The following is a 230,686-nucleotide window of genomic DNA, read 5'->3' on the forward strand; positions in this document are numbered from 1 at the left end:
TGTTTACGATTCTTTGGAGGATTGTTATTTACAAGCTGAAGTAGTTGATATGTTGAGTTTGGCCCTGGGTTCACTTCAAAAAAAGCATCCTCATTTAACTTTTTTAATTTATGACGGGGTGAGGCCCCTATCTGTTCAAAAACACCTATGGGAGCAAATAGATAAACCTGATAGCTTAAAACCGCTATATGTAGCTGATCCCAATAAAGGAAGTTTACATAATTATGGTGTAGCAGTGGATTTAACCTTATTCGACTTAAAAACCGGAAAACCTTTAGATATGGGAACACCATATGATTATTTTGGGTATCTGGCTTATCCCGATAAAGAAGAAGAAATGCTTAATTCAGGGCGACTTAATAAGGAACAGATCCAAAATAGGTTAATATTGCGGGAAGCCATGAAGGATGCAGGCTTTGACATAATTGGCTCTGAATGGTGGCATTTTAATGCCTTCAGCTTAGAGCAAGCCCAAAAAAAATATCAAATCGTTAAATAAAATTTAATTAATAGCTTAACAATGAACCCTAATAAATTAAAATGTATACGGTACATGGCTCTTTTGCTGTCTTTTTTTTCTTTGTATCACTTATCCGCAAAAGCCCAAGATCCCCAGTTTAAAGCTTTGATATTTAGTAAAACGGAAGGATATAGGCATAAATCAATACCTGATGGTATACAAGCCTTGAAGTTACTTGCCCAAAAGCATGTTTTTGAAGTTTACGCTACTGAAGATGCCAGTATTTTCTCTGAGGAAGGCTTAGATGATTTTGATTTGGTGATTTTGTTGAATACAACAGGAGATATTTTAAATGAAAAGCAGCAAATAGCCTTTGAGAAATTTGTTCAAAGTGGAAAAGGGGTAGTAGGCATTCATTCTGCAACGGATACGGAATATGAGTGGGAATGGTTTAATAAAATGATTGGTTCACAATTTAAAAATCACCCTGCTCAACAAACTGCTCAAATTAAAGTGAAAAATAATAATCATCCAGCTTCCTATCACCTTCCTGAAAATTGGCTTTGGACAGACGAATGGTACGCATTCAAAAATTTTAATGATCAAGTTCGTGTGTTGTTGGAGCTTAACGAAGAAACCTATGACCCGGGGACCAAAGATGAAAACCCCATGGGGATGGGGAAATTTCATCCTATATCATGGTATCACCACTTTGATGGTGGGAGGATTTTTTATACCGCTTTAGGCCATGTAAAATCTGCCTATGAAGATGAAATATTTTTGAAACATGTTTATGGAGGAATTTGGTGGGCAGCCAAAGGCTATCCAATGGATTAATTTGGATTGTCTGAGGAATTAATTAATTCCTGTAATAAGGGCAAATAAATGTCATGGCCTCCAGGGTAATATAGTGTTGCGGTTTTAAGCTTAACCTTTTCCAGGATTATTTGTTGTTCCTTTAACCGTTCCTCTGAAAGAAAGGGGTCGTTTTTCCCATGTACCATAAGAATTTTGGTTGTTGCTAATTTTTCTCTGGTATCTGGGATTTTAAGGTCATGGGCAAAACCCCCACCCCAAAGTACCAATTCATCTATAGAATATGGTGTCTGAACTGACCATCGGGTGGCAGTTGCTGCTCCCTGTGAAAAACCTAAAACATGGATGGCAGGAGTTTTTTTAAATTCCTTTAATACCTGGCTAAGCATTGCATTAAGAAAATGATGATTGTTTTTAATGGCCTGTTCCCGTTGATGTTTGGTCATCCAGTTTGCCCCCACTTTGCCTGAAAAGCCTTTCTGGTAAGCGTAATTAGTTGCTTCAGGGGCAATAAATAATCGATCATTATGGAAAAGGGGGGAGAATTTGTTTAGGAAATAGGGGGCAAGCTGACCATAACCGTGGAATATTATCCAAATTGAAGTTTCCTGACCGGTAGGTTCATGTGATTGGGAATAAAAGGCAGTGGATGTAAAGCTAACTTTTTGGTACATCTATCTTGCAATAAAATCTGAAAATTTAAAGGGCAGCAATTGGTCAATTCCTTCAGCAATCAACACTTCTTCATTATCACACAAAAGTAGGATTTTTATAGGGAATTTAAATTTTTGCTCCACTTCGGCTATGGTCTGTCTGCAAATACCACAGGGAAAAATCGTTTGGTGATTTCTGGAATTTTTGGCCTTTGCTGCTATGGCAATTTTCAAAGGCCGAGTTTCCGGGTAATTGGCATTGGCATAACTTAAAACTACCCTTTCCGCACATATTCCAGTTGGAAATGAAGCATTTTCCTGGTTGTTTCCAGTTAGAAAAGTTCCGTTTTCCAAAAGGACCGCTGCCCCTACCTGGAAATGAGAATAGGGAGCATAAGCATGCTCAAGTGCTTTTTTTGCTTTACTTATTAACGCCTTATCTGCAACTTCCAATTCTTCCCAATGGTATTGCATCAAGATGATGTTTTCGACTATTTTTTTACTCATGGAACAATCAGTTTTAATAATAAGGTAGAAATATTAAAGGTAAGGAGTAAAGGAATGATGAATTTTTGAAAATTATTTTCCGGCTAAAATATTAATTGCCATCTTCGATTCACTTAATTTTAAACTAGGGATTTTCTATGAAAACCATTCTGATCATAGGGGCTGGCAAATCAGCAACCGTATTGATTGATTATTTATTGGCAAATGCTGTCAAAAAGGAGCGAAAAGTAATTATTGCTGACCATCACTTGGACCATTTGTCAGAAAAAATTAATCAAAACCCCTTATGTGAAGGGATAAGGTTGGAATTGAATGATGAAAATTTTAGAGAGCAATTGATATCGAAGGCCGATGTGGTTATTTCCATGTTGCCCGCCAATTTACACCCTGTAGTTGCAAAAGACTGCCTTCGACTTGGAAAACACTTTTTTTCAGCCTCCTATGAATCTTCTGAGATGAGGGAAATGGCAGAGGAGGTTAAAGCCAAAGGCTTGTTTTTTCTCAATGAATGTGGCTTAGATCCGGGTATTGACCATATGTCAGCCATGAAAATAATTGATGATGAAAAGGAAAAAGGAAATGAAATCACCCTTTTTAAATCCTATTGTGGAGGATTGGTGACCCCAGAAAGTGAAGGTGATAATCCCTGGAAATATAAATTCAGTTGGAATCCCCGGAATGTGGTGCTGGCAGGGCAAGGTGTGTCCAGGTTTTTAATGAATGGTAAATTTAAATTTATCCCATATCACATGCTATTCAGGCGGACAGACCTGATCAAATTTAAAGCGGTGGGGAATTTTGATGGATATGCCAATAGGGATTCCTTAGGGTACAGGCAAGTTTATGGTTTGGAAAATATACCAACCATAATTCGGGGAACCCTTCGTAGGGAGGGGTTTTGTAAAAGTTGGGATGTTTTGGTTCAGCTTGGCCTGACAGATAATTCATTTCAAATGGACTTGCCTAGAGATTTTACCCATAGAATGTTCATCAATGCCTTTTTGCCTTTTCATGCAACCCGGTCCATAGAGGAGAAGATTGTCAGTTTATTACCTTGGGTGGACCAGGAAATTTTAGATAAAATCAGTTGGCTTGGTCTTTTGAGTGATGAAATGTTGCCCAGGTTTAAAGGAAGTCCAGCAAAAATTCTGCAGGATATTTTGGAAAATAAATGGGCTATGGAGCCCGATGATAAGGATATGGTGGTAATGCAGCATCATTTTGAGGTGGAATGCCAAAAAGGAACAAAAGAAATTACTTCCAGTTTGGTGATAAAAGGAGAAGACAGAGAGCATACAGCAATGGCTAAAACGGTAGGCTTACCATTATTCTTGGCGGTGGATTTGTTTTTGGAAGGTGAAATAAAGCTTAAGGGGCTTCATTTACCCACCTTGAAAGAAATTTATGAGCCCATATTGGAAGGCTTAGAAAAGCATGGGATTGTTTTTGATGAAGAAGTCAATTGGAAGAAATCAAATGAGAAAGCTAATTGATTAATGACCTCAAAAAATCAATAAAAAATCCTTTAACAAATTACTGTAGGGCTCAGAATAACTGAAATCTTCATTTTTGATGCAAAGGGTTTCGGTTTTTGAAGGATAGTTTTGGTAAGAAAAGGATTGGATCAAACGGAGTGTTTTTGTGTCTGGCCTGTCTTTTAATGCAATAGAATGGCTTGGAGATAATTGAAAAAACTTTGCGATTTTTTCCAATTCTTTCATTTGCTGGGGAGGAAGGATAACCCAAAATTGTCCTTCTTTTGCTAACAATTTGTTCACTCCTTTGATCAAATCCCCAAAGGGTAGGCCATCATTGTGAAGGGCAAGGTTTCTCTGTGCATTTGTGGATTTGTTGTGATTAGGGAAATAGGGGGGATTGCTTACAATTAGGTCAAACTGTCCCTGAGATTGCCCTAAAAATTCTTGAAATGGCTTATGGTCCAATTGTATGCTGTTTTTCCAAGGGCTATCTGTAATGTTTTCCAGAGCTTGATGATAAGCGGGCTCATCTGTTTCAACGGCCTTGATATGGGCATTAGAGAACCTTTGGGCCATCATAAGAGCTATTACTCCGGTTCCTGCACCTATATCCAAAATGTATTTAGGGTTTTCCTGATTGGCAATTGCTCCCAAAACGACTGCATCGGTGCTTACCTTCATGGCACATCGATCCTGGTGGATGGTAAATTGCTTAAATTTGAAATAGGGGTTGGGCATAGAGTTTATTTTCCCGTTTTTTTACTGATTAGACTTGACCATTTTCATAGCCCTTATCAATTTGTAATTGTCCTGATTCTGCTGCATTGACAGCCAATTGGTCACAACGCTCATTTTCTGGATGACCGGCATGGCCTTTTACCCAGTGGAATTGGGGTTTGTATTTATTGTGCAAGGGGATATATCGCCTCCAAAGATCCTCATTTTTTTTGCCCTTAAAGCCTTTTTTGTGCCAGCCCCAAAGCCAACCTTTGGTGACCGCATCCACTACGTATTTGCTGTCCGAATAAATTTTTACAGGAATACCTTCCACCTTGATGGCTTCCAGCCCTTTGATCACTGCCAATAATTCCATGCGGTTATTAGTAGTTAGGCGAAAACCCTCGGACAATTCTTTTTCATGCTGTTTGTATTGGAGGATGGTTCCATACCCCCCATTTCCGGGATTTCCTTTGGCAGCCCCATCTGTATAAATTGTGATCATGATTCAAAATAAATAAAAAAGCCAGCCATTTCTAGCTGGTCTTTTCAAAATGATTATTGATTTTACCTTTAGCTGTATCCTGGTTTTTTTAATATTCCCGCAGGAATTTTAAGAGCTTTTCAAATTCCTCATCAGTAACGGCGGGGAAATTGGCAATTCGGAAGCTGGTAGGTTTAAGTGGACCATAACCACTGCCCATTTGCATCCCTTTCTTTTCAGCGGCCTTTTTGATCTCCTGAATAAATTCCTCCTTCCCAGAAATACCCATGACGGTTTTACTGCGGGTATCAGGGTTCTGCACCAACATCATCAATTTTTCAGAGTTCGCAATGGTATCCTCCAACTTGGACATTCTTTCTCTAGTAACTTGGTCCGTTTCCTGAATCTCAGGTCTGTCCTGGAGACTTCTGTTCAGCAAATATATACCAAAAACATTGGGGGTATAATGGGTCTGATATTTTGCAGCATTTTCAAGCATAAAACTCAAACTGTTGTATCTGCCAGATTCTCCTTTTCTTTCACATTTTTCAATGGCCTTGGGGGAAAGGATCAAAATGCCCAATCCTGCTGGCAGTCCAAAACATTTTTGAACGGAGGCATACCAAATATCTGCCAATGAAAAATCCAGTTCAATTCCTGCCATGGAAGAAGTGGTGTCCACAGCGATCATTTTTTCAGGATATTTTTCCCCGATTTGTTTGATCAATTCCTGACGGACCTCAGTGGCATTTGAAGTTTCATTTTGGGTGATAGCGATCAGGTCAAATTGTTCTCCAATTTCCAAATTCTGAACATCCACTTCTGTTTCAGTATCCAATTTAATGGAGGCAGTTTCCGGGTTTAAATGGCTGGCAAAGCTCAACCATTTTTTTCCAAATGATCCTGAATAAATGTGGAAACTGGTTTTTTCTACGATCGATTGGGCAATGATTTCCCAATTTTCCGTAGCACTGGAAGTGAAAAGTAGTTTGTAATCCTCAGGTACATGGAGTTTTTCCTTGAACAAAGTCTCGGTTTCCTGGTAGAGGTTCATAAAAGTTGCACTTCTGTGGCTGGCACTTAAAATGCCTTGCTCGTATGCTTCTTTCATGTAAACGGGTAATTGGTCATAAACCTTGGATGGTCCCGGAGAAAATGAAATCATGTCTGGTAGTTGATTAAGATGGAAGAAAATACTGAATGCCTAATTGGTAACTTTTGAGCCCTAATCCGGAAATCATCCCAATACATTCTTTAGAAATGATGCTTTTATGCCTAAATTCCTCTCTTTTATAGATATTGGAAATATGGATTTCCAATACTGGTGTGGTCACTCCTGCAATTGCATCTGAAATGGCAACAGAAGTATGGGTGTAGGCTCCTGCATTTAATAAAATGCCATCGTAGGTAAAGCCTGCTTCGTGGATCTTATTGACTAACTCCCCCTCAACATTACTTTGGTAATAAGATAATTCAATGTCGGCGAATTGGCCTTTCAATTCCTCAAAGAAATCTTCAAAAGACTTGCTACCATAAATTTCAGGTTCCCTTTTACCTAGTAGGTTGAGGTTGGGCCCGTTGATGATAAGTATTTTCAAAATAAAACCTTGTTTTTAAGTTTTTCCTAAAGAATGCCCAAAGTTAAGCATTGAACTGATGAATTGACTAAAAAAAATAGTCTTTAATTTTAACTTTGGATTCCAAGACCTTTACTATGACTAATAATTGGGAAAAATATATCAAACAATTTAGGTATTACCTTAAAATGGAACGCTCACTAAGTGATAATTCTATTCAGGCTTATGTCAGGGATATTGAAAAGTTGTATGGGTTTATCCAAGATCATTTTCCAAATATTAACCCTGAGGAAATTCAATTTGAAGTCCTCAGAAAATTTGTCCAACAATTAGGTGCTCTGGAAGTATCCGTCTTCACACAGGCAAGGGTAATTTCCGGGATAAAGGCATTTTTTAGGTTTTTAATGTATGAGGAGCTCATTGCTGAAGATCCATCCGTTTTGTTGGAAACCCCAAAAGTGGGAAGAAAGCTACCTGATACATTAAATTATCAGGAAATTGTCCAAATGCTGGAGGGAGTCCAACTGGGAGAGCCGGAAGGTCACCGCAACAGGGCTATTTTAGAGATGCTATACAGTAGTGGATTGAGGGTTTCTGAGCTTACTGAATTGAAACTAGGACAAGTGTATGAGGATATTGGTTTTTTGAGAATAATCGGGAAGGGAAATAAGGAGAGATTGGTGCCCATAGGAAGTGATGCGTTAAAATATCTGAAAATTTATCTTGAGGAAATCAGAAAGCATCAAAAGATCGCAAAAGATCATGAAGAATTTGTTTTTCTTAATAGGAGAGGGAAGAAATTGACCCGCGTAATGGTGTATTTGATTATCAAAAATCTGGCGGATGCAGTAGGGATTAGAAAGAAAGTTAGCCCCCACACCTTTAGGCATAGTTTTGCCACCCATTTGATTGAAGGGGGAGCTGATTTGAGGGTTGTTCAGGAGATGCTTGGACATGAAAGCATCACCACTACCGAAATATATACCCACTTGGATAGGGATTATTTGAGGCAAGTATTAACCGATTGTCATCCAAGAAAATAAGAAGAGGTGACTTGAAATAATTTTTTATTCATTTTTTTATGTAATTAATAAGGGTTTTTATATGATCAAAATTGGAATTATGGTTGAAAAATGTTTAAACCAATAAACTTGTTGGTTTATTTTAAATCGTAAATAGTGTTGTTTATATGTATTTTTTTGTATTATAAAATTATTTATTAACTTTTGATATAAAACCAATATTTCTCAAACTAATGAAAAATGTTTTAAAATTTTTGATGTATGCAATGGTGATAATTGCTGTGATTGTGATTGGAGCCTTGGCTTATATTCAATGGGGCTTTCCCAAAGTGGAGGAGGCTCCAGAGATGGTTGTTGAAGGTTCTCCTGAACTAATTTCTAGAGGGGAATATTTGGCGCACCATGTGATGCTCTGTATGGATTGCCATGCGGAGAGGGACTTTAGTCTTTATGCAGGACCTCCAATTCCGGAAACTTTGGGTGCAGGAGGAGAAAGGTTTGATAGATCGATGGGCTTTCCAGGAGTTTTTTTTTCAGCCAATATTACTCCAGCGGGAATAGGGGATTATACTGATGGGGAGTTGTTTCGGTTAATCACCACAGGGGTGAAAAACGATGGTGAGCCCATTTTTCCGGTGATGCCGTATCAAAATTATGGGAGGATGGATGAAGAAGATATTAAAGCGGTTATTGCTTATATCAGGACCTTGAAGCCGGTGCAAAAAGAACATCCTAAATCCGAAGTGGATTTTCCTGTGAATTTTATTTTGAGGACCATGCCCAGTCCTGCAGATCCCCAAACTAGGCCTGAAGAGAAGGATATAATAAAATATGGTGAGTATTTGGTCAACGCTGCCGCATGTGGAGATTGCCATACAAAATTTGAAAAGGGGGAATTTACAGGTCCTTTTTTGGCTGGAGGCCGGGAATTTATGTTTCCTAATGGTACCGTCATTAGGACCCCTAACCTTACCAAAGACAAAACCGGATTGGGAAACTGGTCAAAACAGCAGTTTGTAGCCCGATTTAAATCCTATGACCCCGCAACATACAAGCCAAATAAGATTAATCAAGGCGAATTTCAGACCATAATGCCCTGGATCATGTATGCAGGCATGAAAGAAAGCGATTTGGGAGCTATTTATGATTATTTAATGTCTTTGGAACCTGTGGAAAATGAAGTGTTGAGAGTTTCGTTTGCAGAATAATAAATTACAGTTGAAAAAGTGCAATTAATCACCTTTGAGTTATTATAGATAACTTACACTGCGGGCGGGAAATCCAAAATGGATTTCCCGCCTTTTTTTTTAAAAATCAGCATAGGCAAAAGAAGGAGAAGCCCAAATTCTGTTTAACCCCTTCTCCTCCACAGTCTAAGGAATTTATTCTGTATCTAAATGGTAATTAGGTGCAGCTTTCAGCTAATTCAATTAATTTAGCGGCTGAACAAAAACGAGATTCCGTGTATAAATCCTTCCTGAAACCGATTTTATTCCGAAAAGGACCTGAAAAAGCTCATCATTTTACATTTTCACTCACCAAATTGACTTTTAACCTTCCCCTGGTAAAAAATTTCATTAAAGGTGCCTATAGTTTTGATCACCCCCAATTGGAGAAGGAAGTTTTTGGTTTAAAGTTTAAAAACCCAATAGGCTTGGCGGCAGGATTTGATAAAGATGCTAAATTGATTGATGAAATGGCCATGCTGGGATTTGGTTTTATTGAAATAGGAACCTTAACCCCTAAACCCCAGCCAGGTAATCCCCAGCCCCGCTTATTCAGATTGCCTCAGGATGAATCTTTGATCAACCGAATGGGCTTTAACAATGGAGGTGTAGAGGATGCCATACTTCGTTTGCGGAAAAGGAAGTCAAGGGTACTTATTGGAGGTAATATTGGAAAAAACAAGGTAACCCCCAATGAAGAAGCAGTAAATGATTATCTTCAATGCCTGGAAGCATTACATCCCTATGTGGATTATTTTGTGGTCAATGTTAGTTCACCAAACACTCCAAATTTGAGGGACCTTCAGGAAAAAGAACCTCTTAAAAAATTGCTGTTGGCCATCAAGGAAAAAAATGACCAGATGCCTCATCCCAAACCGGTGTTGCTTAAAATCGCACCCGACCTTACCGAAGGACAACTGGATGATATAATAGAGATAGTTCAGGAAAGCAAAATAGATGGTGTAATTGCCACTAACACCACTATTGACCGGTCAAAACTAGAAACTCCAAAAGAACAGGTGGAATCAATTGGTTCAGGAGGGCTTAGTGGAAAAGTTTTGGCTGCAAGGAGTACAGAAGTGATTCGTTATTTGTCTGAAAAATCAGGTGGTTCCTTCCCGATTATAGGGGTGGGAGGGATATTTTCTGCTGAAGATGCCATTGAGAAACTCCAAGCTGGGGCCTCATTGGTACAGGTGTATTCCGGTATGATTTATGAAGGGCCTGGTTTGGTAAAAAAAATCAAAAAAGGACTCTTGAAATATTACCAATCCTGATATTTTCTATAATTAAAGATTAAAATTAACTTATCGTATAAATAAGGCATTCGTTGGTGAGTTATGGCTGCAAATACATATAAATCAAATACTTTCAGAAAAAAGGATAAAGCCAAAAAGAAACGGTCTTTTAACTTTTCTCTGAGTGCATTTAAAGACAAAAAAATAGGGCTGTCATTTGGTATCCTTTTTATGATGATTGGCCTGTTTTTGTTTTTTGCATTTTTAGGATATCTTTTTACTGGACCAGCCGACCAAAGTGTGGTGACTGCCGAGGGGATGGATATTTCCTACCGCCAAAATGCGGCTGAAGCCAGGAATTGGCTGGGGTATGCGGGAGCATGGGTTTCTTATTGGTTGATCTTTAGGTGGTTTGGTTTAGCGGCATTTTTGTTGCCTCCTTTCCTTTTTCTTATGGGCTTCAAATGGGCTTTTAAGAAATCATTGGTCAGCCTTACCCAATACAGTGCTTTTGGATTGTTTTTTGTCTTTTGGCTGGGCTTGTTGTTGGGGTATGTCGTCCATATGCTGGATGGATACCACTATATTGGATTTTTAAGCGGTGGGTTTGGTTATGAAATGGCCGTCCTTGCTGATGAATTTTTAGGTTGGGGAACCTTTATACTCATTTTTGGTTCTTTGCTGATTTTTGTGGTTTTCTTTTTCAATATTACTCAGATCGAATGGTTTCAGCCAGGGGAAGATAAAGCTATTTCTGATGAAGAACCTGAAGGCTCAAATGCCACTGAAACAAACTCCGATTCTTCATTTGAAGATAGTGAGGAAATTGATTTTTTGAACAAGCCGGAAGATGAACCGAAAAGGCCAGTAGGAACTTTGGAAGAAACCGAATCCGGGGAAAGTGAGGAAAACAGCTGGACCATCAAGGAAAAGAAACCCGAGAAAAAGAAAGAAGCTTCTGAACCGGCATTCAATGTGGAGGATCAAACCTTAATAGCTGAAGATGAAGCAAAGCAAGAGGAAAATACGTTTACCGTAGAAAAGGCAGAAGGAGATGAAAAGACCGTGTCTGAGGTGGAAAATTTGGCTCCTTATGACCCTACTTTGGATTTGCCACAATACCAGTACCCGGCTTTGAATTTGCTAAATGAATATGATCAGCAAAAAGTAACTGTTACACGCCAGGAGTTGGAAGAGAATAAGAATAAGATAGTTGAAACCCTGGTAAACTTTAAAATTGGCATCCAGGAGATCAAAGCAACTATTGGCCCAACGGTTACCTTATATGAAATTGTGCCTGATCCGGGAGTGAAGATTTCCAAGATCAAAAACCTGGAGGATGACATTGCCTTGAGTTTGGCCGCATTGGGTATAAGGATCATCGCCCCTATTCCGGGTAGGGGAACCATTGGTATAGAAGTTCCTAACAAAAACAGGGAATTGGTGGCGGCCAAGTCTGTTTTGGGAACGGAGAAGTTTATGAAAAGTGACAAGGACCTTCCGGTGGCATTGGGGAAAACCATTTCCAATGAGGTTTTTGTGGTGGATTTGGCAAAAATGCCGCACTTATTGATGGCCGGAGCTACTGGACAAGGAAAGTCGGTGGGTTTGAATGTGATACTGGCCTCTTTGGTTTATAAAAAACATCCTTCCCAATTAAAATTTGTCCTGGTCGATCCCAAAAAAGTGGAATTGACCCTGTTTAATAAAATTGAGAGACACTTTTTAGCCAAACTTCCCAATGCGGAAGATGCTATTATTACCGATACTAAAAAGGTGATCTATACCCTGAATTCCCTTTGTATAGAAATGGATCAGCGGTATGATCTTTTAAAGGATGCCGGCTGTAGAAACTTAAAGGAATACAATGCCAAATTTGTGGCCAGAAAACTCAATCCTGACAAGGGCCATAAATTTATGCCTTATATCGTATTGGTAATCGATGAGTTGGCCGATTTGATGATGACCGCTGGTAAGGAAATTGAAGGCCCAATTGCCCGCTTGGCTCAGTTGGCAAGGGCTATTGGTATCCATCTGGTAGTGGCCACCCAGCGACCGTCTGTCAATGTGATCACCGGTATCATTAAAGCCAATTTCCCAGCCAGGCTTTCTTTTAGGGTTACTTCAAAAGTTGACAGCAGGACCATTTTAGATGCAGGTGGAGCGGAACAACTTATCGGGATGGGAGATATGCTTTTGTCACAGGGATCAGACGTAATCCGGCTTCAATGTGCCTTTTTAGATACCCCAGAAGTGGAAGCAGTTTGTGAATGGATTGGAGACCAAAGGGGATATAGTGATGCTTACCTTTTGCCTGAGTTTGAGGGTGAAGATAGTGATAATAATGTGGGAGGGGTGGACCTTGCCGATAGGGATCCATTATTTGATGATGCGGCGAAGTTGATTGTTATGCATCAGCAGGGTAGTACTTCTTTAATCCAGAGAAAATTAAAACTGGGATATAACCGGGCCGGAAGGATTATTGACCAATTGGAAGCCGCAGGAGTGGTCGGACCATTCGAAGGAAGTAAAGCAAGGGAAGTTTTAATTCAGGATGAAATGAGTTTGGAACAATTATTGAGCGACCTTTAAATTGTCAATTAAAGGCATTATTTGGTAGTTTATGATTAAGAAAATAAGTTTTATTATTATGGTATTGGTTTTGGGGATGGGTAATCTAATAGCCCAAAAAGATCCTGAAGCCAAAGAAATTTTGGACCAGGTAAGTGAGAAATACAAGTCCATGAAAGGCATGCACGCCATTTTTGAATATTATTATTACAATGAGTTGGATGGGGCAAGTCAAACTAATAAAGGGGAGTTAACTGTAAAAAATAATCAGTACAAACTGGTGTTGGATGATCAGGAGATTTATAATAATGGTCAGACCGTATGGACCTATATTAAATCAAATGGTTACAGAGAAGTTACCATCAATACGGCAAATCCTGAACAAGATGAATTAACACCTACCAGTATTTATACCATTTACAAAAATGGATATGATTACGAATTATTGGGAGAAAGTAGAAAAAATGGAAAAGCTGTTCAGGAGGTTTTGTTGAAAGCCGAAGATTCAGATGCTCAGTTTCAAAAAATCAAACTGACCATAGATAAAGATAAAAAGACGCTCTTGGGCTGGGAAGTGGCAGATAGTGACGGGGGTACATTTAGGTATAGCTTTAAGGAAGTAAATGCCAATCTAAATTTAAAAGACAGTCATTTTACCTTTGATCCCGAAAATCACCCTGGAGTGGAAGTGATTGACCTTAGGTAAGTTCAGTTCATAACAAGAATAAAATAAAAACGGCAGAAATCTGCCGTTTTTTGGTTTTGGAGTCCTGCTTTTTATATTTTTGACAAATTTTGACATAATTATACAAAAATGGACAAACAAAGCCTCTTTGGTCAAATTCAAAAAAAGTCATCTTTTTTATGTGTGGGACTGGACACGGATCTTTCAAAAATCCCACCACACCTGTTGAATGAGGAGGATCCGATTTTTTCCTTCAACAAACAGATTATTGACCATACCGCTGAATTTGCCGTGGCCTATAAGCCAAATATTGCTTTTTATGAAGCCATGGGAGCAAAAGGCTGGGAAAGTTTGCAAAAAACTTTAGATTATATTCCCGATGATATTTTTACCATTGCAGATGCCAAACGGGGGGATATTGGCAATACCAGCAGCCTTTATGCCAAAGCGTTTTTCGAGAAAATGAATTTTGACTCTATCACCGTGGCTCCTTATATGGGCAGGGACAGTGTGGGGCCTTTTCTGGAATTTGATGGGAAATGGGTTATTCTATTGGCTTTAACCAGTAATGAGGGTAGTCAGGATTTTCAGGTTTTGAATACCGAGGGGGACAAGCCACTTTTCCAACAAGTAATTGAGAAGAGTCAGCAATGGGGCCATGAAGGTAATATGATGTATGTGGTTGGCGCAACAAGAGGAGAGAAAATAAAAGAGGTAAGGGCTTTGGCTCCTGATCATTTCTTTTTGGTGCCCGGAGTCGGTGCCCAGGGGGGGAGTTTGGAAGAAGTGGCAAAGTATGGGATGAATGACTCTTGTGGTTTGTTGGTCAATTCAAGCCGTGGGATAATTTATGCCTCTTCTGGTGAAGATTTTGGGCAAAGGGCCGGGGAGGAAGCAGCCAAATTACAGCGAGAAATGGCAAGGCTTTTGGAAAAGTATTAAAGGCGCGACTATTTAGAAATCAAGGAGAATATTTTTTACAATGGGGATTTTCCCCTAATTTATATAAACATTTACCAGTGAATGTTTTTTGTCATTTTTAAATCTATTTTTTATGAATTTTCAGGAAAGTTTTGTCCAGTCAGTATGGAAGTTTCAATATTTTAACCGGCAAAATCTAGCAACAACCGATGGTCAGCCTTTATCAATCCGAAAGATTGGTTTCCATAATTTTCACGAAGGCCCGGATTTTTCGGAATCAGAAGTACAAATTGGGAATTTGAAATATCATGGGAATGTGGAGGTCCATATCAAATCCTCGGATTGGATTGCCCATAAGCATGAGCAGGATCCCAAATTTGAAACGGTAATATTGCATGTTGTTTGGGAACATGATTTGGAAATTGACCGTAGTGATGGAACACAAATTCCTACCCTTGAGCTCAAGGGGAAAGTTTTTTTGGATGTCCTGAGGAATTATCAGCGATTGATACAATCTCCACATGTCATCCTTTGTGAAGATTCCTTACTGGAAATTCCTGAAATCATTAAATTTTCCATGCTGGAAAAATCTTTAGTAGAAAGATTACAGGAAAAATGTCAACTGATTGAGAAGCAATTGGAGCTTACTGGTGGAGACTGGGAGGAAGTGGCCTATCGTTGGTTGTTTTATTCTTTTGGTTTCAAGGTCAACAGTGGTCCAATGTTGGAATTGGCCCGGTCCCTGCCTTATAATTTGTTGAAAAAACATGCACACCAACCGGCAGTTCTTGAGGCATTATTGCTGGGGCAAGCGGGATTTTTAAAAGAAAGTAAGAAGGATGATTATTCCCGCTTTTTACAAAAGGAATTTGAATTTTACCAGCAAAAGTATGGTCTGCATTCAAGGGATTTGCGAGCAGAATGGAAATTTATGCGAGTAAGACCCGCCAATTATCCGACAATCCGAATAGCGCAGCTGGCAGCTTTACTGGCTCAAAGGCCCAATTTAATTTCTATTTTAATGCATGAAATTAAGTCCCTTAAAGATTTACAAATTGTATTTTCTATTTCTGCATCTCCTTATTGGGAATACCATTTTAGGCCAGGGTATAAAAGCCGGAAAAGGCAAAGCAGGAATTTGACCAAAAATACGATTCAGCTTTTGGCTATTAATTTTGTGATACCCCTTTGGTATGCTTATGGGCAATATATCGATGACAGCCTATGGAAGGAAAGGTGTTTTGATTTTTTGCAATTAATTCCTGCGGAATCCAACCATATCATATTTGATTATGAAAAATCTGGATGGAAAGCCGGTAATGCTTTTGACACCCAAGGGATGATTGGGCTTCATCACCATTATTGTCAACCCAAAAAATGCTTGGATTGCAAAGTTGGCCAACAACTCCTTAGGCCACAGCGAAAATGATATTTTGGTTTGGTGGGGAAATTGCCGTAATTTTGCGGACTAAATTGAACTGAAATGGAAAAACCGGTAATCATCTTAGGGGCAAAGGGCATTGCCCACCCTGCTTTGGAAATTTTTAATAGTAATAATGTTGATGTATATGGGTTTCTGGAAGAGGATGAGGAACTCCATGGGAAGGAAATTAATGTAGTGCCTGTACTTGGCCACCCGGAAGATGATGGATATCTAAAATTGATCGGGAAAAAATGCGAGGCATTCGTAGCGGTAGATGATTATAAGTATCGTCAATTTTTAGTGAAATTACTAAATGAGCGTAGGAAAGTACAACCCATCAATGCCATTCATAAAACTTCCTATATAAGTACGGATTCCACTATGGGCCATGGAAACTTTATCAATGCCCGTGTAATTATTGGAGCTGGAACTGAATTGGGTCACCATGGAATTTATCATTCAGGTGTCCTTATAGATCATAAAGTTACCATTGGAGATTTTGTACAGATAGGTGCCGGTGCGGTAGTGAATTCAGGAGTAAAGGTGGAAGAGGGTGCCTTTATAGGATCAGGAGTGACCATTGTCTCCGGAGTGAAAATTGGAAAAAATGCTAGGGTTGGGGCCGGATCGGTAGTAGTTGCTGATGTAGAAGAGGAGAGTACAGTGTTTGGAAATCCTGCCAAACCAGTCAAACCATAAAAAATATTATATTTATTACCTTCAAAAACCAAACACCCTGCTGAAACAGGGCTATCGTTATGGAAAATTTGAACTATAGCATCTTATTGTATTATTGTTACGCCGAGATCAAGGATCCTGAGGCGTACAGGGAAGAACATCACCTTTTTTGTGTAGAAAACAATATCAGGGGAAGAATTATTGTATCCCCTGAGGGATTAAATGGAACGGTTTCCGGTCTTAAAGAAGATTGTGAAAAGTACATGGAATATGTAAAATCCGATTCTCGCTTTGCTTCGACGGATTTTAAAGTAGACGAATTTGACAGGCATGCATTTACAAAAATTCATGTTCGGGTAAAACCAGAGATAGTCCATTCCAGTCTTCGCCATATCAATCCCGTCACCCGTACTGGTAAACATTTGGAGCCTGAGGAGTTCAAAAAATTAAAAGACCAGGAGGATGTGGTGATTTTGGATGTAAGGTCCAATTATGAACATGAATTGGGTCGTTTCAAAAATGCCATTACCCTGGATATTGATAACTTCCGGGATTTCCCAGAAAAGGTCAAAGAGTTGGAACACCTTAAAAACAAAAAGGTGTTGACCTATTGCACCGGAGGAATCAAGTGCGAAAAAGCATCAGCCTATTTGTTGGAACAGGGTTTTGAGGATGTTTATCAACTTCATGGGGGTATTATCAAATACGGTAAGGAAGCAGGCGGTCAGGATTTTGAAGGAAAATGTTACGTATTTGACAATAGGGTGGCTGTTGATGTCAACCAAGTCAATCCCAAAGTGATTTCCACTTGTCATGTATGTGGAACTACTTCTGACCGAATGGTTAACTGTGCCAACCCGGAATGCAATATTCATGTCCCTATTTGTGAAGAATGCGGCTGGGAGATGGAAGGTGCTTGTTCAGAGGAGTGTAAATCACATCCTGAAAAACGGCCCTATGATGGAACAGGTTATTACCAAAAAAACACCAATGGCTATAATCCTTATAAAGGGCTGTTTAGGAAGCCTGATAAAGAAAAAATAAAGTCCCTCGTCAATGACTAAAAAAATTCCAGCATCGGAATTGATCCTTAATCCCGATGGAAGTATCTATCATTTACATTTGAAGCCAGAATTTCTGGCTTCTTCTGTTATAACAGTTGGTGATCCTGGGAGGGTAGCAATGGTTTCCCAATATTTTGATGAAATCAAATTTCAGGTAGCTAACAGGGAATTTGTTACCCATACCGGAATTTTTAAAGGAAAGATGATTTCCGTAATCAGCTCCGGAATGGGCACCGACAATATTGAAATATTGATGAATGAACTGGATGCTCTTGTCAATGTGGACCTTAAGAGGAGGCAAGTTAAACCTATGCATACCAGTTTGAAAGTGGTAAGGGTTGGGACCTCCGGAAGCATAAGAAAAGAAATTCCTACGGGGGTTATATTGGCATCTGAATATGGGATTGGCCTTGACAGTTTGATGCAGTTTTATAATCTGGAGAGCAATCCCAAGGAATTATCTATTGCCAAAGCAGTAAAAGAAAAGTTAGGGCTTGGACTTTCCCCCTATTGCTGCCGAGCTTCCCCGCATCTTTTGGAGAAGATGATTAAGGGGGAAGTCATAAAAGGAAATACCGTTACCTGTCCGGGTTTTTTTGGACCACAAGGGAGGGGAATAAGGCTTCAACCAGCAATCCCTGATATTATAGAACGCCTTACTGAGTGGGATTTAGATGGTGTTAGTCTTTCCAACTTTGAAATGGAGACAGCAGGTTATTATGCTATGGGGAGCCTCTTAGGCCATGAAATGATGAGCCTTAATGCCATTGTAGCCAATAGAGTAAGTCAAACTTTTGCTGAGGATCCAAAAGCTATTGTAGATAAAGCAATATTGCATGCTTTGGAAAATATTTAGAGTTTACTTTTTAGGTATAGTAACTGCAAATTTGCTGTCATTGGTGAAACAGATTTTAATAAAGTGTTGGCGGGCTTTTGTCCAAATAGGATGAAATCAGAAGTTGACTTTTAGGTGTATTGACATTAATAATTGTGATAAGCGGTGAAACCATTTTTATATATCTACGGTATAACAAATACAGTCAATGCTGGACTGTAATGCTATTCAGGTTTTCTCGGGTTTCTGGTTGAGAAATAAAGTGTTAGAGCGTTTATTGTACTATTCAGCCTGTTGCCTATGCGGCTTTTCTGTTTACCTCTTTTTTTATTTTTACTTATTTGGTTGTCTTATCCTGCTAATGGACAGTCCATTATTATTAAAGGATTGGTTGTAGATGATAACACAGGTGATCCATTGGCATTTGCCAATGTCATACTTATGGATCCAATTGATTCCAGTATGGTCAAAGGGGGAATGACCGATATTCAGGGAAAATTCAATCTTAGCAGTGACCCGGGGAAATTTATTTTTAGAATCCGTTTTGTTGGTTTTAAACCCTATGAAAAAGCCATAACCCTGGAAACTGTGCCCGAAAAGGATTTGGGTGAAATCCGCTTATTGTCTACTGAAACGGATTTGGATGAGGTTCTGGTGGAGGAGGTTGCCTCCATGTTTGAATCAGATATTGACAAACGCAGGTATAATGTGGAAAACAGTATAGTGGCAGAAGGGGCTACAGCTTCAGAGTTATTGGCAACTTTGCCTTCCATCCAGGTGGATGAGGAGGGAAGCATTACTATGCGGGGAAGTGGGAATGTACTGATCTATATCAATGGTAGGCCATCCAATTTGTCAGGGGAAAACACAGAAGCCATATTGTCCCAGTTTCCTGTAAATAGCATCAAAGCCGTTGAATTGATTACCAACCCTTCTTCCCGTTATGATGCTTCCGGAGTGGGAGGAATTATTAACATCATATTGAAAAAAAATGAAAGAAATGGCTTCAATGGCCAGACGAATGTATCCATCGGGACCAGGGATAAATACGCAGGGGGGCTGGTCTTGAATTATGGAATTGAAAAAGTGAATTTTTTCTCCTCTTATAATTATCAAAACAGGAAAAGATTCCGAAAGGCTGAAGGGAAAAGAGTGAGCAATATTTTGGGAGCTTCTCCCATTTTGGATCAGGATGCCTATAATGAAGAAGTGGAAATTTCCCACCTGGTAAGAGGCGGAGCTGACTTCCACTTATCGGGTAATAGCCAATTTGGGATTTTTGCCCAGGGTAATTTTAACCAGGAGGATGAAGAAGAAACGTTGAATCAAAGGAGTTTAAATTCCCAGGAAGTTTTGGATAGCTTATATGTCCGGGAAAGCACAGAGGATGAATCCGGGGATCATTTTGAAATAGGCCTAACCTATAACCTGGAGATGGACACTTTGGGGCAAAGTATGTATGCCTCGGTATCATATGCCAAAGATGGTAGAAGTCAGGTGGATGATTTTATCCAGTATTTTTTTAGTGAAAATAGGATGGAAGTCCCCGGAAAAGACTCCTTCAGGTAAATGACAGGCCTAGGGATAGTGAGTTGTATATTTTTCAATTGGACTATGAAAAACCGTTTTCTGACACAGGAACCCTGGAAGCAGGCCTAAAAGGGACTTTGGGAAACTGGGGACGAAGTCAGGAATTTTTTCAAGGTGACGAAACCAGTGATTTTGTTCTTGTGAGAAATGATACCATCAGTGATCAATATGAATTCCATGAGGATGTTTATGCCGCCTATTTGATTTACAAGAATATATGGGGAAAAATGGGATACCAGTTGGGGTTGAGGGGGGAATATACCGAAACATTAGGAGTGCTAAAAAGCCAGGAAGAACGGGTCGCTAATAGTTATTTTAATTTATTTCCCAGTATTTATTTTATATACACCTTCAGGAAGGAAGAGGAGCTAAACCTGAATTTTAGCAGGAGAATTTCCCGACCTGGCATATGGCACCTCGCCCCTTTATATTATGTGTCTGATTGGCTAAATGTCAGACGGGGTAATCCCTACCTCCAACCAGAATTTACGAATAGTTATGAAATTGGATATATGAAAGGTTGGGAAAAGTGGCTGTTGAATGCAACAATTTATCACAGAAACTCTACAGACATCATTTCCCGGATCACCCGACTTTATGATAATAATGTTACTATTCAGACCCGGGAAAATATCAATTCCAGGAACAGTACCGGACTGGAGCTGGTTAATCAATTCCAATTCACCAATTGGTTTGATGCTACCTTGACGGGAAATTTATTTTATAGCCAAGTCAAAGGTGAAAATATTCAAGAAGGGTTCAATAATTCCAGTATGAGCTGGACCGTAAGTTTACTTTCTAATATGTCCATCCCTGAAATTTTAACCGTGCAAATCCAAGGAAATTACAGGGGACCAATTATCCTTCCTCAAGGTGAAATTAAACCATTTTGGGGTTTAAATGTGGGGTTGAAAAGAGAGTTTTTCAACAAGAAAGGTGTTGTCAGTTTAAATGTAAGTGATGTTTTTAACAAAAGGATTTTTAGAATTAAAACTGAGGATCCCAGATTTACTCAAAACCGGGTGTATAACAGGGAAACCCGAATTGGAACTTTGTCCTTTTCCTACCGTTTTGGTGGTTTTAAAGAAAAACGCAATGAAAGACGCCGGGACCAAGGAGGAGATGAATTAGGAGACTTTTAAATCCTGATAAATTCCAAATTTCCCCAAATAGGGAAAGTGAATTCAAAAAAATAGATTTCCAGCAATTAGGACAATGCTTCTTCTATAATAAATTTGGCATCTTTTTGTGATCCATGGATCAAATGGGAGCTTTTAGTCCGCTGAAAAGGAATCCCAAGAAAATACAGCCCTTTGACACGGGATAAGCCTGAATTTTCCCGTAAAGTTTCCAGGTTGTTTTCAAAATCTTCAATTTCTATAAAATCAAAATCAGGATAAAAGCCAGTTGCAAATACCACAAAGTCATATTGCTCCTTTTTACCATTTTCAAAAAGGACCTGATTTCCTGTAGCTTCCTTTATAATGGGCTGCTTTTTTGTCTTTTTTAACTGCTTTTTCAAGTTATCGTATTGGTAAATGGTTTCAATTCTTTTTTGGCCCTTTTTGGCAACCCTGTCCAATATTCCCAGGCGACTGGCCCACCAAATAACATTTTTACCAAAGATATATAGGGGAGTGAGCTTTGGTTTCCTGTTAACGGACCAATGCACTTCATAATATTTGGTGAGTTCGGCAGCTATTTGGGCAGCTGAATTACCCGTCCCAACCACCAAAACTTTTTTGCCTTTGACAGAAATTGGGTTACGGTAATCCTTACTGTGAAGGTAGGGGGTATTTAGGTCATTTACCCATTCAGGGAATTTAGGTTTTTGGCAAAAACCATTGGCTATAATTACTTTTTGGGCTTTGATTTCCTCAAAGACAGTGGAAATCAGGAATGCACCCTTGTTTTTTTTGAGGGTCAGTACTTTATTTTTGTTATGTACAGGCATGTCAAAATGCGAGGCATAGCGGGAAAAGTAATCAGCCATTTGGTCCTTAGTTGGCCTTGCCTTAGGAGAAAGAGCCATGGGCAAATCAGGAAGGGCGCTGAATTGGGCTGGAGTGAACAATTTTAGGGAATCATATTGGTTTCGCCAATTATCTCCGATTTCCTTGTTTTGTTCTAAAATAACAAAATCGCAGCCTTTTTTTTGTAAATACCGGCCAGCTGAAAGACCACATTGGCCACCTCCAATGATTACAAATTCCTTTTCTTTCATGTCCATTAATCCATAATACCATCCAATTCGCTAAGCTCCAGCCAACGAAATTCAAGTTCCTCCAATTGATCATCAATTTTCTTGATGGATTGAGACCATTCGGTTAGTAATTCATGATCTTCAGTACCTTTGTTTATGTTATTGATCAATTGATCTTTTTGCACTTCCAAAGTAGTGATTTCTTTCTGGACCTTCTTAAATTCCATTTTTTCTTTGTATGAAGCTTTGTTGGTTTTTTCCTTGGAAGGGATGGAAGTACTTTTTTCTTTTGGTTTTTTCTCAGTATCTTTTTTTGCTTTTTCTTCCTTTTCCCATTCCCGAAAGTCAGAATAGTTACCTGGGAAATCCTTGATTTTTCCATTCCCCTCAAAAACAAAAAGATGATCCACCAACCTATCCATAAAATATCGGTCGTGGGATACAATTATAAGACAACCAGGAAAGTCATCCAAAAATTCTTCCAAGGTGTTTAAAGTCATTATGTCCAGGTCATTGGTAGGTTCATCCAGGATCAAAAAATTGGGGTTTTTGATTAAAACCATTAGCAATTGTAACCTTCTTCTTTCTCCTCCACTCAGTTTTGCAATTGGAGTGTGCTGTTGTTTGGGGGGGAATCCAAATTTATTGAGAAATTGGGAAACGGTAATTGTTTGTCCCTTGGCCAAGGTGACAATCTCTGCCACCTCTTTCACCAGGTCAATGAGCTTTTTGTCCTCGTCGAAAGTTTTTTCCTCCTGATGATAATAGCCAAATGCCGTAGTCTGCCCCAGTTCGATTTTCCCCTGGTCTGGGTCTAGGATTCCAGTTAGGAGATTAAGAAAAGTGGTTTTTCCTGCCCCATTTGGACCAACTATTCCGATTTTATCTTTTTTCTTAAATGTGTAAGAAAAATCTTTGATGATTTCTTGGTCCCCATAAGTCTTTCTCAAATGCTCCAGTTCCAAGATTTTGCTCCCCAGTCGTTGGGTGGAAACTTGAAGATCAATATCCCTTGTTTCCTTTTTTTGGAGAGCTTTTTTCTTAGTGGATTCAAATGCATCTATCCGGTATTTGGCCTTGGTTCCTCTTGCTTTGGGTTGTCGGCGCATCCACTCCAACTCTTTTTTGTAAAGACTTTTGGCTTTTTCCTGTTCGCTGGCTTCTATTTCTTCCCGTTCGGCTTTCTTGTCCAGAAAATAACTATAATTTCCCGAGTACCTGAAAACCTTTCCCCCGTCGAGCTCTAAGATTTCATTTGTGACTTTTTCAAGAAAATACCGGTCATGAGTCACCATAAAAAGGGAAAGGTTAGCTTTGGCTAGGTAATCTTCCAGCCATTCAATGGTCTCCAGGTCCAGATGGTTGGTTGGCTCGTCCAAAAGCAAAAGGTCCGGCTTTTCCAATATCGCTTTGGCCAAGGCAACTCTTTTTCTTTGCCCCCCTGAAAGATTTCCTACTGGAAGATCCGTGTCATGAAGCCCCAGCTTTCCAAGCACTTCTTTGATTTGGAATTCATAATCCCAAGCCTGAAGCTGGTCCATCCTTTCTAGTATTGGATTAAGTTCTTCCGAATTGGATTTTCCGGATTGGATGCTGAGCAAAGTTTTCTGATATAACTGAATCAACTGCAAGGCTTCATTGGATGCATCAGAAAAAATGGTTTGATAAATGGTAAGGTTACCCTCAAAAGTAGGGTTTTGATGAACATAAGCCACTTTGACCTGTTGGTTGATGGCTATCTCCCCTTCATCTGGGACCTCGATGCCCATGATGATCTTCATAAGGGTAGATTTTCCAGCACCATTAATGCCCACCAAGGCCACCTTTTGACCTTGGTCAATTCCAAATGAGATATTATTAAACAAAGACTTTTCTCCAAAAGCCTTGGAAAGTTTTTCTACAGAAAGGTAATTCATGTTCAAAATTAAATAAAAAATTCCCGCCGACACATATCCCGGAGGATTTGTCCACCTTAAAAGTAAAATTCCTTCTGAGCTAGCCTTTATTTAAAAATGGCTTTGAAACCCTGTAAGAGTTCATTGATACCATCTTTAAAATGTCCTCCCGATTTTTTGAAAAAAGGTGAGGCGCTTACTTTTTTTTCATCGTATTTCTTCTCAAAATCACCTCTCCGGTTTTTAAATTCCTGATGGATGGATTCCTTATTTTGGCGCAGTTCTTCAATTTTCCTCTCCACTTCTCCTTTCGCTTCTCCCCCCAATTCAGCCCCTTTGGCAATTAATTCCTCTATTTTTCCTCCTATTTCCTGAAGTAATTTCTCAACTTCATCAAATGATCCTTTTTTATTAGCCATATCAAGTAAGTTTTATTAAAACTATTATTAACTAAAAATCTTTTTTTAATATACAAAAGCAGAAGGATTACTTCTAGTCAATTCCTGTTAAATATTTCTGAATATCAATAAAATGAGCTTTTTCGAAATGAGATTTAAGAAATTGTACTGTTCAAGATTGAAAAAAGAGGATTCCTGCAAAGAAAATGCTTGTTGGTTTTCTAATAATTAGATCTCTTAGATGATCTATCGATTCAGGTTTTGAAGAAAGAAGGGTTATTGGAAATTTAAATACAGCGTGATTGATTTTCTTCTTATTTCTGAAATGGCACCGGAAAATTCAGGATTGCTGGTTTCTTCTTTATAAAGATTTTTCATTCCATGGGAAAAACGGATTTCTGGTGAAAACTTGAAGAACTTGAAATAAAAATCAAAGCCCATTCCCAATTCCAGGGCTATATCAGAACCTGTGAGTACCAAGTCGTCTGCATCCGCCTCTTCTTGAGATTTTGTCCTAAACTGTGGGTTGACCCCTCCAGTAAAAAACATCCTGGTATTGTTAAACCGATGGGATTTGTATTTAAATATAAGTGGGAGCTCCACCATGGTCATTTCTGTGACAATAGTCTCTGTATTTACACCAACTCCGGTTTCTTCAAAATCATCATCTTTTAAATAATTGATATCAGTTTGAAATTCATAAAAACCGACCTTAGGAGTAATAAGAAAATTGAACTGGTCATGGAGTCTTGTTGTAATCAAAAAACCCAATGAAAACCCAGGGGAGAAAATAGGCATGATACTCTGGATATTAGAATAATCTGCATTGGGGTCCATATAGGCATCAGAATATTTTAACCTCAGGGAACTATTGTGGCCAGCAAGAAAAAAACCATAACTGATGAATTGGTTATCCTGTCCCGATTTGTTTAGGGGCTTATAATCGTCCTGGGCCATGGCGCTAATCCCCAAAAGAAAGAAAAGAAAAAGGGTGATGCCTATTTTTCTCCCATATAAATTGAGCTGATGCCGAATGTCAATGGTTTGCATTTTGTGTTTTTAAAACCAACATTTTTTAATACATCCAGGAAGTCACTTCCATCGGGAAAGGCTTGGACAGATTCTGGCAAATAGGTGTAGGCAGCATTGTCCTTGGATACCAATTTGCCGACCCGTGGTAAAATATACTTGAAATAAAAATTATATCCTTGTTTAAAAGGAAACTTTTTGGGTTTAGAAAATTCCACAATCACCGTTTTACCTCCCGGTTTGAGTACCCTGTACATGTCAGCCAGCCCTTTTTCCAAATTTTCAAAGTTCCTTACTCCAAAGGCAACGATGACAGCATCAAATTTATTTTCCTCAAATAACAACTTTTCAGAATCACCCAACTGCAAATCAATGAGGTGACCCAACTTTTTTTGTTGGATTTTCTTTTTTCCTTCTGCCAACATGCCTTCAGAAATATCCACTCCGATGACCTTTTCCGGGTTTAAGGCCAGGGCTTCAATGGCAAAATCACCAGTACCGGTTGCGATGTCCAAAATCAGTTTGGGTTGGTCTTTTTTGAGCTGTTTGATGGCTTTTTTTCTCCAGACAATGTCAATGCCCATGCTCAGGAGGTGGTTCAGCAAATCATATCTTTTGCTGATATTATTAAACATGTTGGCAACTTGGGCTTTTTTGCCTTCCTTTTGATTTTTGTAAGGAACTACTGACATGGAATTTGCGGTTTAGGAGCACAATATTAATAAGTAAACCTGAGCATTGGAAAGATGTTATCAATTAATTCATGAAGGGATTTATCTGGAAAGACTTACCTTTGTGAAAAAGAAATAAAAATGATCAAGAAGGCTAAGTTTTTGACCAGCAATACCGATTACAAAAAGTGCCCATCTCCCCATAAACCTGAATTTGCCTTTATTGGCCGTTCCAATGTGGGAAAAAGCTCCCTCATCAACATGCTTACCAATACCAAGGGGCTGGCCAAAATATCCGGTACACCAGGTAAAACCCAATTGATCAATCACTTTGAAATTGATGAAAGGTGGTATATGGTGGATCTTCCAGGTTATGGTTTCGCTAAAGTAAGCAAATCCCATAAAGCAGATTGGGAAAAAATGATCAAAGATTACTTGACCTTAAGGGAAAATTTGGAAGCTACTTTTGTGTTGATAGATAGCAGGTTGTCTCCCCAAAAGAAAGATCTTGAATTTATTCTATGGTGTGCAGAAAATGCCATCCCAATCGTATTGATCTTTACGAAAGCAGATAAACTGGCCAAAGCCAAAATACAGGCCAATGTGAGGAAGTTTCTGAAAACCAGTGAATCCATTTTTGAGGAAGCTCCGATGTATTTTATCACTTCTTCTACCAGTGCCCTTGGGAGGGATGAGGTTTTGGAATTTATTGAAGAGGTGAACCATGGATTTTATGCCCAGTAATAATTTGCCTTGAGCTTTCAGGGTGAAAACCTATATTTGCAACCTGATTTTAAAATATGAATTATGGAATTTAAAGAAATTGCAACTGTTTCCGGAAAGCCGGGATTATATAAAGTTTTGAAACCAAGTAGAAGTGGGGTGATTCTGGAATCAATGGACGAAAAGAAAAGTAAATTGGTGGTTGGAGGTAGCCATCGGGTGTCCATTTTAAGTGAAATCTCCATTTACACCCTTACAGAGGAGGGGGCAGCGCCCCTTGAGGAAGTGATGACTACTATAGAAAAGGAATTTCAAGGAGATACCGGTTTAGCCAAAGATGCAGATAATGATGAGTACAAAGCATTTCTGAAGCATATTTTGCCAGAATTTGATGAAGAGCGTGTTTATGTTTCTGATATCAAGAAGTTGATCAGCTGGTATAAAATTATCAGGAAATATGCACCTGAAGCATTAGTAGATAATTCAGAAGGTAAAGAAGCTTCTGAAAATTCTGAAGGAGAAAATTAAAAAAAATTGAAAAGCTACTTTCCATTAATCACAAGATTTGGAAAGTAGCTTTTATTTTTATGGACAAAGGTGAAATCATTATCGAGACTGCTCAGCTCCTGGAAAAAGACCTGGCTTTACCAGTTCCAAAAGGAAACATGGATAGAGATGGTTTGATCAAATATTTAGAGCCCTTGATCCATCAATTGCTTAATAGGGATTTCGAAAAACTCCTACAGGTATGTTACCGTATTGACCTTGGAGAAGAAAAACTCAAGGAAATTTTGCATGAATCTCCGCCTGAACAATTATCAAAGGATTTGTCCACTGCTATAGTGGACCGGCAGATATTGAAAATTCAGATTCGTAGAAAATACCAATAATTTTTTAGGGGTTTTTAATGAAGATTGGATTTCTTCTTTCATAAATTGATATACATCATCCACCATTTGTCCGGAACCAATGTATAATGGGGTCCTTTGGTGGAGGGCTGTCGGCTGGATATTTAGAATTCTTTCCTCCCCATTTGTAGCTTTTGCGCCTGCTTGTTCAGCAATAAATGCCAAAGAATTGGCTTCATACAATAACCTTAATTTGCCATCAGGGGCCTTATTGGTTTTGGGATAAATATATATCCCCCCTTTGAGAAGGTTTCTGTGAAAATCTGCTACCAAACTACCAATATACCTAGCGCTGAAATTCCTTTTTTTACAGGATTCAACATAGTTTTTTACCCCGTTTTGCATTTGCGAAGTAAGTCCCTCATTGATACTATAAATGTTTCCATCTTTTGGGGCTTGGATGTTGGGGTGGGATAAGAAAAATTCTCCCAGGGAGTTTTCGTAAGTAAAACCGTTCACCCCTTTGCCAGTAGTATACACCAACATGGTGGAGGAGCCATATAGTACATACCCGGCAGCTACCTGTTTGTTTCCTTCTTGCATGATATCCTCGGGCTGGATTGGACTGCCTACCGGGGTCACTCTTCGGTAAATTGAAAAGATGGTCCCTATGGAAATATTCACATCTATATTGGAAGACCCATCTAGCGGATCCATGGCCACAACATATTTCCCGCTGCTATTTTGAAGGTCAATTACTTCATCATCTTCTTCTGAAACTATGGCACAAACCTCACCGCCTTTGGTTAAGGCCCTGGTAAATCGGATATTAGCCACTACGTCCAGTTTTTGTTGCTCTTCTCCCTGAATATTGGTACTGCCAAAAGCCCCGCCGATATTTGAAAGTCCTGCCCTATTGATTTCGCGATTTACTATCTTTGAAGCTAGGGCAATGTCTCTCAAAATTTGAGACAATTCCCCCGATGCAAAGGGGAAGTCGTCTTGTTTTATTTTGATAAAACGGTCTAAGGTTACTCCTACAGAGTACCCTAATGCTGAGTGGTCGGGTGTGTATGGCTTTGTCTTCATGTCTTTGAAAAATACAATATATTAATAACCTACTGAAAAATACAATTTAAATTTTTATGAGGAAAGTAATTGTTTACAAATTTGGGGGAGCATCGGTAAAGGATGCCAAGGCTATCAAAAACCTCTCTAATATTTTGTTCAATCGATTGCGAAATCACATGGTTGTAGTGATTTCTGCTATAGGAAAAACCACAAATGCTTTGGAGGAGGTATTGATGAAAAAATACCAAGGTCTTCCATATTCTTTAAATAATACAATTTTAATGCAGCGACATTTGGAGATTTGTGATGAACTCTTTGAGCCGGGGCATAGGATTTTTTCGGTAGTAAAAAATTATTTTCTGGTATTGGAAAGGGATCTTGAAAGGCCCCTGACCAAAGAAAACTATGACCAATACTATGATCAGATCATCGGGTATGGGGAAATGTTATCAACCAGAATTATCCAGGAATACCTATGTGACCAGGAGCAATATTGTCTTTGGCAAGATGCCAGGGAAATCATTAAAACAGATGAAAACTTTCGATTGGCCAATGTGGACTGGAATTTGACAAAGAAAAAATGTGAAAAATATTTGCTTCCCAAGTTGGATAAATTTCCGGTGGTGACCCAGGGGTTTATTGGTGGAGGGTCTTCGGGGAAAATGACAACTTTGGGAAGAGAGGGGTCCGATTATTCCGCAGCCATAATTGCAGCCAGTTTGAAAGCAAAATCCGTAGTGATTTGGAAAGATGTCCCTGGGGTTTTGAATGCTGATCCCAAAAGGTTTGAAAAAACTGTCAAATTTGATCGGTTGGACTATTATGAAGCCGCAGAAATGACCTATTATGGAGCTTCTGTTATCCACCCTAAGACGATCAAACCGCTGGCCAATGCGAAAATACCCTTGGAGGTCAAATCTTTTTTGAACCCTGAGGAATCTGGAACCGTTATTGGGGACTTTAAAGAATCACAGGGGATCCCCACTATTGTAGTTAAGGATGAGCAGATTTTGGTCACTTTTAAAGTGACTGATTTTGCTTTTATAAATGAAGGTCATATCCATCAGGTCTACACTGAATTGCAACGATTGAAATTGAAGGTTAATTTGTTGCAAACTTCTGCAATTACTATTTCCATTTGCATAGATCGCCAAATTTTTAAACTGGAGCAGTTAATGGATGAAATGAAAAGATTTTTTGTCATCCGGTATAATGAAGGCCTACAACTTATTACGGTCAATAACTATAAGGAGGAAATTAAAAATTCCATATTGATGGAGAAGGAGGTTTTAGTTGAACAGACTACCAGAAATACCTTTCAACTTATTTGTAAGCCATGATGCACTTACACATATTTTTTGATGATCTTTTTCAAGCCCGGGAGGTAGCTTTTCCCAAATAAGTTGAGATGGACCAGCAAGGGGTAAAGGTTGTAAATATCAGCCCTACTACTAAACCCGGGTTCCAATGGGAATATGTTATGATAGGCGTCATAAAATCTGCCTTCAAAGCCTCCAAACAATTTAGAAAAGGCCAGGTCCATTTCCCGGTGGCCATAATAAACTGCGGGGTCAATCAAGCAGGGTTGCCCTTGGGAATTGACGATAACATTGCCGGACCAAAGGTCTCCATGAAGCAAGGCAGGTTTTTCCTTTGGTAAATGCCCTTCCAGTTTTGGGTAAATTAGCTGAAATTTCTTGTAAAAACTTTTTGAAATGGTCTTTTCGTAGAATGCTTTTCCAAGCATAGGTTCCAGCCTTTCATTAATATAAAAGTCCACCCATTTTTCATGTTGGAGGTTACTTTGGGGTAGAATGGAAATAAAATTATTGTCCTCCAGTCCAAAAACCGGAGAAGTGGCCATATGCATTTCTGCTAGTCCATGGCCCAGTCTTTCCCAATAATCGGCACCAGGATAACCTCCTTCTATCCATTCAATCAAGAGGTAGTTCTGGTTGTCAAGCCTTCCGGAACCCACTGTTTTGGGTATTTGCAGGGGACAGTTCTTTCTAAGTAAATTAAGCCCTTTGATTTCTTGATGAAACATTTCAGGTGAATCCTGAAAATTGGATTTAAGAAAAAGGGGGCCTTTGTCGGTATACAAAAGGACACTTTGATTGGCTGTCCCTGCAGATATTAATCTTATAGAGTTGAGGTGAATTTTTTCGTGTGATTCTTGAAGTAGAACTTGTTCATAAAAAGAGTTAGGATTGTACATAAATTTGATGTTCTTTCTTCAGTTGGACCAATAATCCCTGGATAGATTCCTGGAGAATTTGATAAACCTGCTCAAAGCCATCTTCACCGCCGTAATAAGGGTCCGGTACCTCTAGGTGATCGGGGTCCAATTGAAAATCACGCATCAAATAAACTTGGTCATGGGACAAATTATAGTTATTTATTAATGCTTTAATATTCTTTTCGTTGGACTTGTCCATGGCGATGATGTAATCAAACTCTCGTATATCAATATGGGAAATCTGCCTCCCCCGGTGATCAATGGGAATGCCATGTCGCTTGGCACATTGGATACTTCTTTCATCAGGAAGCTCTCCAATATGGTAATCTGAAGTGCCACAACTGTCACAAATAAACTTGTCCTCTAATCCTTCCTCCTTAACTTTTTGGTTGAATATCCCTTCAGCCAAGGGTGAGCGGCAGATATTACCTAGACAAACGAATAATACTTTAATCATAATTAATTGATTGATACTCCTAATCCTACGTTGATGGTGTTAAATTCCTGGAAAGTATAATCCCCATTGATGAAAATAGGCCCCAGTTTGATGCGGGCTCCCAAAGTGGCCGTTGCTCCTTTGTTTTCATATTGTAAGCTTACTGGGTCTTCAAAGGTTTCCGTCCCCTCAGGGGTATTCACCTCATATTCCCCCAGTATATTAAAATCTGATTCACCTGTAGAATATCCCGCCGCACCGTATAGGGTTAAAACGGCAAATTGTTTGCTGACCATTCCCTGAAAAGTCCAGGTTTTAACATCCAAAGTGCCGTATTGGCCCATATTCCTTTCAATGTAATAGGCTGCCTCCAATTGGTTATAAGCCGCCATTGCGGAAAATGTGAAAGGTAATTTATTGACAACAGGAATGAACTGTTTCAAATTGTGTTTTAGGCCAACTCCCCATTGGGAAACTTCAGTGTCATCGATTTCCAATTTAGGAATAAAACGACCTGTGATTTCAAAACCAGCAGGTAATCCAAGGCTAGCTTGTACCGAAGGTGCGGGAACATATTTTATCGGAATGTCAGCTCCTGGAGGAACATTCATTTCATCTATAATATAAACATCACCATTGACAACTTCGTATATTTCCAAGGTGGCATCTGTTTCTACAGGGCCAAAAACGGTCGGAAGATCTGCGCTAGCATTTCCGGTAGTATTTGCTAGCCTTGTTTTAGAATAGTCGGAGTTATTGAATTTAAATGTTTCATACCCGCTTGGGACTGCAGAAGCGCTGACCCCAAATTTAATGTCAAAACCAAAAGTTTTATGGGTTTCAGCTGTATGAGCCCATCCGCTTCCCATGCTGTACATAAACCCTTTGGCAGCAGGTTTTACATAATTCCCCAAATAAGTGTTAAGGTCTTCCTGACTTCCTTGTAAGAATTGTTCGATTTCATCTTGGGCTTGAACTTGGACCTGAGCCCCTAAAAACGTTAAGCAACAAAAATATAAAGTTTTCTTCATCAAAGGTTTAGGTTTTGAATAATAAAGATAACCAAATTTAAATCAATCTTTTGGAGGAAGGCAACAAGTTCAGGAAAATTATTTTTGAAAAAAATAAGGACTTTTTTAGTTTTGTGGAACTATTATCAAGTAATAATCATTCTTAACACCGAATGGATATTGAAGAGATAAAACATAAAATTACAAAAGGCGGTCTGAAGTTTACCCATCAGCGGATGGTGATTTATGAGGAGCTGACAGGTTCCCAAAACCACCCTACTGCAGAATGGGTTTATGAGCAGGTTCGTGAAAAGAATCCTTCAATTTCTTTGGGGACAGTTTATAAGACTTTGGACACTTTTGTTAATGCAGGGATTATTCAAAAGTTTGTAGACAACAATGGGGTGATGCGTTTTGATGCGATATTGGAAGCTCATAGTCACCTTTATGACAAAGAAACCAATGAAATTCGGGATTATCGCAACAAAGACTTGGAATCGTTATTGAAAAAATTCTTCGATAATAACGAGATCAAGGACTTTGAAGTGGAAGATATATCTGTAGTTATTAAGGGAAGAAACAAATAATCGAAATATAATTTATCTAATACAATTTAAACTAAAAACAACTTATGTCATTAGTAGGAAAAAAAGCACCTTTATTTAAAGCACCAGCCGTAATTAATGGAGAGGAAATCGTTGAAGGCTTCTCTTTAGAACAATATATCGGGAAGCAAGAAGTGATTTTCTATTTCTATCCAAAGGATTTCACGTTTGTTTGCCCTACTGAAATCTTGGCTTTCCAAGAAAAACTGGCCGAATTTGAAAAAAGAGGAGTAGCCGTTGTAGGTGCTTCTTGTGATACTGAAGAAACTCACCTTGCATGGTTGGTAACTCCAAAAGATCAAGGGGGTATTGAAGGAGTGACTTATCCTTTGGTAGCTGACCCTGCAAAAACCATAGCTTTTAACTTTGGTGTATTGGCAGGTGAGTGGAATTATAATGAAGAAGGAGAATTGATCTATGAAGGAGCCCCAGTTGCTTTCAGAGGATCTTTCTTGATCGATAAAGAAGGGGTGGTCAGACATGAAACCATCAATGACCTTCCATTGGGTAGAAACATCGACGAAATGATCAGATTAATAGATGCACTTCACCACGTAGAAAAACACGGTGAAGTTTGCCCTGCCAACTGGGAAGAAGGTAAAGAAGCCATGAAAGCTACTAAAGAAGGTGTTTCTGAATACCTTGCTAATAACTAAGAAGCTTTTGGCTAATAATTTTGAAACCCTGGTTCCCAATGTGGAGCCAGGGTTTTTTTACATTTATTGATATACAGTTTTCCTGAAAATGAAACTTTTAAACCACCACTATTCGCTTTTCAGGAAAACTTGATCTTCATGGCAATATTTTTAACCAATTATGTATTGCCGAAGAGGAAATTATTTTTGTTCCAATGAAAATTACTCTCTTTGGGGTTGTTTCTAAGCTTAATTACTATTTTTGGCCCCATGAAGTTGCTTTATGATTTTTCAGTTTGGGTGTTTTCCTGTACCCTGCAATTGGCCAAAAATGGGGATTCCAAATTGGCCCGCTTAGTGCGAGGCAGGGATGGAATATTTGAAGAGCTGGAATCCTTTTGCAAGCAAAAATCAGGTGATTTGGTTTGGTTTCATGTGGCTTCCCTTGGGGAATACGAGCAAGCTAAACCCGTAATTGCTAAGTTAAAAGCCACCTTCCCAAATTTGAATGTGGTGTTGACGTTTTTTAGCCCCTCCGGTTATGAAAATGTGATTAAAAAAAACAGCCCCATGTTGACCTGGTCACCTATTTGCCCTTTGATACCAAGGGTAATGCCAGGAGGTTCCTGGATATTCTTCAACCAAAAGCTGCTTTTTTTGTGAAATATGACCTTTGGGCCAATTTTATTTTTGAGGCTAAAAAAAGGGAAATTCCCCTGTTTTTATTTTCTGCTTCTTTTAGAAAAAGTCAGATTTATTTTAAGCCATATGGAGGTTTTTTTAGAAAATTGTTGAGGGCGTTTGACCATATTTTTACTCAAAACCAAGATACCCTGAGCTTATTGAATGGAATTGGGGTTGGTCCTACTACCATGACAGGAGATACGCGTTATGATAATGTTTATGCAATAAGCCAACACCCAAAGAAATTTTCAGAAATTGCGGAGGTCTTTGATGGAAAGCCAACCATTGTAGTGGGCAGCGCCTGGCAGCAGGATATGGAAATGATTATTCCATTTATCAATCGCCAATCAAATTACAATCTTATCATAGCACCCCATGATATTCATCATCAAGTGATTGGACAATGGCAAGCGGACATTACTAAAAAAACAATCAAATATTCTGAACTTAAAGGCAAAAATGAAAAGGTGGATGTTCTTTTCATTGATAATATAGGGATGCTTTCCTCTTTGTATCAATTTGGCCGTTTGGCATATGTGGGAGGGGCAATGGGAAAGGGATTGCACAACATTTTGGAGCCCCTTGCCTTTCAGATACCGGTAATTTTCGGAAAATTAAAAAACAATTCAAAATTCCCGGAGGCTGGTATCAGCCAAAAATATGGATGTGGATTTATGGTGGACAATGCTCAATCTTTTGAGAAAATAATTCTTGACCTGGAAAATCAAGAGCTGTATCAAAAAGCTGTCAATGGTGCAAAAAAACTTGTGGATGACAATTTGGGAAGTGCCCATAAAATCGTTGCTGAAGTGCAAAAAACTTTGAAATGAACATGGAAGGAAGGGTAGTCAAGTCAACGGGAAGCTGGTATTTGGTTGAAGTTGGAGAAAAGCTGATCAATGCCAGGTTGAGGGGGAAATTTAAAAAAAGTGAGCTTAAATTGACCAATCCCATTGCCGTGGGTGATTATGTGAGTTTGGTCCTGGAGAAAGACCAGGAGACAGCCATCATTGCAGATATTCTCCCCCGGGAAAATTATATCATCCGTAAATCCACCCGGAAAACCAATTTTTCCCATATCCTTGCTTCCAATATTGACCAGGCCATGCTCGTCATTACCCTTTTAAAACCTAGAACCTCACTAGGGTTTATTGACCGTTTCCTTGTCAGCACAGAAAGTTTTAGGATTCCGGCTACTCTGGTGGTCAATAAAGCCGATTTGATTAAAAAAGAGAAGGATAAAGATTTTCTGAAGGATATAAAGGAAATATATGAGCCTTTGGGTTATCCTGTGATTACCATTTCGGCTCTTCAAGAGGAAGGTATCCCCGACAAAATTTTGCCCCTGTTGGAAAATAAAACCACTTTAATGGCTGGCCATTCCGGAGTGGGGAAATCAACCTTACTCAATTTATTAATTCCTGAAGCCCAACAACACACCCGCGAGATTTCCAATTTCACTTCAAAAGGGGTTCATACTACTACATTTGCTGAGATGTTTACCCTGCCCAATGGGGGAAGCATTATTGACACACCTGGGATCAAGGAATTTGGAATTTTGGATATCGAGGAGGAAGAATTGTCTCATTATTTTGTGGAAATGCGAAAATACCTGGGGCAATGCAAATACAATAATTGTAAACATGTCAATGAACCAGGTTGCAAGGTTGTTGAGATGGTGGAAAAAGGGGAATCAACCCCTACAGGTATGATAGTTACCTTAAAATTTTGATGGAGGAAGATACTTACAGGTAGGGAATAAGGCAATGGGCTTGGATGCATTCACCAAATGGTTTCAATTGAGGTCTCCATTTTATCTAATGCAAATCTTTGAAACTATTCCCATTTGATTTAATTTTCCCTTTTTAAAACCGATTGAACCTACCAGGATGAGTGAAACAAAAACTTTGGTTTTAAACCATAAGCAGATTCAGAAAAAGATTACCAGAATTGCGTTTGAAATTTATGAAAGAAATGCAAGTGAGGAAGACGTAGTGTTTGCTGGCATTTCAGGAATGGGCTATGTTTTTGCCCAGCTCTTGGCCAATAAGGTAAGGGAAATATCTCCACTTCAAGTGGAAGAAGTGGAGGTGAAAATAGAAAAATTCACTTCTGTCCAACCTGCTGTGGAATTGACAAAGGATATTAATTTTGAAGGGAAATGCCTTATTGTAGTGGATGATGTCCTTAATTCGGGCAGAACCTTGGCTTATGCAATGAAACCGTTTTTGGAAGTGAACATTAAAAAGATGGAAGTGGCCGTTTTGGTCAACCGAAGCCATAAACTTTTCCCTGTAAATCCCGATTATACGGGTTATGAACTTTCGACCACCTTAAGTGAGCATATCATTGTCAGCTTAGAGGAAAATAATTCAGCTGTCTACCTTCATTAAAACCAACAACATGTCCGTTCACCAATCTTCTAATATCAAAAGAGTCACAACCCATACCCTTCAGGAAATGAAAGCCCGGGGGGAGAAAATTTCCATGTTAACTGCCTATGATTATTCCATGGCTGGAATTTTAGACGCTGCAGGAATCGATATTATTTTGGTGGGAGATTCCGCCTCCAATGTGATGGCAGGACATGAAACCACCCTTCCAATCACTCTGGATCAAATGATCTATCATGCCTCATCGGTAGTCCGGGCGGTTAAAAGGGCTTTTGTAGTGGTTGATATTCCTTTTGGCTCTTACCAGGGGAACTCCTCTGAAGCCTTGAGGTCCACCATCAGGATAATGAAAGAATCCGGAGCCCATGCGGTAAAAGTGGAAGGTGGGGCTGAAATCAAAGAGTCCGTTACTAGGATTTTAAGTGCTGGGGTTCCAGTAATGGGGCATTTGGGACTTACACCTCAGTCAATCTATAAGTTTGGTACCTATACAGTAAGGGCCAAGGAAGAAAAAGAAGCCGAAAAGCTGTTGTCAGATGCCAAAGTCCTGGAAGAATGCGGTTGTTTTGCTATTGTCCTGGAAAAAATTCCTGCCAAACTGGCCCAAAAGGTATCTGAGACTGTTGCTATTCCTGTAATTGGCATAGGCGCTGGGGCCTATGTTGATGGTCAAGTACTGGTGGTTCATGATATGCTTGGTATCACCCAGGAATTTCAACCCCGTTTTTTAAGGCAATACGCTGATCTTAGAGGAACTATGTTGAATGCAGTTGAAAATTATATCCAGGATGTTAAGTCCAAGGATTTTCCCAATGAAAAAGAAAGTTATTGATTAATGGTTAAAACTGGCTGGGAAGTAGTATCCGGCCTTTTAATTTTTCTTGTTAAAGAAATGGGTTTTTAAATGTTTTGATAAAAAATTTTTAATTATTAAATGCTTCTATTATCAATATGGTAATAAGGCTTTGAATGCGCGATATTTTGCGTATTTTAGCGGCAAATTTGCGAACAGTAGAAAATAATCAATTATTCATTTTAAGTACACATCGAGGTTACCCACAACTTGTGGGCTGTAATGATGTGTCAAAATCATAAAAAAATGACCACTACAAAAACTCCGAAAATTCTTTATACCCTAACAGATGAAGCTCCTGCTTTAGCGACTTATTCTTTGTTGCCCATCATTAAGTCATTTACTGATTCTGCCGGTGTGGTGGTGGAAACCAGGGATATTTCTCTCTCCGGAAGGATCATTGCCACCTTCCCTGAATACCTTAAGGAGGAGCAAAGAATCAATGATGACTTGGCTGAACTTGGGAAAATTGCCAAAACCCCAGAGGCCAACATTGTAAAATTGCCTAATATCAGTGCTTCTATTCCTCAGCTAAAAGCAGCCATAAAGGAATTGCAAGAGCAAGGATATGCCCTACCTAATTATCCTGATGAACCTAAATCCGATGAGGAGAAAAGCGTTAAGGAAAAATACGACAAAATAAAGGGTAGTGCCGTAAACCCTGTTTTGAGGGAAGGTAACTCTGACAGAAGAGCGCCAAAAGCAGTTAAACAATTTGCCAAAAACAATCCTCACAGCATGGGCGAATGGAGTGCAGATTCCAAATCTCACGTTTCCAGCATGCCTAATGGAGATTTTTATGGGAGTGAAAAATCACTGACCCTTTCTGCTGCAGATGAAGTGAAGATCGAATTGGTAGGAAAAGATGGAACCACTTCAGTATTAAAGGAGGGGTTGAAGCTTCAGGCTGGAGAAGTGATTGATGCAGCTGTAATGAGCAAAAAAGCCCTTCAGGCATTTTTGGCCGAGGCAAAAGAAGATGCCAAAGAAAAAGGGATTTTGTTCTCCCTGCATATGAAAGCCACTATGATGAAGGTGTCTGACCCTATTATTTTTGGCCATGCTGTAAAAGTTTTCTTTGCTCCAGTATTTGAAAAATACGCAGTTGAATTGAAAGAACTTGGTGTGGATGCCAATAACGGTTTTGGGGATCTGATCAGTGCTTTGGATAAATTGCCTGCTGATAAAAAAGAAGCCATCGAGGCAGATATCGAAGCATGCTACGCGGAAAGCCCTGATCTGGCCATGGTAAATTCTGACAAGGGAATTACCAACCTTCATGTTCCAAGTGATGTGATCATTGATGCTTCTATGCCTGCTATGATCCGTACTTCAGGTAAAATGTGGAACAAAGACAACGCTTTGCAAGATGCCAAAGCAGTAATTCCAGACCGGTCTTATGCAGGTGTTTACCAGGAAACCATTGATTTCTGTAAGAAAAATGGTGCCTTTGACCCATCTACTATGGGAAGTGTTTCCAATGTTGGTTTGATGGCCCAAAAGGCAGAAGAATATGGTTCCCACGATAAGACTTTTGAAATTCCCCAAGATGGGACCGTTAGGGTAGTCAATGCTGCAGGAGAAACTTTGATCGAGCATGCAGTTGAGGAAGGTGATATCTGGAGAATGTGCCAGGTAAAAGATGCCCCTATTCAGGACTGGGTAAAATTGGCAGTAAATAGGGCTAAAGCCACTGGAAACCCAGCAGTTTTCTGGTTGGACAAAAACAGGGCCCATGATGCGCAATTGATCGAAAAAGTAAATACATACCTGAAGGATCACGAAACTTCAGGACTGGATATCAGAATACTTTCTCCAGTGGAGGCAACCCGATTTTCTTTGGAAAGAATCAAAGCCGGAAAAGATACCATTTCTGTTACCGGTAATGTGTTGAGAGATTACCTGACAGACCTTTTCCCAATTTTGGAATTGGGAACAAGTGCCAAAATGCTTTCCATCGTTCCTTTGATGAACGGAGGTGGATTATTTGAAACCGGTGCGGGTGGATCGGCTCCAAAACACGTTCAACAATTCTTGGAAGAAGGACACTTGAGGTGGGATTCTTTGGGTGAGTTCTTGGCTCTGGCTGTTTCTTTAGATCATTTGGGTAATACTTTTGATAATGAAAGAGCGAAAGTATTGGGTGAAACATTGGATCAGGCGACTGGTAAATTTCTGGAAAACGGAAAATCTCCTTCTCGTAAGGTTAATGAGCTGGATAATAGAGGAAGTCATTTCTACCTTGCTCTATATTGGGCGGAAGCATTGGCTGCACAGGATAAAGATGCCGCATTGAAGGAGATCTTTACCAAGGTGGCCAAGTCCATGGAGGAAAATGAAAAAATCGTCATTGATGAGCTCAATGGGGCACAGGGAAAACCGGTGGATATTGGAGGATATTTCAAGCCTGATGAGGAAAAAACTTCTAAAGCCATGAGACCAAGTGCCACTCTGAACAAAATTCTTGAAATGGTTATTGCAAGTGTATAATTTCTGTCCACCTGGTTAATCTCCGGTGGAAATGAAAATAATAAATAATTCAAGTATTGCCATGTAAACAAAAAGACCAGGCTTCTTAAGCTTGGTCTTTTTGTTTTAATGATTTAAAAGAATAGGGTCCTACAATCTTTTGATTTTAATGTTTTTAAACCAAACGGTATTTCCATGGTCTTGTAGGGCAATTTTCCCCTTTTGATATTGACCAAAACCCTTCATGTCTTTGAATTTACTATTGTCAATTAGGTTTTTCCAGCTTTCATCCCAAAGGTTAGTTGAAACAGTGTTGACCCCATTGAGGTAAAAATCCAATTTCCCGTCCTTTAGGATGATTTCAGTGTGATTCCATTCGCCAACAGGGTTGGCTGCTTCCTCGGATGATTCAATTAAATCATATAGGTCCCCTGCCCGGTGTGATTTGATTTTTCCGTCGGGGTGACCATCATTATCCAGGATTTGGTATTCCAGTCCGGTATTCCAGGGAAAATCAAACTCTTCCGATTCCTGTACCAAAAATATTATCCCGCTATTTCCGTTTTGGGATATTTTCCAATCAATTTTAAAGTGGAAGTCCTCAAAAGTTTCGTCTGTGACAATGTCACCGCCACCATTGGATTGCCAGTTTTCTTTGTTGGAGGCATCCAGGTATAATACACCTTTTTCAACTTTCCAGGCAGGCCCGACTGAGTTTTTGTTATAATTGGTCCAGCCTTCCAGGGATTCACCATCAAAAAGGCTGATCCATTCGCTTTCATTATTGTTGGTTTGGGCCATTTCAGTTTCCATTTTGACTGTAACTGTATCTTTTTGGCTATCATTTGAATTTGGAGAGCCACATGTGGTGGATAAAATAGCCAAGGTGGTAATGGGTATTAAGGTTATTTTCATGGGTTTTGGTTTATCCTGTTGAAGAAATAGAAGTTATTTTAAAAGAAGGATGTATTTGACCATTTTTTTTGCTTCTTCATCTGTAAGTCCTGGGTGCTCTGGCATAGGAACTTCTCCCCAATGGCCAACCGAACCTGCGATGACCCTTCCGGCAAGTAATTCAATGTTTTCCTCCGTATCTTCATATTTTTCGGCAACATCATTATAAGCTGGTCCCACCACTTTTCTTTCCACTAAATGACATGTGGTACAGTCAGAACCCTTAACAAGAGCAAGCCCTTCAACATAGGCAGGATTTTCCTCTAAGTTAGGCCCTTCTTCTTCCTGTTGAGTTTCTTGTGTAGTTTGGGTTTCTTCCGTTTCTTTTTTTTCTCCGGATCCCCCACAAGCATAAGCCAAGCCTGAAATGGCAATTATGCTGATCATTAATGTTCTGTTGAATTTCATAGATGAATTGAGTTATTGTTAATTGGTTTTTATTCCTAATATTTTTTTGTTCAATTGCCCATCAGCTCCTGCAGAGGCAAAATCATCGAATGATTTTTCGGTTACCCTGATTATTTTTTCTTGGATAAACTTGGCGCCCTCTTCTGCACCTGCTTCAGGGTGTTTGATAGCACACTCCCATTCCAGCACTGCCCAACCGTCAAAATCATATTGGGAAAGTTTGCTGAAAATAGCATTGAAATCTACCTGTCCATCACCAAGAGATCTAAACCTCCCGGCACGGTTGATCCAGCTTTGGAAGCCACCGTATACCCCTTGTTTGCCAGTTGGGTTAAATTCTGCGTCCTTGACATGGAACATTTTGATCCGGTCATGGTAAAAGTCAATAAATTGTATATAATCAAGGCATTGGAGCAGGAAGTGGCTGGGGTCATAGAGGATGTTGGCTCTTTGGTGCTGATTTACCTTTTCTAAAAACATTTCGAAAGTCACCCCGTCGTGCAAGTCTTCTCCGGGATGCAGTTCGTAACATAAATCTACATTATTTTTATCAAACTCATCTAAAATAGGAAGCCACCTTTTGGCCAGTTCTTCAAAACCCGCATCCACTAAACCAGCAGGCCTTTGGGGCCAAGGGTACATGGTGTGCCACATTAAAGATCCACTGAAGGTGCCATGTTGGGTAAGTCCCAGATTTTTGGAAGCTTGGGCAGCAAACATCAATTGTTCAATTGCCCAGGCAGTTTTGCCTTCAAGGTCCCCCTTTAGGTTTGCTGGGGCAAAGCCATCAAAAAGTTCATTATATGCTGGATTTACTGCCACCAGTTGTCCTTGAAGGTGGGTTGATAATTCGGATATTTCCAGCCCTGCCTCTTCAACGATACTTTTGATTTCCTCAGCGTAAGATGGGCTTTGTGCTGCCTTTTTCAGGTCAATTAAGCGTTGGTCCCAGGAGGGGATTTGAACAGCCTTATAGCCTATTTTTTTTGCCCATTGGCATATTGATTTTAAGCTATTGAAGGGAGCTTGATCATCAGCAAATTGGGCCAAAAACAGTGCCGGTCCTTTTATGGTTTTCATTTTTCAGGGTTTTGGTTTATTGTTCAAATAAAGGTAATTCCTTCTTTTTTCTTATTCATAATTGGAATGGCGTCCATTTCTGGTCAGACTTTCCACTTTTGACCACATTTTCGATAAAAGCCATTCCACGGACTCCGTCTTCTGCTCCCGGAAAATCCAGAAAATCCGGATCGGGATCCTGATTGGAAATTTTAGCCTGTAGTGTTTTTGCAAAATTGAGGTAGTGGTTGGCAAAGGCTTCCAAATAACCTTCTGGATGGCCAGCAGGGGTCCTTGAGTTTTTACGGGTTATGGATGACAAATAAGCATGATTTGCCCCTGCCCTGTAAATTCGGTCGGGTTGTTCAGGGTATTTGAGTAATAAGGTGTTGGCATCATCCTGTTGCCACTCCAATCCAGCTAAATCACCATAGATTCGGATTTTAATGTTGTTTTCTGCACCTGAAGCCACTTGGGATGCCATCAAAACTCCAGAGGCACCATTTTCAAATCTCAACAAAATGGAACCATCATCATCCAGAACCCTTTCTTCCAGGGTGGCCTGAAGGTCTGCACATAATTTTTCCAATTTAAGCCCGCTGACATACTCAGCAAGATTGAAAGCATGGGTGCCAATATCTCCCATACAACCTGCAATGCCACTTTTGGATGGGTCAGTTCTCCAGGCAGCCTGTTTGTTCTCGGAAGTATCAAATGATTTCCATAGCCAACCCTGTGGGTATTCTACATAAATTTTTCGGATTTTGCCCAGTACGCCATTGATGACCAGCTGCCGGGCTTCCTTTATCATGGGGTATCCGGTATAAGTATGGGTAAGACAGAATAACAACCCTGTTTCTTCAATCACCCGGTTTAGTTCCTTTGCTTCATCATAAGTTAGGGTCATGGGTTTATCCAGCACCACATGAAACCCGCTTTTTAATGCTTTGAGGGCAGGGTCAAAATGGACGTGGTTTGGGGTTACTATACTGACAAAATCGATGCGTTGATCCTCAGGCAGCTGATTTTCCTTTTCAAACATTTCTTCATAGGAACTGTAAACCCTTTCCTCGGGTAAATATAATTCCTGGCCAGCTTGTCTTGATTTTTCGGGTTGGCTGCTAAAAGATCCTGCGACCAATTCAATTTGACCGTCCATATTGGCAGCAATGCGGTGGACGGCTCCAATGAATGAACCTGGCCCTCCGCCTATCATGCCCATTCTAAGTTTACGGTGACTCATATTGATTAAAAATTTTGATGGTTGTTGCGTTAAATATTTGGTTGTTTATTTTTTTGGAAATAGTTATTTGAGGTTGAGAATATGTAAAGCAAAAGATTTATTTGGTGAAATGCAAAATGCTTATTTGAACGGTAAAGCGAGGGTTAAACCATTGGTGAAGCCTATCTCGCTCGTGCTGAAAGGATTAAATTTAATCCAAAAAGGCTGAATTTTAAATATATATTTCCTTAGTTTGGGGCATTCTTTTATGTAGTTGATTAATAATAAACCTATTAAAACCCATGAGTATAAATACCAAATTTAAATTGTCCCTTATGATGTTCCTCGAATTTTTTATTTGGGGAGGGTGGTTTGTGACCTTGGGGCTTTTTTTGGAAAAAAATTTAAATACCACAGGGGCCCAGAGTTCGGCAGCCTTTTCAACTCAATCTTTAGGAGCTATCATTGCCCCTTTTATTATTGGGATGATTGCAGATAAATATTTTAATGCAGAAAGGATCCTTGGGATATTGCATATTATAGGGGCAGGGCTGATGTACCAAATGTACCAAGCTGATAATTTTGCCGCTTTTTATCCTTATGTTTTTGCTTACATGATTGCTTATATGCCCACCCTTGCCTTGGTCAATTCTGTATCCTTTAATCAAATGACCAATCCAGAAAAGGAATTCAGTATCATTCGCGTTTGGGGTACCATCGGATGGATTGTCGCCGGCTTATTGATCAGTTTGGTGTTTGGGTGGGATTCTACCGCAGGAGTAAAGGAAGGCTTGTTAAAAAATACCTTTCTTATGACAAGTATTGCTTCCTTAGTATTGGGGATATATAGTTTTATGCTTCCCAAAACACCACCAAAAGGGGCAGGAGGGGAGAAGAAATCTGTTTCTGAAATATTAGGATTGGATGCCTTTGCCTTGCTCAAGGACAGGAATTATTTGATTTTCTTTTTGGCTTCCATTCTTATTTGCATTCCCCTGGCTTTCTATTACCAAAATGCAAGTTTGTTTTTGGGTGAGATTGAAATGAGCAATTTGACCAGCAAGATGGCCTTAGGGCAGGTCAGTGAGGTGCTTTTCATGTTGTTGTTACCGGTGTTTTTTAGCAAATTCGGCATCAAAAAGACCCTTTTGGTGGGAATGTTGGCCTGGGTAGCACGGTATGCTCTTTTTGCTTATGGCAATGTCAATGAACTGTCTTTTATGTTGTTAATAGGAATTGCACTTCATGGGATTTGTTATGATTTTTTCTTTGTTTCTGGCCAGATTTATACCGATTCCAAAGCCGGAGTACAAATAAAAAGTGCAGCCCAGGGAATGATCACCCTGGCCACTTATGGCGTGGGCATGTTGATTGGGTTTTGGGTAGCTGGAATCGTTACAGATACTTTTATTACGCCTGACAATCTTCATAATTGGGAGGCCATTTGGTTAATTCCATCAGGGATTGCCATGCTGGTAGCCATATTATTTTTATTGGCTTTTAAAAAAGAAAGAAAACCTGCTGCAGTTACAGCCTAATAATTTTCCAAATCATGTCACAAAGAAGATCTGTCCTAAAAAAAATATTAATGGGAGCAACGGCCTTAGGCGGCCTGCCTTATTTGAAATTAAAAGCTAATACCCCTACTAAGAACATGCTAAAAGGAAATATCAACCACTCAGTATGCAGGTGGACTTTTAACCATCTTTCACTGGATGAACTTTGTTTATTGGTGAAAGATATAGGTTTCAATGCCATTGACCTTATAGGGCCAGAAGATTGGCCTACAGCCCAAAAGCACGGTGTGTACAGTTCCATGTGTAATGGGGCAGAAATCAGTCTGGAAGAAGGTTTTAATCATACAGAGTACCATGATCAATTGATAAAAAATTATTCTGAGATGATTCCATTGGTGGCCAAAAATGGTTATAAAAATTTGATCTGCTTTAGTGGAAATCGTGAAGGGATGGATGATGAGACGGGATTGAAAAATTCTGTCAAAGGCCTCCAGAAATTATTGCCCTTAGCTGAAAAGCATGGTGTTACCCTTATAATGGAATTGCTGAACAGTAAAGTGGACCATCCTGATTATATGTGTGATAAAACCCCTTGGGGCGTAGAGCTCTGCAAGCGGCTGGATAATGAAAATTTCAAATTGCTTTACGATATTTACCACATGCAGATTGATGAAGGGGATGTAATCCGGACCATTAGGGATAATCATCAATATATAGCCCACTACCATACTGCAGGAAACCCTGGCAGGAATGAGATTTTTGAAGATCAGGAATTGAATTATCCAGCTATCATTAAGGCTATTGCAGATACAGGATTCAAAGGCCATATCGCCCAGGAATTTATTCCGAAAGCCAATGATAAAGCTACCTCCTTACGTAAGGCTATAAAGCTTTGTGACATTTAGAAATAATAAACCAACCCAATAAACCCAATAAATACCATGTCAAATCAAACTTATGATGCCATCGTTGTTGGCTCCGGGATAAGCGGAGGATGGGCTGCAAAGGAATTAACCGAGAAAGGGTTAAAAGTGTTGCTGCTGGAGCGAGGCAAAAACGTTGAGCATGTCAAGGATTACAAAAATGCTACCACAGCCCCCTGGGAAATCCCTCATAGAGGGAGAAATACGGTGGAAATGATAGAAAACCACCCCAACCTAAGGAGGGATTATGTACTCAATGAATTGAACCTGGACTGGTGGGCCCATGAAGATGAATCTCCCTATGTGGAAGAAAAGCCTTTTGCCTGGTTCAGGGGCTATCAGGTTGGTGGCCGTTCGCTACTTTGGGGCCGTCAGAGTTACCGTTGGGCGGATGTTGATTTTGAGGCCAATTTAAAACAAGGAATTGCCGTGGACTGGCCAATAAGGTACAAGGATCTTGCCTCTTGGTATGATTATGTTGAAAAATTTGCCGGGATTTCCGGAAATAAGGATGGCTTGGATGTGTTGCCGGATGGGCAGTTTATGCCTCCAATGGCGATGAACTGTGTGGAAAAGGATGTCAAGGAAAGGATGGAGAAACATTACGAAGGGAAAAGGCGATTGATCCATGCCCGGATTGCTAATATAACCGAGCCATTGCCCGGCCGTCCAGGTTGCCAATACCGGAATAAATGTTGGTTGGGCTGTCCTTTTGGTGGTTATTTTAGTACTCAGTCTTCCACTTTGCCAGCTGCGATGGCAACTGGAAACCTTACTTTAAGGCCTTGGTCAATTGTGAATAGGATACTTTATGATAAAGATACCCAGAAGGCTACCGGCGTAGAGGTTTTGGATGCTGAGACTATGGAAACTATTGAATATAAATCCAAAATCGTTTTCCTCTGTGCATCTGCCATTAACTCCGCCCAAGTCCTGATGCGGTCAGCTACGGATATTTGGCCAGATGGCTTGGGCAGTAGCTCAGGAGAGCTGGGACATAATTTGATGGATCACCATTTTAGATTAGGTGCCAGTGGAACGGTTGAAGGTTATGATGATAAATATTATTTTGGAAGAAGGCCAGGAGGCATTTATATCCCCAGGTACCGGAATTTGAATGGAGAAAAAAGAGACTATGTAAGAGGGTTTGGTTACCAGGGCGGAGCCAGTCGAAGTGGTTGGAGCAGAGGGCTGGCAGAAGCCAATATCGGTGGACCTTTGAAGGAGGCCTTGACTGAGCCAGGACCCTGGAGCATGGGAATGATGGCCTTTGGTGAAATCCTACCCTATCATGAAAATTCCATTAGGTTGAGTAAAGAGGTGAAAGATAAATGGGGAATGTATGCCTTGGTGATGAATGCGGAAATCAAGGATAATGAAATCAAAATGCGGGAGGATATGAAGAATGATGCCGCTGAAATGCTTGAGGCAGCTGGGGTGAAAAATGTTAGTGCTTATGATTCAGGATATACGTTTGGTCAGGGAATTCATGAAATGGGGACAGCCCGAATGGGTAGAGATCCCAAAACATCTGTTCTCAATGGCCAAAACCAAGTGTGGGATGCAAAGAATGTTTTTGTAACTGACGGGGCAGCTATGACCTCTTCTGCTGCACAAAACCCATCATTGACTTATATGGCTTTAACAGCAAGAGCTGCAGCTTTTGCTGTGCAGGAATTAAAAAAAGGAAACCTTTAAACCCAAAATATTATGGCAATCAATAGGAGAGAAGCATTAAAGCAAATGGTCCTGATGATGGGAGGTACCATGATAGGGGCCAATGCAATATTGACCGGTTGTACCCCAGAGGAACAAATCGAAGGACTGGATTTTTCCGAAAAGGAAATTGCTTTTTTGGATGAAATTGGGGAAACCATCATTCCTACTACCGATACCCCAGGAGCCAAAGCGGCAGGGATTGGAGCTTTTATGGTGATGATGGTAAAGGACACCTATAGAAAAGAGCAACAGGAAACCTTTGTAAATGGGCTTAATTCATTGAGAAATGGTTTTAAAGAGGAAATGGGACGTGATTTTATGGATGGCAGCAAAGAAGAACGGACAGCATATTTGAATAAATTGGCCCATAAGGCTAAGAACATGAAGGAGGATGCTCCGGTATACTTTGGCATGCTTAAGGACCTTACCATTCTGGGCTATTTTACTTCTGAGATTGGGGCAACACAAGCTTTACGCTATGTGGAAACACCAGGAAGGTGGGATCCATGTGTGGATTATAAAAAAGGAGACAGGGCATTTGCTCTATAAAGATTTTGAGGGTATAAATACCCTCCAGTAAATCAAGCCTAAAATAACTTATTATGAACAATAGAAGGAAGTTTCTAAAATTAGGAACATCTCTAAGTCTCGGGGCATTTCTTCCCTTTCAATATTGTAGTTCTGCTGAAAAAAATAAAACGGTTAAAATTAACCTTAAGGAAGCCGTAGATGGAACCTTGGAACGGATAGGTATCCAGCTGTATTCCGTCAAAGAGGATATGGCAAAAGACCCCAAAGGTACTATTGAAAAATTGGCTCAATTTGGATATAATCAGCTGGAAGGTTTTGATGGCGGACAAGGCATATTTTGGGGCATGAATAATACCGACTTCAAGGCGTTTACAGATGACTTGGGGCTTGACTACGCTGCCTCTCATGCCAATGTTTTTGAAAACTTGGAACAAACAGCTGAACAGGCAGGTGAAATTGGAATGAAATATTTGATTTGCCCTTATGCAGGAGAGCAAAGTAGTGTTGAAAAATATAAAGAGTTAGCAGTTAAATTCAATCAGGCTGGGGAAGTTTGCAGGAATAATGGGTTGAGGTTTGCTTATCATAACCATGGTTATACCTTTAAAGAGGTGGAAGGGCAGATTCCACAAGATATCCTCCTAAAGGAGACCGATCCTGAGTTGGTGGATTTTGAATTGGATATTTATTGGGCGGTGACAGCAGGGGCAGACCCTAATGAATATTTTGAAAAGTACAAAAATCGTTTTCGGTTATGCCATGTCAAGGATCGGGAAAAGTCCGCTCCCCCTGAGGAAACTGATGCTTCTATAGTGCTAGGAGAAGGAAGTATTGATTTTCGGGAAATTTTAAGGACGGCCAAGGAAAGTGGAATGGAATACTTTATTGTAGAACAGGAAAAATTTGATGGATTGTCACCATTGGAGGCTGCGGAAAAAAATGCTACTTATCTAAATAAATTAGTTTTCTAAAGGCCAAAATCAAAAGGTGATTATGTACCAAGGCTAATTGTATGAAATGGCTGACCAAAGTGAATGAGTAATTCTGAAAAGTCATTCTTCAATAGTTCACAGGAGTCACCTTTTATGTTTTCAACATTTAGGGAAGAAATAAAGGGGGGCAACCTTTAACCCCTAATTTCTGAAAAAACCTGTAATGTTTATGGTAATTCTTAAACATTACAGGTTTTATGTTGAAATGTAAAGGTTCATACTGAAAAGTTGGGGGTGGATAAAATCATACAACCTATTTTAGGGTTGCGTGGCACCCTAAATACCAAATCTATGCTTCGACTTGAAGTTTTCAAATCCTGACCGAATATTTATTCTTAAATAGTAAGTGTTACGCTCCCAAAAGATCCTCGGAGCGATCCATAAAATTGTGCCAATATTTTAAAAACCAAAAAGCCCGACTAGAAAGTCAGGCTTTAAGTGATCCCGCTGGGGCTCGAACCCAGGACCCATACATTAAAAGTGTATTGCTCTACCAGCTGAGCTACGGAATCGGAAATTAGAGAGGGTACGGAAGACATTCCGCGAGTGATCCTGAAAGGACTCGAACCTTTAACCTACTGCTTAGAAGGCAGTTGCTCTATCCAGTTGAGCTACAGGACCCGATACTTTGTGATCAAAGTATGAGTGAAGTCGGGGTGGCAGGATTCGAACCTGCGACCTCCTGCTCCCAAAGCAGGCGCGATGACCGGGCTACGCTACACCCCGAAGTAATATTTTTTTCTCCTCTTTTGGAGAATCAATTTTAATTCGGCACCTCAATTTTCCCGTAATAGGATGCATTGACCGAAATTTATTATTGGACTTTCTTCCTTTTTGGAAGTCCTTAGTGATCCCGCTGGGGCTCGAACCCAGGACCCATACATTAAAAGTGTATTGCTCTACCAGCTGAGCTACGGAATCATTTTTTATTTCCCATTTTAAGTATTATAAATACCAGTGGGATTATGTTTGACTCGCCATTTTCCTGAATGGAATGGCAAAGAAAGTATCATTTTTTCAATTTTAAAAACCCTTTTGGCTTTTATTTTTTAACAATTTCGACTTGCTTTTTGTTGTTTCTTTGTCGTAATTGGACTGCAAATTTAAGCGACCATTTTGAAAATGCAAAACATCAACAGAATCTTTATTGTAAATTTTATCATATTTTTCATATTGTTTTTGCAAAGTGTTAATTGTCAAGCGGATAGTGAAAAATTAATTTTTGCAGATTCTTTATTTAAAACGGGGAGCTTTAAAGAAGCTTATCAGGAGTATCAGAATATCCTCCAAGAGGATAATTCTTATTCCCCTGCCATGTTACTAAGAATGGCATATATTGCAGAAGGAATGGGGCAATTTAATGAAGCCACATTTTATTTGTCCAAGTATTACGATTACAATCCTAATTCGAAAATTATTAGTAAAATAAAATCCTTGACTTCTCAATCAGAGCTAAAGGGCTATGAAGTCTCCGATCGGGCCCAGTTTTTTAAAATACTTACCAATAATCAACAAACTATTACTGGGGTATTGGCTTTATTGTTGGTATTGTCGTTAATCCTCAATCTGAGTAGAAAAAACCAGGACCAACCCAAATACTATATACCAATTATGATCCTGTTGATCTTGGTATTTTTGTCCAATAACTTTTTAGAATCCCCCAAAAAGGGGGTTATTAAAGGGAATCCCACCGTCATCATGGATCAGCCCACTGCTGGGGGGAACTTAATAAAAAAAGTAGGCCCCGGCCACCGGGTAACCATTGATGGATCCACCGATATTTGGTACCATATTAAATGGGATGGGAAAAAAGCATATGTCAAAAAAGATAAAGTGGCAGAAATTTAGGTTTAAAAATCCAAGGGGTCAAAATGCCTGAAATGACCATTCATTTTGACCTTTTCCCGGGCTTTTTCTACCTCCCTAACGATGGGGATGACCCTTTTTAGATGGGTGATCAAATACCTGATTCTATCCATTTCATTTTCCATGGCCAAAAGCTGATACTCCTCTTCCAGGTTTAAGCCTAACACATGGGCAAATGTAAATGAGTTTACAGCAATGGTGTCCAAATCCACTTCATAATGCAAGAGCTTTAGCATTTCTTTCAAATAAAAAAGAAATTCATTATAAGCGACTTTGGATACTACATTATTGTCGACTTCTAAGAGATTGACTTCTCCACCAGCATAAAGTTTACCCTCAATTGGGTTCTCAAAACTTAAAATCCTAAAAGAACGGATGCCTTGGGTTTTTACATCCATTCTTCCATCTTCATAGGTTTTGTGAACTTCCAATAATTCTACTTCCGTACCATGGGATTTGAGCCTATCCAAATAAACACATACGCCAAAATTAATTTTTTGCTCAATGCAGTCCTTGATCAATTGTTTGTATCTGGGTTCAAAAATGTGGAGGTTCAGCTTTTCTCCAGGAAAAGCCACTAATTTTAATGGAAACAAAGGGAGGGTGACAGACATAGCCTATATTATTGTTCAAAATTTTCTCTAACTGATTTTACTTTAAGGTACAAAATCTAACAATAAATAGTAGAGATAAATGAGTTGAATTAATAAGACTACAGGATGGAAAGTAGGGTGTTCAAACATGATTTTGTCCCTTTCTTTTGTAATTAACCTTAAGAATCCGCAATTGCCCAAAAATAAATTGTTTTGATTGAATAGAATGAAAAAGCCCCTCCCATATGGTTGCTTTTCTTGTTTTTCTTTGCATTAATTTAATTCCTTAATTGGAAGTAAAAACACAAACTCCCTTTGCATCTTATCATGAGAAAATAATTTGGGTGGATCTCGTTTTTTTTCGGTTTTAAGATCTCTAGATTGCCCAATTTAGGAGTTGGAGTAGTTGTTTCTTATTCAAAATAATCAATTCTTCAAATGGTTAAATGTCTTCCTCTAGTACCCCTGACCAAGATAAAAACTGATCTCATTTTTGAGGGCTGGTAATTTTTGCCAGATTACAGTGGCATCATTTTCAATAATTGCTTTAAAGTCTAGCTCCCCAACTTAGGGGGAGCTAGGTTGTGCTCATGAAAGGTTTGATTATTTTCAATGAAATAGATTTAGTAAACTGATAATACCTTAGACAGCTATTTTTGAAATGGTTTATTCTTTCTTTATAGTGACTCTTCTACTCAGGCTTATGGAACCTCATATTTAGTTTTGAAAGTGTATCCCATTCTGGCAGTGCTTAAAGTACTTTTGGGTCTAGGTTTAAGAAAACCAATGTCTGGAAGGCTTCCGTCTGATTTTCTTGATCGGGTCAACTCTGAAGGGTCAAGGCTAATGAAATCATTGTCTGTGACAGGTATTTCGTTGGGCAAAAATGAATTATTGCTAATTTCACATAACCCTTTATTGACATTTGAAATATGTCCCGTCCTCCTGAAATCATGGGAAACATTATTCTTGAGAATATGCTCGTAACCAGGAACATTTACCGCTTCATCGACTGATTTCCTGTTCAGCATATTAAAATTAGAGGGGTTTTGATAGCCGGTGTTATTTTCCCATCTAATGCCACCAAGGTGGTGATTGGAATAAAACCCTTGGTTTAAATTATAATATGCAAGGCAATTTCGGACCACATGCATGGGAATTTTTTCTGGTGGGTCTGGAAATTCTGACATGCCATATCCTCCTGATTTAAAACCTGCCCCATTGCCTGCCCTCTCAAAAGTACCGGGCTGATAACCATTGTAAAAAGCCCAGCAGTTTTCTATTGTGTATGCGGCATGGGCATTTATCAAATCAAACCCATCATCGCTGTTATACCATGCCCGACAAGCTCTAAAAACATTACCGGTACTTTCTTGGTTTTTTGGGTGCCCACCAAACCCATCTACATTACCACCGACTCCCCCGTCAGAGAGGTAATCGTAATTGTTGTAGGCATCACAGTTGACCACAAGGTTGTCAGCTCCATTTACCAGGTAAAATCCTATTGCCATGCCGTCGTGCATGGCCAGGTTTTCATAAATATTGTGATTTCCTCCCTCATTTCTAAAGCATTCGGATTGGGTATGGCCGATTATGGTTACTTGAGTGCCAACCACTTCAAAATTTTCGAAATGAAGGAAGGAGCCGCTTACATAAAAAACAATAACTCGATTGCCCTCAGGTTTAACTTCAGACAAATCAAATATAGGCCGTTCACTCCCATAACCTCCATAATAAATACGGTTTGATTCCCCGGAGCCACTTTTATGCATATCAAATACATAGGCCCAGAGTCCATTGTCACTGTATCTCATAATTTGGCCCTCAGTGATTTTATAAGTTCCTCCTCGGATGAGAACAGAATCACCTGCAGAAGCTATGGAATGCGCTTTTTTAAGGGTGGCAAAAGGAGAGGTTTTGGTGCCACTATTTGAATCATCGCCATCAATAGCGATAAAATAGGTTTTTGAAGAAAGAGAAAATGCAGAAAACAATAGTAAAATTGTTATTAGATAATGTTTACTCATGAGGGTTATTTTTAAGCTATTTGAACCAAAGATTAAAAGTCGAAGCCCCAAAAGGCGGGAGAATGATTTGGGAAGTGTAAATCCCATAAAATCAAATGTAATTAATTGATAATCTATGACTATTCTGGAATGTGCTGAAGAAGGGGATGTTTCAAGAATGCTATGGTTTTTTTAGGGAACTTTAAAATTAAATTAGGTTTTAGGTTGTAGTCCTATTACCATAAAATATAAATGGTGTCGGGTCGGCTTAATTTATAAATTGTACTTTTTGTTTTTATAGGGTTTAATGGGAATGGTTATTTTCTACTTTTTAAGTAGGTATCAATTTTTAAAATTTGAGTATGGACACTATCTTCCCGGGTGGAGAGCAAAAAGCTCTTCAGGATCGACATGAGTTGATTCCTTTTTCTCCCGATAGAAAGTATTTTGCCTTTTAAGCCCAAAGGATGGGAACATTCAATATTGGGCTGGAGCTGAAGAGGGGTGGCCGGGGAAGCGGATAAGTTTGATTGTGATATCATGGTATAAAAAAAAGAAAATATATATGTCCTACCATTGAGCAATATTTGAAAGACATTTCCAGTATCAAAAAAAGCCTTCGATTTTTTTCTTTCCCAACCGGATTTAGATCATGAAAGTTATTGTGTGGGATGGTATTTTAATGAAACAGATGTTCGTTGTATGGTCAGGCTTCATGATTAATGATAGGGAACATTTAATTTGTGGCAGGGCGCATTTGATCCTGTAATTCTTTTTTCAGGATTAGTCAATCTTTTTTTGAATTGGTAAACTTATTCGCAGTTAATTTGTATATACATTTGGATATTTACGAATTAATGAACGGATGAATTATGGCACTTATTGACAATTTAAACTGGAGATATGCGGCAAAGAGAATGAATGGGGATAAGGTTCCTGAAAGTTCCGTCGACAAGATTTTGGAGTCCATCCAATTGGCTCCTACCTCTTATGGATTGCAACCATTTGTGGTATTTGTAGTAGAAGATAAAGCTCTTAGGGAAAAGCTTCAACCTGCGGTGTGGGGCCAGCCCCAAGTTGCCGAGGGGTCTCATTTGTTGGTTTTTGCAGCTTGGAAAGAGGTGACCGAGGAAAGGATAGATAGATATATCGGACATATTTCCGATAAAAGAGAGCAGTCATTGGAAAAACTTCAAGCATTGGGGGATAAAATAAAATCCAGATTTGCGGAAAAATCCAAAGAGGACCATTTTGTCTGGGCTTCCCGCCAAGCTTATTTGGCCTTAGGTACCGCATTAGTCGCGGCTGCCGAGGAAAAAGTGGATAGTACCCCAATGGAGGGTTTTTTCGCAGAAGATGTGGATCAGATATTAGAATTGGAAGATAAAGGTTTGGGGAGTGTCGCATTAATGGTCCTGGGATTCAGGGATGAAGAAAAAGACCTTATGAACAAGGCAAAAAAAGTAAGGAGGCCAAAGGAAGAAATGTTTTTTAAGATTTAAACGAAGAATCCCTCTAGGAAAATAATCCTGGAGGGATTTATTTTTAATAAATTTTAGGTAACCACTTTTTACCTTAAAGGATTTTTTTGAAGTTGCTCCAATTAAATGAAAAAGCCAAATATGATGTAAGCGTAAAATAAAACTTTACCCTATTTATGCCTTTTTGATAGTTTGTTTTCCTGTTATGGTTTGGTTTTTTGCGTATTTTTTGAATGATGGTTTTCGAATTAATAATAAAGTAGAAGTTTTAGTTGATAAGATTGAGAGGGGAAATAGGACTCTTTGGATACCCATTTGGTGAAATTTTAATAACTCATAACCAGATTGTAGAATGTGAAAGAAGATTCAAAACATTTTCGATGATAATAAATTGCAAAAAAACTAATAACTTAAACGCCAATTTGAAAAACATAAAAAAACCTCTAAACCTAAAATTTGAGAAATGGTATTTAACACTATAGACATTGTTGTCTTTGTGGCTTATTGTCTTTTGATTATTACCCTGGGGATAGTAGTTTCCCGGGAGAAAAAAGGCCACGTAAAAAATTCCCAGGATTACTTCCTTGCCAGTAAGGCACTTCCCTGGTGGGCAGTAGGAGCCTCGTTGATTGCTTCCAATATTTCTGCCGAGCAGTTTATTGGGATGTCAGGGTCTGGATTTGCCCTTGGGCTGGCGATTTCCACTTATGAATGGATGGCTGCAGCAACCCTTTTGGTGGTGGCGATATTTTTCCTTCCCATTTATTTGAAGGAAGGTATTTACACCATGCCACAATTCTTAAACCGGCGTTATGACGGTCGGGTAAGGACAGTAATGGCAATATTTTGGTTACTAATTTATGTTTTTGTCAACCTTACCTCTGTGCTTTACCTGGGAGCACTAAGCCTTGAAACTATCATGGGGGTTCCTCTTAACTATGGTATTGCAGGTTTGGCACTATTTGCCATGGTGTATTCCATTTATGGAGGGTTGAAGGCTGTTGCCTGGACGGATGTGGTTCAGGTTGTATTTTTGGTAGCAGGTGGTTTGGCTACTACATATCTCGCCCTATCGATGGTAGGCGATGGTAGTGTTTTGGACGGTCTTGGCTTATTGAGAAAGGAAGCACCTAAGCACTTTTCTATGATTTTCGAAAAAGGTGAATTAATGATTCCTGATGGAGTAGGAGGAGAAAGAGATGCTTATTTGGATCTTCCCGGTATCAGTGTGCTAGTAGGGGGGATGTGGATAGTTAACCTGAGCTACTGGGGCTGTAACCAATATATTACCCAAAGGGCATTGGCTGCCAAATCCCTAAATGAAGCCCAAAAAGGGATGATTTTTGCCGGGTTTTTGAAACTTTTGATGCCTGTAATTGTTGTGGTTCCAGGTATTGCTGCTTACGTAATTGTACAACAGGGTGGAGATTCCTCCTTTATTGATTCCATGACAGATCCAATTACAGGTATGATAAAATCTGACCGTGCATACCCAACCTTGCTTCAGCTGTTGCCTGCTGGATTAAAAGGTTTGGCATTTGCAGCATTAACCGCCGCTATTGTTTCTTCTTTGGCTTCTATGGCCAACAGTACTTCCACCATTTTTACGATTGATATTTACCGTCAATTTATTGATAAAAATGTCCCAGAGGGTATGCAGGTAACTATCGGTAGGATCACCGCGGTAGTGGCCTTTGTCATTGCTGCCATTGTTGCCCCTCAGCTTGCTACATTGGATCAGGCATTCCAGTATATCCAGGAATACACCGGATTTGTATCCCCAGGGGTATTGGCAATATTCCTTTTTGGCTTCTTCTGGAAAAAAACCACTTCCAATTCCGCACTGACTGCAGCAGCCTTGACAATTCCATTGTCAGCTTTATTCAAGTTTATTACTCCAAATCTTCCATTTTTGGACAGAATGGGACTTGTATTCTTGATTTTAGCTGTTTTGATGGTGATCATGAGTTTAGTTGAAGGAAAAGGAAAAGACAGTGAAAAAGCCATCGAAATCGACAAGGAATTGTTCAGCACTAGTTCTAAATTTAAAGTTGGAGCTGTTTTGATCTGTGGAATTTTGATTGCACTGTATACCGTATTCTGGTAATGTTAACCCGCTTTCAAGTGCGGATTCCTGAAAAAAATAAAGAATGGATACCTGTCAAATCAGGTATCCTTTTTCTTTTTATGAGAGTTCAAATTCATTATGGAAAAATTCCTGTCCTTTTTTGGGGAGGTGGTTAAGGCATTCAATATTTAGGAATCAATCATTCAATACCTGCGCCCGGTATGCAGAAGGAGTAATGCCTTTTATTTCTTTAAACTGCCTATTGAAATTGGTTATATTTCTATAACCGCAATCATGAAATATCTGAGATACAAAAAGGTTTTTATCCTTAAGTAATTTACAGGCATGAGCTATCCGGATTTCCTTTAAGAATTTAGAAAAGGATTTTTTTGTGTTTAACTTAAAAAATCGACGGAAATTTGATTCACTCATTTTGGCCAGCCCTGCAATATCCTCCAACTTGATGTTTTCTTGAAAATGGTTAAAAGTATATTCCATTATTTCATCAATTATTCCTTTTGAATCAAAAGAATTGATATGCTCATGGGTCAGTATGGAGTTTTTGGTTTTAATGCTGATGGAGTTTAAAATAGCCAGTAATCTGGACATGTGGTCAAAGCCTTCTGCATCTTCTAACCCTTTTATTTTTTCAATAAGGGAAGTATCAAGCTCATAATTTACAGATAAAGCCTGTTTCAGGTTGATCAATTTTTTGATTTGAGCCAATTCAGGAATATTTAAAAAAGAGTTTCCAAAAATACTTTTATCAAATTGGATGACAACCACGGTACAAAAAAGGTCCTCGTTTGCCTTTCGAAACCAATGAGGGACATTGGAACCAATGTAAAAAAGGTCTCCCTCAGAAAATTCCCCGACAAAATCACCTATAATGGCAGTGCCATATCCTTTTTTAATGTATAGGATTTCGTTTTCCAAATGCCTGTGCCAGGGGGTCTCAAATAAAGGTGTACTAAAGGTGACAGAGACAAAGGACTTAAATTCTTGCTTGGGGAGCTTCTGTACAAAGGGTTTCATGAAAGGTCCAGTGAAATAAGAGCCAGATTATAGAAGATTATACTCTTTGATTAGGATATTGATCAAAGAGTATTATAATTTAATCAAATAATGTAAGTTGGAGCAAGCTTTTTCCTCGAAATTTGTTTTAGAAGAAAGTTAGAGTGATGGTCAAGCATTGCTAGATTATAAGAAATTTGATATCTATAACCCAAAATATTTCATGAGACGATTGTTGATCGGATATGATATTGGGAGTTCTTCGGTTAAGACTACTTTATTGGATGCAGATACCGGTAAAGTTGTGGCCGCCGAAGGTCAACCTAAAGTAGAAATGCCCATCCATTCTCCTGAGAAGAATTGGGCAGAGCAAGACCCTATGATGTGGTGGAAATACCTAAAGGAAACCACTAGAGCTGTTATGGACCGTGGGGGAGTTCAAAGGGGGGAATTGAAAGGAATAGGGATTTCCTACCAGATGCACGGATTGGTGATGGTAGATGAAAAACAAGAGGTCATTCGTCCTGCCATCATTTGGTGTGATAGCAGGGCTGTAGATATAGGGAATCAAGCATTTTCAGGATTGGGAGAGGAGTATTGCCTTTCCAAATTATTGAATTCCCCAGGTAATTTTACTGCTTCAAAATTGAAGTGGGTGAAGGAAAACGAACCTGAAAATTATTCGAAGATCCATAAAATCATGTTGCCCGGAGATTTTATTGCCATGAAATTGACCGGAGAAATCCTAACTTCCGAAACAGGGCTTTCCGAAGGGGTCTTTTGGGATTTTTCAAAAAATGCTGTTTCTGAAGATCTTTTAAACTACTATGGGATTGATAAAAGATTGTTAGCCGATGCAGTGCCTTCTTTTTCTGAGCAAGGAAAAGTGAGTGCTTCTGCTGCAGAAGAGTTGGGAATGGAAACAGGCGTTCCAGTAACCTACCGTGGAGGAGACCAGCCTAACAATGCTTTATCATTGAATGTTTTGGAGGCCGGAGAGCTGGCCACTACAGCTGGAACATCAGGAACTGTTTATGGGGTTAGTGATCAAGTGGTTTATGACCCCAAATCCCGTGTTAATACCTTTTTGCATGTAAATCATCAGACGGATAATCCCCGATATGGGGTTTTATTGTGTGTCAATGGGACCGGAATCCTTAACAGTTGGCTGAAAAGGTTGCTTGGTGGAGAATCCATTGGATACGAACAGATGAATGATTGGGCTTCTGAGGTTCCCGTTGGTGCAGAGGGTTTGAGTTTTATTCCATTTGGGAATGGAGCAGAAAGAATCATGGAAAATAAATCCGTTGATGCCCATCTTAATGGCCTTAATTTGCTGAAACATGGTAGAGGCCATGTCCTAAGGGCAGGGCAGGAAGGAATTGTAAGTGCCTTGACCTATGGGTTCAATATCATGAAGGATATGGGATTAAACCTGAATCTTGTAAAAGCAGGGAAAGCCAATATGTTTTTAAGTCCACTTTTCAGGGAGGCTTTTGTCAATATGAATGAAGTTAATCTGGAACTTTATGATACGGATGGAGCTCAAGGTGCGGCCCGGGGGGCAGGAATAGGTGCGGGAATTTATGCCAATCCTAAGGAAGCTTTCTCCGGATTGGAAAAATTGGCCTTCTTTGAGCCAGACGCTAAACTAGTCCAACAATATAAAGAAGTCTACCAAAGGTGGGAAAGTTATTTGGCCAAATTTATAAGCCAAGAAGTCCCTCAGGTGTAAAAAAAAACACACACACAATAATTCCCATAATCGAAAATTAATTTCATTTGAATATGTCAAAATCTTATTTTCCAAACATCAAAGAAATCAAATATGAAGGAAAGGATTCCAAAAATCCATTTGCCTTTAAATATTATGATGAAAACCGCGTAGTGGCGGGAAAGACCATGCGGGAGCATTTTAAGTTTGCTATAGCCTATTGGCACTCTTTCAATAATACAGGTAATGATCCATTTGGGCCTGGGACCATCACCCATGAGTGGGACAAAGCAGAAGATCCTATCCAAAGAGCCAAAGACAAAATGGATGCAGCCTTTGAATTTATCTCAAAAATTGGTGCTCCATATTATTGCTTTCATGACGTTGACCTTATTGACGAAGGTGAAACTATTGAAGAGTATGAATCCAGGATGAAAACCATCGTAGAATATGCCAAGCAAAAACAAGCTGAAACGGGCATAAAGCTACTATGGGGAACTGCTAATGTATTTAGCCATCCAAGGTATATGAATGGGGCATCCACCAATCCTGATTTTGACGTAGTTTCCAGGGCGGCCACACAGGTGAAAAATTCCATTGATGCTACTATTGCTTTGGGTGGAGAAAATTATGTTTTCTGGGGAGGCCGAGAAGGTTATATGTCCCTTCTGAATACGGACATGAAGCGGGAAACTGAACATTTGGCCCAATTCCTGACCATGGCCAGGGATTATGGAAGAAAAAATGGGTTCAAGGGTAACTTCCTGATCGAACCAAAACCCATGGAACCTACCAAACATCAATATGATTATGATGCTGCTACAGTAGTCGGTTTCTTGAGACATTATGGCCTTGACAAAGATTTTAAACTTAACATCGAGGTAAATCATGCCACCTTGGCCGGGCATACCTTCCAGCATGAACTTCAGGTTTCTGCTGACGCAGGTCTTTTGGGCAGCATTGATGCCAATAGAGGAGATTACCAAAATGGTTGGGATACCGACCAGTTTGCTTTGAACCTACAGGAACTTACAGAAGCCCAATTGGTGATTTTGGAATCTGGAGGAATTCAAGGTGGAGGTGTAAACTTTGATGCCAAAATCAGAAGAAACTCTACTGACCTTGATGATCTTTTCCATGCGCATATTGGTAGTATGGATGCATTTGCCCGCTCTTTATTGATTGCTAATGATATCCTTGAAAAGTCTTCCTACAAAAAATGGAGACAGGAAAGATATGCATCTTTTGATACAGGAAATGGAAAAGCCTTTGAGGAAGGGAAATTGAGCCTGGAGGATCTTAGAGACCATGCACTTTTCAATGGTGAACCTCAACAGCGAAGTGGAAAACAGGAAATGTATGAAAATGTATTGAATCAATACATTTAATAAAAATAATAAATCTCCTCATTTGAGGGGAAGTCAAATGAACCCCTAGTTGAAAAAAGCCGGCAATTAATTTTGCCGGCTTTTGAAGTTTAATAGGATGTTAGTGTTATTTCTGGTTGAACTGATAGTAAGCATCGCTCCATTTCAGTTCGTTTTGTAAGCTTCTTAAGTTGGTGTCCTTATCGATATGGACACTTTCAATTCCTGCCATGGTGGCAAAATCATTCAGGTGCTCTGAAGTCAGATTTTGGCTGAAGCAAGTATGGTGTGCTCCACCAGCCAGTATCCAAGCTGCACAACCTGTTTTCATATCAGGAAGTGGTTTCCACATTACCCTTGCAACAGGCAAATTTGGAAGGTCTTCAATAGGCCTTACCGCTTCCACATCATTCACAATCAGACGGAACCTATTGCCCATATCCACGATAGAAGCATTCAGGCCATTCCCTCCAGTGCCATTAAATACCAACCTTACAGGATCCTCTTTTCCACCAATGCCCAATGGATGTACTTCTACGTTTGGCTTATCATTGGTTAGGGTAGGATCTACCTCAAGCATGTGAGATCCCAAAACAAGGCTGTTGTTTGGATCAAAGTGGTAAGTGTAATCTTCCATAAAGGCATTTCCACCTTCAAGCCCTGAAGCCATTACTTTCATTGCTCTTACCAAAGCAGCTGTTTTCCAGTCACCTTCACCAGCATAACCGAAACCATCAGCCATTAACCTTTGGGTAGCAATACCCGGCAACTGCTTCATGCCATGGAGGTCTTCGAATGTATTGGAGAAACCTTTGAACCCTCCTTCTACAAGGAAGTGACGCATTCCCAATTCGATTTTGGCTGCATCCAAAAGGGATTGTCTTTTGTCCCCATTAGCATGAAGGTTATCAGAAAGTGTATAGGTGGCTTCATATTCATCGATCAGCTCCTTAAGCTGGGCATCGGTCACCGCATTGATCCTCTCTACCAAGTCACCAACAGCAAATGTGTTTACAGAAAAACCAAAGCGAAGTTCTGCTTCTACTTTGTCCCCGTCTGTTACGGCTACATTTCGCATGTTGTCTCCAAAGCGGGCGATTTTGGCTCCCTGCCAATCATGCCATCCGCTGGCAGCTCTGGCCCAAACATCAATTTGTTGATGTACCTCAGGATCTTTCCAATGACCTACAACCACCTTCCTGTTGACCTTCATTCTTGCGGCCATAAAACCAAATTCACGGTCACCATGAGCACTTTGGTTCAGGTTCATAAAGTCCATATCAATGGAATTCCATGGGATATCCTGGTTGAACTGGGTGTGAAGGTGAAGCAAAGGCTTTTGCAAGATTTTCAAACCTGTTACCCACATTTTGGCAGGAGAGAAAGTGTGCATCCAAGTGATCACCCCAATACAGTTAGGGGCTTGATTTGCTTCCTGGATTACCGAAGAAATTTCTTCCGTAGTTTTAACAATCGGCTTAAATACGGTGCTTACTGCAATTTTATCAGAAGCATTTAGCTCCTTGGCAATGATTTGGGAATGTTCGGCTACTTGACGGAGGGTTTCCTCACCATAAAGGTGCTGGCTCCCCGTGATAAACCAAACCTCGTTTTCTTTTAAATTTTTCATATTAATAAAACCTCTAAATTGTTTTCTTTTTTAGGTAATTACATCCAGAAGAAATAGTACAATAAGCCTACAATCAGGGTAATGCCTGCTGCACCTATATTGAAAGGAGTGGCAGTATTGAATAGGTCTGGGTCATTATCGAATGATTTAGCATCCGCAGTTTCCATTTTTACATTGGTGTAAAGGATAATTCCTAGCATAAGGAACATGGCTGCGATCATAAAGATGGATTCAATGCCCATGTAGGCATAACTATCAAATAATGCAAACCCTAAAACGGTACAAACCACTGCAAGAATGATGAAGAAGTAACTTGCTGCCACTGATTTTGCAGCATGTTTACCAGACTTGTGTTCCGGATTGGCATAAGTTTTTTTCTCTGCAAAACTGATGATAGAAGCAATGAAGCAAAGAATGATGAAGACATATCCCATTCTCAATAAGAATGGCATTTCCGGATAAAAAACTTTAAAGACAATTCCAGCAGGAATGGTGGCAATGGCCGTCCAAAGTGCTGCATTGGCTGTGGCTTGTCTCCAAAGAAGTCCCATACCAAAAACTACAACAACGCCGGGATAAATATAACCTGTATATTCTTGGATATATTGGAATACCTGGTCGAGTGAAGCCAATTGAGGTGCCACAATCATGGCAATAACCAGCGCCACAACAGCAACAATACGTCCCGTTTTAACCATTTCATGGTTGTTGGCATTAGGTCTGAAATATTGCTTATAAATGTCCATGGTGAAAATGGTGGAGGTACTATTTATCATGGAAGCCAATGAGGAAACAATAGCAGCTGCCAATGCCGCAAATGCCAAACCTCGAATACCATCAGGGATGAAGTTTTTTAACAACCAAGGGTAAGCTTCATCAGACTTTTGGATAGTTCCAATTTGTTCAACAGGTACATTCAGAAGGGCAGAAAGTTGCTCTGGAGAATAATTGTTGATCAAAACATAAGCAGCAATACCAGGGATTACCACAATGATAGGCATAAGGATTTTGAGGTATCCAGCGAAGATCAAACCTTTTTTGGCTTCATTGATACTTTTTGCCGCAAGTCCCTTTTGGATAATGTATTGGTTAAAACCCCAATAACCCAGGTTGGTCAACCACATACCACCAAGAATTACTGCCAACCCAGGCAAATCCTGAAAGGCATCCCTTTGGCCGCCGACCCCGTCAGGAACCATGGTTTTGCCTTGTGGCATGATCATAATAAAGTGGTCTTTGGCTTCTCGGTAAATATTAACCATTCCGGCAATGATTCCGTCCCCCATGCCAACAGCATCCAAAGCCAGGAAAGTGGTGATCAGACCTCCGGCTACAAGGATGATTACTTGAACTACATCCGTCCAGGCAACAGCTTCCAAGCCACCGTAAATAGAATAAATTCCAGAAAAGACCAGCAACCCGATGATACCGTATTGCAGCTCAATTCCCATGATTTTGTCCAAGGCCAATGCGCCAAGGTAACTTACTGAAGTAAGGTTGACAAAGACATATACCAATAACCAAAAGACAGCAAAAGCAGTACTTACCCCTTTGTTAAATCGTTCATTCAAAAATTGGGGCATGGTATAAGTCCCATGTTTTAGGAAAATCGGGAGGAAATACTTTGCAACAAGAATAAGGGCAATACCAGCTATCCACTCATAAGCTGAAATTCCCAATCCTATGGCAAACCCGGAGCCAGATGTTCCGATAAAATGCTCCGCAGAAATGTTGGCGGCAAGCAAGGAAGCCCCAACAGCCCACCATGTCAAAGATTTGTCCGCCAGGAAGTATTCCTGGGCGGTCTTTTCCACGCCTTTTTTAGACCTGGAAACCCATAAGCCGACTGATACAATCGCCAACCCGTAAAGGATAAAGATAATGTAATCTAACGTAGAAAAACCTGTGGTCATAATAATATCAAATTGTGGGTTTATAGTTATGATTTTAAATGCCCAAATACAGGCTATCATAATTTAAGTGTCGTATTTACACCTAAAAATTCAGAAAAAAAAATTATGCGCAAAAAATTATTCTTTAAGGCAGATCAATTTATTCTTTTGCTCCTGGCATTTCATTTTTTGGAATAAAATTAAGTACCGTTTGGAAGCCGTCTTTGTACCTGCTTTCATCCAGGCTGTAATAATAGGCGCCTTTTTTTGAACTTGCTTTATCTTTTTCCTTTTCTTTAACCAACATATTGGTAGAGAGCACCTTCCTGGTGAAATTACGCTTGTCGATTTTGGTCTCATACAAGCTTTCATACATGGCTTGAAGGTGGGGGAGAGTGAATTTTTTGGGCAGCAATTCAAATAAAATAGGGTGTAAGGCTGCTTTATACCTTAATTGGTCTTTGGCCATCTCCACCATTTCTTCATGGTCAAAGATCAAATGTGGCAATTCGTTCATCCTAAACCAGTGTGCATGGAATTTATCACTGATTTGTTGTTTGTATTTTTGAATGTCTATCAATGCCACATAGGCTACAGCAACCGTTCTTTCCACTGGGTCCCTGTCAGGCCGGCTAAAAGTGTGCATTTGTTCCATGTACACCTCTTCCAAACCTGTTAATTTGTACAAAATCCGGTTGGCTGCTTCATCCAATGATTCATTAAATTGTAAAAATCCCCCCATTAGGCTCCACTTTTCTTTTTCTGGGGCAAAGCCTCTTTGTATCAATAATAATTTATAGTCTGACCCGTCAAATCCAAAAATGATACAGTCAACAGCGACTAAAATACGGGTTTGGTTAGAATATTGAATCATAGTTAGTTTTTCCGAAATTTCGGTTTTGTTTAATGCTATTGGAGCTTAGGTTGATTTTTGAGGTGTGTAAAATTAACTATTATTTTAATGACTTGTCAAGTTTCCTTCATTTTTGGGGAAATTTACGCTAAGATAATTGATTTGTTGCCAATATGTATCCTGTGCTTTAGGGGTTAAAATGAAGCAAGGTTTTCTCTTGTAGAGCAAAAACCGGAATACAGATAATTAAGTGACAAGAATACAGAGGGGCTGGGTGTTTTGAATTTAGAGTGTTAAATATTGGGGTTACTTTGCAAGTTCAAATCACCTAAAAAAAGGCTTGGAGATGCAAATCCTTAACAACTTGGATAATCCGGAGTAAACTGACCCCTCCGAATTAGGCAATTATTCAGGTACCAAAGTGGCTTTAAGGGCCAGAATCGCCTGTCATTCCGGCGGATGTTGACCCCCTGAAGAAAAAATTGAGCTAAATCCGGAGCAAGCTGACCCCTTTGAGGCTTAAATTCCGGAGCAAGTTGACCCCTCTATGGAATGGTTTTGGTTTTTTAGCGGACATTTTCGAAACCGCTAAGTATAATCCGATGGCAGGTAAACCAAAACCGATGAGTCAGATCAAGCAGATGATTATTTTACGGCAGCAGGGCAAGGGCATCAAAACCATAGCCCGCATGCTGGAGATGAGCAAAAACACAGTCAAGAGCTATCTTTTTAAGCTGGACAAGCTGTTGGAAAACAATAAGAAAACAGGGCTTACGACGGAGAAGCTCCTGTCCATGGAGGTACCTGAGATTGAGAAACAGTTCCTTTCAGGGGACCCTTCTTACAAAGATCCCCGGTACGAACACTTTATCTCCAACCTTGCTTATTATCAAAAAGAGCTCCAGCGCAAAGGGGTGACCAAAACTCTTTTATGGGAAGAGTACAGGCAGTCCTATCCCGATGGATACGGCCGTAGCCAGTTTTGCCACCACCTCAACCAACAGGATCTTGCCCGGGCAAAGCCATCCATGGTACTTGAGCATAAGCCTGCAGAGAAGCTGTATATAGACTTTGCAGGCAAGCCCATCGCCTACATAGACAGGGAAACCGGAGAAGAGGTCCGGTGCCAGCTGTTTGTGGCCTGCCTTCCCTATTCGGATTATGCCTTTGCCATGGCCGTGGCCTCCCAGACCATCCCGGACTTCCTATATGCCCTAAGCCGTTGTATGGAGCAGTTGGGGGGTGTGCCACAGCTGTTGGTCCCCGATAACCTGAAAGCCGCAGTGAACAAAGCCGACAAGTATGAGCCAAGTATCAACCAGGCCCTTGAGGATTTTGCCAACCACTACGGCACGGCTGTAGTGCCTGCCAGGGCGAGGAAGCCGCAGGACAAGGCATTGGTAGAGAACCAGGTAAAGGTCCTTTACTCCCGGGTATATGCCAGGCTCAGGAATATGCAGTTCTTCGATATACACAGTTTAAACAGGGCCATTGGCCAAAAGGTAAAAGCCCATAACCAGACCCGGATGCAGCAAAAGCCCTACTGCAGGGAAGAGAAGTTTCTCGCCGATGAGAAGGGCCTGTTGGGGAAACTCCCCGGGGAACGCTTCGAGCTGAGACACTATGCCCGGCTGACCGTTGCCAAAAACAACCACATCTATCTGGCCCGGGACAACCACTATTTCAGTGTCCCCTATACACTGATAGGCCAAAGGGTAAAGGTGATCTATACACGGAGTATGCTCTATGTGTTCCATAAAGGGGAACGGGTGGCCATACACAGCAGAGGCTTCAATCAAGGGAGTTATTCCACGCTCAAAGAACACCTGTGTTCCCAGCACCAGCATTATAGGGACAGAAGTCCTGAATATTACCGCAGCAAAGCCGCCCAACACTCAAAGGTCTTGTCCAGGTACATCTCCCTGCTGTTTAAACAGGGCAAGATCCCCGAACAGCTTTACAGGACCTGTGACGGGCTGCTCGCCCTGGGCAGGAAGGTGGATAAGGAGCGACTGGAGAAAGCCTGCAATACAGCCATGGAGTACAAAGTATACTCCTATACCTTTATCAAGAACATGCTGGAAAACAATATGACAGAAGCTACAGCGGAGCCGTCTGCCAGGGAACTTCCTGAACACGGGAATGTCAGGGGAAAAACATATTATGACCAATATCAATAACTTAAACTTTAAACAACTATGCCCAATCCGATCGAAACACAACTTATCAAACTCAGGCTCCACGGCATGCACCAAACATGGACAACGCTACAGGAGACCCGTAAAAACCAAAGCCTCTCCCTTGCCGAAGGACTTGAGCTTATGTTACAGGCAGAAGAACAGGAAAGAGACAACAGGAGGTTTAAAAGACTGGAATCCAACGCAGGGTTCCGTTACAAAGCTTCACTGGAAGAACTCTCCCTGGACAAAACCAGGGGCCTGGATGATATGCTCCTGGCAACCCTGGCAACCGGGGAATATATAACCAATGGGGATGCTGTACTTGTCACGGGGGCTACCGGCTGTGGAAAAAGTTACCTGGCCTCGGCCCTTGGCCACCAGGCCTGTGTGCATGGGAAAAAGGTCGCTTACTTCAACACCCAAAAGCTCATGATCAAAATCAAGATGGTCAGACTGGACGGCACTGCCATCAGGTTCTTTGATAAACTGGCAAAAACGGACCTGCTCATCCTCGATGACTTCGGCCTGACAAACCTGGATAAACAGCAACAGATCGATCTTATGGAGCTTATCGAAGACAGGCACGGTAAAAAATCCACTATTATTGCAAGTCAGCTCCCTGTCTCAAGCTGGTACGATGTCATAGGTGAGCCGACCATCGCAGATGCCATTCTTGACCGGTTGGTACACGTCTCCTACAGAATCGAGCTGAAAGGGGAAAGTCTCAGAAAAAAAATGTAAAATTGTCAGGCCATCTGATTATTAAACCAAACCTCTCCTAAAGAGGGGTCAATATGCCCGGAACAGGGGTCAATATCATCCGGAATATCCAACAACTCCAGTTCGGCCAAGATTCTTTGATAAAAACTGCGGGTTTTGAATCTCAATCCTTATGTTACTTTCTTATCTCTTAAATTTCAATTCTCACAACTAATATTCATCATTGATCTCCAGCCAATACCCATTAGGATCCTTGAGGTAAATTTGACGAATACCATCAGGCCTAATATTAATTTTACTTTTTTCCCCAGGCCAATCCTCAAAATGGATGTTTTTTTTATTGAGTTGATATATAAAACCGTCAAGGTTAGTCATACTAAAACAAAGGTGATTGACCTTATTGATAGTGGGAGTTTGCCATGGGGATTCTTTCTCTATGAGATGTAATTGTCCTTCACCAATACTAAACCAGGCATGTAAACCATCCTTAAAAGGTTCGTCGATTTCTTCCAGGCCAATCAAGTTTTGGTAAAATTCTGAACTTGCTTTTAAATCCTTCACATAGACAGCGATGTGATTTATTTTGGTTGGTTGATGATTGCTCATTTCTAAATTTTTTTATTTGAAGGAAATTGTTCGCAGGGAAAATATTGAGACCAACAATTTGGATGCCTGAAATAAATCAATTTGGTATAAAATCAACAGCTTTTTAAATGAAAAAGGTAAAGATTTAATTAAGGCTCATGGGAAATTAATATGTTCAAATTTGTTTTTGTAATCAGTGGTTGATTTGCCTAGGTACTGATCCCTAAAGTGAGATACTGAAAACAATTCAGGTAAACACCCATTTTTTTATTGGGATTGAATAAAAAATGTGGCGATTGATAAGGTGAAATTTTTTAAAAATGAGAAGGAAATAAAAAAGGCGGATCAATCGATCCGCCTTTTTTATTATTCTTGAGTGACTGGAACCTCTTCTTTAAAAGCGAGTTTTTCTGCCTCATCAAACAGTTTTAGACTTTGTTGGTAAATCTCATTTACATCATTGATGACCTTATAAAATGCATTGTCATCATAAATATTTCTACCCATATGGGCTTTAATAAGGATCTTTAAATATTCTTTAGACTTGGAATAAGCTTGTTGATCAAACTTAACATTGTTTTTTTTGCCAATTTTGATGATTTCATTCAGCATGGCATCAGATACTTCGTAGTCTTGGTAATATTCTTCAAAGTTCATTTTTTCAAACTTCTTCTTGTTGTTGTCCAGGAATTCCATGATAAACTCCCTGTGGGTATCACTTCCAAATAGCCTGTTAACATAGGAGCTGGTCATGGAAGTGTCCATGGGCACAAAGTAATCAGGCATGATTCCACCACCACCGTAAACGGTTCTTCCTTTGGTGGTTTCAAACTTCAGGCTGTCATTAAATTTGATGCTGTCAGCACTGAAAAACTCACCGTGTTCAAACCTGTTGATCCAGTCCATATTGTAATCTTCCTCAGCATCTTCCCCATATGGTTTTTGAATAGATCTTCCGGAAGGAGTGTAATACCTGGCTATTGTTAACCTCAGTTCAGCTCCATCAGTTAAATCAATCGGCATTTGTACAAGACCTTTACCAAATGACCTTCGACCTACAACGAGTGCCCTGTCATTATCCTGAAGGGCTCCGGCCACAATTTCTGATGCAGATGCACTTCCCTCATTGATCAATACTACCACGGATCCATCTTCAAATTTGCCAGGTTTGATGGCATATGCTTTTTGATTGTATCGGTTGACTTTTCCTTTTTGGGAAACAATAAGGGCGTTATCAGCTAAAATTTCATCTGCAATATTAATAGCAGCTCCCATGTAGCCCCCTGGATTACCTTGAAGATCAAGTACAAGCTTGCTCATTCCCTTTTCTTTCAATTCTTCCAGAGCTTCTTTAAACTCTTCATAGGTGGTTGCGGCAAATCGGGTGATTTTAATATAGCCAATATCTTTATTGATCATGTAAGAAGCATTGATGCTGAATTGGGGTATTTTATCCCTTGTAATAGCAAAATCGATAAGCCCTTTGTGGTTTTTTCTTTTGATAGAAACATTGACCACCGTTCCTTTAGGTCCTCGTAATAAGTCAAAAACATCCCTATTGGTGACACCTGTTCCGGCCACTGTCTCACCATCTACCTTAATGATTTGGTCACCTGACTGGATTCCCAATTTTTCGGAGGGGCCTCCAGTCAATGGGGCCACTACATAAATGGTGTCCCTCAAAATGCCGAATTCTACTCCAATGCCATCAAATTCACCATCCAGTTGGGACTGGGCCAACTCTGCATCCTCTGCAGGGATATAGCTAGAATGGGGGTCCAGTTTTTCAAGCATTTTTTCGATACCATGTTCCACCAGTTCATTGGTGTCCACGCTATCTACATAATCCCGGTTAATGTAGGTGATGATTTCCTGAATTTTATAAATAGCCGATTTCAAATCATTATGGTCAGATTTGGGCTCTGCAAAAGTGGCCCCGATCCATATTCCAGCAGAGATAGCCAAAGCAAGGATGATGGGGAGTCTGATTTGGGATTTGCTGTTTTTTATTCCTTTCGCGCTCTCACGCAATCTATTTTTTTCTTCACTCACGATTAGCCTAATTTATTTATCAATTCACAAATTCAATTTGCCACAAATTCAAATATACAATTTAACATTGTTTTACACTATTTCGTTTTTGTAAACGTAATAAAATCAATTTAGGGGGCTAATCCCCGGAAATTAGCTTAAATTATTTTACTTTTGTCTAATATGTCAGAATCAGCTCACTTAAACAAACGGTCTATTGGTGACTTAGTTCGCGAAAACTATGTTTTTGCGGGTGTGTTACACTATTTTGGCATAAGTTTTTATAGATATGAGCAAAAATCCCTGGCAGAGGTTTGCCAGCAATTCAGGATCAATCCCCAACAGCTGATCCAAGAACTTGAAAACTGGGCAATGAGAAAAGAGCCCAGTTCTGAAGAGTTTTACCTTAGGCCCATAGAGGTTCTGGTGGCATACCTCAAAAAGAAGCACCATTTTTTTCTTCGCCATGAATTACCTTTTTTGTCCAGCATGATTGATGGTATTCCTGCTAATGGGGGCTATGCAGACTTGCTTTCAGATATGAAGTTGGTTTTTCCTCTTTTTGTGGATGATTTTATCCATCATATTCATGAAGAGGAAAGTACCCTTTTCAAACGGATAAAAATGTTGCAGGAGGTAGAAAACAACCAATACAGGTTGGATGAGGGATTGAAAATTTTGAGCCAACCTTCCATTGTTAATTTGGCTGAAGAACATGAAGTTCATGATGATGAGATGGAAGGAATCCGTAAACTAACCAATGGCTACATGCTAAGTGAAGAAGCTCCAATGGCAATTCAGGTGCTTTACCATGAATTGCAGCATTTTGAAAATGAGCTTGTCATCCACGCCAAAATTGAAAACGATTTGTTGTTCCCAAAGGCCATTGAACTTGAAAAAGAAGTAAAAAGGAAATTGACCAATAAAATTAGATTGAATTGATGGGAAGGGTTATTGCGATTGATTTGGGAACCAAAAGAACAGGAATCGCCGTTACAGACATATTAAAAATCACCGCTAATCCGCTTGAAACTATTCATTCCAAGGATTTATTATCCTACTTGGAAGATTATTTCCAAAAGGAAGAGGTGGAAACTATCGTCATTGGTCATCCCAAATCCATGGATGGGAAGGACACCAATATGACAAAACCTGCCCTAAAGCTTAAGAAGGATTTGGAAAAAAAATATGCGGACAAAAAAGTGGTTTTGGTGGATGAGAGGTTTACTTCCAAAATGGCCATGCAAAGCATGATTACCATGGGGAGTAAAAGGAAAGACAGAAAAGAAAAAGCCGGCAACCTGGACAAAATCAGTGCTGCCATCATATTACAAACCTATTTAGATCAACTATGATTTATCCGATCGTTGCATACGGAAATGCCATTTTAAAAAAGGAAGCTGAGGAAATAAAAGAAGGTGAAGCCTTGGAATCCATGATAGCTGATATGTTTGACACTATGGATAATGCCAGTGGAGTAGGCCTTGCCGCTCCACAGATCAACAAAGGTGTTCGATTGTTTGTCATTGACAGTAATCTGATGTTGGATGAAGACAATGAGGAAAAGGGAGTCAGAAGGGCGTTTATCAATCCCATCATTTTGGATGAGTATGGGGACGATTATAGTTTTGAGGAAGGCTGTCTAAGTATTCCAGATGTCAGGGCGGAAATTACCAGGCCCGAAACCTTGACCATCGAGTACTTTGATGAAAACTGGGAATTAAAGGAAGAGGAATTTTCCGGAATGACCGCCCGGGTTATCCAACATGAGTATGACCACCTGGAAGGAATTCTCTTTGTAGATTACCTTAAGGGCCTTCGCAAAAGAATGGTGAAAAGTAAGCTTCTCGATGTGAGCAAAGGCAAAATCCCCACGGATTACAGAATGATTTATCCCGTGAAATAATAAATCAAAAAAGAGGTTGATATGGCAGAGCATTAGGCTTTGCCATTTTTTTTCATTTAAATTGATCCTTATGCCTGACAATCTAAAGGTTACTTTAGTACAAACAGATATCTATTGGCAACAGAGGGAAGCTAACCTTGCCATGCTGGAGGAAAAACTTTGGATGCTGGAGGAGGAAGTGGACCTGATTATCCTCCCCGAAATGTTCCCTACAGGGTTTTCCATGGAAACAGAGAAGTTGGCAGAACCCATGAATTTTACAACAACCCGTTGGATGCAACAAATGGCCAAACAAAAACAAGCAGTTATAACAGGGAGCCTGATCATCAAAGAGGATAATAAATTTTTTAATAGATTGCTATGGGTGACTCCTGCTGGGGAAGTGAATCATTACGATAAAAGGCATCTTTTTAGAATGGCCCACGAGGATAATTATTTCAACATGGGGCTGGAGAATAACATTGTGGAATTAAAAGGATGGAAAATTCTGCCCCAGGTTTGTTACGATCTAAGGTTCCCGGTTTGGTCCAGAAATAAAAGTGATACCGACGGTAATATGGATTATGACCTGAGTTTTTTTATTGCCAGCTGGCCTGCAGCCAGGGTGGGAGCCTGGGACATTTTGCTGAAAGCTAGGGCCGTGGAAAATCTCTGCTATACCCTGGGAGTGAACAGGGTTGGCGAGGATGGGAATAATATCGCTTATTCTGGCCACTCTGCCGCATATGATTTTAAAGGGGAAACCATTGCTACAGCCAAAGAAAATGAAGAAATGGTTACCGTTGAATTGTCCTTTGAGGCTTTGTCCAGGTACAGGGAAAAGTTCCCAGCATGGAAAGATGCCGATCAATTTACATTAAGGACTAAGGATTAATTTTTGGGAGAAGATTTTTCCGTTAGCGGTCCTCAGCTGGATAAAGTAAATGCCATGGGGTAATCCTAAGGTGTCTATTTCTTTGGCTATCCCAGCTTCCAATGGGGTGAAAACCAAAAGCACCTGTCCGACTGTGTTGATGACCCTAAACGGCCCATCCATGTTGCTGAGGATTTTTGTGTTTCTCTTTGTTGGGTTTGGGAATAGATGGAAATTAGTCTCACTATCAAATGGTTGGCTGGAAGAGATGTCTTTAAGGTAAATCAATCCCCCAGCTGTATTGCCCAAAATTAAATCTGTTTTTCCATCAAAAGCATTTGGAATTGCACTGATCCAGGTATGCCTGCCAAACCTAGTTTCAGTTAATGATTCATCTTTTAATTTCAGGATTTGACTTTGTTTGGTAGCATTTGATTGGGTGAAATTGGGGATATAGGAGAGGATACCTTCTTGGTCTACAGCATACAGATTTAGTTGATTTCCTTTTCTAATCACTTTAACACTTAGATTTCTGCTGGCAGGATTGTCCCTGAAATCCAAATAACTTCTGTCCAAGAGGGTTAATTTCGGGGTTTTTCCGGTTTCAACTTGAAAACGGATCAACTCTCCGGTTTGACGGGCCAATAGGAGGTAATGGTTTTCTCCTTCAAGGTAATATTCAAAATGGTCTAGTATGCCCAAGGAAATTCCAGGGACGGAAATTTCTGTCAAATCATCCAAATTATCTCCGGAAAACCAGAAAAGTTTCCTTTTGGGAGCATGGTCTTCTGTTTCAACCCCTGATAAAAGGATTCCTTTACCGGGAGAAGGAATTTCAAGATATTGGAGTTCGGTCATATGCAAGGAGGAAAGGCTCAGGTAATCATTTTCCTCTAACTGAAGGCTTGCCTGGTTGAGATGGAAAAGACTGGCCTGTCCAACCGATTCACCTCCTACCAGATTATTGGTGGTAACGACCAATTCTCCAGTCAGGTGATTACCTTTAAAGTGTGGCCGACTGTTTTCTCCCAAATCAATCATTTGTTCTTGCAAAAAACGATCGGTGACCTCCTGCCAGGTGCCATTTTGGTTTTCCAGTTGAATAAGACTTTTCCGAAAATTAATTCCAGCTGAAATTGTGGTTGATGAAGTGTTGGAGGTGATGATCAGTTGATCCTGAATGCTATGAGCAACGTGATAAATGGGAAATTGCGGGAAATGGGCCAACCCTGGCAAGTTGGTATAGAAGGAATTGAAAATAGGAGTTTCATTGGTACCTGCATTGGGTAGAAAATAAAGGATATTGCATTCGTCCTGTCCCATGAGGAGATCCAATAAGCCATCTTTGTTAAAGTCTTTCAATAAAATGGAATGGCCTCCGAAGTGTTTTGTGGCCTGATTTTCGCTTTGGGACAATACTTTATTAATTGGGTCACCATCGCAGGTTTGACCAAAGGAGAAATATCCGCAGCCACAAAATTCAAAATTCCCCCAGCGCACCTTGGAAGGTGCAAAACCATCAATGTCTGCCTGACCTTTTCTTTCCATGCTGGTGTTTTTGAAATAATCCAGGTAATCACCTTCAGCATAATTGAAAGTCACCAGGTCAAGATCCCCATCTTCATCAATATCTTGGAGGGCAGGGATGTCCAGGTTATTTGCCTGGATGTTGGAGCCATTTTCCAAAGGCAAAAAATCCTGTGCAACTTTCCAGATAGGGTGTCCGTTTTCAATTCCGGCATTTTGGTAAGCTTTGATACCGAAGGGGCTGCTTGTAAAAAGATCATTAAGGCCGTCATTATCAAAATCCTTAAGGATTAGAAAGCCTTGAATATCTTCCGGAAAATAATGGGGCATTTCCGGAAGGTGTTTAAAGCTAGTTCCATCTTTTTCAAAGACCAAAATGTTCCTGGCATTAATATCCCAAAGCACCCATTCTTTCTTGCCATCCCCATTGGTATCCATTGTCTGAATTTGTGCGGAATTGATTCCACCAACAAAGGGCATGGAAGGTGCCCTCTTCTCCAATTGAGTTGGGATTTGGCCAAATTCGAAAAATTTTTGGGCATCCACAAAAAAAGGAAAAAGTAGCAGAAAGATTGACAAAAGTGGTTTCATAAGGAGAAATTGGGCATATAAAGGTTTGTACTGTAAAATTAACCGTAAGTTCTTGCCAAAAGATGCGTTGTAATGATTTATTTTGGGCTAAAATTTAAATCATTATGACGAATTTGGAATCCCTTTACCATTCATTTCTCAAATCAAGTGGCGTTTGTACCGATACCCGGAAGATCAGCATAGGGAATTTATTTTTTGCCTTAAAAGGCCCAAATTTCAATGCCAATACTTTTGCTTCCCAAGCATTGGAGGAAGGGGCCTTGGCAGTAGTAATTGATGAGAAAAATTATTTAATAGAAGGGGATGAAAGGTATTTCCTAGTGGATGATGCCCTGGAGGCTTTACAGCAATTGGCTAATTATCACAGGAAAAAACTAGATATTCCTTTTTTGGCAATTACAGGGAGCAATGGAAAGACCACTACCAAGGAATTGCTCAATGCTATTTTAAGCAAAAAATTCAATACAAAGGCTACTGTAGGAAACCTTAACAACCATATTGGAGTTCCTCTTACCCTTTTGTCCATGGATGAGAAAACTGAGTTTGCCATTGTGGAAATGGGAGCCAATAAAATAGGGGATATCCAGGAGCTTTGTGAAATTGCTGCACCGACTCATGGCCTAATTACCAATATTGGAAGAGCTCATTTAGAGGGATTTGGCAGTTTTGAAGGCGTTTTAAGGGCCAAAACAGAACTTTATCATTACCTGATTAGCAAGGGGGGAACCATTTTTGTCAACAGCCAAAATCAAATTTTGGCCAATATGATCAAGCGGATGAATGACCCGGTGCTATATCCTGCAAAAGGAGATTTTTATCAATGTGAATTTGTGGAAGCCAATCCTTTTGTGAAATTCCGTACCGCAGACGGAAAGGAACATACAACCAATATGTTGGGGGCATACAATTTTGATAATATAGCCACTGCTTTAGCCGTAGGTGTTTATTTTGGGGTAGATGAGCCGGTGGCCATACAGTCAGTGAGTCAATATGTTCCTGGAAATATGCGCTCCCAACTGATCGAAAAGGGCAGTAATTTAATCATTCTGGATGCTTATAATGCCAATCCAAGCAGTATGGAGCAAGCCATTAGGACTTTTGGGGAGATGACTGGCAAAAAGCATAAAATGGCCATTTTGGGAGATATGTTTGAGCTGGGAGATTCCGCAGTGGAAGAACACAAAAAATTGGGAGAATGGGTCAATTCCTACGAAATCGATAAGGTTTGTTTCACTGGGGAGATGGTCCAAAATGCCCTTCTTAAAGCTCCACGAGCACTTTATTTTCCAGACCCTTTTAGCCTAAGAAACTGGCTGGCCGACTCCCAACTGGAAGATTACCTTATTTTGATCAAAGGAAGTAGAGGAATGAAGTTGGAAGGCTTGGTGGATTATATTTAGGCGTTGGGAAGTTGAAAAGTTTTAAGGTTGTTTATGGGGAGTTCCAAATTTTTACATGTAGTTATAATTATGACTGTTAATTTTTTATAACCTAAAAATGGGAGAAATAAATAGCCTCATTTCTGTGGCATATTATTTTTTTGCCTTTATTTAAATAAGATGATCACGCCTTTTGAGTCAATCCATAAAAAAAGTGAGACAATATTAAAAATTATAAAAGGAAACCGGTGGCTTCGGCTCTGCCCAGCCACCGGAACTAATTCTGTCCAGTTACCCCAATTTTCCTTTTTAACCATTAACTCATCTCAATTAGCTGAAATTTTTCTCCGGCCTGATTTTCCCCTTCTCTTCTTGGTACCAACAAAAAGGCCTCGGTTTGGGATAAGCTGAAAAGGTCTCCGGATCCATTGTTTTTGATAGGCATGGCTTCTCCATTTTTCTTGTTGATTTGGACGGGAACAAATTGGGAAATTTTAGGATTCCCTGGCAATGATTTCCCTAAAGTGCATACATTAAATTGGAGTTTTTCTCCCAGAGATTGGTGAAGCCATTGTCTGAAATAAAACTGATACCCCACATAGGTAGCTAATGGGTTGCCGGGAAAGGCAAATACTTTACTGTTCAATTCCTTGTGAAATCCAAACCAAAAGGGTTTTCCTGGCTTTTGGGCTACACGGTGGAAGGATTTTTGCACCCCCAAATCATCCAAAACTTCTGGGATCATGTCATACTTTCCTTTGGAAACTCCACCACTCAGGAGAAGTACATCGAAATCTTTTAAAAGCCCTTTAAGTTTATCTTCCAGTTCAGTTTTGTCATCTGTGATATGAAACATTTCCGGCTTTATGCCATCTTTCATCAATCCCGCCCAGAGGGAATAAACATTGGATTTCCTGATTTGGTGTTCTTGTGGTGTTTCATCTACATTGACCAGTTCATCACCAGTGGAAATGATGGCCACATCGGGCAAATTGGACACTTTTACTGTGATTTTCCCCACCGTAGCGAGAACCCCGATATCTGCAGCATTGATCTTTTTACCATTGGCAATGATCTTTTCCCCTTGCCTGGAATCACTTCCCCGGTAATGGATATTTCTTTTGGCAATTTTTTCCAAGTTGATTTTGGCTTGGCCATCTTGAATTTCCACCTCTTCATAAGGAATAACCGTATCGGCATTTTTGGGCATGATAGCACCGGTCATGACCTCGATACAATGTTTGCGGTTCTCCAAGGTCATTTGGGGAAGGCCAGCAGCTTGAATGCCTTGAATAGGATAGGAGCCAAGTGGTTGATTTTCCAAATCGCCTAATTGTATAGCTATACCATCCATGGTCACCCGGTCAAAGGGAGGGGCGTCCCGGTCCGTATGAATGTCCTCAGCAAGAAAGCGCCCCACTGATTCCATTAAAGGCACTTTTTCCTGTCCATAGTTTTGGGAGGATTCTAAAACTTGAGATAAGGCTTCTTGAATATCGATCATGGTGGTTATTTCTTTCTCTTTTTAAATTGTTAGTGATTTTTTCAGTAGCTTAATAGTCTGCCTAATTTATGGCCTACTGACAACTGTACACAGCCGATTTATACTAAAGACTTGCTCATGTTTCATTTACAGGTAAATAAAAACAGGTCTTTTTATTACTTTAGGTTTTTTCAATGAAGGGATAAAAGTAACTTTTCACTTTCCATTTATGAAGGGTTTATAAACTAAAAATGCGGAATTGTAATCATGCACGTATTGAAAATGTTCATTGGATTCACTTTTTCCAAAAATCCACTAATCCGAATAATAAGCTTTAGTTCAAGTTGCCAAAGACCCATGAACTATATAACTAATGGGATATTGTTTAAAATTTGCCTAGGATCAAGTTAGGTTAATTAAAGTATCGTCTCTCTAAGGTGATTAATTCCTCCCTTCAGGTTGTAAAGGTCAAATTGAGGGGATAACTCCTCCAAAATCTGTCCAGCAAGTTGACTCCTTTTTCCTGCCTGGCAAACCAGGACTACGGGCAATACTGTGTTGATTTCCTGGTGCCGTTTCTCTAATTGGTCTAAGGGTATGTTTTTCCCCTTCTCAAAGGGATCCTGGGAAGCTTCCTGCATGCTTCTGACATCAATGATTTCTATGGGTTTACCTTCCAAAATCCAATCCTGATAGGTATGTGGGTCTAAGTTTTTTATACCAGGTGAATTACAAACAGGTTGCCGATAACTTTCTTTAAGCTGGGTGATCTGGTGATTTTGCGGAAAGTTGGGGACCCCTATTTTGTGGTGGGACTGAGAAAGGATGTCAATAATCAGTAATTTCCCGCTAAGGGTTTCTCCAATTCCTGTGATGACCTTTACAGCTTCTATGGCTTGATAGGTCCCTATCAAACCCGGAAGCACACCCAACACCCCGTTTTCATCACAATTGGGAATGGTTTGCGTATTGTTGGATTCTGGAAATAGGCAACGGTAAGTCGGGCCATTTTTATAATTCAAAACACTGACCTGACCTTCAAAATTATGAAGTGCTCCATAAATAAATGGTTTGTCCAGGATCACACAAGCATCATTGACCAAATAACGGGTGCCAAAATTATCTGAAGCGTCTATTATCAAATCATATTTTGAAATAATTTCCAGGGCATTGTCGACTGTCAGAAACTTCCTGTGGTTGATCCAATTAGTCTCTGGGTTTTGTTTTTGGAGATGGTGGATAAGGGTTTGTGATTTTGGTTGGCCAATATCATTTGGAGTGTATAGGGTTTGTCGGGGAAGATTACTTTCCTCGATGAGGTCCCCATCCACCAAGCCAATGGTACCTACGCCAATGCTATTAAGGTACTGGGCGGCAGGGGTGCCCAGGCCACCTGCACCAATGATCAGAACCTTTCCTTGGGCCAGCTTTTCCTGGCCTTCGTGTCCAAATCCTTTTAGTTTATGGTGTTTTTCGTACCTTCTTGAAGGCATTAGTGAGAAATTCTAGATTTGGCTAATTTATAATCTTCTGGATAATTGGCATTGAACAATTCCAGGTCATTTTCAGGGAATATCTGCTTGATGTCCTCATTCATCAAAAATTTTCTTGGGCAACTTTTTCCGGTTTCCCTGATGAATTTTTCTGCGGCTTTTAACCCTTTTTGTTCCCATATGGCGATCAAAGGTTCTGGCATTTCGGATTCTCTGGTAGCATAAACAGTTGCCAATTTATTAGGGTCTCTATTTTCCACCAGTTTTTTGATGGTGTCTTCATGGACATGGGGCAAATCAACAGCAACTACCAGCCAGGAGGCCTCTGGATATACGTGGTGGGCGGAAAGGATACCATTTAGTGGCCCTTTGTACAAAGCATTGTCGGTGATAACATCCAATCCTGACTTGGTAATATGGGTTTGGTCGCCCCGACAGCTTACAAAAGTTCTGGGACAAAATTCCCGGATAGTGTGATATAAATAGGTTCTATGGTTGGTCCGGTAATATTGTAATTCACTTTTGTCCTGGCCCATTCTACTGCTTTTTCCTCCGGCCAGTACCAATCCATAAAGATTATCTGTTAAATGCATTTTTACCTCCTTCTTTTGCCATTAATTTTGTTTCACTAATAATTATATCATGGGAAAGTGCCTTACACATGTCGTAAACTGTCAGTGCAGCCACACTTGCAGCCGTTAGGGCTTCCATTTCTACACCTGTCTTGCCTTCACATTTAACCCTTGATTCGATTTTCAAATGATTTTCTTCCGGGAAAATGTCAATTTGAATTTTGCTTAAGGGTAAGGGGTGGCATAGTGGTATTAGGTCTGAGGTTCTCTTGGCCGCCATTGTTCCTGCAATGATGGCTGTCTGTAATATACTTCCCTTGGGACCAAGAAATTGATCGCTACTAAGGGATTGGAAAACTTCTTCGGGAAACTTGATGACCGATTGGGCAGTGGCGGTTCTTTGGGTGACATTTTTAGCAGAAACGTCCACCATTTTGGCTTTGCCATCCTGGTCCACATGAGAAAGTTTTTGGCTGGGTTCTTTCATCCTCCTATGAGTGTCATGGATTTTTTTGTCAAAGATTGTTGTTCTGCTTCAAACCCGTCTTTAGGACGGGTTTGCATGGCTGTTTGAATACCGAATTTTAATCCGTTGGCGTTTTTATAGTTTCCTAACAGGGATTTAAGGTCAATGGTTTCAGCCGAATACAAACATGTTTGCATTTCTCCTTTGGCAGAAACCCTGACCCGGTTACAGGTCCCGCAAAATGTACGGGAGTAAGAAGCAATTATCCCAAAGGATCCTTTGGCTCCTTTTAACCGGTAGTTGACAGAGGTGGAGCTCATTGGGGCAGGAAGTCTTTCCAGTTCTGAAAATTCGGATTTGATATGTTCCATTATGGCCACATGATCCCATTTCAGTTCCTGGAATCCGTCAGATTCACCGTTAAAGGGCATTTCCTCCAAAAAGCGGACCGCAATATTATGATCATGGGCAAAATGGATAAAAGGGATAATATCATCTATATTTTTCCTATCCATGACCACACAATTGATTTTGACATTAAAACCCTCATCGATCATTCGATGAATGTTTTCCATGATGGTGTCAAAATAATCTCTTCTGGTAATATGATTAAACCGGGCTTTGTCCAAGCTGTCTAAGCTGACATTAATACTGGTAATGTTCAGTTTTTTCAACAATGGAATATGCTTCCCGATTAACGTGGCATTGGTGGTGATGGAGATTTCTTCCAATCCTGGCAATTCTGCCAACCTTTCAAGAAATGGCATCAGGCCTTTTCTTACAAATGGCTCTCCTCCGGTAATCCGGATCTTATTGACGCCCATATCCACAAAGGATTTGGCCAATCTCCACATTTCCTCCCAGGTCAACAATTCGTTTTTATGGGCGAAGGCAACACCTTCTTCAGGCATGCAATATTGACACCGCAGGTTGCAGTTATCCGTAACGGATAGGCGCAGGTAATTGATTTTTCTTCCGTGGTTGTCGACAAGCATTGCGTGTATTTTACGGGTGAGCGTTGATCCAAGAGCTATGGTCTTGGTAAGTTTCTTTTTTCCAAATGGGAACAACCTCTTTGAGCCTGTCGATAAGATACCGAGAGGCTTGAAATGCTGCGTCCCTATGGGCTGAGGATGCACCGACAAAAACAACAGGGTCGGTGATTTTTTTCATCCCTACTGCATGGATAAGGACGACCTTGTTTAGAGGCCATTTGGATCCGGCCTCCTGGGCCAATTCTTCTAATTTTAAAATGGCCATTTTTTCATAAGCTTCAAAAAAAAGGTTGCTTACCTCTTTTTCATTGTTAAGGTCTCTTACCGTACCGATAAAAGTACAAATTCCCCCGCTTTTTGGGTCTATCAAATTCTCATATCCTTCCTGAATGTTGATTTCGGGGGTGATGGCAATATGGCTTTCCATGCTATTGTTTTTTAACCTCCGCTTACTGGAGGAATCAATGCTACTTCGTCGTGTTTATTGACAATGGTTTCTTCACTGGCATAAAACAAATTTACTGAAATGGCCAAAGAGGGCAGGTTGATCAGATCCGGGTACTTTTGGTAAAGCAGGCTTTTAAGATCCTTGACCTTTACAAATGTTTCTTCCATAGGAAATTCAATTTGAGAAGCTCCTGTGATGTCTTTGGCAATTCCGAAAGCGTTAATCTTCATAATCGCTATTTGATTAAATTGTCAATATTTCTTTCTATTGAGAAAAGCTTTATTAAACAGGCTATTCTCAACACTTGCGCAAGGTATAAAAAATAATGCAAAATACGTATAAATACGTATTTTGTTTACGTAGGAGTTTTGCGTAATCATGAAATATTAACCTTGGCTCGCAAGATAGCAAATATAAGATGAACTCACAATTACGCCTTTGTAAGGTGTTGTTGTAAAGTTGATTTGCTTTTTAAGCGCTTTCTATGTGTTGTTTTAGTCCAGGCTCATCCTCCAGTTTTTTGAGCAATTCCACCACATTGTTCACTTTTAGTTTTTTCATGATATTAAAACGGTGGGTTTCTATGGTTCTTATGCTTTTACCCAATTGTTCTGCGATTTCTTTGTTACCAATTCCATCAGCAATCATCTTGAGAATTTGCTTTTCCCTTTTGGTAATATCGTACTCATTAATCGCACTTATTTTTTGGGTGACCTTTCTGTCTCTTACATTAAGGTAGCTATTGACAAGTACCTGACTAATATCTCCACTGAAATATTTGCCTCCATGGTGAATGGCTCTGATTGCTTTCATAAACTCTTCCTTGCTAGTGTCCTTTAGGAGATAACCTGATGCTCCACTTTCTATGGATTGCAAAATATAATCCTCGTCATCATGCATGGAAAGGATAAGTGCTTTGGTGGAAGAGTCATTGCTGGTTAATTTTTTTGTGGCGTCAAGGCCATTCATCACCGGCATCCGAATATCAATTATCAATAAGTCTGGTTTTAATTTTTTGACTACCTCAAGGGCCTCTTCACCATTGGAAGCTTCACCAATGACTTTTACCTCTCCTTCATTTTCCAGAAGGTTTTTGATCCCACTTCTGACCACCAAGTGGTCATCTGCTAATACTACTGTTATTTTTTCCATGGTTTAATTTTTAATTAACTTAATCTAAAGGAAGGTTGATACCTATGGTTGTACCCTTTCCTTTTTCTGAAGTAATGGTACATTGGCCGTTGATGAAGTTGGCCCTTTCACGGATATTGAACAACCCATGGCCTGAGGCTGATAAATGGCCCTTTTCCTCCAGTTTTTTCATGTCAAATCCTTTCCCATTATCTTTGATTTCTACATTGAGAAACTGTGAATTATGGGATAGCGTGATCTTGACTTCTTCTGCCTCTGCGTATTTGATTGCATTGTTTACAGCTTCCTGACAGATCCGGTAAAGGTTGTTTTCGACCTTTCCCTCCAACCTGGATAAAAATCCAGTTTGGTTTTCGAAGGTGACCTTCAAATCCGACAGCTTGGTGATTTCCCGGCAAAATTTGTTTAATACGGGGACAATTCCATAATCAGACAAGGCGCTTGGCGTCAGGTTAAATGAAATCCTTCTGACTTCCTTGATAACATTTTTAAGTAAATCCCGGGTAGTCTTGAGCTTTTCTTTTTCAAATTCCGAGTTTACTGAGTGTATGCCCTCCAGGTTGAATTTCATGGCGGAAAGGAGTTGGCCTATTCCATCATGCATGTCCCGGGAAATCCTTTTTCTTTCTTCTTCCTGCCCTTCCAGGATCAGTGCGGAGCGGAATTGCTGCTCTTTTACCTTTTGCTCTATCCTTTCCCTGTTGATTTCTTGAGAAATGGCTTCTGCTTCTTTTTTCTCTGTTTCATCAGTGCTGATGATCATAAGGGTTTCAGCTTTGCCAAAGTCATTCATGGTTGGGATAATGTTCATTTTAAGCCAAACAAAATCCCCCATGGCGTTTACCAGCTTTATCTCCCCACTCCAGGATCGACCGCTTAATACCATCTCTTTTATATTTTCCAGGTATTCAGGGTTATAACCTTGATCCTGAAGCCAGGTGAATAGGTTTTTGGGTTTGTCCTCTTCAAATTCCATCAATTGAGAAAACTGATCAGAGAAATGAATGAAATTCCCCTTTGCATTGCATTTGGCATATACGGTGACATCATCCACCGCTACATCTACCTCCAGTAAATCCTGGTAAGCCTGTTCTAAGGAACTGTAAAGTGCACTGAGTTCCAAAGTCATTTTTTTTGACTTTTGTTCGGATTGTAAAAGTTTTTTGAAAGTTTTCCGAATGGTCTTGGCAGAGGGGATAAAGATAAAGAATATCTCAAAAAGGATTACCCCTAGGGATAAGACCAATAGGAAAAGCTCAATGCTCCTTAAGTTCATGACTTTGGACTTGGCCTCATTGTCATACTGAAAAACAATCAAATCCATCCCAGAAAGGAATTCCTGTTGGTGATCAATAATCTGACGGATATCTTTACGCAAACTATCCGTTGGAATATTTATATTGTTTTTTAGTTTTTTAATAATAGCCTGCGCAGCCTGGACCATTTGATTGTGGTCATTTTCTATTTCAGAAAACAGAAGATTGATCTTTTTACTGTTTCTTCCGTTTATGCCCAATTCTAGGTTCCCTTCCTGTAGCCCCTGATGGGTTACTTGCCAATTTTCCAAGGAAGTTTCCAGTTCGTCCAGGTATTGTTCTCTTTTTTCGGTATTGGTGGAATCACCCAAAAGGAGTGCGCATTTACTTATGCGTTGGCTAAGCATCCTTTGCCTTCCGGACAGATTGACCACCCGTGAATCATTTTTTTGTTCACTGATAAATTTTTGAACCAAAATTTGACTGATGATAATGCTGGTAGCTATGGCGCAAAGGGCTACCATATAGTACCTGCCCAATTTTTCAAATTTTGGTTTTTCCGTAAGGGATGAGTTTTCCATAATGCTATTGCAAGACTTTAAAATTACGTAAAAACACTTAAAAAGTTAAGCGCCTTAGCGGATTCTTTGAAGGTCTAGCGGCTTCTTTGGTATTCCCTATCCCAAAAATATTCAGGGATTTAGGGGTGAAAGTTGATTTCTAGGCCAAATATAAGTGAAGTAATTTATATGAATGGTTCCTTTAATGGCTTTTTGGATGATTTTGTGAAACTGGTAAGTATAAATAAAATATTTACGTAAAGGGGGGATATTTTTTTGTACCAACATTATTGTAAAACCTTCCGGTTTTTAAGGGTTGGGGTAGGATTCAATTTTTATTCAATGAATACTTTAAGATCAAAAGGGAAAAAAGTTAAACTTTTTGATCTGATGAAGGATGTTGTTGGAAAAGGTAAAATGTTGATTGGTTAATAGTTGGTAGTCAACGGTTACACAATCAATTGTAAGTTGGCTTTCATTAGTAATTCAATATTTTACTAAACAATATTGAATATTGTTTCATAGTCTTTAGGTAATGGCTGGGAGGAGGGAAAATAAAAAAGCAGGGTCCATCAACCAAACCCTGCTTAGTGAGAAAAATAGGTCTACTAGCTAATTGTTCCATAAATTAATCCTCAAAACCAACATACACGTAGCCGTCTTCTATCTTAATAGGATAGGTGGCTATATCGCATGTGTCGCCGCTGAGGTTCTTCCCCGTTTTAAGGGAGAAGGTCTTCTTGTGGAAAGGACAAGCCACTTTGGGTTCCTGCTCTTCCCCTTCTGATCCGATCATTCCTCTGGAGAGGCTCATCTGCATTTTATGAGGGCAAAGGTTTTGGCATGCATACCATTCATTCCTTCTGGTGAAGTTAAAAACGGCAATCTGTAGGTCTTTATATTTGATGCATGCACCCCCATTTTCAGGGAAGGCACTTACCGGGGCTGCCTTATACCACGTTTTAACTTTGGACGAATCCGCTGTTTTATATTTTTCCAATTCAGATATCATATTTTTCTAAATTAAAGGTCACTTGTAAATGTTGAATAGGTTATTGGGTAGCTTAGCCCCAGGAAGCAGGGATTTTTTGTCCCCTCATTTCCTGCCAATCTAAGTTGGGATCTTCCTCATCAGAGTTGACAAAGTGTTTGAATTTTGCTCTCAGTTCAGGGTTGTTCACTACTTCCTTCCATTCACAAGCGTATGTCTGGATCATGAACTCCATTTCTTTTTCCAGTTCTTCCCCAATGCCCAAACTGTCATTAACTACAACATCTCTCAGGTAATCCATACCACCTTCCAATTTGTTCAGCCAAGTAGCTGTTCTGGTAAGTGGTTCGGCAGTCCTGATGTAGAACATCAAGAATCTATCTATGTATTTAAGGCAAGTTTCTGTATCTACATCGTTGATAAGCAACTGAGCATGTTGTGGTTTAGATCCTCCGTTTCCACATACATAAAGGTTCCAGCCTTTTTCTGTGGCGATGATACCAAAGTCCTTACTTTGGGCCTCGGCACATTCCCTGATACATCCTGATACAGCACCTTTTATTTTGTGCGGGGAACGTAAACCTCGATATCTTTCTTCCACCTGGATAGCAAAGGATACAGAGTCCTGAACCCCATATCGGCACCATGTGGAACCTACACAACTCTTGATTGTTCTAAGGGATTTACCGTAAGCATGTCCACTTTCAAATCCGGCATTGATCAATTCTTCCCAAATGTCAGGAAGCTGATCCACACGGGCACCGAATAAGTCAATTCGCTGACCACCGGTGATTTTGGAGTACAGGCCGTATTTCTTGGCAACCTCCCCAAGTACGATTAATTTATCTGGAGTGATTTCTCCTCCTGGTACCCTTGGTACTACAGAGTAAGTTCCTCCTTTTTGGATATTGGCCAGGTACCTGTCGTTGGTGTCCTGGATGGTATCTTGTTTGGTAATCAATTCGTTCCAAGTGGAAGCGAGGATGGAAGCGACTGCGGGTTTACACACCTCGCAGCCGTCCCCTTTACCAAACTGATCTAAGAGTTCATCGTAAGATTTGATCTTTTTGACTTTTACGATATCCAAAAGTTCTTGTCTGGAATAGTCAAAGTGATCACAAATAACGTTTTTGACTTGTTTACCCATGGACTTCAGCTGATGCTTCAGCAGGTCATTGACCATGGGAACACATCCTCCACAACCGGTACCGGCTTTGGTGCAGGATTTGATCTCGTCCATTTTGGTTACCCCATCATTTTCGATGATGGAGCAAATATCTCCTTTGGTGACATTTTCACAAGAACAAACCTGGGCTTCATTAGGAAGACTTTCCACTCCGGCACCTGCGGATTCTTTTCCTCCTCTGGCTCCGAGAATCAAATCTTCCGGTTCAGGAGGTAATGGCATTTTGTTTTGGGCCATTTGCCACAACATGCTGTATTCCGTAGCATCTCCTACTAAAATCCCGCCCAGCAATCTCTTTCCGTCAAGGGAAACGTTTATTCTTTTATATAAACCACTGTTTTTGTTTTCATAAACAATGGGCTTGGAAGGCTCTACCTCTCCAAATGGATCTCCAAAACTTCCTACATCCACACCGATTAATTTTAGTTTGGTGGACATGTCAAAGCCAAGGAATGGTTTTACTTCCTCTTCAACCAATTGATTGACTACCTGAGTGGCCATTTCATAGCCTGGAGCAACCAATCCGTAAATCATATTTTGGTAAGATGCTACCTCACCGATAGCATAAATATCCTCATCTTCGGTTTGCAAAAACTCATTCACAATGACACCGCCCCTGGGAGCTGTTGGCAATCCACAATCTTTTGCCAACTCATCGCGGGGTTTGATACCCGCAGAAATTACCAGCATATCTACAGGTAATTCCGAATCATCTGCAAATTTCAACCCGGTCATTTCTCCATCGCCTTGAATTAACTGGGTGTTTTTACTTAGGTGAATGGAAATTCCCAAGTCTTCCAACTTGGATTTTAGAATAGAAGCTCCTGCATCATCCAATTGACGTGGCATCAATCTGGGTGCAAATTCGATCACGTGGGCCTCCAATCCCATGTCCATAACAGCTTTGGCTGCTTCAAGTCCTAAAAGTCCGCCCCCTATGACTGCAGCAGATGTTGCCTTTTTGCCGTAATCTATAATAGCATCCAGGTCTTCCAAGGTCCTGTAAACAAACACACCTTTTTTCTCCACCCCTTCAATTGGCGGAACAAATGCGCCAGAACCTGTAGCCAATACTAACTTATCATAAGAAACTTCCTCTCCAGTATGACTGATCACCTTCTTCTTGTCTCGGTCTATTTTGACAACCAGTTCATTTGTGCGCAAGTCAATTTTATTTTCTTTGTACCATTCTACAGGAGCCATAATGAGGTCGTCTGCAGTTGATCCAGAGAAATAAGCACTCAAATGAACCCTGTCATAGGCTGGCCATGGCTCCTCACCAAAGACAGTGACATCAAAGTCACTTCCCGCTTCGGAAACCCTAAGTTTTTCACAAAACTTATAGCCTACCATTCCATTTCCGATTACTACTACCTTTGTCATACTATATAAGTTTAAATGATTGGGTCATTTATTATTTCTAAGTAATTAAGCTTGCTTGCTAGCCTAATTCAGATGCTAAGATAGAAATTATTTTTTATAATACGTAAAAATACGTAAAAAAATACTTAAATTTGTTTTAACAATTAAGTAATAAAGGCATATGAAGACTGTAATTCCTCAACTTTCACTCGTAGGTGCAGGACCGGGAGATCCCGATTTAATCACCTTAAAAGCCATTAAAGTCCTTAAAAAGGCAGATGTGGTTTTATATGATGCCCTAGCCAATGAAGCTTTTCTGGAATACGTACCGGACACAGCATTAAAAATATTTGTTGGTAAAAGGGCTGGACTTCACTATAGGCAGCAAAGGGAGATCAATCGGATGATCGTCAATTATGCTAAAACTTGTGGGAATGTTGTGAGGCTTAAAGGGGGAGACCCTTATGTATTTGGTAGAGGGCATGAAGAATTAGAATATGCTGCAAAGCATGGTGTGCCTACTGATTATGTGCCCGGCATCAGTAGTGCCATGGCTGTACCTGGATTAAGCGGTATACCATTGACTAAGAGGGGAGTAAATGAAAGTTTTTGGGTGGTTACCGGTACCTTAAAGGATCATTCTACCGCGCAGGACTTATTTTATGCTGCTCAGTCTTCTGCCACGGTCATAATATTAATGGGAGTGAAAAAGCTTCCTGAAATCGTTTCCCTTTTTAAACAGTATAGAGGGAATGAAGAGGATATTTCCCTGATTCAGAATGGAAGTAAGGAAAATGAACGTTCCATTACAGGGAAACTGAAAGACATAATGGAAATCCAGAAAAAAGAAAAAATTTCAGCTCCTGCCATCATTGTTATCGGGAAAGTGGTTGGGGAGAAAAAAGACTATTTGAAAAATCTCCTTGGACAAGACTCCCTTGTGGTAACCAAATAGGAAGGTGTCAATAAAATTAGGTTGATGTTGCCAGATGAGAAAAAATATATTTTTTCATTTTGGTTTAACTAAAATAGCCCCGCCAATTGGTGGGGTTGTTTTTTTGGTGGGTGATTTTTTTTATGAAGTAAACTGGAAAGAGATTTTGGGTAGTTGGAGCTACATGTATTGATAATCGGTTTCCCTTTTTAGGCTTTGGCTATCCATTTTCGGTGGTATAACCGAGGTAAGATAAAAGAATAAAGAAGGGAAAATCCGTATGATCATTCGACTTTCCTAATTCAACGACCCATTTGTCGAAAATTAGGTCTGTCAGTTTCATGGTTTGAAAAAAATTACCAGCCCTTTTCTTAAAAAAAATCAATATCCTGAATATTAGCTAACTAAGCCTTGTGGTTATTTAAATGGTAATAATGACTTTTAAAGAAAGGTTGTTCCTGAAAAGTTTCTTGGTTAATGTTTAAGTGCTAATGGTCTTTTCATAATAACAGTTGGAGCTTTATTCTTTCAGCCTTGGCGTTTGTCCAAAAATGCCTAATTGGTTTAACTTAATCCATCAAATTCTCATTTCAAAACTGATTTTATCCTTTTATCTGTGGGGAATTAGCTTTATTTTAATTTTTAAACAGAATTAACCTGAAAATGAATAATAGTAAATTTGAAAAAACCATAGAGGAGTTTGATAAAATCAATTCAGAAGATCCTCATTTGGAAATGATCAACGGCTCTGAGGTTCCCAAAGAGTTAGTATACGGACACAGAATGAGTGGTATGTTGCAAAAATTTAGTCCAAATGCTTCTGAGCCACTTAGGTTGGCTGCAAGGTGTCAACATATTAAACGCTGGGAAATCCCAAGGGAAGAATATCCTATGGACCGGAAGGGTTATTTGATGTGGCGTACTAAACTTAAGAAGTTTCATGGGGAGCTGGCCAGTTCTATTATGAAAAAACATGGCTATGATGATGATACCATCAAGAAGGTTGATGATCTACTTAATAAAAGACGGTTAAAAACCGATGAGGATGTCCAGACTTTGGAGGATGTGATTTGTCTGGTTTTTTTGAAATATTATTTTGATGATTTTATTGCTAAACATAGACAAGAGGAGGGAAAGTTGGTGGATATTGTTCAAAAAACCTGGAGGAAAATGTCTGAAGATGGCCATAAGGCAGCTCTAAATATGGAGTATTCTGAAGAGGCATTGGATATTGTAAAAAAAGCATTGGAGGGGTGAGAAATTAGAAGTTTGAGTCTGATCCTGGTGTCATTATATACAGGCACCGGTTTTTTTATTCCTCAATTCAAAAATGTGGGTATTGTGCTCAACTATCTAATGCTTCGATTTTTGGCCAGACAAATCACCATATTTATTCCCTCTTTTTTAAAAATCCATTAATCTTTTTACTTAATAGCCACAGCACCTACTGGGCTACTATCTATTGCAGCCATATCAACTAATTCCGATTATAAATAAAACGGGGGGATGATCCTTCATCCCCCCTTGGTTGGTTAGGGTTTAGGTGGTTAGCATTTTTGGTAATCTTCCATAGAATGGGGATTAGGAAAATTATCCCTTTCATCCTCATCAGGCCTTTTATGCAGGCACTGAAAGTCTTTTTCAATCAAAATAATGCTTTCATGGTTCGTACTTTCTTTTTGAACATGTCTTAAAGAAACTTCATCGGTAGTAGCCCATTTAGTGGACATAGGTGCAGGGACTTTTACGAGGATTTCATTATCCTTAATGTTTGCCCCAATGCAGTCGACGTCTTTTTCAGGGACAAGGCTATAACGTAAGACCTCTTTTTCGCCAAGTTGGAGAGTCTGGTGAACGGCCTCTTCTTTGGCTATTTTTTCCACTTCAGTTTGGGTAAGCCTTAACCTGATGGAATTATTGTTGATTCTTAATTTCATAGGATACTTTTAGTTTACCTCTTTAACTGATAATTAAATTAGTTTAAATGCGGATTTAGGGCTTTCACAAACCGGACAATTGTAATCTTCGGGTAACTTCAAAAACGAAGTGCCTGCTGCTATTTCCGATTCCGGATCCCCGTACTTTTCGTCATATACTGTCAAACAGCTTGAACACTGGTATTTCCTATGTTGCTTTTTGGGAGTACCCTCTACCGTATCCACAGGATCAGAAGTTTTTCTTACCTCCAATTGATCATAATATTTATAGCTCAATTCTATTAATAAGGGTGGCAAAGTTTCTTTCGGAACATTTTTAGCGTAATAGAAATATTCAGAAAGGTTTGGGTTAAAATCTTTGCTGTATAGAATATTAAAGGTGTCAGGGTCATTCGGCTTTTCCTTTTTGGTTTTTTCAATGGCCACAGAAGTAAACAGGGCCATGTGTTTTGTTTTCACTGAAAAGCTTAAACCGTAAGTACTGATATCTTGCTTATCAAGGGCCCTTACCAGATAATTTTTAATTTCAAGGGCTTCCTCATCCAATACAGGAAGGTGCCAATTGAGCTCCAAAGAACTGTGCCGGATATTGATACCGTATTTTCCCAGCAATTTTTCCCAACTCAAACGGTCTTTTTCTGCAATGCCTTTTACAATGATTGATTTCCAAGGTGTAAGGCATATTTTACCAATGTTGGTGTCCAGGCATAACTGGCAAAGGGCTTTTAGGAAGTTGATGGTAAACTTGTTATTCCTCCAATATAGTCCCAACCAATATTTTCCTCCAACAACCCTGTTCATTCCTTCATAATAAGGTGTGGTGGCTTCAGGATAATCCAATTCCTGTTCCACAGGTTGGGTGTTGGGGGTAGTTATTTCCTTGGCCTTTTGATAGATCTCAGGGTATTTGAGTTCACTTTTGACCGGGTTGATTTCCTCAATGGCCCTGGCAACCCTGGCCAAATCATAACCATAAATCAAATCCGGTGCACACCATGGTTTGACATCAATTTCAGAAAACCGGAGATAGAGGTACCAATAATTGTCATGGGATGAAGCCACGAAATTGATGTTTCCGGTAAATAGGGGTACCAAGCTTTGAACCGGGTCGGTAATATTGATTTTAAGTTTTGGCTTATAATCAAAGGTGTCCAGGATGTAGTGATAATTATGAGAAGCCAGCCAATGGGTGGTAGGCATTACATCCAGGGCAGGATAGGAAGATACTACGTTTTGGAATTCCTCTCCATCAGTATCATACTCTGTGTCTATGGCCTTAAATGTGGTGGCCAAAGTTTCAAGGTTTTTGTTTTTCAAAGGAAAGAGTACGTCCTGTCTTGAACCCAAGTGTATATAACTGGTGCCTAATTCATTGGCTGTATGTATCATTTTGAGAAAATCCCCGGGGGAAATAATCCCTCCCCGGACAAATACCCTGACGAGATCTGCTTTTTGCATGTTTATTTACCTTTTGTTCCAAATACCGGAATTTAATTTCTGGTTATTACAGCCCCAAAGGCTGTAATAACGGTGGGGCAGTACAGTAAATTTATTAGATTTTTTTTAATTCCAGCTCGAAACTTAATGCACCTTATTTTAATCTAATTAATCAAATCGAAAAGGCCAAACTGCCCATTAGGCATCCACCAAAGCACTAAGCTCATCATCCAGGATGCCTTTGACTTCTGGTTTGCAGCTTCCGCATCCAAGTCCGGCCCCAGTTTGTTGACAGAGCTGACGGAATTCCTGACATCCGGATTGGATGGCTTTAGTGATATTTCCTTTACCGACATTTCCGCATGAACAAACCATTTCTCCAATCATTTCTTCTTTATTGGAATTGCCTCTTAACAATTCTTGACGTTTTTTGGAAAGTTCGGTTTTTTCTTCAATGAGTTCTTTAAATTCCGCAAATTCGGTTTTATCCCCCATAAGGATGGCTCCTACTAATCGGTCTTTGTAAACGATACATTTTTTATAGTATGTTTGAGCGGTATCGATCAGTAATATTTCCTCATATCCCTCTCCATTGGCTGGTTTTTCTGGAATACCCATGGAGCAAAGGTCCAGGTCGGAGAATTTAAGGATATTCATTGGAATAGATCCCTTATATAGGCTCAATAAGTCTCCAGTGATAAATCTGGCCGCATTGTCTGCTTGGGCTTCTGCAGCTGCTGTAATGCCATTGAGTTTCCCTTTATGTTCAGCAATTTCCCCCATGGCAAAGATGGATGGGTCACTGGTTTGCAGGTAATCATTGACTTTAATTCCTCTTCCGCAATCCAGACCTGTTGATTTCGCCAATTCTACGTTTGGCCTTGTTCCAATTGCGTATACAACCGCATTGCATGGGATGGACTGGCCACTTTTCAGGCTGGCTGTTATCTTTTTCTGATCTCCCTGGGCTTCCAAGTGGGAAACCTGGTTGTTCATAAAGAGCTGAACTCCCATTTCCTCGATTTTTTCCCGGAGCAAGGAACTTGCCATAGGATCCAACTGACGTTCCATCAATCTTGAGCCAAGCTGGATGATAGTGACGTCAATATTGATTTCCCGAAGGGCTGCTGCCAATTCAAGGCCGAGCAAACCTCCTCCTACAATCACTACATGGCCCTTATAGTCCATGTATTCCTTCAGTTCATCAGCATTTTGCCTGTTTCTCATGGTGAAAACACCTGGCAAATGCATAGGTACATCGCCTGGAACAAAAGCCCGGCTACCGGTTGCGAGGATCAAGGTATCATAGTGGTGTACCCTTCCTTTTTCATCGGTTACAGACTTATTGGACCTGTCAATAGATTCAATTCCATTTTCAACATATAAGTTAATGTTGAGTTTTTCCATTTCACTGGAGGACTTGAATTTTTGCAAATCTTCCCAAGTCCTATGTTTGTTTACATAATCCGGAAGTAATACCCTGTTGTAAAAGGGATATTTTTCTTTGGAGAATACATGGATTTCATCCTCCTTGTTAAATTCCCTGTAGGTATTAATAAAGCGGTAAGCAGCCGCCCCAGCTCCTACAATGACTATTCTTTGTTTTGGCTTTTTGTAAAGGGAAACTTGTACAGCGGAGTATTTGAAATCCGGCTGTTTGGAAACGGGGTCGATGGCGTTTCCTGTAATATTATTGGCCCGGGCAAAGTCATTTTTTAAGATTTTTCCCCAGTGCATGGGAAGGAATACCACTCCTTTTTTGATCTTGTCGGTGACTTGTGCGTGGACACGGACCTCTCCCCGGTTACCATTAACCAGAACTGTGTCTCCATCATTAATGCCTCTTTCTGCAGCATCTTCAGGATGAATTTCAAGGAAGGGAGAAGGGATATGTTTGTTCAATTTACTCACTTTTCCCGTACGGGTCATCGTATGCCATTGATCCCTAATCCTTCCTGTAGTCAGGATCAATGGTAGAACCCCTGTAGGAAGCTCGGTTTTGTTTTTCGGACCTGCAGCTAATATTTGTGCACGCTGGTTTGGCGTGTAGAATTTTTTATCCGTAAACAGCCTTGGTGTTCCTCCTTTTGACTTATCGACAAATGGCCACTGAACAGTTCCATTTTCTTTTAAAAAGTCATAATCCAACCCTGAAATGTCAATATTGGTCCCTTTGGTCATTCGGCAATATTCCGCATAGACCTCACCCATGTTTTTATAGTCAAAACCTGGGAAGCCCATTTTTTGGGCAAACCTGAGTAAGATTTCTGCATCAGGGAGAGCCTCTCCAGGAGCATCGGTGAATTTGTTGAGGTAACTGATTCTCCTTTCGGAATTGGTCATGGTACCCTCTTTTTCACCCCATCCTGCTGCCGGCAAAACCAAATCCGCATAAGGGATGGCCTCTGCCTTGTTGGAGATTTCTTGAACGACCACAAATTTGGCCTTCTTAAGGGCTGCTTCAACCTTTCTGGCATCCGGCATGCTGACCAATGGATTGGTACAGATAATCCATAGGGCTTTGATGCTTCCATCTTCCAAGCCTTCGAAAATCTGCGTTGCGGTTTTACCTGGTTGGGCGGGGATCTCATCAACCCCCCAGAAGTCAGCAACCTCTTTTCTGTGCTCGGGATTGGCTAAGTTCCTGTGTGAGGCTAACAAAGTAGCCATTCCCCCCACTTCACGGCCACCCATTGCATTGGGTTGTCCTGTTAGGGAGAAGGGTCCGGAACCCGGCTTGCCGATATGTCCTGTGATCAAATTCAGGTCTATTAGGGCCAGGTTTTTATTGACCCCCTCAGCACTTTGGTTCAAGCCCATAGCCCATAGGGATAGGAAACCTTTGGCATCTCCAATATAACTGGCTGCTTTTTTGATATCTGAAACCGGGACTCCACAAATAATGGAGGCTTCCTCCAGTGAAGTTCCCATGGCTATTTCCTTGTAGGCTTCGAAACCATCAGTATGTTTTTCAATGAAATCAAGGTCAATGTCACCTTGTTCTATCAAACACCTTCCAATGGCCAGGTACAAGGTTTCGTCTGTGCCTGGATTGATCTGTAAATGTAAATCTGCAAGAGAGCAGGTTTGGGTAACCCTTGGGTCCACCACGATAATTTTGGTGTCAGGGTTAGCTTCTTTGTGACTTTCCACCCTTCTCCAGAGGATAGGGTGACACCAGGCTGGGTTAGCACCAGTAACTAAAAAGCAGTCTGCCAGTTCAATGTCTTCATAAGCAATGGGGACACTGTCCTCGCCTAGGGTTTTCACATATCCCATTACTGCAGAGCTCATGCAAAGCCTGGAGTTGGTGTCTATATTATTGGTTTTAAGGAAACCTTTGGCCAGTTTGTTGACCAGGTAATATTCTTCGGTCAAACACTGGCCGGAGACATAAAAGGCAACTGATTCGGGTCCATGTTTTTTGATAATGGATTTGAATACAGCTCCTGCCCGGTTTATTGCAGTATCCCAGTCCACTTTTTCAAGGGGATGGGATTTTCCCCATCTCATTTGTGGATGGAGTAGCCGGTCAGACTTGTCTTCCACCACGTAGTGCAGGTTCATGCCTTTGGAGCATAACATTCCCTTGTTGACAGGATGGTCTGGGTCTCCTTCAACGGACACCTTACCTTTTTGATCCTTTTGGACTATGATACCGCATCCTACACCACAGTAAGAACAAGTACTTTTATACCTTTCTGCCTTTGCCATTGACATATGATAGATGGATTTGATTTAAATTTTAACTATTTACTAATTCAGGCTGAAGTTTTTTTTCAGCCAGAGACTCTTCCAGCTCTTCTTTTGCTGATTTCTCATCCTGTTCAGAGAACCTGATAAGAAGAGTCGTTGAACTAATTGCCACAACGGCAATGCCTAATGCACATAGGGATTCTCCATAGGTAACGCCTTCCATTTTGAATAAAAAGCCGGCCATAACCGCACCTGCATTACCTCCGGCACCTACGATTCCGGATATGATTCCAATAGCTTTTTTATTTACAAATGGGACCACGGAATATGTTGCGCCTTCTGCCATTTGGACAAAAAGACTGAATACGATCATGGTTCCTATAGCAATTGGTAAAAGGGTCATTTGGGAGAAAAGGATAAGGGCAAACCCTTCAATCAAAACTACAACTCCCAAGAATCCTACCCGGCCTTTGAGACCCCATTTGATGCCCGAACGGTCTCCGAAAAAACCTCCAAGAGAACGGGCAAATAAGTTCATGCCCCCAAACAAACCTGCAATTAAACCTGCAGTTTTAAGGTCCAACTTGAAGAAATCGTGATAATATATGGCTGCAATATTGTTGATGGTAAGTTCGATTCCAAAGCTGGCTCCATAAACAAGAAATAGGCACCAAACTCTTTTGTCAGTCACCGCAGCTTTAAGGGCTCCTTTGCCATCAGATTTTTTCTTTTTCTTATATTCAAGGTCCTTTTTGCTCAATTCATCAATATTTCCTTCAGGGAAATCTGTAGTGTAATGGTAGTAGAGAAACCCCGTGATGATCATGGCAATTCCTGGAACAACCATGGCGTATCTCCAAGCTTCCGCTTCCAAAAAGCCAAAAGAAATAAATAAGGCAAATATCAATGGCATGACCATTTGGGTAACCCCTCCTCCCAGGTTGCCCCAGCCTGCGGAAGTGGCATTGGCCGTTCCGACTATATTAGGGGCAAACATGACAGAAGTGTGGTACTGGGTAATCACAAAAGATGATCCGATCATTCCAATGATCAAGCGGAAGAGCAGGAACGTCTCATAGCTGTCACTCATTCCAATGAACATCACAGGAAAGGATCCTAGGATTAATAGGTATGTATAGGTAATTCTTGGTCCAATTCTATCAACCAGCCAACCAATTCCCAGTCTGGCCAAAACGGTTATTGACACAGAAGCAATGATAATGTTTCCTATCTGGGATTTGGTCAATTCAAGCTCTTCCCGGACCACAGCCATCAATGGCGCAATTCCAAACCAGCCAAAGAAGCACAAAAAGAAGGCAAACCATGACAAATGGAAAGCCCGCATTTGTGGGGACTTAAAGTCCAGTAGGTTAATTGAAGTGGCTTTTTTAGTTGTTGAATTCATGTGTGTAAAGCTTAAATTGAAGGGAAACCTTTTTGATTCGTTTCTGGGTTTATTTTGCAGTCAAAAAGCTTGGGACTGGAGCCAATATGACCCCAGCCCAGCTTTTTTCAGCAGAAGCTTTGGTTGTTGGTTTTTCTTTGGTTACTGGGTGTTTGAAATTGACTTTTATAGGCTGGCCATAACTGATGATTTGATCAAATAGCCTGAGTAATTTATTGATAGAAATCAGGGGGGAAGCTATCAAGGCCGAGAAATTCCCCACCAAAAGCTCCCTCTTCTTTTGGCTTTTATTTTCATCGGCCGAGATTAGCTCGCCTGATTTTAATTTGTAATTATTGATTTTGGGGCATTTGAAAAGAGAATTATACTCCAAGTGAAATTTAATCTTCGATTCATAAATTTCCCCGGAATGCTCCATTGGGTCACATGAACAGCCATTGTCCAATAAACCCCGAATTGCTGCTGTTTTGACCTTAAAAAGGTCAAAACCCAATAGGGAATTTTGAAAGGTTAATGCTGTATTACGTAAAATTACGGTCATTTACTGTAGTTTTGAAAACCCAATAGGTCCAGATTTCAGGGAATGGATTCCTTTGTTGTTAAAAGGTGAATGGAGCATAGGAAAAACATGGTTGAACGCTATTCCTCTTACTTTTTCATGTCTATCCTATGCCCATAATCCTGAAGGGTTAGATTTCGCACTTCCCTGTTTGTAACCGCTAATATATGAAATGATTTTCAATAATAAGTAAAAATACGTAATTAAATTTACGTAGTTTTTAATAGATTACGTAATCGAACGGGTTTTTAGGGGTGGGTTTTAGGCGGTAATTTTCTTTTTTTTGCCAAAAGGATCAAAATTAGTTTTAATTTTAACCAGGCTCAAAATATTGAAATGGGTATGATGAAAAATGTTTTAAAATTTTTGGAAGAATTGGCTGAAAACAATTCAAAGGAGTGGATGGATGCTCATAGGGATTGGTACCAAAATGCAAGGAGTGAATTTTTAGAGCTGGTTGAGGCTTTATTAATAGAAATGGTAAAATTAGAGCCTGGTCTTGAACCTTTAAAGGCAAAGGATTGTGTTTTTCGGCAAAACCGGGATATTAGATTTTCTTCCAATAAAGCCCCTTATAAAATTAATATGGCAGCTTTATTTGCGGTAGAAGGGAAAAAATCAAACATGCCGGGGTATTATCTGCATATTCAGCCCGGGGAAAGTTTTTTGGCCGGGGGGATTTGGATGCCCCCACCAGAGGTTTTGAAAAAAATCAGGCAGGAAATTGACTATTCGGGAGAAGAAATGCTAAGGATAATAAATGAGCCCAGTATCCATAAGCGGTTTGGGGAAATACAGGGTGAACGGCTTAAAACTTCACCCAGAGATTATAATGCTGATCATCCTTATATTGATTTGCTCAGGTTGAAAAGCTTTATTTTTACCCATACTTTAAGTGATAAGGATATAACCTCTCAAGGTTTAATAGGGAAAATCATCGATGATTTCATGCTATTGAAGCCTTTTCAGGATTTTTTGGTCAAGGCCGTGGAGGATGTGGAAACCGGGGAAGGGTTATTATAGGCAATATTTCTCAATCATTTGAGCCACTCCGTCTTCGGTGTTTTTGGCTGTGATTTCCTTTGCTGCTGCTTTTACTTCATCTCTTGCATTACCCACAGCAATGCCCAGACCAACGGATTGGAGCATGTCGATATCGTTGTAATTATCCCCAAATGCCATCACTTCGTCAAGGGAAATGTCAAACTTTTTGCTTAAAAGGAGCTCTAAGGCACTTGCCTTTGAAATCGCTTTGGGGGCAATTTCGATATAAGTATCCTTTGAGCGATAGAGGTGGAGGTCTTCTTGATTGGTTTTTGATAAGGAGTTGAATAAATGATCAATTTCCTCAGCAGGCCCCATGCACATTACTTTATGGGGACTAGCGTTTCGGGATGTCCAGTCCTGCTTAACCGCTTCCCAGCGTTTAATAGTCGGGGTTACTTTGGTGCTGGTAATTTCCCTTTGAGTCCAATGGTCATCCTGAGGGGCATACCATTCATCTTCGTGGTAAAGACTAATATGAATCGAGGAACCCTCAGCCAATTGGCTGATTTGACTGCAGATGTCAATGGGGATTTTTACGGTGTCCAGGATTTCAGCCCCATTTGAATCAAAATGAAGAATATAACCGCCATTGTAACAGATTAATGGATTATCCAGCCTTTGCATGTCCTCCTGCAAATGCCTCATGGCACTTGGCATTCTGGAAGAAGCAAGTATGAAAGGGAAGTCAGCGGGGAGATTTTTGATGGCATTGAGGGTTCTGTCAGAAAGTTCCCTGTTCTTGTTCAATAAGGTGCCGTCGATGTCCGTACAAATGGCTTTGATGTTCATAGTTTTAATGGGGTCTTGAAAAGAAAGGAGGTCCAAAGGTACTAATTCCAATGATCCCTACAAAAAGGACAGCTAACATGAAAAACAAAACATACAGAATAAGGCAAGCTTTTGCATAGTTAGACTTACTCTCGGGGATGGTCTTATCCAATGCCCAAACCACCAAAAAAATAAATCCGATGATGGGTATGGAGGTAACAATGATCGTGATTACCCAGTCTCCTATGGAAACACTTTTTAGTTGTGGTTGATAGGGTGCGTTGAATTGATTCATGAAAATTGGGTTATTAGGTTGTATTTTAAGAGGGATTGTTTCGAGCTATTTGTTGATTATTCTTCAACTAATGAGGGGACTTCAAACTTGTACTGGCTTTTGTAAATGATTTTTTCTGATTGAGAGTTTCCTGTTTTGATGATAAAAACTATTATCTCATCATAGTCTTCAGTATCGGAGCCCAGGATAAAAGCTTTTGCACATTGCCTGGCAATATTGGCCTCATTTTCGTATAAAGATGGTAATTTTCCATTGTATAATTTTAGATTAATGGTGCTTACCCCATGGGCTAGGTCTTTATTTATATTTGCTTCCACTCTGCCGAACTGGCCTATTGAACGGGCATCTTCTACCCCTTTAAATGTGCTGGAAAAATAAGAGACAATTTGAAAAACCTTTTCGGGATTACAACTGCAGGAGGAAATTACCCCAGTAATCAATATCAGAGTTATTAGACATGATGATCTGAATTTTTTCATACAAAGAAGTTTACTGTCCATTTAAGAATGGATTTAATAAGAGTAATGTCATTTGGGGTTTGAAAATAACTTAATCAAAAAAAATGATTGAGAAATCATACTTAATTCACCTAAAATAGAGAGGATTAATAAGATATGGAAAATATTTTGAGGTTTTTGAAAAATTAATGATCCCAGTTCGATTTAGGAAAACATCCCTCCTCATTCGCTGAAGGCGGAGGGGGAACCTGCCTCAGTAGGATGCCAAGCCCTTTTAATAATATTTCATAATGGCAAATGTGCAGCCTGATAGGACAAAGGCTATAGCGGTCTTATCTACAAAATTTTAATACTAAGGTCAATCCAAAAAGTGTCTTCAAAAAATGGCAACTTAAAAAATAAGGTTTAATGGGTTCTGATTGGATAGAATTTGAATTGATGAGTAACTGCTTTATAACTAGGGTTTTGAGGGGGTGAGTTAAAGGGCTAAAATTGGAAAGAAAGATTTGTTTTTTGTTGATTTTATGAAATTAAGGCCTATGTCTTAAATTAATGGACAAGCTTTTATAAATTCGTTTATAAATTTTAAAATGACTTTTCTTAAATCATCTGAAATAAAAAGTTTTCTACTGGGGCAATATTTTGCTGATGGGGTAAAAATCACCCTAGGGGTGCTATTGCCTGCCTTGGTTTTTTCATTTTTCGATGAATTCAAAACCGGCCTTATTATTTCTTTAGGGGCATTTTTTGTCAGTATTTCGGATACTTCAGGCCCTATTTCTCACAGAAGGGCAGGGATGTTGGTGGCCTGTGTAAGCGTCTTTGTCAGTGCCCTGGTTACGGGATTTGCCAATGAAAATACCATAATTCTGGGAGTTGTTATTGCTTTTTTCTGTTTTGTCTTTGCCATGTATACTTCCTACGGAAACCGGGCGGCTTCCGTGGGGACTGCAGCTTTATTGGCAATGGCCATTTCAATTGACCAGCATAAAACATCCGGGGATAATTGGTGGTACGCGCTCTGTGTTTTAGCAGGAGGGGTTTGGTATACGGCATTAAGTCTTTCCCTAATGGAAATTCGTCCATTTAGGGTGGCCCAGCAGGCTCTAGGGGAATGTATCCTGCATATAGCTCATTATATCCGGTTGAAGGGGAATTTCTTTCTGGAAAAAGTGGAGGTGCCTTCCAACTTTCAAAAATTATCTAAACAGCAGGTTAAGGTAAATGAACATCAGCAAAACGTAAGGGAAATGCTTTTTAAGGCACGGGTAAAGGTTGGTGAATCCGTCCGGTCCGGAAGGGTATTGATAATGGTTTTCGTAGATTCTCTTGATATTTTTGAGCAATCTATGTCCGTTCATTATGATTATAATGAGTTAAGAAGAATGTATGGCCTTTATAAGGTGCTTGATCATTTTGGTCAGGCCATAATTATGGTTGCTGATGAAATGTCAAACCTTGGGCATGCCCTGAATAATAACGAAGAACCCAAAAGAAAATATCCAATAAGCAAAACCCTCAAAGGACTCAAAGAGGAAATTGATACCTTGGCACAAAAGGGGGAGAGGGTGTTGATGCTGAGAAAAATTTATGTCAATCTAAAAAGTATCAGCAAGAGGGTTAACAATATGTTCCATATTTTTCAGCAGGAGGAGGTGGTCTTCCTTTCCAGGGATAAGGAGGAAAGTCTTCCCAAATTTGTTTCCCATCAGGATTTTGACCCTAAGGTGTTGAAAAATAATTTCACCTTCCAATCATCAGTCCTTCGCCATGCCCTTAGGTTATCTTTGACCTGTTTGGTGGGCTATTTGATTTCTCTTCAACTTACATTGGGGCAACATTCCTATTGGGTGGTCCTAACAATTGTGGTCATTCTAAGACCAGGCTTTAGTATCACCAAGAAAAGGAATATGGAGCGGATCATCGGTACCGCAATTGGAGGAACTACAGGGGTGTTGATTTTATGGTGGGTTGAAGATGTGACGGTCCGGTTTTTTATCATGGTGGTATTTATGGTGTTGGCCTATTCCTTTTGGAGGATAAGGTATGTGGTTGGGGTAGTTTTTATGACGCCATTTATTTTTATCCTCTATGGGTTCATTTACCCAGAGGCCAATTTTATGATTGCAAGGGAAAGGATTTTGGATACGTTTTTAGGATCTGGTTTGGCATTTTTGGCCAGTCATTACCTTTTTCCTATTTGGGAGTCTAGAGGAGTTCATGTATTGATGGGTAATGTCCTTAAGGCCAACCTGGAATATCTCCAACAATTAATTTGCCGATTTGATCCGGGTGCTTTTGATGAAATAGCCTACCGGCTTTCCAGGAAAAAGCTCCATTTGGAAACAGCTAATTTGGCGGCTGCCTTCCAACGCATGCTGGAAGAGCCCAAGGGTAAACAAAAAAACAAAGAAGCCATGCACCAGTTTATGGTCCTCAGTCATATGCTGGCCTCTTACCTTTCCACTTTGTCCACCAATCTGGATCGGTCTGAATTGGTGCTTTCCACCCAAGACCAAATTATTATGATCAAACGCTCCCGAAACCATCTACAGAAAGCTATTAAGAAACTTAATGGCCAAAAATTCCGTGTAAAATTTCCTGCTTTGGGAAAAGATGATCTATTAAAACCAGCAAAAGACCAAGAAGAAGACCTGCTTAGTGAACAACTTTATCTAATCCAAAAGACCTGTGCGGATTTAGAGAAAGTGAGTGGGGAGGTTTAATTGGAATGTAAGCTGATGTATTATTAATTTTATTTGAGTGGGTTAATTTAAAATTCTATTGAAAAAAAGGTTTAAGTTCCAAACTTCACCATCACGAGGGTTTACAGTCAGGGGTTGAACAGGTTAAAAACATGGCTAAAATTTAATTTTTTAAAACCATTTTCTCGCCCGTTCGTAATTATTATACTGATTTAACAGGTTAAAACCTATTATGATCATGTTTTTGATGTATAAATGGACAGAATTACAAACACATTCTCCTCCTGAATTTTTAGTTTACGGTTCTTTTATATAGAGTATAAGTCACTCTCGATTTAATATTTCTTTGTTGTAGTAATTAAAACCAGTAATTATGAAAACATCCTATTTTGATTATTACAAATTGATTTTGGAAAAGGTGCGTTTTGATAAGAGGCTGTGGGAGAAGGAGTATAAGAAAGCACTCAGATTATTAAACAAGAACGAAGCGAAAGAATTGAGGGAATGGGTAAACCAAGAGTGTTTTGCAACCAGTAATGTTTTGAATAACAATAGGTACAAACTTCCTCAAATGAGAAGACCATTAGAAGACCAAAAGCGAAGAGAACAGAAAGAAAAAGCCATCCTTTAATCCGGATGGTTTTTTTTGCTTTTAATAATCCAGTATTATGATTCTTGATCTAGAGGTCGAATGGTGATTCCCAGGAAGTATACCTGCTCAGCGAAGAACTGTACCTTATTCAATTGACCTGTGCGGATTTAGAGAGAGTGTGGTGTTGTAAATTGAGATGGTCAATTTCAAATTGAAATAATAAAAGGGATGAAGTTGCAAACTTCACCTAGCTCCTAAATTAATTTGTGGAAAAAATCTAAACCGAGTTTGTTTTAGGGGCCTTATTCTTGGTTTTGTACTCTAGGTGTAGTCTGCGACTACACCTTTCTATCTTGGGAATTTGTAATTCCACTTTCCAAAAATGAAATGGCTGCAAAACAAAAATGGCCTGTCTTTCGACAAGCCTTTTAGTGGAGAATATCGGATTCGAACCGATGACCTCTACACTGCCAGTGTAGCGCTCTAGCCAACTGAGCTAATCCCCGATGGTTGGTTTTTTAAGCCTCGTTTTTCCTGAACGAGAGCGCAAATATAGAAATTGGTTTTTTTCAATGCAAGAGAAAATCTGATTAATCAGTAGAATAATTTACTCTTGTCAGGATACTGCGTCCCAGCGTTACCTCATCGGTGTATTCCAACTCTCCTCCGATCGGAATTCCCCGGGCAATTGTGCTTACTTTGATGCCTCTTTCCTTAAGTTTTCTCGAAATAAAAAATGAAGTGGTATCTCCTTCCATAGTGGAGGGCAATGCTAAAATGACCTCTTGTACTTGTCCCTCAGTAGAAGGCTGGTCAATTCTTTGTAATAGGGAATCGATTTTTAATTCTTCCGGGCCTACTCCTTGGATAGGGGAGATCACTCCGCCCAAAACATGGTAAAGCCCATTGTACTGGGAGGTGTTTTCAATAGCCAAAACGTCAGGAATGTCTTCTACCACACATATCAAACCTTTGTCCCTGTGGACGCCTTTGCAAATGGGGCAAATGTCATCGTCGGAGATGTTATGGCATAATTTACAAAAGCGGGTTTCTGTCCTGAGCTTGGTCATGGCCTGGGTCAGGCTTTCGGTCACCATTTCAGGTTGTTTTAAAAGATGCAGGGCAAGCCTTAAAGCGGTTTTCTTGCCAATACCGGGTAACCTGCTGATCTCCTGGACCGCCTCTTCGATTAATTTTGAAGGAAAATTCAACGGAAGGTAATTTTTAGACGATGGCTGCCTGAATGCCTGCATCCAGAATGGATTGGCACATAGGCTTCAACTGGTTTTCACTGCCTTTTTTGACCGCGCATTTACCCCTGTAATGGATGATTAAAGTGCATTGTTCGGCCTGTTCCTGACTGTGTTTGCAAACCTTGATCAGAATCTTGGTGACATGCTCGAAAGTATTGACGTCGTCATTAAACACCACCAAATCATGCTCTTCCGTATCTACCAGGTTTTCCAGTAAGATCTCAATTTCCTCTTCTGCAGTATGTTCTAATGGTTGCATATTCATTTTGCAAAGTTAAAGAATAATAGACAAATTAGCACCCTTTATCTTTTAACTCCATGGATTCAAAGTTAGTAATTGTTGTTATAACGTCCTATTTTCTGTTGTTGTTCCTAATCTCCTGGTTAACAACCCGTAAAATTTCAAAAGAAACTTTTTTTTACCGGCGATCGCCAATCTCCATGGTTTTTGGTGGCTTTTGGTATGATAGGAGCATCACTATCTGGTGTGACTTTTATTTCCGTGCCAGGTGAGGTTGGAAATACCAATTTTCATTATTTCCAGGTGGTTCTGGGGTATACTTTAGGCTACCTGTTTATAGGAAAAGTACTCTTGCCACTTTACTACCGCTTAAATCTGGTGTCCATTTATACCTACATGGAAAGTCGGTTTGGTTTTTGGTCTTACAAGACCGGAGCCTTTTTCTTTTTGTTATCAAGAACATTGGGGTCTTCTATACGGGTGTTTTTGGTAGCCAGTGTCTTGCAATTGATACTATTTGACCAATGGGGGGTTCCTTTTTGGATTTCGGTACTGGTAACGGTATCCTTGATCTGGCTGTATACCCATCGCGGGGGAATCAAAACGGTTGTGTGGACTGATACTTTGCAGACTCTCTTTATGCTTTTGGCGGTGGGTACCAGCATTTATTTGATTTCCCAAGACCTAGGAATTGATGGCTTTCAGGATTTGTGGACAAAGGTAAGAGCAACGCCACAATCCAAAATTTTTAATTGGAACTGGCAGTCAAGCACCAATTTTTTCAAGCAATTTGCTTCAGGGGCTTTTATTACCATCGTAATGACGGGACTTGATCAGGATATGATGCAGAAAAACCTTACCTGCAAAAGCATTGGTGACGCTCAGAAAAATATGTTTTGGTTTACCATCATCCTGGTTGTCGTCAACCTGTTCTTCCTTATGTTGGGGACTTTACTTTATATGTATGCAAATGCAAATGCTATTGCTCTTCCAGAGCGTTCAGACGATTTGTACCCCTTATTGGCCACACAGCATTTCAGTGTTTTTGCCGGAATAGTTTTTGTCTTGGGGATAATTGCAGCCGCCTATTCCAGTGCAGACTCAGCTTTAACCGCATTGACGACCTCTTTTTGTTATGACTTTTTGGGAATCGAAAAAAAATATGATGGAGATAGGCAGTATTCGATCCGGAAAAAGGTTCACCTTTCTTTCACCGCTTTGATGTTTTTAGTGGTATTGGCATTTTGGTGGATTAATGATCAAAGTGTAATCACCGCTGTATTCATTATTGCAGGCTATACGTATGGCCCTTTATTAGGCCTGTACGCATTTGGTTTATTTACCAACTACCAAATAAAGGATAAAGTAGTGCCTTACATTTCTGTTTTGGCACCCTTAATTGCCTATATCATTAGCAAAAACTCTGAAGAATGGTTCTGGGGTTACCGTTTTGGATTTGAAATATTGATCCTAAATGGCCTGTTGATGTTTTTGGGATTGTGCTGCTTTCGGGTGAGAAAGCATAAAAGGAGAAATTATTAAATTTCCCCTTTTTCAATCATTGCATTCATTTTTTTTAACCTTTTTAACTGGTTTTCCAAGGTTTCCAAGGTGCCGTCAAGGGTGATTAGCACAGAAAGATTTTTTTCGACATTGGGTGTGGATTCCGTGGAATTATTGATGGAAGGTGCACCTTTGATCAGGTCTTGTACTTCAACCTCATACAAGGTAGAAAGTTTGATTGCGTCATCCATTTTTAGGTTTGAACGTCCTTGTTCATAACGCGAATAAGCCGTATAATCTTTTTTGCCAAGGTAATCAGCTATGTACTCCTGAGTGAACCCTCTGAGGACCCTGTATTTCCTTAGATTTTCGGCAATGTGTCTTTTTAATTCTCTTTCCATATGTAGGTGTTTTATTCAAATCGAAATACTGCTTGCAAAAAGCGTACACATTTTTCTTGATTTTTTTAATAGAACCAAAAACACGTATTTTGAGTTCGTTAAAATTACTTGATTGGTAATAAAGTCATAATTTTAGTAGGTATAATTTCATGGAATAGATGGTACTAGCTATTTAGGATGAGGGAAAATGGTGTAAAATTTTACTTTTTATAGACAAAGTTCCTCACTTGGGTCCCAGAAAATAGCCTCAAAATCCACAACTTTGTCATTAATGACCCTTACCCCTTCATTTTCTAAAAGTTTTTGCATTTTTTGGGGTGACTCAAAATGATTTTTTCCTGTTAAGAGCCCAAGTCTGTTGACTACCCTATGTGCTGGGACATTGGGAACTGTATGAGAAGCGTTCATGGCATAACCAACAGTGCGAGCCCCCGATTTGGCACCAAGGTAGGCAGCTACCGCTCCATAAGTACTTACTCTTCCCTTGGGGATCAATCGGACCACCTGATAAACCAAATTAAAGAAATTGTTTTTTTTAATTGTCACAGGCTATTTCAATAATGGTTTGGTTAATGATTCTTTTGATTTCTTTTTCCTTGTCTCTCTTGGGGCTGCTCAATAAAAATTGAAATTTAAATTTGACGCCCTCCTTTTGGATGGCCATTGTCTTTAAATTTATGGAGTTCTTATTGATATAGGTATCAAAGGAATTTAATGTTTCTCTTAATCTGGATTCAATTTGGTTGACTTCAAGGGATTTAGTGATTTTCATTTCAAACTCAAACGTGAGTTTTTTGATATTTTGTTTGGAGTGGTTAAGGATTTGAGAGGTTAATACCGAGCTGTTGGGAATCATGACAATGTCTGAGTCTTCATTGATCAAGACCATATTAAGCAAGGTGACATCAATTACTTTGCCCTGGTGGTCTCCTATTTTGACGATGTCACCCAGGGAAAGTTGATCAGAGAACATGATGATCAGGCCATTGATCATATTGGTGATGTAATCTTTCGATAATAAGGCAATAGCAGCGGCCACAATAGTAATACTGGTGAAAAACTCCAAAGGTTTGATTCCAAAAAGGAACATCATGGATATGGTTAGGATGGCTACATTCAGAATCCCTGCGATCCGGTTGATTCCAAGTACGAAATTACTTTGAAGGGGATCCTGGCCCTTTTTTCTCAGATAAAAATGGACAGAAAGAATTCTTCCCAATGAAACCAAGATATTCCCGCCCAGCATAAAGGTGAGGGCTTTTAGGAAGTTGTCAAATAATGGAAAAATAGGAAGAAGTTCGTCAAGTATTCTGTCATAACGCCAATACAGTACAAAGTAAAATAACACCTTCAGGAGGAAAATCCAGCTTTTTCTGGTTTCCTTCAGGCGGATTTTTGTTTTTTCGTTAACCATATGGATTTCGGAAATTAATCTTAATTTTAAGATTATAGTTTTTGTACCAATAGTAATCAAAAATAGCTAACATAACAATTTTAGGAATATGAATAGAAATATCATCATCACAGGTGCTGCGGGAAATTTGGGTCGATCTGTAGTGGAAAAGTTTAAAAGAGAGGGATTTAAAGTAATTGCCACCATTGCTCCGGGGAGTAGTGATGAGCTGGAGGAAGCCGATGATGTCTATGAGCTGGATGTGACAGATGAGGAAGCTGTAATAGGCTTTGCTAAAGAGTTTGCATTGCAATATGGTGAGCTAGAGGCAGTGGCCATGTTGGTAGGTGGCTTTGGTATGGGCGATCTAAACCAAACCTCGAAAGAAGATGTGGAAGGAATGTTCCAATTAAATTTTTATAGTGCTTATAATATGACAAAAGCCTTTTTACCGGTGTTTAAAAAGGCAAATAAGGGGACTTTTTTGTATGTGGGAGCACGTCCAGCCCTGCAGCCCGCCGATGGTAAATCAGTTGTGGCATACGCTTTGAGTAAAGGTTTAGTGATTAGCCTGGCAGACATCGTGGCTGAGGAAATTAAGTCCACCAACATTCGCTCCCATGTGTTTGTGCCCAGTATCATTGATACTCCTCCAAACAGGGAAGCCATGGCGGACCAGGATTTTTCCAAATGGGTAAGTCCTGTTGAGATTGCTGAAGCCATGCATTATGCTGCCACTAGTCCTTCATTAAAGAATACAACCTTTAAATTATATGGAGGTGTATGATCATAAAACCAAGATCAAAGATGAAAAAACAATTTGCAATTTTGCTGGGCTTGGCCTTGATGGTCTTCTCAGCAGGTGCTTTGGCCCAGACCAGCAAAGATTCAAGGGAGCTTTCCTCCTTCAGAGCCGTTAAAGTGGCCAATTCCATTGAAGCTGAATTGGTCAAGGGGACCAGGAACCACATCGAAATTACGGCTTCGGGAGTAGATGTGGGGGATGTAGAGACCGAGGTCAAAAAACAACAATTAATTGTGGGACTTTCACATGGAAATTTTGGCTCCAATACCGTAAAAGTGACCATTACTTATGTGGATATAGAAGAAGTGGAAGCTTTGACCGGTGCTAAAGTTTTTGTGAAAAATGTTATTGAAAATAAATCAGTAACATTAAGAGCTTATACAAATTCCTATCTGGAAGCTAAAGTCCGTGCAGCCAAGTTGGACCTTGAAACCAGTACAAACGGGAAAATTTTTATAGAGGGAAAAGCGGAGGATTTGATTTTGGAGGCTTTTACCAAATCTGAAATTAGTGGACCGGACTTGATAGTGGAAAATGCCCAGGTAAGAACCAATACTGCAGCTAATTCTACCATTACGGTGAATAATTCTATCAAAGGTTCCGCGGCAACTGCCGGAAAGGTTTGGTTTCATGGTGAACCCAAGTTGGTCGACGTGAAAAGTAACACCGGAGGGGAAATCTCCCATATGAAAAGAGCTGAAAAAGAAAGTTCCAAAGATAATTGATGCCTGGGCAATTCTGTTACAGGTATTGAAAAGTGATTTTAGAGACCTGCAGAGCTGTAAGGGGCGGCGTTGATGTTTATCAATCCCGCCTTTTTTTCTGGAACTTTATGAGATGGGATTGTTCCACTTTAGCCCTTCGCTAAAGTTTATTTCTTGTTAATTCCCCGGTTTTTTCTTTTTCGAATAGCGACGCTACCAATGATGATCAGTTCCAGAAGGATAAAAGTTAGGGTAAATATCAATTGGCTTTTGTCTGAGGAAATGGATCCTTTGAAAAGAATGAATAAAAGAAAAATGGCAATGCCTCCAATAAATCCTGCTTTAATAGTCATGCTCAAAGAAACAAAAAATGACATTTGCCCCAAAGGATTTTTTATTTTCCCTTTCTTTGCAACCTTACCCGTTGATATAGTATGACTACGATACCGCTTCCAAAATACAAGATCCACCAGGCACTGGTCCATTTGATCCAAGAAAAAATTGAGGAGGCCCAATTGCAGATCAACCATTTGAAAAATGCCGCAGCAGAGGACACAAAAAGCAGTGCTGGAGATAAATATGAAACGGGTAGAGAAATGGTCCAGCAGGAAATAACCAAAACAGAAAAGCTTTTGCAGGATTATAAAACTCAGCGGGAAATGGTAAAAAGCCTACCATTAAAAAATAATTCTGAGACAGTTAGAAAAGGATGTGTTGTCCACACCCAAAAACTTATTTTTTATGTTTCTGTAAGTTTCGGGAAATTCTTGGTAGAAGGGCAGGAGATATTTGCAATGTCAGAAAAAGCGCCTTTAACCCAAAAAATGATGGGAAAAAGCTCAGGGGACCAAATCAGTTTCAATGGAATGGAATATAAATTGGAAGCAGTCTACTAAATAGGGGGGAGTAGGGAAGTGAAAATTTTGGAAGACCATCCCGGAATGTTTATTATTAACCACGCATTTCAGTTTTTTGGAATATTTGCCACTTTGAAAAACAGTGGGGAAAAGCTCTTGCTGTAATTAACGGCCAGCCGATTAACAGGCTATTCATTAAAGTGAAGCGCTAAAAGTTCCAGATAGGTGGTTAGTTTGGAAATGGAACCAAAAGCTGAAAGATAAAGGCCAAGTAAATTTTTAAAGAAGGGCAAATAAAGAAGGGGAATTGCGGTTTGGCACTGGAGGGATTGATTTTCGGTGGTGCTCGTCCCCATTCATTTTTCTTTTGCAAGAAAATGTTCGCCCTGGCAAATCGAGGTGATGTTTATTCCAGGGAAAATAAAAAATTTTTCTAAAGAGCTTATTGAAAGTATATTATGTTTTATAGAGATTGTGATTTTTCCGATATAAAATGAGAATTCATTCTGTAAAATTTGTGATATTTGAAAATTGTAATTAGAATTGTCGCTCAAATAAAAAATGATGTTAAACACAGCCCTAATAAATATCACCCCCATTATTGCTGAAATGATTCAGAAGGTTGACTGTGTCTTTTTTACTACTGCCAAATCCGGTACATTTTTTACTACCACCATTACGGGGTAATCCCGTTTGTATCTATTATATTGCCGCCATTAATCGGTCCGGGCTGGACCAAATTTCCAATAGAAAGTTATTAAAACGTATTCATTTTTATGAAAATTATAAAATTCGGAGGATCATCCATCTCTAGCATTGAAAATATTGAAAAGGTGTTTTCCATTATAGAGGAAAAAGCTGAAAAGGAAGACTTTGCACTTGTCTTTTCCGCCTTTGGAGGAGTCACTGAACAATTACTTCAATGTGCCTCTATCGCACAACAAAGTGAAGAGAGCTATAATGCCATCCTGCAGGAATTGGAAAAAAGGCATATGGCTATAGTGAAAAAGCTTGTGCCAGTGCAGCAGCAGTCCACTGCATTGACCTTTGTAAAAGTAAGGTTCAATGAGTTGGGAGACCTTTTCCACGGGATTTATTTGATAAAAGAATGCTCTGACAGAACCATGGATTATGTCCTGAGCTTTGGAGAACGATTGGCTACTTTTATCCTGACGGCAGGTTTGAGGGCCAGGGGTAAGGAAGCGGTTTACCTTGATGCCAGGGATGTTGTGAAAACTGATGACCGCTTTGGGCATGCTCGTGTGGATTTCAAAACCACTGATGCCCTTATCAATGATTATTTTGCTTCCCACCCAGGTCTTAAAGTGATTACCGGATTTATCGGTTCCACCTCCAAAGGAGAAACCACCACTGTAGGAAGAAGTGGTTCTGATTATACTGCAGCCATTTTTGCTTCTGCTTTGGATGCCGAAGGCTTGGAAATTTGGACTGATGTTTCTGGAGTAATGACCGCTGATCCAAAATTGGTTTACGCTGCCTTCACTATTCCACATTTGAGTTATAGTGAGGCCATGGAACTTTCCCATTTTGGAGCCAAAGTGGTTTTCCCGGCCACCATGCAGCCGGCCATGAAAAAAGATATTCCTATTGTAATAAAAAATACCTTTGCTCCAGATGAGGAAGGGACTTTGATCAGCAACGATTCCGGGAATGGAAAAATGATCAAGGGAATTTCCTCCATGGGAAATATATCCCTATTAAACATCCAAGGTGCAGGCTTGGTAGAAGTGATCGGAGTAAGCCGAAGGGTGTTTGGGGCTTTGGCAGATGCAGAGATCAATGTGATCCTGATCAGTCAGGCTTCTTCAGAGCACAGCATTTGCGTAGCCATCCAATCCAAGGATGGTGCTAAAGCCAAGGCGATCATTGAGCAGGAGTTCTATTATGAGATTAAGAACGGGGATATGGATGAAGTGGTGATTTTTCCTGAAATGGCTGTGATTGCCGTGGTAGGTGAAAACATGCAACACAATCCAGGGGCCAGCGGCCGTATGTTCCAAGCTTTGGGCAGAAATAATGTCAATGTGACTGCCATTGCCCAAGGTAGTTCTGAGTTGAATATTTCTGCGGTTATCTCCCAATCTGATCTGCAAAAAGCGCTGAATGCTTTGCATGAGGCTTTCTTCCTATCCGATTACAAGGTACTTCACGTATTCTTGGTAGGGGTTGGATTGATTGGAAAAGCCTTGATCAAGATGATTGCAAGCCAGCAGAAAAAACTTCAGGAGGAAAATATGCTGGACATTCAAATCCATGGTATGGCCAATTCAAGATACATGAAATTCCATGAAGATGGATTTGACCTGAATACAGTTGCTCCCCCTGATGAAAATGATATTCCTATGGATATGGACAAGTTTATCGACACCATGTCAGGAATGAATTTTTCCAATTCCGTATTGGTGGATTGTACTGCCAGCCAGGATGTTTCTGATGTATATGAAAGAATCCTGGATGCCAAAGTGGGAATCGTTACGCCTAACAAAAAGGCCAATTCGGGTCCATTGGATACCTATAAAAAACTTAAAAAGCTGGCTGGTCAACGCGGCGTTAGGTTCTTTTATGAAACCAATGTGGCTGCAGGCTTGCCGGTGATCAATACCCTTCAGGACTTGGTATTGAGTGGTGACCATATCCACAGCATTGAAGCTGTACTTAGTGGTTCAATGAATTATATATTCAGCGAACTTGAAAAAGGAATTCCTTTCAGCGAAGTTGTAGCCCAAGCCAAGGAAAAAGGCTATACAGAACCTGATCCACGTGATGACCTTAGTGGTATGGATGTGGCAAGGAAAATTTTGATCCTGGGAAGAGATGCTGGTCAGGACCTCCATTTTGAAGATGTAGAAGTTCAAAGTATGGTGCCTGAGGACTGTCAGGATGCTTCCTCTGTGGAGGAGTTTATGGAAAAATTAAAAGCTCATGATGGCCATTTCCAAAAATTATTGGAAGAGGCCAATAATGAGGGGAAGAAGTTGAGATTTATGGCTACCCTTGAGAATGGGAAGGCCAAAGTTGGCTTGAATGCTCTGGACAGTGAGCATCCATTCTATACATTGAAAGGAAGTGATAATATGATCTTGTTTACTACCGAACGATATAATGATTACCCCATGATCGTGCGTGGACCTGGAGCTGGAGCCGATGTGACTGCTGCAGGGGTCTTTGCCGATATAATTAGACTAGGGAATTACTCAAGATGAAAAAAGTAACCGCTTTTGCACCGGCTACCGTAGCCAATGTGTCCTGTGGTTTTGATATCCTGGGCTTTGCTGTTGAGGAATTGGGTGACAGGGTAACTGTTACCTTTTCCGAGGAGCCCGGCCTTAAAGTAACCAAAATAGAAGGAGACCAAGGTAGGCTTCCCTATGATGTGGATAAAAACACTTGTAGTGTAGCTGTTAAAGCTATGCTGGAAAAATTAGATTTCCAGGGTGGAATTGAGATTCATTTGACCAAAGGGTTGCCATTGGGAAGTGGAATGGGCTCCAGTGCCGCAAGTTCTGTGGCCGCTTTAGAGGCAACCAATCGGCTTTTGGGAAATCCTTTGGATAAAAAAGATTTATTGCCTTTTGCTATGATTGCCGAGGGTGTGGCCTGTGGAGCCCCTCATGCAGATAATGTAGCTCCATCCCTTTTAGGAGGGTTCGTTTTAGTCAGAAGTTATGATCCGCTGGATGTGACCAAGCTTCATGTCCCGAATGGCTTGTATTGCACCTTGGTACATCCACATTTTGAACTGAATACAGCGGATTCCAGGAGTGTTCTCCGGCAGCAAGTGCCTTTAAAGGATGCCATCATCCAATCCGGAAATATTGCAGGATTGGTTGCGGGTCTTTTTCAGGAAGATATGGGTTTGATCAGCCGTTCTCTACAAGATGTGATTGCAGAACCGTCCAGAGCAGTTTTGATCCCTGGATATGAAGAAATCAAAGAAGCCATTAAGGAAGCAGGGGCATTAGGTTGTGGCATTTCAGGTTCTGGACCTACTACCTTTATATTGTCTCCCAGCAGGGAAATTGCCCATAAAGTAAGTGATATAAGTCAGGAAGTATTTAATAAAATGGGCTTAGAGGTAGATTTATATGTTTCTGCGGTTAACATCCGTGGAGCCTATGTTATCAATGAAGAATAATCATGAAGTTTTACAGTACCAATAATTCGGGACATCAAGTTGATCTCAGGGAAGCGGTTATCAAAGGATTAGCTCCGGACCAAGGGCTTTATATGCCCTGCAGCATTCCAAGAATGCCTAAGGATTTTTTTGAAAAATTGCCTTCTCTTTCATTTCAGGAAATTGGATATGAAGTAATTGGAAACATATTTTCTGAGGACCTTAGTAAGGATCAAATTAAAGACTTGGTGGACCATACTTTGACCTTTGATGCACCCTTGGTAAAAGTGGAGGAAAAGGTTTACAGCTTGGAATTATTCCATGGTCCAACTTTGGCTTTTAAAGATTTTGGAGCAAGGTTTTGTTCCAAGCTGATGAGCCTTTTGGTCGAAGACCAGAAAATTAAAGTTTTGGTGGCAACTTCCGGAGACACTGGGAGTGCTGTTGCTAACGGTTTTTATAAAGTGCCCGGAGTGGAAGTGGTAATACTTTACCCTTCCGGAAAAGTGAGTGTTCTCCAGGAAAAACAGTTTACTACCTTGGGTGAAAATGTAACTGCCTTGGAGGTGGATGGAGTATTTGATGATTGCCAGCGCATGGTTAAGGAGGCTTTTTTGGATAAAGAGCTTAATGAGCAAATGCTGTTGACCTCTGCGAATTCCATAAATATTGCCAGATGGATTCCCCAATGCCTGTATTATTTCTATGCCTTTTCGCGGCTGCCCAAAACAACAGATAAATTGGCGGTAGCAGTTCCAAGTGGTAATTTTGGAAATATTGCTGCGGGGATTCTTGCTGAGAGAATGGGCTTGCCTATTGATACATTTGTTGCAGCCACCAATATCAATAAAGTGGTGCCAGACTATCTTGGTGGAGCGACCTTTAGGGCAAGACCTTCCTTGCAAACCATCAGTAACAGTATGGATGTGGGTAACCCATCCAATTTTTACAGGCTCTTGGCCTTGTACGGGAATGATGAAGAAGAATTGAAGGCCAAAGTGAAAGGTTATTTCTATGATGATGGAACCACCCGTGGGGCGATGAAGAAGGTAAAAAAGGAAACTGGATATATCATGGATCCTCATGGTGCAGTGGCTTACTTAGGATTGAAAGAGTTTTTGGAAGACCATGAAGGGTATACAGGCATATTTCTGGAAACTGCCCACCCTGGTAAGTTCAACAATGTGGTAGAGGAAACTTTGGATATTCAATTGCCTTTGCCGGAGAGGTTGGAAACTTTCCTCCATGGAACCAAAAAGACTGAACCTCTAAAAAATGATTTTAGGGCTTTCAAAGAATATTTAAAAAGCCACTAAAAACAAAACCCAGCTTAATGGCTGGGTTTTGTTTTTTTAGATGATTTTAACTTAGTTGTTGGAATCTCCATTCTCTTTAGGGAAATTCTTTATTTTCCAAGCTTTCATTTTTTCTTGGTATTCTTTGAGTTTGGGCTCATTTTCTTTTTCCCAGGCCTTCATTTTTTTCTCGAATTCCTTCATTTTTGGACCATAGGTTTCCTCCCACTCAATTTGCTTTCCTTCCATATCCTTACTCCAAACTTTCATTTTTACTTCCCATTCCTTGATGGTGGAAGCATGCTGTTTTTCCCATATTTCCATTTTATTCTCAAAGGCTTTGGACTTGGCTTCCATTTCCCCTTCCAATTGCTCAAACTTGGCCTGGGGTTCAGCTTTCCTTTTTAAGTTTTGAGGAGTGTAATCTTGGAAAAGCTGAGCTATTTCCACTGAAAAATTGCTGAGGTTCAAGGCTTCATCTGCAATGTCAAGATCCATATTCAACATAGGGGAGACAAATTCAATCACTTCCAATGGTGGAATAACAGGCATAGGTGAAATATCTAAGTCTATGGCAGGAAGGTGTGAAAGCTCTAAAAGGGGCATAGGCTCACCTTCAACAGATGGAGGGTTTTTCTCTATCTTATTGGGTTTGGAAGGAGGGATAGTGTCAGAAGGATAGTTCCTCGGGTAATTAAGTTCATAAACAGCCTCTATTTCCTCTTCTGTGACAGCTGTGGGTGGTGTTTGGGCCGGGACAGGTGGAGTTGCTTTCAATGATTTTTCAATAAGGGTATTTTTTTCTTTTGAAGGTATGGCTCCCATGAACAGGATAGCACTAAGAACCAAAAAAATATGATTGTAAGGGTAATTAAAGGGGATGGGCTCTCTTTAGGGGTTCGGAAGCCCAGTAACCTTTTTATTCTATTTAAAGTTGGTTGGGGCCCATGGGTTGCCAAAGAAATATCAGGGGCATTAGCATTGTTTATTTCTGCAATTGTAGCCAAACCATGAGCCATATGGGAAGGAGAAAAACCCAGCTTCAGAACAGTATCATCGAAGGCATTTTCTCTTTCTTTTCGGACCATATCATTAATCCACCAAAAGCAAGGATGAAAAAAGAAAAATACCTCCATACAAGATTGTAAAATATTAACCAGATAATCATACCTTTTTATATGGGCCAGTTCATGGGCAATTATGGCCTCCAACTGTTTGGGGGAGATTTGAATGAGAAGGCTGCACGGTATTAAGATAATTGGTTTTAAAATCCCATAGGTTATGGGTACATGGATGATTTGGCTTTCCAAAATGCTTAGTTTGCGGTGAATGCCCAAAGATGTTTTCAAACCTTCTGTCTTTTTTTGCAAATCTGCAGGAAAAGGAATTCCATGTTTTTGATCTAAACTTTGAATGGCCACTATACTTCCAAAGAGCCTGATAAAGAAGAATAGAGAACCCATTAACCAAAAATTGGTTAATAAAGGAAATAAAGGTTCTATATAATAGAATTCTAGGTTGTTTTGAGAAGGAGACGCTGGTGGGGTGGGGGTGAAATTATGTGGAACTAATTGATGAACCAAAGCTTCCCCGGGTGTGGTCACCTCGGTGGGGTCTTGTTGGTCCATGTAATGCTGGAAGGTAAAACCCGTGGTAATAATAATTACCATCAATGCAATCAGGCCTGCCATATACCGAAATTGCGAGGATCTTGCGGAAGCCCACCTGATTACCAGCCAAAGTGCAAGGCTGATAAGCACAATTTGCCATATTGAATGTACCAATGTCCAGCCTATGGCATGAATGTATTTCTCTGAGATGAGGGAATTAAGAAGGTCCATGATTATTGGTTTTCCAATTTTTTGAGCAATTCACGTATTTCTTTGATTTCTTCCTTGGAAGGATTGCTCTGACCCAATGCCCGCATGATGAGCTTTTTAGCAGAGCCTCCGAATGCCATTGCGGTAAAATTGTTCAACAAAGAGTTTTGGACTTCCTTTTCCGAAATGGCAGGCATATATATATGACCTCTTCCGTGTTCCTTTCTGTTTAAAAGTTTTTTACCATGCATGATCTGCATGATTTTTAAAGTGGTGGTATAGCCGGTATCTTTTTTTTTTGCTATTTGTTCATGCACTTCCCGTACAGTGGCTACTTCTTTTTTCCATAAGATGTTTAGAATTTCCAGTTCACTATCAGTGGGCTTGTAAGCCATGAGATTGTACGATTTGTTTCGTAATAAAACTATATGATTTAAATCGTATATAAAATCTTATTAGAGGAGGAAGACTTAATTTTGTAGTAAAAAAAGTACCTTTTAGAATAAAAAAAAGGAACTTTTTAGGTATATTAATAGTTGTATATACATATAAATAAAGAATTGGATTGTTAAAGGATAAAGATTTACTTGGTTGAGAAAGAGCCTTTTAAAGCATCTCAAAAGATGTGTGAAAGGGATGCAGATCGTCCAACTCAAAGGAGTGGGGAAAGCTGTTTAATTGCCCAAAAGGCCAGAATATTCTGGCCTTTTCTTTATTTTTATGGTGATGTGTTTAATTACATTTAATTGGAAGGGGTTCCCGGGATATAAATTAATATTGGTTGCTAACCGGGATGAATTTTTTGAAAGACCTACTCAGGGCTTGCATCAATGGCCTGCGGGTTTTTTTGCGGGTAAAGACCTGAAAAATGGTGGGACTTGGATGGGCTTTCATCCTTCGGGCCGGTTTGCGGCGATTACAAATTTCCGGGATTTGGATCATTTAAAATCCAACCCAATAAGCAGGGGAAATTTGGTCAAGGATTTTTTGGAGAAAGAAGTTGATCCTCTTGCTTACCTAAAGGAAGTAGAAAAATTTCAGGACAGATTTGATGGTTTTAATTTACTGGTGGGCTCTGGTGAGCATCTGTTTTATATGTCCAATTATAAAAAGGGAATAGAAGAAGTCAAGCCGGGGATTCATGGACTTAGCAATGCTCTTTTGGATGACCCTTGGCCAAAAGTGAAAAAAGCAAAATCCGATCTGGCTCATATTTCCAGTAAGGGGGAGTTCACTTTAAATCAACTTATGGCTATTCACCAGTCAGAGAAAAAAGAACCTTTTGAATTATTACCCTATACAGGGATTCCCAAAGAAATGGAACAGGCGCTTTCTGCCCGGTTTATTCGTTATGGTGGGGAATATGGAACGGTGAATATTTCTGTCCTTTGTTGGAAAGAAAATGGTGAAGTGATTCTTTTGGAAAAAAATACCCGGCCAGATGCTCCTGAAAATGCTTTCCAGCAAGTGGAATTAAAAGTAGGACAAGCCATTGGAAATTACCGGGGATAGTTAGTGAAAAAAGAATCAATTGGCATTTAATTTTTAAATTTGCCATTCAAATTGATGGTCGTCCCCAGAAATCACAATTTATCGCCTTTTGGCGAACTCAAATAATGGAAAACTGTTCTATACAATATGAAAAAAGTAGATGTACTGATTGTTGGAGCCGGCCCCATAGGTTTGGCTTGTGGTATTGAAGCCGAAAAATATAATTTGGACTATGTAATCCTTGAAAAAGGAACCTTGGCCAATTCCATATTTAATTATCCGGTTAACATGACATTTTTTTCCACTTCAGATAAATTGGAGTTAGGCGGGATTCCGTTTATGTCCATTAATAGAAGGCCCACCCGTCCGGAAGCTTTGGAGTATTACAGAAGGGTAACTGACCATTACCAGTTAAAAGTGAAGCTTTACGAGGAGGTTAAAAAACTTCAAAAAGAAGGGGACTATTTTGTGGTGAAATCCTCTAAAGAGACCTATCTGGCTGAAAAGGTAATTCTTTCTACTGGATTTTATGACCTTGCTAATAAAATGAATGTACCCGGTGAAGATCTGGATAAAGTTACTCATTATTATAAGGAACCGTGGCCATATATTGGTCAAAAAGTGATTGTGGTCGGTGGAGGAAATTCAGCGGTTGATGTTGCCCTTGAAGTATGGAGAAAAGGTGCAGAGGTGACCATGGTGATGATGAATGAATCCGTGGACAGGAACGTCAAGTATTGGGTATTGCCGGATATTGAAAACAGGATAAAGGAAGGTTCTATTAAGGCTTACTTTAACACAAAAATAAAGGAGATCCGGGAAAATGAAGTGGTTTTGGATACCGGAAAAGGAGAGGAAACCGTTCCCAATGATTTTGTGCTGGCCATGACTGGATATCAGCCTAATTATGAATTGCTGGACCAGTTGGGCGTACATCTAACTTTGGATGAAAAAAGGAGGCCCTGTTTTGATTCCAACAGTCAAGAGTCCAATATCCCTGGTTTGTATTTGGCCGGTGTGGTTTGCGGTGGTTTAAATACCCGGGAATATTTCATAGAAAACACCATTATTCATGCCCATGCCATATTTGAGGATATCATGACCAAAAGAAGTCCAATTTCTAAATAACAAAGGGCAGTTTAACATTAATGAGGAAGGGTAAGGGTAAAAGTGGTGCCTTTCCCTTCTTCGCTTTCAACTGATAATTGGGCTCCTATTTTTTTTGAGTTTTCTTTGCAAAGGGACAACCCCAAGCCAGTTCCTTTTTCCCTTTGAGTTCCATAGGTGGTCTTAATATCCATTTCAAAAAGGGTATTAATCTTTTCCCGTGATATCCCTATTCCGGAATCTTCCACCATTACAGATACATGCTGGGTAGTCTCTTTGACTAGAAATTTAATGCATCCACCTGATTTTGTGAACTTAATGGCATTTTGAATCAGGTTTCTAAGGATAAGGGAAAACCTGTCAACATCAGTTTTGATAATAGGGTTATCTTCATAGTCAATTATAAAATGGATGCCTTTTTGTTTGGCCAAAGTGTGGTAAACACTCAAAAAACTTTTACAAATATCAGCCACATGATTTTCAGTAAAGCTGACCTCCCGGTTTTGCAGCTCAAAGGTGGCCCAATCCAATATATTGTCCAGCATTTTTTGGGTATTGTTGGTCATGGTATAGAGCTCCTCTTGGGCCATTTTCATTTCCTCTTCATTCAAATCTTTGTTTTTGATCAGTTTAAGTATTTGCGTAATGGAAAGTAAAGGGTTTTTTAGGTCATGGGAAATCAGGGCTATTATTTTGTCCTTTTGATCATTACTTTTTTTTAAGGCATAATTGGCTTCTCCCAATGCCCTGCTTTTGGTTTCAGTTTTCTTTTTCTGAATTAAATAGGACTTTTTAAGGGTGACAATGATGGCAAAAATTCCAACCAAACATGTTAAATAACTTAATTCATGGTCAATGAATTTAATATCAGGGTTGTCATAGGTGGCAGGGATGATCTGAGGATAATAGTTGTCAATATAAAATAAAATGCTAAAAAACAGGAAATTATATAATATCCAGAAGTGGTAATTTTTTTTGTGAGACAATGCCATGATGATGATATGGATCATCATGAAAATGTATAAACTCGGTCCCTCAATACCGTCATTTAAATAAAAATTGATGGCCAAAATCGGGTAGCTCAAGGTACTAAAGATCAAAAAGCCTAGTTTGTAATGCCCCTTAAACCTTCCCAAATAATAAACCCCGCCCTGAGCTAGTGTAGCACCTATAACAATCCATCCTAACATTAATTGACCTAAGTAATACATGTTAAACAAAGCCATGCTGGCCAAATAAAAAATGACAATAATAGAGATGGAATTGAATATTTTGCTTTTTACATTATAGTTAAAATTATCAATCGTTAGAAAATTCCAGGTGTTTCTTATTAAATCAATCAAAATGGTAAAAATTGAAATTAGATAATGGATAAACTTCTAAAGAGGTAATCGATTCAAAAGGTTTTAAGAATAAAAGTACTATTATTTGTTGGGTTATTCCAAAAAATGTAATTAATAAAAAGTCTTTCAGATTGGAAAAAAAATAGTTTGTCTATTTTTGATCCTCAAAAGAATTAAAATCAGAATGGGTTTCCAATTCCTTTTTCCCAAATTGAAAAAGAAGCCTTTTCCTGAAAATAGATTTTAGGTAAGAGGTTATGGTACAAATATGTCTATAAACTGAAATTTTTTTCCATCAAAGAGCCCTTTGTCACTTAACTTTAAATCAGGGATTACCAATAGTGCCATGAAGCTCAAGGTCATGTAAGGTGAAGCAAGGCCGGATCCCATTTCTTTGGCTATTTGATCTATTGCGGTATATTCTTTTGCTACCCAATAACCGTCCTCATTGGACATAATTCCTCCAATGGGAAGGGGTAAAATCTTCTCCTTTCCAGGGTTTACAGCTGAAATCCCCCCTTTTGCTTTAATTATTAAATTGACTGCTTTTGCAATGGAGGCATCATCAACTCCCACAGCAATGATATTATGGGAATCATGTCCTACTGAACTGGCAATGGCGCCTTCCCTCAAACCAAAATTCTTGATAAAAGCAATAGAGGGTGAGGAGTTTTTATAACGGTTGACTACTGTGATCTTTAAAATATCTTCTTCTAAGTTTGGGGTAGCCATCCCATTTTTGATGCAAATATTTCCCTGGATTTCCGGGGTGATCAATTGCCCATCAAGAGCTTCGATTATCCTGATCTTGGCCTGCTTTCCATGGAGCTGAAAATCTTTTTCGGATTTTAAGCTTGTGTTAAAGTTATTGATCAATGGAATTTTTACAGGTTTGATATGGGATTTTCCCCTTTCTGCTACCTTGTTACCATTAATAAAAGTTTGGATCATGGGGAAATCCTCCAGGTTTTCCACAACAATGAAATCTGCCCAGTCCCCTGTTTTTAATTGACCAACATCAAGCGAATAATGATTAATTGGGTTTAGGCAGGCAGCTTGCAGTACATCATACAGGTTTTTTCCTTTTTTTATAGCCCTGATGACAAGCTGATTGATATGCCCTTCCGCTAAATTATCCGGATGTTTGTCATCAGAACAAAATAAGATTTGATCGGCATGGTCATCTATTAGGTCGATTAGGGCATCAAAATTTTTGGCTGCACTCCCCTCGCGGATTGCGATTTTCATTCCATGTTTTAACTTGTCCATTGCCTCCTCCTGTGTAAAGCATTCATGGTCGGTGCTAATGCCAGCCTCAATGTATTTTTTTGCCATTTCTCCCTTTAATCCAGGAGCATGGCCATCCACTGGTTTTCCATGTTTTTGGGCCACGGCAATTTTTTCCATGACCTCCGGATCCCTGTCCACCGTTCCCGGCCAATTCATCATTTCCGCCAAGTATTTTATTTCTTTCCTGGCTAAAAGATCATCGATGTCCTGAGCAGTGATTTCTCCTCCTGCCGTTTCAAAAGGGGTGGCGGGTACGCATGAGGGAGCCCCAAAATAAAATTTGAAATTGACCTGTGCTCTGTTTTGGATCATAAAGTCCACTCCTTTTTTTCCACAAACATTGGCAATTTCATGGGGGTCGGAAACGGTTGCCACCGTACCATGCGTAACCGCCAATCGGGAAAATTCTGAGGGGACAAGCATAGATGATTCCACATGAACATGGGCATCGATAAAGCCTGGTAAGATATAATGGCCTGGAGCAGCATCAACTTTTTTGATAGATGCAATTTTTTCATTTTCTACCTGGATGGTAGCAGGATAAATTTTACGTTGGGGAATATCAACAAATTGTCCGCTAATGGAGAAGGAAGCCATAAGAAAATTATTGATTTAAAGTATTCAAATATAAAGGATTATTGGGAATAGGAAAGGGATGATTAAGGAGGAAAATACTTATTGAAATGTGGAAATTGGGAAAAGGTGGAATAAAATACTTGCTGAAAATAATAATTTTCCTTTTTCAACTGCCTCAGTTGGAACAAGTTCTAATAATCGATATAAATCCCTTATATTTGCCTTAATTTGAATAGTCACCACCGTAAATTTTTAGGATGAGGAAAATTGTAATCGCCATTGATGGTTATTCTGGTTGCGGAAAAAGTTCCACCGCAAAGGCTGTGGCTAAAAAATTGGGATATACCTATATTGATTCCGGGGCCATGTACCGGGCGGCTACGCTTCACTTTATTAATAAATTTACGGTTCTCACAAACCCAAAAGACATCCAACAATCATTGGATTCTCTTGAGGTGGAATTTCATAAGAATGAGGACACCGGAGAGCAAGAAACCTATTTAAATGGGTTAAATGTGGAAAAAAAAATCCGAAGCATGGAGGTTTCAGAAAGGGTAAGTGAAGTGAGCAAAATCAAAGAGGTCAGAAAGGAGCTGGTAAGCCAGCAGCAAAAGTTAGGGAAACATAGAGGGGTCGTGATGGATGGACGTGATATTGGAACTGTTGTATTTCCCGAGGCCGAGTTAAAAGTATTTATGACCGCCAACCTCAGTGTCCGTGCGGAACGCCGGCAAAAGGAGTTGTTGGAAAAAGGTCAGATGGTGGACTTGAATCAGATCATACAAAATTTATCCGAAAGAGACCGGATAGATTCCACCCGAAAGGAAAGCCCCTTGAAAAAAGCCCCGGATGCTTTTGAAATAGATACCAGTTTATTGGATTTTGAGGAACAAGTTTGCGAAATTACGGCCCTGGCAAACAGAAAGATAGAAGCACAAATAGATTAAGGATGGAAGTAACCATAGATAAGAACTCAGGCTATTGTTTTGGAGTGGAATTTGCCATCAAAATGGCAGAGGATGAGATGGAAAGTGGGGGGCGTTTGTATTGTCTCGGTGATATTGTCCATAATGATATGGAGGTGAAAAGATTGAGCGAGAAAGGCTTAATTGTGATCAATAGAGAAGCCCTGCAAGACCTAAGGGATTGCAAAGTGTTAATCAGGGCGCATGGAGAGCCCCCTGAAACCTATAAACTGGCTATCGAAAATAATATTGAATTGATTGATGCTTCCTGTCCGGTGGTATTGAAATTACAACATCGTGTCAAGACGGCTTTTGACAAGATGGAAAAGCGAGATGGGCAAATTGTCATTTACGGCAAAAAAGGCCATGCAGAGGTAATCGGGCTGACCGGCCAGACCAGGGGAAAAGCCATTGTTGTAATGGATGATGAAGATTTGGAAAAAATTGATTTTTCAAGGCCTGTGACCTTGTTCAGTCAGACCACCAAAAGCACCAAAGGCTTTTATGCCCTTAAAGCCAAAATCCAGGAAAGAATGGCCGATTCCCAGTATTCTCTGGAGGAAGTTGATTTTACAGCCAACGATTCCATCTGCAGGCAAGTTTCCAACAGAGAGCCTCAATTGACCCGCTTTGCCAATGAAAATGATGTGATCATCTTTGTTTCAGGGAAAAAAAGCTCCAATGGAAAAGCTCTTCACCAGGTCTGTAAATTACAAAATGAAAAGAGTTATTTTGTGGAGAATGAATCCGAACTGGATCCTACATGGTTTTCAGAAGAGGACAAGGTAGGCATTTGTGGGGCAACTTCCACCCCCATGTGGCTTATGGAGCAAGTTAGGGACTACATAAAATCCATGGATCAAATCCAATCAGCTTGCCATTAATCCGAAGAATTTAAGAATAATGGTCCATTACTTTTTCCGCCTGTAAATATTACTCGAATTATCTTCTTATAACTAATGTATTTTATTAGATTTGAGGCGTTTTTCAAAGGACCATATAGTTTCAAAATTAAATATGTCAAAACTAGTTAAGCTTAAGAAGGGATTTGATATTAAGCTGGCGGGAAAGGCTGAAAAACAAATAGAAGCTTTCCAGCCAGCTCAGACCTTCGCCATCAAGCCTACGGACTTTGTGGGGATGCAGCGCCCTAAAGTTCTTGTCAATGAAGGGGATACCGTCAAATCAGGTACGCCTATCCTATTTGATAAAAAACTCGATAAAGTGCTTTATGCAGCTCCAGTATCAGGGGAAATTGTCGAAATAAAGCGGGGCGAAAAAAGAAGATTGTTGGAGATTAAAATCCTGGCCGATAAGGAGATCAGCTATGAGGAATTTGACAAATTCTCTGAATCGGATATAAAATCCATCTCTAAAGAAGCGGCCGTTGATCAATTATTGAAAGGCGGGGTTTGGCCACAAATTATCCAAAGGCCTTATGGTATTGTTGCCAATCCGGAGGATGAACCCAAGGCCATTTTTATTTCGGGATTTGATTCCCATCCCTTAGCACCAGATTATGGGATGCTTTTAAAAGGGCAGGAAAAATACTTCCAAGCAGGAATTGATGTCCTGAAAAGACTTACCCCAGGCACTGTTCACTTGAACCTGGATGCCCAATCTGAAGTTTTGTCAGTTTATTCTGACCTTAAAAATGTACAGGTCAATAAATTTTCCGGCCCTCACCCAGCTGGAAATGTAGGTATCCAAATCCACCACTTGGATCCGATCGGTAAGACCGATATTGCCTGGACGATTAATCCTTATGGAGTTGCTCAAATTGGTAAACTCTTTTTAGAAGGTGTATATGATGCTTCCAAAGTGATAGCCGTGACCGGTTCTGAGGCAAAAAAAGCGGCCTACGCAAATACTTATCTGGGTGCTTGTGTTGATAAATTTGTAGCAGAAAATACCAATTCAAGTAACTTTAGGGTTGTTTCAGGAAATGTCCTTACAGGGGAAAGAATCAACCATGATGGGTATGTTGGTTATTATGACCACCAGATTACCCTCCTTCCTGAAGGCGATTATTATGAGTTTTTGGGTTGGGCGAAACCAACTACAGATAAGCTTAGTTTCCACCGTGCACTTGGCTTGTTTTCATTCCTTTCTCCCAATAAGGAATTTGTTTTGGATACCAACAAGAGGGGTGAAGAAAGGGCTTTTGTTCAAACAGGTGTTTTTGAGAAAGTAACCCCTATGGATATTTTACCAGTTTATCTCTTGAAAGCCATCATGGCTGAGGATTTTGATGAAATGGAAGAGTTGGGGATTTATGAAATCGTGGAAGAAGATTTGGCACTTTGTGAATTCATCGATGTATCCAAGCACCCTGTACAAGAAATAGTCAGAAAAGGAATAGAACTAATTCAATATAGTTAATCAATATGAAGTTTCTACGTGATCTGTTAGATAAACAGAAGCCACTATTTCAAAAGGGTGGCAAATTGGAGCGTTTGTATTATTTGTATGAGGCAGGGGAGACTTTTATGTTTTCTCCCAATCATACAGCAGATATAAAAGGAACGCAGGTTAAAGACGCCATCGATCTTAAAAGGATGATGATCACTGTAGTGGTTGCCCTTTTGCCTTGCTTATTATTTGGGATCTATAACACAGGAGAACAACATTTTCTTGCTGTAGGCGAGAGTGCTGCTACCTTTGGAGATAAATTCCTTTTGGGCTTGAAATTGGTGCTGCCCATTGTTATTGTGTCATATGCTGCTGGTGGTATTGTTGAAGCTATCTTTGCAGTAATTAGAAAACACCCCATTAATGAAGGGTTTTTGGTAACAGGGCTATTGATTCCCCTTGTTGTTCCTGCCACTATTCCTTTATGGCAAGTGGCTTTGGCTACTATATTTGCCGTAGTCATTGCCAAAGAGGTGTTTGGAGGAACAGGAATGAATATCCTGAACGTTGCCATGACTGCAAGGGCATTCTTGTACTTTGCTTATCCAGCACAGATTTCTGGAGATCAGGTATGGACTTATTTGGGGGATAAAGCAGCCGTTGATGGATTTTCCGGCGCTACCGCATTAAGTGTTGCTTATAATGCTGGACAAAGCGGTGAGGTCGTTACTTCCGCATTGGCTTCTCATAATGCAGCCATTGGAGACCATTTGTACAGCTTTGCCAATATGTTCTTTGGATTTATTCCCGGTTCTATCGGAGAGACCTCAGTCTTGATGGTCCTGATCGGTGCTTTGATCCTAATTGCCACAGGTGTGGGAAGCTGGAAAATTATTTTAAGTGGTTTTGCAGGTGCCTATATCATGGGGTTGATTATGAACGTCTTGGCGGTCAATGAATTTATGGCATTGCCAGCTCACTATCACCTTGTAATGGGCGGGGTAGCCTTTGGTATTGTGTTTATGGCCACTGATCCGGTTTCTGCTTCCCAGACCGAATCCGGAAAGTGGATTTATGGGTTATTGATCGGTATCCTTACCGTGATTATCCGGGTGACCAATCCGGCCTACCCTGAGGGGATCATGCTTGCCGTTCTATTAATGAACGTGTTTGCCCCATTAATCGATTATTATGTTGTGAAAGCAAACAAGAAAAGGAGGTTACAACGTGCAACAGTCTAATACATACATTATCACCTTTTCGGTAATTCTTACCGTAGTACTTGGGTTTTTATTGTCCGGGACGTCCCAATTATTGGGACCAATTCAGAAGGAGGCCGAGGCCTTGGATACTAAAAAGCAAATTTTGGGCGCGGTGATGAATGCTGAAGAAATTGCTACTATGAAGCCAAAGGAAATCAGGTCTTATTATGAAAGCCATATTTCTTCCAAAGTGGTAAACCTGGAAGGGGAGGAAATTACAGAGCAGGACGGTGCCAAAGTACAAGCGGAAACCGTTGACATTGGTAAGAATTATAAAAAAGCTCCAGAAGATAGACTTTTCCCAGTATTTGTTTATCATGAAGAAGGAAGTCCTGAAGATGTGGTGGCCTATATTCTCCCACTATATGGGGCAGGTCTATGGGATGCCATTTGGGGATATATCGCTTTGCAAACAGATATCAATACTATAAAGGGGATTACCTTATCCCACGCTGGTGAAACCCCAGGTTTGGGTGCCAGGATTACTTCCCGTGAGGTTCAGCAAAGATTCAAAGGGAAAGAAATTTTCTCTGAAAGTGGAGATTTGGCATCTGTTGCCATGCAAAAAGGAGAAGGCAAAGATTACTCCGGTGAACCGCATAAAGTGGATGGAATGTCAGGAGCTACCATTACTGGCGATGGAGTAAATAAGATGCTGGAAAACTATCTTGGTTACTACCAAGCCTACTTGAAGAAGCTTAAAGGCGACGGTTCAGGTGAAGGAGTAGCTGTATTAAATTAATTTATAGAACGTCTCAACTTTATTCATATGAGCACAGAAACAGCAGAAAAAACTGAAGTAAAAAAATCTTCCGAAGCGCTTCTGTCAAAAAGAAGGAAAAAACTGGTTACAGATCCTTTGGTGGATGATAACCCGATTACGATTCAGGTATTAGGGATCTGTTCGGCCCTAGCGGTAACCACACAGATGCAGCCTACCTTGGTAATGGCATTGTCTGTGATTTTCGTGATTGTGATGGCCAACCTTACCATTTCAATCATGAGGAATACCATTCCTACCAGGGTGCGGATCATTGTGCAATTGGCCGTGATTGCAACACTGGTAACTTTGGTTAATGAGATTTTGAAAGCCTTTGCTTACGACATGTATAAGGAATTGTCGGTCTTTGTAGGGTTGATCATTACCAACTGCATTGTGATGGGAAGGTTGGAAGCATTTGCCCTGGGTAATAAGCCATACGATTCTGTCTTGGATGGATTTGGTAGTGCCCTTGGGTATTCCTGGATCATCCTTGCAGTAGCATTCTTTAGAGAGCTTTGGGGATCAGGTTCCGTATTTGGTGTTCCTGTTTTTGATACCGTTTCCTCTTTATTTGGCGAGGACTTCTCCCTGGCCACCAATGGCCTAATGGTTACTCCGGTAGGAGCATTTATCATTTTGGGATTGATTATTTGGGTACAGCGTACCAAGACAGGTTATGTAGAACATTAATTTAATTGCTAAGAAATGGAATTATTTAGCTTAGGAATTCGGTCAATATTTATTGACAATATGGTATTTGCTTACTTTCTGGGGATGTGCTCTTTTTTGGCCGTATCCAAGAAAGTAAGTACAGCGTTAGGTCTTGGTTCTGCAGTGATCTTTGTATTGACCATTACCGTACCTTTAAACTGGTTGTTGAATGAATTTGTCCTTAAAGAGGGTGCATTATCCTTCCTTGGAGAATCATTTTCTTCTGTGGATCTTACCTTTTTAAGGTTCATCATGTTTATCGCTATCATCGCAGCCATGGTCCAATTGGTGGAAATGGTTGTAGAGAATTTTGCCCCTGCTCTTTATGGAGCTCTGGGGATTTTCCTTCCTTTGATTGCAGTAAACTGTTCAATCCTAGGTGGTTCATTGTTTATGGCCCAGCGGGATTATACCCTTGCAGAAGCTTCAGTTTATGGTTTTGGCTCAGGAACAGGTTTCTTCCTGGCGATTGTAGCTTTGGCTGCCATCCGTGAAAAACTGAGATATTCCAATGTTCCCAATGGGCTAAAAGGCTTGGGAATTACCATGCTGATTACCGGTTTAATGGGAATTGCATTTATGTCCTTTATGGGAATTGACCTGTAATTAAGGAATAATATAAATATTGAAAAGCCCTGTGGTAATCCATAAGGGCTTTTTTTTGGCCTTTGGATATTTAGGCATCATTTTTATTGGGTAATAAATTGATCAAATATTTTATTTTATGTCCTTTACTTCAAAGCGTGTAATTAACTATTTTCTTAAAGGGTTGCTTTTTGTGGTGCCCTTGGCTATAACCATTTATATTATTTATGGTGTAATCCAGTTTCTGGATAACCTTATTCCAATTACAATACCTGGTTTTGGAATTTTAATTGTTTTTGGTTTGATTACTTTTATAGGGTATTTGGCAAGTATATTCATTACCAAGCCCATATTTGAATTATTGGAGAGATGGTTGTTCAGGATCCCTTTGGTCAATATACTTTATACCAGTATTAAAGATTTGATGTCTGCCTTCGTGGGAGACAAAAAGAAATTTAATACACCTGTAAAGGTTGATTTGACTGAGAATATTAGCAGATTGGGATTTATCACACAAGATAACCTGGAAGTGATAGGGGAGCAGGATATGGTAGCCATATACTTTCCCCATTCCTATAATTTTAGTGGAAACTGCTTTTTAGTTCCAAGAAAAAATGTGAAAATTCTGGAAAATGTAAAAAGTACCGATGTGATGAAGTTTATTGTATCGGGTGGAGTTTCGGAGTTAAGTGGCTCCAACCATAAAAGTGAAGAAAACAATTAAAGCTCCGAAAGGAGCTTTAATTGTTTATAAATGATTATTAAATCTGAGCTTCAAGCTTCTGGGCCAAAACAGCTTTTGGCACGGCACCAACTTGCTTATCAACTACTTCACCACCCTTGAAGAACAATAAAGTAGGTATACTTCTAATGCCAAACTTGGATGCAACAGCAGGGTTGGCGTCAACGTCAACTTTGCCGATCACTGCTTTTCCTTCGTATTCTCCAGCAATTTCTTCCACTACCGGACCGATCATCTTACAAGGTCCACACCATTCAGCCCAAAAATCTACCAAGATAGGGTGCTCTGATTTAATGATTTCTTCAAAGTTTGCGTCAGTAATTTCAATTGCTTTTGCCATTGTATTGTTTGTTTAAGATTTTCTGTTTTTCAAATATAATACTCTAAAGTATTTTGGGATTCTTTTAGTTCCTTGAATCCCAAAATTATTTTTGGAATTGGGGTAAAACAAAGTCGGTCAAACCTTAGAATCCCTTGTTTTTTTGACTTAAATGATTTTACAAACCACCTCGGGAAGTGCTTCCAGTTCCTTGATCATTTCATTGGAAGGATCTATGGTGTATTTTTTAGACATTAAATCAAGGGCAATTTCCTCTTTTCTATCAGTAATATTGATAAATAGTTTGGCTTCACCTTTGTATTTACTGGTTATAGATTCAAGCCTTTCCATAAATTCCAAAGTTAAATCATCCAATTCAACATTAAGCCGCAGGCCTTTGATCATTTTGCTTCGGACCTCATTGAGCAACATGATATTGTTGACCTTGAATTCCAATTCATCCTCCCTCCATTTTTTGGAATGAACTGAGCCAGTAAAGTAAAGGAACCAGCCAGTCATAAAGTATTCTTTGTACTTAATATAATCTTCTCCAAAGAAAAAGAAAGTATGCCCTCCTTGATAATCCTCTACTGTTAGGGTGCCGAAAGGATTGCCGTTTTTGGTGGTCCTATGAGCAAATGAAGTGACCACTCCAGCCGCTTTTATATTTTCTCCCTTCGTCTTTAGGGCTTCCAAATTGGAAAATTCCGATAGGGGAGTGTTGGTGAAGGATTCAAATTCTACTTTGAATTGGTCCAATGGGTGGCCGGAGATATAAAGGCCCACTACTTCTTTTTCAATGTTTAATTGCTGCAATTGAGAAAAGGGTTCCAATGGAGCAATAGTAGGCATGGGAACCTCCATTCCTTCCCCTCCTCCAAACAAAGAAACCTGTGAGCTTTCTGCTTCCTGGGCTTTCTTTTGAGCATATTTCACAGCCTTTTCCAGCAATGTTGCATCATTTTCATGGGCTTCCAGGTATAATCTGCGGTGATGATCAGGGAAACAATCAAAGCCTCCGGCCATGGCAAGGGATTCCAGGGTCTTTTTATTCACCGCCCTAAGGTTTACCCTTTGGGTAAAGTCAAAGATATCTTTGTACGGCCCATTTTCCATCCTTTCTTCAATGATGGAATGTACAGCAGCACCCCCAGCACCTTTAATGGCCGCCAGACCAAAACGGATTTGTCCTTCCTGGTTTACGGTAAACCCTTCCTTTGATTCATTGACATCCGGCCCCAATACTTGAATGCCCATACGCTTACACTCTTCCATGAAGAAAGTTACCTGAGAGATGTCATTCATATTATTACTCAGGACCGAGGCCATATATTCTGCAGGATAATGCGCTTTTAAGTAAGCAGTTTGATAGGCTACCCAGGCATAACAGGTGGAGTGGGACTTGTTAAAGGCATAAGAAGCAAAGGCCTCCCAGTCTTTCCAGATTTTTTCGAGTTTGGTTTTGTCATGTCCTTTTTCGGCTGCCTGGTTGATGAACTTGGGCTTCATCTTATCCAATACATCCCGGAGCTTTTTACCCATGGCTTTACGGAGTACATCAGCCTCACCTTTGGAAAAGCCTGCCAACTTCTGGGACAAAAGCATCACCTGCTCCTGGTAAACGGTAATCCCATAAGTTTCCTTGAGGTATTCTTCCATGTCCTCCAGGTCATAAGAGATAGGTTCCAGGCCGTGTTTCCGCTTAATAAAGCTAGGGATGTATTCCAATGGCCCCGGACGATAGAGGGCGTTCATGGCTATAAGATCAGCAAAAACTGTGGGTTTCAGCTCCCGCATGTATTTCTGCATACCGGGGGATTCATACTGGAAGATGCCGACAGTTTCGCCCCGCTGAAAAAGTTCATAGGTGCCCTGGTCATCAATGGGGAAATTTTCGGGGTAAAGTTCCTTCCCGTGCCTTTCCTTGACGATTTTTACGGCATCCTTGATCAGGGTAAGGGTCTTTAAGCCCAGGAAGTCCATTTTTAACAAGCCGGCATTTTCTACCACCGAGTTGTCAAACTGGGTGCAGTACATGTCTGAATCCTTGGCAAGGGCAACCGGGACAAATTTCGTTATATCATCCGGAGTGATGATCACCCCGCAGGCGTGAATTCCCGTGTTCCTTACTGAACCTTCCAGGATTTTAGCTTGGTTAATGGTTTTGGCCAGGTCATCATTGCCTTTAGAAATACGGATCAGCTCATAAGCCTTGTCAATGTTCTCCTGATTGTTTTTAAGTTTATCGGCGAGCTTGCCACGGTCATTTGCCAGGCCAAATAGTGCTTTCAGCTTGATGTCCGGAACCAATTTTGCCAACCTATCGGCATCTGAAAGGGGTAAATCTAATGCCCTTGCGGTATCCCGGATAGCAGATTTAGCTGCCATGGTTCCATAGGTGATGATTTGGGCGACCTGGTTGGCCCCGTATTTTTCGATCACATAGTCGATGACTTTTTGCCTTCCATGGTCATCAAAGTCAATATCGATATCGGGAAGGGAAACCCGGTCTGGGTTCAGGAATCTCTCAAAAAGGAGATCGTAACTGATGGGGTCAATGTCTGTAATTCCAATACAATAGGCTACAGCGGAACCGGCTGCAGATCCCCTTCCAGGTCCTACGGAAACGCCCATTTTCCGGGCCGCGGTTGTGAAATCCTGGACAATCAGGAAATATCCCGGGTACCCCGTATTGGCAATAATGGATAGTTCAAAGTCTAACCTTTCCCGGATAACATCTGTAATCTCATTGTATCTCTTTTTTGCCCCCTCATAAGTTAAATGTCGCAGGAAGGCATTTTCCCCCTTTTACCTCCATCCTCATTGTCTTGCGGGTCTTGGAATTGCTCCGGGATATTAAACTTGGGTAGCAAAACCTCCCTGGCCAATTTGTAAGGTTCTACCTTGTCAATAATTTCATTGGTGCAGGAAATGGCTTCCGGAAGGTCTGCGAAAAGCTTTTTCATCTCTTCCGGTGTTTTAATGTAGAATTCCTCATTAGGGAAGCCATACCTGAATTCCCGGCCTTTTTTTCCTATGTATTTTTTTGGTTTATCCACCTTTTCCCCATCCTTAACACAAAGCAGGATGTCGTGGGCTTTGGCGTCCGTTTTGGTGTTGTAATAGGTGTTATTGGCAGCAAAATATTTGACACCATACTTTTTAGCCAGTTTTAATAGTACTTCATTTACCTTTTCCTCTTCAGGGATTCCATGACGGTTGAGTTCCACATAAAAATCCTCCCCAAATTGCTCTTTCCACCAAACAAAGGCTTCCTCTGCTTGGGTTTCTCCAACGTTGAGGATCAAAATGGGTATTTCTCCCCAAAGGCCTCCAGTAGTTGCAATGATGTCATCTTTGTACTGGACCAATAATTCCTTGTCAATCCTGGGGACATAATAAAATCCCTGGGTATAAGCAAAGGATGCCAGTTTAGCCAGATTATGGTAGCCGGCTTTGTTTTTGGCCATTAGGACCGCCTGGAAACCATCATCCTTATTGGTTTTATTTTCGTGTTCCCGGCAGATATTGAACTCACATCCCACAATAGGTTTGATATTATTGGCCATGGCTTCCTTTACGAAATGGAAAGCAGCCATCATATTACCATGGTCGGTCATGGCAATGGCCGGCATATTGAATTCCTTTGCGCGGGCCACCATGGAGGGGATTTCCGATGTGGCCTGTAGGATAGAATATTGGGTATGGACATGCAGATGACTGAAAGGGACATCTTCCAGCTCACTAATGTCTGCTTTCTTTGCTTGTTTGATGATGTCCTGGGCAGCTTGCTTTTGGTTGTCTTGGGCTGCTGCAAAATTAGCGGCTTCCAGTTTGGGGGCCTCATATACCACCTCTTCCACTTTCACTCCTTTTTCAGGCGGCCAAACTTTTTGTGTGATCAGTCCAAAGAAACACTTTGCAGTGGCGTCCACATCATAAGCGGCATCGTGGGCATCATCAAATCCTGCCTGGAATAGCTTTTTATGCAGTTCGGTCAGGGTAGGCCATTTGTACTTGCCTCCTTTACCTCCTGGAATGGCACAAAAATCAGTGGAAATGTCTTTGGTGTCCAGCTCCTTTTTTTCAAGGAGCTGCATGGGCAGCTCAGCCCTTAAAAATTCGGCTCCGCAGACATTAATATCAAACCCAATATTGTGGCCTACAAGGTACTGGGCTTTGTCTACATCCTTTTGGAATATTTCCAAAACCTTTTTGAGTTCATGGCCTTCTTTTTGGGCCCTTTCGGTGGAAATGCCATGGACTTTCTCCGCATTGTAAGGAATGGTGAAACCTTCCGGTTTTACAATAAAATTATCACGGGACAGGAGTTTGCCCTTGGCATCATGAAGTTGCCAGGCCAACTGGACCAGCCGGGGCCAATTGTCCAGGTCGGTAAGCGGGGCATTATAATCCCGGGGTAAACCGGTGGTTTCGGTATCAAAAATAATATACATAAGCAATCCTTGATTTTCGGGAATCTAAAATAGGGGTAAACTTTGGATTCTGCCAATGCCTTTCGAGGTTTTAGCCATTTAAATTTTTAGGGTAATACTATAGAAAATTGAGTCTTGCAAACCGATAATTATAGGTGATTTTTAATGTTTGAATTTCCTTTTTTTCGCCAGGTTGGGTAGAATAGAATGTTGGGGTTTGGTGCTTGGTTGGATGGTTAAGTGGTTGATAAATAAGGGAAAATATATTGAGTGCGCTTTTTTTGTGAATGTTTCAATCATGGCAATCTTGGTTTGTAAATGGCCCCGTGGCTTTTTTCTTAGGGGATTTTTTGTTATATTGAGATATTGAATTTTGGAAGGAAAAAATTAACAAAAACATACTTGTGTATGATTTATTTTTAAATATTTTTAAATAAGTCATAATAATATTATGGGAAAGACAATTATTGTTTCAAACAGGTTGCCGGTTAGTTTAAGGCATAAAAACGGAAAATTCGAATTTAAACCCAGTGCTGGGGGGTTGGCAACTGGATTAGGATCAATTTATAAAGAAGGGGAGAATATCTGGATAGGATGGCCGGGAAATGATGTAGCCGATGCCGAACAAAGGGCTGAAATTATTATCGAGTTACATGAACTAAAAATGGCCCCAGTTTTTTTGACTAGCCGGGATATTGAGCAATTTTATGAGGGGTTTAGTAATGAAACCTTATGGCCGGCATTTCATTATTTTACTCAATATATTAATTATGATGAATCCCATTGGGAGGCTTATGTTAGGGTGAATGAAAAATTTTGTGAGGCCATTTTGAAAAAAGCAGATCCGGATGATACCATTTGGGTCCATGATTACCAATTATTGCTTTTGCCTCAAATGTTAAGAGACCGATTGCCCAATGCCACCATTGCATTTTTTCAGCATATTCCGTTTCCTTCCTATGAAATCATGAGAATGCTTCCCTGGAGGAAGGAAATTCTATCGGGAATGTGTGGGGCTGATTTAATAGGTTTTCATACCTATGATGATATGCGTCACTTTTTAAGTGCAGTAGGTAGGATTCTGGGTTTATCCAATGAAAGTGGATATATCCAGTCTGAGAACAGATTGATCAATGTAGATTCATTCCCTATGGGGATTGATTATAATAAGTTTGCCAAGTCAGCAAAATCCAAAAAGACCAAGGACGTAGTAAAGAAATTCAAGGAGTTGTTGGGCAATCAAAAACTTTTACTGAGCATTGACAGATTGGATTATTCTAAAGGTATCCCTCAGCGGATCAAGGCCTTTGATGATTTTTTAAGCAAAAATCCTGAATACCATGAAAAGGTATCCATGATAATGATAGTGGTTCCTTCCCGTGCGGGAGTTAAATCCTATATCGAATTGAAAGAGGAGATCGATACCTTGGTAGGCCGGATCAATAGTGATTATTCCACGCTCAATTGGGTGCCCATCCATTATTTCTATAGGAGTTTTCCTTTTGAAGAGTTAAGTGCTTTTTACAGTATGTCGGATATTGCCTTGGTGACCCCTCTTAGGGATGGAATGAATTTGGTATGTAAAGAATTTGTGGCCAGTAAAAGTGAAAATAACGGCGTATTGATACTTTCAGAAATGGCGGGTGCCAGTAAAGAGCTTCAGGATGCCATTTTGGTCAACCCTAATAACCTGGCAGGGGTTTCAGATGCCATCAAACAGGCTTTGACTTTGGAAAAAAAGGAACAAAATGCCAGAATAAAATCCATGCAGGATACCATTCAGCGTTATGATGTTTTCCAATGGGTTAAGGTGTTTATGGACCGCTTAGACCATGTGAAAAAAAGGCAATATGATCTGCAATCCAAAGAAGTGGATGCGGAGGTGATCTCTGAGCTTCATGGTTATTATCAGGAATCTAAAAAGCCCATCATCTTTTTGGATTATGATGGCACCTTGGTTGGGTTTAAAAACAAACCTGAAGATGCCTTTCCTGATAAAGAATTGAAAAACCTAATCGATAAGTTGACTAAAAAATCCCAAGTGGTGATTATCAGTGGACGGGATAAAGAAACCTTGGGCAACTGGTTTAAGGATCATGATGTGGACTTGATTGCAGAACATGGTGTTTGGCTTCATAAGAATGATGGGAAAAAGAAGTGGGAGCCTTATGCAGAAGTGGATGACAATTGGAAGCCAGATATCCGACAGGTAATGGAATATTATGTCCAGAGAACTCCGGGAGCTTTCATTGAGGAGAAGCATCATTCTTTGGTGTGGCATTACAGGAAAGTAGAAAGTGGGCTTGGAGATTTGAGAATGAGGGAATTGTTCAGCCATTTGAAATATATGGCAAGGGGGCATAATCTCCAGGTTTTGGAAGGTAATATGGTATTGGAAATCAAAAGGCCCGATATAAATAAGGGCCGAGCTGCCTCATCCTTTTTGAAAGGTAATGGGTATGATTTTGTATTGGCCATTGGTGACGACTGGACTGATGAAGATACCTTTAAGGCCATGCCTAAAAACGCTTATAGCATTAGGGTAGGATATAGTTACACCCAGGCCAATTATAATATAAAAAGTCCAAAAGAAGTCAGGTACCTATTGAACAAATTGACTTAGAATGTAAAAATGATTTTTTCAATATAAAAAATAGGGCTGATCGTAAACTTTAGAGTTAAGGTCAGCTTTTTTTATTGCCTGAATACTTTTGGGAAAACATTATTTGAAATTGAATTCAAAAAAAAGCTTTCCCTTAATGAGAAAGCCTTTTTTAAAATTGTGGTTTTTCTATAGGAAATTGGGTCTGTCCAATTTCAGTCCAATCCGGTAAGCGGCATTCATCAAGCCTACATGGCTATAAGCTTGAGGGAAATTGCCCCATTGACTTCCAGAATGTTGTTCTACATCTTCGGAAAACAAATTGAGGTGATTGCAGTGTTGAATCAAAGTTTCAAACCCTTCCACAGCTTCATCCATTCTGTTGACACAGGCCAAAGCTTCAATGTACCAAAAAGCACAGATTAGGAAAGTGGTTTCAGGGACTCCGAAATCATCCATATGTTTGTAGCGGTAAAACAGATAATCTTTAGCCAAAAGATCCTTCTCCAACATTTTTAAATGATTGTTGGCCCTTTCAATGTCATTTCCAAAATATCCCATGGTAATCAATTGAAGGGTACTGGCATCCATGTTTTTTGTCCCAATTGCTTGGGCATAGGCTTTCATTTCCGGAACATAGCACGATTCAATTTTTTGTTTTGCTTCATGCTTAAGTTGGATGGCTTTGGACTTCATGCCTTCATCTTGGAGCCTTTCTGCAATTTTTATGGCTGCACAGGCTCCAGCCCAATGGAAAAGGAAAGTATAACAATGCTCCTGTTGAATATTTCTAAATTCCCACAGACCTGCATCCTTTTCATTCATGGTCTCTGAAATTTTATCCAGTAGATTATTGATAAAAGGTGCAGAATGGCTTTTTTCTGATTCTATAAACCTTTTATCAGCATACAGTGGTAATAAACTTACCAAGACCTGGCCGTATAAGTCATTTTGAATGTGAGTAAATGCTTGATTTCCAAAACGGACAGGTTTGTTGTCCAGGTAACCGGACAGATCACTCAGTTGCTCCTCCAATACAGCAGAGCCCGTAATGGAATACAGGGGTTGGTAACGTCCCCTGGAATTGGTGGGTAGATTTTGGATGTATTCAAAGTATCGTTCCAATTCCTGGAAATGACCAAGCGAATTGAATACATTAAGGGTATAATAACTATCCCTGATCCAACAATAACGGTAATCCCAGTTTCTGGTGCTTCCAGGGGATTCCGGCAAGCTCGTGGTGGAAGCAGCGATGATGGCCCCAGTATCTTCAAACTGGTGTATTTTTAATACTAATGCTGACCTAACAACTAGGCGTTGATAGAAATGTGGGATACTGGTAGATTTGATCCATTCCCGCCAATATTGGGTGGTGGACTGTAAAAAGGTCTCAGCCGTTTTTTCCACTGCGGCTTCTAAGGGCCTTCCATAAGTGAAAAACAAATAGATGGGCCTTTGCAGACGAAAGGCCATGTCTTCCATGACATAATTGATGGAACAGTTGGTGGTCAGCCTAATTTCCTGTTCAGCTCCCAGATAATCAATATGATTACTGCTCATGGAAGGTTTTAAAACTTTGTTCCCTCTCTCGGTTACTGGACGGCAATTAATTTTAATCCGTGGTTCGCCCTTGATGGGTTCAATTTTTCTGATCACCATCAATGGTTTAAAATAGCGATCAAAATTGTGAAACCGCGGGGCAAAGTCCGTCACAGAATAGGAGTCACCATCTTCATCAAGGGTAATAGTAGTCTTAAGGATGTTGGTGTTTTCCAAGTATTCCTGTTTGGAGTTGAAGTCACCTTTTTCTGGGAGGATGGTAAATTCCCCTCCCTTTTTTCGGTCAAGCATCCCTCCAAAAACAAAGTCACTGTCAAATCGTGGAAAACAAAGCCAGCTAACGTTGGTGTTCTTTTCAATGTGGGCAATATAAGCACAGTTACCAATCAGCCCACTTTCATAAAGGTGTTTCTTCATCTTGTCTTTTTTGATTTCAAAAAAAAATTGATTGGCCATTGGGTCTGCGTTGAAGATAGTAAAAAATTAAAAATGTTTAAATATACTTACTGCCATTTTTACCGGGTCTAAATAGGCCGTATTGCAAGAAATGTGTCCATTTTGAACAAAAAATCCTCTGATTTTATGTTTTAAACCTGTTTTATCGACTCTGGCTATCAAGTTTAATGCATCTGACAATAGATTAAATATCAAATTGGAAACCCCGAAATGTAGTAGAAAAATAAAATGACCCAATTTGAAAGATGTTTTAAAGGTTCTGTCTGGAAAGCATTTGTGTTAGGACACTTTTTTATTAAAGTCTGTCCTGCCCATCTGAAAAAGGGGAGTCACCTAAATAAAAATTAGAAAACCTTTGAAAAATTCCTAAGGGGTAAAATTCAGGATACCGTCATTATTTGCTATACTAACACAAGTTCCTTTTTCTCATTTTTTAAGGGAGGGATGGAGGCTTGATGAATAATAAGTGTGAAAATTCCAGAAATAAAGAGGTTTATCTTTTTCCTTCGTAAGGCATATAAATCACTTTTTTGGTTTCAAAAAAATCCTCTTCAAAGTAATCTTCCAAGTGGTATGGGACATAGGAAAGGTTTAATTCTTCCATTTCCTCGTCTATATCCCCTCCTTTGAGATACAAAATACCGTTTTGCATTTCGTTGAAGTCCTCTTTTTTGAATTTTTTCTTTGCCCAAGGGTAAAAATTGGCCATTCTGGTAACAGCCCGGCTGATAATAAAATCATATTTTCGGTTCAGGTTTTCAGCCCGTACTTGTTGGGCTTCCACGTTGCTTAATTTAAGGGTCTTGGCGATGTCTTTAACAACGGTAATTTTTTTGCCAATGGAATCCACCAGGTGGAACCTTGCTTCAGGAAATAATATGGCCAGCGGAATACCGGGAAACCCTCCTCCGGTCCCAATGTCCAGGATCCATGTTTTTGGTTTGAAAGCCATTACTTTTGCAATCCCCAGCGAATGCAGCACATGGTGGGTGTAAAATTGATCCATGTCTTTTCTGCTGATGACATTGATTTTTTGGTTCCATTCCTGGTACAAATCTCCAAGTGCAGCAAATTGTTCTTTTTGTTGGTCGGAAAGATCAGGGAAGTATTTGAGGATCAAGTCAAGTTCCTGGTTCATGGTTTAATATTTGATTTGGCCATAGAAAGCCACAAAGGTAGTTCTTTAGATTAAAAGATTATAAAAATTGCAAAATATGTATATCCGTAATTATGCTATCGATTTTAATAAATATAAGAAAGTCCAAGAACCAGATTGCCGATAGGCAAGTTTGCTCGAACCTGTTAATGGATAGGGAAAGGTGGTAAATAGATTTGGGATATTATTTTGAAAAAGAATGAATGAGTAAGTCTTCAAATCGAACCGGTCGGTCCAAATAATTTATGAAAGATCAAGGGAGGGTTTTGTTTCGCAAATTAAGGATCCAGGGGAAAAGTTGTGGGCGGGTAAAATCCTGGCAATACTATTTAAGGGTCATTTGGAGGGCATAATCTCAAAATCTATTTTTCGATTTGGGGATTACAAATCCCCTAAAACCGATAGGTGGGAATTTTAATGACGGCCAGCATATTTTTCTTACTTGGTAAATATTGCCTTCTCAAAAGATTTTCGGGGTGAACCCAAATTAACCCTGACCGGTTTAATTTTTTAGGCTTTTTCGTTAAAAATAATATAGTGGTCTTTAGGGCCTGACCAGGGAAGAGCAATCAAAAATCTTAAATCTTCCCTCTAACCTATATATGCTTGTCTTTTCCACGGGCAATTTCATAAAGTAATTCTCTGGACCTGTGCAATTGGGCCTTAACAGTTCCCAAGGGTTTATCCAGCTCCTGAGCTATTTCATCATAGGATAGCTCATCAAAGTAACGGAGTTTGACCAGTTTGCGGTATTTGGCAGGTAGCTTGTCAACAAAAATCCGCACCATTTCTATCCGTTGGGATTTAATGTATTCGTCCTGGGGGTTGTTTTCATCATCCTCTACATCAATATTGACCGAGTTTCCCCCGTCATCAGTTAAAGTGTTGTTTAAGCTCATGGTTTTGAGCTTTTTCTTTCGAATAAAGTCAATGGTGTTATTGGTGGCAATTCTAAAAAGCCAAGTGCTGAAAGTATAGTCTTTTTTAAATTTATGAAGGTTTCGGAAAGCCTTAGCAAAGGCTTCCATTGTCAAGTCTTCTGCATCGTCTGCATCCCGGATCATTTTTAAGATCATGAAATAAACCGCCTTTTTATACCGCTTCATTAGGTTGGCATATGCTTGCTGGTCTTTTTGACCTACGGCCTTATCAATTAATTCAAAATCCTCTAATGCTTTGTCCGAGAACCCTCTTTCGTTTATTTCCATCTAACTGTTTTTGAAAGGTAACCCTTAGTACCAATAATCCAAAAATAACTTAAATACATTAAATCGAAAAACATCGTCCAGAACACTTTTCCCTGCCCTTCCAGTTTCATTCTGGCACCATTTAAGCCTGAGAATTGCAGGAATGCCCTGGTAATAATAATACCAACAAGCAGGGAGATTGGTTCCCATTCTCTGTGAATTCCTAGTAAAATAAGTCCTGATGCCCAAAATACCAGGTGGCTCATAGCATAAATGCCTATCTTAAGTTTGTCTGCAAAGCGGTAATGTTTGCCTGCTTGAAAATGGCGTTTTTTCTGGATGTAATATTCTTTTATGGTGGTTTTGGGGATGGACTTAGTTATGCTTTCGGGATGGATGACCACTGCTGTATTTTTTTTGTGTGCATATCGGTTGATAAATAGGTCATCATCCCCGCCCATGATTTGCCATAACCCATTGAAGGCTTTCTTTTCCATAAAGAAACTCCTGCGGTAAGCCAGGTTTCTTCCTACCCCCATATATGGTGATTTCCAAAGGGCAAATGAAAAATACTGTAAAGCGGTAAGCCAGGTTTCAAATTGGATGAGGGTATTCAAAAACCCTTTTTGAATTTCATATCCTCCATATCCCAAAGCAAAGGTTTTTCCTTGATTTCGAATAGGATAGCTCATGCTTTTGATCCAATTTGGGGAAACAGGCACACAATCAGCGTCTGTGAGGAGAATGACATCATTTTTGGCCACTTTTATCCCAAGAGTAAGAGCATATTTTTTGGGGGTTACATGTTTTGGTGTGTAATCAATGGTGACCGTTCTCAATTTGGGAAATTGTGTCATTAATCTTTCCAATAGGAATCGCGTACCATCATGGGATTGGTCATTGACCACAATAATTTCAAAATTGGGGTAATCCTGTTGAAATAAGAGGGGAATAAGTTTCTCCAGGTTCTTTTTCTCATTTCTCGCAGGAATGATAATGCTAACTCCTTCCTTTTTGTCATCAGAAGAAACCGTGGTGTTTTGCTTGTAAAAAAAGCTTAGCCTTCCATAGATGAGGATCCAATAGATGAATTGTATAAGTGTGGCTATTAAAAAAGCAAGCCATAAAGATGCAATAATCATGGGTGAATTGTTTCGGGGTAAAGATAAAATCAAAAACAGTAACTCTTTTAAGGATAAGCTTATATTTTTGTGCTTCATTTGATAACTAAATAAAAACAAGGTCATTTCACCTTGTTTTAAAAGCAGGTTCAATGAAGTTTATTCTTGAGAAAAAAGATCCTAATAGTAAAGCGAGGGCAGGAGTCATAAAAACAGATCATGGGGAAATTCAAACCCCTATTTTTATGCCTGTCGGAACAGCCGGGTCTGTTAAGGCAGTTCACCAAAGGGAACTGACCTATGATGTTAAAGCACAGATTATACTTGGAAATACCTACCATTTATACCTCAGGCCGGGGCTGGACATATTGGAAAAGGCAGGAGGCCTTCACAAATTCAATGGTTGGAATAAGCCCATTCTTACGGATAGTGGGGGGTATCAGGTTTTTTCATTGGCAGGTACGCGAAAAATCACCGAAAATGGAGTGATTTTTAAGTCCCATATTGATGGCTCCAAGCATACCTTTACCCCCGAAAATGTGATGGATATCCAGCGCAGGATTGGGGCGGATATTATCATGGCTTTTGATGAATGTACGCCCTATCCTTGTGAGTATGGATATGCCAGAAAATCCATGGAAATGACCCACCGTTGGTTAAAAAGGTGCATAGACAGGGTTGATGCCACCGAAGGTCTATATGGGTATAGTCAAACATTGTTTCCCATAGTCCAAGGGAGTGTTTATAAAGACTTAAGGAAACAATCAGCAGAATTTGTGGCATCCTGTGACCAGGCAGGGAATGCGATTGGGGGACTTTCTGTTGGAGAGCCGGCTGAGATGATGTATGAAATGACCGAACTCGTTACGGAGATTTTGCCTGAGGATAAACCCCGTTATTTAATGGGGGTTGGAACTCCAGCCAACATCCTTGAAGGGATTGCCCTTGGGGTAGATATGTTTGACTGTGTAATGCCTACCCGTAATGCCCGAAATGGTATGTTGTTTACCACTGAAGGGATTTTAAATATGCGGAATGAAAAATGGAAAGATGACTTTTCTCCTATTGATCCTGGTCTAAACAGTTATGTGAGTAATTTTTATTCTAAAGCTTATCTAAGACATTTGACCATAAGCAAGGAAATATTGGCTGCCCAAATTGCCAGTATCCATAATTTAAGTTTTTACCTTTGGCTGGTAGGAGAAGCCAGAGAAAAAATAAAATCAGGAGAGTTTGATAGTTGGAAAAGAGATATGGTAAAAAAGGTAAGCAGAAGATTATAATTCCTTCAGTCAAATCATAATGCCCCACCAACCATACTTAATAAGGAGTAGGTAGTGGTGGATTGGTGATCTAAAATACTCTTATTCCCAGTTTCAGTTATTAAATAAATGAGTTTTAGTGCTGGGAATTATTTAGGCTTGTATCCAACTGGCCGAATCCTCCGTTGAAAAGAGGAGTCATCAGTTTTGAAAAAATAAATCAAGAACATGAAAATACTGGACAAACTTATTATCAAGGATTTCCTCAAAACCTATTTTTTTGTGGTTTTGATGCTGATCATGATTGTCCTCGTATTGGATTTTACGGAAAAAAATGATGCTTATATCAGGAACAATGTTCCAACCGATGAGATCCTGAAGTACATGTTCAATTATGGTTTGTACCTCAATAATCTGCTTACTCCAATTACAGTATTTATTTCGGTAATATTTATTACTTCCAGGATGGCAGGGAGAACGGAGATAGTGGCCATTTTGAGTAGTGGGGTGAGTTTTTTACGTATGTTGCGGCCCTTTATAATCGGAGCATCTTTAATTGCCTTGGCTAGCTTTTTATTAAATGGTTGGGTATTACCAGGGGCCACAGCTGGAGTGTATAACTTTAAAATGGAGTATTTGGAGGATAATAAAAATTTTGATCAGTCCAATATTCATATCAAAGTAGCACCGGATGTCTATGCTTATCTTTCCAGGTATTATACCAGCGGAAAAACCGGGTATTCATTCACCCTTGAAAAGGTTCAGGATGGAGAGTTGTTAGCAAAGTTATCTGCTGACAAAATTGTTTGGGACACTGCCAAAAATGCATGGGAAGTTAGAAATTGGAGGTTGAGGGAGTTGGAGGAAATGGGCGAAAAATATACCGTTGGGGAGTCCTTGGATACAGTACTTTCCATTACTCCTAAGGATTTTGATCTCCCTGAAAATCACCATGAAACGTTAAATCTTCCGGAATTGAGCGAACAGATAAAGATCCTGGAGGATCGCGGGGCGGATAATGTCAGCTTTTATAAGATTGAGCGTTATGTAAGATTTATGTCTCCTTTTGCTGCGATCATCCTGACTTTTATTGGTGTAATTGTTTCTTCCAAAAAGACGCGGGGAGGTTCAGGTTTTAAAATTGCTTTGGGCTTTTTATTGGCATTTATATATATCATTCTTTTTCTACTTTCCCGGACTTTTGCCGAAGCAGGAACTACATATCCCATGCTGGCCGTATGGATGCCTAATATCGTTTTTGCCTTGACTGGAATAGTCCTTTATTCCACAGTGCCAAGGTAATGGGGAATATTAAGAAAGGTCTTTTGAAGCTGTTTTATAACTGGTTTTTGTAAGTAAAATAATCTTCCGGCCAATTTGATATAGAGGGTTCCTGATCAAAAAGACCAAACACGGTAGAGCCAGACCCTGACATAGCTGCATAAAATGCACCTTGCTGGTATAGATTTTCCTTTATTGCCCCGATCTGAGGATGTTTTTTGAATATGCTTTCCTCAAAGTTATTTACTAATTTTTCTTTCCAAGATTTAGGGTCCATAAGTATTTCTTTAAGGGGGTGAGCAGGGCTTTTGGGGATTATTCCCGCATAAGCTTCTTGAGTGCTGATGTGTATTTTGGGCTGGACTAAAACAAGCCATCTACCCTTTAGATTTACCTCTACCTCCTCAAGGATTTCTCCGCGGCCTTTGGCCAACTGGGGTTTGTTTTGGATAAAAAAAGGGCAGTCACTGCCAAGTTCCGCGGCATAATCTTCCAAAAACCAATCCTCCAAATGAAGGTTGAAAAGCATATTCATGATTTTTAAGGCAAATGCGGCATCAGAGGATCCTCCTCCAAGGCCTGCCCCCATAGGGATGGCCTTGTGCAAATGCATACTCACATGTGGTAGGTCATTAAAGTCCTTCCTAAGCAATTTGAGGGCTTTGAAAATGAGGTTTTGTTTTTCATTGCCAGGTACTTGAAGACCGGTGTTTTTAAAAGTGGTTTTTGGGGCGGGGATCATTTCCAATGCATCACAAAGTGGAATGGGAAAAAGACAGGTTTCGATCTCGTGAAATCCATCTTTTCTTTTCTCTGTAATATGAAGGCCGAGGTTAATTTTTGCGTTTGGAAACTGTATCATACTTTAAATAAAAGTTTATAAAATGCAAAACTATAAAAACAAGTGATTAAATTTACTCACAAAGGTCTTATGAATTGTTTAATGAAAGTGAGGATTTTTACCGAATATCCAAAAATTCAAATTCAAGATTGAATTTGTTATGATTTATTTAACAAAAATTTAAATAATGTAGAAATCAGAAGATTATTCTGAATTTTGGAAAAAAATTATTTTTATAAAACAAAAAATGGTGTATGGCCATAAAAAGCTGTTTTAAATTCTTGTCCATACCCAAGAATGCAATAGTTTAATTTTTTTATCATTTTAAAAAAAGAAATAAAATATTGTAAGTGTCAATTTAGGGTTTTACTTTTGTTAAGCAATTGGAAAAAGATCAAGAAATCGGATTCACAAAACGAATAAAAGCATGTTTAGAATAGTCAGCGTCATTTCCCTTATTGTTATTCTCATTTTCACCTTAAAATGAGGCGCTAGGCTATTGTTAATACATTCATAAAGCAATAAAGTGCCTCATCTCATGAGGCACTTTTTTTTATAAGATAATAACAGAATTTAATTTTAAGCATGAGCGATTTGAAAAAGTATAGTTGGGAAATCAGTGATAATCAGGAGCATCCGGCTGGAATGGCCATGCTCTATGCCACAGGGATCAGCGATGAAAAAATGAAGCAGCCCTTTGTTGGAGTGGCAAGTTGTGGTTATGAAAGTAACCCTTGCAACATGCATTTGAATGGTTTTGCCAAGGATATAAAGGAATCCACAGACCAGGCAGATTTGGCTGGTTTTGTATTTAATACCATCGGGATCAGCGATGGTATTTCTATGGGGACCTCAGGAATGCGCTATAGCTTACCTTCCAGGGAGGTGATTGCCGATTCTGTTGAATCGTTCATTTTAGGGCATTCCTTTGATGGAGTGGTTACCGTTGCTGGATGTGATAAAAACATGCCCGGTGCGGTCATGGGAATGCTAAGGGTAAACCGTCCAGGGGTTATGGTCTTTGGCGGTACGATCCGTTCAGGAAACTATAAAGGGGAGAAATTGAATATAGTTTCTGCCTTTGAAGCTTATGGAAAGAGGATCAATGGACAGATTAATGATGAAGATTATTTGGGAGTAATCAAAAATGCCTGCCCTGGGGCAGGTGCATGTGGAGGAATGTACACTGCCAACACCATGTCTTCAGCTATTGAAGCCATGGGTTTGTCTTTACCTTATAGTTCTTCCAATCCTGCTACTTCTGAAGAAAAGAAACAAGAGTGTAGGGATATTGGTCCATATATTAAGGTGTTGTTGGAAAAGGATATCAAACCAAAAGATATCGTAACCAAGAAAAGCCTTGAAAATGCAGTTAGGGTAGTGGTAGCCCTTGGAGGTAGTACCAATGCTACCTTGCACCTTTTGGCTATTGCCAGAACTGCAGGTGTTGATTTTACTTTGGAAGATTTCAAGAGGATCAATGCTGAAACTCCAGTTTTAGGTGACTTTAAGCCAAGTGGCAAATATATGATGGAAGACCTTCACGATCAGGGTGGACTTCCTGCCTTCTTAAAATATTTCCTGAATGAAGGTTTGTTACACGGAGATTGCCTGACAGTAACCGGTAAAACCCTGGCAGAAAACTTAGCCGATGTGGAACCTATTAAGCCTTCTGTTGAAGGGGTTATCCATCCTTTGGATCAGCCCATTAAAGAATCTGGGCATCTTTGCATCTTGCATGGCAATGTGGCACCGGAAGGGGCTGTAGCAAAGATCTCTGGAAAAGAAGGGAAATCCTTTACCGGTAAGGCCAGGGTGTATGACAGTGAAGTTGAGGCCAATGAGGCCATGAAAAATAAAGAAGTGCAGAAGGGGGATGTGGTAGTAATCCGGTATGTAGGTCCAAAGGGTGGCCCGGGAATGCCAGAAATGCTGAAGCCAACTTCTATCATTATTGGAGGAGGTCTGGGTTCAGATGTGGCTTTGATCACTGATGGTAGGTTCTCCGGTGGTACCCATGGCTTTGTGGTAGGTCACGTCACTCCGGAAGCCTACACAGGAGGTCCAATTGGTTTGTTGCAAAATGGTGATGAAATCACCATTGATGCGGAAACTATGGAAATCAATACCAATGTCTCAGAGGAGGAATTTGCAGAAAGGAAGAAAAACTGGAAAAACAAAGACCTGAGCCATTTGGAAGGGACATTAAGAAAATATAGTCAACTCGTGGCCACCGCATCAGAAGGGTGTATTACAGATAAAAAATAATATAGTGAAATCAGTTGAAGCTTCCTTTTTTTGGAGGCCCGCTGAAATTGACTATCTCAAATAAATTTTATTGCACATGAAAGATTCGAGAATCAGAGGAGCTGAGATCGTAATCAAGAGTCTGGTAGCAGAAAATTCAGAATTTATTTTCGGCTATCCGGGAGGTGCTATCATGCCGGTATATGATGCACTTTATGATTACGCTGACCAAATCAAACATGTACTGACAAGACATGAACAAGGTGCCATCCATGCAGCGCAGGGTTATGCCCGGGTCTCCGGAAAAGTCGGGGTCTGCATGGCTACTTCTGGGCCTGGCGCTACCAACTTAATCACAGGTATTGCCGATGCTATGATAGATAGCACTCCTCTGGTCTGCATCACCGGGCAGGTTGCATCCGCTCTTTTGGGTACTGATGCATTTCAGGAAACCGATGTAGTGGGCTTCTCTATGCCAGGAACCAAATGGAATATCCAGGTGAGAAGGGTAGAGGATATTGCCCCTGCCATTGCCAAAGGTTTTCATATAGCCCGTTCAGGAAGACCGGGACCAGTTTTGATCGATATTACCAAAGATGCCCAGTTTGCATTAGGTGAATATAATTACGTACCTTGTTTGGGAATCAGGTCTTACCGGCCATATCCTAAAGTAGATGATGCTTCAATAGCCCAAGCTGCTGAATTGATCAACCAGGCCAAAAAGCCTTATTTGCTGTTTGGACAGGGGGTATTGATCGGCAAAGCGGAGGAAGAACTAAAGGCATTTTTGGATAAATCAGGCATTCCTGCAGCTTGTACTTTATTAGGTTCCGGTGCATTGAGTGAGGAGCATCCTCAGTATGTGGGAAAACTTGGAATGCATGGTAACTATGCGCCCAATATGTTGACCAACCAATGTGATGTGTTGATCGCTGTGGGAATGAGGTTTGATGACCGCGTGACCGGGGACTTGAAGCGCTATGCCAAACAGGCCAAGGTGATCCATTTGGAACTTGACGCTGCAGAGGTCAACAAAAATGTAAAGTGTGAGGTAGCCGTATTGGGGAATTGTAAAGAAAGCCTGAGTAAATTGATTGAAAAGGTGGACAAGAATTCCCATGATAGTTGGATGGGCGAATTCAGAAAATTGGAAGAGGAAGAAAGAAAAGTGGTTGTTTCCAGCGATCTTTTACCTACCAAAGCTGGCTTGACCATGGGAGAGGTAATACGTTATATCAATGATTTCAAAAAGGATGATGCCGTATTGGTGACTGATGTAGGGCAGCACCAAATGGTAGCTTGGAGATATTTTGATTATAAGACCAGCCGGACCCAAGTGACTTCGGGTGGTTTGGGGACAATGGGCTTTAGCTTACCAGCCGCTCTGGGTGCCCAGCTCCATGATTATAACAGACAGGTGATCTGTGTAGTGGGGGATGGAGGCATCCAAATGACCATTCAGGAACTGGGAACCATCATGCAGACCAAGGCACCTGTAAAGGTGGTATTGTTGAACAATGATTTCTTAGGAATGGTAAGACAATGGCAGCAAATGTTCTTCGATAAGCGCTATTCCTTTACTGAATTGGTTAACCCCGACTTTATCAAAATAGCCGAAGCCTATAATATGAAAGCCAATAAGGTAACAGAAAGGGAAAACCTTCGGGATTCAGTGGCAGAAATGATGGTTCACGATGGACCTTATTTCCTTGAAGTAGTTGTGGAGAAAGAAGACAATGTATTCCCGATGATCCCAACAGGTTGTTCTGTAGAAGAAGTAAGATTAAGCTAAGCACCATTTATGAATCGATATACCATATCCCTTTTTACCGAGAATTTTATCGGTATACTGAATAGAGTTACGCTCATTTTTACCAGGAGAGGTGTTAATATAGATGCCCTTACGGCCTCTGAAAGTAAAGAGGATGGGGTCCACCGGATCACAATTGAAGTGACCACGACAGAAGATCAGGTCCTTCAGATTGTGAAACAAACAGAAAAAATAGTAGAGGTCATCAAATCCTTTTATTACCGGGATGATGAGGTGGTTTATCAGGAGATTGCCCTGTATAAAATACCCATCAGCAGTTTGGATCCCGGATTGGAGAAAGTGATCAGGCAATATAATGCCAGGATCATTTCTGCAGAAAAGGAATTTGTGGTCATTGAAATGACCGGCCATAAGGAAGACACCAAGGCATTGCTGGAAATTCTTAAGGATTTTAACATTCTGGAATTTGCCAGGTCAGGCCGGGTAGCCGTGGCCAAACCCATGGGAACAATTGATAAGTATTTGAATAATTAAAAACAGACACAATGAAACTGAAATTCGGAACAGTTGAAGAGGATGTAGTAACAAGAGAAGAATTTCCTCTCGAAAAAGCTAAAGAAGTACTAAAAGACGAGGTAATTGCCGTATTGGGTTACGGGGTGCAAGGCCCTGGACAGGCATTGAACCTTAAAGATAATGGTTTCAACGTTATCGTAGGTCAAAGAAAAAATTCCAAAACTTGGGATAAAGCTGTTGCCGATGGATGGGTTCCTGGCGAAACCCTTTTTGACTTGGAAGAAGCTTGTGAAAGAGGTACTATCCTTCAGTATTTGCTTTCAGATGCAGGTCAAATCGCCCTTTGGCCCACTGTAAAAAAACACCTTACCCCAGGGAAAGCATTGTATTTCTCTCACGGTTTTGGGGTGACGTACAATGATCAAACTGGAATTGTACCTCCAAAAGATGTAGATGTGATCTTGGTAGCTCCAAAAGGATCCGGTACTTCTTTGAGAAGAATGTTCGTAGAAGGTAGAGGTTTGAACTCTTCTTTTGCCATCCATCAAGATGCTACGGGTAAAGCCAGAGATCGTGTCATTGCACTGGGTATCGGTGTTGGTTCCGGATACTTATTTGAAACTGATTTCTATAAAGAAGTGACTTCTGACCTTACTGGTGAAAGAGGAACTTTGATGGGGGCTATCCAAGGTATCTTTGCCGCCCAATATGAGGTATTGAGAGAAAATGGTCACTCCCCTTCTGAGGCTTTCAATGAAACTGTTGAGGAATTGACTCAAAGCTTGATGCCTTTAGTAGCTGAAAATGGTATGGACTGGATGTATGCCAATTGCTCTACTACTGCGCAAAGAGGTGCTCTTGACTGGTGGAAACCATTTAGAGATGCTTCCAAACCTGTTTTTGAAGAACTTTATAAGAGTGTAAAAGAAGGTAAAGAAGCTGCCAAATCCATCGAATCTAACAGTAAATCGGATTATAGAGAGAAGCTGGAGGAGGAATTGAGTGAATTGAGAGATTCAGAAATGTGGAAAGCTGGTGCGGTTGTACGTAAGCTTAGACCAGAAAATAGTTAATCCATTTCTGATCCGGAAGACTCCTGAAGAAAATATTTTCATATAAAGTACTGTCTTTAAGGAACTTCCAATACCATAAAAGCATTTAGAGGGGCAGGGCCTATGAAACAGGGGCCTTTGCCACTCTAAATTTTAGTTGATTGATAATTGAAGCGATGGAAAAGAAAACTTTATTTGACAAAGTATGGGATGCCCATGTGGTAAAGTCAGTCCCCGATGGGCCGGACGTGTTTTTTATAGATAAGCATTTTATCCATGAAGTAACCAGCCCGGTAGCCTTCCTAAACCTTGAAAACCGTGGAAACAAAGTATTGTTTCCGGAAAGAACGGTAGCCACACCTGATCACAATGTTCCTACCATAGATCAGGATAAAACAATCAAAGACAAGCTTTCCCGCATGCAGGTGGAAAAGCTTAGAGAAAATTGTAAAAAGTATGGGATCGAATTGCACGATCTGGGTACGGATCACCATGGGATTGTCCATGTGATTGGGCCTGAGTTGGGTATCACCCAACCCGGTATGACCATTGTCTGCGGAGACAGCCATACTTCAACCCATGGTGCATTTGGCGCCATTGCCTTCGGTATCGGTACTTCTGAAGTAGAAATGGTTTTTGCTTCTCAGTGTATCATGCAGAGTAAGCCTAAAAGAATGAGAATCACCGTGGATGGTGAAGTGGGCGAAGGCGTTACCTCTAAGGATATCATCCTCTATATCATTTCAAAAATTTCTGCTAGTGGTGGTACTGGTTATTTCATTGAGTATGCAGGGTCTGCTATAGAGAGCTTGAGCATGGAAGCCAGAATGACCATCTGTAATATGAGTATTGAAATGGGAGCTAGAGGGGGAATGATTGCCCCTGACGAAACCACTTTCAATTTCCTAAAAGGCAAAGAACATGCACCAAAAGGAGATGATTGGGATAAAGCAGTAGAATACTGGAAATCTCTGAAAACCGATGAAGGTGCAGAGTTTGATTTGGAATACAGCTATGATGCTTCGGATATTGAACCGATGATCACTTATGGTACCAATCCTGGTATGGGTATCAAAATCAAGGATATCATTCCAACTGTGGAAGGTATGGAAGGTAATGTCAAAAAATCCTATATCAAGTCCTTGGATTATATGGGCTTCCAACCAGGTGAACCGATCAAAGGCAAAAAGATTGATTATGTCTTTGTGGGTAGCTGTACCAACGGAAGAATAGAAGATATTAGAGCGGTTGCAGAATTCGTGAAAGGCAAGAAAAAAGCCGATAATATCACGGCTTGGATTGTACCCGGATCAAGAGAAGTGGAGAAAAAAGCCATTGAAGAAGGCTTGGTGGAAATTCTGGAAGAAGCTGGCTTCAAGCTGCGTCAACCAGGTTGTTCTGCTTGTTTGGCGATGAATGACGACAAAATTCCTTCTGGCAAATATGCCGTTTCTACTTCCAACAGAAACTTTGAAGGGCGTCAGGGACCTGGTTCCAGAACCTTATTGGCCAGTCCTTTGACCGTAGCGGCAGTTGCGATCACCGGAGAAGTAACCGATCCACGTGAATTAACATTAGCAAAAATTGACGAATAATGGCTTACGATAAGTTTACTATATTAAAAAGTACCGCTGTTCCATTGCCTTCTGAGAATGTGGACACGGACCAAATCATTCCAGCAAGATTCCTGAAAGCTACAGAAAGAAAAGGTTTTGGGGAAGCTTTGTTCAGGGATTGGAGATACGACAGTGAAGGGAATCCTAAGCCAGACTTTGTTCTTAATGACCCTACCTATTCTGGAAAAATTTTGGTAGGAGGAAAGAACTTCGGCTCTGGTTCCAGTAGGGAACACGCTGCTTGGGCCATTTATGATTATGGCTTTAGATGCGTAGTTTCAAGTTTCTTTGCAGATATCTTTAAAAATAATGCTTTGAATGTGGGCATTCTTCCGGTAACGGTAACACCTGAGTTCCTGGAAGAGATCTTTGTAGAAATTGAAAAAGACCCCAATACTGAACTGGAGGTAAATATCCATAAGCAGACTATTACTTTGCTTTCTACCGGTACCCAGGAATCATTTGAAATCAACTCTTACAAAAAAGAGAATATGATCAATGGCTTTGATGACATCGATTACCTCCTTAACATCAAGGATGATATCGTTTCATTCGAAGCTAACAAAAGATAAGAATAGGACATGCGTCTTAATAAGCAAATAGAAATCATGGATACCACCCTGAGGGATGGAGAACAGACCTCAGGGGTATCCTTTCTGCCTTCTGAAAAACTTCAGATCGCTAAGTTGCTGCTGGAGGAACTGAAGGTGGACAGGATAGAAGTGGCATCTGCCAGGGTTTCTGAAGGGGAGCTAGAAGGGGTGAAAAAAATCACGCATTGGGCCGCTGAAAAAGGCTACTTGGACCGGGTGGAAGTACTTGGTTTTGTAGACACTCCCGCCTCGGTAGACTGGTTGTCAAAGGCAGGTGCCAAAGTCCTGAACTTACTGACAAAAGGGTCGTTAAACCATTTGACCCATCAATTAAGGAAAACCCCGGAAGAGCATTTCGAAGCCATCGCCAAATGTATTGACTATGCCACAGAAAAAGGTATAGCCGTCAATGTTTATTTGGAGGATTGGAGCAGCGGAATGAAGAACTCCAAGGATTATACCTTCCGGTTGATTGATTTTTTATCTGTGCAAAAAATTAATAGGGTGATGCTTCCTGATACCTTGGGATTGCTGAAGCCTAGCCAAGTAGCAGAATTTTTATATGAAGTGACCAGGAAATTCCCTGAAATGCACTTTGACTTCCATGCCCATAATGATTATGACCTTGCTGTTGCCAATGTCTTGGAAGCAGTAACGAATGGTGCTTCCGGAATCCATACTACCATCAATGGTTTGGGAGAAAGGGCAGGAAATGCGCCTTTAGAAAGTGTTGTGGCTTGTATTACGGATTTTACCAATTTCAAGCTCAATGTCCAAGAAAACAAAATCTACCGTATCAGCAAATTGGTAGAGCAGTTTTCAGGAATGCATATTCCTTCCAATAAACCAGTGGTAGGTGAAAATGTATTTACCCAAACTGCTGGAATTCATGCAGACGGTGATAATAAGAAAAATCTTTATTTCAATGATCTGCTTCCAGAGCGGTTTGGCAGGACAAGAAAATATGCCTTGGGCAAAACTTCTGGAAAGGCAAACATTCTCAAAAATCTTATGGAGCTGGGCATTTCCCTGGAACCGGATGAACTTTCCAAGGTAACCCAAAAGATCATCGAACTGGGAGATCGCAAAGAGCGGGTGACCACCGAGGATTTACCCTATATCATTTCTGATGTACTTCAAAATAATTCCATCAAGAAGGACATCAGCATAGAAGGGTATCATATGGCCCATTCTAAAGGGTTAAAACCTACGGTGCAGCTTCGTTTGAAGGTCAAAGACCAATATTATGGGGCACATGCCTCCGGTGATGGGCAATTTGATTCTTTTATGAAAGCCCTTCACAAAATTTATAAAACATTGAACAAGACTTTGCCTAAGTTGACGGACTTTAATGTAAGTATTCCTCCAGGCGGAAAAACTGATGCCTTTGTGGAAACCGTTATCACTTGGGAATATGGAAGAATTTTCAAAACCAAAGGCTTGGACAGTGATCAAACAGTAGCTGCCATGATGGCTACTGAAAAAATGTTGAATATTTTAGAACAAATCGATACGCGTAAATCAGAAAACGTAAATTTATATGGAAATGAATATAGCGCTGCTACCCGGTGATGGTATCGGCCCTGAAGTGATTGATCAGGCGGTAAAAGTGGTTAAAGCTGTTGGAAAGAAATTTGGCCACGAATTTACTTTTAATGAAGCTGTTGTTGGTGCAACAGCAATAGATAAAACCGGGGATCCTTATCCAGATGCAACGCATGAAATTTGTATGAAGTCGGATGCAGTATTGTTTGGTGCTATTGGTGATCCTAAATATGATAATGATCCCAAGGCTAAGGTAAGACCTGAGCAGGGATTGTTGAAGATGAGAAAAAATTTGGGCCTGTTTTCCAATGTAAGACCTACTTTTACTTTCAATTCCCTTATCCATAAATCTCCCCTTAAGAAGGAAAGAATAGAAGGTACTGACTTGGTGTTTTTGAGAGAACTTACCAGCGGAATTTATTTCGGTGAGCCAAGAGGTAGAAGCGAACAAGGTGACAAAGCCTTTGACACCAATATTTATACCAAAGAAGAGATCAGTAGATTGGCTAGAATGGGCTTTGAATTTGCCCAAAAAAGAAGAAAACTGTTAACCTGCGTAGACAAGGCCAACGTTTTAGCTACTTCCAGACTTTGGAGAGAAACAGTTCAGGAACTGGAACCGGAATATCCGGATGTTAAGGTGGAATATGAATTCGTAGATGCAGTTGCCATGCGATTGATCCAATGGCCAAAAGCTTATGATGTATTGATCACCGAAAACTTGTTTGGCGATATCCTTACGGATGAAGCCAGTGTGATCAGTGGTTCTATGGGCTTGATGCCTTCCGCTTCATTAGGTACCCATGTAAAATTATTTGAGCCTATCCACGGTTCATATCCTCAAGCTGCCGGAAAGAACATTGCCAATCCATTGGCCACTGTACTTTCAGCTGCCATGATGTTTGAATATGCTTTTAATTTGCCAGAAGAAGCTAAGGCTATTTCTGATGTGGTAAACCTTTCTCTTGAAAAGGGCATAGTAACTGAAGATATTGCTGAAGGTGAAAAATCTTACTCCACTTCAGAAGTTGGAGATTGGTTGGCAGAGCAAATCTCTAAGTAATTTAGTTTACCTTTGATATGATTAGTTGAAGACGGAGTCCGAAAGGGCTCCGTTTTTTTATTTTCAAAAATTGTAATAACATTTTTTTATTTTAAGAGTCATGAACGAAACCTTAATCAAAACCATTCGCTCTATTATTCCTCTCCCCGAGGAAGAAGCCTTGAAATTGGATGCCATCTGTCATAGGGTACATTTGGAAAAAGGGGACCTATGGATCAGGGAAGGCCAGATACCTAAATATTTTGGTTTTGTGGAGCAGGGCGTTTTCCGCATTTTTTATTCTGATGTCCAAGGTAACTATGTGACCAAAAGCTTTTTTCAGGAAGGTGCTTTCCTTTCTGCCTACACTGCAATGCACCTGAATAGTCCCTCTTTTTTCAATATTGAAGCTTTGGAGGATGCTGAATTAATTTTAGTGGATTTTCAAAAATGGCTGAAACTATATGAGGATTATCACCTCTGGAAGGACTTTTTGATTGGTGTCCTCACCAAAGGCTATATGAAAAAAGAAAAGCGGGAAAGGGAATTTTTGCAGCTTTCTGCCGAAGAGCGATATAGGATTTTTTTACAAGAATATCCTGGGCTTGAAAACAGGGTGAAGCAACATTTAATTGCTTCTTACCTTGGCATTACTCCTGTAGCCCTGAGTCGTATTCGCAGGAAAATGGGGCTTGTTAACCCAGGTTAATGCTTTTGGAGTGAGTTGGAGTCAAATTGCAAAAAAAAGCAGATATGAACCTACAAAACAACACCATTTTAATCACAGGAGGAAGTTCTGGAATTGGCTTGGAATTAGCCAAGTCTTTGGCCAAGAAAAATAAAATATTGATTTGTGGAAGATCCAAAGGGAAATTGGAGGAAGCAAAAGCTCAAATCCCAGGGTCCGATATTTTTCCTTGTGACCTTTCTCTGGACCTGGACCGAAAAAACCTTTTTGAATGGGTAAAAGAAAAACATCCAGAATGTAATATGTTGGTCAATAATGCTGCCCTGGTACATAGGACTCATTTTGCCAGGGATGAACAAATGCAGGATAAAGCAGGGTTGGAAATCCAAACTAATTTGGTAGCCCCGATCATGTTAACAAAGCTTTTTTTGCCCTTGTTGGAGCAAAAGAAATATGCTGGAATTGTCAATATTACTTCAGGCTTAGTCTATGCTCCAAAAAGGGAATATCCCATCTACAATTGCACCAAGGCAGGTCTGCATTCTTTCACCCAGACTTTGAGGATGCAATTGGGAAAATCAGGAATAAAAATTATTGAAGTATTGATGCCAGTGGTTGATACGCCCTGGCATGATGGGAAAGTGCCCAAAATGGCCATCAGCGCTGAGGAAGCGGTGGGAATTATGATCAAAGGATTAGCTCAAGATGAAACTGAAATTAGGGTTGGAAAGGTGAAATTATTGTATTGGTTGAACAGAATAGCTCCCAAAATAGCATCCAAGGTAATTAATGGAGGGAATTAGGATTGATATTTTTTTTTAATTTATTGTTAATAAAATATTTATAACTTTAATTGGTTCTTCTTCCCAAAACACAATAAGTGCAAATTGACATTTGCAGCAAATTAATAAAAAATGAGCAGGAGAGTCATTTTATACATTGCCATGAGCTTGGATGGCTACATTGCCAAAGATGAAGGCAATATTGATTTTTTGAATAAAGTCGATGTGCCTGGCGAGGATTATGGATATGAAGATTTCCAGCGGAATGTGGATACGGTTATTTGGGGAAGGAAAACCTATGACAAGCTGCTTTCCTTTAATATTCCCTTTCCTCATAAGGATAAAAAATGCTTCGTACTTTCTCGAAACCAAAAAGGTAAAAATGAAGATGTGGAGTTTTATGGGGGAGGTTTAAAAGAACTTATTAGTAAGTTGAAAAGTCAAAAAGGAATGGATATTTACTGTGATGGTGGGGGAGAGGCTGTTTTTGGTCTTTTGAAAGAAAAATTGATTGACCGAATGATTGTTTCTGTAATCCCTTATTTGGTAGGAAAAGGAGTCCGTTTGTTTAAGGATGGAAGGCCGGAGCAGGATATTGAGTTGATAAAAAGTGTGGCTTACCCCTCGGGCTTAGTACAGCTCTGGTATGAAGTGAAATAACCACATAGGTTATCAAAAGGACATTAAATTTTTGTTCTTCTTATGTGCCCTATTGCTTCCTATGTGGTTATTCGATATTATTTCAAATCGGCAAATTTTTCCATGATCTCTTCAGAGATACCTGTATTGGAATATCCACCGTCATGGTAAAGGTTTTGCATAGTGACCATTCTGGTCAAATCGGAGAACATGGTCACGATATAATCGGCACAGGCTTCTGCAGAGGCATTGCCAAGGGGAGACATGGATTGGGCAAAATTGAAGAAAGCATCAAATCCACCAATTCCTGATCCCGCAGTAGTGATCGTTGGAGATTGGGAAATGGTATTGACCCTTACTTTTTTGTTTTTTCCAAACCTGTATCCAAATCCTCTGGTAATGCTTTCCAAAAGTGCTTTGGCATCAGCCATATCAGTATAAAATGGAAAAACCCTTTGGGCTGCAATGTAAGAAAGGGCCAGGATAGAACCCCATTCGTTCATTACATCTTTTTTCTCAGCCACCTGCATCATTTTGTGGAATGAAATGGCAGAAACATCATAAGATTTCATTGCCCAATCATAATTGAGGTCGCCATAGGCTTTACCTTTTCTGATGTTGGGAGACATTCCAATGGAGTGCAATAAGAAGTCAAAATTGCCTCCTAAAAATTCTTTAGCCTCATCATAAAGTTTTTCGATATCCTCTAAAGAAGTGGCATCGGCAGGGATGACAATGGTATCGCACTCTTCGGCCAATTCTTTTACAGCGCCCATTCTCATAGCGATGGGGGCATTGGTAAGGACAAATTTAGCTCCTTGCTCTTTTGCTTTCAGGGCTGTTTTCCAGGCGATGGAATTTTCATCCAGTGCTCCTGTGATGATTCCTTTTTTTCCTTTGAGTAGATTCTCAGGCATGGTATGATTTTTTAATATTGGTTCATAATATTGAGGGGTAAAAATAAGGAAAATTTATTGATTCAAAGGTTTCCTCCTATATTTACCCCTTCCTTGATGGTTCCTGTTAGGATACACTCAGTAATTCTTTGGCACTTTTGAAGGCACTTTCAGATGGATTGGCCCCAGCGATCATTTTCGCTATTTCCTGAATCCTTTCTTCAGCCTCCAGGGGCCGGATTTTACTGATTGTTTTTTCGGAACTATTATCTTTAAAAACAAAGTAATGCCTATCCCCTTTGGCGGCTACCTGAGGGAGATGGCTGATACAGATGACTTGGTGTTGCCTGGCAATTTGCTGCATCATCTTGACCATTTGCAATGCCACTTCACCTGAAATTCCCGTATCTATTTCATCAAATATAAGGGTGGGCAATGCGATTTTATCTGCCATGATATATTTGATAGCAAACATCAACCTGGAAAATTCTCCTCCGGAAGCTACTTGACGGATAGCTTGTGGCCGTATCCCTTTATTGGCTGAAAATAGGATTTCTATTTCATCAATTCCTGAGGGGGAAGGGGCCGTCAGTTGATGGTCTATTTCAATGCTGGCATTTTCCATGGCCAATTCAGCCAATAAATCAGTGATTTGCTTTCCAAAGGCCTTAAAAATGGATTTTCTCTTTTGGGATAATTCCTGCCCTTTTTTCTGCAAATCCTTTTCAGCAGCTTCCAACTCTTTTTGGAGCCTTTCCAACTCATCATCAAGATGGTCTACTTGGAATGCTTTGTCTGCCAGCTCTTTTTCAATATCCATCAATTCCTCAACAGATTGGGCGCCATGCTTTTTCTGTAGTTGATAGATTTTGCTTAATCTTTCCCTGATTTCTTCCAGCTTTTCAAAATCCACTTCGATTTTCCCGTCTTCCTCCTCCAGGCTGGCTCCAATGTCATTTACTTCAATGCAGACACTGTTAAAGCGTTCGTAGAGTTCTTCAAACTGGGGACTGAATTTTTGCAGATGCTGAAAGCCCTGATTGACCTGCATCAAAAGATTGATGACTCCCAATTGTTCCCCATGAAGCAGATCAAGATTTTCATGGATTTTGGATTTTATTTCTTCGGCATTGTCCAGGATTTCCTGCTCACTTTCCAATGCGGATTGCTCTCCTACCTGTAATTGTAATGCAGATAGTTCTTCCAATTGGAACTGGTTAAAGTCGGCTTCTTTTCTTAAAGCTGCAGCCTCGGCCTGGAGGTTCTCAAAGGCTTTTTTGGACTTTCTGAAATTTTTAAATGCCTGCGCATAGGATTCTTTTTCAGAATGGGTTCCTGCAAATGCATCCACTAATCCCAATTGGAAGTCACCAGCACCTAAGCGTAAATTGTCATGTTGTGAATGGATGTCCATTAGGGCTTTCCCCAGGGTTTTGAGGATCTCTAATTTGACAGGGGTGTCATTGACAAATGCCCTGGATTTTCCAGAGGGGGCGATTTCCCGTCTGATGATGCAGGAGGATTCAAAGTCCAGATCTTCTTTGTCAAAATAATCTTCTAGTCCGTAATTTCCTATATCAAAAACACCCTCAATGATACATTTTTTGGAAGCATCAAAAAGGGCTTTGGTATCTGCCCTGTTACCTAGCAATAAACCGACAGCTCCCAACATGATGGACTTTCCGGCACCGGTTTCCCCAGTGATCATATTCAGGGCTTGGGAAGGGGCCATTTCCAAGGATTCAATCAGTGCATAATTGGAAATGCTCAGGTTCTTCAGCATAAAGAAAATCTTTTTGTTGATGGAAGGTAAAACTAATTAAAAACCCATTATCCCTTAAGGATATCCTGGTATTTTTGGGCATTGTTGGGGTCAATTTTAAGGAGAATGTCCTTGGCCTCAGCCTGGATGCTGTCCGGGGCATTTTGTAATACCTTTCCTAATTCATCAGATTTTGCATCCATAAAGGTAATAGTCAAAATACTGCTGGGCTGTACACGGTTGACCTCCTCCAGCTTTTTAAGGGCTTCAAGGATGTTTTGATAGGCTTTTTCCCGATCATTGGTCAATAGATCCATGCCCATACGGTGGTAAAGATAAATGGCCTCACGGACTCCCCGGGTGGTTTGCGAACTATACAATTCATCAATTAACCAGTACCTGTTCCTTCTATCACTTGGGTTTTGATTCCAGCCGGGCCTGCCTGATTGTTGGGCATTGGAGACGATATTATTGGCAATTTCAAAATAAGGTTCTCCTCCTTCTAGGGCAAAGGAGTCATAATCAACCCCCAAGACTATATAAGCATAATAGGCCAAAAGGGAGGTGATGTTATTGAGATGGGAATATCTGTTAAATTCCATAGGCTGGGATTCAACAAATTCAAAAGTCCAGTTCCTGTCAACAAAATTAAACAAAAGGGTTTCATAACTGGCGCCATAAATGGGGCGTACCGCCTGTACCTGTACGGTTGCCTCAAAGAGACCAACCCTGGGCATGTTGTTGATGGTAATTAGTAAATTTCCTTTTATCCTTTCGAGGGGTTCAAATTGATCATCCGTCCAACTTCTACCATTAAGAAATTGTTCAAATGAACTTTTCATTTGTTCAAAAATGTCCCTTTCCTGGGTTCGTGCCCTGTCACTATTAATGGTTACGGTAAAATTTAATTCCTGTGCCTGAAGTTGAAAAATGAATAAAAAGGCGAAAATGGCAATAATGCTGGTTCTCATAAGGTTTAAATCTTCAGCATAAAGATAATAATTATTGTTTGGCTTAGCTTTTTGTGCTTATTTTTTTGATTGCTGATGCGATAAGAGCTGCAATTTCTTTTTTGGGAAGCAATTCAGAAACGTCCTTTTCCCCTGATGGATAATAAAAAGTCACTTTGTTGGTGTCATGTTTAAAACCGGCACCTTGGTCGTTCATGGAGTTAAGGATGATCATGTCAAAATTTTTCTTGGCCAATTTGCCTTTTGCATTTTCCTCCTCCTGTTGTGTTTCCAGGGCAAAGCCAATATGAAGTTGATGAGAGGATTTTTCCTGGCCCAAGTTTGCAGCGATATCCACATTCTTTTTCAATGCAATGGACATGTCATCTGCTTTCTTCTTCATTTTTTCTTTAGCGGGAAGAGCAGGGGTATAGTCAGCCACAGCTGCTGCAAAAATGCATATATCTGCCGCATTATGCCTTTCTTTTGCTGCCTCGTACATTGATTGGGCATGAGTGACTGGAATGGTCCGGATATTTGGGTGTTGGGTACTCACTTGGCTGGGGCCTAGAATAAGATCTACTTGAGCGCCCCTGGTTGCCATTTCTTCTGCTATGGCAAGCCCCATCTTTCCACTGGAGTGATTACCAATATACCTGACAGGATCAATAGGCTCTTGGGTTGGGCCAGCGGTAATAAGAACCTTTTTTCCTTTAAAGTCGGATTTTGAATAAAAATGCTGAATGATAGCTTCCAGGATATTTTCTGGCTCCATCATTCGCCCTTGCCCGCTTAAACCACTGGCAAGCTCCCCGCTTTCTGCATCCAAGATGTGGTTTCCATATTGCCTGAGGGTTTGTAGATTGGCTTTGACGGCAGGGTGCTGGTACATATCCAAATCCATGGCTGGTGCAACCATTACCGGACATCTTGCCGAAAGGTAAGTGGCAACTAATAAATTATCTGAATTGCCATTAGCCATTTTGGAAAGGGTGCTGGCACTCAGTGGGGCTATCAAAAATAAATCTGCCCAAAGTCCTAAATCAACATGGTTGTTCCATTCTCCAGTGTCTTTGATTTGGAATTTTTGATATACAGGCCTTTTGGAGAGGGTGGATAAAGTCAGTGGAGTGATAAAATCAAGAGCAGAAGTACTCATGATAATTTGTACTTCTGCTCCTTCTTTGACCAATAGTCTGGTCAGGTGTGCTGATTTGTAAGCAGCAATGCTGCCCGTTACTGCAAGTAATATGCGTTTCCCCTTCAGTTGCATGGGGATTATTCTTCAGTATTTTCTTCTTCAGGGTATCGGAAATAAACTTTTCCTTCCATGAATTCTTCCATTGCCAATGTGCTTGGCTTTGGCATTCTTTCATAAAACTTGGAGATTTCAATTTGCTCCTTGTTTTCGAAAACCTCTTCTAAGTTGTCTACAGAGGAGGCAAATTCAGAAAGTTTGTTGTTCAATTCTTCCTTATTGGCCAGAGAGATTTGTTTGGCCCTTTGGGAAACAATATGAATGGACTCATAAATATTGCCAGAGATTTCTGCGACCTTGTCCAGATCCCGGGTAATGATGGATGGATTGACTGCCATATGATTCAATTAATAGTTTTGCTTATTTATTAGTACATCTGTTCGGAATCCACAAGGCTTTCTTTCTTTTTGGCCTCTTCCGCAGCTTTTTTTGCAGCTGCGGTACGTTCTTCGTATTCCGTTTTTATCTTTCTATGCGAAGTAAGTTCTGCTTTTGTTTCATTTATCAAGTTGTTCACCTTGCTCAGGTATTCGCTTTCCGGATACTTTCTTTTAAACTCTTCTCCAAATTCCAATGCCTGGTTGAGCCTTTCTTCTTTTTTGGAGAAAATGCTCCTTTCTCCATATGCGGAACTAACCTCTACCAATTTATAAGCTAATTCCTCATTGTGCTCACTATTGGGGTAAGTTTCTGCAAAATTTTGGAAGTTAACGATGCAGGCTAGGTAAAATTGGCCTGGGAAAAGCCCTTCGGTAAGCCTGTAATACATTTTGGACTCCTCGTAAGCTTTCTTTTCAAAACGGCTTTGAAGGTCTTCTATCATCGAAAGTGCTCTTTCATAAGAGTCCGATTTGGGGAACCTATTGATAAATTGTTGGATGGCTGAAACAGCCTCCTTACTGCTTGATTGGTCCAAGTTATAGTCTGGAGCATCTTTATACAGGGAGTATGCATGCATGAATAAAGCCTCCTCTGCTAATGGACTCCGGTTATAACTTTGAAAGAAAGTTTTAAAATAGCCCGCTGCCTCGAGGTATCTTTTCATTCGGAAATGAGCATAAGCATAGTTGAATTGGGCCAACTCAGAACGCTCACTTCCCCGAATAACCGGCATCACCTTGTCGTAAAGGATAATGGCCTTGTTGTATTCCCCCTCCTGGTAGTACTCATTGGCGGCTTCGTAGATTTCATCCCAGTTGGTGCTTTTTTCCAACTTATAGAACTTCCCACAAGCGCCCAGGGCCAAAAGGGTAATAAGGAACAGTATATGCGTAATTCTTCTCTTCATCATTTTTCAATCTGCAAATATAATGGAAATAGACTGGGTTTCAAATTTTGTTGTCCTGCATGAATAGGAATTATTTCTTGACAACGAGTTTTTTGGTGACGATATTTTTGCTGTCAACAATTAAGGTATAAAAATAAACTCCCGGATTATAATCGTTAACGTTGATCAATAGGGTGTTTTGCTCTGGGGAGAGAGTGTATTCATCAATGAAATTTCCTATAAAACTGTTGATAACCAACTTGATATTGGCATTGGGATCTTTGATTTTATAATCAATTTGTGCGGTTCTATAACTTGGGTTAGGATAAACACTTCCCAATGAAATGGATTCATGGTCCACTTCACTTTCGGAGCCACTTGGGGAAAATACCTCGTATACCGATTCAATAAGAAATACATCTCTTAAGTTATCTGGATTGGAAAAGTGGAGGTCAAATGTGCCTTTTGTTTCTGTAATGCCCAAATCAAACTCTATGTATAGGTCGGTGAAAATTTCCCCTGGCTCTAGGTTTAATTTTATTTTGGCCAAATCCTTTCTCGGGTCATAGCATTGGTCACCAATGCAGACCTTGATGTCCTGTGAGGAGCCGATGTTTCCCCTCATAAATTTCAAAACGTATTCTTTGGCTTTTGAGGATTCATTTTGAAGGATTACGGATTTCCGTTGGGTAGAATTGATTTTTCCGTTAAAAGTGATGTTCTCGCTAAGCACACGCACCTGCCTGGCTTCAGTTTCTGTATACTGAAGCAACATAAAAATAATGGCACATAGCGATAAAAAATTTTTCATGTATATGTTTGACCAATAAGTGTTTCTTTAAATGGATTAACTGTCAAAATTATATACGAATAAAAATACTGATTTGATTCCTTCTTTTAAAGGATTCAGGGTTAAAAAATGTTAAGCTCAATAAAATTTTTTTTAAAATTATTCGTTTCTTCGATCTCTTTGTAAAAAATCTTTGTAAGACTTTGGATATTAAGCTTTGATTTTCGAATCCTTTCACAAAAAACGCTGGATTTTTTCATGGTCAGGGTAGGGTATAACTACATCTGGCTCCAGGAAAAAATTAAATGGATCTGCCTCTTTTCTGACTGGAGTTCTCCAATTCCTGATAATTTCCATTGTAGGCCTTTCATCTACCCGCCAATCAAAACCTTTTAATCTGGTTTCTTCCTCTTGAATCATAAAGGTTGGGGTAAACGAGGCTTCCGGTTTTACAGTATGATTAATTTTCACTACTTCGCCATCCTCAAAGTGCATGAAGATTTTACCGCATAATAATTTGTTGAGGCCTTTCATTGTGGTATCATTTTCCAGAGCAAAATAAAGGGATTCCCCATTGCCTTCCACATCCAGACGGGTCAGATCCCCTTCAGTAAAATGCCCGGTCATTTCCCGTCCTTTTATTTGGTTATAATTTTTAAGTGTGTCTGTGGTTATGGCAAAAGCATTTTTTCTTAAAAAAGCTTTGTCAATATCTTCATTGGCAATTAGGAAATGGATGCTGTCAGCAGAAATTTGGCTGTCATTGTTCCATAATAAGGGGTCATCATAAAGGTAAATGGTGGAATCCGAATAATGGTAAACTGTGGAGTCAGCTCTTCCTGCTAAATCCCCTTTTATCAATCGCATATTAGCAAATGCCTTCAAATATCGAATGGAAGCTTTTTCACTGTCTTGGCTAATCAGGGTGTCTGCGATCATGTATAGCGTGTCAGACTCAAAATATTTCTGAACCAAAGCATTACCATAAACTTTGGAATATTTGCGTTCTTCCCAGTATTTCCCTTCTTCCCCGAAAATTTCCACTTTCCTTTCCTTGTGAAAGATACTTACATTTTTCTGGGCTTCGTAATACTTTTTATTTTCATCATAATAGAGGGTTTCTCCCATTACCCTAGATTCTTCTGAATCTACCTCGCCCTCAAAAAACCTGAAAATCTTTTTCTCGGTATCATAGAAACTTCCCTTTTTGGCATTCAACTTATTGCCTTCCTTGGAAATGATATTGGTAATGCCTTCAGTTTCTGCCGTCTTAGGGACTGTTTTATAATATAGGATATTGGATCTTAAAGTATATTCTGGGTTCTCCAGAACCACGTCTTCCGTAAAGGTGATTTTTTCGATTTGGGTGTTGTAAAGGCCTTTTTCACTGGTTAGTACATTCGTGGTATCCACAACTTTTCCGGAATTGAAATAATTGGCTATCCCATTGTTTCGGTTATAATCAAGGAAGTTGGTATAAAGGGTTGTTCCTTCATTTTTGAAGACTACATTAGTTCTGAGTTTGGCTACCCTGGTATTGCCGTCATACTCCGCGTAATGGCTGGTGGTGGTTACCGGGTCTTTTTGGTCTTCGATTTTTACATTTCCAAAAAGCTTGGCAATATTTTCCTGGCTGTAAAAATGGGCAGAATCACAGTATATCATAGAATTTTGATGCTTCATGATCACATCCTTGATCAATCGCTCAAAACCACGGCCACCCCGGAGGCTTTCTGCCTGGATGATTTCCAACTGATTATTAGCCGAAGTGCCACTGGTTTGGGCACTTGACATTCCCCAACTAATAAAATATAGAAATAGAAAGTATGTGAATTTCTTTTTTTGCATTATCCCTTTTATCAACGGCAAAATTAATCAAAAATGGTACTTTTGATTCATGCTTGAACAGTTTATCCGTCATATACGAGAAAAAAATCTTTTGGATACTGAAAAAAGGTACCTGCTCGCTATCAGCGGTGGTTTGGATAGTGTATGCTTGGCCAAATTGCTTAAGCTAGGAGGGATTCCTTTTGCGATGGCCCATTGTAATTTTGGATTACGAGGGGAGGAAAGCAATGAAGATGAGGCCTTTGTCCGCTCATTAGCATCTGAATGGGGGGTGGAGGTATTTGTAAATAAAATGGAAACCAAAGCCTTTGCCGCTGAAAAAGGAATTTCTACCCAGATGGCAGCCAGGGACCTTCGATACCAATGGTTTGGAGAATTGGCGAAAGAACACCATATGGATGGAATATTGGTTGCCCATCACGCCGATGATCAATTGGAAACCATTCTTCTTAACTTGTTAAGGGGGACAGGCATTGATGGAATATTCGGTATGGCAGAGGTAAGAGGCAATATAATCAGACCATTACTTACATTTGACAGGGCCCAATTGGAGGGGTTTGCTGCAAAAGAAAAACTGGCTTGGCGGGAAGACAGCTCTAATGCCAAAAGTGATTACAAACGGAATTTTTTAAGAAATGAAGTTTTGCCATTGATAAAAAAGTTTGACCCAATGGCATTGGAAAACTTGAGTCAGAGTTTTACCCGACTAAAAGATGGAGGCAAGGCTTTTTTTTATTTGTATGAACAATGGTTAAATGAACATTTGGTTAGGGAAGGGGATTTCCAGTGCCTTCCTGCCAAGGTATTGGAAAACGTTCCTGGGCAAAAGTCTCTGTTGTTTTATTGGCTTAGGGAATTTGGGTTTAATGCTTCCCAGATGGATGATCTGTTGACTAGTATTTCCCTTGGAGAATCGGGGAAAAGTTTTTTCTCTGAGGGCTATTTGGTCAATTTGGACCGGGAATACATTTATTTGGGTGAAAAATCAAAAGAAACTCTGCCCACTCAAATTGATAAGACCGATTTTGGGTTTGAAGTTGGGGACAATTATTATGACCTTATGGTGCTGAGGGAAATGGATGAATTGGACAACAATCCACATAATGCCATGCTTGACCGGGATAAACTGAAGTTCCCCTTATTACTTAGAAAATGGGAGGAAGGGGATAAATTCCGGCCATTAGGGATGAGAAAATTTAAAAAAATAAGTGATTTTTTGATAGATTTGAAGGTACCCCTTATTCAGAAAAGAAAGGTAAGGGTACTGTGTACTGCCAATGGAGAGATTGCTTGGGTCATGGGATACAGGGTGGATGACCGTTTTAAACTTACATCTGCGACCAATACTGTGTTATATATAAAACAAAAATAGCTGAAGATGCTTAATCCTTTTAAAAGAACTTACAGTGAATCGGAATTGGAATTATTTGATTTTTTATCTAAAACCCAATTTTTCAATAAGTTGATGTATTCGGAGATGTACCATTTTTTATCCGCCATTCATTACCGTAAATACCTTAGGGGAGAAGTGGTTTTTTTTAGAAATGACCCCAGTCAGGCTTTGTACATTGTCAAAAAAGGATTAATCACCTTAAATATTGATATTAAAGATAACTTTGAAACCATCTTAAAGGTAAGGAAAGGAGTGGCATTTGGGGAAAATTCCCTTTTACAGGATGCAAAAAGAATTTACACTGCATTAGTGGAGTCTGAAGAAGCTGAATTGGTGGTTATTCCCAATTACGCTATCCAGGAGGTTTTTGACAGCAGTCCCAGGATCAAAGCCAAAATGCTGGATTCCCTGGCCGAGTTTTATAATAAAAATAATAACCAACTTTTTTCAGCTTACCAAAATTCTTTTGGCTTCTTTAATCTAAGACAAATGTTTGAGTAGGTTGATTGCGAATTAGGATAAGGGGCAAAATTTAGTTGTTTTTTTGAAAGAAGGAAGCATATAAAAAATAGCTTTTGGGTGGGTTGTGAAGCCGTTTTTTGTGCAAATGTTGCGTAAATGCTTTTTGGTGGTTAAAAATCAGGGCGAAATCCATCAACAAATCAGGATATTGCTTTATTAAATAGGCATTGTTTAATATCTTAGCGGAGCTTTTCAAAAGTTCAATTCAAATTAAAAATCAATCATAAATCATGACTAAAGTAACCGTAGTTGGAGCTGGTAACGTAGGTGCAACTTGCGCCGATGTGTTGGCATACAGAGAAATCGCCGAAGAAATTGTTTTGGTGGATATTAAAGAAGGCGTAGCTGAAGGGAAAGCTTTGGACATTTGGCAAAAAGCCCCAATCAATGCTTATGATAGCAAAACTGTGGGCAGCACCAATGATTACTCCAAAACTGCAGACTCTGATGTGGTGGTCATTACAAGCGGATTGCCTCGTAAACCTGGGATGACTCGTGATGATCTTATCGAAACCAATGCCGGTATCGTGAAGATGGTGACAGAAAATGTGATCAAGCATTCTCCAGAGGCCATCATCGTAGTAGTTTCCAACCCTCTTGATGTGATGACCTTCCAGGCTCATCTAACTTCAAAAATGCCAAGAACCAAAGTATTGGGAATGGCGGGTATTTTGGATACTGCTAGATACAGGGCTTTTATAGCTGAGGAATTGGACATTTCTCCCAAAGAAATCCAAGCAATCTTAATGGGTGGTCATGGTGATACCATGGTTCCTCTCCCAAGATATACTACAGTAGCGGGTATCCCTGTTACTGAACTGATCGCAAAGGATAAATTGGATGCCATCATCGAAAGGACCAAATTTGGTGGCGGTGAATTGGTGAAACTGATGGGTACTTCTGCATGGTATGCCCCAGGATCTGCTGCTGCACAAATGGTGGAATCCATCATCAAAAACCAAAAAAGAGTATTCCCAGTGTGCATTAAACTGGATGGCGAATACGGTATCGATGACTGTTACCTTGGTGTTCCTGTTATCCTTGGTAAGAATGGAGTTGAAAAAGTGATCGAACTGGATCTGAACGAGGAAGAAAAAGCCTTGTTGGAAACTTCAAGATCTCACGTAAAAGAAGTAATGGGTGTATTGGAAAACATTGCCAGCAAATAATCCTTACTTGAAAAGTAATAACATTGAAAATCCCGGTTGAAAGGCCGGGATTTTTTGTTTTTTTGCCTATAGGATAATTTGAAAGTACAAATGCATGTTTTTATTTTACGTCGATTTAAGATAAAATGAAAATGCTCCGGTGAATATGATCAAGCGAATATTGGTGATTGTTTTGGTAATCATCCTTGGCCTTGCAGGCTATTTATTTTATAGGTCTTCCTTTTTTACCAGACAATTGGATGCTGCTGATTTGGTTGGTTCCGATGCAATTTTTGTATTTGAAACTTCCGAGCCGGTAAATGTTTGGAATCAGCTTGTTAGTCAACCTATTTGGGGAAGGTTGTCAGATGTTCCTTCTCTTAAAGGGGTGGAAAAACAGCTAGGGGCTTTGGACAGTCTTACTGGGGCATCCGGGGAATTGGAAAATGCCCTCAGTGGCCACCAATTTATCGTTTCATTGCACCCCACTGCCAAATCAGAATTTGACTTTTTATTTTTGGTAGGATTTAAAAATCAAAAGCATACCGCATTTTTAAAATCCGTCCAGCCTAAATCCCAGGGAAATGGTCAAATAAATTCCCGGAATTATAGTGGAGAAACTATTTTCGAATACCAGGATAAGGACCAGCAAACTGCGCTGAGCTATGCCCTGTTGGGCAATGTTTTGGTGGCAAGCTATAATTCCTTTTTGATTGAGGAGGCCGTAAGGCATGTAAAATCTGAAAAAATCAACAGTTTTAAAGATACTTATAAGGAGCTTTATAACTCGAGCTCAGTTCCCAAAGATAAGTTGGGGGTATTCCGGATGGGAAGTAAAGGGGTGGCAGCTTTTGTCCAGGGGATAACTCGTGAAAATGATCTGGAATTTGTGCAGGATTTTTCCCAACATAATATGGCCGCCAACCTTGACCTGAAATTTGCCAAAAATAAGGTGTTTTTGGATGGTTTTACTTTTTACCTGGATGGCGAGCCAATGGATTTTACCACTTCAGAATCAGGAGGAGGGAGCTTGTTTAGCAATTATATTTCCAATAGGACGGCCTTATATTACCAATATAATGTAGCTGATCCAAGTCAAGTGAAAGCCATTTACAACCATGCATTTGAACAAAAGAACACCCTTAAAGGTGAAATAGAAAAACATGTCCTCAACAAAGGGTTTATGAAAAATCTGACAGGGGAAATTGGCTATTTGACCCTGGAAGGAATGCCTAATATGGAGGCCGACAAAATCCTGATAATGAAATCCGTTAATTTGAAGGAGCAGATCAATACCTTGAAAGCTTTTAGTTTAGAAATGAATCAAGGGGATTCCAGCCGGGTGATCAGTGATTACTATAAGGACAATGAAGTATTTATGATTAACCTTCCGGAATTTCCCGGGCATTTGTTTGAAGGGCAGTTTATCGGTTTTCCCAGGACATTTGTAACGGGTTATGAGGATATGCTGGTTATGAGTAATAATATCAAGGCCATTAAGGTGTTTTTAGATGATGTTTATAATGACAATACTTGGGGCAGGTCATTAGACCAAAGGCGCTTTTTAGATGGTATTTCAAAAAATGCAGGGTTTAATTTTATCATCAATATTCCACGTTTTTGGAATACCATATTGCAAGTTACCACCCCGGAATGGCAGGCATTGCTACAAAAATATGCCCCTCAGTTAAAGTCCATTGATTTGGTAGCTTTGCAATTAAGTGAGATCAATGATCATCAATATATGAACCTGGAGCTGGGGTATAACCTGGACCCCATAAAATCGGTGCAAGATATATTACTTGCCAAAAGTATGTCCATTCATTTTGGTGAATCTTTGACCTACGGTCCTCAGGCCATTGAAAATTTTAATGATAAAAGCACAGATTTTTTGGTTCAGGATGAAATGAACCAAATTCATTTTTTCAATGATGAAGGGGAGAGGATTTTTGATAAGGGCCTCAACAGTCCCATAGTAGGTGATGTTTATCAAATAGACTATTACAAAAATGGAAAACTTCAGGTGTTATTTGCCACCGAAAAAGCCATTTATGCATTTGACCGACTAGGAGAAGCTTTGCCTGGGTATCCGATTCGTTTGCCAGAAGGTGAGAAACTAACCCATATGAGTTTGGTGGATTATAATAATACCCGGGATTACCGTTATTTTGTCGCCTTATCCAATGGTAATTTATATATCTTTGATAAAAGGGGAAATAACCTGGATGGCTGGACCCCGCGAAAAACCTCAGGAAGATTAGCAGCAAAGCCTGCCCATCACCGGCTTTCCGGAATTGGGGATTTTATGATAGCTTTAAATGAAAACGGAGAGCTTTACCTGATGAACAGGAGGGGACAGTTGCAAACTGGCGGGCCAGTGAACTTGGGGGAGGGGATCAGTACCGATTATGTTCTTATTCAAAGAGGGGATGAAGGAGAAACCCAGCTGGCCACCATTTCCGAAGAAGGAGAAGTGGTCAAGGTAAACTTTAGAGGAGAGTTGACCTATAGGAACCAGCTGGTTCGTCCGGACAAAAACACTCATTTTAGTTTAGTAAAAGACCAATCCGAGGACCAATATTTATATGTGGTTCATGAATACAATAAAGTATCGGTTTTAAATGCCGAACAGGAGGAATTGTTTGAGAAAAATATGGTGTCAGATGATTTGGAATTCCAGTTTTTCTCCTTTGGTTCTGATAAAAACATTTTTGTTATTATTGACAAGGTTCAGGAGTTCATATACTTATATAACCTTGAGGGTGAATTGCTCAATACCCGCCCGATCAGTGGTAAAAATAAATTGGAAGTGAAATATTCAGGAAGCAAAAACGAATATAGTATATACGCCGTCAACCAAAACCAGTTTGCCGCCTATAAAATGCCACTTTAATAACTGTTGAATATTGGCAATAATAATGGTTGGGGAAACGAAAGGATAATAAATGTTTGAAATGAAAATAAATCTTCGTTTGTTTTTTTTGGGGCTATTTTTGGCCCTGGCATCATTATCAGAAGCTCAGGAAAATACTTCCATGCCTGCTCCTTTGTTATCGGATACGGTGAGGTATCAGAATTTGACTTCACCTTATCATACGACATTAACCTTTTTTTATAATTTACAAGAGGATCACTATCACCCCCAAATAGCCTCAAAAACCCTTAATCTCCCTTCGGGTTTTGAAGGGAGTCCTGAAAAGTTGGCCGTAAAACTAAAACAGATCATTGATGGGATGGGGGTGTATGTGGAGATGGATGAAGTGCCTAATGATCCGAATTATGTGGACTCCACTCGTAATTTTCAAAGCAAATTCTTTATTGATTCAAATCGCCTACCCAGGGTGTTTTTGGAGAAGGATGGACAACAATGGAAATTTTCTAAATTTACCGTTTCCCAAATCGATCAACTCCACAAGGAAACTTATCCATATGGGACAGATAAATTGTTGAACCTCTTACCGCAAATTGGCCATGAGGAGTATTTAGGGCTTCATTTGTGGCAGTTGGTAGGGATCTTTATCTTGGTGCTATTTGTCTTTAGTGCACATAAGCTTTTTACCTTTATTGTTGATCGGGTACTCTTTTATGTATTGGAAAGGTTTGGTTATGGGAAAGTGGCGGAAAAATACCTGCTTCCTGTTGCTAGAATTGTCAGTATTTATTTGATCGTTTTGCTGCTGGATATTTTCATCCGGGTCCTTCAGCTCCCTATAGAAATTGTTTCCTGGATTACCATAATACTCAATGCCGCAAAGCCATTTATTATTACCATCGTCTTTTACAAATTAGCTGATGTTTTGTCGGCATACTTTGAACGGCAGGCTGAAAAAACCCACTCCAACCTGGATGATCAATTGGTCCCATTGGTGAGGAAAACCTTAAAAGCCTTTATCATCATCATAGGTTCCCTTTTTATTCTCCGGGATGGACTGCAATTGGATATCATTCCATTTCTTACCGGTTTATCCATTGGGGGCTTGGCATTTGCATTGGCAGCCCAGGACACCATCAAAAATTTCTTTGGATCCATCATGATTTTTATTGATAAGCCTTTTCAAGTGGGGGATTGGATTACCAGTGGGGATGTGGATGGTACTGTGGAGGAGGTTGGGTTCCGATCTACTAGGGTCAGGACTTTCCGAAATTCCCTGATGTATATCCCTAATGGGAAAATTGCAGATGCCACCATTGATAACCATGGTTTGAGGCATTATAGAAGATTTTATTCCACCGTTACTATTACCTATGATACGCCACCGGAATTGATCAATATTTTTGTGGAAGGACTCAGGGAGATTGTTGTCAATCACCCAAATACCAGAAAAGATTATTACAATGTGTATTTTAATAACATGTCCGCATATAGCTTGGATATCATGTTTTATATCTTTTTTGAAGTACCAACATGGCCTCAGGAATTGCATGCAAGACATGAAGTGCTAATCCAAATAGTAAAACTAGCAAAAAAACTAGGCGTTAATTTTGCCTTTCCAACCCAAACCTTGCATATGGATACCTTCCCGGAAAAAGAAGGTTGGAACCCCGTATATGAAAAGGATATGGGGAAATACAGGAATAAGTTGGAAGAGTTTATTAAATCAGATATAGGGAAAGGTTCTAATTGATGAGTAGGGGCATGATCAGTTTTTTGTAAATTCAGTGTTGATTAAATGCAATTTTTTGTAGGCAAAAATATGTTGCGATCAAGGAAAAGGTTGTGAAGCTTTTCTCTATACCCTTAGCCAAATATCCAACTAAATAATTTACTCTTATTAACCTATTTGGATGTTATCCAACCGCATTCCAAATAGAGGCATGCCTTAACCTTTTACCTTTTTGGTTGGGGATTTCTTCTTGAAAAAACGGAAAATCCCCCAAAGGCTCAATATCATCAGGGAAATTAAAATAAGGATTTGTCCATTGTTTTCCTGCCCCTCAAATGCTTGAATAAAAGATTCTGCATAGGTACCCAAGGTGAAAGCCATTAGCGTTCTGGGTAACATTCCCAAAGTGCCATATACCAAAACATTTTTCCAGCCGGTTTTTAACAATGCAAAAAGAAGATTAGAAAGGGCAAAAGGGATTACTGGGCTGATTCTGATATAAAAAATCAGTTTTCCCCATTTCCCTTTTTTATCTTGGATGAGCCGGTCAGCTTTTGGATAGTTGCTTAAAATGATTTCCAAACTGTTCTGCCCAAGTCTTTTTCCCAAAAAATAACCCATCAGACTGGCCATAGCGTAGGCGATTACTAAAGGCAAAAAAGCCTTCCAACCCCAAAGAAATCCAGTCGCAATAGCCAGGATGGTAGTAGGAGTAATGGCAAGCCCCATTAATAAGGCACCTGTTAAGGTTAGCCCGATTATTATTTCCGGAGCATAAAGATCATACTTGTTCCAATCAAGGCCATTGGTGTATAATCCCTTTAATAGCAAGCTGCTACCCAGGGTGGGAACCACCAAAACCCACAAAAAAGAGAAAGCAATGGCGGGGTTTTGTAAATGAATATCTTTAATCCGTTTTAAATAGGACTCTTTTTTAGGCATTTTTAAAGTAAATCTGGGTCGAAATTAGGAAATTTATTTACATTAGCTCAGTTTGTTATCATTGAAGTAAGTATTTAGCAATAATAGTTTTAGCCATTATGAAATTTGGAACAAAAGTGATTCATGCCGGTGTGAATCCAGACCCATCTACAGGGGCAATTATGACCCCGATTTTTCAAACCTCAACTTATGTGCAAAGTTCCCCAGGAAATCATCAGGGGTATGAATATTCCCGGACCCACAACCCCACTCGAAATGCCTTACAGAATAGCCTGGCAGCCCTGGAAAATGGTAAGCATGGCCTTTGTTTTTCTTCTGGTATGGCTGCTATTGATGCAATTTTAAAACTATTTCAACCCGGAGATGAGGTGATCAGCACCAATGATCTTTATGGGGGAACCTACCGATTGTTTACAAAGGTATTTGACAAATTTGGGATTAAATTCCATTTTGTTTCCATGGAAAACCCAGAATCTATTGAAAAGTATATTACCGATAAAACCAAAATGATTTGGGCAGAATCCCCTACCAACCCTATGATGAATATCATCGATATAAAGGGTTTGGCCAAAATTGCCCAAAAACATAATGTGCTTTTAGGAGTGGACAATACTTTTGCTACACCTTATCTCCAAACCCCAATGGATTTGGGAGCAGATCTGGTGATGCACTCTGTGACCAAATATTTGGGAGGACACTCTGATGTGGTAATGGGCGCCTTGGTAGTCAATAATGATAAGTTGGCTGAGGATCTGTCCTTTATTCAAAATTCCTGCGGTGCAACACCTGGGCCACAGGATTGTTTTTTAGTGCTGCGGGGGATCAAAACCTTACACCTGAGAATGGAAAGGCACTGTCAAAATGGTAAAACCATAGCCTCTTATTTAAGGAATCACCCCAAGGTGGAAAAGGTTTATTGGCCCGGTTTTGAAGATCATCCCAACCATCAGGTTGCTGCCAGTCAAATGAAAGATTTTGGAGGAATGATTTCTTTTACCCTGGCAGGCAATCAAATGGAAGATGCTTTTACCATACTCAAAAATTTGAAAATATTTTCCCTGGCGGAATCATTGGGAGGTGTAGAGTCCCTTTGCGGTCATCCGGCTTCAATGACTCATGCCAGCATTCCCAAGGCGGAAAGGGAAAAAGTAGGCTTGTCCGACTCCCTTATAAGGCTAAGCGTTGGGGTAGAGGATGCAGAGGACCTGAAAAACGACCTTTTCAAGGCGTTGGACCAATTGTAAAAAAGGTTAAATTAAAACCTTGGTAAATAGGTATTGACACTGGCTAACCACTTGAGTGGTTAGCTTTTTTTTGTGTTGTTTGATCTTGTCGAGAAGCTGAAGGTATTTTTTATCCGGAATTTCTTCATTTTGGGCAAGGTAAAAAATCAAATGTTGCAGGAAAAGGTGATTTTGGTACCAGCTATACAAAAGATGGCTAAGAATATTCATCTTTTGATGGATTTCATGGGTAAAAGTGGAATTTAGACCCGTTACCATTCGTAAGTTTTCCAGGGTTATAATAACCTGAAGGCCCTCATAAATGTCTTTGATTTCTTTGGGGCCCAGCTCCTTTTGGCTGTCGTATTTAAAAAAGTCCAATTCCTCATTGATAATCTGGGTAGTTGAGGTATTGATCATCAAGGGCTTTAATCCAATGCTGTGGTCATAAGCTTCTTTGTATAATTCGTCCCAAATTTCCAAAGGTGTACTTATGATCAAATCATAAGTGGAAATATAAAGCTTGTTTTTTTCTTTGTTTAAAAATTGCTCATATGAGCCATAAATAGCCCTTTTTTTTCCGGAGGCATCCAATAAGGCTTTCTGGGTCAATTTGATATGCAATACCATTTTCAGGCATTTGAAAATGGGTTTGAAGGGGTTGAACAGTTGAAACTTTAATTTCTTTTCATCAAAATGAATTCTGCTCAGCAAGTCGGTATAGATTTCCAGGTATATCAGCCTTTCTTCCAGGTCTATGGCCTTTTTGGATTTAAATTGTTTGCTTAGTGTGTCAAAATCCTTTTTGGCCAGGTGATATTGCTGATCAAAGAACTGGAAAATAGGAGATATTTGGTGGTTCATAGGGAGGTTAGTTTATTCTTATCAGGGTGGCACCATATCCAAACCGGCTCTTTTGGGTGTCTTGAAAATACTTAATATTTTCCAATTGGCTGAGATATTTATGGATTTCTTTTTTCAATACACCATTGCCAATCCCATGAATAAATGTTATTTCATCCATGCCAGATGCTATAGCATAATTGAGGTTGCGCTCAAAATTCTCCATTTGGACCCTTAACATTTCGCTGTTGCTGAGGGATTTATAATCATCCCTTAACTTTTCTATGTGGAGATCAATTTCCTTATCCGGCCTTTTGAATTGTTGGGAGGGAGATGGGTTTTCTTTTTCCTGGCCCAGCTCTTTGTTCAATTCCTGGACATTTAGCTCTTTAGACTGCTCTTCAACTGGAATCAAATATCCATCTTTCCCAGTGATGGGTGCTTTGCTTTTGCTTTTAAAGAAAGATGATGCCTTAAGTTTTATTTTCTTCTCAAAGGGAGGGATGGTTTTTTCCAGCTTATGATTCACCGGTATAAATTGTAACAAAAGATACGGCCATTTTTCAAACTGGCCTATGATTTTTTCATCCAGTTTCTTAGAAGTTTTCGCATCAAGTCTTCCTGCAGATAGGGTACGGGAATTTTCCCCATGGACTTCAGAAGCAGAAAATACAAAATCCTGGTTTTTATTATTGATCAGGTGAACGCTGAGGTCCCTGTCATTGATGGGGACATAACTGAGAAAAATACCTTCCTGGGATTTATGTGGTTGTGAAGGGGTCGGTGAGCTTGTTTTTACTTCCGCTGGTTTTTTATTCCCAAAATGTTCCTTTTCAGCTTTACTGATTACCACCACTTCATTTTTCATTGCAGGAATGTGGAAGCCATCTTCAATTTCGATTTCAATCCTTCCCTTATCCGAAATTTTTGTGATAATGCCTTCTTCCTGGCTGTGCAATAGCCTTACTTTGTCTCCGATATTCATTGTTTTAATGCAGATTTATATGTTTTGAGTGCCCTTTCCCGGGCCATTTTATGATTGACCATGGGTGGTGGGTATTGATCGGTTCCCCACTCCTTTACCCATTTTTTGATGTACTTGTTGTCTTTGTCAAATTTTTGGGTTTGGGATTCAGGATTAAATATTCTAAAATAGGGTTGAGCATCTGTTCCTGTTCCTGCAACCCATTGCCAATTGCCATTGTTGGAGGCCAACTCGTAATCAAGTAATTTTTTTGCAAAATACGCTTCTCCCCAACGCCAGTCAATTAAAAGGTGTTTGGTAAGAAAACTTGCCGTGATCATCCGGACCCTGTTATGCATATTTCCGGTCTGGTTGAGTTCCCGCATCCCTGCATCTACGATTGGAAATCCGGTTTTTCCATCGCACCATTTTTGAAATTCCTCGAGGTCATTTCTCCATGGAATCCTGTCGTATTGGGACTTAAAAGCATGATTAACCACTTTTGGATTGTGGTACAGGATCATCATGAAAAACTCCCGCCAGATCAACTCTCCTAAAAAGGTTTCATTAAGATTTTGGGCTTCCTGGGCCAATTTCCGAACACTAATGGTTCCAAACCTCAAGTGAATACCCAAATGGCTTGTGGCATCCAGTTCGGGGAAGTCCCGCAATTGGTCATATTTTTTGATTGAGGATTTATCTATTTCAAGAGGAGGGAAGTGAATGTCTGATTCCTTAAACCCAATATCCTTTAGGGAAGGAAGTGGAAAAGGCTTTTTTTCCATAAATGATTAAAGTTGGCTTTATAGGATGGGATATTGGCTTGATTAAATTTTTTCATCCAGGCTTTGCGGTAGGGGGTATAAACCTTGTAAAATGAGCCCTCTCCTGTTGTGATTTCATTTTTTTCAAAGAGGACTTGATCCTTAAATTCCAAAAATGGAATTTCTTTGTTTTGAAGATATTTTTCTACTTCTTGGTCTCGCTGGATGGCATAGGGTTCATAATCCCGGTTTGTGTACACTGCCTGTATGGAATAAACTTTTACCAGTTCTTTAAAAATATCCATCGGTTTCCCGAGCTTAACTAAAATGGTTGCTCCCAATTCCTGCAATTCCTGATGTAGACGGGAAATTTGTTGATGGATAAAATGAACTCTAGCATCTTTTTTATCCTCCAAGTCCTCAAGGATATCTTGATCGAAAATAAAAAGCGGAAGGACATTTTTTTCATTTTGACAGGCATAATAAAGCCCTGTATTGTCTTCCAGTCTCAAATCTCTTCTAAACCAAAAAATGGTAATGTTTTCCATGGTCATTTCTTTTAACATGTAAAGTCAATAAGGTGAAAAAATGTTTGAAAGCCCTTTTAATTTTCTGGAGTGGAGGGCATTTCAAGAATGTTAATTTCGGTATTATCGGATTTAGGCCCAGAAGGGGTAATTAACCTTTCTTCGGACTGTTCTTCCGTTTTATATCGAAGGAAATCGTCTGAATCATTGATTAGCATTTTTTCCTTTCTTTTCTTCCTTAAGTTTTGAAATAATTCCTTGAAGGAGCTGAAAAGTAAGGTTTGGGAAAGGGATACCCCATAAGTATTGACCCTGTCAGCGATGTTTAGTGATGTGAAAATGTTGAAATTATTCCTATTGTAAATTCGGATCCTGTATCTGCCATCATCAGTAAGAAGGTATTCGGCTTGCCAATCCCCGGCAATACTTCCCAGGTCTGCATTGCCCTGGGGGTCGGTAAAGGTTCCATCCCTGGTAACCCTCAATCTTCCATCTAAAAAGGTGTAAGCAACCCGGAGTTGAAAAGATTCAAGGGCAGTTTCATCCAGGGAGGCAAGGTCAAAGTCAATCTCCAGGTTTTGGTCCACTTGGGAAATAAGAGCATTTAACTGGGAAGAAACCAATTGGCTAAGGTTCGAAAATCCTATTCCTGCACTGTTGAACTGCCCTTCGGGAGAGAACCTCCTCATCATGATCAATGAAAATACCTGCCTGTTTTTTTCCTGTTCATCATTGGCGATCCGGTTTTTAAATGCTGAAATGGTAGTTTGGGCTTCCCCTTCAGGAAATTCCGAAAAGTCAAAATCAAAGTTAATATCTGGGGACATCAGTTGACCTTGCAAGTCCATGATTACTTTAACAGGATACCTTCTGTGTAATTGCGTGTTTTCAAATTCCGGACTGGGCTCTGAGGAGTTTTGAAGGCTGCTCAGGGAAACATTTTCCTCATAAGTGGCTTTAATATTCATAATTCCCTCATAAGGGTTGCCAAACCAGGAAATTCTACCGCCAGGAAGGATTTCAAATTGCTTATTGATTACGTTGTACAGTGAGAAGTTATACTGGGCATCCACAATTTCATAATCCCCTCGCATGGAAAATGCCCCTTGTGTATCAATGTTCAAGTTCAAAATTCCGCGGCCCCGTCCTTGGATATTCTCCCCTGTCCTTGGGTCAATTTGTATTTCTGCAAAAGCGTCAGGGGTCACATCCAGGGTGAAATTCATCCTTACATTTTTGATGGCCAATTTTTCAACGGTTTCCTCAATGGAGATGGTTTTTGTGGTATCCCTTACATTGATGATGTTGATGAATTCCTCCTGAGCTTGCCCCTCTGTGGAGCCAATAGGGATATAAATTTTGGTGTTGGGCTCAGTGGTGGCATTGGCGTTGATGTCCAGGTTGGAAGCCGCACCCAAAATATCCAAGGTTCCGGAAGCATATGCCGTTCCGTAAAAGAGTTCATTGTCTTTTATATTAGTGTTCAATACCTGGAAATTGTCCAGGTCAGAAGAGATATCCAGAATAAAATCCTTAAAACCGTCATGAGCGATCCCCCCTCTTAGCTGTGCACGGTTGCCTTGAACATCAGTAACATTTAACCCACGAAAGCTTATTTCATTAGGACTGAAATTAATTTTGCCATCAACGGTATAGAGGGTGTTCAGGTAATTTATCCGGACTCTTCCCCCCGTTAGGTTTCCGGCTCCATTGATTTCAGGTCTTCCCAATGATCCCCCTACATTGATTTTACCTGAAACCGTTCCTCCAAATTCCGTTAGATAGTCGGATAAAAATGGCTCCATTACAGATAAATTGGCTTCCTCAAAATTACCCTCCAGGTTCAGTTCTTCCTTTTGGGTTCCCAGATATCCATTGATTTCAATGACTTTTTTATCTCCCCTGAAGTTGGTCAATTGAAGGTTGATTCTTTCATTTTCAAAATAGGTAGCCGCATAGATATCCCCGACCAAGAAATTGTTGATATGAAAATCCCTGATTTCCAGGGAGCCATTGCTTTCGGTTTTTTCATAAAGATTATTAAATGCCAGGGTGCCATTTGCTATTCCTTCATACTCCTTCACATCAAAAGTGTTGAGGAAATCCAAATTGACATCATTGATTTCCATGCTGAGGATGTCTTCTGGATTTGGACTTATCCGGCCATTGAGGGCCAAGAATTGATCCCGGTTGGAGAGCTTAAGGTTGTCCACATCAATCTGGCCCTTTGAAATCATAATGGAATTTTCAGGAGAAAATTTCCAGATATGATCCAGTATTTTAATGTCAGAAGGCTCAAATACAATAGAGGTATAGTCATTAAAGATCTCTATTTCACTTTCAATCCTAGCGTAGCTGTTGGTCTTTAATTGGTCAATTCCAATACTAAAATCTATCGCAGATTCATCCCATATAGCTTCCATGCTGAGGTTGTGGAAATTGATCCCAGAGGAAAGCTGTTGGCGTTTTGAATTAATATAAAAGGCAGCAAGTACTTCTTTTGAATTCCTGATTTTTGCTGTGTTGAAGTCAAGGTCATTTTCCAAAAAATAGTGCCCGTTATAAACAATGGTGTCCATCCCGGTGTAAAAATTAAAAATGGTGTTTTCCTGGGTCTGGTAAAAAGCACCTTCTACTTGGGTGTTTTTGGAAACATAAACTGAGGGAGCAAAGAGGTTGATAATCGGGTTAATGTCGTTGAGCCGCATATTGATATCTATGCTGTAATCCCCAAGAGGGGCTTCCTGAGTTTTTTCCTCCTTTAATTCAGCATTCGTGATAATGGCATAATACTCTTTCCATAATTCTTGAATATCCTTGGATATTTCTTTTGTTTTGAATTTTCCGGTGATGCTGGCAACCAAAAGGTCTGAATTGAGAGAAATCAATCTGGTATCCTTGGTAAAGATGGATTGGAAGAAAAAATTGTCTACGGTCAAACTCCTGCCCTCATAACTGACCAAAAGGTCCCTAAATCTAGCGATCCCTTCAATTTCATCGATATGGGTGCCTTTGGTGTCCAGTTCTACGCCACCACTGACAAAAGTTTCCTTCTCTGTAAGATTAAGGGGCTTTAGGAAGGCGGTATCCAATTGGGCTGTCAAACGGGCAGAGTCCTTTCCATCCCTGAGGTCAAGGATTCCGTTGAGGTTGATTTTTAAATTGGGGTCACTGACGGAAAGTTGGCCTTTAAATAGGTCTTTCCCATAAGTGGCATTCGTTTGGATTCCGGAATAATTATAATTGTTGATCCCGATTTTTTTTACATTGGCATCAAGTTCCAAAAGTGCGGACTGGGAGGAGGCCCCTGTTCCCTTGATATTGCCTTCCAGACTCACTTTTTGGAAAGTTTCAGGATCTTCCATCAAAACTCCAAGGTCAAGGTCCTTCAGCGTCAACCGGCCATTGTATTTGGGTTGATTTTTTGTGTTTTGGTAATTGAGTTTTCCAATAATATGTCCGATGCGGGTTCTGAAATCCCCATTCGCAGTGAAATGGTTGAGGTATCCGGTAAAGTCGCTGTCAAACCGGATGTCTTTAAACTTATTTATTTCTTTTTTCCCAGCTTTATCCAGATATGGAGCAAGGTCTTTGCTGGTCAGGCTTGAATTTACCAGGGAAAGTTGAAAATAGGTGCTGTCCAACTTAGGAAGTCCTTCAATATTAAATTTTCCAAAAAGGGCACTTCTTTCTCCAAACCGGACCAATAATTCTTCCGAATAAAGGTCGCTGACTTTTCCGGTAATTTCCCCACTTAGGTATATCCTGTCATCAAAATCGGGGATGTTTTTAGTGAAAAACTTCAGGTCCTTGATATCCAGGACAGATTCGTCCAGCCTGGCCAAAATGTCCACCTGATTATTGAAGTCTCTCAGGGATTGGATGTTTTCGTAGCTAAATTTTAGGTAATTTTTAATTTCTGTTTGGTTGGATTTAAAATAAAGGTCCTTGAATTCCATTGCCTTCGTGGAATATTTGAAATCAGCCCTGAGCTGTTGGAATCCTATTCCGGAATTGGATTCCAGACCTCGTAGGTACAGGATGTCAAAGCCAATGGTATCGGACTGGGTGAAAAAGTTTTCTGCTCCACCTATCAGGTTTCTAAATCTTAACCGGTTATAATCAAATCCCTCTTCTATGATCGGCCGGCTATAATTCAGTATATCCAATGAGGTTTCTTCAAAGGTGATCCGGTCAATGTTAAAGCGGGTGGATTTTTTCTTCTCTGATTTTTTTTTGATCCTTAAAATGGAATTAAGGTTAGCAATGAAAGTGGAAATATTTGGGAGTTCCCCTTCCTCATGGGTGATGATTCTCAATTTACCGGATTTTAGGCGGATTTCATCTATTCCGGGATTTTCTCTTTCCAGTAAACCTTTGATAGAAAAATCAATATAAACTTCTTCCAAATTGGCCATCAAACTGTCCTGGTGGTCGTGGACTGTCAACCCGCTCAGGCTGATGGCATCCCACCAGCGGATGTTTACCTTTTGAATTTTTGTTTCAAAATCAGTGTTTTCACTCAGTTGGTGGGTAAGAAGTTGGATGGTTTCCGTTTGGACGAAAGGAATCTGCAGTGATAGGGCCACCAAAAGAAACAGGATCAACACCCAAAGGGTTACACGGAGCATTCCCTTCAAGGCTTTCAACAAAAATTCCGTAACTTTCGATTTCTTTTCCAAACGATTATGAAGAATATTAAAATACTCGCAATAGAGTCTTCCTGTGATGAGACTTCAGCGGCGGTCATCGCTAACGGCAAAATTCTTAATAATATTGTCGCCACGCAATCCGTTCACGAAAAATATGGTGGAGTAGTTCCAGAGCTTGCCTCTAGGGCCCACCAACAGCATTTAATTCCTGTGGTCCATGAGGCTTTAAGTTCTTCAGGAGTTTGCAAGGAAGAATTATCTGCAGTAGCATTTACCAGGGGACCTGGATTAATGGGGGCCTTGATGGTCGGGGTGTCTTTTGCCAAGTCATTTGCATATGCCCTGGATATTCCCTTGATTGAAGTAAACCATATGCAGGCCCATATTCTGGCCCACTTTATTGACGAACCTAAACCTTCCTTTCCATTTATTTGCCTTACCGTAAGTGGTGGACATACCCAATTGGTGCTTGTCAAAGACCATTTGGCCATGGAGGTGATAGGTGAAACCCTGGATGATGCAGTGGGGGAAGCATTTGACAAAACTGCTAAATTGCTAGGCCTTCCCTACCCAGGAGGGCCGATGGTGGATAAGTATGCAAAAGAAGGGGATCCGAATGCCTTTCGGTTTCCATTATCGGAAATGCCCAGCCTGAATTATTCTTTTAGTGGGATCAAGACCGCGGTGCTGTACTTCTTGAGGGATCAGCTTAAGGAGGATGATAAGTTTATTGAAAAAAACCTGAAAGATATTTGTGCTTCCATACAGCATACGCTGATCAAAATGCTGGTCCAGAAACTAAAAAAAGCTGCCAGGCAATATAAGGTGAGGGATATAGCCATTGCTGGGGGCGTTTCCGCCAATTCGGGATTAAGAAATACGTTGGAGGAATTGGCTAAAGAATTAAAATGGAATATTTATATTCCTAAATTTGAATATTGTACCGATAATGCGGCTATGATTGCAATGGCTGCACATTATAAATTTTTGAATAAGGATTTTTGTGGTCTGGATGTAAGTCCCATGGCCAAAATGAAAATCAGTTAATTAAAATGGCGAAGAATAAAAAAGATAATAAATTTAGTAAGATCATCAATATCAAAAACCGAAAAGCCACATTTGAGTATGAATTAATTGATAAATATGTGGCAGGGTTGGTACTAAAAGGCACTGAAATAAAATCCATCAGGGAAGGAAAGGTGTCTTTGAAGGAGGCATATTGTTATTTTAAGCGGGGTGAACTGATGATCAAGCAGATGCATATTTCACCTTATTCCTTGGCTGCTCACTATAATCATGATGCGGTTAGGGAGCGAAAACTATTGCTTAATAAAAAAGAGCTGAATAAATTAGAGGGTAAATTGAATGAAAAAGGGCTTTCTATAGTCCCAGTCCGAATATTTATCAATAATAAGGGCTTGGCAAAGTTGGAGATTGCTCTGGGTAGAGGGAAGAAACTTCACGACAAACGTCAGGATATTAAGAAAAAAGATGCGAAACGGGAACTCGACAGAATGGCTTACTAAGCAAAAATATGGAATTTGCAGGTTATCACTGGTCAGTGTTTATCAGGAGCCCCGCCCTGGTTCTGGCCTGATCACACAATTACTTTTTGGGGAAACCTATGAGGTGGTGGAGGTTTCTCCTGATGAGAAATGGCTCAAAATAAAAATTGGAGCAGTTAATACCACCGGATGGATGCAAGCATTGCAGCATGAGGAAATCAGCCCCGAGGATTTTAATTTTTTCACTGGAGGAGATAATCAGATCACTACCAGTCCTGTTAGCACCTTGAAATTCAGAGAGGGCACTATTTATTTGCTTGCAGGAAGCCTATTGCAGATCAGTGCCTCAGAACTTTTTGATACAAAACGTTTCATAGGATTTGAAGGAAGGGTCCGCAACCATAAAGAAAAAGCCAGCCGTGGAGAACTAATAGATATCGCCCGTTCCTTTAGGAATGTTCCCTTTTTGTCAGGAGGAAGGAGCTACTTTGGCATAGGTTCAGGTAGTTTTATTCAATTGGTTTTTAAGATCAGTGGATACTCTGTTCCCAAATTTATTTCCCAATTGGTCGATGCAGGGAGACCTGTCTCAGCGGAGAAAGCTTACCCCGGAGATTTGGTGATTTTTGGTAATGAAAAGGATATTCCTCACCATGCAGGAATTTATTTGGGGGATAACCGGGTTATTCATGTTAGTGGAAAAGTAAAAGAGGATCTGATTAAATTAAATGGAGATGCAATAGGAAAACCAAATTCCCCGACTCACCGGGTTTTGGATATTCGCTGTTTAATATAAGTGTTATGGAAAAGAAGGTACTCGTGCTCAACCTAGACCATACGCCAGTGGCTGTTGTCACTGTTCAAAAGGCAATGGTGCTGACCATTCTTGAAAAAGTATGTGTGTTGGCCGATTACAGTTTCCTGACCATCCGGACAGTTGATCAAGAATTCAAATATCCTGCTGTGGTCCGGTTGTATGAGTACAAAAATATTCCTTTCCGTGGGGTGCTTTTGAACCGCAATAATATTTTTAAAAGGGATAATAATGAATGTCAGTATTGCGGTTCCCAAAAACATCTAACCATTGATCATGTCATCCCCAGGTCAAAAGGAGGGGGGGCAAGTTGGAAAAATCTGGTGACCGCATGTCACCGCTGTAATATCCAGAAAGGGGATAAAACCCCTGAGGAGGTAGGCTTCAATTTCAGGAGAGAGCCATTCCGGCCTTCACTATCCTATTTTTTATCCGATTATGCCGAAAAGAATGCCGAGGAATGGTTGCCATTTTTGGAGATAAAGGCCTTGTGAATTCTTAAACTCTCCCTGTTTATTTTTTGACTTTCTGCGATATATAGGTTAACTTTTTAAAACGTTGTTGTTTCAAGTGACAAAAAATCAGTACCTTTGCAGTCCGCTCAGGTGGAGCGGTTTTCTGGGGAGGTATTTCCGGGAAATTTTCTTTTAACAAAAACCTCAGCCTGATGGCTCTAAGGCTGTTGAAAATCAGAGTCATTAATTTAATATGTCTAATAACGAAGATTTTAACTGGGACAAGTTCGAAACCAAAGGTTTTGGTGAAGGTTATTCTTCTGCCGAAAGGGAGGAGATGGAAAAGCTTTATGACCAGACTTTAACCGAAATTAATGAGAAGGAAGTGATCAAAGGTACCGTAGTAGGTATCAATGACAAGGATGTGATTATCAACATCGGGTTTAAGTCTGATGGTCTTGTACCCAGAACTGAATTCCGTGACCTTCCTGATCTGAAAATCGGTGATGAGGTAGAACTTTTCATTGAAGAGCAAGAAAATGCTTTGGGTCAGTTGGTGCTTTCTAGAAAGAAAGCCAAAATGGTTCGTGCATGGCAGGATATCGAAGATGCGCTTGAGCACGACAATGTGATAGAAGGTCTTGTGAAGAGAAGAACCAAAGGTGGTTTGATCGTAGATATATACGGTGTTGAAGCCTTCTTGCCAGGTTCTCAAATTGACGTGAAGCCTATCAGGGACTTTGATGTCTATGTAGGCAAGAAAATGGAAGTGAAAGTGGTTAAGATCAACCACGCTAACGATAACGTCGTAGTTTCTCACAAAATACTGATCGAAAAAGATCTAGAAAAGCAAAAAGCAGAAATCCTCAACAACCTGGAAAAAGGTCAGGTATTGGAAGGTGTGATCAAGAACATGACCAACTTTGGTGTATTTATCGACCTTGGTGGTGTGGACGGTCTTCTTCACATTACAGACATTTCCTGGGGACGTATCAACCATCCAGAAGAAGTGCTTAACCTTGATGATAAAGTTCAGGTGGTTGTGCTTGACTTCGATGATGATAAGAAACGTATCTCTTTGGGCATGAAGCAGCTTACTGCGCACCCTTGGGACTCTCTTTCTGCTGAACTTGAAGTTGGATCTAAAGTGAAAGGTAAGATCGTTAATGTGGCTGACTATGGTGCATTCCTTGAGTTAGCTCCAGGTGTAGAAGGTCTTATCCACGTATCTGAGATGTCTTGGTCTCAGCACTTGAGAAATCCAGCAGACTTTGTGAAAGTAGGAGACGAAATCGAAGCAGTAGTACTTACTTTGGACAAAGAGGAAAGAAAAATGTCTCTTGGTATCAAGCAATTGACTGAAGATCCATGGACTAAGCAGGACATGGTGACCAAATATGCTGTAGGTACTAAGCACAAAGGTGTGGTAAGAAACTTGACCAACTTTGGATTGTTCTTGGAGCTTGAAGAAGGAATTGACGGTCTTGTACACGTTTCTGATCTTTCTTGGACTAAGAAAATCAAGCACCCATCTGAATACGTTAAAGTAGGGGACGAGCTGGATGTGATTGTTCTTGAATTGGACGTTGAAAACAGAAGGTTGGCCCTTGGTCACAAGCAATTGGAAGAAAATCCATGGGATACTTTTGAAGGCATCTTCCCTGTTGGTTCTGAGCACAAGTGTTCTGTAGTTTCCAAAAATGACAAAGGAGCCGTACTTGAGCTTCCTTATGGATTAGAAGGATTTGCTACTATCAAGAACTTGGAAAAAGAAGATGGTTCTCAAGTAGAAGTAGGGGAGTCTTTGGACTTCAAAGTAACCGAATTCTCCAAGGATGATAAGCGCATCGTGCTTTCCCATACTGCTACCTTTAGAGAAGAAGCCGCTCCTACTAAGCCTGCTGCTAAAAAGGCTGCTCCTAAGAAGAAACCTTCAGGATCTGATTCTCAAGAAAAATCTACCTTAGGTGATTTGGATGCCCTTTCTGCATTGAAAGAAAAAATGGAAGGTGGTGATAAAAAATAAGCATTAGCCTTATTCTTTTATCTCTCAATAATTTGAAAGCACCCGCCACGGCGGGTGCTTTTTTTATTAATTATGGTATTCAATTTTTATTTTTGCCTTCCTAAAATTGCCCTCTCAATTCCCCTCCTGGGTTTTCAGTGGAATGAATATTGACATAAGCATGGTGGCCGTCCAAAGCAGCTTTTAAAATCCCAAGCGATCCCCCTGTCATGATACCTGATAAATCCTCGTTAGTAATTATGCCTTCTGCATAGTGTCCGTTAATTGGCCCGTTGATCATTTCCCCTTGCAGTGTAACCACTACTCCTCCATTTACTCCAGCTGGCGCAATATGGATATGGGCAAATAAGGCATCAGTTAAATTGGCCACATTTATTTTATAATGTAATTCAGTCCAATCATGGTTAAATTTAAATGTAGCATTTCCTTGGGCTCCTGTATCTACTTCCGGCACTTCTTCATCTCCAGTTAAATGGATGGCGTATTTTCCATTCATACTAGGTTCTTGAATTCCTATCTGTCCTCTTAATTCACCCGAGGGATTCTCAACGGTATGAACATTAACATAAGTGTTCCCGTCTTTTATGGCCTTGATTAGGTCATTCAAGGTCATTCCGGATAAAGGGCCAAGTAGGTCTTCAGTCATAATTACTCCTTCAGCGAGCAGCCCATTAAATAATGGGGTTGGAGGATCCTGTGCTTCCAATAGGAAGGCCACCACAGGTCCATTTTCTCCGGCTGGTGCCATGTGGATATGAGAAAATAATATCCCTTCGGTATTTGCTACAAATAATTGATAGCTTAAAGATGTTTCATCTTCACTAAGGTGGAAATTGGCATAACCCGAACCGCTAGCAGCAACAGAGGGAACCTCTTCTCTTCCATTAATAAAGGTTCCGAAATTGTGCTCCATAGCTGTCTGTGCTTTCATTTTAGAGGAATAAAATTCATTTTCCAGGGTTGATGGAGCCGGCATCATCTCATCTTGAGATTGACAGCTTAATAGGAAGGTGCTAAAAATTAGCGCGAAGGATAAAATAGTTAGGTTTTTCATAACAAGATTTGGGTTTAGTTGAAAATTGGTTAAAGAATACATACCCCATATACGTAATTATGCTAATATGGATCGTGATATGGAAGGAAAGTTTGGCTTGAATGTAGAAATGTAAAATTATATATAATAAAAAGTGGTATTAGTATAATTAATGTTTCTATCAATTAGATGGTTTAAAAAATTAATTCAAATGTTTTATATATCAATTATAAGTGGAATTTAAAACAAAAAAATACCTGATTTATGAATACCTCAGATAATAAGTTGGGATATGTCAGAATTTTTGGGATATGATTAAAGAGGGATAAAATAAAAAAGCACCCGCCTTGGTGGGTGCTTTTTTATGAGGTCGAGAGCGGATTCGAACCGCTGTACAAGGTTTTGCAGACCTCTGCCTAGCCACTCGGCCACTCGACCATCTCCTTAAGAGAATGCAAATGTATAGATAAAATTGGCTTATCCAAAACCGAAAGTTCAATTTTTTATTGAATTGAAGAAACTGCGTTAATTTTCAATGATTTCCATCGACCAATTAAAATAATAATAATTTAAATACCATGGGGTGTGCTGCTATATTGTACTATGCAGGTTATTTATAAAAGTTCTAAATAGGAATTAATAGTTAAGAAATATTTGTAAACATCTGTAAATCAGGTTTGTGTATAGGGGGGTGGCTCAAAGTAGCAAAAGATGAGCCGTTTTATACGTGTTTGAAAAATAGAAGTTGGGTAGTACATTTGTGGGGAGTTTTAAAAACCGTGAAATAAACTGATTAAAGAGTCATAAATATGTCAATCAAACGCTCATTATTAAGTGTTCCCTTTAGATTTAGCAACATGGCGTTTATTTTTTTCCTATTAATAGGAATGAATGCTTTTGCTGCTGATCCTGAAGTTTCTGATAGTGAAGAGGCCATCAAAGCGGGTGAGTCACTATTTAATGCCAACTGTAAAACCTGCCACAAGCTAGATCAAAAATTTACGGGACCAGCCCTTAGAGGGGTAAGTGACCGTAGGGACATAGCGTGGATTAAGGCATTTGTAAAAAATTCCCAAAAAGTAATTCAAGGCGGAGATGAGACCGCTGTTGAATTGTTTGAAGAGTTTAACAACACCGTGATGCCTTCTCATGCATTTTTAAGTGATGAAGATATCATGAACTTGTTGTCTTACATTGAATATGGAGGACAGGAAGAGGCAGCAGCGGCTCCTGCTGCTGGCGGTGAAGGTGCTGTTGCACAAAGCGGCGTACCAAGTGAATATCTGACCATTATTTTAGCGGTTTTAGTGGTCGTATTACTGTTGATTTTGATTGTATTGGGATTAATCATTTCAGTGTTGACCAAATACCTGAATCAACAGCCGCTGGAAGAGGAGGATAAAGAATTTATCAGCCAAAAAACAGATTTTAAGAAAGTCCTTAAGAGTGATGCTTTTGTCATCATTATCACGGCCATTGTAATTGCATTAGTAGCCAAAACAGCCATTGACGGTTTGTTTTCAGTGGGTGTTCAGCAAGGTTATGCGCCTACTCAACCTATTGCTTTCTCTCATAAACTTCATGCTGGTGACCAGGAAATCCCTTGTCAGTATTGTCACACCGGTGTGGAAATTGGCCGTTCTGCAAATATCCCATCTCCAAATATATGTATGAACTGCCACATGCACATTCAGAATGTGGGAGGAAAAGAAGGAGTATCTCCTGAAATCGCCAAAATATATGAAGCTGTAGATAATAACCAACCTATAGAATGGGTAAGGGTTCATAATCTACCGGATCTGGCTTATTTCAACCACTCTCAGCACGTAAAAGTGGGGGAAGTTGAATGCCAGACATGTCATGGTCCTATCGAAGAAATGGAAGTAGTAAGGCAGCACAGTGCCCTGACCATGGGCTGGTGTATCGATTGTCACAGGCAAACCGATATAGCTGCTGCAGGTAATGCCTACTACGATAAGCTGGTTCAACTGCATTCCAATTCTGAAGATGCCCTAAAAGTGAAGGACATCGGAGGCTTGGAATGTGCCAAGTGCCACTACTAAAATAAAATCTTTAAGAACATTCTTTTCTTTAATATAAAATGAAGGAAAATAAAAAGACATACTGGAAGGGGTTAGAACAGCTAACAAATGATCCTGAATTTGTAAAAAATGCAGATAAGGAATTTCCTGAGTATCTTCCAATCAACGGACAAAATGGTGAGGGAGGTTCTTCACGAAGGGACTTTCTGAAATTAATGGGTTTCAGTCTTGCTGCTGCTTCTTTGGCAGCTTGTGAAGCGCCGGTTAGAAAGGCTATCCCTTATGTCAATAAACCAGTGGATGTACATCCATCTGTTCCTAATTATTATGCCTCTACCTTTGTTTCTGGTGGAGACTATGCTTCCATCGTGGTAAAAACCCGTGAAGGAAGACCTATCAAAATCGATGGCAACAAACTTTCCCCCATTAATCAGGGTGGAGTAAATGCCCTTGTGGAAGCTTCTGTATTATCCTTATATGATAAGCAAAGGTTAACAGCTCCTTATAAAGGAGGACAAAAAACCGATTGGGCGAGCATTGATAAGGAGGTTGCATCCAAACTTAAATCAGCTGGAAATGTTAAATTGGTGACCAATACCATTTTGTCACCATCCACAGATAAAGCCATTCAGCAACTTTCCGATTCTGTTGGCGGATTGGACGTAGTTACTTATGATCCGGTTTCTTCTTATGGTATCACCAAAGCTAACGAAACTTACTACGGTAAAGCTGCACTTCCTGACTATAGCTTTGACAAAGCCAATGTTATTGTAAGTTTTGGTGCAGATTTCCTGGGATCTTGGATATCCCCAATTGAATTCGCCAAGCAATATGCAAAGGGAAGAAAGATTTCTAAAGAACATCCTGAAATGTCCAGACATTTTCAGTTTGAGTCAAACCTTTCCCTAACCGGTGCTAATGCTGACTATAGAACTCCAATCAAAGCTTCTCAAAGTGGATTGGCTGTATTGGCATTATATAATATGTTGGCCAAAAAGGCTGGTGCAGCTATTGTAAGCGGTGCTCCAGTTGATGTTGCCCATTTGGAAAAAGCAGCGAACGAACTTTGGGCCAATAAAGGTCAATCGATAGTTGTCTCTGGTTCCAATGATCCAAATGTTCAGATAGTAATCAATGCAATCAATGAATTGCTGGGCAATAGAGATAAGACCGTAAACATTTCCCAAACTGCTAATTTCAGAAAAGGAAATGATCAGGATATGAACCAACTGGTGGCTGATTTAGCTGCTGGCCGTGTAGGTGGAGTGATCTTCTATAACTGTAACCCGGTTTATGATCATCCCCAAGGTGAAGCCCTTGGTCAAGCCATTGCTAAGGCAAAAGTTTCTGTTTCTACCAATGAAACCATGAATGAAACAGCTTCCTTGGTACAATATGTAGCTCCTGACCACCATTATCTTGAGTCTTGGAATGACTTTAATCCAAAATCCGGGGAGTACAGCTTATCCCAGCCAGCTATTTCCCCATTGTTTGATACAAGACAGGCGCAGGAATCCTTCCTGATCTGGGCCGGAAATAACACTAATTACTACGATTTTTTACAGGAAAACTGGAAATCAACCTACTTTGCTAATCAAACCGAAATTTCCAATTTCCAGGAATTTTGGGATCAATCTCTTTACAACGGCGTCTTATCACAGCCTTCTACTGAGGAAGCTGCTGAATTGACCATTAAGGAGGATATCAGCGGAGCTGCATCTGCCATTGGAAGAACTTACAAAGCAGATAACAGCGGTGTTGAATTGGTAGCATACCAAAAAGTGGGTATTGGAAATGGTACTTTTGCCAACAACCCTTGGTTGCAAGAAATGCCTGACCCAATTTCCAAAGCTACTTGGGATAATTACCTAACTGTTCCCCAAAAATGGGCCAAAGAAAATGGTCTTATAATGGAGGAAGGTGCCACCCAAAAGGCAAAAATCAACGTTAATGGCAAATCTCTGATTGTTCCTGTATTGGTACAACCAGGTCAAGCGAACGGTACGATTGGTTTGGCTTTGGGATATGGAAGAACCAAAGCTGGAAGAGTTGCAGATGGAGTAGGGGTCAATGCTTACCCATTGCTGGACAATTCAAAAGGCTTTGTCAATTATAATATCACCGATGGGGTTTCCATAGAACTGATGCCAGATACATATAGAATTGCCCAAACCCAAACCCATCAAACTTATATGGGAAGGGAAAATGTAATTCAGGAATCTGTATTGTCAGAATACAAAAAAGATCCTTCTGCAGGTAGATATCAACCTGAGATTTACAAGGATGGTGAGTTTGTAAAGCCTTCTAAAATCACCCTTTGGAACGGTCATAAATACAGCCAGCATCATTGGGGCCTTGCTATTGACATGAACTCCTGTATTGGTTGTGGAGCCTGTACAGTAGCTTGTCAGGTCGAAAATAATGTTGCGGTAGTAGGTAAGGAAGAAGTATTGAACAGAAGGGAAATGAGCTGGATCAGGATCGATCGTTACTACAGCTCAGATGCAGAGCCTACTGATCTGGAAGGATTGGAAGAAGCTTCGGAAAATCCTGAGGTAACCTTCCAACCAATGATGTGTCAACACTGTAATAATGCACCATGTGAGACGGTATGTCCGGTGGCTGCTACGACCCATAGTTCAGAAGGCCTAAACCAAATGACATATAACAGGTGTATTGGTACAAGGTACTGTGCCAACAACTGTCCTTATAAAGTAAGAAGATTTAACTGGTTCAAATACCATGACAACAAAGACTTCTCCAAAGTCAATGTGGCCCAAAACGATGATCTGGGCAAAATGGTATTGAATCCTGATGTTACTGTGAGAGCAAGGGGTGTGATGGAGAAATGTAGCATGTGTGTGCAGCGTATTCAATCAGGTAAATTGGCAGCAAAACGTGAGAAGAGAAAGGTTAAGGATGGTGAAATCAACACTGCATGTGCCGTAGCCTGTCCAACTGATGCATTGGTATTTGGAGATATGAATGATCCAAACAGTGAGGTATCTCAAATGCTTAAAATCAAAGAAAACACCACCTCTTCTGTAAAAGAAGTGAATGAAGAAAGAGCTTACCACGTATTGGAGGAAATCAATGTAAGCCCTAACGTGTGGTACTTTACTAAGATTAGAAATAAGGACAAAAAAGAAGCGTAAATAATAATTTTATAAAAATATGCAGGTTACTTCATCCGTACGCGAGCCGTTAGTTACGGGCGGTAAAACTTATAAAGACGTTACCCATGACGTCTGCAGACAAGTGGAAGGAAAGCCTTCCATTGGATGGTTATTAGGTTTGGCCGTTTCGCTTGGCGCATTATTATTAGGTGGTTTGGCCGTTGTCGCCACAGTTTGGGAAGGTATTGGAATGTGGGGATTGAATAAGACAGTTGGTTGGGCATGGGATATTACCAACTTTGTATGGTGGGTAGGTATTGGTCACGCGGGGACTTTGATTTCTGCGGTGCTCCTACTTTTCAGACAAAAATGGAGAACTTCCATTAACCGGGCAGCAGAGGCCATGACCATCTTCGCCGTAATTTGTGCTGCCATGTTCCCTGTACTTCACATGGGAAGACCTTGGCTGGGAGCTTATTGGGCACTGCCACTTCCTAACTTGTTTGGTTCCCTTTGGGTAAACTTTAACTCTCCTTTGCTTTGGGACGTGTTTGCGATCTCTACTTATTTCTCTGTTTCCCTTGTTTTCTGGTATATTGGTCTGATTCCTGATTTTGCCACTATCAGAGATAGAGCTACAGGCATAAGAAAAGTCATCTATGGTGCGCTTAGCTTTGGATGGGATGGCGGAGCCAGAAACTGGATGAGGTACGAATCCGTTTCACTTATCCTTGCCGGTGTGGCAACTCCCTTGGTACTTTCTGTTCACACCATTGTATCCTTCGACTTTGCCACTTCAGTGATTCCAGGATGGCATACTACTATTTTCCCCCCTTACTTTGTGGCTGGTGCGATCTTCTCAGGATTTGCCATGGTACTGACCTTGATGATCGTTACCCGTAAGGTATTTAAATTAGAAGACTACATTACCATGGGGCATATTGAATTGATGAACATCGTCATCATCATCACAGGCTCCATTGTAGGTATTGCTTATATCACAGAATTTTTCATTGCTTGGTATTCAGGTGTAGAAGCAGAGCAATATGCCTTTATTAACCGGGCATTTGGTCCCTATTGGTGGGCTTATTGGTCCATGATGACCTGTAATGTGATTTCTCCACAGTTATTCTGGTTCAAGAAAATCAGAACTTCATTAGTGGCTACCTTCTTGCTTTCATTGGTTGTAAATATTGGGATGTGGTTTGAGCGTTTTGTGATTATTGTGACCTCCCTGCACAGGGATTACCTTCCTTCTTCTTGGGCCATGTTCTATCCAACGGTCTATGATGTTGGGGTTTACTTGTTTACCTTTGGTTTGTTTTTTACCTGCTTCCTTTTATTTGCCAAATTCTTCCCTGTAATCAATATGGCAGAGGTAAAAGCTGTTTTGAAGTCTTCATCTGAAAAAGTAAATAAATAATGGAAAGAGATACGAATTTTGTCCTCGGTATTTATGATGATGAGGATGTTTTGAAAGAAGCAGTTACCCAAGTAAGAGAAGGTGGAGTGAAGATACAGGAGGTATATTCCCCTTATCCTATTCACGGGATGGAAGACTTGCTGGGGTATAGAAGAAGCCGCTTGCCTATTGCAGCTTTTTTGTTCGGATTGTTGGGGACGGCCCTGGCGCTGACCATGCAGATTTTGATGATGGGTGTAGATTGGCCTATGATCATTGGCGGGAAAGACCCTATTGCAATCCCTGATTTTATTCCAGTGACATTTGAGCTTACTGTTCTTTTGGCTTCCTTTGGTATGGTCGGTGTATTTATGATCAGCAGTAACCTTAAACCTTGGGGGCAACCCAGGATTTATGATATCAGAAGTACGGATGATAAGCACGTACTTGCAGTAGATTTGGCTACCAATGCCAATATGGAAGAAGATAAGATCAAAGAAATCCTGAAGTCTTCCGGTGCAACTGAGGTAAATAATAAAAGTTTTGAATAGGTAATCTTGAAGATATGAAAATTATTAAATTCACATATATAGTTGCCCTATCCGCAATGACCTGGGGGATGGTATCCTGCGGAGCTTCTGGGGATGATCAAGGCTTGGAATATGCCCCTCAGATGTACCATTCTGTAGCATACGAACCCCTCACCCAGATTCAGGATGAGGAATCCGGTGACTGGTTGTCTAATACAGAAAGTGGCATAGGAGAATTTTACAACAGTAATCCCCACAATCCGCATAAAATGACCATGAGGGAACCTGCCCCCAATACGGTGCCAAGGAACCAAAATGGGTATCTTCCTTATAGATTAAAGGTGGCTGACTTGGAAGGAGCAGCTGAAATTGAAAACCCACTTGAATTAACCGACCAGGTGTTAGAAGATGGAGAGCGATTGTTTACCCAATATTGTTCACCTTGCCATGGCGAAGGCGGTGAAGGTGACGGGCCAGTCGGGCAAGTGATTGGTGGTGTGGCCAATTTAAAAGGCGGTGCTTACATCAACCTGCCTGAGGGACATATCTTCCATGTAATTACTCATGGAAAAGGAAGAATGGGATCCCACGGTTCTCAAATCTCCATGGAGAGAAGGTGGAAGATTGTTCACTATGTTAAACAAGAAATTCAGAAACAATAATAATGGCGCACGTTACAAATTTTAACCTGGATCAAAAATTTGAATTTACGGCCGGTCTCAAAAAGTCAGTCCTTACGATTGGTGTTATTGGTGCTGTGCTGTTAATCATAGGAGTTCTTACTGCTATGTTTGGTGGGGGTGACCATGGACATGGTGAAGCTGCTGGACATCAAACCGAACATGTTGAAGCTACAGTTGATCATCATGCTGAAGAAGCAGGCCATGGTGAAGAAGAACATCAAATAGAGGCAGGTCATAGTGAAGCAGCCCATGCCGGTGGAGAACATTCCGAAGCTGGTCATGAGGATAGTGGCCATGGTGGTTATCATTGGTCTAAGCGCTTCTTTGCCAACCTTTGGATCAACAATGTTTACTTTGCCGGGATTGCCATTATTGGGGTTTTCTTCTTTGCCATTCAATACGCCGCTCAGGCAGGATGGGCCACTCCAATTCTACGAGTGATGTTATCTTTTGGAAATTGGCTTCCTTTTGCAGCCATCTTAATGATCGTGACTTATTTTATCGCGGGCCATGATCTTTTCCATTGGACGCATGCAAGCCTTTTTGACCCTAATAGTCCTGATTATGATCATATCATTGATGGCAAAGGGGGGTTTTTCTATTGGCCTTTTGCTAAAGGAAGTTTCCCAATCTTCTGGGTAGTAAGAATGGTTTTATTCTTTGGCATTTGGATTTTCTTCTTTAACAAATTGAAAAATCTTTCTTTACAAGAAGATATCAAAGGGGGAAACAGCTATTGGTTCACCATGAGAAAATGGTCTGCCATTTTCCTTGTAGTCTTTGCTGTATCTTCTTCAATAAGTGCATGGGACTGGGTAATGTCTATTGACACTCACTGGTTCTCTACCTTATTTGGTTGGTATGTATTTGCCTCCTGGTTTGTTGCAGGACTTTCTGCTATCACTTTGGTAACTATCCTGTTGAAGGAAAAAGGTTACCTGGAAATGATCAATGAAAACCACTTGCACGACTTGGGGAAATTCATTTTCGGATTCTCTATTTTCTGGACTTACCTTTGGTTTTCTCAGTTCCTGTTGATCTATTATGCCAACATTCCTGAAGAATCAGTGTACTTCCTTGAGAGATTGGCGAGTGATATTTATGGACCATTTATATTTGTCAATATCATCCTTAACTTTGTGCTTCCCTTTTTGTTGCTGATGACAAGGGATTCCAAGCGTCATACGATCTTCCTAAAAGTTGTTTGTACCACGATCATCTTAGGTCACTGGGTGGATTTCTTCCTGATGGTTCAACCTGGAACATTGGGTCATAATGGCGGAATTGGGTTTATGGAAATAGGTATGCTATTATTGTATGCTTCAGTAGTGATTATGGTGGTGTTTAATAATTTGGGTAAGAAAAACTTGATACCCAAAAACCACCCTATGTTGGAAGAAAGTTATCATCATCACATTTAATACCTATCCGAAAAAAATAAAATTATGTACGGATTTCTTATAGCATTAGGTATTCTGTTGTTGGTTTCCATCATCTGGATGGTTTACAGGATACAGACTTTAGTTTCAGTAGTCAAAGGTTCTGAAAAGAAAATTGCTTCTGGAAGCAACAAAGTGAATGGAGCCCTGTTTTTATTATTTCTTCTGGGGTCAGGTGCCTTGATGTTCTGGTACTCCATTGTAGAATTTGACAATTATCAACTGCCAATTGCCTCTGAACACGGTGTAGTGACGGATAGGTTATTTTGGATTACAATGGCCATCACTGGTATTGTATTCATCATTACCCATATCCTGCTTTTTTGGTTCAGCTATCGCTACCAATACAAAGAGGAAAATACGGCTTCCTATTATCCTGAAAATAACAAATTGGAGATCGTATGGACTTTGGTGCCAGCTGTGGTACTTACCTTATTGATTGTTTCAGGTTGGAAAGCCTGGACGGACATCACTTCTCCTGCCCCTGAAAATGCACATGTAGTAGAATTGATGGGGTACCAGTTTGCTTGGGATATCCGCTATCCTGGTAAAGACAATCAATTGGGCAGCTATGATTACCGTCTAATAGATCCTTCCAATTCCAGAGGGATTGATTTTACGGATAAAAAATCTTTGGATGATTTTCCAGCACAAAAAGTTGTGCTCCCCAAAGGCGAGCCTGTTCTTTTTAAGATCCGTTCCAGGGATGTACTTCATTCTGTCTTTGCCCCTCATATGAGATTAAAAATGGATGCTGTACCAGGAATGCCTACCAGGTTCTGGTTCACACCAACCAAAACAACCCAGGAGATGAGAGAAGAACTGGGGGATGAAGAATTTGTATACGAAATTGCCTGTACAGAAGTATGTGGCGGTGGTCACTTTTCCATGAGAAAAGAAATTGAAGTGGTGGAGCCTGCTGAGTTCCAAAAATGGGTTGCTGAGCAACAAACATTTATTGAGCAGGACCCTGCGTTGATAGCTGATCTTCCTGCTGATGTGAAAGAATTAGCTAAGATTCAAATTGGTGAGTAGTAGATACAATTAGATATAATAAAAAAATTATGGCAGTAGCTAATATATCAGCACATGGTACTACCGCGCATGAGCATCACGATGATCATGCGCATAGTGATAATTTTATCACTAAATATATTTTCAGTACCGATCATAAAATGATCGGAAAGCAATTCCTGGTGACAGGGATTTTCTGGGCGCTTTTGGGTGGTTTTTTATCCATTCTTTTTAGGCTCCAACTTGGTTTCCCTGATATGGACATGTCTTTCCTTAAGCCTATTCTGGGCGGATGGATTGATGAATCCGGTGCGTTGGATACGAACTTTTACCTGGCCTTGGTGACCATGCACGGTACCATCATGGTGTTCTTTGTATTGACCGCAGGTTTGAGTGGTACTTTCTCCAATTTTTTGATTCCATTACAAATCGGAGCAAGGGATATGGCCTCCGGTTTTATGAACATGCTTTCTTATTGGTTCTTCTTTGTTGCCGGTGTGATCATGTTCATTTCATTATTCATTGAAACAGGACCAGCCGGTGGTGGTTGGGTGATTTACCCTCCATTGTCTGCCTTGAAACAAGCTATCCCCGGTTCAGGTTTGGGTATGACCCTTTGGTTGGTTTCCATGGTGTTCTTTATCGCTTCCCAGTTGCTTGGAGGTATCAATTATATTACTACTGTAATTAACCTTAGAACCAAGGGAATGTCTTTTTCCAGATTGCCACTGACCATCTGGTCATTCTTCCTTACTGCGGTAATCGGTTTGTTGTCCTTCCCAGTATTGTTTGCTGCTGCTTTGTTGTTGGTATTTGATAGAAGTTTTGGCACTTCTTTCTACCTATCTGACATTTATATTGGCGGTGAAGCCCTTCCAAATACTGGAGGTAGTGCGGTTCTTTTCCAACACCTATTCTGGTTCCTTGGGCACCCTGAAGTATATATTGTATTGTTGCCTGCTTTGGGTATTACTTCTGAGGTTATCTCCACCAATTCAAGAAAACCGATATTTGGTTATAAAGCAATGATCCTTTCCATGTTAGGCATTACTATTTTGTCTTTTGTGGTTTGGGCACACCATATGTTTGTTTCAGGTATGAACCCTTTCTTGGGATCTGTATTTATGTTCCTGACCTTGATCATTGCTGTACCATCTGCCGTGAAGGTATTTAACTATCTGACAACCTTATGGAAAGGTAATTTGGTCTTCACTCCGGCCATGTTGTTTTCCATAGGTTTGGTATCTTTCTTTATTTCCGGTGGTTTGACTGGTATTTTCCTGGGAAATTCCGCAGTTGATATTCAATTACACGATACCTACTTTGTAGTTGCTCACTTCCACTTGGTAATGGGGTCTGCATCCTTCTTTGGATTGATGGCAGGGGTTTACCATTGGTTCCCAAAAATGTTCGGAAAGATGATGGATGCCAAATTAGGCTACATCCACTTTTGGTTAACCTTCATCGGAGTTTACATGGTATTCTTCCCAATGCACTACATCGGTATTGCAGGTTTCCCAAGAAGATATTACAGTTGGACCAACTTTAATTTTGCTGACATGTACACTGACCTGAATATGTTTGTGTCCATTGCGGCAATCATCACCTTTGGTGCCCAGTTTATTTTCCTTTTCAACTTCTTCTACAGCATGTACAGAGGTAGGAAGGCTTCTCTAAATCCTTGGAGATCCAATACATTGGAATGGACCACACCATTGCATCCCGGTCACGGAAACTGGCCAGGTGAAATTCCAACTGTTTACAGATGGCCATATGATTATTCTAAGCCTGGATCAAAAGAGGATTATATCCCTCAAACTGTGCCTTTGTCTTCCACTCCAGAATCCAATTTGCCACATGAAAGTGAGCAAGTGAAATTAGAAAGAGAGATAATGGCAGAAGAAGGGCATGTATTAGTGGCCGATGAATCAAAAGAATCTTAAAAATATTAGCAGCTTTCGCAGGATCAGTTTGATCACTGTGATAGCTGTTTATTTCCTGATATTGGTTGGGGGGATTGTGCGGAGCACAGGTTCCGGGATGGGTTGCCCCGATTGGCCAAAATGTTTTGGTAACTGGGTGCCTCCAACTGAGGTAAACCAATTGCCCGAAAATTATCAGGAAATATACCTTCAAAAAAGGGTTGACAAAAACCAAAGGTTTGTAGCCCTGCTTTCCAGTCTCGGTTTTGATAAAAAAGCCGAACAAATCAAGCAGGACAAATCGATACTCATAGAAGGTGAGTTCAATGCTACCAAAACCTGGATTGAATACTTGAACAGGTTGACGGGGGCAGTGATAGGGATTTTGGTGATTTTCACCTTTATCTATTCTCTTCCCCTAAAGAAGCTTGATCCATGGCTTCCAATTTTGGCCTTTTTAAATCTACTTTTGGTGATTTTCCAAGGCTGGATAGGGAGTATAGTAGTCTCCACCAACCTGTTGCAATGGATGATAACGGTACATATGATTTTGGCATTATTGATCGTTTGCCTGCTTTTATATGTACATTTCAGGACTTATCAATTGTCCCATAAGCCGGTTGTGAAAACAGACAAACCAAAGACATTAATGGGTTTGTTGGCTTTGGGATTTATATTGATGGTTATACAGGTGGTTTGGGGCACGCAGGTTAGGGAAAAGGTGGATCAAATAGCCCTTCAATTTGGAAATTTATTTCGGAATGAATGGGTAGAACATTTGGGAATGAAATTCCTAATCCACAGATCCTTTTCCTTGGTGTTGTTAGGTTTGCATCTGGTTTTCCTGTATTTGGTTTATAAGAATGCCAAAAGGAAAACCGGGATTTTCAAGTGGACTCAGGTATTGTTGCTCTTGATTTTGGCTGAAATCATTACAGGGGCAGGGATGGGGTATTTTGGCATTCCAGCCTTTTTACAACCCATTCATTTATTGGTAGGGTCCCTGATAATTGGGGTGCAATTTGTTGTTTTGTTGCTGTTGAACGATCAGAGAAAATTAGAAATAAAGGGTTCTTCTTCATGAGAACATTAGATTTAACTGAAGCTTCCTTTTTTCAGGGGCTTTTAATACGGGCGAAAGCCTACTATGAATTGATAAAATTCAGGTTATCTGCATTGGTAACCTTTTCGGCCGTTTTCGGTTTTATCCTTGGGGACAGCGGTTTCTTGTTTTCCTGGGGGAATTTCATGGCATTGATGATTGGAGGGTTTCTTATCAGTGGAGCCTCCGGAGCAGCCAATGAAATCCTTGAAATTGAATATGATAAATTAATGAAGAGAACGGAAAACCGTCCTCTTCCATTAGGAATCATTTCCATACAGGAAGCCCAGTGGTTTACCATCATTGTAGCCATTTTAGGGGTTAGCATATTATGGCTTTTTACCAACCCTTTGACTACAGGCCTAGGCATATTGAGCATGATCTTATATGTTTTTGCTTATACGCCATTGAAAAGGGTAGGGCCTGTAGCTGTATTTGTTGGAGCCATACCAGGCGCTATGCCTCCTTTGTTGGGCTGGACTGCGGCAACCGGGCAGATCACCTATGAAGCCTTAATAATCTTTGGGATCCAATTTATCTGGCAATTCCCTCATTTTTGGGCGATTGCCTGGGTGAGTGATGAGGATTACAAAAAGGCAGGATTCAAGCTTTTGCCTTCAGGAGGGAAAAAGGATCTTAATACCGCCATCCAGATAATGATTTATACCCTTTTCTTATTGCCGTTAGGTTTATTGCCAAGTTATTTTGGCTTGACAGGGTTAAATTCTGGAATTGTTGCCACCATTTGTGGCGTGTTATTTCTGGCCCAAACATTTTCATTGATGCGGGATTGTTCCAGAAAATCTGCATTGAAAATCATGTTTGGTTCTTTCTTGTATTTGCCAATTGTGCAGATTGCTTATTTACTTGACAAGGTAGCATAATGGAAGAAAAATTAGCCTTTACCGAAGGGGCCGAGCAGCCCATTGCCATGAACCCCAAAAAATTTGCCCTCTGGCTGTTTATTGTCAGTGTGGTGATGATCTTTGCCGCCTTGACCAGTGCTTTTATTGTAAGGCAGGCTGAAGGGAATTGGTTGGATTATGAATTGCCCCAAATACTCTGGATTACTTCAGGTATTATTTTGGTGAGTAGTTTTACCATGCATTGGGCATATACAGCAGCAAGAAAGGATCAATTACAGCAATTGAAATTGGCCTTAGTGGTAACCAGTATATTTGGCCTGGCCTTTTTAGTGGGGCAATGGTACAGCTGGGTAGCCTTGGTGGACCGGGATGTTTACTTTGTTGGAAATCCGGCAGGATCCTTTCTTTATGTTTTGACTGGATTACATGCTGTTCACCTTATTAGTGGTGTGATATTTCTAATTATTGTATTAATTTCGTCCTTTAGATATAAAATTCATTCAAAAAGGATGAATACTATGGAAATGTGCGTAACATACTGGCATTTTCTTGGCGGCCTTTGGCTGTATTTGTTTATGTTTTTGTTATTGAATCATTGAAAATTTACGCTTAAATCTAAAATATATGTCATCGACTGCTATTGAAATCAACTCCAAAAGAGGACTTTGGGGGGGAGGAACACCGCCTTTAAAGGCCAGTTATGGAAAACTCATGATGTGGTTTTTCCTACTTTCTGATATCTTTACTTTTGCGGCTTTTTTGATTACTTATGCTGCAATCCGGATGAGTTATCCTTACTTTGATGGGAAAAGTGCTGATTTTGTTAGCTCAAATGAATATTGGCCCATTCCTGAGAGAATTTTCGATGCAGTTCCATTTCTTCATGGAGTAGAGCTTCCTTTGGTTTTTGTGGGTATCATGACTTTTATTTTGATCATGAGTTCTGTAACCATGGTATTGGCCGTGGAAGCTGGCCATCGAAATGACAGAAATGATGTCGTAAAATGGATGCTTTGGACTATGCTAGGTGGTATCACCTTCTTGAGCTGTCAAGCTTGGGAATGGACTCACTTTATCCATGGCACTGACGAGGGGACAGTGATGACCTTTGTTAATTCCTTTGGTGAAACCGTTACTGAAACCATTTATGGGGCTAATTTATTGGCAAATCAATACGGCCCGGCACCATTTGCACAATTGTTTTTCTTTATCACTGGCTTTCATGGTTTCCACGTAACCATTGGCGTTGTGCTTTTGTTCATCGGCTTTTACCAAGCTGCTGTAGGCGTGTATGAAAGAAGAGGCCACTATGAAATGATTGAAAAAATTGGCCTTTACTGGCACTTTGTAGACCTTGTTTGGGTGTTTGTATTTACCTTCTTTTACCTGGTCTAGTCACCGAAAATATTTAAGTTATGTCATTACAAGAAAATAAAAGTTCTCTGGAGGTTTTGCCTCGGAATAAGGAAAAGATCAAGAAAATATGGAAGATTGCCTTGATCTTGTTGACAGTAACGGCGGTTGAGTTTTTACTCGCCTTTACCATGGAAAGAGGAATTTTGCTTTATGCCATTTTCTTTGGTCTTACCTTGGTAAAAGCTGCCTATATAATCATGGAATTTATGCACCTTAAAGATGAGTCCAAAACCTTGTTTTGGTCCATCATGCTGCCTTTGATTTTCCTGATTTGGCTGATGTTGGCCCTGGTAAAAGAAGGAGCTGAAATATTCCTTTTAAGATGGTAATCGAAGAAAATAAATAGTGCTGATAAAAGTAGGTTGGGGTGGTTGCTTCAACCTACTTTTATATTTGGGAGGGATGAAAATGATTAGAGGATTACAAGCCATGGTGCTGTTATGTATTTTAATGGTGCCGGTATTGATAATTTTATTTCTTAGGAATTTTGGGGAAAACAAATATGATATCCCCGTTTATTATGAAAATGGAGTGACTGACCCCATGGGTGAGTGTAGTTACCCCAAAGGGCAACAACATACCATTCCCGAATTTTCATTTGTTTCCCAGGACAATTCAAATGTTGGGCGGGAACAAATGGATGGTAAAATCACAGTAGTTGATTTTTTCTTTACCAGTTGTCCCAGCATTTGCCCTGTAATGTCCGAGGAGATGGAACGTGTGCAGGATGCATTTAGGAACGAAGAGGATGTTCAGATTTTTTCCATCAGTGTGGACCCTGGATATGATACTCCAAAAGTTTTAAGTGAGTATGCAGAACAGCATGATGCGACTCCTGGGAAGTGGTTTTTCTTGAATGGCCCAAAAAAGGAGACCTACCAATTGGCCCGTTGCGGTTTTGTCCTTCCTACAATCGATGGTCAAGGGAATCCCGAAGATTTTATTCATAGTGATAAATTTGTATTGGTAGATGGAAATGGCCGTATCAGAGGCTATTATAGTGGAACTAAAAGGGAAGATATTGACTTATTGATTCTGGAAACAAAAATTTTATTGCATGATAAAGAGTAATGTGGCTGTAGCGGCTCAGGATAAAGGAATTTATAGATTAATTACCGGGATTTCTATAATAATCCCTGTTGTGGTGGCAGTTTTGTTGTTTATGCCCTCCAAGTTAGACCTGGCAAGTGAATGGGTGCATTTTCTTCCTCACCTCAACGCAGTCATTAACTTTACGGCCAGCTTAGCCTTGGTGGCAGGATTAATATTTATCAAGAATAAAAAAGTAAATTACCATCGGATGTCTATGTCCATTGCATTTGGACTTGGGGCTATATTTTTGGTTTCTTATGTAATATACCATGCATCCGCAGAAAGTACCAGCTTTGGCGGTGAAGGTTGGATTAGGCCGGTATATTATACTTTGTTGTTATCCCATATCATACTTGCAGCAATAGCCTTATTTCCAATTCTATTGGCTTATTATTATGGCCATACCCAGCAGTTGGATAAGCATAGAAAAATTGTCCGGTATGCATATCCAATTTGGTTGTACGTTACCATTAGTGGGGTGTTGGTTTATTGGATGATCAGCCCTTATTATGTGGGCTGAGCTTTAAGAAGGTAATCTTATGAAGAAGCTATTGAAAACAGTATTTGCGTTTTGCTTAATTTATTTGGTTTCCCAATTCCAGGTATTGGCACAATGTGCTATGTGCAGGGCATCAGTGGAAAACAATGTGAGCAATGGGGAGACCACGGTAGGTGCTGCCCTAAATATGGGGATTTTGTATTTGTTTGCAGCCCCCTATTTATTGGCATTGATTATTGGGATATTGTGGTACCGACATTCCAAAAAGAATAAGAAAAGCATTGCTTGAGATCAACCTCAAATGGTTACTACAAGGCAAAGTTTGATTTTAAACTTTGCTTTTTTACTTTTAATGGTTTCCTCCCTGATTTATGCTAAAGAAAAAAAGGCTTATACTGTTCATTGCAATCTTGGTCCTGGGGGTCGTATTGGCCGTGAACTTTTTATCGAATAAACCGGATCCGGAAAAAAATGCCATAGCGCAGATTACCGATAAGGTCCAAAATGTGGCAAATCAATTCGATGATGACTTTATCCAGCTATTGATGAATAACCGGCCGGATAAACAAATTTCTTTTAGCTCCCTTAACTTTTCGTCCCAACATCCTTTTTTCCTTTTTAGCGAAGAAGGAAAATTGGTTTATTGGTCGGATGTGACCGTAACTCCCAGTTTTGATAGTTTTCATACTGATCATAATTACAGGTCATATCAATTGATTGATAATGATAAGGGAACATATTTTAGTAGGGTAAGAAGGGTGATCAGGAATAACCAGGTTTATTGGCTTGTCCAAATGTATTCCCTTTTCGATAAGGTGGAATTAGATAATGAGTATCTTCAATCGGGACATAATCCTGCCATCTTTGGCAATGACAGGTTCATTCTTTCTTCGGAACCCATGGATAATTATTGGGATATTAGGGGAGAAAAAGGGCAATATTTTTTTTCGGTTTCCCTCCGGCCAGGTTACAGGCAGGTAGGTCACTCCTCTAATTTTGCCCTATTATTGTTTTTCTTTTCCCTTTTGGGCCTTGTTACCATATTGGGAGGAGATTTTGTTGCCAAAATATGGAAAAAAGGGCTCCAGGTATTGGCCTTGATATATACCACCATCATTGTAGTAAGTGTGCGGGGGATTATGTTGGTATTTAATTTTCCGCAAGACTATTTCAATTGGCCTTTGTTTGACCCGGGTAATTATGCTTCATCTCTGCTTAACCCCAGTTTGGGGGATTTGCTGTTAAATGTGATGGCTTCATTGGTGATATTATCTATGTTGATAAGCATGTTGGGCAGGAAAAGGGTGCTCATTCAGTTTGGAAAATTACGGGAACGATATTACGATTGGATGTTTTTTTTGTTAGCCTATTTCCTCTCTACAGTATTTTTATACCTGTTTTTTCAGTTGTTTACTAATATTGCCAGCAATTCCCAATGGGATCTGAATATCCTGGCTATTCCAACTTTTGATTATTTTAAAGGGATCAGTCTGTTTATCATTTTTTTAGGAGGAGCAGGGTATCTGCTTTTTTCCATCATGGCCATTAGATTGGTTTTTTACAAAAGTAAATCCAAAAAGACCTATGCCCTTAAAATCCTGATATTATTTGCTGTTCCATTTATTTTGATCAGTGGATATTATGATTTTATTTATTTGATTGTCTTTCTGGCACATTTTATTCTATTGATAGCCATTGTGAGTTTCGAGCTTTACGACAATATCTTTAAGCTTCATTTGAATACTTTTTTGACCTTTTTCTTTGGGTGTTTGGTAGGTGCAATTATTACAGGGGCAGCCTCTTATCAGGATTTTAGAAAACAGGAGATACGTTCCAAGGTCAAGTTGGCCAATCAGGTCCTTATGGAAAATGATGTGATGGCAGAATTTTTACTGAGTGATGTGATGGATAGGATCAGGGAAGATTTGTTTATAAAAAATAAAATGACGGCCCCCTTCCAGTCAAAAATTCCCATCGGACAAAAAATCAGGAAAATCCACTTGAACAACTACTTTGATCAATATGACCTGAAAGTTCTGGTGTTCAATCCCAAAGGGGAGGAAATCCTTCACCGGGACCGGGAAAAAAATCTGGATGATTATAGGTTCAAATACATGAACAGTGACTTTGCCACCAGTGTACGGGATTTGTATTTTTTAAAAGGCAATGAAGGCATTGAGGGCAACCGTTTTTATGCTTTTATTTCATTAAATAAAGGGGATGATTTCATAGGGACCATCTTATTGGAACTTACTCAACAAAGAGTCCATTCCACCAGTGTATTTCCCAAGTTACTTTTGGATAGGAAATATGCCGAAAACTTATACGACAAGAGTTTTGATTATGCCATATTCAGGGATTCGGTGCTTCAGTATGGAGTAGGAAATTACAATTATAGAGCCCCGGAAGTAAATGGTATGTTGGATAATAATAACCTCTATACAACCGGCCTTTTCCGGAATAATTACCATCATTTTGGAGTGGTAAATCAGTCCAGGATTATATTGATCAGTTCCCCCATTTACCCACTCAATTATATTCTTGCGGATGTATCCTTGTTTTTTGTGGGGTACATCGCTTTTACCCTTTTGTTTATAATAATTTATGTGCTGGCAAATGGTATAAGTAAGGTCCGGTTTAATTACGCAACCAAACTGCAATTTTACCTCAATTTTGCCTTTTTTATTCCAATGTTGATCATCAGTGTAATTGCCATTGGTCTGCTAAGCAATTCCTATTTGGAGGATCTCCATCGCCAATATTTTGAAAAAGCTTCTATCATCAGAGACAACCTGACCAAGTACCTGGAGGAAGAAAGTAAGGGGACCATGGATAGAGATGATTTTCTGGCAGAAGTGTATAGGTTGGCCGAAACCACTGCAACGGATATCAATGTTTATTTTCCCAATGGTAAACTGATGGCCACTAACCAACCCAATATTTTTGACAAAAAAATATTAACTCAATACCTCAACCCCAAAGCTTATGCTGAAATTTTGGAAGCCAAAAACAACCGGTTGATTTTGGATGAACAGGTGGGCAATTTGAAATATAAGACCGTATACCTTGCCCTCAGGGATACTCAAAGTCAGAATACTTTGGGGATCATTGCCATTCCGTTTTTTGAATCTGAGGAAGAGCTGAATGTCCTTATTGCCGATGTTTTCAGTACCATCATTAATATTTTTGTAGTTATATTTATTCTTTTTCTGGTGGTAGCTTATTTTGTGTCCAAAAGGCTTACCGATCCGTTCAAGCTTTTGACCCAAAAGCTAAAAGCCACCAGCTTGGAGAGCAACGAGCCTATGTACTGGCCCATTAAGGATGAAATCGGCATGCTGGTCAATGAATATAACAATATGCTTTTTAAGCTGGATGAGAGTAAAAAAGTCCTGGCCAAACAGGAAAAAGAATCTGCTTGGAAGGAAATGGCAAAACAGGTGGCACATGAGATTAAAAATCCTCTTACCCCTATGAAGCTGACCCTTCAGCACCTGCTTAGATTGCAATCAGAAGGCAAGCTGAATGATCCCAAATACCTGAAAAGGCCGGTTTATAATTTGATCCATCAGGTGGATACTTTGAGTGATATTGCTAACTCTTTTTCGACATTTGCCAAAATGCCACTTCCTAAAAATGAAGAACTTGACTTTAAGCAAGTGGTAAGCAAAGCTGTGGATCTTTTTAAAAACCATGAAAAAGGAAAAGTAGTCTTTCATAAAAATGTAAAGGGTAAATTGCCTGTAATGGGGGATGGCAAACTTTTTGGCCGTGTAATTTCTAATTTGATCATCAATGGTATTCAAGCGGTGGATGAGGGAAACGAACCACTGATTGAGGTTACCTTATCCGTTGCTGATGGATGGACCCAGGTGGAAGTAAAAGATAACGGAAGGGGAATTCCGGAAGAGTTAAAAGGCAAAATATTTATCCCCAGTTTCAGTACCAAGTCAGATGGGTCTGGCCTGGGCCTGGCTATTGCCAAGAGAGGGGTGGAAACCGCTGGAGGTAAAATCTGGTTTGAATCAGAACTCGATAAAGGAACTTCATTTTTCCTGGCTTTCCCACTGATCGGGGAATAATAGGAGAAGATTTTGAAGGTTTATCCTATTAATGCTTTGCAAATTTTATCAGCTGTTATGATATCCAAAATGAAAAGCAAGGTATCAATGGTTAGGAATAATGAAATAAAATGAAAGGGTTGAAAAATTCAAATTTCAATCTTTTTCATTTTTCTATACACCATTGGTTTTTGAATAAATGCCTACTCCAAATTCGACTAAATAATGAGGAGATTAAAATAATGTCATGCGTGAAGATTAACCGGGTGGGTAAATAAAAAAAGTTGTGTTGACTAAATGTTGCCCTATTAACCCAATGCCATTTCTTCATGTATTTATACATGGTACCTTGTACTTGATACTGTTTCAAAGTTGCATGGAAAATTTCCCATTAAAATAAAAGTATCCAATTTGAGGAATATGATAATTTAATAAAAAATAGAGGTCAGGCTTTTTAATATGAATGGTTTCAGTAAGAAATTATTGGTTTTGGCCATTTTGGTCAGTCTTTGCCTTCATGCTAAAGGCCAGGAAACCATTTGTAAATGGGTTAAAATAACATCTGATTCTGTGTCCGTTCAATTGGACTCCTTGACCGTTTTGGAATCTTCAATTCAGGTAAAGCATCCGGATAATATTTTACAGAAATACCAGATTAGCTCCGGTAATTTAATTTTGCAGCATTTTGAAAACCAGTTTCCAGATTCTGTAGAAGTTTGTTATCAACGCTTCTCTTTTAGTCTCCATCAAAATTTTTCTAACCGGACCCTGAAAGATCATTATGACTCAATGGCATTTTTCGATGATAAGCGGGAAAGGGTCGGAGAGGTTTTTGACTTCCGGGAAGAAATTTTTCCCTCTGACAAACTTCATAAAACGGGGAATTTGACCCGGGGGATTTCCTTTGGAAATACGCAAAATGTTTTTGTCAATTCCTCCTTGAATCTACAAATGGAAGGGGAGCTTACTGATGACCTTTTCATCAATGCAAGCATTACCGACCAAAATGTGCCTTTCCAACCTGAAGGGAATACCCAACAATTGCAGGACTTTGACAATGTATTGATCAACCTGTACAATGATCAATTTAATCTTTCCGCAGGGGATGTAGTATTTCAACAGCGGAAATCTTCATTTTTGCGTTATTACAAAAATGTGCAGGGTCTGCAGTTGACGACTGACTATGAAATCAATGAAAAATGGAAAGCCTCTAGCCAATTGGGTGCATCCATAGCCAAGGGGAAGTTTGCCTCTGTTTCATTGGAAGTGCTGGAAGGGGTTTTGGGGCCCTATCGGATTCAAGGGCCAGGCCAGGAGCGGTTTGTTATCATTATGGCCAATTCTGAAAAGGTGTATTTGGATGGGCAATTACTCAAAAGAGGGTTTAATTACGACTATGTGATCGACTACAATCAAGGGGAAATCACCTTTACTACCAATGTGCTGATTACCCAATATTCAAGGGTGAGGGTGGACTATGAATATGCAGAAAGAAATTTTTCACGATCCATTTTGATGGCTAATCATATCCAAAAAAGTGATAAGGCCAGTTTTTATGTAAACTATTATAAGGAACAGGACAATAAAAACCGACCTTTGTTTTATGATCTGGAAGATGAAGAAAAGCAGTTGTTGGCTTCTGTAGGTGACAGCCTTAATGCTGCGGCAGTTCCTCAAGTAGACAGCCTGGCCTATGATGACAAAAGGATCCTGTACAGAAAAATCCAAGAGGGCGACCAAGCTTATTTTGAATACTCCACCGATCCGGAGGAGGCCCATTTTGAGGTGAAATTTTCCAAGGTTGGGCAAGGAAATGGCCATTATCAAAGAAAAGAACAATTGGCCAATGGAGTGGTATATGAATATGTTCCCCCCGTAAATGGAGTTCCGCAGGGGAATTATAGCATTAATGCTCCATTGCCGGCTCCCAATAAAAAACAGATGATCACTGCTGGTGGTGAGTTGGAATTGGGGAAATATGAAAGTTGGTATGCAGAAATGGCTTTTTCTGACAAAGATCTCAATCTGTTTTCTAAATTGGCCAGTCAGGATGATAAGGGGTTTGCCATTAAATCCGGAATAAAATCTGAAGGTCGAAAAATCACCTGGTTAAAGTGCTATACCCTCCATGCCCAAACCGAATGGGAGTATAATTCTCCCCATTTTTCCTTTATCGACAGGATGCGGTATATTGAATTTGACCGGGATTGGGGGGTGGGAGCCTCTCAAGTATCAGGGCCAGGAAGGGAGAGGCTTGGAATGGCCAAAGTAGAAGTCCAAAAAGATTCCCATAATTTGGCTTCATACCAGGCCAATTTAAGAAATAGGGGAGAAGTCCTGCAGGGAATGCAACACCGGGCCAAATTGCACCAACAATTGGGTAATCGGATATTTACCCAACAGTCTTTTTTTGTGCTCAATAGTCAGGGGAGAGGACTTGACACCGACTGGCTCCGATACCAGGGGGATTGGAAATATGTGTCCAAAATTTTTGTGCCGGGGATAAAAGTTGAAATCGATAAGAATGTAAATCAAAATGCAGAAACCGACTCGGTTGTAAGTACGGCGATGAATTTCAGGGAGCACCAATTTTATCTACGCTCAAATGATTCCTTATCCTATTCTTTCTTTGCCAATGCTTCCTGGAGGGAGGACCGTTTTCCTGTAAGTGGGCAGATGGTTCCAGCAACAAAAGCCTTTACCACCAAATATGGATGGGAAAAAGCATGGGGAAGTCACGATTTAAAAGGAACATTTACTTATAGAAAACTGGAGCATTTGTCCCGGGAATTGCCCCAGGAAAGTACCGTGATGGGAAGGATGGATTATAAAAACAGTCTTTGGAACCATAATGTCCGGAACGAGCTGACTTATGCAATTGGAAATGGCAGGGAACTAAAACGAGAGTTTGTTTATCTTCCTGTACCCACAGGAGAAGGGACCCATACCTGGAGGGATGATAATGAGGATGGCATCCAACAGCTCAATGAATTTTATCTGGCCATCAATCCCGAAGAAAAGAATTTTATCAAAGTTTTTACCCCCACAGATGAATATATTCAAGCCTATACCACGATGTTCAATTATCGGTTGAATGCCAGTTTTCCAGATAACTGGAGCAAAGGAAAGGGATTTAAAAAGTTCTTAAGCCGGTTTTCAAATACGACCAGCTGGAATGTGGAAAAGAAAATTACGGCTTCCGACTTTTGGAAAAGGATGAGCCCTGTTTCCAAGGGAGTTGCTGATAAGGAACTAATTTCCCTCAGGGAAATACTCCGCTCGACCTTTTTTTTTAACCGTTCTTCTGCCCAATATGGATTTGACCTTTCCCTGTTTAATAGCACCAGCAAACAGCTTTTGACAGGAGGCTTTGAGGAAGCCGGACAAAAAGATTGGAAACTAAATACCCGGGTGAATTTTAATGCACAATGGAACCTTCGGCTGAGTGTAGAAAATGGTGAACGTAGTGCAGCATCTGATTTTTTAAACAACAGGAATTATCAAATTGACCAATGGAAAATGGGGCCGGAGTTGACTTGGCAGCCAACCTCATTTTTCAGAACAGGAACTTCTTATAATTTTTCCCACAAAATAAATTTGGCTAATGAGAACTTTAAGGAAAATGCTCGTCTTCACCAACTCGTCTGGGAGCTTCGATATGCCAAAGCTATCAAAACAACCATCAATGCCCTGCTCAAATACACCCAAATCGAATATAATGGAGAACCTAATTCACCAGTAGGCTACGAAATGCTGGAAGCACTTACCATTGGCAGTAATATTTCCTGGAGCATCAATTGGATCCAAAAGATAGGGGAAGGATTACAACTCAACCTAAGCTATGAGGGCCGTGATTCGGAAGGATTAAACAGGTTGGTACATACGGGAAGGATGCAGGTTTCAGCCTTATTTTAATTTTAAGATTGAAAAATTGAAATATTAGAAAATTGGCAGCCTCTAAGGGTCAGTCTGTATTCCGAAATTGGGATAATGGTCTGCAATTTCAATGCCCATAAATAGACAGTGCTAGGAAGCTCAGGAGAATTTAGGGTGTTTGGTACAAGCGGGAGACTTGCACCAGTTCCTTAAAGCCTTGTTGCAGCCAAGGTCTATATATCGTCTAATTTTCTACTTGTTCCATGAGGTTATTGGTGTAATAAAGGTATTTCATGGATACCAATTGCATTTTTAGGTGGAGGTCGATTAGTTTTAGGTGGCCTTCCAGAAGTTTTTCCTGCCTTTTGTTGATCAGGAAAACGGAACTTTCCCCAAAATTGAATTTTTCATTTTCAGCTTCCAGAAGTGCCGCATACCCCTTGATATTTTGTTTTTGCCGGACTACCTGGTTCCGGATAAGGTCCAATTGGTTGAGGCTGGTGATGGCAGAATTGTAAAGTTCATTCCTTTTATTATCGATTTCCAACTGGGTATTGCGCACCTTTATCGCACTTTGCTGATAATCCCCCCTGGCTTTCCGGATTAACAGGGGAAAGGAAAAAGAAAAGCCCCATTTGTAATCCGAACGGGTGTAAGATGGCCATTCCCCCGATTCGGAAGGAGTTAATAAGGGCATGTATTTGAGTTTTAATTTGGGGAGAAGTTTTTCCCTTTTTAGCCTCCTTGAAGCTTCATAGATGTTTTTTTGATTGACCTTTTCCAGAATTAATGGGTGGTTCTGAAGGGAATCCACGTACCTGTCAGCTTCATCCAATACAAATAATTTTTCATCCACCTTTTGGGGAGTTGCGGATGGATCTAAAATATTGGGATTTCCTTCCTCCCAAAGATAGTTTTCAAGGTATTGTTCTGCCTCTACCAGTGAAGCGGATGTGGATTGCAGGAGGTTTTGTCGGTCCTGTAAGATGATATAAGCTTCCAGGGTATCAACGGCTGTTTTTTCACCATTAAAAAAGGAGATTTTTGTGTTTTCAAAATATTCCCGGGCTATCTGGATGCTTTCTTCGACCACCTCCATGGATGAATATGCCCTTTGCCAGACCAAATAAGCTTCTGTGGCTTTATAGATTAACTCATTGAGTTGGTTGGTTTGCTGATTTTGTGCCAGTTCCTGAAAACTTTTTGCTTTTTTGAGCTCAGTTCTTCCTTCATCCATGAGCAGACCCTGCAGGACATTGATTTCAATTCCTGCATTGATCAATCCTGCACTTCCAGTTCGGTGCTCAGGATTGATATATTGCCCGGAGGATTTTCCAAATCCACCTACCAAATCCACTCCTAAACGGGTGGGAAGTCTCAGTTCAGATTCAAACAATCGGTAATATAATTTGTCATCATAGTGTTTTTGATCCAGGTTAGAGGATAAAACAGGATCAAAATTCCCCCTAGCACTTCGCAAGACTGCCCGCGCTTCCTGATCCTTAAGTTGAGCTTGTTTGGATTTGGGGTGATACTGGAGGACCTGCTGGATAAACTGGTCATATTTTATGACATCCGTGCTGTCTGTTTGGGCCAATGCCAAAAAGGGAAGTGCTTGAAAACTAAGACCAAGAGTAAGGATTTTGATCAATATGCGGCTGTTAACTGCTTTCATCAAAGGGGATTATTTGACAGACTTGATAGGTGCTTTAAATTTCAATTGTTTGGTTTTTTCCTTTTCGTTGCGGTAATAGTCAGCTGGAAAGCCATTGAGCAACCTCCAGAGTTCATACCAAACAGGCACATCACTTAATAGGAAAAAGGAGCTAACGCCGGTTCCCACACTTAAATCCTCCGGCCATTTTCTGGATTCAGTGTCAGGGGCGACGAGCAATCTGTAGTGTCCATTTTCACTGATAAACCGGTCGATGGCAAAAACTCTTCCTGTAAAGACCCCCGTGGAGGCTTCAGGCCAACCGCTGATCACAATGGCGGGCCACCCGTCAAAACGAAGTCTAACTTTGTTGCCCCGCTGGATCAAGGGAAGGTCCCTGGGTCTTACATAAACTTCTACCGCCAATTCATAATTCGAAGGCATAATGGTAACAATATCAGTTCCTGCCTTGACGTATTCACCTATACCTTTGGTAATGGTTTTGGTAATATATCCGGACTGTGGTGCAGTAATATGGTAAAGTTGATGCCTTTTTTGGTAATTGCTCAACTGGTTCTGAAGTTTAGAAACATTGGCGATGGCATCCAACTTACCTGATAAGGCAGATTGTTGATCAGACTGGGATTTACTTAGCTTATCCCTATATTCCTGCTCTACCGAGGAAAGCTCAATTTGAAGATTGTCCTGGCTGTTCCTTTGATTGATCAGTTTGTTTTCCTGGACAGTGACCTTGGCTTGGGCTTCCTGAACTTTTAGCTCTTTTTCCTGCAGGTCAGTAAGCGATTTCAGGCCTTTGTTGTAAAGTTCATTAGTCCGTTCCAATTGATTTTTTGCGATTTCCAGGTTGGTACGATAAGCCACTAAGTCCATGCTATCCATCTTAACTTTGTTTTGGGCCTGCAATATCTTGTTCCTGGTCTGTTTGATTTTTAGTTGAAGGGCTTCAGAAAGCGCTTGATATTGTTGTGAAATAGCGGATACTTTATCCTCATAGGAAAGGATACTTTGGCTTTTTGCTTCCAATTGTTCCCGGGTCCTTTCCAAAAGGTTGGGGTCAAAATATTCGCTTTTGGCATCACTCATATAGGCTATTGTATCCCCCTTTTCAACAAATTCACCTTCTCTAACATACCAGTTTTCCAACCTGCCAGAGATGACAGGCTGAATGGCTTGAGGTCTTTGTTTAGGCATTAGAGTTGTTACATACCCATTGGATTGAATGTTTTGGGTCCAGGGAAGAAAAAGGCAAATGATGATCAGGACAATAAATATGCCTGAGATTTTTCTGGAAAACCGGAAATATTTTGGCTGATCAAGCAGTTTAAATGATTTGTAGTCACTTTTTTGGACAAACCTGGAAATGCTGTTTTTCGAAATATTGAGCATTTTTATGGAATTTAAAGGGTAATGACTTGGGTGCTTTTCTCTACCCAGTAATCATCATCTGCGATGACCACCAGTGTCCAATTATGTTTTGGATCCGTCAGATAATCAATGATGGCATGAGTTTCCTCTTTGGGAATGTTTTGGAGAGGGTTTTCCAAAAGCAATAAACCCGGTTGGTGGCATATGGCCCTGGCAATAAGGATTTTTTGGCCAATGCTTCTGGGGGTTCTTCTGCCCCCACTGTCCATTAAAGTCTCCACGCCATCGGCTTGTTGTCCGATGTAATCTGAGATTTCCAAGGCATCGAGAATTTCTTTAAAATAGTTTTCATCCACCTCCCTTCCCAAGGTAATATTTTCCTTAATGGTGCCCTCAAATATCTGATTGGATTCAAAGACCAATCCTACATTGCTATTAAAGCTTTCCTTATCATAATTGTGGTAAGGGACCCCGTTGAGTAAGATATCCCCAGAACTTACGGGAAGAATCCCTGCAATTACCTGTAGTAAGGTGGATTTCCCTCCTCCTGACTTTCCACGGAAAATAACCCTGGATTGCGAGGGGATGGAAAGGGTAAGGTCTTTCAATACTTTTCCCTTATTATCAGGATAGCTGAAATTGACCTTGGTGAGGGCAATAGTGGAGGCTTGTTCGGGTGTCACCGTCTTTTTGCCCCCATTTTGGTCTAGGTTCATATCAGTAACAAAACCGATTTTATCAAAAGCAGTTAATACATCATAAATGGAATCCAAGACCCTTAAAAGCTTTTCAACGGAATTGATGATCAAAATGATGACAATTTCCGCTGCCACAAACTGCCCTATGTTCAATTGCTGCTGGTAAACCAAAATACCACCCAATATAAGAAGTCCGGCAGCAATCAAGACTTTAAAGCTGACGAAGGACTTGAATTGCAATAGGAGAACTTTAAAGTGTGATTCCCTGTGCTTGAGGTAATCCAAAGTGATATCGTCCGCTTTCCTCAGGTGAAAATTGGTTTTTGAACTCACCTTAAAGCTTCGCTGGGTCCTGCCCAGTTCCTCAAGCCAATGTACCAATTGGTATTTGTATTTGCTTTCCGAAATACTGGTTTTCAAACCCTGGGGGCCGGTAAACTTGACCATTAGCCATAAAACCAATAATAAAAATAAACCCAAAACAATAAAATAAGGGCTGTAAATGGCTAGAAGCAACATCCCAAATATAATCTGAAAAGAGGCCAAGGAAAAATCAATAAGGATTTTTGGAAGCCCCTTTTGAATAGTCAGGGTATCAAAAAAACGGTTGACCAGTTCGGGTGCGTGGATTTTGTCAAGTTGTTGGACATTGATGCGAGGAAGACGGAAAGCAAACTCCATGGAGGACCGCGCAAAAATGTTTTGCTGGATGTTTTCCACTATCCTCAATTGCATTACCTGAAAAGTACCTGAAACCGCAATTCCCATTAATACAATTCCTACCAAGATTACCCAAGAGGAAGAAAGTTCACCTGTTTGTAAATAGGAGATGATGGCTTGGATGCCCAGAGGTAAGGAGAGGTTAACCAAACCAATCAAAACACCATAAAAATAAATCTGCCGGATTTCCGGTTTATATATTTTGAGCAAGCCCCAGAACCTGCTCAAGGGAGAAATTTTGGCCATAAAGATTTCTTTGAAAGTCAGTTCAAGAGCAAAAATAGCAAATTTGCCTTATTTGGGTAAATAATCGAGTTAATACCGGATAGAAGGTTTTTCCACTTTATAACTGGCAAAGGGAAAAAAATGTTTCGTTTATTATTGAAAGATTTAAGGATTGGGAAATTGTAAAGTTTTTAAAATGGAGAGAAATCGGTTTGTTGCCCAACTCTTTGGTCTCCATTTGCAAAGCGGACAATTGAGTTGGGCAAATGCATTGCATCTTTTAATTTTATGGGAAATGATTTATAGCCTTAACATTGACTGGGTATTTTAGTCCTCGTTTCAAAAATTGGTCAAAGAAGAAAAATAAATACTTCCTTTAAAATTACAATGATTCCAATACATTGAAATTATAATGCTCGGTTGATTGCACATATGCATAAACATCAATTGGGCGTGCCCCCAATTTTTTCTTTTCAAGCTCTGCAGTAAAGGCCAAATCCAATTTTTGGCACCCAAGCTGTTTGGCTCTTTGGACAGTTTGATAAAGAATTTGCTTGTAAGTATTTTGCTTGTAAACAAAGTCATAATTCAATCCCACAATTAAAGCATTATAAAGTGACTGATTGACCTGACTAAACATTACCCCCACAAGAACCGGCTCCTCAATATTGTTTTCCGGAGAAAATTCAGGTTTTAGATAAAGCTGGATAAAATCACAGTGGGAATTGTCCACCATGGCTTTGAAATAATCTAGGGGTAGTTTAAAGACATTGAAATCATAGGATTTATGATAAACCTGTTCGTAAAGTTGGTAGTATTTTAATAACTCCTTCTCTGTGTTGGGTTTTTCAAATTTTAAAATAAACCTTTGTTCGAATTTTAAAATCTCCTTTCGGACATTATAGCGGTACTTTTGATTTAATCTTTGTAGATAAGTTTCGGTAGAATCCCAGTCCAGGGAATTAAGGATAAGGTTGTTGGGTAGCTTAAAGCTGGTAAAGCCCAATTCCAACAAGGTGGTTTTCAATTCCAGGTCTTGTTCCCCATAAAAATCCCGCAACATGATTTTGGTGGCTTGGGTTTGTGTAAGGGTTTGGTTCATTTTATCCACCAGCATTTCCAAAGCCCTTTTCCAGCTTTTATGTTCATAGTCAATAAAAATATGATCCCCTTTGGTGATTAAACTACCAGAGATTACACTTTTGGAAGTCAGATAATAGGGAGAGTGTAATCTTTCCTTTTCTACCTTTTCAGAAACCTGGCCTGAAGAGAACATGTCATCCTTGGTCAGAGATACTGTAAAGAATGTTTTTAAAATAGTTTTTCCTGATTGATCTTTGATGGTAAAATAATAAAATTCCCAGTTGTTTTCAGGTATGTTTTGTTGGGAAAACGTCCTCTCAACCAATGTGACATTGTCGTAATTGAGGGTGCCATTATTGAGGAAAATGGCCTCCCATTCCTCCTTGTTTTCTTCCAAAATGCTGCGGTGAAGGATGGGGACAAGGCTGGGGCCTTCATTGAGGCCATGGGGTGAGGAAATTTCAACAGGTATATCAAAGGTGGGAATATTAAAATTGTTGGCCACTTCTTCACAGCTACTCCCTGCATCAGTAATCACCTTAATATAATTTTTCTGCAATTGGCAGAGCATGGCATCGATTTCCGACTTGCCCAATCGGTTATTGATCATAAAACGGATACCGCTCTTTTTCATGGGAACAGCGGGGAATGAAGCGGTATTAAGATAAAAACCATCCGTCTTCATTTGGCTGATGATGTCATAACTAATTTTGGGCAAGCCTACGGGAATAAAAAATAAGGGGCTATCTCCTTTTTCAAATTGCGGAAGATGCAGTTCATCCAATCGCTTATTCGTATAAGCAATTAATTTTTTAAGGTGGCCTTGTCTTTGATTGATCTCATTGGATAAATGAAGCTTAGCCGAGGCAATGGCTGCTCCTAACATGGGTGACTGTATGGGGCCAGAGAAAATATAGGTGGACCCGCAATTACGCACCTTTTTTTCCAAATCTTTATTAGGGAAAACCAGGCATCCACCAGCAGCAGCAAAGGATTTGTTTAGAGAAACGGCTAGAACCATTTTTTCGTGATGGGCCATTTTACTTCGAACTACCCCACAACCATTTTTACCCGTCCAACCCATGCCATGGGCATCATCAATGTATAGGTGAAACTTTTCATATTTGTTCAGCAATTTTTCCAACTCCCCAAAAGATGCATAATCACCATACATGGAATAAACCCCATCGGCGAAATACCAAATTTTGTCATACTTATTATTCAGGTTTTGGATTTTGGTTTCCAAAGCCTCCATGCTATTATGCTTGATAACAAAAATGGGGATCTTTTTGGCCTTTAGTTGCTGAATGGTCATTTGGATGCTGGAATGGGCCTGTAAATCGATGATCACCGCATCTTTTTCCCCTACCAAAACAGGAATGGCGGCCAAGTGGCCCAAGGTGGTACTGGCGGTGACAATCAACGGCTTCTTAAAAATTTGTTGTAAAAGGGTTTCCAGTTCCAGGTAAAGACCGATAGAAAGGTAAGTTCGGGAAGAAGAGAACTGGGTACCATATTGGGTGACGGCATGAACCACTCCCTCTTTGAGTTTGGGGTCATTTTCCAAACCCAAATAGCTACAAGAACCAAAATTGACCAGGCCAGTACCTTCTATAGTGACATTCCCGGTCTCTTCAAATTGTTCATCCTCTGTATAGTTATGGACCAGTTTTCTTCTAAAACCGTCTTCAACGATTTGATTCAAAGTGTCAATCATGGTTTTGATATGGGGTTAGTTGGAAATTATGCTTGATTAAAGTGACTGGTTTAAAAACAAGGGGTGTGAATTTGTTTTTATGAATTAATCCTGAAAAAAGGTTTGATATTCATGGGGTAAGTGTTGAAAAACAAAGTTGATTAAAAATTGAGTGTTCAAATATACTAAAAAATCAATGATCAGTGCTTTTTACTAGGGAGATTGAATTGTTAGTTTTTGGATAGCAGAGAATAATTTTGGGAAATTGTAGGGAAGAATGATCAATTACCTTGAACCTGGGGATTAAACAGAGCTCAAATGGGGACCTAAAAAAGGCCCCGTTTCAAACGGGGCCTTAAGAAAATAAACTGCTTACATGGAAAATCCTATTTTCCTGGAGGCCGGTAATTGACTGATTTTTTAACCGCTTGGTCCACTTCTTCTGGAGTAAGAAGTACCGTTGTTGAGATGGTGACTAAACCTGAAGCATTCACTGCAATGGCGATTGCGGATGCGGTCACTGCGTCAGGCATATCACAAATGACATAAACATCATGTTGGCCAAAAGCAAAATAAAACGCTTCTATTTTGCCTCCCATTCCTGTAACCATTTTCTCAACAGTTTCCTTTCTGCCTGTGCCTCCATCTTTCATTAAGCCTTTGGCACCTTCCGGATTGTAAGATCCCTCAATTAAAAACTTTGCCATTTTTTTAGGGTTTAGGGTTTAGGGTATCGAGTATAAGTAAATTTAGTTATTGTTAACTTACTGTAAAAGAGAAAGTTGATATGGTTTTTGTGTGGGTTGGAAGATGTCCGGATTCCAGGAGCAAAAATTTGTTTTGATTATTTATTAAGGGAGCCTAAAAGGTATAAAAGTTGAAATTGGATTTTCTATTGAAATTCTAAATTGATTTTAGGGACTAGTGCTTTGGGTATTAATAAAGTAAACTGATTTTCACCTTTCCTTTAAAAACCAATTCCTATTTTGCTGTTCAACTTATTAAGTAATTTTTATAACTTAACACAAGTAATAACCAATTACCATTATGCCAAAGATACCAAAACCATTTATCGATTTTAAAGAAGATTTTCCTGAAGTAAGTCAGGCCTACTTTTCCTTAGGCAAATCTGTTCATGAAGCCGGACCCATTGACAAGAAAACCCGTGAGCTTATCCAATTGGGTATATCCTGTGGTGCCCAAAAGGAGGGCGCGGTGCACTCTCATACCCGAAAAGCCTTGGATGCCGGATGTAGCAAAGAAGAAATCAGGCACGCAGTTTTGCTGATGCTTCCCACCCTGGGTATGCCTTCCATGATGGCCTCCATGACCTGGGTAAACGACATTTTGGATTCAGAATAAAGGATTTTGAGATTGGAAAAATTGTAAGATTTTAAAATTGTCCGGCTGTCCCTGAATTAAAATTGGGGCTGATCCGGATTCGATGGCTGGTCCGCATTTGCAATGCGGACTTTTAATGTTGGGGCATTTGTGATGTTCCTAACAACTGAAATTTTTAATGGGGCCGCCATAACGACCCTGAAGGCGTCATATATAAATAATCGCGGGGTATAAATGGAAAACCGATAACCTGCGTTAGCCGCCAAGTCAGTGTCCAATGCCAATCACTGTTCTCTAATACTCATCGTGAGTTTGGTGATGTTCATTATGGGGCAATAAGTCAAGGTGGGCAAAAAGAGCTAAAGACCCTGAAGGGGTCAAATGCAAATAACCCCGGGCAAACCTGTGCAGCCCGGGGAAAAGAGTCAATCCGGTTTCAAGCATTAGCACCAACCCAGTATCCAATGTCATCAAATTATAGCTAATGCCCATTGCCTGGTTGGTTTTGGGTTGCTTGTAGAAAGTCATGAGCCATGAACCAGGGATTCATGGCCATTCGATAATAATGGTTATGGTTTTAGGTTTTTTTGATCCTTATAATATTAATCATTGAAGGTTAAAAGATAAAATTATAACTTATTAAGGAATAACAAGAGTGTTCTTTTAAGTCGTGATAATCCAAGGTTATTGCTTGAAGGTTAGCTGGGGCTTTTTGGGAGCATTTCTGGAGGGTATTTTAGGAGAAATGCCCAGGGCTACAATTATTAAGGGATTGGTTTTAAGGCTTGTATTGGGAATCTATTTTTTGGTGATAAAATGAAGGAATGATGTGGAGTAATATTTTCAAAATATTTCCCATCCTTGTGATGCTTTCCCTTTGGGCATGTACTCCTCGCCCAATAATCAGGGAGTTAAAGGCCACCCATGATTTGAATTACTCTGGCAATAATCAATTTATAAAAGCCCATATGAAAAATGGGGAAGTTTATTTGCTTGATTATTGGTATATGGAAGGTGATTCTCTTTTCCTAAAAGGATATGGGGAAAAATTAGATATTAATCGAAAGGTAATAAGGACAAACGAATACAATAGGGATCATATTTCAAGAAACACCCCATATTCCATTCCCGTTGATGAGATTTTTATTCTTGAAACCAACCAGGTGGATAAAACATTGATGGGCGGGGTTGCATTAGTCACTGGGGTAACTGGAGTTGTTACTTTAATGTGTTTGATTAGCCCCAAAACCTGTTTTGGATCATGCCCCACTTTTTATGCATTGGATTTGCAACAAAAAACTGGACAAATGATTAAGCTCTATGTTAATATAATAACGCCTGCCGCGGGCTCCTCAAATTGTCAGTGCGATATTGAAAAAAAAATCACCCTGACAATTTCGAGGTCAGTCTTTATACGGTAATTTTTTTGTTGGTTTTTCCGAACTGATCAGGTGATAGGTACCCAAGTGAGGAGTGTCTCCTGTTCCTATTGTACCAGATTTCAATAAATTCGAAAATTTCCTGTTTTGCTTGCATTACTGATCCGTATTTACGGTATCCTGTTTCCGATTTCAGGATTTTGAAGAAGTTTTCAGCTACTGCATTGTCCCAGCAGTTTCCTTTTCTGCTCATGCTCTGCCTCACCTTTTCAGAATCGAGTTCATTCTTGAATTCACCGCAGGCATATTGTACGCCCCTGTCTGAATGGAAAACCAGGTCTCTGAAAAAAGGCCTGTTGATCTGTGCCATTCGCCATGCCGGTATAACTGTTGCCCCGGCATGCATGGTGGTGGACATCGACCATCCGATTATCTTACGGTCATACAGGTCCATGATCATGGTCAGGTAAAGCCATCCCTCTTCTGTCCAGATGTAGGTAATGTCCGATACCCATGATTTTGCAGGGCCATCAGGGCTGAAGTTCCTGTTAAGCAGGTTCGGACTGATTCTGAAACTGTGGTTAGATTCAGTGGTACAGACACTGAACTTCCCCGATATCACACTCCTGAGCCCATTTGCTTTCATTATCCTGGCAACCCTTGGCCTGGACACCGAAAAGCCCCTGTCCCTAAGCTCAATGGTTATCTTCGGACTTCCATACCGGCACTTGCTTTCAGCATAGATTTTATGGATTTCCCTGGATACTTCTTCTCGCTCCTCAGCACATTTGGATGGTTTTCGGTTAAGCCAGCCATAAAAACCGCTTCTGCTTACTTTAAAAACCCTGCACATCTTTTCAACAGCAAACTCGTGCCTGTGAGCCCTTATGAACCGGAATATTTGTTGTCCCCCTTGGAAAAGATGCTTACTGCCTTTTTTAGAATATCACGCTCCAGTTCGGCTTCTTTCAGGGCTTTTTTCAAGGCAAGGATTTCTTTCTCTTCTTCTGTTAGATGCTGTTTCCCGTTTCCGGGAAAGCTGCTGGATTCACTTGCTTTAAATTCCCTGGCCCAACGCCTGACCAGGTCTGGTCCAATCCCAAGTTCTCTTCCAACTTCAGTACTTGTTTTTCCATTCAAATGAAGCTCTACGGCCATCGTTTTAAAGGCCTTGTCAAATGTTCTCCTTTCTCTATTACTCATTGTTTCAAATTTAAGAAAAGAGCTTAACTTATTGTCCAGTCAAAGGTATACACTCCACATCCTATAATGGCAGTTCGGTAATTATGGCTGAGGGCTTTTCTGCCAGTATCATGCCTGGCCTGGAAGATATTGATATTGATCATCTAATGGGGACAGACTATTCAAAAAATTATGAATTGACCCTCACCAATGAGGCTTTGGAAACCCACTCTATTCGTTATGCGAACTTATTGGCTGTAGAAAAATTGCCAGTGGAAAATGTGT

The 230,686-nt window shown here is 40.1% G+C and carries 197 protein-coding genes, 6 tRNA genes and 3 pseudogenes (2 of these 206 cut by a window edge); 112 read left to right on the forward strand and 94 right to left on the reverse strand.

The annotated features are described in order from the left end of the window. Positions 1-499, forward strand: partial view of a M15 family metallopeptidase gene (locus QWY93_RS09570; RefSeq protein ID WP_290248002.1) — the 3' portion only. 272 nt of this gene lie to the left of the window's left edge; the window shows 499 of its 771 coding nt (coding positions 273-771); the start codon falls outside the window, past its left edge; its stop codon occupies positions 497-499. Between the two features lie 54 nt (positions 500-553). Further along, on the forward strand, positions 554-1,297 hold the full coding sequence (locus tag QWY93_RS09575; RefSeq protein ID WP_290248003.1) for a ThuA domain-containing protein: 744 nt from the start codon (positions 554-556) through the stop codon (positions 1,295-1,297). Here QWY93_RS09575 and QWY93_RS09580 read toward each other — a convergent pair. Further along, positions 1,294-1,950: an alpha/beta hydrolase gene (locus tag QWY93_RS09580; protein ID WP_290248004.1), complete on the reverse strand. Its 657-nt coding sequence runs from the start codon at positions 1,948-1,950 to the stop codon at positions 1,294-1,296. The genes QWY93_RS09575 and QWY93_RS09580 overlap by 4 nt on opposite strands. Then, on the reverse strand, positions 1,951-2,436 hold the full coding sequence (locus QWY93_RS09585) for a cytidine deaminase (protein WP_290248005.1): 486 nt from the start codon (positions 2,434-2,436) through the stop codon (positions 1,951-1,953). 137 nt (positions 2,437-2,573) lie between these two features. On the opposite strand from QWY93_RS09585, the gene QWY93_RS09590 reads away from it, so the two are divergent. Then, positions 2,574-3,929 carry a saccharopine dehydrogenase C-terminal domain-containing protein gene (locus QWY93_RS09590; RefSeq protein ID WP_290248006.1) on the forward strand — a complete coding sequence of 452 codons (1,356 nt, stop codon included), beginning with the start codon at positions 2,574-2,576 and terminating at the stop codon, positions 3,927-3,929. Between the two features lie 9 nt (positions 3,930-3,938). On the opposite strand, the gene QWY93_RS09595 is transcribed toward QWY93_RS09590, so the two are convergent. The 4 genes from QWY93_RS09595 to aroQ form a co-directional block, all read right to left on the reverse strand. Next, positions 3,939-4,652 (reverse strand): tRNA1(Val) (adenine(37)-N6)-methyltransferase, encoded by a 714-nt coding sequence (locus QWY93_RS09595; protein ID WP_290248007.1) that lies wholly within the window; start codon positions 4,650-4,652, stop codon positions 3,939-3,941. A gap of 28 nt (positions 4,653-4,680) precedes the next feature. Further along, positions 4,681-5,136: a ribonuclease HI gene (rnhA, locus tag QWY93_RS09600; RefSeq protein WP_290248008.1), complete on the reverse strand. Its 456-nt coding sequence runs from the start codon at positions 5,134-5,136 to the stop codon at positions 4,681-4,683. A gap of 88 nt (positions 5,137-5,224) precedes the next feature. Next, on the reverse strand, positions 5,225-6,280 hold the full coding sequence (locus tag QWY93_RS09605; RefSeq protein WP_290248009.1) for an aminotransferase class V-fold PLP-dependent enzyme: 1,056 nt from the start codon (positions 6,278-6,280) through the stop codon (positions 5,225-5,227). Positions 6,281-6,293: 13 nt separating this feature from the next. After that, positions 6,294-6,713: a type II 3-dehydroquinate dehydratase gene (aroQ, locus tag QWY93_RS09610; protein WP_290248010.1), complete on the reverse strand. Its 420-nt coding sequence runs from the start codon at positions 6,711-6,713 to the stop codon at positions 6,294-6,296. Between the two features lie 116 nt (positions 6,714-6,829). On the opposite strand from aroQ, the gene xerD reads away from it, so the two are divergent. The 12 genes from xerD (at position 6,830) to QWY93_RS09670 (ending at position 21,087) form a co-directional block, all read left to right on the forward strand. After that, a complete protein-coding gene (xerD, locus tag QWY93_RS09615) occupies positions 6,830-7,735 on the forward strand; it encodes a site-specific tyrosine recombinase XerD (protein WP_290248011.1) in 906 nt (301 codons plus the stop codon). Between the two features lie 212 nt (positions 7,736-7,947). Beyond that, positions 7,948-8,922, forward strand: coding sequence for a c-type cytochrome (locus tag QWY93_RS09620; RefSeq protein WP_290248012.1), 975 nt, complete (start codon positions 7,948-7,950; stop codon positions 8,920-8,922). A 254-nt stretch (positions 8,923-9,176) separates the two neighbouring features. Beyond that, positions 9,177-10,217: a quinone-dependent dihydroorotate dehydrogenase gene (locus QWY93_RS09625; RefSeq protein WP_290248013.1), complete on the forward strand. Its 1,041-nt coding sequence runs from the start codon at positions 9,177-9,179 to the stop codon at positions 10,215-10,217. Between the two features lie 63 nt (positions 10,218-10,280). Next, entirely contained in the window at positions 10,281-12,770 is a 2,490-nt protein-coding gene (locus tag QWY93_RS09630; protein WP_290248014.1) for an FtsK/SpoIIIE family DNA translocase, read from the forward strand. Positions 12,771-12,801: 31 nt separating this feature from the next. Next, the gene (lolA1, locus tag QWY93_RS09635; protein WP_290248015.1) at positions 12,802-13,455 is read left to right on the forward strand and encodes an outer membrane lipoprotein periplasmic chaperone LolA1; all 654 of its coding nucleotides are present in this window, start codon (positions 12,802-12,804) and stop codon (positions 13,453-13,455) included. Between the two features lie 108 nt (positions 13,456-13,563). Next, positions 13,564-14,376, forward strand: a complete 813-nt coding sequence (gene pyrF, locus QWY93_RS09640) for an orotidine-5'-phosphate decarboxylase (RefSeq protein WP_290248016.1) — start codon at positions 13,564-13,566, stop codon at positions 14,374-14,376. A gap of 112 nt (positions 14,377-14,488) precedes the next feature. Next, a complete protein-coding gene (locus QWY93_RS09645) occupies positions 14,489-15,784 on the forward strand; it encodes a DUF2851 family protein (RefSeq protein WP_290248017.1) in 1,296 nt (431 codons plus the stop codon). A gap of 54 nt (positions 15,785-15,838) precedes the next feature. Continuing rightward, a complete protein-coding gene (locus QWY93_RS09650; RefSeq protein WP_290248019.1) occupies positions 15,839-16,477 on the forward strand; it encodes an acetyltransferase in 639 nt (212 codons plus the stop codon). A 59-nt stretch (positions 16,478-16,536) separates the two neighbouring features. Continuing rightward, on the forward strand, positions 16,537-17,520 hold the full coding sequence (trhO, locus tag QWY93_RS09655; protein ID WP_290248020.1) for an oxygen-dependent tRNA uridine(34) hydroxylase TrhO: 984 nt from the start codon (positions 16,537-16,539) through the stop codon (positions 17,518-17,520). Beyond that, complete coding sequence (locus QWY93_RS09660) at positions 17,513-18,376, forward strand: nucleoside phosphorylase (protein ID WP_290248021.1); 864 nt, start codon at positions 17,513-17,515, stop codon at positions 18,374-18,376. The genes trhO and QWY93_RS09660 overlap by 8 nt, the downstream gene beginning before the upstream one ends. A gap of 324 nt (positions 18,377-18,700) precedes the next feature. Then, complete coding sequence (locus QWY93_RS09665) at positions 18,701-19,924, forward strand: TonB-dependent receptor (protein ID WP_290248022.1); 1,224 nt, start codon at positions 18,701-18,703, stop codon at positions 19,922-19,924. 23 nt (positions 19,925-19,947) lie between these two features. Further along, a complete protein-coding gene (locus tag QWY93_RS09670) occupies positions 19,948-21,087 on the forward strand; it encodes an outer membrane beta-barrel family protein (RefSeq protein ID WP_353959631.1) in 1,140 nt (379 codons plus the stop codon). Positions 21,088-21,152: 65 nt separating this feature from the next. Here QWY93_RS09670 and QWY93_RS09675 read toward each other — a convergent pair whose 3' ends face one another. The 5 genes from QWY93_RS09675 to ubiE form a co-directional block, all read right to left on the reverse strand. Continuing rightward, positions 21,153-22,169, reverse strand: coding sequence for a flavin-containing monooxygenase (locus tag QWY93_RS09675; RefSeq protein ID WP_290248025.1), 1,017 nt, complete (start codon positions 22,167-22,169; stop codon positions 21,153-21,155). Between the two features lie 5 nt (positions 22,170-22,174). Continuing rightward, positions 22,175-24,064 (reverse strand): ABC-F family ATP-binding cassette domain-containing protein, encoded by a 1,890-nt coding sequence (locus QWY93_RS09680; RefSeq protein ID WP_290248026.1) that lies wholly within the window; start codon positions 24,062-24,064, stop codon positions 22,175-22,177. A gap of 86 nt (positions 24,065-24,150) precedes the next feature. Continuing rightward, positions 24,151-24,462 carry a hypothetical protein gene (locus tag QWY93_RS09685; protein WP_290248027.1) on the reverse strand — a complete coding sequence of 104 codons (312 nt, stop codon included), beginning with the start codon at positions 24,460-24,462 and terminating at the stop codon, positions 24,151-24,153. Positions 24,463-24,717: 255 nt separating this feature from the next. Next, on the reverse strand, positions 24,718-25,491 hold the full coding sequence (gene porT / locus QWY93_RS09690; protein ID WP_290248028.1) for a type IX secretion/gliding motility protein PorT/SprT: 774 nt from the start codon (positions 25,489-25,491) through the stop codon (positions 24,718-24,720). Further along, a complete protein-coding gene (gene ubiE / locus QWY93_RS09695; RefSeq protein WP_290248029.1) occupies positions 25,440-26,162 on the reverse strand; it encodes a bifunctional demethylmenaquinone methyltransferase/2-methoxy-6-polyprenyl-1,4-benzoquinol methylase UbiE in 723 nt (240 codons plus the stop codon). Before ubiE ends, porT begins: the two co-directional genes overlap by 52 nt. 120 nt (positions 26,163-26,282) lie before the next feature. Here ubiE and yihA point away from each other — a divergent pair, with 120 nt between their 5' ends. The 3 genes from yihA to QWY93_RS09710 all read left to right on the forward strand — a co-directional run bounded on the left by yihA (position 26,283) and on the right by QWY93_RS09710 (position 27,754). After that, entirely contained in the window at positions 26,283-26,885 is a 603-nt protein-coding gene (gene yihA, locus QWY93_RS09700; RefSeq protein ID WP_290248030.1) for a ribosome biogenesis GTP-binding protein YihA/YsxC, read from the forward strand. A 63-nt stretch (positions 26,886-26,948) separates the two neighbouring features. Next, complete coding sequence (locus tag QWY93_RS09705) at positions 26,949-27,392, forward strand: DUF5606 family protein (RefSeq protein ID WP_290248031.1); 444 nt, start codon at positions 26,949-26,951, stop codon at positions 27,390-27,392. Positions 27,393-27,451: 59 nt separating this feature from the next. Then, positions 27,452-27,754: a hypothetical protein gene (locus QWY93_RS09710; protein ID WP_290248032.1), complete on the forward strand. Its 303-nt coding sequence runs from the start codon at positions 27,452-27,454 to the stop codon at positions 27,752-27,754. Here QWY93_RS09710 and fbp read toward each other — a convergent pair. Next, positions 27,683-28,801: a class 1 fructose-bisphosphatase gene (gene fbp / locus QWY93_RS09715; protein ID WP_290248033.1), complete on the reverse strand. Its 1,119-nt coding sequence runs from the start codon at positions 28,799-28,801 to the stop codon at positions 27,683-27,685. The genes QWY93_RS09710 and fbp overlap by 72 nt on opposite strands. Before the next feature lie 56 nt (positions 28,802-28,857). On the opposite strand from fbp, the gene QWY93_RS09720 reads away from it, so the two are divergent. After that, the gene (locus QWY93_RS09720; RefSeq protein WP_290248034.1) at positions 28,858-30,123 is read left to right on the forward strand and encodes an aspartate kinase; all 1,266 of its coding nucleotides are present in this window, start codon (positions 28,858-28,860) and stop codon (positions 30,121-30,123) included. Positions 30,124-30,128: 5 nt separating this feature from the next. On the opposite strand, the gene QWY93_RS09725 is transcribed toward QWY93_RS09720, so the two are convergent. The 3 genes from QWY93_RS09725 to QWY93_RS09735 are packed head-to-tail and all read right to left on the reverse strand — an operon-like array spanning position 30,129 to position 32,489. Further along, on the reverse strand, positions 30,129-31,001 hold the full coding sequence (locus tag QWY93_RS09725; RefSeq protein ID WP_290248036.1) for a fructosamine kinase family protein: 873 nt from the start codon (positions 30,999-31,001) through the stop codon (positions 30,129-30,131). After that, complete coding sequence (locus tag QWY93_RS09730; protein WP_290248037.1) at positions 30,988-31,479, reverse strand: low molecular weight protein-tyrosine-phosphatase; 492 nt, start codon at positions 31,477-31,479, stop codon at positions 30,988-30,990. Before QWY93_RS09730 ends, QWY93_RS09725 begins: the two co-directional genes overlap by 14 nt. 2 nt (positions 31,480-31,481) lie before the next feature. Further along, positions 31,482-32,489, reverse strand: a complete 1,008-nt coding sequence (locus tag QWY93_RS09735; RefSeq protein WP_290248038.1) for a DUF6588 family protein — start codon at positions 32,487-32,489, stop codon at positions 31,482-31,484. Between the two features lie 152 nt (positions 32,490-32,641). Between QWY93_RS09735 and QWY93_RS09740 the strand changes: the two genes are divergently transcribed. The 8 genes and pseudogenes from QWY93_RS09740 (at position 32,642) to QWY93_RS09775 (ending at position 40,128) form a co-directional block, all read left to right on the forward strand. Then, complete coding sequence (locus QWY93_RS09740; protein WP_290248039.1) at positions 32,642-33,055, forward strand: Fur family transcriptional regulator; 414 nt, start codon at positions 32,642-32,644, stop codon at positions 33,053-33,055. Between the two features lie 44 nt (positions 33,056-33,099). After that, positions 33,100-33,729, forward strand: coding sequence for a peroxiredoxin (locus QWY93_RS09745; protein WP_290248040.1), 630 nt, complete (start codon positions 33,100-33,102; stop codon positions 33,727-33,729). A gap of 249 nt (positions 33,730-33,978) precedes the next feature. Then, positions 33,979-34,371: a glycosyltransferase N-terminal domain-containing protein gene (locus tag QWY93_RS09750; protein ID WP_290248041.1), complete on the forward strand. Its 393-nt coding sequence runs from the start codon at positions 33,979-33,981 to the stop codon at positions 34,369-34,371. Next, positions 34,299-35,222 carry a 3-deoxy-D-manno-octulosonic acid transferase gene (locus QWY93_RS09755; protein ID WP_290248042.1) on the forward strand — a complete coding sequence of 308 codons (924 nt, stop codon included), beginning with the start codon at positions 34,299-34,301 and terminating at the stop codon, positions 35,220-35,222. The genes QWY93_RS09750 and QWY93_RS09755 overlap by 73 nt, the downstream gene beginning before the upstream one ends. Before the next feature lie 2 nt (positions 35,223-35,224). After that, a pseudogene (rsgA, locus tag QWY93_RS09760) lies at positions 35,225-36,147 on the forward strand (ribosome small subunit-dependent GTPase A). 134 nt (positions 36,148-36,281) lie between these two features. Then, on the forward strand, positions 36,282-36,785 hold the full coding sequence (locus QWY93_RS09765) for a phosphoribosyltransferase family protein (protein WP_290248043.1): 504 nt from the start codon (positions 36,282-36,284) through the stop codon (positions 36,783-36,785). Positions 36,786-36,795: 10 nt separating this feature from the next. Then, positions 36,796-37,617, forward strand: a complete 822-nt coding sequence (gene panB / locus QWY93_RS09770; protein WP_290248044.1) for a 3-methyl-2-oxobutanoate hydroxymethyltransferase — start codon at positions 36,796-36,798, stop codon at positions 37,615-37,617. A 267-nt stretch (positions 37,618-37,884) separates the two neighbouring features. Then, positions 37,885-40,128: an NADP-dependent isocitrate dehydrogenase gene (locus QWY93_RS09775; protein ID WP_290248045.1), complete on the forward strand. Its 2,244-nt coding sequence runs from the start codon at positions 37,885-37,887 to the stop codon at positions 40,126-40,128. Positions 40,129-40,257: 129 nt separating this feature from the next. Here the strand turns inward: QWY93_RS09775 and QWY93_RS09780 are convergent, their stop codons facing one another. Genes QWY93_RS09780 through QWY93_RS09795 form a run of 4 tightly spaced genes read right to left on the reverse strand, consistent with a single transcriptional unit; the run spans position 40,258 to position 43,771 of the window. Continuing rightward, complete coding sequence (locus QWY93_RS09780) at positions 40,258-41,022, reverse strand: 3-keto-disaccharide hydrolase (protein ID WP_290248046.1); 765 nt, start codon at positions 41,020-41,022, stop codon at positions 40,258-40,260. 33 nt (positions 41,023-41,055) lie between these two features. Beyond that, complete coding sequence (locus QWY93_RS09785) at positions 41,056-41,469, reverse strand: c-type cytochrome (RefSeq protein ID WP_290248047.1); 414 nt, start codon at positions 41,467-41,469, stop codon at positions 41,056-41,058. Positions 41,470-41,487: 18 nt separating this feature from the next. After that, entirely contained in the window at positions 41,488-42,549 is a 1,062-nt protein-coding gene (locus tag QWY93_RS09790) for a sugar phosphate isomerase/epimerase family protein (RefSeq protein WP_290248048.1), read from the reverse strand. A 55-nt stretch (positions 42,550-42,604) separates the two neighbouring features. Then, positions 42,605-43,771, reverse strand: a complete 1,167-nt coding sequence (locus QWY93_RS09795) for a Gfo/Idh/MocA family protein (protein WP_290248050.1) — start codon at positions 43,769-43,771, stop codon at positions 42,605-42,607. Between the two features lie 281 nt (positions 43,772-44,052). Here QWY93_RS09795 and QWY93_RS09800 point away from each other — a divergent pair, with 281 nt between their 5' ends. The 5 genes from QWY93_RS09800 to QWY93_RS09820 are packed head-to-tail and all read left to right on the forward strand — an operon-like array spanning position 44,053 to position 49,411. Then, on the forward strand, positions 44,053-45,288 hold the full coding sequence (locus tag QWY93_RS09800) for a nucleoside permease (protein ID WP_290248051.1): 1,236 nt from the start codon (positions 44,053-44,055) through the stop codon (positions 45,286-45,288). 14 nt (positions 45,289-45,302) lie between these two features. Then, positions 45,303-46,172: a hydroxypyruvate isomerase family protein gene (locus tag QWY93_RS09805; RefSeq protein ID WP_290248052.1), complete on the forward strand. Its 870-nt coding sequence runs from the start codon at positions 45,303-45,305 to the stop codon at positions 46,170-46,172. Between the two features lie 36 nt (positions 46,173-46,208). Then, a complete protein-coding gene (locus tag QWY93_RS09810) occupies positions 46,209-47,888 on the forward strand; it encodes a GMC oxidoreductase (RefSeq protein WP_290248053.1) in 1,680 nt (559 codons plus the stop codon). 12 nt (positions 47,889-47,900) lie between these two features. After that, positions 47,901-48,458: a gluconate 2-dehydrogenase subunit 3 family protein gene (locus tag QWY93_RS09815; RefSeq protein ID WP_290248054.1), complete on the forward strand. Its 558-nt coding sequence runs from the start codon at positions 47,901-47,903 to the stop codon at positions 48,456-48,458. A gap of 53 nt (positions 48,459-48,511) precedes the next feature. Then, the gene (locus QWY93_RS09820) at positions 48,512-49,411 is read left to right on the forward strand and encodes a sugar phosphate isomerase/epimerase family protein (protein ID WP_290248055.1); all 900 of its coding nucleotides are present in this window, start codon (positions 48,512-48,514) and stop codon (positions 49,409-49,411) included. A gap of 460 nt (positions 49,412-49,871) precedes the next feature. Here the strand turns inward: QWY93_RS09820 and QWY93_RS09825 are convergent. From QWY93_RS09825 to QWY93_RS09840, 4 genes are all read right to left on the reverse strand, one after another. Then, positions 49,872-49,944, reverse strand: a tRNA-Lys gene (locus QWY93_RS09825). 35 nt (positions 49,945-49,979) lie between these two features. Next, positions 49,980-50,053, reverse strand: a tRNA-Arg gene (locus QWY93_RS09830). Between the two features lie 30 nt (positions 50,054-50,083). Next, positions 50,084-50,158 (reverse strand) — tRNA-Pro (locus QWY93_RS09835). 122 nt (positions 50,159-50,280) lie between these two features. Then, positions 50,281-50,353, reverse strand: a tRNA-Lys gene (locus tag QWY93_RS09840). Positions 50,354-50,554: 201 nt separating this feature from the next. Between QWY93_RS09840 and QWY93_RS09845 the strand changes: the two genes are divergently transcribed. After that, entirely contained in the window at positions 50,555-51,280 is a 726-nt protein-coding gene (locus QWY93_RS09845) for an SH3 domain-containing protein (protein WP_290248056.1), read from the forward strand. 2 nt (positions 51,281-51,282) lie between these two features. On the opposite strand, the gene QWY93_RS09850 is transcribed toward QWY93_RS09845, so the two are convergent. Both QWY93_RS09850 and QWY93_RS09855 read right to left on the reverse strand, forming a co-directional pair. Beyond that, positions 51,283-51,912, reverse strand: a complete 630-nt coding sequence (locus QWY93_RS09850) for an LON peptidase substrate-binding domain-containing protein (RefSeq protein ID WP_290248057.1) — start codon at positions 51,910-51,912, stop codon at positions 51,283-51,285. A 680-nt stretch (positions 51,913-52,592) separates the two neighbouring features. After that, positions 52,593-53,918 carry a right-handed parallel beta-helix repeat-containing protein gene (locus QWY93_RS09855; protein ID WP_290248058.1) on the reverse strand — a complete coding sequence of 442 codons (1,326 nt, stop codon included), beginning with the start codon at positions 53,916-53,918 and terminating at the stop codon, positions 52,593-52,595. Positions 53,919-54,769: 851 nt separating this feature from the next. Between QWY93_RS09855 and QWY93_RS09860 the strand changes: the two genes are divergently transcribed. Next, positions 54,770-55,399: a nitroreductase family protein gene (locus QWY93_RS09860; protein WP_290248059.1), complete on the forward strand. Its 630-nt coding sequence runs from the start codon at positions 54,770-54,772 to the stop codon at positions 55,397-55,399. 442 nt (positions 55,400-55,841) lie between these two features. Continuing rightward, positions 55,842-57,485 carry a sodium/sugar symporter gene (locus QWY93_RS09865; RefSeq protein ID WP_290248060.1) on the forward strand — a complete coding sequence of 548 codons (1,644 nt, stop codon included), beginning with the start codon at positions 55,842-55,844 and terminating at the stop codon, positions 57,483-57,485. 156 nt (positions 57,486-57,641) lie between these two features. On the opposite strand, the gene QWY93_RS09870 is transcribed toward QWY93_RS09865, so the two are convergent. Further along, complete coding sequence (locus tag QWY93_RS09870; RefSeq protein WP_290248061.1) at positions 57,642-58,481, reverse strand: AraC family transcriptional regulator; 840 nt, start codon at positions 58,479-58,481, stop codon at positions 57,642-57,644. 202 nt (positions 58,482-58,683) lie between these two features. Here QWY93_RS09870 and QWY93_RS09875 point away from each other — a divergent pair, with 202 nt between their 5' ends. Together QWY93_RS09875 and xylA are read left to right on the forward strand one after the other, a co-directional pair. Next, positions 58,684-60,195 (forward strand): xylulokinase, encoded by a 1,512-nt coding sequence (locus tag QWY93_RS09875; RefSeq protein ID WP_290248063.1) that lies wholly within the window; start codon positions 58,684-58,686, stop codon positions 60,193-60,195. A 53-nt stretch (positions 60,196-60,248) separates the two neighbouring features. Then, positions 60,249-61,562 (forward strand): xylose isomerase, encoded by a 1,314-nt coding sequence (gene xylA, locus QWY93_RS09880; protein ID WP_290248064.1) that lies wholly within the window; start codon positions 60,249-60,251, stop codon positions 61,560-61,562. A 106-nt stretch (positions 61,563-61,668) separates the two neighbouring features. Here the strand turns inward: xylA and araA are convergent, their stop codons facing one another. The 3 genes from araA to QWY93_RS09895 all read right to left on the reverse strand — a co-directional run bounded on the left by araA (position 61,669) and on the right by QWY93_RS09895 (position 65,937). Further along, a complete protein-coding gene (gene araA / locus QWY93_RS09885; protein ID WP_290248066.1) occupies positions 61,669-63,171 on the reverse strand; it encodes an L-arabinose isomerase in 1,503 nt (500 codons plus the stop codon). A gap of 38 nt (positions 63,172-63,209) precedes the next feature. After that, positions 63,210-65,084, reverse strand: coding sequence for a sodium/sugar symporter (locus QWY93_RS09890; RefSeq protein WP_290248850.1), 1,875 nt, complete (start codon positions 65,082-65,084; stop codon positions 63,210-63,212). A 139-nt stretch (positions 65,085-65,223) separates the two neighbouring features. Next, positions 65,224-65,937 carry an NUDIX hydrolase gene (locus QWY93_RS09895; protein ID WP_290248067.1) on the reverse strand — a complete coding sequence of 238 codons (714 nt, stop codon included), beginning with the start codon at positions 65,935-65,937 and terminating at the stop codon, positions 65,224-65,226. A gap of 581 nt (positions 65,938-66,518) precedes the next feature. Here QWY93_RS09895 and istA point away from each other — a divergent pair. Beyond that, the gene (gene istA, locus QWY93_RS09900) at positions 66,519-68,096 is read left to right on the forward strand and encodes an IS21 family transposase (protein WP_290246349.1); all 1,578 of its coding nucleotides are present in this window, start codon (positions 66,519-66,521) and stop codon (positions 68,094-68,096) included. An 18-nt stretch (positions 68,097-68,114) separates the two neighbouring features. Next, entirely contained in the window at positions 68,115-68,837 is a 723-nt protein-coding gene (istB, locus tag QWY93_RS09905; RefSeq protein WP_290246350.1) for an IS21-like element helper ATPase IstB, read from the forward strand. 5 nt (positions 68,838-68,842) lie between these two features. Here the strand turns inward: istB and QWY93_RS09910 are convergent, their stop codons facing one another. From QWY93_RS09910 to QWY93_RS09920, 3 genes are all read right to left on the reverse strand, one after another. Continuing rightward, a complete protein-coding gene (locus tag QWY93_RS09910) occupies positions 68,843-68,983 on the reverse strand; it encodes a hypothetical protein (protein ID WP_290248068.1) in 141 nt (46 codons plus the stop codon). A gap of 43 nt (positions 68,984-69,026) precedes the next feature. Next, positions 69,027-69,422, reverse strand: a complete 396-nt coding sequence (locus tag QWY93_RS09915) for a VOC family protein (protein WP_290248069.1) — start codon at positions 69,420-69,422, stop codon at positions 69,027-69,029. A gap of 345 nt (positions 69,423-69,767) precedes the next feature. Further along, on the reverse strand, positions 69,768-71,453 hold the full coding sequence (locus tag QWY93_RS09920) for a S41 family peptidase (RefSeq protein WP_290248070.1): 1,686 nt from the start codon (positions 71,451-71,453) through the stop codon (positions 69,768-69,770). 162 nt (positions 71,454-71,615) lie between these two features. On the opposite strand from QWY93_RS09920, the gene QWY93_RS09925 reads away from it, so the two are divergent. The 4 genes from QWY93_RS09925 to QWY93_RS09940 all read left to right on the forward strand — a co-directional run bounded on the left by QWY93_RS09925 (position 71,616) and on the right by QWY93_RS09940 (position 74,212). Continuing rightward, on the forward strand, positions 71,616-72,374 hold the full coding sequence (locus QWY93_RS09925) for a hemerythrin HHE cation-binding protein (RefSeq protein ID WP_290248072.1): 759 nt from the start codon (positions 71,616-71,618) through the stop codon (positions 72,372-72,374). Then, positions 72,374-72,787 carry a Holliday junction resolvase RuvX gene (ruvX, locus tag QWY93_RS09930; RefSeq protein ID WP_290248073.1) on the forward strand — a complete coding sequence of 138 codons (414 nt, stop codon included), beginning with the start codon at positions 72,374-72,376 and terminating at the stop codon, positions 72,785-72,787. The genes QWY93_RS09925 and ruvX overlap by 1 nt, the downstream gene beginning before the upstream one ends. Beyond that, positions 72,784-73,338 carry a peptide deformylase gene (gene def, locus QWY93_RS09935; protein ID WP_290248075.1) on the forward strand — a complete coding sequence of 185 codons (555 nt, stop codon included), beginning with the start codon at positions 72,784-72,786 and terminating at the stop codon, positions 73,336-73,338. The genes ruvX and def overlap by 4 nt, the downstream gene beginning before the upstream one ends. A 70-nt stretch (positions 73,339-73,408) precedes the next feature. Next, a complete protein-coding gene (locus QWY93_RS09940; protein WP_290248076.1) occupies positions 73,409-74,212 on the forward strand; it encodes an amidohydrolase in 804 nt (267 codons plus the stop codon). Here the strand turns inward: QWY93_RS09940 and QWY93_RS09945 are convergent. Then, positions 74,195-76,219, reverse strand: a complete 2,025-nt coding sequence (locus QWY93_RS09945) for a T9SS type A sorting domain-containing protein (RefSeq protein WP_290248077.1) — start codon at positions 76,217-76,219, stop codon at positions 74,195-74,197. The two genes, QWY93_RS09940 and QWY93_RS09945, sit on opposite strands and share 18 nt — an antisense overlap. Before the next feature lie 194 nt (positions 76,220-76,413). Between QWY93_RS09945 and QWY93_RS09950 the strand changes: the two genes are divergently transcribed. After that, a complete protein-coding gene (locus tag QWY93_RS09950) occupies positions 76,414-77,709 on the forward strand; it encodes a UDP-N-acetylmuramoyl-tripeptide--D-alanyl-D-alanine ligase (RefSeq protein WP_290248078.1) in 1,296 nt (431 codons plus the stop codon). A gap of 295 nt (positions 77,710-78,004) precedes the next feature. Here QWY93_RS09950 and QWY93_RS09955 read toward each other — a convergent pair whose 3' ends face one another. The 11 genes from QWY93_RS09955 to nirB form a co-directional block, all read right to left on the reverse strand. Next, positions 78,005-79,192, reverse strand: a complete 1,188-nt coding sequence (locus QWY93_RS09955) for a molybdopterin molybdotransferase MoeA (RefSeq protein WP_290248079.1) — start codon at positions 79,190-79,192, stop codon at positions 78,005-78,007. Positions 79,193-79,587: 395 nt separating this feature from the next. Next, on the reverse strand, positions 79,588-80,664 hold the full coding sequence (locus QWY93_RS09960; protein ID WP_290248080.1) for a HesA/MoeB/ThiF family protein: 1,077 nt from the start codon (positions 80,662-80,664) through the stop codon (positions 79,588-79,590). Then, entirely contained in the window at positions 80,664-81,257 is a 594-nt protein-coding gene (locus QWY93_RS09965) for an NTP transferase domain-containing protein (RefSeq protein ID WP_290248081.1), read from the reverse strand. The genes QWY93_RS09960 and QWY93_RS09965 overlap by 1 nt, the downstream gene beginning before the upstream one ends. Then, a complete protein-coding gene (gene moaC, locus QWY93_RS09970; RefSeq protein ID WP_290248082.1) occupies positions 81,241-81,723 on the reverse strand; it encodes a cyclic pyranopterin monophosphate synthase MoaC in 483 nt (160 codons plus the stop codon). Before moaC ends, QWY93_RS09965 begins: the two co-directional genes overlap by 17 nt. Next, positions 81,720-82,697, reverse strand: coding sequence for a GTP 3',8-cyclase MoaA (moaA, locus tag QWY93_RS09975; RefSeq protein WP_290248083.1), 978 nt, complete (start codon positions 82,695-82,697; stop codon positions 81,720-81,722). Before moaA ends, moaC begins: the two co-directional genes overlap by 4 nt. A 10-nt stretch (positions 82,698-82,707) precedes the next feature. Next, complete coding sequence (locus QWY93_RS09980) at positions 82,708-83,124, reverse strand: molybdenum cofactor biosynthesis protein MoaE (protein ID WP_290248085.1); 417 nt, start codon at positions 83,122-83,124, stop codon at positions 82,708-82,710. 11 nt (positions 83,125-83,135) lie between these two features. Further along, positions 83,136-83,375 carry a MoaD/ThiS family protein gene (locus QWY93_RS09985; protein ID WP_290248086.1) on the reverse strand — a complete coding sequence of 80 codons (240 nt, stop codon included), beginning with the start codon at positions 83,373-83,375 and terminating at the stop codon, positions 83,136-83,138. A 241-nt stretch (positions 83,376-83,616) separates the two neighbouring features. Continuing rightward, positions 83,617-84,297, reverse strand: a complete 681-nt coding sequence (locus QWY93_RS09990; protein ID WP_290248087.1) for a response regulator transcription factor — start codon at positions 84,295-84,297, stop codon at positions 83,617-83,619. Between the two features lie 19 nt (positions 84,298-84,316). Beyond that, entirely contained in the window at positions 84,317-86,134 is a 1,818-nt protein-coding gene (locus QWY93_RS09995) for an ATP-binding protein (protein ID WP_290248088.1), read from the reverse strand. 607 nt (positions 86,135-86,741) lie between these two features. Next, positions 86,742-87,125 (reverse strand): nitrite reductase small subunit NirD, encoded by a 384-nt coding sequence (gene nirD, locus QWY93_RS10000; RefSeq protein ID WP_290248089.1) that lies wholly within the window; start codon positions 87,123-87,125, stop codon positions 86,742-86,744. A gap of 52 nt (positions 87,126-87,177) precedes the next feature. Next, entirely contained in the window at positions 87,178-89,673 is a 2,496-nt protein-coding gene (gene nirB, locus QWY93_RS10005; protein ID WP_290248090.1) for a nitrite reductase large subunit NirB, read from the reverse strand. 160 nt (positions 89,674-89,833) lie between these two features. Here nirB and cobA point away from each other — a divergent pair, with 160 nt between their 5' ends. Further along, positions 89,834-90,607 (forward strand): uroporphyrinogen-III C-methyltransferase, encoded by a 774-nt coding sequence (gene cobA / locus QWY93_RS10010; protein ID WP_290248091.1) that lies wholly within the window; start codon positions 89,834-89,836, stop codon positions 90,605-90,607. A 642-nt stretch (positions 90,608-91,249) separates the two neighbouring features. Further along, the gene (locus tag QWY93_RS10015; RefSeq protein ID WP_290248092.1) at positions 91,250-91,843 is read left to right on the forward strand and encodes a DUF4202 domain-containing protein; all 594 of its coding nucleotides are present in this window, start codon (positions 91,250-91,252) and stop codon (positions 91,841-91,843) included. 290 nt (positions 91,844-92,133) lie between these two features. On the opposite strand, the gene QWY93_RS10020 is transcribed toward QWY93_RS10015, so the two are convergent. From QWY93_RS10020 to QWY93_RS10040, 5 genes are all read right to left on the reverse strand, one after another. Next, complete coding sequence (locus QWY93_RS10020; RefSeq protein ID WP_290248093.1) at positions 92,134-92,523, reverse strand: DUF7009 family protein; 390 nt, start codon at positions 92,521-92,523, stop codon at positions 92,134-92,136. A 33-nt stretch (positions 92,524-92,556) separates the two neighbouring features. After that, on the reverse strand, positions 92,557-93,981 hold the full coding sequence (locus QWY93_RS10025; protein ID WP_290248094.1) for a rubredoxin: 1,425 nt from the start codon (positions 93,979-93,981) through the stop codon (positions 92,557-92,559). Between the two features lie 177 nt (positions 93,982-94,158). Further along, positions 94,159-97,680, reverse strand: coding sequence for a nitrate reductase (locus QWY93_RS10030; RefSeq protein ID WP_290248095.1), 3,522 nt, complete (start codon positions 97,678-97,680; stop codon positions 94,159-94,161). A 25-nt stretch (positions 97,681-97,705) separates the two neighbouring features. Further along, the gene (locus QWY93_RS10035) at positions 97,706-99,061 is read right to left on the reverse strand and encodes an MFS transporter (RefSeq protein ID WP_290248096.1); all 1,356 of its coding nucleotides are present in this window, start codon (positions 99,059-99,061) and stop codon (positions 97,706-97,708) included. Positions 99,062-99,110: 49 nt separating this feature from the next. Next, a complete protein-coding gene (locus QWY93_RS10040; protein WP_290248097.1) occupies positions 99,111-99,602 on the reverse strand; it encodes a hypothetical protein in 492 nt (163 codons plus the stop codon). A 360-nt stretch (positions 99,603-99,962) separates the two neighbouring features. Here QWY93_RS10040 and QWY93_RS10045 point away from each other — a divergent pair, with 360 nt between their 5' ends. Beyond that, positions 99,963-100,643: a DUF2461 domain-containing protein gene (locus QWY93_RS10045; protein ID WP_290248098.1), complete on the forward strand. Its 681-nt coding sequence runs from the start codon at positions 99,963-99,965 to the stop codon at positions 100,641-100,643. On the opposite strand, the gene QWY93_RS10050 is transcribed toward QWY93_RS10045, so the two are convergent. Genes QWY93_RS10050 through QWY93_RS10060 form a run of 3 tightly spaced genes read right to left on the reverse strand, consistent with a single transcriptional unit; the run spans position 100,638 to position 102,209 of the window. Continuing rightward, positions 100,638-101,456: a Cof-type HAD-IIB family hydrolase gene (locus tag QWY93_RS10050; protein ID WP_290248099.1), complete on the reverse strand. Its 819-nt coding sequence runs from the start codon at positions 101,454-101,456 to the stop codon at positions 100,638-100,640. The genes QWY93_RS10045 and QWY93_RS10050 overlap by 6 nt on opposite strands. Positions 101,457-101,460: 4 nt before the next feature. After that, positions 101,461-101,730 carry a hypothetical protein gene (locus QWY93_RS10055; RefSeq protein ID WP_290248100.1) on the reverse strand — a complete coding sequence of 90 codons (270 nt, stop codon included), beginning with the start codon at positions 101,728-101,730 and terminating at the stop codon, positions 101,461-101,463. 56 nt (positions 101,731-101,786) lie between these two features. After that, positions 101,787-102,209: a hypothetical protein gene (locus QWY93_RS10060; protein ID WP_290248101.1), complete on the reverse strand. Its 423-nt coding sequence runs from the start codon at positions 102,207-102,209 to the stop codon at positions 101,787-101,789. A gap of 569 nt (positions 102,210-102,778) precedes the next feature. On the opposite strand from QWY93_RS10060, the gene QWY93_RS10065 reads away from it, so the two are divergent. After that, complete coding sequence (locus QWY93_RS10065; protein WP_290248102.1) at positions 102,779-104,914, forward strand: FUSC family protein; 2,136 nt, start codon at positions 102,779-102,781, stop codon at positions 104,912-104,914. A 352-nt stretch (positions 104,915-105,266) separates the two neighbouring features. Next, the gene (locus tag QWY93_RS10070) at positions 105,267-105,524 is read left to right on the forward strand and encodes a hypothetical protein (RefSeq protein WP_290248103.1); all 258 of its coding nucleotides are present in this window, start codon (positions 105,267-105,269) and stop codon (positions 105,522-105,524) included. 393 nt (positions 105,525-105,917) lie between these two features. Here the strand turns inward: QWY93_RS10070 and QWY93_RS10075 are convergent. The 3 genes from QWY93_RS10075 to QWY93_RS10085 form a co-directional block, all read right to left on the reverse strand. After that, positions 105,918-105,990: transfer RNA gene (locus QWY93_RS10075), tRNA-Ala, on the reverse strand. An 85-nt stretch (positions 105,991-106,075) separates the two neighbouring features. Further along, complete coding sequence (gene recR, locus QWY93_RS10080; RefSeq protein ID WP_290248104.1) at positions 106,076-106,696, reverse strand: recombination mediator RecR; 621 nt, start codon at positions 106,694-106,696, stop codon at positions 106,076-106,078. Between the two features lie 13 nt (positions 106,697-106,709). Further along, the gene (locus tag QWY93_RS10085) at positions 106,710-107,003 is read right to left on the reverse strand and encodes an ATP-dependent Clp protease adaptor ClpS (protein ID WP_290248106.1); all 294 of its coding nucleotides are present in this window, start codon (positions 107,001-107,003) and stop codon (positions 106,710-106,712) included. Positions 107,004-107,056: 53 nt separating this feature from the next. Here QWY93_RS10085 and QWY93_RS10090 point away from each other — a divergent pair. Beyond that, a pseudogene (locus tag QWY93_RS10090) lies at positions 107,057-108,521 on the forward strand (sodium:solute symporter). On the opposite strand, the gene QWY93_RS10095 reads toward QWY93_RS10090, so the two are convergent. From QWY93_RS10095 to QWY93_RS10105, 3 genes are all read right to left on the reverse strand, one after another. After that, complete coding sequence (locus QWY93_RS10095; protein ID WP_290248107.1) at positions 108,518-108,883, reverse strand: helix-turn-helix domain-containing protein; 366 nt, start codon at positions 108,881-108,883, stop codon at positions 108,518-108,520. The pseudogene QWY93_RS10090 and the gene QWY93_RS10095 overlap by 4 nt on opposite strands. 207 nt (positions 108,884-109,090) lie before the next feature. Then, positions 109,091-109,429 (reverse strand): MGMT family protein, encoded by a 339-nt coding sequence (locus QWY93_RS10100; protein ID WP_290248108.1) that lies wholly within the window; start codon positions 109,427-109,429, stop codon positions 109,091-109,093. Continuing rightward, complete coding sequence (locus QWY93_RS10105; protein ID WP_290248109.1) at positions 109,419-110,297, reverse strand: mechanosensitive ion channel family protein; 879 nt, start codon at positions 110,295-110,297, stop codon at positions 109,419-109,421. Before QWY93_RS10105 ends, QWY93_RS10100 begins: the two co-directional genes overlap by 11 nt. 88 nt (positions 110,298-110,385) lie before the next feature. Here QWY93_RS10105 and QWY93_RS10110 point away from each other — a divergent pair, with 88 nt between their 5' ends. Continuing rightward, positions 110,386-111,063, forward strand: coding sequence for an SDR family NAD(P)-dependent oxidoreductase (locus tag QWY93_RS10110; RefSeq protein ID WP_290248110.1), 678 nt, complete (start codon positions 110,386-110,388; stop codon positions 111,061-111,063). Positions 111,064-111,083: 20 nt separating this feature from the next. Next, positions 111,084-111,806 (forward strand): head GIN domain-containing protein, encoded by a 723-nt coding sequence (locus QWY93_RS10115; RefSeq protein WP_290248111.1) that lies wholly within the window; start codon positions 111,084-111,086, stop codon positions 111,804-111,806. A 146-nt stretch (positions 111,807-111,952) separates the two neighbouring features. Here the strand turns inward: QWY93_RS10115 and QWY93_RS10120 are convergent, their stop codons facing one another. Beyond that, complete coding sequence (locus tag QWY93_RS10120; protein WP_290248112.1) at positions 111,953-112,162, reverse strand: hypothetical protein; 210 nt, start codon at positions 112,160-112,162, stop codon at positions 111,953-111,955. A 57-nt stretch (positions 112,163-112,219) separates the two neighbouring features. On the opposite strand from QWY93_RS10120, the gene QWY93_RS10125 reads away from it, so the two are divergent. From QWY93_RS10125 to thrC, 4 genes are all read left to right on the forward strand, one after another. After that, a complete protein-coding gene (locus QWY93_RS10125) occupies positions 112,220-112,681 on the forward strand; it encodes a hypothetical protein (protein WP_290248113.1) in 462 nt (153 codons plus the stop codon). A gap of 737 nt (positions 112,682-113,418) precedes the next feature. Continuing rightward, positions 113,419-115,866: a bifunctional aspartate kinase/homoserine dehydrogenase I gene (thrA, locus tag QWY93_RS10130; protein ID WP_290248114.1), complete on the forward strand. Its 2,448-nt coding sequence runs from the start codon at positions 113,419-113,421 to the stop codon at positions 115,864-115,866. Then, on the forward strand, positions 115,863-116,798 hold the full coding sequence (locus tag QWY93_RS10135; protein ID WP_290248116.1) for a homoserine kinase: 936 nt from the start codon (positions 115,863-115,865) through the stop codon (positions 116,796-116,798). Before thrA ends, QWY93_RS10135 begins: the two co-directional genes overlap by 4 nt. Positions 116,799-116,800: 2 nt before the next feature. After that, on the forward strand, positions 116,801-118,093 hold the full coding sequence (thrC, locus tag QWY93_RS10140; protein WP_290248117.1) for a threonine synthase: 1,293 nt from the start codon (positions 116,801-116,803) through the stop codon (positions 118,091-118,093). Positions 118,094-118,144: 51 nt separating this feature from the next. Here the strand turns inward: thrC and QWY93_RS10145 are convergent, their stop codons facing one another. Genes QWY93_RS10145 through QWY93_RS10155 form a run of 3 tightly spaced genes read right to left on the reverse strand, consistent with a single transcriptional unit; the run spans position 118,145 to position 120,287 of the window. After that, positions 118,145-118,849, reverse strand: a complete 705-nt coding sequence (locus QWY93_RS10145) for a hypothetical protein (protein WP_290248118.1) — start codon at positions 118,847-118,849, stop codon at positions 118,145-118,147. Next, complete coding sequence (locus QWY93_RS10150) at positions 118,846-119,913, reverse strand: M56 family metallopeptidase (protein WP_290248119.1); 1,068 nt, start codon at positions 119,911-119,913, stop codon at positions 118,846-118,848. Before QWY93_RS10150 ends, QWY93_RS10145 begins: the two co-directional genes overlap by 4 nt. A gap of 2 nt (positions 119,914-119,915) precedes the next feature. Continuing rightward, entirely contained in the window at positions 119,916-120,287 is a 372-nt protein-coding gene (locus QWY93_RS10155) for a BlaI/MecI/CopY family transcriptional regulator (protein WP_290248120.1), read from the reverse strand. Between the two features lie 331 nt (positions 120,288-120,618). On the opposite strand from QWY93_RS10155, the gene QWY93_RS10160 reads away from it, so the two are divergent. Both QWY93_RS10160 and QWY93_RS10165 read left to right on the forward strand, forming a co-directional pair. Beyond that, the gene (locus QWY93_RS10160; protein ID WP_290248121.1) at positions 120,619-121,404 is read left to right on the forward strand and encodes an NRDE family protein; all 786 of its coding nucleotides are present in this window, start codon (positions 120,619-120,621) and stop codon (positions 121,402-121,404) included. A gap of 126 nt (positions 121,405-121,530) precedes the next feature. Then, positions 121,531-122,511 (forward strand): YpdA family putative bacillithiol disulfide reductase, encoded by a 981-nt coding sequence (locus QWY93_RS10165; protein ID WP_290248122.1) that lies wholly within the window; start codon positions 121,531-121,533, stop codon positions 122,509-122,511. Between the two features lie 17 nt (positions 122,512-122,528). Here QWY93_RS10165 and QWY93_RS10170 read toward each other — a convergent pair whose 3' ends face one another. Together QWY93_RS10170 and ade are read right to left on the reverse strand one after the other, a co-directional pair. Further along, entirely contained in the window at positions 122,529-123,833 is a 1,305-nt protein-coding gene (locus QWY93_RS10170) for a sensor histidine kinase (RefSeq protein ID WP_290248123.1), read from the reverse strand. A gap of 255 nt (positions 123,834-124,088) precedes the next feature. Next, entirely contained in the window at positions 124,089-125,720 is a 1,632-nt protein-coding gene (gene ade, locus QWY93_RS10175) for an adenine deaminase (protein ID WP_290248124.1), read from the reverse strand. Between the two features lie 236 nt (positions 125,721-125,956). Here ade and cmk point away from each other — a divergent pair, with 236 nt between their 5' ends. The 8 genes from cmk to QWY93_RS10215 all read left to right on the forward strand — a co-directional run bounded on the left by cmk (position 125,957) and on the right by QWY93_RS10215 (position 133,061). After that, positions 125,957-126,646 carry a (d)CMP kinase gene (cmk, locus tag QWY93_RS10180; protein ID WP_290248125.1) on the forward strand — a complete coding sequence of 230 codons (690 nt, stop codon included), beginning with the start codon at positions 125,957-125,959 and terminating at the stop codon, positions 126,644-126,646. 2 nt (positions 126,647-126,648) lie between these two features. Further along, complete coding sequence (locus QWY93_RS10185; RefSeq protein WP_290248126.1) at positions 126,649-127,548, forward strand: 4-hydroxy-3-methylbut-2-enyl diphosphate reductase; 900 nt, start codon at positions 126,649-126,651, stop codon at positions 127,546-127,548. 133 nt (positions 127,549-127,681) lie between these two features. After that, positions 127,682-129,046 carry a Na(+)-translocating NADH-quinone reductase subunit A gene (locus QWY93_RS10190; protein ID WP_290248127.1) on the forward strand — a complete coding sequence of 455 codons (1,365 nt, stop codon included), beginning with the start codon at positions 127,682-127,684 and terminating at the stop codon, positions 129,044-129,046. A 5-nt stretch (positions 129,047-129,051) separates the two neighbouring features. Then, on the forward strand, positions 129,052-130,257 hold the full coding sequence (locus QWY93_RS10195; RefSeq protein ID WP_290248128.1) for an NADH:ubiquinone reductase (Na(+)-transporting) subunit B: 1,206 nt from the start codon (positions 129,052-129,054) through the stop codon (positions 130,255-130,257). Beyond that, positions 130,244-131,020, forward strand: a complete 777-nt coding sequence (gene nqrC / locus QWY93_RS10200) for an NADH:ubiquinone reductase (Na(+)-transporting) subunit C (RefSeq protein ID WP_290248129.1) — start codon at positions 130,244-130,246, stop codon at positions 131,018-131,020. Before QWY93_RS10195 ends, nqrC begins: the two co-directional genes overlap by 14 nt. A gap of 27 nt (positions 131,021-131,047) precedes the next feature. After that, entirely contained in the window at positions 131,048-131,731 is a 684-nt protein-coding gene (locus tag QWY93_RS10205; RefSeq protein ID WP_290248131.1) for an NADH:ubiquinone reductase (Na(+)-transporting) subunit D, read from the forward strand. Between the two features lie 15 nt (positions 131,732-131,746). Further along, positions 131,747-132,358: an NADH:ubiquinone reductase (Na(+)-transporting) subunit E gene (gene nqrE, locus QWY93_RS10210; RefSeq protein ID WP_290248132.1), complete on the forward strand. Its 612-nt coding sequence runs from the start codon at positions 131,747-131,749 to the stop codon at positions 132,356-132,358. Between the two features lie 118 nt (positions 132,359-132,476). After that, entirely contained in the window at positions 132,477-133,061 is a 585-nt protein-coding gene (locus tag QWY93_RS10215; RefSeq protein ID WP_290248133.1) for a DUF502 domain-containing protein, read from the forward strand. A 37-nt stretch (positions 133,062-133,098) separates the two neighbouring features. On the opposite strand, the gene trxA is transcribed toward QWY93_RS10215, so the two are convergent. Together trxA and dnaE are read right to left on the reverse strand one after the other, a co-directional pair. Beyond that, positions 133,099-133,419: a thioredoxin gene (trxA, locus tag QWY93_RS10220; protein ID WP_290248134.1), complete on the reverse strand. Its 321-nt coding sequence runs from the start codon at positions 133,417-133,419 to the stop codon at positions 133,099-133,101. A gap of 147 nt (positions 133,420-133,566) precedes the next feature. Next, a pseudogene (dnaE, locus tag QWY93_RS10225) lies at positions 133,567-137,855 on the reverse strand (DNA polymerase III subunit alpha). Between the two features lie 430 nt (positions 137,856-138,285). On the opposite strand from dnaE, the gene QWY93_RS10230 reads away from it, so the two are divergent. Further along, on the forward strand, positions 138,286-140,457 hold the full coding sequence (locus tag QWY93_RS10230; RefSeq protein WP_290248136.1) for a bifunctional alpha,alpha-trehalose-phosphate synthase (UDP-forming)/trehalose-phosphatase: 2,172 nt from the start codon (positions 138,286-138,288) through the stop codon (positions 140,455-140,457). A 168-nt stretch (positions 140,458-140,625) separates the two neighbouring features. On the opposite strand, the gene QWY93_RS10235 is transcribed toward QWY93_RS10230, so the two are convergent. The 4 genes from QWY93_RS10235 to QWY93_RS10250 form a co-directional block, all read right to left on the reverse strand. Continuing rightward, positions 140,626-142,413 carry a glycoside hydrolase family 15 protein gene (locus tag QWY93_RS10235; protein WP_290248138.1) on the reverse strand — a complete coding sequence of 596 codons (1,788 nt, stop codon included), beginning with the start codon at positions 142,411-142,413 and terminating at the stop codon, positions 140,626-140,628. A gap of 532 nt (positions 142,414-142,945) precedes the next feature. Next, positions 142,946-143,590 carry a 16S rRNA (guanine(527)-N(7))-methyltransferase RsmG gene (gene rsmG / locus QWY93_RS10240; RefSeq protein ID WP_290248139.1) on the reverse strand — a complete coding sequence of 215 codons (645 nt, stop codon included), beginning with the start codon at positions 143,588-143,590 and terminating at the stop codon, positions 142,946-142,948. 614 nt (positions 143,591-144,204) lie between these two features. After that, positions 144,205-144,816 carry an RNA polymerase sigma factor gene (locus QWY93_RS10245; protein WP_290248140.1) on the reverse strand — a complete coding sequence of 204 codons (612 nt, stop codon included), beginning with the start codon at positions 144,814-144,816 and terminating at the stop codon, positions 144,205-144,207. Beyond that, the gene (locus QWY93_RS10250; RefSeq protein ID WP_290248142.1) at positions 144,807-145,937 is read right to left on the reverse strand and encodes a glycosyltransferase; all 1,131 of its coding nucleotides are present in this window, start codon (positions 145,935-145,937) and stop codon (positions 144,807-144,809) included. Before QWY93_RS10250 ends, QWY93_RS10245 begins: the two co-directional genes overlap by 10 nt. Positions 145,938-146,068: 131 nt before the next feature. Between QWY93_RS10250 and tgt the strand changes: the two genes are divergently transcribed. After that, a complete protein-coding gene (gene tgt / locus QWY93_RS10255) occupies positions 146,069-147,199 on the forward strand; it encodes a tRNA guanosine(34) transglycosylase Tgt (protein WP_290248143.1) in 1,131 nt (376 codons plus the stop codon). 207 nt (positions 147,200-147,406) lie between these two features. Then, positions 147,407-148,480, forward strand: a complete 1,074-nt coding sequence (locus QWY93_RS10260) for an LptF/LptG family permease (protein WP_290248144.1) — start codon at positions 147,407-147,409, stop codon at positions 148,478-148,480. Positions 148,481-148,514: 34 nt separating this feature from the next. On the opposite strand, the gene ispE is transcribed toward QWY93_RS10260, so the two are convergent. Continuing rightward, positions 148,515-149,321: a 4-(cytidine 5'-diphospho)-2-C-methyl-D-erythritol kinase gene (ispE, locus tag QWY93_RS10265; protein WP_290248145.1), complete on the reverse strand. Its 807-nt coding sequence runs from the start codon at positions 149,319-149,321 to the stop codon at positions 148,515-148,517. 564 nt (positions 149,322-149,885) lie between these two features. Between ispE and ilvD the strand changes: the two genes are divergently transcribed. The 11 genes from ilvD to QWY93_RS10320 all read left to right on the forward strand — a co-directional run bounded on the left by ilvD (position 149,886) and on the right by QWY93_RS10320 (position 161,812). Beyond that, the gene (gene ilvD, locus QWY93_RS10270) at positions 149,886-151,568 is read left to right on the forward strand and encodes a dihydroxy-acid dehydratase (RefSeq protein ID WP_290248146.1); all 1,683 of its coding nucleotides are present in this window, start codon (positions 149,886-149,888) and stop codon (positions 151,566-151,568) included. Positions 151,569-151,644: 76 nt separating this feature from the next. Then, entirely contained in the window at positions 151,645-153,339 is a 1,695-nt protein-coding gene (gene ilvB / locus QWY93_RS10275) for a biosynthetic-type acetolactate synthase large subunit (RefSeq protein WP_290248148.1), read from the forward strand. 9 nt (positions 153,340-153,348) lie between these two features. Further along, positions 153,349-153,852: an acetolactate synthase small subunit gene (gene ilvN, locus QWY93_RS10280; protein WP_290248149.1), complete on the forward strand. Its 504-nt coding sequence runs from the start codon at positions 153,349-153,351 to the stop codon at positions 153,850-153,852. 11 nt (positions 153,853-153,863) lie between these two features. Continuing rightward, positions 153,864-154,907, forward strand: a complete 1,044-nt coding sequence (ilvC, locus tag QWY93_RS10285; protein WP_290248150.1) for a ketol-acid reductoisomerase — start codon at positions 153,864-153,866, stop codon at positions 154,905-154,907. A 155-nt stretch (positions 154,908-155,062) separates the two neighbouring features. After that, a complete protein-coding gene (gene leuC / locus QWY93_RS10290) occupies positions 155,063-156,481 on the forward strand; it encodes a 3-isopropylmalate dehydratase large subunit (RefSeq protein WP_290248151.1) in 1,419 nt (472 codons plus the stop codon). Then, complete coding sequence (leuD, locus tag QWY93_RS10295) at positions 156,481-157,074, forward strand: 3-isopropylmalate dehydratase small subunit (RefSeq protein ID WP_290248152.1); 594 nt, start codon at positions 156,481-156,483, stop codon at positions 157,072-157,074. The genes leuC and leuD overlap by 1 nt, the downstream gene beginning before the upstream one ends. Positions 157,075-157,083: 9 nt before the next feature. Next, the gene (locus tag QWY93_RS10300) at positions 157,084-158,667 is read left to right on the forward strand and encodes a hydroxymethylglutaryl-CoA lyase-like TIM-barrel protein (protein WP_290248153.1); all 1,584 of its coding nucleotides are present in this window, start codon (positions 157,084-157,086) and stop codon (positions 158,665-158,667) included. Then, the gene (leuB, locus tag QWY93_RS10305; RefSeq protein WP_290248154.1) at positions 158,636-159,703 is read left to right on the forward strand and encodes a 3-isopropylmalate dehydrogenase; all 1,068 of its coding nucleotides are present in this window, start codon (positions 158,636-158,638) and stop codon (positions 159,701-159,703) included. Before QWY93_RS10300 ends, leuB begins: the two co-directional genes overlap by 32 nt. Positions 159,704-159,803: 100 nt before the next feature. Next, positions 159,804-160,391, forward strand: coding sequence for a Crp/Fnr family transcriptional regulator (locus QWY93_RS10310; protein ID WP_290248155.1), 588 nt, complete (start codon positions 159,804-159,806; stop codon positions 160,389-160,391). A 44-nt stretch (positions 160,392-160,435) separates the two neighbouring features. Then, positions 160,436-161,173, forward strand: coding sequence for an SDR family oxidoreductase (locus QWY93_RS10315; RefSeq protein ID WP_290248156.1), 738 nt, complete (start codon positions 160,436-160,438; stop codon positions 161,171-161,173). A 111-nt stretch (positions 161,174-161,284) separates the two neighbouring features. Further along, complete coding sequence (locus QWY93_RS10320) at positions 161,285-161,812, forward strand: dihydrofolate reductase family protein (protein WP_290248157.1); 528 nt, start codon at positions 161,285-161,287, stop codon at positions 161,810-161,812. Positions 161,813-161,889: 77 nt separating this feature from the next. Here QWY93_RS10320 and QWY93_RS10325 read toward each other — a convergent pair whose 3' ends face one another. The 8 genes from QWY93_RS10325 to QWY93_RS10360 form a co-directional block, all read right to left on the reverse strand. After that, positions 161,890-162,708: an enoyl-ACP reductase FabI gene (locus tag QWY93_RS10325; RefSeq protein WP_290248158.1), complete on the reverse strand. Its 819-nt coding sequence runs from the start codon at positions 162,706-162,708 to the stop codon at positions 161,890-161,892. Between the two features lie 106 nt (positions 162,709-162,814). Further along, entirely contained in the window at positions 162,815-164,470 is a 1,656-nt protein-coding gene (gene recN, locus QWY93_RS10330) for a DNA repair protein RecN (RefSeq protein ID WP_290248160.1), read from the reverse strand. A gap of 47 nt (positions 164,471-164,517) precedes the next feature. Next, positions 164,518-165,420, reverse strand: a complete 903-nt coding sequence (gene porD, locus QWY93_RS10335) for a type IX secretion system protein PorD (protein WP_290248161.1) — start codon at positions 165,418-165,420, stop codon at positions 164,518-164,520. A gap of 43 nt (positions 165,421-165,463) precedes the next feature. After that, on the reverse strand, positions 165,464-166,672 hold the full coding sequence (gene coaBC / locus QWY93_RS10340) for a bifunctional phosphopantothenoylcysteine decarboxylase/phosphopantothenate--cysteine ligase CoaBC (RefSeq protein WP_290248162.1): 1,209 nt from the start codon (positions 166,670-166,672) through the stop codon (positions 165,464-165,466). 5 nt (positions 166,673-166,677) lie between these two features. Next, a complete protein-coding gene (locus QWY93_RS10345; protein WP_290248163.1) occupies positions 166,678-166,995 on the reverse strand; it encodes a DNA-directed RNA polymerase subunit omega in 318 nt (105 codons plus the stop codon). Positions 166,996-167,024: 29 nt separating this feature from the next. Further along, positions 167,025-167,945 carry an outer membrane protein assembly factor BamD gene (locus tag QWY93_RS10350; RefSeq protein WP_290248852.1) on the reverse strand — a complete coding sequence of 307 codons (921 nt, stop codon included), beginning with the start codon at positions 167,943-167,945 and terminating at the stop codon, positions 167,025-167,027. Positions 167,946-168,015: 70 nt separating this feature from the next. Further along, complete coding sequence (locus tag QWY93_RS10355; RefSeq protein ID WP_290248164.1) at positions 168,016-168,735, reverse strand: T9SS type A sorting domain-containing protein; 720 nt, start codon at positions 168,733-168,735, stop codon at positions 168,016-168,018. A gap of 213 nt (positions 168,736-168,948) precedes the next feature. Then, complete coding sequence (locus tag QWY93_RS10360) at positions 168,949-170,508, reverse strand: OstA-like protein (protein ID WP_290248165.1); 1,560 nt, start codon at positions 170,506-170,508, stop codon at positions 168,949-168,951. 103 nt (positions 170,509-170,611) lie between these two features. On the opposite strand from QWY93_RS10360, the gene tilS reads away from it, so the two are divergent. From tilS to QWY93_RS10385, 5 genes are all read left to right on the forward strand, one after another. Next, positions 170,612-171,934, forward strand: a complete 1,323-nt coding sequence (gene tilS, locus QWY93_RS10365; RefSeq protein WP_290248166.1) for a tRNA lysidine(34) synthetase TilS — start codon at positions 170,612-170,614, stop codon at positions 171,932-171,934. 6 nt (positions 171,935-171,940) lie between these two features. Then, positions 171,941-172,456, forward strand: coding sequence for a Crp/Fnr family transcriptional regulator (locus QWY93_RS10370; protein ID WP_290248167.1), 516 nt, complete (start codon positions 171,941-171,943; stop codon positions 172,454-172,456). Positions 172,457-172,707: 251 nt separating this feature from the next. Then, on the forward strand, positions 172,708-173,646 hold the full coding sequence (gene mdh, locus QWY93_RS10375; protein ID WP_290248168.1) for a malate dehydrogenase: 939 nt from the start codon (positions 172,708-172,710) through the stop codon (positions 173,644-173,646). Between the two features lie 145 nt (positions 173,647-173,791). Next, a complete protein-coding gene (locus QWY93_RS10380) occupies positions 173,792-176,518 on the forward strand; it encodes an NHL repeat-containing protein (protein WP_290248170.1) in 2,727 nt (908 codons plus the stop codon). 61 nt (positions 176,519-176,579) lie between these two features. Further along, a complete protein-coding gene (locus QWY93_RS10385) occupies positions 176,580-178,250 on the forward strand; it encodes a mechanosensitive ion channel family protein (RefSeq protein WP_290248171.1) in 1,671 nt (556 codons plus the stop codon). 195 nt (positions 178,251-178,445) lie between these two features. On the opposite strand, the gene QWY93_RS10390 is transcribed toward QWY93_RS10385, so the two are convergent. Next, positions 178,446-179,171, reverse strand: a complete 726-nt coding sequence (locus QWY93_RS10390) for a TVP38/TMEM64 family protein (protein WP_290248172.1) — start codon at positions 179,169-179,171, stop codon at positions 178,446-178,448. 98 nt (positions 179,172-179,269) lie between these two features. On the opposite strand from QWY93_RS10390, the gene QWY93_RS10395 reads away from it, so the two are divergent. Continuing rightward, positions 179,270-180,415 (forward strand): cystathionine gamma-synthase, encoded by a 1,146-nt coding sequence (locus tag QWY93_RS10395; RefSeq protein WP_290248173.1) that lies wholly within the window; start codon positions 179,270-179,272, stop codon positions 180,413-180,415. Between the two features lie 6 nt (positions 180,416-180,421). Here the strand turns inward: QWY93_RS10395 and QWY93_RS10400 are convergent, their stop codons facing one another. From QWY93_RS10400 to QWY93_RS10415, 5 genes are read right to left on the reverse strand one after another with little or no spacing between them, the layout of a single operon-like run. Next, positions 180,422-181,258 carry a hypothetical protein gene (locus tag QWY93_RS10400; protein ID WP_290248174.1) on the reverse strand — a complete coding sequence of 279 codons (837 nt, stop codon included), beginning with the start codon at positions 181,256-181,258 and terminating at the stop codon, positions 180,422-180,424. Between the two features lie 7 nt (positions 181,259-181,265). Further along, positions 181,266-182,222, reverse strand: a complete 957-nt coding sequence (locus QWY93_RS10405) for a Smr/MutS family protein (protein WP_290248176.1) — start codon at positions 182,220-182,222, stop codon at positions 181,266-181,268. Beyond that, entirely contained in the window at positions 182,219-182,986 is a 768-nt protein-coding gene (locus QWY93_RS19680; protein ID WP_353959632.1) for a cryptochrome/photolyase family protein, read from the reverse strand. Before QWY93_RS19680 ends, QWY93_RS10405 begins: the two co-directional genes overlap by 4 nt. Continuing rightward, positions 182,953-183,513 (reverse strand): deoxyribodipyrimidine photo-lyase, encoded by a 561-nt coding sequence (locus QWY93_RS19685; protein ID WP_353959633.1) that lies wholly within the window; start codon positions 183,511-183,513, stop codon positions 182,953-182,955. Before QWY93_RS19685 ends, QWY93_RS19680 begins: the two co-directional genes overlap by 34 nt. Before the next feature lie 56 nt (positions 183,514-183,569). Beyond that, on the reverse strand, positions 183,570-188,174 hold the full coding sequence (locus tag QWY93_RS10415; protein ID WP_290248177.1) for a translocation/assembly module TamB domain-containing protein: 4,605 nt from the start codon (positions 188,172-188,174) through the stop codon (positions 183,570-183,572). Positions 188,175-188,180: 6 nt separating this feature from the next. Here QWY93_RS10415 and tsaD point away from each other — a divergent pair, with 6 nt between their 5' ends. From tsaD to rpsA, 5 genes are all read left to right on the forward strand, one after another. Further along, positions 188,181-189,191, forward strand: coding sequence for a tRNA (adenosine(37)-N6)-threonylcarbamoyltransferase complex transferase subunit TsaD (tsaD, locus tag QWY93_RS10420; RefSeq protein WP_290248178.1), 1,011 nt, complete (start codon positions 188,181-188,183; stop codon positions 189,189-189,191). A gap of 5 nt (positions 189,192-189,196) precedes the next feature. Then, on the forward strand, positions 189,197-189,670 hold the full coding sequence (smpB, locus tag QWY93_RS10425; protein ID WP_290248179.1) for an SsrA-binding protein SmpB: 474 nt from the start codon (positions 189,197-189,199) through the stop codon (positions 189,668-189,670). Next, positions 189,636-190,445, forward strand: coding sequence for a C40 family peptidase (locus tag QWY93_RS10430; RefSeq protein WP_290248180.1), 810 nt, complete (start codon positions 189,636-189,638; stop codon positions 190,443-190,445). The genes smpB and QWY93_RS10430 overlap by 35 nt, the downstream gene beginning before the upstream one ends. A gap of 5 nt (positions 190,446-190,450) precedes the next feature. After that, on the forward strand, positions 190,451-190,957 hold the full coding sequence (locus QWY93_RS10435) for an HNH endonuclease (RefSeq protein ID WP_290248181.1): 507 nt from the start codon (positions 190,451-190,453) through the stop codon (positions 190,955-190,957). A gap of 214 nt (positions 190,958-191,171) precedes the next feature. Further along, entirely contained in the window at positions 191,172-192,944 is a 1,773-nt protein-coding gene (gene rpsA / locus QWY93_RS10440) for a 30S ribosomal protein S1 (RefSeq protein ID WP_290248182.1), read from the forward strand. Positions 192,945-193,044: 100 nt separating this feature from the next. Here rpsA and QWY93_RS10445 read toward each other — a convergent pair whose 3' ends face one another. Beyond that, on the reverse strand, positions 193,045-193,998 hold the full coding sequence (locus QWY93_RS10445) for a CHRD domain-containing protein (RefSeq protein ID WP_290248183.1): 954 nt from the start codon (positions 193,996-193,998) through the stop codon (positions 193,045-193,047). Positions 193,999-194,344: 346 nt separating this feature from the next. Next, positions 194,345-194,415 (reverse strand) — tRNA-Cys (locus tag QWY93_RS10450). A 371-nt stretch (positions 194,416-194,786) separates the two neighbouring features. Between QWY93_RS10450 and QWY93_RS10455 the strand changes: the two genes are divergently transcribed. The 18 genes from QWY93_RS10455 to QWY93_RS10540 all read left to right on the forward strand — a co-directional run bounded on the left by QWY93_RS10455 (position 194,787) and on the right by QWY93_RS10540 (position 219,076). Beyond that, positions 194,787-196,040 carry a c-type cytochrome gene (locus QWY93_RS10455; RefSeq protein WP_290248184.1) on the forward strand — a complete coding sequence of 418 codons (1,254 nt, stop codon included), beginning with the start codon at positions 194,787-194,789 and terminating at the stop codon, positions 196,038-196,040. 38 nt (positions 196,041-196,078) lie between these two features. Beyond that, positions 196,079-199,174, forward strand: a complete 3,096-nt coding sequence (locus tag QWY93_RS10460; protein WP_290248185.1) for a TAT-variant-translocated molybdopterin oxidoreductase — start codon at positions 196,079-196,081, stop codon at positions 199,172-199,174. A gap of 19 nt (positions 199,175-199,193) precedes the next feature. Continuing rightward, positions 199,194-200,558: an NrfD/PsrC family molybdoenzyme membrane anchor subunit gene (nrfD, locus tag QWY93_RS10465; RefSeq protein WP_290248186.1), complete on the forward strand. Its 1,365-nt coding sequence runs from the start codon at positions 199,194-199,196 to the stop codon at positions 200,556-200,558. Beyond that, positions 200,558-201,088 (forward strand): DUF3341 domain-containing protein, encoded by a 531-nt coding sequence (locus QWY93_RS10470; RefSeq protein ID WP_290248187.1) that lies wholly within the window; start codon positions 200,558-200,560, stop codon positions 201,086-201,088. The genes nrfD and QWY93_RS10470 overlap by 1 nt, the downstream gene beginning before the upstream one ends. Before the next feature lie 14 nt (positions 201,089-201,102). Beyond that, the gene (locus tag QWY93_RS10475; RefSeq protein WP_290248188.1) at positions 201,103-201,729 is read left to right on the forward strand and encodes a c-type cytochrome; all 627 of its coding nucleotides are present in this window, start codon (positions 201,103-201,105) and stop codon (positions 201,727-201,729) included. A 2-nt stretch (positions 201,730-201,731) separates the two neighbouring features. Beyond that, complete coding sequence (locus tag QWY93_RS10480; RefSeq protein WP_290248189.1) at positions 201,732-203,171, forward strand: quinol:cytochrome C oxidoreductase; 1,440 nt, start codon at positions 201,732-201,734, stop codon at positions 203,169-203,171. A 24-nt stretch (positions 203,172-203,195) separates the two neighbouring features. Further along, positions 203,196-204,224 (forward strand): cytochrome c oxidase subunit II, encoded by a 1,029-nt coding sequence (locus QWY93_RS10485; RefSeq protein WP_290248190.1) that lies wholly within the window; start codon positions 203,196-203,198, stop codon positions 204,222-204,224. Between the two features lie 29 nt (positions 204,225-204,253). Next, positions 204,254-206,146, forward strand: a complete 1,893-nt coding sequence (locus QWY93_RS10490; RefSeq protein ID WP_290248192.1) for a cytochrome c oxidase subunit I — start codon at positions 204,254-204,256, stop codon at positions 206,144-206,146. Further along, positions 206,127-207,209, forward strand: coding sequence for a COX15/CtaA family protein (locus QWY93_RS10495; protein WP_290248194.1), 1,083 nt, complete (start codon positions 206,127-206,129; stop codon positions 207,207-207,209). The genes QWY93_RS10490 and QWY93_RS10495 overlap by 20 nt, the downstream gene beginning before the upstream one ends. After that, positions 207,206-208,111 (forward strand): heme o synthase, encoded by a 906-nt coding sequence (cyoE, locus tag QWY93_RS10500; protein ID WP_290248196.1) that lies wholly within the window; start codon positions 207,206-207,208, stop codon positions 208,109-208,111. The genes QWY93_RS10495 and cyoE overlap by 4 nt, the downstream gene beginning before the upstream one ends. Next, positions 208,111-208,692: a cytochrome c oxidase subunit 3 gene (locus QWY93_RS10505; RefSeq protein WP_290248199.1), complete on the forward strand. Its 582-nt coding sequence runs from the start codon at positions 208,111-208,113 to the stop codon at positions 208,690-208,692. The genes cyoE and QWY93_RS10505 overlap by 1 nt, the downstream gene beginning before the upstream one ends. Before the next feature lie 25 nt (positions 208,693-208,717). Continuing rightward, positions 208,718-209,488: a cytochrome c oxidase subunit 3 gene (locus tag QWY93_RS10510; RefSeq protein WP_290248201.1), complete on the forward strand. Its 771-nt coding sequence runs from the start codon at positions 208,718-208,720 to the stop codon at positions 209,486-209,488. A gap of 20 nt (positions 209,489-209,508) precedes the next feature. Continuing rightward, positions 209,509-209,838: a cytochrome C oxidase subunit IV family protein gene (locus QWY93_RS10515; RefSeq protein ID WP_290248202.1), complete on the forward strand. Its 330-nt coding sequence runs from the start codon at positions 209,509-209,511 to the stop codon at positions 209,836-209,838. Positions 209,839-209,911: 73 nt separating this feature from the next. Continuing rightward, positions 209,912-210,580: an SCO family protein gene (locus tag QWY93_RS10520; protein WP_290248203.1), complete on the forward strand. Its 669-nt coding sequence runs from the start codon at positions 209,912-209,914 to the stop codon at positions 210,578-210,580. Beyond that, positions 210,567-211,121: a DUF420 domain-containing protein gene (locus tag QWY93_RS10525; protein WP_290248204.1), complete on the forward strand. Its 555-nt coding sequence runs from the start codon at positions 210,567-210,569 to the stop codon at positions 211,119-211,121. Before QWY93_RS10520 ends, QWY93_RS10525 begins: the two co-directional genes overlap by 14 nt. A gap of 19 nt (positions 211,122-211,140) precedes the next feature. Continuing rightward, positions 211,141-211,389 (forward strand): hypothetical protein, encoded by a 249-nt coding sequence (locus tag QWY93_RS10530; RefSeq protein ID WP_290248205.1) that lies wholly within the window; start codon positions 211,141-211,143, stop codon positions 211,387-211,389. 82 nt (positions 211,390-211,471) lie between these two features. Next, the gene (locus tag QWY93_RS10535) at positions 211,472-215,182 is read left to right on the forward strand and encodes a sensor histidine kinase (protein WP_290248206.1); all 3,711 of its coding nucleotides are present in this window, start codon (positions 211,472-211,474) and stop codon (positions 215,180-215,182) included. Between the two features lie 438 nt (positions 215,183-215,620). After that, on the forward strand, positions 215,621-219,076 hold the full coding sequence (locus tag QWY93_RS10540) for a DUF8818 domain-containing protein (protein ID WP_290248207.1): 3,456 nt from the start codon (positions 215,621-215,623) through the stop codon (positions 219,074-219,076). 205 nt (positions 219,077-219,281) lie between these two features. On the opposite strand, the gene QWY93_RS10545 is transcribed toward QWY93_RS10540, so the two are convergent. The 5 genes from QWY93_RS10545 to QWY93_RS10565 form a co-directional block, all read right to left on the reverse strand. Then, positions 219,282-220,712: a TolC family protein gene (locus QWY93_RS10545; protein WP_290248208.1), complete on the reverse strand. Its 1,431-nt coding sequence runs from the start codon at positions 220,710-220,712 to the stop codon at positions 219,282-219,284. 9 nt (positions 220,713-220,721) lie between these two features. Beyond that, positions 220,722-222,098, reverse strand: coding sequence for an HlyD family secretion protein (locus tag QWY93_RS10550; protein ID WP_290248209.1), 1,377 nt, complete (start codon positions 222,096-222,098; stop codon positions 220,722-220,724). An 11-nt stretch (positions 222,099-222,109) separates the two neighbouring features. Continuing rightward, positions 222,110-223,741 carry a peptidase domain-containing ABC transporter gene (locus tag QWY93_RS10555; RefSeq protein ID WP_290248210.1) on the reverse strand — a complete coding sequence of 544 codons (1,632 nt, stop codon included), beginning with the start codon at positions 223,739-223,741 and terminating at the stop codon, positions 222,110-222,112. 361 nt (positions 223,742-224,102) lie between these two features. After that, a complete protein-coding gene (locus tag QWY93_RS10560) occupies positions 224,103-226,520 on the reverse strand; it encodes an aminotransferase class I/II-fold pyridoxal phosphate-dependent enzyme (RefSeq protein WP_290248211.1) in 2,418 nt (805 codons plus the stop codon). 365 nt (positions 226,521-226,885) lie between these two features. Further along, positions 226,886-227,206, reverse strand: coding sequence for a GYD domain-containing protein (locus QWY93_RS10565; protein ID WP_290248212.1), 321 nt, complete (start codon positions 227,204-227,206; stop codon positions 226,886-226,888). Between the two features lie 340 nt (positions 227,207-227,546). Here QWY93_RS10565 and QWY93_RS10570 point away from each other — a divergent pair, with 340 nt between their 5' ends. Continuing rightward, positions 227,547-227,861: a carboxymuconolactone decarboxylase family protein gene (locus QWY93_RS10570; RefSeq protein ID WP_290248213.1), complete on the forward strand. Its 315-nt coding sequence runs from the start codon at positions 227,547-227,549 to the stop codon at positions 227,859-227,861. Between the two features lie 273 nt (positions 227,862-228,134). Here QWY93_RS10570 and QWY93_RS10575 read toward each other — a convergent pair whose 3' ends face one another. After that, the gene (locus tag QWY93_RS10575; protein WP_290248214.1) at positions 228,135-228,368 is read right to left on the reverse strand and encodes a hypothetical protein; all 234 of its coding nucleotides are present in this window, start codon (positions 228,366-228,368) and stop codon (positions 228,135-228,137) included. 296 nt (positions 228,369-228,664) lie between these two features. On the opposite strand from QWY93_RS10575, the gene QWY93_RS10580 reads away from it, so the two are divergent. Beyond that, positions 228,665-229,261 (forward strand): hypothetical protein, encoded by a 597-nt coding sequence (locus QWY93_RS10580; RefSeq protein WP_290248215.1) that lies wholly within the window; start codon positions 228,665-228,667, stop codon positions 229,259-229,261. Here QWY93_RS10580 and QWY93_RS10585 read toward each other — a convergent pair. Further along, positions 229,251-230,422, reverse strand: a protein-coding gene (locus tag QWY93_RS10585) for an IS3 family transposase (RefSeq protein WP_435380184.1) whose coding sequence is annotated in 2 segments (ribosomal slippage) — positions 229,251-230,161 and positions 230,161-230,422 — 1,173 coding nt in all. Because the reading frame shifts where the segments join, the coding sequence is not laid out codon by codon here. The genes QWY93_RS10580 and QWY93_RS10585 overlap by 11 nt on opposite strands. An 83-nt stretch (positions 230,423-230,505) precedes the next feature. Between QWY93_RS10585 and QWY93_RS10590 the strand changes: the two genes are divergently transcribed. Then, a protein-coding gene (locus tag QWY93_RS10590; protein WP_290248216.1) for a hypothetical protein crosses the window boundary here: on the forward strand, positions 230,506-230,686 show its beginning. The gene runs 893 nt beyond the window's last position; only the first 181 of its 1,074 coding nucleotides appear in the window; its start codon is at positions 230,506-230,508; its stop codon lies beyond the right edge, outside the window.

Origin of the sequence: Echinicola jeungdonensis, assembly GCF_030409905.1 — a bacterium.
Classification (GTDB): domain Bacteria; phylum Bacteroidota; class Bacteroidia; order Cytophagales; family Cyclobacteriaceae; genus Echinicola; species Echinicola jeungdonensis.

Coding starts and splice junctions, on each gene's coding strand:
- QWY93_RS09575 (WP_290248003.1), top strand. CDS start 554: ATGGCTCTTTTGCTGTCTTTTTTTTCTTTGTATCACTTATCCGCAAAA.
- QWY93_RS09580 (WP_290248004.1), bottom strand. CDS start 1,950: ATGTACCAAAAAGTTAGCTTTACATCCACTGCCTTTTATTCCCAATCA.
- QWY93_RS09585 (WP_290248005.1), bottom strand. CDS start 2,436: ATGAGTAAAAAAATAGTCGAAAACATCATCTTGATGCAATACCATTGG.
- QWY93_RS09590 (WP_290248006.1), top strand. CDS start 2,574: ATGAAAACCATTCTGATCATAGGGGCTGGCAAATCAGCAACCGTATTG.
- QWY93_RS09595 (WP_290248007.1), bottom strand. CDS start 4,652: ATGCCCAACCCCTATTTCAAATTTAAGCAATTTACCATCCACCAGGAT.
- rnhA (WP_290248008.1), bottom strand. CDS start 5,136: ATGATCACAATTTATACAGATGGGGCTGCCAAAGGAAATCCCGGAAAT.
- QWY93_RS09605 (WP_290248009.1), bottom strand. CDS start 6,280: ATGATTTCATTTTCTCCGGGACCATCCAAGGTTTATGACCAATTACCC.
- xerD (WP_290248011.1), top strand. CDS start 6,830: ATGACTAATAATTGGGAAAAATATATCAAACAATTTAGGTATTACCTT.
- QWY93_RS09620 (WP_290248012.1), top strand. CDS start 7,948: ATGAAAAATGTTTTAAAATTTTTGATGTATGCAATGGTGATAATTGCT.
- QWY93_RS09630 (WP_290248014.1), top strand. CDS start 10,281: ATGGCTGCAAATACATATAAATCAAATACTTTCAGAAAAAAGGATAAA.
- lolA1 (WP_290248015.1), top strand. CDS start 12,802: ATGATTAAGAAAATAAGTTTTATTATTATGGTATTGGTTTTGGGGATG.
- pyrF (WP_290248016.1), top strand. CDS start 13,564: ATGGACAAACAAAGCCTCTTTGGTCAAATTCAAAAAAAGTCATCTTTT.
- QWY93_RS09645 (WP_290248017.1), top strand. CDS start 14,489: ATGAATTTTCAGGAAAGTTTTGTCCAGTCAGTATGGAAGTTTCAATAT.
- QWY93_RS09650 (WP_290248019.1), top strand. CDS start 15,839: ATGGAAAAACCGGTAATCATCTTAGGGGCAAAGGGCATTGCCCACCCT.
- trhO (WP_290248020.1), top strand. CDS start 16,537: ATGGAAAATTTGAACTATAGCATCTTATTGTATTATTGTTACGCCGAG.
- QWY93_RS09660 (WP_290248021.1), top strand. CDS start 17,513: ATGACTAAAAAAATTCCAGCATCGGAATTGATCCTTAATCCCGATGGA.
- QWY93_RS09675 (WP_290248025.1), bottom strand. CDS start 22,169: ATGAAAGAAAAGGAATTTGTAATCATTGGAGGTGGCCAATGTGGTCTT.
- QWY93_RS09680 (WP_290248026.1), bottom strand. CDS start 24,064: ATGAATTACCTTTCTGTAGAAAAACTTTCCAAGGCTTTTGGAGAAAAG.
- QWY93_RS09685 (WP_290248027.1), bottom strand. CDS start 24,462: ATGGCTAATAAAAAAGGATCATTTGATGAAGTTGAGAAATTACTTCAG.
- porT (WP_290248028.1), bottom strand. CDS start 25,491: ATGCAAACCATTGACATTCGGCATCAGCTCAATTTATATGGGAGAAAA.
- ubiE (WP_290248029.1), bottom strand. CDS start 26,162: ATGTCAGTAGTTCCTTACAAAAATCAAAAGGAAGGCAAAAAAGCCCAA.
- yihA (WP_290248030.1), top strand. CDS start 26,283: ATGATCAAGAAGGCTAAGTTTTTGACCAGCAATACCGATTACAAAAAG.
- QWY93_RS09705 (WP_290248031.1), top strand. CDS start 26,949: ATGGAATTTAAAGAAATTGCAACTGTTTCCGGAAAGCCGGGATTATAT.
- QWY93_RS09710 (WP_290248032.1), top strand. CDS start 27,452: ATGGACAAAGGTGAAATCATTATCGAGACTGCTCAGCTCCTGGAAAAA.
- fbp (WP_290248033.1), bottom strand. CDS start 28,801: ATGAAGACAAAGCCATACACACCCGACCACTCAGCATTAGGGTACTCT.
- QWY93_RS09720 (WP_290248034.1), top strand. CDS start 28,858: ATGAGGAAAGTAATTGTTTACAAATTTGGGGGAGCATCGGTAAAGGAT.
- QWY93_RS09725 (WP_290248036.1), bottom strand. CDS start 31,001: ATGTACAATCCTAACTCTTTTTATGAACAAGTTCTACTTCAAGAATCA.
- QWY93_RS09730 (WP_290248037.1), bottom strand. CDS start 31,479: ATGATTAAAGTATTATTCGTTTGTCTAGGTAATATCTGCCGCTCACCC.
- QWY93_RS09735 (WP_290248038.1), bottom strand. CDS start 32,489: ATGAAGAAAACTTTATATTTTTGTTGCTTAACGTTTTTAGGGGCTCAG.
- QWY93_RS09740 (WP_290248039.1), top strand. CDS start 32,642: ATGGATATTGAAGAGATAAAACATAAAATTACAAAAGGCGGTCTGAAG.
- QWY93_RS09745 (WP_290248040.1), top strand. CDS start 33,100: ATGTCATTAGTAGGAAAAAAAGCACCTTTATTTAAAGCACCAGCCGTA.
- QWY93_RS09750 (WP_290248041.1), top strand. CDS start 33,979: ATGAAGTTGCTTTATGATTTTTCAGTTTGGGTGTTTTCCTGTACCCTG.
- QWY93_RS09765 (WP_290248043.1), top strand. CDS start 36,282: ATGAGTGAAACAAAAACTTTGGTTTTAAACCATAAGCAGATTCAGAAA.
- panB (WP_290248044.1), top strand. CDS start 36,796: ATGTCCGTTCACCAATCTTCTAATATCAAAAGAGTCACAACCCATACC.
- QWY93_RS09775 (WP_290248045.1), top strand. CDS start 37,885: ATGACCACTACAAAAACTCCGAAAATTCTTTATACCCTAACAGATGAA.
- QWY93_RS09780 (WP_290248046.1), bottom strand. CDS start 41,022: ATGAAAATAACCTTAATACCCATTACCACCTTGGCTATTTTATCCACC.
- QWY93_RS09785 (WP_290248047.1), bottom strand. CDS start 41,469: ATGAAATTCAACAGAACATTAATGATCAGCATAATTGCCATTTCAGGC.
- QWY93_RS09790 (WP_290248048.1), bottom strand. CDS start 42,549: ATGAAAACCATAAAAGGACCGGCACTGTTTTTGGCCCAATTTGCTGAT.
- QWY93_RS09795 (WP_290248050.1), bottom strand. CDS start 43,771: ATGAGTCACCGTAAACTTAGAATGGGCATGATAGGCGGAGGGCCAGGT.
- QWY93_RS09800 (WP_290248051.1), top strand. CDS start 44,053: ATGAGTATAAATACCAAATTTAAATTGTCCCTTATGATGTTCCTCGAA.
- QWY93_RS09805 (WP_290248052.1), top strand. CDS start 45,303: ATGTCACAAAGAAGATCTGTCCTAAAAAAAATATTAATGGGAGCAACG.
- QWY93_RS09810 (WP_290248053.1), top strand. CDS start 46,209: ATGTCAAATCAAACTTATGATGCCATCGTTGTTGGCTCCGGGATAAGC.
- QWY93_RS09815 (WP_290248054.1), top strand. CDS start 47,901: ATGGCAATCAATAGGAGAGAAGCATTAAAGCAAATGGTCCTGATGATG.
- QWY93_RS09820 (WP_290248055.1), top strand. CDS start 48,512: ATGAACAATAGAAGGAAGTTTCTAAAATTAGGAACATCTCTAAGTCTC.
- QWY93_RS09845 (WP_290248056.1), top strand. CDS start 50,555: ATGCAAAACATCAACAGAATCTTTATTGTAAATTTTATCATATTTTTC.
- QWY93_RS09850 (WP_290248057.1), bottom strand. CDS start 51,912: ATGTCTGTCACCCTCCCTTTGTTTCCATTAAAATTAGTGGCTTTTCCT.
- QWY93_RS09855 (WP_290248058.1), bottom strand. CDS start 53,918: ATGAGTAAACATTATCTAATAACAATTTTACTATTGTTTTCTGCATTT.
- QWY93_RS09860 (WP_290248059.1), top strand. CDS start 54,770: ATGGCACTTATTGACAATTTAAACTGGAGATATGCGGCAAAGAGAATG.
- QWY93_RS09865 (WP_290248060.1), top strand. CDS start 55,842: ATGGTATTTAACACTATAGACATTGTTGTCTTTGTGGCTTATTGTCTT.
- QWY93_RS09870 (WP_290248061.1), bottom strand. CDS start 58,481: ATGAAACCCTTTGTACAGAAGCTCCCCAAGCAAGAATTTAAGTCCTTT.
- QWY93_RS09875 (WP_290248063.1), top strand. CDS start 58,684: ATGAGACGATTGTTGATCGGATATGATATTGGGAGTTCTTCGGTTAAG.
- xylA (WP_290248064.1), top strand. CDS start 60,249: ATGTCAAAATCTTATTTTCCAAACATCAAAGAAATCAAATATGAAGGA.
- araA (WP_290248066.1), bottom strand. CDS start 63,171: ATGAAAAATTTAAAAGAAAACGAGGTTTGGTTTATCACGGGGAGCCAG.
- QWY93_RS09890 (WP_290248850.1), bottom strand. CDS start 65,084: ATGACCACAGGTTTTTCTACGTTAGATTACATTATCTTTATCCTTTAC.
- QWY93_RS09895 (WP_290248067.1), bottom strand. CDS start 65,937: ATGATTCAATATTCTAACCAAACCCGTATTTTAGTCGCTGTTGACTGT.
- istA (WP_290246349.1), top strand. CDS start 66,519: ATGGCAGGTAAACCAAAACCGATGAGTCAGATCAAGCAGATGATTATT.
- istB (WP_290246350.1), top strand. CDS start 68,115: ATGCCCAATCCGATCGAAACACAACTTATCAAACTCAGGCTCCACGGC.
- QWY93_RS09915 (WP_290248069.1), bottom strand. CDS start 69,422: ATGAGCAATCATCAACCAACCAAAATAAATCACATCGCTGTCTATGTG.
- QWY93_RS09925 (WP_290248072.1), top strand. CDS start 71,616: ATGTCAGAATCAGCTCACTTAAACAAACGGTCTATTGGTGACTTAGTT.
- ruvX (WP_290248073.1), top strand. CDS start 72,374: ATGGGAAGGGTTATTGCGATTGATTTGGGAACCAAAAGAACAGGAATC.
- def (WP_290248075.1), top strand. CDS start 72,784: ATGATTTATCCGATCGTTGCATACGGAAATGCCATTTTAAAAAAGGAA.
- QWY93_RS09940 (WP_290248076.1), top strand. CDS start 73,409: ATGCCTGACAATCTAAAGGTTACTTTAGTACAAACAGATATCTATTGG.
- QWY93_RS09950 (WP_290248078.1), top strand. CDS start 76,414: ATGACGAATTTGGAATCCCTTTACCATTCATTTCTCAAATCAAGTGGC.
- QWY93_RS09955 (WP_290248079.1), bottom strand. CDS start 79,192: ATGATCGATATTCAAGAAGCCTTATCTCAAGTTTTAGAATCCTCCCAA.
- QWY93_RS09960 (WP_290248080.1), bottom strand. CDS start 80,664: ATGCCTTCAAGAAGGTACGAAAAACACCATAAACTAAAAGGATTTGGA.
- QWY93_RS09965 (WP_290248081.1), bottom strand. CDS start 81,257: ATGCATTTAACAGATAATCTTTATGGATTGGTACTGGCCGGAGGAAAA.
- moaC (WP_290248082.1), bottom strand. CDS start 81,723: ATGAAAGAACCCAGCCAAAAACTTTCTCATGTGGACCAGGATGGCAAA.
- moaA (WP_290248083.1), bottom strand. CDS start 82,697: ATGCTTGTCGACAACCACGGAAGAAAAATCAATTACCTGCGCCTATCC.
- QWY93_RS09980 (WP_290248085.1), bottom strand. CDS start 83,124: ATGGAAAGCCATATTGCCATCACCCCCGAAATCAACATTCAGGAAGGA.
- QWY93_RS09985 (WP_290248086.1), bottom strand. CDS start 83,375: ATGAAGATTAACGCTTTCGGAATTGCCAAAGACATCACAGGAGCTTCT.
- QWY93_RS09990 (WP_290248087.1), bottom strand. CDS start 84,297: ATGGAAAAAATAACAGTAGTATTAGCAGATGACCACTTGGTGGTCAGA.
- QWY93_RS09995 (WP_290248088.1), bottom strand. CDS start 86,134: ATGGAAAACTCATCCCTTACGGAAAAACCAAAATTTGAAAAATTGGGC.
- nirD (WP_290248089.1), bottom strand. CDS start 87,125: ATGATATCTGAATTGGAAAAATATAAAACAGCGGATTCGTCCAAAGTT.
- nirB (WP_290248090.1), bottom strand. CDS start 89,673: ATGACAAAGGTAGTAGTAATCGGAAATGGAATGGTAGGCTATAAGTTT.
- cobA (WP_290248091.1), top strand. CDS start 89,834: ATGAAGACTGTAATTCCTCAACTTTCACTCGTAGGTGCAGGACCGGGA.
- QWY93_RS10015 (WP_290248092.1), top strand. CDS start 91,250: ATGAATAATAGTAAATTTGAAAAAACCATAGAGGAGTTTGATAAAATC.
- QWY93_RS10020 (WP_290248093.1), bottom strand. CDS start 92,523: ATGAAATTAAGAATCAACAATAATTCCATCAGGTTAAGGCTTACCCAA.
- QWY93_RS10025 (WP_290248094.1), bottom strand. CDS start 93,981: ATGCAAAAAGCAGATCTCGTCAGGGTATTTGTCCGGGGAGGGATTATT.
- QWY93_RS10030 (WP_290248095.1), bottom strand. CDS start 97,680: ATGTCAATGGCAAAGGCAGAAAGGTATAAAAGTACTTGTTCTTACTGT.
- QWY93_RS10035 (WP_290248096.1), bottom strand. CDS start 99,061: ATGAATTCAACAACTAAAAAAGCCACTTCAATTAACCTACTGGACTTT.
- QWY93_RS10040 (WP_290248097.1), bottom strand. CDS start 99,602: ATGACCGTAATTTTACGTAATACAGCATTAACCTTTCAAAATTCCCTA.
- QWY93_RS10045 (WP_290248098.1), top strand. CDS start 99,963: ATGATGAAAAATGTTTTAAAATTTTTGGAAGAATTGGCTGAAAACAAT.
- QWY93_RS10050 (WP_290248099.1), bottom strand. CDS start 101,456: ATGAACATCAAAGCCATTTGTACGGACATCGACGGCACCTTATTGAAC.
- QWY93_RS10055 (WP_290248100.1), bottom strand. CDS start 101,730: ATGAATCAATTCAACGCACCCTATCAACCACAACTAAAAAGTGTTTCC.
- QWY93_RS10060 (WP_290248101.1), bottom strand. CDS start 102,209: ATGAAAAAATTCAGATCATCATGTCTAATAACTCTGATATTGATTACT.
- QWY93_RS10065 (WP_290248102.1), top strand. CDS start 102,779: ATGACTTTTCTTAAATCATCTGAAATAAAAAGTTTTCTACTGGGGCAA.
- QWY93_RS10070 (WP_290248103.1), top strand. CDS start 105,267: ATGAAAACATCCTATTTTGATTATTACAAATTGATTTTGGAAAAGGTG.
- QWY93_RS10085 (WP_290248106.1), bottom strand. CDS start 107,003: ATGAATATGCAACCATTAGAACATACTGCAGAAGAGGAAATTGAGATC.
- QWY93_RS10095 (WP_290248107.1), bottom strand. CDS start 108,883: ATGGAAAGAGAATTAAAAAGACACATTGCCGAAAATCTAAGGAAATAC.
- QWY93_RS10105 (WP_290248109.1), bottom strand. CDS start 110,297: ATGGTTAACGAAAAAACAAAAATCCGCCTGAAGGAAACCAGAAAAAGC.
- QWY93_RS10110 (WP_290248110.1), top strand. CDS start 110,386: ATGAATAGAAATATCATCATCACAGGTGCTGCGGGAAATTTGGGTCGA.
- QWY93_RS10115 (WP_290248111.1), top strand. CDS start 111,084: ATGAAAAAACAATTTGCAATTTTGCTGGGCTTGGCCTTGATGGTCTTC.
- QWY93_RS10120 (WP_290248112.1), bottom strand. CDS start 112,162: ATGTCATTTTTTGTTTCTTTGAGCATGACTATTAAAGCAGGATTTATT.
- QWY93_RS10125 (WP_290248113.1), top strand. CDS start 112,220: ATGACTACGATACCGCTTCCAAAATACAAGATCCACCAGGCACTGGTC.
- thrA (WP_290248114.1), top strand. CDS start 113,419: ATGAAAATTATAAAATTCGGAGGATCATCCATCTCTAGCATTGAAAAT.
- QWY93_RS10135 (WP_290248116.1), top strand. CDS start 115,863: ATGAAAAAAGTAACCGCTTTTGCACCGGCTACCGTAGCCAATGTGTCC.
- thrC (WP_290248117.1), top strand. CDS start 116,801: ATGAAGTTTTACAGTACCAATAATTCGGGACATCAAGTTGATCTCAGG.
- QWY93_RS10150 (WP_290248119.1), bottom strand. CDS start 119,913: ATGGACCTTCTTAATTCCCTCATCTCAGAGAAATACATTCATGCCATA.
- QWY93_RS10155 (WP_290248120.1), bottom strand. CDS start 120,287: ATGGCTTACAAGCCCACTGATAGTGAACTGGAAATTCTAAACATCTTA.
- QWY93_RS10160 (WP_290248121.1), top strand. CDS start 120,619: ATGTGTTTAATTACATTTAATTGGAAGGGGTTCCCGGGATATAAATTA.
- QWY93_RS10165 (WP_290248122.1), top strand. CDS start 121,531: ATGAAAAAAGTAGATGTACTGATTGTTGGAGCCGGCCCCATAGGTTTG.
- ade (WP_290248124.1), bottom strand. CDS start 125,720: ATGGCTTCCTTCTCCATTAGCGGACAATTTGTTGATATTCCCCAACGT.
- cmk (WP_290248125.1), top strand. CDS start 125,957: ATGAGGAAAATTGTAATCGCCATTGATGGTTATTCTGGTTGCGGAAAA.
- QWY93_RS10185 (WP_290248126.1), top strand. CDS start 126,649: ATGGAAGTAACCATAGATAAGAACTCAGGCTATTGTTTTGGAGTGGAA.
- QWY93_RS10190 (WP_290248127.1), top strand. CDS start 127,682: ATGTCAAAACTAGTTAAGCTTAAGAAGGGATTTGATATTAAGCTGGCG.
- QWY93_RS10195 (WP_290248128.1), top strand. CDS start 129,052: ATGAAGTTTCTACGTGATCTGTTAGATAAACAGAAGCCACTATTTCAA.
- QWY93_RS10205 (WP_290248131.1), top strand. CDS start 131,048: ATGAGCACAGAAACAGCAGAAAAAACTGAAGTAAAAAAATCTTCCGAA.
- nqrE (WP_290248132.1), top strand. CDS start 131,747: ATGGAATTATTTAGCTTAGGAATTCGGTCAATATTTATTGACAATATG.
- QWY93_RS10215 (WP_290248133.1), top strand. CDS start 132,477: ATGTCCTTTACTTCAAAGCGTGTAATTAACTATTTTCTTAAAGGGTTG.
- trxA (WP_290248134.1), bottom strand. CDS start 133,419: ATGGCAAAAGCAATTGAAATTACTGACGCAAACTTTGAAGAAATCATT.
- QWY93_RS10230 (WP_290248136.1), top strand. CDS start 138,286: ATGGGAAAGACAATTATTGTTTCAAACAGGTTGCCGGTTAGTTTAAGG.
- QWY93_RS10235 (WP_290248138.1), bottom strand. CDS start 142,413: ATGAAGAAACACCTTTATGAAAGTGGGCTGATTGGTAACTGTGCTTAT.
- rsmG (WP_290248139.1), bottom strand. CDS start 143,590: ATGAACCAGGAACTTGACTTGATCCTCAAATACTTCCCTGATCTTTCC.
- QWY93_RS10245 (WP_290248140.1), bottom strand. CDS start 144,816: ATGGAAATAAACGAAAGAGGGTTCTCGGACAAAGCATTAGAGGATTTT.
- QWY93_RS10250 (WP_290248142.1), bottom strand. CDS start 145,937: ATGATTATTGCATCTTTATGGCTTGCTTTTTTAATAGCCACACTTATA.
- tgt (WP_290248143.1), top strand. CDS start 146,069: ATGAAGTTTATTCTTGAGAAAAAAGATCCTAATAGTAAAGCGAGGGCA.
- QWY93_RS10260 (WP_290248144.1), top strand. CDS start 147,407: ATGAAAATACTGGACAAACTTATTATCAAGGATTTCCTCAAAACCTAT.
- ispE (WP_290248145.1), bottom strand. CDS start 149,321: ATGATACAGTTTCCAAACGCAAAAATTAACCTCGGCCTTCATATTACA.
- ilvD (WP_290248146.1), top strand. CDS start 149,886: ATGAGCGATTTGAAAAAGTATAGTTGGGAAATCAGTGATAATCAGGAG.
- ilvB (WP_290248148.1), top strand. CDS start 151,645: ATGAAAGATTCGAGAATCAGAGGAGCTGAGATCGTAATCAAGAGTCTG.
- ilvN (WP_290248149.1), top strand. CDS start 153,349: ATGAATCGATATACCATATCCCTTTTTACCGAGAATTTTATCGGTATA.
- ilvC (WP_290248150.1), top strand. CDS start 153,864: ATGAAACTGAAATTCGGAACAGTTGAAGAGGATGTAGTAACAAGAGAA.
- leuC (WP_290248151.1), top strand. CDS start 155,063: ATGGAAAAGAAAACTTTATTTGACAAAGTATGGGATGCCCATGTGGTA.
- leuD (WP_290248152.1), top strand. CDS start 156,481: ATGGCTTACGATAAGTTTACTATATTAAAAAGTACCGCTGTTCCATTG.
- QWY93_RS10300 (WP_290248153.1), top strand. CDS start 157,084: ATGCGTCTTAATAAGCAAATAGAAATCATGGATACCACCCTGAGGGAT.
- leuB (WP_290248154.1), top strand. CDS start 158,636: ATGGAAATGAATATAGCGCTGCTACCCGGTGATGGTATCGGCCCTGAA.
- QWY93_RS10310 (WP_290248155.1), top strand. CDS start 159,804: ATGAACGAAACCTTAATCAAAACCATTCGCTCTATTATTCCTCTCCCC.
- QWY93_RS10315 (WP_290248156.1), top strand. CDS start 160,436: ATGAACCTACAAAACAACACCATTTTAATCACAGGAGGAAGTTCTGGA.
- QWY93_RS10320 (WP_290248157.1), top strand. CDS start 161,285: ATGAGCAGGAGAGTCATTTTATACATTGCCATGAGCTTGGATGGCTAC.
- QWY93_RS10325 (WP_290248158.1), bottom strand. CDS start 162,708: ATGCCTGAGAATCTACTCAAAGGAAAAAAAGGAATCATCACAGGAGCA.
- recN (WP_290248160.1), bottom strand. CDS start 164,470: ATGCTGAAGAACCTGAGCATTTCCAATTATGCACTGATTGAATCCTTG.
- porD (WP_290248161.1), bottom strand. CDS start 165,420: ATGAGAACCAGCATTATTGCCATTTTCGCCTTTTTATTCATTTTTCAA.
- coaBC (WP_290248162.1), bottom strand. CDS start 166,672: ATGCAACTGAAGGGGAAACGCATATTACTTGCAGTAACGGGCAGCATT.
- QWY93_RS10345 (WP_290248163.1), bottom strand. CDS start 166,995: ATGGCAGTCAATCCATCCATCATTACCCGGGATCTGGACAAGGTCGCA.
- QWY93_RS10350 (WP_290248852.1), bottom strand. CDS start 167,945: ATGAAGAGAAGAATTACGCATATACTGTTCCTTATTACCCTTTTGGCC.
- QWY93_RS10355 (WP_290248164.1), bottom strand. CDS start 168,735: ATGAAAAATTTTTTATCGCTATGTGCCATTATTTTTATGTTGCTTCAG.
- QWY93_RS10360 (WP_290248165.1), bottom strand. CDS start 170,508: ATGTCAAGTGCCCAAACCAGTGGCACTTCGGCTAATAATCAGTTGGAA.
- tilS (WP_290248166.1), top strand. CDS start 170,612: ATGCTTGAACAGTTTATCCGTCATATACGAGAAAAAAATCTTTTGGAT.
- QWY93_RS10370 (WP_290248167.1), top strand. CDS start 171,941: ATGCTTAATCCTTTTAAAAGAACTTACAGTGAATCGGAATTGGAATTA.
- mdh (WP_290248168.1), top strand. CDS start 172,708: ATGACTAAAGTAACCGTAGTTGGAGCTGGTAACGTAGGTGCAACTTGC.
- QWY93_RS10380 (WP_290248170.1), top strand. CDS start 173,792: ATGATCAAGCGAATATTGGTGATTGTTTTGGTAATCATCCTTGGCCTT.
- QWY93_RS10385 (WP_290248171.1), top strand. CDS start 176,580: ATGAAAATAAATCTTCGTTTGTTTTTTTTGGGGCTATTTTTGGCCCTG.
- QWY93_RS10390 (WP_290248172.1), bottom strand. CDS start 179,171: ATGCCTAAAAAAGAGTCCTATTTAAAACGGATTAAAGATATTCATTTA.
- QWY93_RS10395 (WP_290248173.1), top strand. CDS start 179,270: ATGAAATTTGGAACAAAAGTGATTCATGCCGGTGTGAATCCAGACCCA.
- QWY93_RS10400 (WP_290248174.1), bottom strand. CDS start 181,258: ATGAACCACCAAATATCTCCTATTTTCCAGTTCTTTGATCAGCAATAT.
- QWY93_RS10405 (WP_290248176.1), bottom strand. CDS start 182,222: ATGAATATCGGAGACAAAGTAAGGCTATTGCACAGCCAGGAAGAAGGC.
- QWY93_RS19680 (WP_353959632.1), bottom strand. CDS start 182,986: ATGGAAAAAAAGCCTTTTCCACTTCCTTCCCTAAAGGATATTGGGTTT.
- QWY93_RS19685 (WP_353959633.1), bottom strand. CDS start 183,513: ATGGAAAACATTACCATTTTTTGGTTTAGAAGAGATTTGAGACTGGAA.
- tsaD (WP_290248178.1), top strand. CDS start 188,181: ATGAAGAATATTAAAATACTCGCAATAGAGTCTTCCTGTGATGAGACT.
- smpB (WP_290248179.1), top strand. CDS start 189,197: ATGGCGAAGAATAAAAAAGATAATAAATTTAGTAAGATCATCAATATC.
- QWY93_RS10430 (WP_290248180.1), top strand. CDS start 189,636: ATGCGAAACGGGAACTCGACAGAATGGCTTACTAAGCAAAAATATGGA.
- QWY93_RS10435 (WP_290248181.1), top strand. CDS start 190,451: ATGGAAAAGAAGGTACTCGTGCTCAACCTAGACCATACGCCAGTGGCT.
- rpsA (WP_290248182.1), top strand. CDS start 191,172: ATGTCTAATAACGAAGATTTTAACTGGGACAAGTTCGAAACCAAAGGT.
- QWY93_RS10445 (WP_290248183.1), bottom strand. CDS start 193,998: ATGAAAAACCTAACTATTTTATCCTTCGCGCTAATTTTTAGCACCTTC.
- QWY93_RS10455 (WP_290248184.1), top strand. CDS start 194,787: ATGTCAATCAAACGCTCATTATTAAGTGTTCCCTTTAGATTTAGCAAC.
- QWY93_RS10460 (WP_290248185.1), top strand. CDS start 196,079: ATGAAGGAAAATAAAAAGACATACTGGAAGGGGTTAGAACAGCTAACA.
- nrfD (WP_290248186.1), top strand. CDS start 199,194: ATGCAGGTTACTTCATCCGTACGCGAGCCGTTAGTTACGGGCGGTAAA.
- QWY93_RS10470 (WP_290248187.1), top strand. CDS start 200,558: ATGGAAAGAGATACGAATTTTGTCCTCGGTATTTATGATGATGAGGAT.
- QWY93_RS10475 (WP_290248188.1), top strand. CDS start 201,103: ATGAAAATTATTAAATTCACATATATAGTTGCCCTATCCGCAATGACC.
- QWY93_RS10480 (WP_290248189.1), top strand. CDS start 201,732: ATGGCGCACGTTACAAATTTTAACCTGGATCAAAAATTTGAATTTACG.
- QWY93_RS10485 (WP_290248190.1), top strand. CDS start 203,196: ATGTACGGATTTCTTATAGCATTAGGTATTCTGTTGTTGGTTTCCATC.
- QWY93_RS10490 (WP_290248192.1), top strand. CDS start 204,254: ATGGCAGTAGCTAATATATCAGCACATGGTACTACCGCGCATGAGCAT.
- QWY93_RS10495 (WP_290248194.1), top strand. CDS start 206,127: ATGAATCAAAAGAATCTTAAAAATATTAGCAGCTTTCGCAGGATCAGT.
- cyoE (WP_290248196.1), top strand. CDS start 207,206: ATGAGAACATTAGATTTAACTGAAGCTTCCTTTTTTCAGGGGCTTTTA.
- QWY93_RS10505 (WP_290248199.1), top strand. CDS start 208,111: ATGGAAGAAAAATTAGCCTTTACCGAAGGGGCCGAGCAGCCCATTGCC.
- QWY93_RS10510 (WP_290248201.1), top strand. CDS start 208,718: ATGTCATCGACTGCTATTGAAATCAACTCCAAAAGAGGACTTTGGGGG.
- QWY93_RS10515 (WP_290248202.1), top strand. CDS start 209,509: ATGTCATTACAAGAAAATAAAAGTTCTCTGGAGGTTTTGCCTCGGAAT.
- QWY93_RS10520 (WP_290248203.1), top strand. CDS start 209,912: ATGAAAATGATTAGAGGATTACAAGCCATGGTGCTGTTATGTATTTTA.
- QWY93_RS10525 (WP_290248204.1), top strand. CDS start 210,567: ATGATAAAGAGTAATGTGGCTGTAGCGGCTCAGGATAAAGGAATTTAT.
- QWY93_RS10530 (WP_290248205.1), top strand. CDS start 211,141: ATGAAGAAGCTATTGAAAACAGTATTTGCGTTTTGCTTAATTTATTTG.
- QWY93_RS10535 (WP_290248206.1), top strand. CDS start 211,472: ATGCTAAAGAAAAAAAGGCTTATACTGTTCATTGCAATCTTGGTCCTG.
- QWY93_RS10540 (WP_290248207.1), top strand. CDS start 215,621: ATGAATGGTTTCAGTAAGAAATTATTGGTTTTGGCCATTTTGGTCAGT.
- QWY93_RS10545 (WP_290248208.1), bottom strand. CDS start 220,712: ATGAAAGCAGTTAACAGCCGCATATTGATCAAAATCCTTACTCTTGGT.
- QWY93_RS10550 (WP_290248209.1), bottom strand. CDS start 222,098: ATGCTCAATATTTCGAAAAACAGCATTTCCAGGTTTGTCCAAAAAAGT.
- QWY93_RS10555 (WP_290248210.1), bottom strand. CDS start 223,741: ATGGCCAAAATTTCTCCCTTGAGCAGGTTCTGGGGCTTGCTCAAAATA.
- QWY93_RS10560 (WP_290248211.1), bottom strand. CDS start 226,520: ATGATTGACACTTTGAATCAAATCGTTGAAGACGGTTTTAGAAGAAAA.
- QWY93_RS10565 (WP_290248212.1), bottom strand. CDS start 227,206: ATGGCAAAGTTTTTAATTGAGGGATCTTACAATCCGGAAGGTGCCAAA.
- QWY93_RS10570 (WP_290248213.1), top strand. CDS start 227,547: ATGCCAAAGATACCAAAACCATTTATCGATTTTAAAGAAGATTTTCCT.
- QWY93_RS10575 (WP_290248214.1), bottom strand. CDS start 228,368: ATGACTTTCTACAAGCAACCCAAAACCAACCAGGCAATGGGCATTAGC.
- QWY93_RS10580 (WP_290248215.1), top strand. CDS start 228,665: ATGATGTGGAGTAATATTTTCAAAATATTTCCCATCCTTGTGATGCTT.